Consider the following 230,686-nt stretch of genomic DNA (forward strand, 5'->3'; position numbering starts at 1 on the left):
ATCATTGGTTACGGATTTTCTTCAAACGGAGGTCATATTTCAACTCCAAACGTTGAAGGACCAGCAACAGCTATGAAAAGAGCGCTTGCGCAAGCCAATATAGATCCATCGGAAGTTGGTTATATTAATGCGCATGCAACATCAACTCCTTTAGGAGATGCAAACGAAGCAAAAGCAATTTTAGAAGTTTTTGGAGAAAATGGACCTCATGTTAGTTCTACAAAATCTATGACAGGTCATGAGTGTTGGATGGCTGGTGCAAGTGAAATTATTTACTCTACAATTATGATGCAAAATGATTTCATAGCTCCTAATATAAACTTCGAAAATCCTGATGAAGATTCAAAAAAATTAAATATTGCAGCAAAAACAATAAATAAGAAATTTGATGTATATTTGTCAAATTCTTTTGGATTTGGTGGAACAAATTCAGCAATTGTAGTTAAAAAAATAGAAAGTTAAAAAGATTATGGCAATCGAAGAAATTATTGAAAAAGTAAATGAGATTTTTGTTGATGAATTTGAAGTAGATGGTGATGTAATTTCCCCAGAATTAAATTTAAAAGATACTCTTGGTTTAGATAGTTTAGATTATGTAGATTTAGTTGTTGCAATTGAATCAAATTTTGGAGTTAAATTAGGTGAAGCAGACTTCGTTGGAATTGCTTCTTTTCAAGATTTTTATAATTTAATCGATACTAAAATCCAGAACGGTAATAAATAAAATATCATGAGTCAGTGGGATGGAAAATCTAAAGGTACTGTACTTGGATATAAAATATTCGTTTTTTGTATAAAAAAGCTCGGAATTAAAGCAGCTTACACTGTTTTAGTTTTTGTAGCTTTTTACTATTTTATATTCTTAAAAGAAAGTAACAAACAAATATTCTATTATTTTCACGAAAGGCTTAATTATTCTTATTTTAAAGCTAAATTAATGGTTTTTAAAAGTTATTTTACTTTTGGACAAACCATTATTGACAAAACAGCTATTTCTGCAGGATTAAGAAAAAAATTCACTTACGAGTTTGACGGTATTGATATTCTAAAAGAGTTGCAAGCTCAAAAAAAAGGTGGAGTATTAATAAGTGCTCATATTGGAAATTTTGAAATTGCAGAACATTTTTTTGGCGATATAAATTTTGATTGTCAAATAAATCTTGTTACTACAGATAGAGAACATTCGGCTATAAAGCAATATTTAGATAGTGTAACTCAAAAATCATCCATAAAATTTATTCTAATTAAAGACGATTTATCTCATATTTATGAAATTAATAGTGCTTTGGCAAACAATGAATTAGTATGTTTTACTGGAGATAGATATTTTGAAGGAACAAAAGTAATGCGAGAAACTCTTTTAGGAAAAGAAGCAAGTTTTCCATCTGGACCTTTCTTAATTGCTTCAAGATTAAATGTTCCTGTAGTGTTTGTTTATGTAATGAAAGAAGCTAACTTGCATTATCATCTTTACACTAGACAATCAAATGCAAAACATAGAGATGAAAAAGCACTTCTAAAATCATACACTGAAAGCCTTGAAAGTATGTTGAAAAAATATCCTTTACAATGGTTCAATTATTTTGATTTTTGGAAATAAAAAGTAATACTTAAAAGCAAAATTGTATTTTTCAGTTATTGCTATATAGAAATAATGGAAAAATTTGATGCAATTGTTATAGGTTCTGGAGCTGGTGGATTGTCTACCGCTTTATGTTTGGCTCGAAGTGGTCAAAAAGTTTTAGTATTAGAACAACATTATGTTCCAGGAGGATGGTGTCATACTTTTACATTAAATGGGCAACGTTTTAGCCCGGGAGTTCATTATATTGGTTTGCTCGATGAAGGGCAATCAACAAACGAACTATACAAAGGTTTAGGAATTGCAAACGACTTAACCTTTTTTAGAATGAACAAAAACGGTTATGATCATTGCATTATCGGAAATCAAAAATTTGATTTACCAGCAGGAATTGATAATCTTCAAAATAAATTAATTGATGCATTTCCTAAAGAAGAAAAAAACATAAAAGAATACCTTTCTTTAATTCAAAAAGTAAATTACGAACTTCAATTGATGCCAAAATTGAAAGGTTTATGGCAAAAAATCACCGTTCCTTTCCGAACAAAACATTTTGGTAAGTTTGCTCTTTTTAGTTTAAAAAGAGTAATTGGTTGGCATATTAAAGATCCAATGCTAAAAGCTATTTTAAATGCGCAATGTGGCGATCATGGTTTACCTCCTTCTCAAGCTTGTTTTCCGGTTCATTGTTCAGTAATGAATCATTATTTTGATGGTGGATTTTACCCAATGGGTGGCGGAAGTAGTATTGTTAAGGCCATGACCAGTAAAATTAAAAGTTATGGTGGCGAAATAAGAGTGAGTCAAAAAGTGGTTAAAATTATTGTTGAAAATAACCAAGCAAAAGGAGTAGTTTTAGCAACAGGAGAAACCATTTTGGCTAATACAATTGTATCAAATGCCGATCCATCAATCACTTATTTAAAGTTAATTGGTAAAGAAAACATTAGTAAAAAATTAGAAAAGAAACTTTCTAAAACAAAATATTCAGTAACTTCTATAATCATGTTTTTAACACTTGAAGTAGATGTTACAAAATACGGAATTGATTCGGGTAATATTTGGAAATTTAAAGACGAAAATGTAGACGATCATTTTGAAACTTTAACCAAAGGAAATATTATTGAAGGAGATAAATTTCCAGCGCTATTTATTAGTTGTACTACGCTTAAAGATCCAGTTAGTTTTAATGGAAAATACCATAATTTTGAAGTAGTAACTTATGTAGATTATGATAGTTTTAAAGACTTTAATTCTTCTGAAGATTATCATTCTGAAGCTTATGAATTGTTCAAGAAAAAAATCATTGAAAAATTCCTAAATAATATGGAAGACTTAATTCCTAATGTAAGAAATTATGTTGTTCAAGCCGAATTAGGAACTCCAAAAACCAACCAGTTTTACATTAATTCTACTAACGGAAATGTATACGGAACAAACAAAACACTAAATCAAGTTGGACCATTTTCATATAAAAATAAAACCGAAATAGAGAATTTGTATTTATGTGGAGCTAGCACTTTATCTCATGGTGTTACAGGTGCAACTTATTCTGGTTTAGCTGCTGCGGCTCAAATTTTAAACTGTACTTCTGATGATTTATTAATTAAAGATGATTCTCAGAAAATCAAAATTTACGATGCCGAAGATAGCGCAACTTGGAGCGAATTTGTTCACAAGAAAAGAGAAGATAAAATCAGAAATTTTAAGGAAATTAACTTAGGTTAGTAATAGTAAATATGAAAAACGTTTTAGTAATACATTACTCGCAATCAGGTCAATTAACAGAAATTCTTGATAATTTGACGTTACCATTGTCTTCAGACGATGAAATTAATATTACGCATTACACCATTGAAATGGAAAAAGAATTTCCTTTTCCATGGAATAAATCAGCATTTTTTAATGCATTTCCAGAATCGTTTTTACAAATTCCAGCCGCTATAAAAGCACCATCTAATACTATTTTAGAAAAACAATATGATTTAATTATATTAGGCTACCAAGTTTGGTATTTATCACCTTCTATTCCTGTAAATTCATTTCTTAAAAGCACTTTCGCTAAACAAATTTTCAAAAGCACACCCGTAATCACAGTTATTGGTGCTAGAAATATGTGGGTAAAAGCACAAGAAAAAATGAAAGTTTTGCTTTCAGATTTAGAAGCAAATTTAGTTGGGAATATTGCATTAGTCGATAGAAATATAAATCATGTTAGCGTGGTTACCATCGTTCATTGGATGTTTTCAGGTGAAAAAACAAAATATCTTGGCATTTTTCCAAAACCTGGAGTTTCAGAATCTGAAATTAAAAACGCCTCTAAATTTGGAAATGTTATTAAACAATCGCTTAAAAATAAAAATTTTAACAATTTACAAGACGAATTATTAAAATTAGATGCAGTAGAAATTAGACCATTTTTGGTTGAAATGGATAAAAAAGCGAATAAAATGTTTAAAATATGGTCAAATTTTATCATAAATAAAAAAAACTCAAGAGAATTTTGGCTAAAAGTGTTTAATGTATATTTGTGGGTTGCTATTTGGTTAATTTCGCCAATTGTATTTATATTGCACCTTTTAAAATATCCATTTATTGCTACTAAAATAGCAAAAGAAAATGCTCTCTACAAAAAGTTATAAAGTTTAATAAGAATGTCTGAAGTTTACATAACAAAATCTAGTAAGTTCTTGCCAAATAATCCAATTTCAAACGATGAAATGGAAAACATGTTGGGTTTAATTAACGATGAAACCTCAAAAGCAAGACGAATAGTTTTGAGAAATAACGGAATTAAAAATAGATTCTATGCAATTGATGAAAATGGAAATCCTACTCATTCAAATGCCGATTTGACTTTTTTAGCAATTAAAGGTTTATTTGACGACCAATTTACATCTCAAAACGTTGAATTGTTATCTTGTGGAACTTCAACACCTGATTTACTTTTGCCATCGCATGCTGCTATGGTTCACGGATTATTACAAAACCGTTCAGTTGAATTAAACTCATCGTCAGGAGTTTGTAATGCAGGTATGAATGCATTAAAATTTGGATATTTATCTGTAAAATCAGGAAATACGAATAATGCGATTTGCACTGGTTCTGAAAGAGTTTCAACTTGGATGCTAGCTGATAAATTTGAAAATGAAATCGTTAATCTTAAAAAATTAGAAGAACAACCAATCGTTGCTTTCAAAAAAGATTTTTTACGATGGATGTTATCAGATGGAGCAGGTGCTTTTTTATTAGAAAACCAACCAAGCGGAAATATTTCTTTAAAAATAGAATGGATGGAAGCTTTTTCATACGCATACGAGTTAGAAACCTGTATGTATGCTGGAGGAGACAAATTAGCAGACGGAAGCATAAAACCATGGAGCGATTATAAATCTTCAGAATGGTTATCGGAATCTGTTTTTGCAATTAAGCAAGATGTAAAATTGTTAGACGCTCATATTTTACAAAAAGGTGCCTTGAGCATGAAAGCGGCTTTAGATAAAAACAATATAGGTGTAGACCAAGTAACTTATTTTTTACCGCATGTTTCTTCGCATTACTTTGTAAAAGGTTTGTATAATGCTTTAAAAGACCAAGATATAGAAATTCCTATGGAACGCTGGTTTATGAATTTAAAACACGTTGGAAACGTTGGTTCAGCATCCATTTATTTGATGTTAGAGGAATTAATGAATTCGGGTAATTTGAAAAAAGGTGATAAAATATTATTATCTGTTCCAGAAAGTGGACGTTTTTCATATTCGTACGCTTATTTAACTGTTTGCTAATGGAAAACATTATTTTACCAATTTTAGATCGCGATTTTGTTGGAAATCTTATTCCACAAAAATTTCCATTTGTAATGGTGGATAAAGTATTGGCTTTTGGTGAAAATTTCATCACTTCAGGATTTACAGTTGAAGAAACAAATATTTTTACCGAAAATTCAATTTTTCAAGAAGCGGGATTAATCGAACATATGGCACAATCTGTGGCTTTGTACACAGGTTATCAGTTTTTTTTGAAACAAGAGCCAGCACCAACAGGTTACATTGGTTCGATTAAATCAATTGAAATTTTTCAATTACCAAAAGTAAACGATAATCTTATCACAAAAGTAAATGTGCTTCAAGAGTTTGCAGGTATTACATTAGTAGATATTTCAGTACTTCTTAACGAAGTTGAAATTGCTCGTGGACAAATGAAAACCGTTTTAGCATAACATAATGAATGAGGTTTTGAAGGAAACAGAAATAAATATCAATCATTTTTTACCACATAGAGCACCTATGCTTATGGTTGATGTTTTAAAAGAAATAACAACCACTTCAGTAACTTCGGTTTTTGAAATCAATTCAAGTAACGTTTTTGTAGAAAATAATTATTTTTCAGAAGTAGGATTAATAGAAAATGCTGCACAAACTTGTTCTTGCATTGTAGGACAATCTTTCTTTTTGTCAAAAAATGGTATTGATGCAAAAAAAGATAATGTAAACGTTGTAGGCTTCATAAGCGGAATCAAAAAAGCAACAGTATTTATGTTGCCAATGGTAAATCAAACGATTAAAACATCTGCTACGTTAGTTTCAAGATTTGATACAGATGAATACAGTATTTGTACCATGAAGTGCGCTACTTACCAAGATGAAAATCTTTTATTAGAATCGGAAATAAATTTATTCATTCAAGAAGTAAAGTAATATGAAGAAAGAAGAAATACCTCAAGATGAAAGTAATTTATCTAAAAGTAATGTAAAAGAATTATGTTACGCTACTGATGAAAACGGAAATTATACTACAGGTTTAAGCACAGGTTGGGAACCTAAAACAATTGCTTTAGAAAATTCTATAAATGCAATTAATGAACGTATAGAAGAAGCAAAACAAAATATAAAATCAGGAAAAGCAAGTCCAATAGTATATTTCATGGAACTTCATAGAATGGACTGGATTACACTAGCCGATTATGTTGGAATGTGGAAATGGAGAGTGAAAAGACATGCAAAACCTTCTGTTTTTAAAAAATTAAATCAAAAAATACTGCAAAAATATGCAGATGCTTTTCAAATTTCGGTAGCCGAATTAACAAATTATAAAGGAGCTTAATGGAAACCAATTTTACACATCATCAATCAGCACATTGTGAAAATGGAGTTGCTTCTAATTTATTAAAATTCAACGGAATAAATATCAGCGAACCTATGGTTTTTGGTATTGGCTCTGGATTGTTCTTTTTTTATTTTCCTTTATTAAAAGTGAATCAAGCGCCAGCAATAAGCTATCGTCCAATGCCAGGTTTTATTTTTAATAAAGCGGCAAAACGATTAGGAATTACAGTTAAAAGAATAAAATTTTCAAGTCCTGAAAAGGCACAAATAGCATTAGAAAATAACCTTAAAAATAACATTCCAACAGGTTTACAAGTTGGAGTGTATAATTTAACGTATTTTCCAGATGAATATCGTTTTCATTTTAATGCCCACAATTTAGTTGTTTACGGAAAAAAAGATACTACTTTTTTAATCAGCGATCCAGTAATGGAAACCGTTACAACGTTAACAGAAGCTGAATTAGAAAAAGTAAGATTTGCAAAAGGCGTACTTTCTCCAAAAGGACAAATGTATTATCCAACTAATATTCCATCTGAAATTAATTGGGAAAAAGCCATTAAAAAAGGAATCAAGAATACCTGTAACGACATGTTAGCGCCCGTTCCAATTGTTGGCGTGGCAGCTATGCGATTTTTAGCAAAAAGCATTCGTAAATGGCCAAAAACAAAAGGAGTTAAAGTTGCGAATCATTATTTAGCTCAAATGATTCGTATGCAAGAAGAAATTGGTACTGGTGGCGGTGGTTTCCGATTTATTTATGGGGCATTCTTACAAGAAGCGGCTGTAATTTTAAAAAATGATCAGTTAAAAGAACTTTCGTTAGAAATTACTCAAATTGGCGATTTATGGCGAGATTTTGCCGTAGATGCTTCTCGCGTATACAAAAACCGAAGTAATTTGGAAGATGTATACAATACGTTGGCTGATCAATTGCTTCATATCGCAGATTTAGAAGAAGCGTTTTTTAAGAAACTTAAAAAAGCCATCTAAAGTGAATAGCAATAAAAACATAATTCAAATCAATCAACTTTTTAAGCAATATAAAGAGGCGGATTATTTTTCAGTGAATAATCTAAATTTAAGTATTGAGGAAAAAGAAATATACGGTTTATTGGGACCAAATGGCGCTGGAAAAACCACTTTAATATCAATGCTTTGCGGAATTATCAAACCAACTTCAGGTAATTTTAGCATTAACAATCTTACTTACGAAAAAAACGCATTTGAAATAAAAAAAACAATAGGTGTAGTTCCGCAAGAATATGCTCTTTATCCAACACTTACTGCGAGAGAAAACTTGTTATATTTTGGAAGTATGTACGGACTTAAAGGTAAAATTCTGAAAGAAAAAGTAACTTTAGCTCTTGACCAATTAGGTTTGTTGAAGTTTGCCGATAAAAAAATCGAAACTTTTTCGGGCGGAATGAAACGCAGAATTAATCTTATTGCTGGAATTTTACACGAACCTTTAATTCTTTTTTTAGATGAACCAACCGTTGGAGTTGATGTGCAATCTAAAAATGTAATCATTGATTATTTAAGAGAATTAAACGCAAAAGGAACTACAATTATCTATACATCGCATCATTTAACCGAAGCACAGGATTTTTGTACTAAAATTGCCATTATCGATAGAGGAACAATTTATGCAGAAGGAACACCAAGCGAATTGATTCAAAGCACAACTGGTGCACATAATTTAGAAGATGTTTTTATTTCATTAACCGGTAAAGAACTTCGCGATGATGTATAAATTATGGATGTCGGTTTATAAAGAATTTCTTTTATTGAAAAGAGATTTTGGAGGTTTAATCATCTTATTTGTGATGCCTTTGGTATTAATTATTACCATTACTTTAATTCAAGATAGTACGTTTAGAACGGTTACCGAAAGTAAAATTCCTGTTGTTTTAATTGATAACGATAAAGACGAAATTTCTAAATCGGTAATAGAAAACCTAAATAAAAGTGGTCAGTTTGAAATTGTTTCTTCTTTAGATGGAAAAAACTTAACAGAAAATTCAGCAAAAGAAGCTGTTTTTAAAGGAAAATTTCAGCTAGCTATCATTATACCAGAAAATCTAAGTAAAGATTTGCAATTAAAAGTAAATCAAAACGTAGATAAAATAATTTCAAATTTTGGAATTGGTGATCTTTCGGAAGAGCCAAAAAAAGATTCACTTCCACAAATAATAAACAAAAAAGAAGTCCGACTTTATTTTGATCCTGCTACGCAAGCCACGTTTAAAAGTAATGTAAAAAGTAGTATTGATAAAATGATTTCTCAAATTGAAACCAAATCCATTTACGCTACTTTTCAAGAGCAATTAGGAGAAGGAGAAGAACCTATTTTTGAGCAGGAAAGTTTCATTACGTTTAAAGAAATTGTTCCAACGGTTGATAATAAAGAAATTTTACCAAATTCGGTGCAACATAACGTTCCGGCTTGGACTTTATTTGCCATCTTTTTTATAATTGTTCCGCTTTCTATTAATATTGTTAAAGAAAAAGGACAAGGAACACAAATTCGATTACTAACCAATCCAGTTCCATATTCTATAGTGATTGCTGGAAAAACAATTACGTATTTGGTAATTTGTATGATTCAGTTTTATCTAATGGTTTTAGTTGGAATGTATTTATTTCCCTATTTAAGTTTACCAACATTAGATTTAGATGGAAAATTTTTTCTAATGAGTGTTGTTGCATTATTCTCAGGATTAGCAGCAATTGGATTCGGAATTTTACTTGGAACTATTGCTAAAACTCAAGAACAATCAGCACCTTTTGGAGCAACTTCGGTAGTAATTTTAGCTGCTATTGGTGGCGTTTGGGTTCCCGTATTTGCTATGCCAAAAGTAATGCAAGTTATTTCGCATATTTCACCTATGAATTGGGGATTAAACGCATTTTATGATGTTTTACTACGTAAAGCTGATGCTGTAGAAATTCTTCCCGAAATATTTTTACTACTTTTGTTCTTTATAATTACAATTTTTATTGCCATCCAATATGATAAAAAGAAAAGAGCAGTATAACGAGGCTTCTCATTTAAGCGTTTCTAAAGATATTAGAGTTCGATTTAACGAAACAGATCCATTAGGAATTGTTTGGCACGGTTATTACATCACTTATTTTGAAGATGGAAGAGAAGCTTTTGGAAGATTGCACGGTATATCTTATCTAGATGTTCAAAAACACGGTTATACAACTCCAATTGTAAAATCGGTATGTGAACATAAGTTGTCATTAAAATATGGCGATGTGGCTCGTATTGAAACTACAATTGTAGATTCTCCAGCAGCTAAAATGATTTTTAGATATGTAATTTACGATAGCAATAATGAAATAGCTTGTACAGGTGAAACCGTTCAAGTGTTTTTAGATAGTGATGGAAATTTAGTTTTAAATGCACCTTCTTTTTATGAAGAATGGAAAAAAAGCGTTGGATTATTAAAATGATAGCAAATAAAACAATTTATATTTCCGATGCGAACTGCGTAACTCCGTTAGGTTTTGATTTAGAAGCCAATTGGAAGGCGCTCGTAAAAGGGCAATCAGGTATTCAATTTCAAGAAAAATACGGAAATCTTTCTTCTATCTATGCTTCTATAATTGAAGATGAAAAGTTAAATGAAAGTTTTCTAAAAGTTTCTAATGAAAACACGTTTACCAAATTAGAAAAGATGCTCATTTTAGCATTGCACCCAATTATAAATAAAAATAAAGTTACCGAAAAATCAGTTTTAATTCTTTCTACAACAAAAGGAAATATTTCGTTATTAGAAAATCAAGAATTACCAATTGAAGAAGCGCAGTTAGCAACATTAGCAAAAAAAATAAATACTTTTTTCGGATTTAAAACAGAACCAATCGTGGTTTCAAACGCCTGTGTTTCTGGAGTTTTAGCGGTTTCAGTTGCTAAACGAATGATTCAGTTTGGCGCTTATGAAAACGCATTTGTAATTGCTGGAGATGAAATTTCCGAATTTGTTTTGTCTGGTTTTAATTCGTTTCAAGCGATGAGTAGTTTGCCTTGTGCTCCTTATGATGAATCTCGAAATGGAGTAACTCTTGGCGAAGCAGCAGCAGCGGTTTATATTTCTTCGGAAAAACCAACTGAAAACGCTGTAGCAATCATTGGTGATGGAGCTATAAACGATGCCAATCATATTTCTGGACCATCAAGAACAGGTGAAGGCTTGTTTAAAAGTATTGAAAGTGCTTTCAAAGATGCAAATATTAGTAAAGATAAGTTAGATTACATTTCGGCTCACGGAACTGCCACTTTATACAATGACGAAATGGAAGCAACTGCTTTTTCTCGTTCCCATATTGATACTGTTGCCATAAATAGTTTAAAAGGCTATTACGGACACACATTAGGCGCTTCTGGATTGTTAGAAATTGTAATCGGATTGCAATCGGTTTATAACGAAGAATTATTAGCATCAAAAGGATTTAAAAACTCTGGAGTTTCTATTCCAATTGCTATTTTAAAAGAAAATAGAAAAAAAGAAATCAAATATTTCTTAAAAACAGCATCAGGCTTTGGCGGATGTAATACAGCAATACTGTTTGAAAAAATAAATTAAAATTGACGACAAATTATCACATATCAAGCTATTGCAAAATAGAAAATAATACACTTCAACTAAACGGAGCAACTGTTTTAGAAATGAACGATGTATTATTTCCTGAATTTATTAAAAATGCATCAAAAACAATCGGCTTAGAATATCCAAAATTTTTTAAAATGGATAATTTAAGTAAATTAGCCTTTTTAGGAGCAGAAGCAATCTTGAAAGACAACATCGATTTAGAAAATGAAAACGATATTGCGCTTGTATTTGCTAATAAATCTTCAAGTTTAGATACCGATGTAAAATATCAAGATTCAATTTCTGATTCCGAAAATTATTTTCCAAGTCCTGCCGTTTTTGTGTACACATTACCTAATATTTGCGTGGGTGAAATAAGTATCAAACATCAATTAAAAACAGAAAACGCATTTTTTGTGTTTGATGATTTTAAACCCGATTTTATGTCAAATTACGCATCGTATTTGTTAGAAAGCGGTAAAACACAAAAAGTACTTTGCGGTTGGGTAGAATATTATAAAAACGAATACAAAGCTTTTGTTTACCTAGTAGAAAAATCAGGAACAATTGCACACGATAAACAAAATATACAAACATTATACAATCAATAATTATGGAAGCTTTAAAACAAGAATTAAAATCAAAAATCATTGAAGTTTTAAATTTAGAAGATATTGCAATTGAAGATATTAACGATAACGATCCTTTATTTGGAGATGGTTTAGGTTTAGATTCAATTGATGCTTTAGAATTAATTGTGCTTTTAGATAAAGAATACGGAATTAGATTAGCTGATCCAAAACAAGGAAAAGCAATTTTCGAATCAATTGAAACTATGGCAGCTTATATTGCTGAAAACAGAACTAAATAATACAATCTAAATGAAAGTTGCAATTACAGGCATGGGAATTATATCTTCAATAGGAAATACTGTTGAAGAGAACTTCCATTCATTAGTTTCCCTAAAAACGGGACTTTCTACAATTTCAAACATTGAAACGATTCATAAAGACATCATTAAAGTGGGAGAAATTAAACTGACTAATGAGCAATTAGCCAAGCAACTTAATTTACCAAGTGATAATAATTATTCTCGTACCGCATTATTAGGTGCTATTGCAGCTAAACAAGCAGTTGAAAATGCAAAAATTAGCGATATGAATGCATATAAGTCAGGATTGATTTCAGCAACAAGCGTTGGTGGAATGGATATGACTGAAAAATATTATTACGAATATTTTGAAAACGAAGCTTGCCAAAAATACATAACCAGTCACGATATTGGAGATAATTCTCAAAAAATCGCGAATTGTATCGGATTAAAAGGCATGGTTACTACAATTAGTACGGCTTGTTCTTCTGCAGCAAATGCAATTATGTTAGGCGCAAGATTAATTCAATCTGGCGAATTAGATAGAGTAGTGGTTGGAGGAACAGATGCTTTAGCAAAATTTACCATAAACGGATTTAAAACGTTGATGATTTTGTCTGATGACTACAACGCTCCGTTTGATAACAACAGAAAAGGATTAAATTTAGGTGAAGCCGCTGCGTTTTTAGTTTTAGAATCGGAGACGATTGTAAAAAAAGAAAATAGAGAAGTTTTGGCTTACGTTACCGGTTTTGGAAATGCAAATGATGCTTTTCATCAAACAGCTTCTTCGGAAAACGGCGATGGTGCTTTTTTAGCTATGAATAAAGCCTTCAAAATGGCTAAAATTCAACCAGGCGAAATTGATTACATAAACGCCCACGGAACGGCGACACCAAACAACGATTTATCTGAAGGAAGAGCCATTATCAGAATATTTGGAGAAAATGTTCCTGATTTCAGTTCGACCAAGCCTTTTACAGGTCATACTTTAGCAGCAGCTGCGGGTATTGAAGCAGTTTATAGTATTTTGGCAATTCAGAATAATATTATTTTTCCTAATTTGAATTTTAAAACAAATATGGAAGAATTCAATTTAACGCCACAACTTACACTTAAAGAAAAAGAGATACATCATGTACTTTCAAATTCTTTCGGATTTGGAGGAAATTGTTCCACTTTAATATTTTCAAAGAACTAATGCAAAAGTGCTACATTAACGGAATGGGATGCGTCTCTTCTCAAGAAACATATGATACTTCTTTCTTAGAATCGGTTGAAATTAATACAACCGAAAACATAGTTTATGCTAAACAACCTTCATACAAAGAATTAATTCCGCCAGCCGCAGCAAGACGAATGGCAAAAGGAGTTAAAATGGGCTTAGCCGCATCAACAAAAGCGTTAAAAGAAGCAAATGTTGAGGTTCCAGACGCTATAATTACTGGAACGGGAATGGGTTGTATTGAAGATTCTGAAAAATTCTTAAAAGCTTTAATTGATAATAACGAAGAATACTTAACACCAACTAATTTTATTCAATCTACACACAATACTGTTGGTGCACAAATTGCCTTAGGATTAGGTTGTAAAGGTTATAATTTCACGTATGTTAATGGTTCAATTTCTTTTGAATCAGCTTTGCTTGATGCAAAATTACAACTTGAAAATGAAGAAGAAAACACGATTTTAGTTGGTGCTGCCGATGAAACATCATCGCATACAATGGAGTTGTTTAAACTGGTTAACATCATTAAAAAAGAAAGCGATCAACCTTATTCTGTTTTAGATTCAAATTCTTCAGGAGTAGTTTACAGTGAAGGTGCAACTTTTGTAACTTTAGAAAATGTAAAAAAAGAAAATTCTTATGCCGTTTTAGAAGCATTACAAATTCAAAACGAATTGAATATTGACGAGGTTGAAAGTTTCATTAGTAGCTTTTTAGAAAAGAATAATTTAAAAATTCAAGATATTGATGTTGTTGTTTTAGGAAATAACGGAGATATTAGTTTTGATACTTATTACACAGCTGTTGATTCATTATTTGATCAAATTCCGCAAGTTTATTACAAACATCTAAGTGGGGAATTCAATACCGCTTCTGCATTTGGATTTTGGGTTGCAGCATCGATTCTTAAAAATCAAGCAATTCCGCAAGTTGTAAAAATGAACTCTTTTGAAAAAGCTAATTTTTCAAAAGTATTACTTTATAATCAGTTTCAAGGAAAAGACCATAGCTTAGTACTTTTATCAAAATGTTAAAACATAAATATTCTGTATTTATATTTTTTGTACTGCTTGCTATTTTGTTTTTCACTAAAGCAAGTATACTTTTTTATGTTTTACTTTTTTTGTCTTTTTTAGCCATAACAACTTGGGGTGCTTTTGATATAAGATTGAACTATTTTACTAAAGCTATTTGCAAAAGTAATGCTACTAATAAAAAAAATATAGCCATTACATTTGACGATGGTCCGCATGAAAAAACTCCTGAAATTTTAGATGTTTTAATGGAATACAATGCAAAAGCCACTTTTTTTTGCATTGGGAAACAAATTGAAAAACATCCTGAAATTCTTAAACGCATTTTAAACGAAGGTCATATTATAGGAAATCATTCCTACTCGCATTCTAAATGGAATGGTTTTTTTTCTACCCAAAAAATGGTTTCAGAAATTGAACAAACCAATATTTTAGTATCGAAACTCGTTAATAAAAAAGTTAGACTTTTTAGACCGCCTTTTGGAGTTACAAATCCTAATATAGCAAGAGCTGTTGTTAAAACAAATCAAATAGTTGTAGGTTGGAATATTCGCTCATTAGATACTGTTATTGAAAGTGAAAATGCTATTTTAAATCGAATTAAAAACAGATTAAAACCAGGAGGAATTATTCTATTACATGATACTTCTGCTAAAACTGTATCTGTTTTGGAACAGTTATTGCTATTTTTGCAATCAGAAGGTTATCAAACAGTAACAATTGAAGAATTATTAGAAATCTCTGCTTATGAAAACTAAATTTTTAGTGCTGATTATTTTAATTTGTAGCTTTAAAATGAACGCACAAGAGCAAAAAATGTCGGCTCAGGAAATAGTTAAATTTAAAGAAACGATAGAGAATCAGTCAAAAAATATTAAAACAATTAAAACTGATTTTGTTCAAATAAAACATATGGATTTTTTAACGAAAGACATTGAAACTTCTGGAAAAATGTACTTCAAATCTCCGAATTTGTTAAATTGGCAATACACAAAGCCTTACCAATATAGTATTATTTTTAAGAATAATAAAGTCTATATAAATGATCAAGGCAATAAAAGTACGGTTGATGCAAAAAGTAAAATTTTTGAGAAAATCAATAAACTTATCGTAGGAAGCGTTAGCGGTAATATGTTTGACGATAAAGAATTTGATATTTCGTATTTCAAAACTAAGGAACATTACATCACTAAATTGATTCCAAAAACTGCCTCGATAAAAAAGATGATTAAACAAATTGATTTGTATTTTCCTTTAAAAGATGCTACGGTTTCTGAAGTTAAATTAATTGAATCATCTGGAGATTACACAAAAATTATATTCAAAAATAAAGTAATTAATACAAAAATTGATGATTCGGTATTTACTAATTAGTGCTTTCTTTAGCCTGTTTATTTCATGTAAATCGTATCAAATAAAAGATGCTGTTTCTGTAGATAATTCTTTGCAATTTGTTCAAAATCAATATTTTTCGGATGTTTCATTAGATTATGTCTATAAAACACACATCGAGATTTATGGAAACAAAATGGGCGGAATTTTCATTGCAAAACGAATTAACGATACCATCCACAGAATGGTTTTAACAACTGATTTTGGAAATAAACTATTAGATTTTGAAGTTTCTGAAAACAGTTTTAAAGTAAATTTTGTAATTGATAATCTAGATAAAAAAATAATCCTCAATACACTAAGAGACGACTTTAGAACGTTGTTACAAGTGAATAGTAAAGTCTTCAAAACTTATAAAAGAAATAAAGAAGTAATTTATCAAACAGAAAACAATGCATATTACTATTTTGATGAGGTTTCAAGCAACTTAACCAAGATAATTAAAACGAATAAAAGAAAGGAAAAGGTTATTTTTACATTTAACCCAAAAAAAACTACTTTTGCAGAAAATATCAATATTCAACATAATAACATTAAACTTAAAATAGATTTTAATCAAATAAACAATTAACATGAAAAAAGCATTTTATTTATTAGCCATTTTATTTGGATGTGTAACTTTTAGTAACGCACAAGTTTCTTTTAAGCCAGGATTTAGAGCAGGTTTAAATGTTTCTCACTTCTCAAAAGGAGATGATGCTTATTACAATGATGGATTTACTAGCAATAGAGATTTTGGTTCAAGAACAGATTTTTATGTTGGTTTTTTTGGTGATTTGAAACTTACAAAATATTATTCATTACAACCAGAAATTAACTATTCAAGACAAGGTTCAAAATACGATTACTATGATGAAGCTTTAATGAGAAACCAATCTACAGATTTAGAAGTATCTTATTTAGCAGTTGGAATTGCTAATAAATTTACCTTTAATAAACTTAACGTTCACGTTGGACCAACATTTGAATTTTTAGTTGATCAAAATTTTGACACGGATGCTGATATAGATTTAGCATTCTTCTTAGGTTTAGGATATGATATTACACCAAATTTTGGAGTTGAAGCAAGAATTAAAAAAGGAATTGTACCTGTATTAGATTATTCTGATGGAAATCATACAAATGTTGTGTTTTCTGTTGGAGGATTTTATAAATTTGACGTAAAATAATAATACAAAACTTATGTTGTTACAGGATTTTTATAGCGTAGATACATTAAATTCAGTTAGCGAAGGGAAATATATTGCTTCAATAACATTAAATAAAGATCACGCCATTTTTAAAGGACATTTTCCAGGAAATCCTGTAACACCAGGAGTTTGTATGATGCAAATAATTAAAGAAATAACAGAAAGTATTTTGAAAGTTTCTTTAACTATGGTGAGCACATCAAACGTAAAGTTTATGGCATTAATTAATCCAGAAGTTAATGCTAAACTAACTTTAGATTTAGAAATTTCTGAAAATGAAGCTTCAGAAATAAAAGTAAAAAACACTACAAGTTTTGACGAAACTGTAGCTTTAAAACTTTCAAATACCTATAAAAAAATAGCTTCTTGAAACTAATTTCATCAATAGTATTTTTAATAACTTTCTTTTCATTTCAAAGTTATAATGTAACAGACATTAGAAAAATGTATGTTGAATCTTCGGTTTCTAAAACCAATGCGATGAAGTTCCATGATTTTATGAGTAATTATTCAAAAAATGATGAAACTTTATTAGCTTATAAAGGAGCTTCAATAGCTTTAAAAGCAAAACATACAACTGGAATTAAACAAAAGAAAGAAGAGTTTATCAAAGGAATTACTATTTTAGAATCGGTAATTAAATCGAATCCCAATAATATTGAAGCGCGTTTGATTCGGTTAAGTATTCAAGAAAATACACCAAAAATACTTAAGTACAAAGGAAATATTGAAGCTGATAAAAAACAAATTGTACTTTTGTTTAACAAGCAATCAGTTGATTTAAAAGAATATATACGAGATTTTGTAAATCAGTCAAAAGTTTTTACGGAAGCTGAAAAACAACAATTAAAAAAATAGAATGCTTTCAAATTCTACTATTTCAGAAACAATGAATCTAAAAAAGGTTTGTGTTATTATTCCAACTTATAATAACCACAAAACTTTAAAAAGAGTTATAGATGGTGTATTACAATATACAACAAATGTCATTGTTGTGAATGATGGTTCTACTGATAGCACTTCTGAAATTATAAATTCATATGCTACTATAGATTCTATTTCAATTCCCAAAAATCAAGGAAAAGGAAACGCACTCCGATTAGGATTTAAAAAAGCAATTGAAAACGGATTTCATTATGCCATTACAATAGATTCAGACGGACAACATTTTCCTGATGATATTCCTGTTTTTTTAGAGGAATTAGAAAAAAGCGATAGTAATATTTTACTAATTGGTAGCCGAAATATGAATCAAGAAGGCGTACCAAAGAAAAGTAGTTTTGGGAATAAATTTTCTAACTTTTGGTTTTGGTTTGAAACCGGAATTCAATTAGAAGACACTCAATCAGGTTATCGATTGTATCCGTTATTACACATTCCAAAGAAATATTTTACCAAAAAATTTGAGTTTGAAATCGAAGTTATTGTTCGTTCTGCATGGAAAGGTGCTGTCGTGAAAAATATTCCTGTAAAAATTTTATACGATCCAACCGAACGCGTAACGCATTTTAGACCTTTTAAAGATTTTACAAGAATTAGTATTCTAAACACCGTTTTAGTGCTAATAACCCTTTTATATATTAAACCAAGAGATTTTTTTAGAAGTTTCCAAAAAAAAAAAATAAAGCAATTCATACAAGATGAAATTTTAGAAAGTAACGATTCTAATTTAGTAAAATCATTGTCAATTGCATTAGGAGTTTTCATTGGAATTGCACCCTTTTGGGGATTTCAAACTGTCTTAGTTATCTTTTTTGCAGTTTTATTTCGATGGAATAAAATATTAGCGTTTACCTTTTCTAATATTAGTATTCCACCCATGATTCCTTTTATTATTTTCGCATCTTTACAAATAGGTTCTTATTTTGTTGGAGGTGATGTGTTTTTTAACGAAAATCAAGAATTTTCTTTTGAAATGATTAAAAATCACACAACTCAATACCTTGTTGGAAGTTTTATTTTAGCTACAATTACAGCATTTGTTTTCGGATTTTCTAGTTATTTCTTACTTTCGCTGACGGGAAAATCAAAAAAATAAAATTAAAATGCACAAGTTTTTTATTAGGGTTCATTATTTTGTTCAGAATAATAGATTGCTCTCATTAGCAACGGCATTTTTGTTTTTAATAGTGTTTGGTTTTTTTGCTTCAAAAATTAGATTTGAAGAAGATATTACCCGAATTATTCCAAAAAACGAAAACGCAGATGTTGCCGCAAAAGTTTTAAAACAATTAAATTTTTCGGATAAAATTACTGTCATTATTGAAAAAGATAAAAATGGCTCAATTGATGATTTAACGCAAACCGCTACTGATTTTATTGATAGTTTACACACGTGCGAACCTTACATAAAAAATATTCAAGGAAAGGTTGACGATGAGAATATTCAACAAACTTTTGATTTTGTTTACCAAAACTTGCCTTACTTTTTAGATGAAAACGACTATGCAACTTTAGATAAAAAGTTAACCAACGATAGCATTTCGAAACAAGTTGAAAGCAATTATAGAACTTTAATTTCTCCAACCGGAATAATTGCAAAAGATTTCATCGTGAACGATCCTTTAGGAATTTCGTTCATCGCACTAAAAAAGCTTCAGCAATTAAGCATTGGCGATGATTTTATTTTAAAAGATGGATTCATAATCACAAAAGACGAATCCACACTTTTACTATTTATCAATCCAAAATTAAGCGGAAGCGAAACAGAAAAAAACACGCTATTTGTTGATGAATTAAACCAAATAAAATCAAAATTCAATGAAGTAAATAGAGGTAAAGTTACTTTAGACTATTTTGGTTCTTCATTCATTGCAGTTGCAAATGCTAAGCAAATTAAAACCGATATTTTGACTACCATTTTAGTTTCATTAGGAACTTTAATGCTTATTCTAATTGTCTTTTATCGAAAATTACTTATTCCGGTTATTATTTTTATTCCAACCATTTTTGGAGTAGTTACGGCAATTGCTTGCTTGTATTTTATTAGAGGAACTATTTCTGCAATTTCGTTAAGTGTTGGAGCCGTTTTGTTAGGAGTTACAATCGATTATTCGCTTCACATTCTCACGCATTATAAGAATAATAACGATTTAAAAACCGTTTATAAAGATATTACAATGCCATTAGTAATGAGTAGTACAACTACAGCTGTGGCATTTTTATGTTTACTTTTTGTAAATTCAGAAGCATTAAAAGATTTAGGAATTTTTGCAGCAATTAGCGTTGTTGTATCTGCTTTTTTCTCTCTTTTACTAATTCCACATTTGTATAAACCTAAAAACAATACAATTCCAAAGGAAAATGTACTCGATAAATTAGCGGCTTTTTCTTTTGAAAACAATAAGATTTTAATTGGTATAACAACTGTTGTTATTATCATTTCGTTTTTTACGTTTGGAAAAGTTTCTTTCAACAACAATTTATCAGAATTAAATTTTATTCCAGATGAAATTAAGAAAACAGAAGAAAAGCTTGAAAAACGAACCAATCTAACTTCAAAATCTATTTATTTAGCTGCTTATGGAAATTCTATTGAAGAAGCCATTCAAAATAACAGCAAACTTTTTGATAAACTTACACTTGAAAAATCAGAGAACAAGATAATCAACTTTAGTTCTATTGGCGGAATTGTTTTATCTAAAGAAGCTCAAACTGAAAAACTACAATTGTGGAATAGTTTCTGGACAGAAAATAAAAAACAATTTGTTCAAAATGCACTTGTTTCTAACGGAAATGAGATTGGTTTTAAGCCAACTATGCATCAAAGTTTTTACGATTTGTTAAATCAAAAATTTGAATTATTAAGTTTTGAAGATTACAAACAATTAAATGCACTTTTTTTAGATGAATTCGTTGCTTCTAAAAACGGATTTTATACGATAACTTCAGTTGCAAAAGTTTCTGACAAGCAACGCGATAAATTTGTGAATTCAATTGATAGTAAATCCAATGTTTTAGCAATTGACAGGCAACAAATGAATGAAACGTTTTTAGGTAAACTTCGAGACGATTTTAATTCATTGGTAAACTATTCTTTTATTGCCGTTGTTTTGATTCTTTTTGTATTTTTTAGAAGAGCAGAATTAGTTATAGTAAGTACAATTCCAATTGTATTAACAGGTGTTGTAACAGCAGGTGTAATGTGGTTTTTTGACATTCAGCTGAACATTTTCAGTACAATCGTTTGTACGCTAATTTTTGGTCATGGTGTCGATTTTAGTATTTTCATGACTAGCGCTTTACAAAAAGAATATACAACAGGTAAAAACGAAATGCCAACGTATAGAACTTCTATCATTTTAGCAGCTTTAACTACCATTTTGGCTATTGGAGCTTTGGTTTTTGCAAAACATCCTGCTTTAAAATCAATTTCATCAGTTTCGTTAATTGGTGTTTTTGCTGCGTTGTTAATTACGTTTATTTTCTATCCAATATTATTCCGTATTTGCTTTTTTAATCGGGTAAAAAAAGGGAAATCACCTATATCGTTGCGATTGTTAGTACATTCAACTTTATCGTTTTTATATTACGGTTTAGGTGGATTGTTTTTTTCGTTAATTGGGAAAATTATTCTTTTCTTAATTCCTGTTAACAAAGAAAAGAAAATGATGTGGTTTAGAATAATTATATCCAATTTCATGAAATCGGTTTTATATTCTAATCCTTTTGTGAAGAAAAAAATTGTGAATAATTATAATGAAGATTTTAGCAAACCAGCAGTTATCATTTCAAATCATACTTCGTTTTTAGATATTTTAGCAGTTGGAATGATAACACCAAAAATGATTTATTTAGTGAATGATTGGGTTTATAATTCGCCAATATTTGGAAGAGTTGTAAAATTAGCGGGTTATTATCCAGCATCGCAAGGAATTGAAGGAAGTGTGGAACATTTGCGAGATAAAATCGAAAAAGGCTATTCGTTAATGATTTTTCCTGAAGGAACACGTTCGAGTACGAATGAAATTGGACGTTTTTATAAAGGAGCGTTCTATTTAGCCGAACATTTTAATATTGATGTTTTACCTGTTTACATTCACGGAAATTCAGAAACTTTACCAAAAGGTGATCATATTATTTACGACGAAAGCATAACCGTTGTAATTGATAAAAGAATAAAAGCAGATGATACATCTTTCGGTGAAAATTATTCGCAACGAACAAAAGCTATCAATAAATATTTTAGAACCGAATTCAATAAATTACGTTCAGAATTTGAAGACGAAAACTATTTTGAAAATAAATTGTTTCTAAGTTTCTTATATAAAGAAAGAGAAATTATTTCGGAAGTAAAATCAGATTTTTCAGCGAATAAGAGCAATTATTATAAGCTAAATTCGTATATTAATCCAGAAGCAAAAGTAGTTCATATAGCTTCAGATTATGGTCAAATGGATTTTCTTTTAAGTATGCAAGAACCTAAAAGAAAAGTAAAATCTTTTATTTTAGACATAGAAAAAAGAGAAATTGCAAGTTCAAATTATTTGGTAAAAAAATACAACATCAACTATGTTGATAATATGGATACAAGTATTAATGATACGTTATTAATTTCTAATCCAGATTTTAATTTTGAAAACATTCTGAATAGCGTAAATAATTTTCAAACCGTAATTTTGTTCAATTGTTCTATATTATTGCATAAATTTGAACAAACTGGTTTTAAAATTAGTTCAAACGATGATAAAATTATTGTTTTAAAAAAATAAGATAAGTGAAAGATAAATACGACATAGTAATTGTAGGAAGTGGTTTAGGCGGATTAGTTTCATCTATTATCTTAGCAAAAGAAGGATACAAAGTTTGTGTCTTAGAAAAGAACAATCAGTTTGGTGGAAATTTGCAAACTTTTGTGCGCGATAAAACCATTTTTGATACCGGAATTCATTACATCGGAGGTTTATCCGAAGGTCAAAATTTGTACAAATACTTCAAGTACTTAGGTATAATGGATGAACTACGATTGCACAAAATGGATGAAGATGCATTTGATGTTATTTCTTTTGAAGATTCAAATGAAGAATATCCGCATGCGCAAGGTTATGAAAATTTTGTAAATCAATTGCTTAAAAGTTTTCCTGATGAAAAAGAAGCTTTAGAAAAATATTGCAAATTAGTAGTAGACGTTTGTGATACTTTTCCACTTTATAATTTAAATGCTGATGGTAAATATCAAAGCGAAATATTAACGTTAAATGCCAAAGATTCCATTGCTGAAATTACTCAAAACGAAAAATTACAAGCAGTTTTAGCCGGAACCAACTTTTTATATGCAGGAATTCCTGATAAATCGCCTTTTTACGTTCATGCGTTATCTGTAAATTCATACATACAAAGTTCGTGGCGTTGTGTTAATGGTGGTAGTCAAATTACCAAACAATTAATCAAGCAACTTAAAAAGTATGGTGGCGAAATCTACAAATACAAAGATGTTGCTAAGTTTGAAGTTGAAGATAATAAAGTAGTATCAGTAGTAACAAAAGCAAATGAAGTAATAAAAGCAGATTTATTTATCTCTAATATAGATCCAAAAGCTACTTTGAAAATGGTTGGGTTGTCTCATTTTAGAAAATCATACTATGAGCGAATTGATAAGTTAGAAAGCGTAATTTCGGCCTTTAGTTTATATATTGTTTTTAAACCTAATACATTCAAATATTTGAATTATAATTACTATCATTTTAAAAATTCGAATGATGTTTGGACAGCATACGAATATGATGAAAATTCTTGGCCAAAAGCGTATATGGCTTCTATGAATTACTCAGGAAAAAATGTTGAATGGGCAGAAGGAATGACTTTTATTACTTACATGAAATATGAAGATGTAAAAGAATGGGAAGAAACCTTTAACACAACTGCAGAAAAAAGCGATAGAGGAATAAGCTACGAAGAATTTAAAACACAAAAAACTGAAAAATTTCTAAACGAAATTGAAATAAAGTTTCCAAATATTAGAAGTTGCATTCAATCCATTCATACTTCAACTCCGTTATCTTACAGAGATTACATTGGTGGAAATAGCGGAAATATGTACGGATACGTTAAAGATTGTAATAATCCGATGTTAACGTTTATTGCACCTAAAACCAAATTAGACAATTTATATCTAACAGGGCAAAGTATTAATATGCATGGTGTTTTGGGTGTTACTATTGGAGCTGTTTTAACGTGTTCGGAAATTGTTGGGAAAGAATATTTGGTAGATAAAATAAATCAAGAAACGAAGTAAGCATTATGAAGAGTAGAATTGCTTTTCTTTTTTATTCAGCGGTTGTTTTTTTATTGATGGTTTCTTGCGGAATTTCAAAATCTTTAAAACATCAACCAATTACTGCTGGATATGACCAAACAATTCCGGTTGTAGATAAAAAAGCAGCTACATTATTTGTGTCTGGAAACAATTCGTTACTTAAAAATAAACACCAACTTTGGGAACTATATGTAGAAGGCGATCCATTGCAAGTTGGATTAATTTCAGGAGCATTAACTGATTCTTTATTAAAAAAGCAAGAAACTATTTTCTTCTCAAAAATCAAAGATTTAGTTCCATCAGAATCTAAACAAAAGTTTCTGCGTTTCTTTTTAAAATGGTACAATCGAAAGTTATATCTAAATATTCCTGAAGAATACAAAACAGAAATTTACGGTTATTCAAGATATTCTTCAAAAGATTTTGATGCCATTGCGCCCGCATATTTGCGCAGTTTGTATTTGCACGGCGCACACGATATTGGTCACGCTTTGCAAGATTTAGCATTAGTAGGCTGTTCTTCTTTTGCCGCTTGGGATTCAAAATCCGAAGACGGAAATTTAATTTTAGGAAGAAATTTCGATTTCTATGCCGGAGATGATTTTGCCAAAGACAAAGTAATTGCTTTTATAAAACCCACTCAAGGAAATCCGTTTATGATATACACTTGGGCAGGAATGACAGGAGCAGTTTCGGGAATGAATACAAAAGGATTAACGATTACGATAAATGCAGGAAAATCAAAAATTCCTTTAATTGCCAAAACACCTATTTCGGTTTTAGCACGCGAAATTTTACAATACGCAACTAATATTGAAGAGGCCATTGCCATTGCTAAAAAGCGAAAAGTTTTTGTTTCTGAATCAATAATGGTCGGAAGCGCGGCTGATAACAAAGCAATTCTTATTGAAGTTTCGCCTAATAATTTTGGAGTTTTTGATGTTCCAAATAGCAATCAAATTATTTGTTCTAATCATTTTCAAAGTGAAGAATTAAAAAACGATAAACGAAATAAAGACCAAATTAGAGACAGTCATTCAAAATATCGATTTGATAAAATGACGGAATTATTTGATAATAATCCGAAAATTAATCCAACAATTGCTGCAGAAATTTTAAGAAATACCAAAGGCTTAAACGATAAAGAAATTGGATACGGAAATGAAAAAGCGCTCAATCAGTTATTAGCGCATCATGGAATTATCTTTAAACCAAAGGAATTATTGGTTTGGGTATCGGCTAATCCATATCAATTAGGCGAATTTGTTTGTTACGATTTAAATCAAATTTTCAATGAAACTAGAGATGAAAATAGCTTTGAATCGTTTGAACGCGCTGATTTATCAATAGCAAAAGACCCATTTTTAGAAACAGAAGCATACAAAAAATACGAACAATTTAGAATTGAAGATGCCAAAATGGATTCAGCTTTAAATGAAAAGAAATTCATTGATGCAAATCAAATTAAGGAATATCAGTCTTTAAATCCGTATTTTTGGGTAGTTTATTACAAAGCAGGTTTATACTTTTACAACAATAAAGATTTCGGTCAAGCTAAAACTCAATTTGAAAAGGCTTTACAATGCGAAATTACGACCTTAACAAGTAAAGTTCAGGTTGAAAAATATTTAAAAAAATCAATAAAGAAACTGAAATGATACCACATATTGAAAAACAAACAACAGCTGAAATTAAAGCATTTCAAGAATTGAAATTGCAGGAAGTTTTGCAATATGTAAGTGCAAATTCGGTTTATTATCAAAATTTATTTCAAGAGCATAACATTGATATTTCTAAAATAAATACGTTAGAAGATTTACAACAAATTCCAACAACAACTAAGGAAGATTTACAACGAAATAATGATGATTTTTTGTGTGTTCCAACACATAAAATTATTGATTTTGCAACAACTTCTGGGACTTTAGGTGATCCTGTAACTTTTGGATTAACCGATAACGATTTAGATAGATTAGCTTACAATGAAGCCATTTCGTTTGATTGTGCTGGAATAAAAGAAGGCGACATTGTGCAACTCATGACCACAATGGACAGAAGGTTTATGGCTGGTTTAGCTTACTTTCTTGGTCTTAGAAAAATGAAAGTTGGCGTAATTAGAGTAGGAGCAGGCATACCAGAATTACAATGGGATTCTATTTTGAAATACAAGCCAACGTATTTAATTACAGTTCCATCATTTCTTTTAAAACTTATTGAATACGCAGATTCTCATGGAATCGATTATAATGATTTAGGAATTAAAGGTGCAATTTGTATTGGAGAATCGTTGCGTAATCAAGATTTTTCAAATTCTATTCTAGCAGATAAAATTACCAGTAAATGGAATATTAAATTATTCTCAACTTACGCATCTACCGAAATGAGCACCGCTTTTACTGAATGCGAACATGGAGTAGGAGGTCATCATCATCCAGAATTGATTATTGTTGAAGTTTTAGATGACGAAAACAAGCCTGTTAAAGAAGGAGAAAGTGGCGAACTCACAATTACTACCATTGGCGTTGAAGCAATGCCTTTAATTCGCTTTAAAACAGGTGATATCGTTAAGTTGCATACAAACTCTTGTGCGTGTGGTAGAAATACACTTCGTGTAGGACCAGTTGTAGGAAGAAAACAGCAAATGATAAAATACAAAGGCACTACTTTGTATCCGCCAGCAATGAATGATGTATTGAATGATTTTGGAGCTATTGATAATTACTTAATCCAAATTTATACCAATGATTTAGGTACGGATGAAATTGTAATTAAAATAGCAGTTAATTCGCCTACAGAAGAATTTTTAACTGAAGTTAAAGATCATTTTAGAGCTAAACTACGTGTTACGCCAAAAATTGAATTTGTTTCCAAAGAAATTTTAAATCCAATTGTCTTTAATCCGATGAACAGAAAACCAACACGTTTTGTAGATTTAAGGAAATAACTTTTTTTTATTCAATTACATAAGCTAAAACATAGTTTTCTATGGTTTCAAGATGGATTGTATAACTAGTTTTTTTGTTATTAATCTCAACATTTGCAATGCATGAATTTGCATTTACTTGAAAAGGTTGTATTGAAATGTTTTCTTTAAAACTAACATCGTTTTCTGGAATTAACTTAAATAAAGCTTCTTTTATTGCCCATGCAAAAGTGGTTAGTGTAATTGCACTTTCCTTATTTTCTTTAGTATTCAGAATAAAATCTTCATTAAAGAGAAGAGAAATGTTTTTTAGGATTTTTTCGCTCTTCATTTCAATGTCAATCCCAACATTATTATCACTAATAATTATACAAGCAAACTCATGAGAGTGTGAAATCGATATGTTTTTACCGTTCTTTAGAAGTGGTTTTCCAAAAGAATCATAATATAAATCAGAATCTGTATAGTTGATTTCATTTAATAGCCTTCTAACAGCTAAAAAGCCTTTTATATGGTTTTCAGATTTCATTTTAACCAATCGATTGGTAGAAATTTCATTAAGAAGAAGATGTTGTTTTAAATCGGAAATTTCTTCATTTATTTTCCATAAATAAACAGAAGTATTGTTTGGAAGTAAAATTTCTTTAAAAAATGGCATTAAACGTATTATTTAAAGATTAAAAGTGACCAAGGAGGGATTTGAACCCTCACGCCCTTACGAGCACCACCCCCTCAAGATGGCGAGTCTACCGTTTCTCCACTTGGCCTTAAACAACAAAGACGTTGCACTGCAACGTCTTTTAAATTTTTTGTGACCTGGCTGGGATTCGAACCCAGGACCCCATCATTAAAAGTGATGTGCTCTACCAGCTGAGCTACCAAGTCAATGCGTTCAAGAAATAAGTTTTATGTAGTGACCTGGCTGGGATTCGAACCCAGGACCCCATCATTAAAAGTGATGTGCTCTACCAGCTGAGCTACCAAGTCATTTTATTTCCTTGAATGCGGGTGCAAATATATAAACATTTATTTATTTTGCAATGGGAATTTCTTATAAATTTGTCTTTTTTTACAATTAATTTCTTAACCCTTTAATTTATAAGGGATTATTTATTTATGAAAATAATATTATTAGGGTACATGGGTTGCGGTAAGTCGGTAATAGGTACTTTTTTAGCGGAAAAGCTTCAAATTCCTTTCTACGATTTAGATCGAGAAATTGAAAAAGAAACTCAAAAATCGATTGCTGAATTGTTTCAAACAAAAGGTGAAATTTATTTTCGTAAAATAGAAAATGAAGTTTTGAAAACCTTTTTAGCGAAAGATAATGACTTTGTTTTAAGTTTAGGAGGAGGAACACCTTGTTATTACAGTAATCATGAATTATTACTTCAAGAGGATGTGTTTTCTATTTATTTAAAAGCTTCAGTTGATACATTGGTAAGTCGATTGATAAACGAGAAAGCCCAACGTCCTTTGCTTCACAATCAAGATGAGGTTAGTTTGAAAGATTTTATCAATAAACATTTATTCGACCGAAACTTTTATTATCATCAGGTCACGAAAATAGTTACTGTTGATGACAAGTCGGTCGAACAAATTGCAGATGAAATTAAGGCTTTATTAGCTTAAATAAGCATAAGAGTTATTCTCTTCAAAAACAACTTGAATGTGTTCTTGTAAGGAAGTCGACAATGATAATCCTTTGAAATCAGCCTTTACAGGATATTTTTTATGATTTCTGTCTACTAAAACTGCTGTTTTAAATTTGCTTAATGGTACTTCTAAAAAGTGTTTTACACCATAGATTAAGGTAGTTCCAGAACTCAAAACATCATCAATTAAGATTAAAGCTTTGTTTTGATAATATTCTGAAGATAAGGAAGTGGTTACAACATCTTGTGGGTTTTGTTTATTGATTTTAACTTCACAAAGTGTCACTTTTAAATCGGAAATCAGTGCCAATTCTGCTGCTACTTTTTGAGCAAAAATATAGCCGTTATTTGCAATTCCAGCCAAAATTACTTCCTCTTCATTAACAAAGGTTTCGTAAATTTGGTAAGCAATTCGTTTGGTTTTGTGTGTAATTTCTTTATGCGTTAAAATAATATTTTCCATGTGTGTTGTTATTTGACTTCAAAGATAAAAAAGAGTTCCTTATTTTCTCGTGGCTTTATTGAATTATGTGCTTTTTCTAACGTTTTTATATTAAATTTATCCGAAAACAAATTCAGATATTCAGATGTTGAACCTCCAAATGGAGGACCTTCAGTAGTTAATGGAAAGTCAAATAATAATCCAGCAAGTTTCCCTTTCGGATTTAAAAGCGAAGCCATTTTTTCTGCATATTGCGGACGCATTTCAGGTGACAAGGCACAGAAAAACGTTTGCTCTAGAATTAAATCAAAATTCCTATCTAAAGTAAAAAAATCGGAATGAATTAAATGTGAAGCAAATTCTGGTTTCCTAATTTTAATATTATTTAAAGGAGTTTCTGCAATATCGATTACATAAACATTTTGAAATCCGTTTTCAACTAAATAGTCAAATTCATATCCATTTCCGGCACCGGGGATTAAAATTTGGATGTTTTTATCGGTCAATTGATCAATGTATTCTTTTAAAGGAGTTGTTATTGTTCCAGCATCCCAACCTGTTTCCCCTTTTTTATAGCGTTCTTCCCAGTAATTCATTTTATTCAATTTCTTTAGTTTCAATATTGTCATCTAAATAATCGTCTATATCTCTACGTTCTTTTTTAGTTGGACGACCAGTTCCGTTGGCTCTGTAATGTTCTTTAGAAAGTTTTAGTAATTCTAAATGCTCAAAAGCTTCTTTTGGCGTTTCGTCTTTTCGATACATATCCAATAGTTTAGCTCCTAAACGATTTTGCGGAACGTCTAAAATGGTTATTTTAAAGTTAATTTGGTCTTTGCGTAATGTAATTTTATCAGACGGAAAAACCTCTCTAGAAGCCTTTGCTACCTGACCATTAACGGTTATATGCCCTTTTTTTACAGCCTCTGTAGCTATGCTTCGAGTCTTGTAATAACGTAAACACCATAAAAGTTTGTCTATTCGCATAATATAATTCAAAAAACCATGTTAATATTTCTACAAAAATAAATGAAAATTGTATCTTGCGCCCATAAAAATTATAATTAATGAAGAGTTTAATTAAAATAGCACTGGTTTTAGGTTTATTCGTTGGAGTTTATTCATGTCAAGATGATAACGAATCTACTACCATACCTGACCGTCCATATGAAGAAGTGTATTTGGAAGATATAGCTGAAATTGAAGATTTTTTACATACACATTATGCAACAGTAGATTCTGAATATAACGTTACTTTTACACAAATACCTGAAGGTGGTTCGCAACAACCAATCTGGGATATGCCTGAATTAGATACAATTCAAAGAAAAAGGCATGACATAACTTATACGATTTACTATTTAAATTTAAGAGAAGGAGTTGGTGAAAATGTTACAAGAGTAGATTCTTCTTTTGTCTCATATAAAGGCTTTACCGTGTCTAAAAAGACTGTTGATGGTGTAGATACTTATGAGCAAACTGTTTTTGATGAGGCTCAGTCTCCATATTGGTTTCCTTTGGATGAGGTTATTAGAGGTTGGGGAGAAGTAATACCAAAATTTAAAACAGGAACTTTTACGGCTATGTCAGATGGAACCATTTCATTTAATAATTTTGGAGCTGGTGTAATGTTTATTCCTTCTGGTTTGGGTTATTTCAGTTCTGGTTCTTCAAAAATTTCGTCTTATACACCATTAATTTTTTCTTTTAAATTGCTTAGTTTAAGAAGAATGGATCATGATAGAGATGGTATTTTATCAATGGATGAATATGGAGACCCGTTAGATAATGACAGATTTAGTAAAGATCCAATTGATACAGATGAAGATGGAAGACCTGATTATTTAGATGTTGACGATGATGGAGATGGTGTTTTAACAAAAGTTGAAAGATCTTTTACATATTTAGATGGTTCTGAAACTAAGACAGCATATTATCCTTATTTTGGCGCTTTAGTAGATGACCTTTCTACTCCTTATGATGAGACCAGAGGGATACCAAGTTGCTCTGGAGATTTTTCATCTTCAAATAGAGTAAGAAGGCATTTGGATAAAACATGTAAGCCACCTTATACAAACTAAAAAATAAAGCCGCTATTTCTAGCGGCTTTATTGTATAAAAAAACTCCGATTTGCATCGGAGTGATTTTTTCTAAACTAACCCTAACTAAATGAGAAACTTTCTCTTATTACAATGCAAATATCCGATGATTTTTTGAATTCTAATGTTAAGGATGTGTTATTCTTATGTTATTGATTGCTAAATTTTTACAAAAACTTTTTTTCTGTAAATAAAGAATTATAAAAACAATTATTTTTTGTCTTGTAAAGCAAAAACTTTCTTTAATAAATCAGAACTTCTGGATGATAAATTAGTTCTGATATCTTTCTCTTCTACAGCAATCATTTTGAAAACACCTTCCATTGCTTTGTTGGTTGTGTAATCCGTTAAATCAGGATTCACTTTTTTAACTAACGGAATCGAATTGTATTTGGTAATAATTTGACTCCAAACTTTATCTGCACCAACTTTCGTGTACGAATTTTTAATAACGGGATTAAATTTTGCATACAAAGCAGTTGAAGTCGTGTTTTGTAAATATGTTGTTGCCGAACTTTCATTACCCATTAAGATGTTTTTGGCGTCGTTAAAAGTCATTTGTTTTACTGCGTCCACAAAAATAGGTGTCGCTTCTTTAACAGCATCTTCCGCAGCACGATTGATGACTTTTAAACCTTCATCGGCTAATTTACTCATTCCTATTTGACGAAGCTTTTTATCAACGGTTTGAAGTTCTTCGGGTAATAAAATTTTTACAGCTTCATTCTTAAAAAAGCCATCTGTCGCTGTTAATTTTGAAACTTGCTTGGTAATTCCATTATTCAAAGCTTCTTTTAATCCGCTACCAATTTCTGCCTGACTCAAAACGCCAGTTCCTTGTGGTAATTGATCTAAAACTTGTTGCATTTCGGCACAGCCAAATAAACTAAAGGCAAATAAACTAAGTATTATTTTTTTCATGGTTTTATATTTTGTTAACGTAATTACAAAGATAGTGCCATTTTTCATTCGAATTTATTCTAAAATTTGAATGAAATAAAATTATTAAATTCGTAAATTGCACCCTTTAAAACGAACAAAAATTACACATGGAACTACAAACTCCTTATATTCCTAAAAATAAAGTAAGAATTGTGACCGCAGCGTCACTTTTTGATGGACACGATGCAGCCATTAATATCATGCGTAGAATTATTCAAGCTACTGGTGTTGAGGTTATTCACCTTGGACATGATAGAAGTGTGGAAGAAGTAGTAAATACGGCTATCCAAGAAGATGCTAATGCAATTGCAATGACATCTTACCAAGGTGGTCATAACGAATATTTCAAATACATGTATGATTTGCTTAAGGAAAAAGGAGCAGGTCACATTAAAATATTTGGTGGAGGTGGAGGTGTAATTTTACCTTCTGAAATCTCAGAATTACACGAATACGGAATCGAAAGAATTTATTCTCCAGATGATGGTCGTGCTCTAGGATTACAAGGTATGATTAACGATTTAGTACAACGTTCAGATTATCCAATTGGAGATAAACTTACGGGCGAATTATCGCATATCGAAGAGAAAAATCCAACGGCAATTGCAAGATTGATTTCGGCAGCTGAGAATTTTCCAGAAATTGCAAAATCGGTTTTTGATGAAATTCACCAAAAGAATGAAACATCAAAAATTCCAGTTTTAGGTATTACGGGGACAGGTGGCGCAGGAAAATCATCATTAGTAGATGAATTGGTAAGAAGATTTTTGATTGATTTCCCTGAAAAAACGATAGGATTAATTTCGGTGGATCCATCAAAACGTAAAACGGGTGGTGCTTTATTAGGTGATAGAATTCGTATGAATGCCATCAACAATTCACGTGTTTACATGCGTTCGTTAGCAACTCGTCAATCAAATTTAGCTTTATCGAAATATGTAGCGGAAGCGATTCAAGTATTGAAAGCGGCCAAATATGATTTGATCATCTTAGAAACTTCAGGAATCGGACAATCCGATACTGAAATTTTGGATCATTCAGATGTTTCTTTGTACGTAATGACGCCAGAATTCGGAGCGGCAACTCAGTTAGAAAAAATCGACATGTTGGATTTCGCTGATTTAGTAGCGCTAAATAAATTCGACAAACGTGGTGCTTTAGATGCGATTCGTGATGTGAAAAAACAATACCAACGCAATCACAATCTTTGGGATGTAGATACCGATAAAATGCCAATTTTTGGAACTATCGCATCACAATTCAACGATCCAGGAATGAATACGCTTTACAAATCTATCATGGATAAGATTGTAGCGAAAACTGGAGCGGATTTAAAATCGACTTTTGAAATTACACGTGAAATGAGCGAGAAAATTTTCGTAATTCCGCCTCACAGAACTCGTTATTTATCTGAAATTGCAGAAAACAATAGAAAATACGATGAAACAGCACTTTCTCAGGTAGAAGTAGCTCAAAAATTATACGGAATTTTCAAAACCGTTGAATCGGTTAACGGAAATGTACCGCAATTAGACAAAGCCGGAATTGTTGAAAGTTCTTTAAAAATTACTGCTGATAACAAAGATTTCGTTTCGTTATTAACTAAAGAATTCGACCGAGTAAAAATGAACCTTGACCCATACAACTGGGAAATCATTTTAACTTGGGACGAAAAAGTAAACAAATACAAAAATCCAGTTTACAGTTTCAAAGTTCGTGATAAAGAAATCAAAATTGCAACGCATACCGAATCGTTATCACATTCTCAAATTCCAAAAGTCGCGTTACCAAAATACCAAGCTTGGGGCGATATCTTAAAATGGAATTTACAAGAAAACGTTCCAGGAGAATTCCCATTCGCATCAGGATTATATCCATTCAAACGCGAAGGAGAAGATCCAAGTAGAATGTTTGCCGGAGAAGGTGGACCAGAAAGAACTAACAAACGTTTCCATTATGTGTCAGCAGGATTACCAGCAAAACGTTTATCAACAGCTTTTGATTCGGTAACTTTATACGGAAATGACCCACACGTTCGACCAGATATTTATGGGAAAATTGGAAATGCGGGAGTTTCGATTTGTTGTTTAGACGACGCTAAGAAATTATATTCAGGTTTCGATTTAAGTCATCCGTTAACTTCGGTTTCGATGACAATTAATGGTCCAGCACCAATGTTGTTAGGATTCTTTATGAATGCTGCCATCGATCAAAACTGTGAAAAATATATCATTGAGAATGGTTTACAAGATGAAGTTGAAGCTAAAATCAATGAAATTTACAAGAAAAAAGGAGTAGAGCGTCCAAGATATCAAGGCGCTTTACCAGAAGGAAATAATGGTTTAGGTTTGATGCTTTTAGGAGTAACAGGTGACCAAGTTTTACCTTTAGACGTTTACCAAGATATCAAAGTAAAAACGTTAGCACAAGTTCGTGGAACGGTTCAAGCCGATATTTTAAAAGAAGATCAAGCGCAAAATACTTGTATTTTCTCTACGGAATTTGCTTTACGTTTAATGGGTGATGTTCAAGAATATTTCATCAAGCAAAATGTTCGTAATTTCTATTCAGTTTCAATTTCTGGATATCATATTGCTGAAGCAGGAGCTAATCCAATTACGCAGTTAGCTTTCACGTTAGCAAATGGTTTCACTTACGTAGAATACTATTTAAGTAGAGGAATGAACATCAATGATTTCGGTCCGAATTTATCGTTCTTCTTCTCAAACGGAATTGATCCGGAATATGCGGTAATTGGTCGTGTGGCGCGTAAAATTTGGGCGAAAGCATTGAAAAATAAATACGGAGCTAACGAAAGAGCACAAATGTTGAAATACCACATTCAAACTTCTGGACGTTCATTACACGCACAAGAGATTGATTTCAATGACATTCGTACGACTTTACAAGCGTTATATGCAATTTACGATAACTGTAACTCGTTACACACGAATGCGTATGACGAAGCGATTACAACACCAACAGAAGAATCAGTGCGTAGAGCAATGGCAATTCAGTTGATTATTAATAAAGAATTAGGTTTAGCGAAAAACGAAAACCCTATTCAAGGTTCGTTCATTATTGAAGAATTAACGGATTTAGTAGAAGAAGCCGTTTTACAAGAATTCGACAGAATCACAGAGCGTGGTGGAGTTCTTGGTGCAATGGAAACAATGTACCAAAGAAGTAAAATCCAAGAAGAATCATTGTATTACGAAACTTTAAAACATACAGGAGAATTCCCAATTATTGGTGTAAATACATTCTTGAGTTCTAAAGGTTCGCCAACAGTTATTCCAGCTGAGGTTATTCGTGCAACTGAAGAAGAAAAACAATATCAAATTGATATGTTAAACAATCTTCATAAAACAAGTGCAGAAAAAGTAGCAGAACAATTGAATATTATTCAAGATGCAGCCATCAACAACCAAAACATTTTCGAAAAATTAATGGATGCAACTAAGGTTTGTTCGTTAGGACAAATTACAAGTGCGTTGTTTGAGGTTGGTGGTCAGTATCGACGAAATATGTAATATTTCAAATAAATATATTTCCTGTAGAGACAAGGCAATGCTTTGTCTCTTTTTTTTGAATTAATTCAAAAAAAATCAAAATCATTTCCAATTCCCAAAATATTTTCATTATTTAGTAACATCATAACATTCAAAGCCATGCAAAATAAATTTAAAAACAAATACCGCATATCTTCTGCGCGTTTACAAACCTGGGATTATTCTAATAATGGTGCCTATTTCATCACCATTTGTACCCAAAATCGACATCATTTTTTTGGAAATATTAATAACGGAATTATGCAATTATCTGAGATAGGTAAATTGGCAGAACAATTTTGGTACGAAATACCCAATCATTTTCCAATGGTTGAATTAGGAAATTTTGTGGTTATGCCAAATCATGTTCATGGAATTTTGATTGTTGATAAAACGAATGATGAATCGTTTTCCGAATCCGTAGAGACAAGGCAATGCCTTGTCTCTACAATCCATTCCAATACAATTATAGGTTCATCCCGTTTTCAAAATCAGGGGAAAAATACCATTTCATCGATTGTAGGTTCGTATAAATCAATTGTTAGCAAAATATCACGACAAATCAACCCCAATTTCGGTTGGCAATCCCGATTTCATGATCATATTATTCGTGATTCGAAATCATTTGATAATATTCAGAATTATATTGAACAAAATCCGTTAAATTGGTCCAACGATAAATTTCATACCTAATGCAACCAATAATTAAAACATTTCCAACAACAAAATTCATCGGAATAAATAGTCAATTTTCGTATTCAGATTATCGAATAGGAGAATTGTGGGGAAAATTTATGCCAAGACGAAATGAAATTCGAAATGCCTTAGGAACTGATTTATTCAACATTCAAATCAATCCCGAAAATTTTGATTTCAATCCGCAAACTGAATTTGTAAAATGGGCTGTAGTTCCTGTATCAGATTTTGATTTTCTTCCTGAAGGAATGCAGTCATTAATTGTTGAGGAAGGTTTGTATGCTGTTTTCAATCATATTGGAGATGCTTCAAAAGCAAGAGAAACATTTGGTTATATTTTTGGAGTTTGGTTGCCTAATTCGGAATATGAATTGGATAATCGACCTCATTTTGAAATTTTAGGAGAAAAATATAAAAATAATGCTCCCGATTCTGAAGAGGAAATTTGGATTCCAATCAAAAAGAGAATTTAATATTCTCCATCTACATAAAACCATTTATCATTTTCCAATTTAAAAGTAGAGTGTTCGTAATGTACTTGTGCTTTTAAATTTTCGTCTAAATAATACGCTTTGAAAGTTACGGTAGTTTCAGTTGAAGCTAAAACTTCTAATTTTAACCATTTATTGGCTTGACTCCAGGCTAAAATATCCTTTTTGTTATGGAATCTTCTCTTTGAAATATGTGTTGTGTTTACTAAATAATCAGCCGCACCAGTTGCAAAAGCACTATAACGAGAACGCATTAATTTTTCGGCAGTTGAAGCATTTGTAATTCCTTTAATATAAGGTTCGCAACAGTCTTGAAAAGGAATGGAATTTCCGCAATAACAATTCGACATAATTACGATTTTGATTCGTTAAATTTTCTAGCAATTTCTTTCAATTTTTCGGCGCGAGCATTCTTTTTAGCTTTTTCTTTTGCTTGCTCTTTGTGTAATTTGTCGTTATGTGCTTTGATGTTTTTTGGATTATTTCTTCCCATTTTATTGACTTAATTGCTATTCAAAGATACTAATTTTTAATTGTATAAAAGTTTGGCACAACAATTGGTTATATTTACATAGGAAAACATTTAAAAAATTAAGATTATGAAGAAAATTACTTTATTGATAGCTTTTATCGGGATGATAACACTACAAAGTTGTACGGTTAATGAAGTTCAAGATAATGTGGATAATGATACAATTTCAGAAGTTTTTGAAGTTACTCGTTCTTTTAATACAGGAAATAACTTTAGCACTTTTGTAGATTTAGGTACGCCAATTTATTCATCAGATATGATTTTAGTGTATCATTTATATGATGTTGTAGGAGGTGAAGATGTTTGGAGATTAATGCCTCAAACCTACTATTTTAATGATGGAGGAGAATTAGATTATAATTTTGATTTTACTAGAAATGACGTAAGTATTTTTCTAGATGCTAACTTTCCGTTAATTGATTTATCATCAGCTTGGACACAAAATCAAACCTTTAGAATAGTAATTATTCCAGGTTATTTTTCTAATAGAAGTGCGCAACAAATCGATTTTAATGATTACGATGCGGTATTACAAGCCTACGGAATTAATCCAGCAAGTATAAAAAGAATATAAACTAAAAAGAGCTATCCAATCCGATAGCTCTTTTTTTATATCGATATTTTATCCAACTTTAAATAACCAATGTGTTTTTCGTCTTCCGAAATCGCATTGGTTTTTGTTATTTTCAAACGATACTGCGATTTGAATTTATCCAAAAGAATATCTTCAATATTATGAATATCATCAACATCAACTCCATATTTATCATCAATATGCGATTCTGCTCCTTTGAAACCACAATGTTTATAGAAGGTAGTTTGCTTTGCTTTTTTGATAGCTTCAGCTTTTGTTTTGGCGACTACTAATACTTTATAATGGTATTCTTCAAACTCTCCTTCTTTATATCCGCCTAAGTTCAAAAAGAACAATTGTTCTTCTTGTTCTAATTTTTCCTCATTAGAAACTATTTCAATAGCAAATCCATCAACAATAGTTACTTTTTGCCACGCATCAATATGGATTCTTCCTTTTGCTTCGGGCCAAAAAGCATTCATGTCTGGAACTAATTCTTTTAAACTACTTCCAATGCCAAAAAAGATATCGTGTTGTTCGGTAAAACGACCTTTTGGGGTGCAACCTAACATTATCATGTATAAATTTGATGTTTTCATAATGTAAAAGTAATAAAAAATATTTTTACCCCTAAAAAAATAGGGGTATTTGTAAAAATATTTAAAAAAGTTATATATTTGCATAACTTTTCAAGGGTATAACTTTAAACACACACAACTTATGTCAACATTTCGTTTTCAAGCTTTAAGAAAGGCAACCGACAGAAAACCAGTTCACGTAGAGGAATTGGACAGAAAATCAGCTATTTTTGGTAGTAATGTTTTTGGAGATAAAGCGATGCGACAGTTTTTAACACCAGAGGCTTACAAAGCCGTTAAAGCTGCTGCTGAAGGAGTAAAAATCGACCGAAAAATTGCCGATTATATCGCTTTGGGAATGAAAGAGTGGGCATTATCTAAAGGAGTAACTCATTACACGCACTGGTTCCAACCTTTAACCGGAACCACTGCGGAAAAGCACGATGCTTTCTTTGAAACATTTCCTGATGGAAGTGATCCAGTAGAAAAATTCGGAGGAAGTCAATTGGTACAACAAGAACCAGATGCGTCTTCTTTTCCAAATGGAGGAATCAGAAATACATTTGAAGCTAGAGGATATACCGCTTGGGATCCAACATCACCAGCATTTATCTTTGGAACTACTTTATGTATTCCAACAGTTTTCGTTTCTTATACAGGAGAAGCTTTAGATAACAAAACGCCTTTATTAAGAGCGTTACATGCTATCGATTCTGCTGCGATTGACGTTGCAAGATATTTCGATAAAAACGTAAAAAGAGTAACACCAACTTTAGGTTGGGAACAAGAATATTTCTTAGTTGACACAGCTTTAGCCAACTCAAGACCCGATTTATTAGCAACTGGAAGAACGTTATTAGGTCACACTGCAGCTAAGGGACAACAATTAGACGACCATTATTTTGGTTCGATTCCAACACGAGTTTTAACGTATATGCGTGATTTAGAAAACGAATGTATGTTATTAGGAATTCCAGTTAAAACACGTCATAATGAAGTAGCACCAAACCAATTTGAGTTAGCACCAATCTTCGAAGAAACGAATTTAGCGGTAGACCACAACTCATTATTAATGGATGTGATGCAAAAAGTGGGAGAACGTCACGATTTTAAAGTGTTATTCCATGAAAAACCATTCAAAGGAGTTAATGGTTCGGGTAAACATAACAACTGGTCATTAGCAACAGATACTGGAATTAACTTATTATCTCCAGGAAAAACGCCAATGAGCAACTTACAATTCTTAACTTTTTTCATCAATACGATTAAGGCGGTTCATGATTACGAAGAATTATTAAGAGCCTCAATTGCATCGGCAAGTAACGACCACCGTTTAGGAGCGAATGAAGCGCCACCAGCAATTATTTCGGTTTTCATTGGACAACAATTGACTAAAGTGTTAGCGGAATTAGAAGGGGTTTCTCAAGGAAAATTATCGCCAGAAGAAAAAACAGATTTAAAATTAAACGTAGTAGGAAAATTACCAGACGTTTTATTAGACAATACCGATAGAAATAGAACTTCACCATTTGCTTTTACTGGAAACAAATTTGAGTTCAGAGCCGTTGGTTCTTCTGCAAACTGTGCCGTTTCTATGACGACTTTAAATACAATCGTTGCAAAACAATTAAAAGATTTCAAAATTGAAGTGGATGCTTTAATTGAGAAAAAAGATTTAAAGAAAGACGAAGCAATTTTTAATGTATTGAGAGAATATATCAAGCAAACAAAAACTATCCTTTTTGAAGGTGATGGTTATAGCGAAGCTTGGGAAAAAGAAGCTAAAAAACGTGGTTTAAGCAATCATAAAACAACTCCAAAAGCATTAAAAGCAAAAGTTTCTAAAAAAGCAATTGAGTTGTTTGGAGAAATGGGCGTAATGAATCATGTTGAGGTAGAATCACGTTACGAAATTGAATTGGAAGAATACGTGAAAAAAATCCAAATCGAAGGTCGTGTTTTAGGTGATATTGCTCGTAATCATGTGGTTCCAACAGCAATTAAATACCAAAATGTGTTAATTGAAAACGTAAAAGGTTTAAAAGAAATTTTCGGAAAAGACTTTGAGAAAATTGCAAAAGAGCAAATTTCGTTAATCAAAGAAATTTCAGAACACATCGAAGGCATTAATACGAAAGTAGAAAAAATGACCGAAGAGCGTAAAAAAGCAAATGCTTTAACTAGCACAGAAAAAATGGCAGATGCGTATTGCGATAAAGTAAAACCTTACTTCGAAGAAATTCGTTACCATGCTGACAAATTAGAATTGTTAGTAGACGACGAACTTTGGACACTAACAAAATACAGAGAATTGTTATTTACTAAGTAATTAAAATAGAAATCCCAATCGAAAGATTGGGATTTTTTGTTTTGACACGCGGAATTAGATTCTGTGTTTTCAAGATTATTTTAATACTGTTTTTTAATTTCAATCCGACTAATTGAATTTAAAAAATTTGAATGTTTTTTAAAGGTATTCAAGATTACATTTTCAGGATAATTTAAATCTTCTAAATGTATCGTTTTTGGAGTGAAGTTATTTTTTTTATAAATCAAAAGTCCTTTTCCTTTGGAGTGTTTTGTATATTTTACTATTTTTAATTCAACAAAGTCAATTTCATTCCATTCTAGATGACTTAATGGTAAAAAAGGCAAAAAACGACTTCTGTAAAAAACACCATTATCATTAATTTTTAAAATAGGCTTATCATCAAAAATCCTAATACAACTAAAAATAAATAAAATGATTAAAAGTGCCAAAATTGCAATAATTATTAAATTTTGATTGCTCTCGTAATAATTTAAGTCATCAATTTCTATTTTTAATCCTATGCCTAATATTAAAGCGAAAAAAATTAATATTGATGTGAATTTATCAAGAATAGATATTTTATGAATTATTTCTGTATTCAATTTATTTAAAAGTTTTTTTTCATCATAGTTATTTACAAATATACCTAAAAGATTAAAAGCAAAACATTCTTAAATTAAAGAATACTATCATTACGTTTAAATTCTCAACAACCATCATTCTTACTCAAATCACGTTCAAAAAGTACTTTATTGTTGTGTTCGATATAGTCGCTCGATAAAATCAAATAAGGATGATTGTTTGAAAAACCAGCGCTTCTGCTTTTAATAATTATTTTGTCGTAAACTTTTAGATTATTTAATTTCTCAAAATCATTTGGAATAAATTGCATCATGTAATCTTCGCCATTAATCTTTACAACTAACCATTTTGGGCTTGATGGGTTTGTAGTTGGAAGTTGAAAAGTTACCGATGTAACCACAGCTTCCATTTCAGTATACGCTTCTATTTCTTTTTTTATTTTTTCATAACTACTTTGCACTTTTTTACCTTCTGGCGAGTTTTTCCAATCATTAAATTTTCTGCCATCTGGTGAAGCTTCCCATTTTTTTCTTTTCTCTAAATTGGATAACGGTTTTGAAGAAATTGTAGTGTCGTTTTTAATTTCACGATTAACATGTAAGCCATTGGCAAAAGTTGAAAAGCTAAATACAAATCCACTTATCACAACCAATGAAAAGATTAGAACATAAATTGTTTTTTTCATAATTTTCACTTTTTTAAATTGATTACACGAATTTACATTCATAATTTTTTGTTAGAACAATTGGGATTGTAAATAAAAATGTAAACTTTGTAAATAATTAATTGACACTATGAATAATAGAAAAGAACTCCTTTCTGGGAAAACTAAATATGTAATTGCATTGCTATTACTGGTGTTATTTTCATTGGTTTTCTTTGTAAATACGAATAGCGATTTTGATCTTTCCAGAAGAGAAGTTTTACTGCGAAGAATAGGTCATGAAGTACTTTTGCAATCGGGAGATAGTACTTCGAGAGTGCTTCCGATAAAAAAGATAGCTGAAAATGAATATCAAATTAGTTTTGAAAAAGAATTTTCATTTGTAACCGATTCGTTAGTAAATACTACCCAACGTTTACTAGTCAAAGATTATCACGTTTCCGATTATATTGTTAATGTAATTAATTGTGATAATTCGAGTGTTGCTTATGGATATGCTATTTCCAAAAATAAAAAAGAGGATATTTTAGCCTGTGTTGGAAGAAAACAACCTATTGCTTGTTACAAGATAAATATCAAATTTAAACCAAGCGATGTAGTTACAGCAAATTATAAATATTATTTAGGAGGTTTAGCGTTTTTACTATTGATTGGATTTGTTTTTTGGAAATTAAAACCTAAAAAACAATTACCTAAAATTGATAATAATAAACTGTTTACTTTTGGTTCAGTTATGTTTGATGCACAAAAGCGTCAACTAGAAATTAATAAGGAAACCATAGATTTAACAGCAACCGAAACACGTTTATTGCTCATTTTTGCCTCATCGCCTAACGAAACAATAGAAAGAAGCCGACTTCAAAAAGAAATTTGGGAAGACGAAGGCGTTATTGTAGGGCGTAGTTTAGACATGTTCATATCAAAACTTAGAAAAAAACTAGAACTTGACCCAAATATTAATATTGTAGTGGTTCGTGGAAAAGGGTATAAGCTTGAGGTTGATTCTTAAGTGTAAGTAAAATAAAAGTCCCAATTGAAAGATTGGGACTTTTTGTGAGTAAGAATGGGAATCAAAGTTAACACAGATCTACTAATATGTATATAGACCTTTAATTATCCCTGAATGAATTACTGCTTTCATTTTTGGGTCATACTTTGATTTTTCATTTCGAATAATTGAATATATACCTGCTCCATTTTTACCAAATTGAATATTACTTATTATGCCTAATTCATATAAATATCTTAAAAGAGCCTCAGGACTTTTATTTATATTTTTATTTCCTGTCTCAAAATATATTTGTTTAAAATATTCTGATGTAAAACTCTCTGTGCCTAAAGTTCTTAATAAGGCAAATAAAGTTTCTGTTGCTGGAATAATAGGGGATATCTCATTTTTTAACTCATCAATTAGCCAAGAAGAATATTCTTTTTCTGCTGCATTTATTGTATGATAGTCTAATTTATTCAATATGTCTGCTTGCTCTTTAATTTTTATGCAAAATTGTACCAGGTCTCTAGGTCGATGAAAAGTTCTATGAATTATATATTTAAAAGGATCAATATTTTTTCCGTTTTCATGAAGTAAAATAAATTTTTTGTTAAATATATAATTGAATGAACCTTTACCTCTCAATTCATTTACACTGTTTTCAATTCTAATGTTCATGAGTTGTAATAAAGCAGGGTTTGCCCAGTCATTTTTATTAATTATGGCCCAATTTAATTTATAAGTATGATAGTCAAATTTTGCACTATCTGGGTCATGACTACTAAATTGATTATATATATCAGATCTTAAATATGCAACTATTTTGGTATTTTTGTTATATGAAAGAATAGTAGAGTTTAAAGAGTAAATTATTTTGAAAAGACTTATGAGAGATTCAAAATATTTTTTATTGTCTATATATAATGTATAATTATCATCTAATTGGTCAAATTGTATTAAATATGGTCTTTGAGTTTCTGCTAAATTGTCTAAGACCAATTCTTCTAATCTTTCATTAATTTCATTAATGTTTTCTATTTCATCACCTAATTGAACGGATTTTTCAACACTTGTTTTTGGACCAATACCTCTGAACTGTAGTCCCAGTTCAGTTTTATTAGTATTCGTTGTAATTTTAGAATGCAAATCTTTTAAGTTTTTACCAAACTTATAATTTACAAAATCATATAGTTCTATATAATGTGGAAGTAATTTATTTCGTTCATCAAGAACAATTTGTTTAGCAAATTCACTCAGAATTATATATTTCCAAATACTTTGATATTGATTTGGTCTTGTAAAATCATCATCACTCAATTTTAATAGTTTTTGGAAAGGAAAACTTTTAAATGATAAATTGCTTATTATCATCCCGTTTTCAACTTCACGATTTTTTATCCAATTATATACAGCTGATTTTCCTGTTCCTTTTCTGCCAATAATGAAGTAAGCAGGTTCTTGAACTATTTTTTTCCAATATTCATTGTCATAAAAATAATTTTCAAGATTTATATCATATAAACCATCTGGATTTCCAAAGTCAGTTTTTAAAAGTGCTGTTATTGCATTCATTTTTTTTTAAGAGTATTAGTTTTATATTGTTTAAACTTGTTACATGGCTTAGAAGGAACAGTTTGTTTTTCAAAAATATAAAAAAAAGTGTACAAAAACCATAATTTATCGACGAAAAAATACTATTTTCGATAAACTAAAACCTATCGAATGAAAAAAATACTTTTTATTTTTTTATTGTTGTCTTCTATTTCTTTTGGGCAAAACAAGTTCACGGTGTATTTTGATACCGATTCTGATCAATTAAAATTAAATGAATTAATTCGTTTTGATGATTTTTTTAGAAATAAAAAGGTAAAATTCACCAAGCTGATAGGCTATTGCGATTATCGTGCTTCTAATGGTTATAATGATACTTTGGCTTTCAATAGAGCTAAATTTGTATCGCAAATTATCGAAAAAGTTACTGACCAAAAGCAAATCGAAATTGAAAGTAAAGGCGAAAATTTCGAACAAAATTCCAATTTAAAACTGAACAGAAAAGTAGAGATTTTCTATGAAGAATTGGTAACAGAAAAAATACTTCCAAAAGAAGATAAAAAGGAGTTGTCTCAACAAGTTTCAACAGCAAAAGTTGGAGATAAGTTGGTTTTGAAAAATTTACATTTCTACAATCGTTCTGGAATTTTTGTTCCTGAATCGCGATCTATTTTAGAGGAATTATTGAAAATCATGTTGGCTAATCCTAATTTAAAAATAGAAATTCAAGGTCACATTTGTTGTCAAAAAGGCACCGATGTAGAAGATACGGCAAAAGTTAGAGCTTTAGCAGTTTACAATTATTTGATTAACAACGGAATTAATAAAAACCGATTGAGTTACAAAAGCTTTGGAAGCACGAAACCGATTCATACAATTCCAGAAAACAACGAAGACGAGCGCAATGAAAATCGCAGAGTAGAAATTCAAATTGTAGCCAACTAGTTTTTGATTTTTAAATAATTGTAAATGAGTTTGTTATGTGAAAAATAGAAGTTCTTTCTGTGAATAAGTTTTTTTACTACGTTTTATTTTTTATATTCGTTACATTAAAATACCCCAAATGAAATACGTATTACTGCTGTTTGGATTTTTACTTTCAGCACAAGAAAAAGCGAGTTTTTATTTTGATTTTGATCAAGATGCGTTTAACCCAAAACAAAACGAATTGTTTTTGTCTTGGTTAAACAAAGCCGAAAACCGCGAAATTCTAGTAATCAGCGGGTATTGCGATTGGTATGGAACGTATGATTATAACGATACTTTAGCTTACAAACGAATTCATACCGTTCATGAACAACTTAAAACAAAAGTAAATTCCTCAGTATTTTTTAGCGAAGATTTAAAAATTAAAGGTTTTGGAGAACGAGTTCAAACCCGAAAAGAAAGAAAATATAACAGAAGAGTTGATGTTTTTTACAACGTAATTCCAAACAAAATAATTAAAGAAGAAACAGTAGTTTACGATGATCCAGTGGTTTATACAGGACAAAAAATTTCGGATAATCCTAAACCAGTTAAAGAAATAGTTGCAGAATTACAACCCGTTGATCCAGAAGAATTAGTGCATCTTGAAGCGATTCCTAATCGTTATGCAAATGCAAAAGTAGGAGATAAGTTGGTGATGAAAAACTTGTATTTTTATGACCGTTCCGGAATTTTCGTACCCGAATCGTTACCGGTTATGGAAGAACTTTTAGCGTTTATGGTAAGTAATCCGAAAGCAAAAATTGAAATTCAAGGTCATATTTGCTGTCAATTAGGCGAAGATCCTGAAGATATTGCTTTAATACGTGCTATTGCGGTTCATAATTATTTGGTTGCCAATGATATCGATGATAGTAGATTGCAATATAAAAGCTTTGGAAGTACGCAACCACTTCACAAAATTCCAGAAAAAAACGAAAAAGAAAGAAACGAAAATCGTAGAGTAGAAATTCTTATCTTAGAGAATTAATTTTTGGCATAATTTTTCGTTTTATTTTATAAACATGATTTCATGAAATATTTATATTCCTTTATAGTTGTTGTATGGTTTCAAATAACATTCGCGCAAGAACAAGCCGTCTTTTATTTTGATAACAATAAATTTGAACTGAACAAAACAGAAGCTGCCAAACTCCAAAAATGGATAACTGAAAATGCGACTTCAAAAATTCTTTCTATCACAGGTTCAACAGACGAAGTAGGAACTTCGGGCTACAACGATACGTTATCGCAAAAACGCGTGAGCCATATTTTTAATCAAATCAAGGGAAAAGTAAACATTAGACCCGATTTTAAAAGTATTTCTCTTGGCGAAAAAGGAGCTACTTCTACCAACAAAGCAGAAAATAGAAAAGCCATCATTCATTATTTATTGGAGAAAGATTTAGATAAGGAGAATGAAGTTTTAGGAATAAAAGAAGAACCCGAAGTTGTAATTCCAGATGATGCACCGCTAGCTGAAAAAGTAAAATTGGCAAAAGTTGGTACGAAAATCACTTTGAAAAACATTAATTTCTATCAAAACACCTTTGCAACAATGCCAGAATCGCAAGGAACTTTGTATGATTTGTTGTTTGTAATGCAAAATAATCCCGAGTTAAAAATCGAAATTCAAGGGCATATTTGTTGTATTGATAAAGATTATCGAAATTTGTCTACCGATAGAGCAAAACAAATTAAGCGTTTTCTCGTTTATAATGGTATTCAGGAATATCGTGTAAAAACGAAAGGATTTGGTGTTTCGCAACCTATTTATCCCATTCCAGAAGCAACGCCTGAGCAAGCCGCAGCAAATCGAAGGGTAGAAATTGAAATTTTAAGTAAAAAATAATGAGAAATATACTTGGCTTTTTTTTAATAGTTATAACAGCTTCGTTAGTGAGTTGTAATGATAAATGCGATGAAGGAAATCAAGCAACACCAGCATCGTTTTTTGTTGAAATTGTTGATGAAACTTCAGGGGAAAATGTTTTTGAAAATGAAACTTATACTTCCCAACAAATAACGATTCAAGATTTAGACGAAGCAACAATTCCGTATGAGTTCATCGAAAATTTAAATGTCATTCAGATATTTCCACCTGTTACCAATGCTACAGGAAATTCATTAGTCATCAAATTAAACAACGAAATAACCTTACAAATGGATGAAATTGATGTCAATTACGATGTTTCGTCTAGCGCAGGAGAATGTTTTACAACTTTTAAAATTGAGAATATTTTGTTCCCAAACAATACATCAGAATTGGTTGAAAGTGTTCATGTTATAAAAATTTAACAAATTCTAAATTCATACTTCTAAATTCTAAATTTTAGAACTATCTTTGCGCCACAACAACAACACACTACATACATGAGTTCTGATACGAGCAAACGCTACAATTTAAGAGGAGTTTCGGCTTCTAAAGAAGATGTGCACCAAGCTATCAAAAACATCGACAAAGGCTTATTTCCACAAGCATTTTGTAAAATCATCCCAGATTATTTAACAAACGACGACCAATATTGCATTATTATGCATGCGGATGGCGCAGGAACAAAATCTTCCTTAGCCTACATGTATTGGAAGGAAACAGGCGATATTTCGGTTTGGAAAGGAATTGCTCAAGACGCTTTAATCATGAATATTGATGATTTATTATGTGTTGGAGCAACTGATAATATTCTACTTTCATCAACAATCGGAAGAAATAAAAATTTAATTCCAGGCGAAGTTATTTCTGCCATCATCAACGGAACAGAAGAATTAATTGCAGATTTAAAAAATCACGGAGTTACCATACATTCAACTGGTGGAGAAACTGCTGATGTTGGTGATTTAGTACGTACCATTATTGTAGATTCAACAGTTACAGCTCGAATGAAACGTGCTGACGTAATTGATAATGCTAACATTCAAGCTGGAGATGTAATTGTAGGATTGGCTTCTTTTGGTCAAGCTACTTACGAAAAAGAATATAACGGCGGAATGGGAAGCAACGGCTTAACTTCGGCTCGTCATGATGTTTTTGCAAAATATTTGGCTGAGAAATATCCAGAAAGTTTTGATGCTTCAGTTCCAAATGAATTAGTGTATTCAGGTCAAACGAATTTAACGGATTCAGTTGAAAATAGCCCAATTGACGCTGGAAAATTAGTGCTTTCTCCAACGAGAACATACGCTCCAGTTGTTAAAAAGATTTTATCAAAATACAATTCAAATCAAATTCACGGAATGGTTCATTGTTCTGGTGGTGCACAAACCAAAGTGCTTCACTTCGTTGACAATGTTCACGTGATTAAAGATAATTTATTTCCAGTACCACCATTATTTAAACTGATTCAAGAAAATTCTAAAACGGATTGGAAAGAAATGTACCAAGTATTCAATTGTGGTCACCGCATGGAATTATATGTTCCAGCCGAAGTAGCACAAGACATTATCGAAATTTCAAAATCCTTCAACATCGAGGCACAAATCGTAGGAAGAGTTGAAAAATCAGAAAGTAAGAAATTAACAATTACATCTGAATACGGAGTTTTTGAGTATTAATCTGTAGAGACAAGTCATGACTTGTCTTTCTGTTTTTAATGAAATTAAAATTTACAACACAACAACAATAAAATGCAACACAACGTATTAATTTTAGATTTCGGTTCGCAATACACCCAATTAATTGCCCGAAGAGTTAGAGAATTAAACATTTTCTGCGAGATTTTTCCATTCGATAAAATTCCAGCAGATTTATCATCATACAAAGCCGTAATTTTAGGCGGAAGTCCATGTTCGGTGCGTTCAGAAGAAGCACTTCACCCAGATTTATCTCAAATTAGAGGTAAAATGCCATTGTTAGCCGTTTGTTACGGAGCGCAATATTTAGCCCATTTTTCAGGTGGAGAAGTTGCGGCTTCAAACACAAGAGAATACGGAAGAGCAAATCTTTCGTACATCAAAGAAAATGAAGTGTTTTTAGAAGGTGTTTCTGAAAATAGCCAAGTTTGGATGTCGCATTCAGATTCTATAAAGAAATTACCGACAAATGGTGTAATGATTGCGAGTACTAAAGACGTAGAAAACGCAGCTTACAAAATTGAAGGAGAAACTACTTATGCGATTCAATTCCACCCAGAAGTATATCATTCAACAGATGGAAAACAAATGTTGGAAAATTTCTTAGTGAAAATTGCTCAAGTGCCACAAAATTTTACACCAAACGCTTTCGTAGAGGAAGTAGTAGCCGAAATGAAAGCTAAAATCGGAAACGATAAAGTAGTTTTAGGACTTTCTGGTGGTGTAGATTCAACAGTAGCAGCGGTTTTATTGAATAAAGCAATCGGTGAAAACTTATATTGTATTTTCGTAAATAACGGATTATTACGTAAAAACGAATTCCAAAATGTACTAAATCAGTACAAAGGAATGGGCTTAAATGTAAAAGGAGTGGATGCTTCGGCACGCTTTTTGGATGCATTAGCTGGGTTAGATGATCCAGAAGCAAAACGTAAAGCTATTGGAAAAGCGTTCATTGAAGTTTTTGATGATGAAGCACACCAATTAACCGATGTAAAATGGTTAGGTCAAGGTACTATTTATCCTGATGTGATTGAGTCGGTTTCGGCAACTGGCGGACCATCGGCAACGATTAAATCGCATCATAACGTTGGTGGATTGCCTGATTTTATGAAATTGCAAGTGGTAGAGCCTTTACGAATGTTATTCAAAGATGAAGTACGTAGAGTAGGTAGAAGTTTAGGAATCGACGAAGAATTATTAGGTCGTCATCCCTTCCCTGGACCAGGATTAGCGATTCGTATTTTAGGAGATATTACGCCAGAAAAAGTAGCTATTTTGCAAGAAGTAGACGCCGTTTTCATCAACGGATTAAAAGAACACGGATTATACGATAAAGTATGGCAAGCAGGGGCCATCTTGTTACCAGTAAATAGCGTAGGAGTAATGGGCGATGAGCGTACCTATGAAAAAGTAGTTGCACTTCGTGCTGTAGAATCTACAGATGGTATGACAGCAGACTGGGTACATTTACCGTATGAGTTTTTAATGAAAATTTCTAATGAAATTATAAATAACGTTAGAGGTGTTAATAGAGTAGTTTATGATATTAGCTCAAAACCGCCTGCAACGATAGAATGGGAATAAAATAAATTTTTCAAATTCAACATATAAATTTCAATAGCAATTATTTTTATTCTATTTTTACGATATAAATTGCTATTGAAATTTTTGTTTAGTATTGTTTTTAAATTAAGATTATGATAAAAAGAGTTGTTTTTCTTTTCAGTTTGATTTTTCTTTTCGCTTTGCCAGTTCAATCTCAGATTAAACATGTAGTAGCTAAAGGGGAAACCGTTTTTCAAATCGCAAAAAAATACGAGGTTACACCTTTTGATATTTACCGATTAAATCCAGATGCGAAAAATGGCGTTCAGGAAAACACTACTTTATTAATTCCAAAAACTACTTCTGGAAAATCAGTAGTTCATGTAGTAGGCGAAAAAGAAACCCTTTTTGGAATTGCAAAAAAATACAATGTTTCAGTTGCTGATTTGGAAACTTGGAATAAAGCTAAGCTTCAAAATGGTTTGAAAAAAGGACAAGAAATTTTTGTTTCAAAACCTTCTGCTGCCGATTTAAAATCAGTTCCAACTCCTTTTGTTTCAAAACCTAAACCAGTTTCAAATGTAACAACTCACTTAGTAGAAGCAAAAGAAACAAAATATGGAATTGCAACAAGATATGGCTTAACGGTTACCGAATTAGAACAGTTAAATCCACAAATTGTTGGGGGATTAAATATTGGACAAACCTTAATTTTAAAACCAGGAGTTCAAGTTAAAAAGCCATCGAATGTTACCTTAGTTGATTATGAAGTGCAACCAAAAGAAACGCTTTACAGTCTTTCTAAAAAATTTGATATTGCACAAGGCGATTTAATTACGTTAAATCCTGATTTACAAGATGGATTGAAAATAGGAATGATTTTAAAAGTTCCTTCAAACGGAACTGTTGTTACGAAAGTAAAAGATTCAGTTTTAGTAGCTAAAAACAAAGTGAATTTAATTACTTCGGTAGATAAATCGCAACAAAAAAACATGGTATTGTTATTGCCTTTCAACTTAACGAAAATCGAAACGGATTCGGTTAAAACCAAAACAGAGCAATTAAAAACGAATAAATTTTTAAACCTTACTTTAGATTTTTACGCAGGAGCACAAATGGCGATTGATTCAGCAAAAGTGTTAGGATTACCTGTAAATGTTAAGGTTTACGATGTAGAAAGCACGAAATATTCATCGAATGTAGCTTCAATTATTTCTAAAAATAATTTTGAAAATGTTGATGTTGTAGTTGGACCATTTCAAAACACTGTAGTGGAAACGACGGCGCAATTGTTAGCAAAATATAATGTTCCCGTAATTTCTCCATTATCGAAAGAACGTGGTTTGCCAATGGATAATTTATATTACTCGATTCCCTCAGAAGATTTGTTAAAAGCTTCAATGTTTAACTATTTCAAAGCGAAAAACGGAAATGTTGTTGCGATTATCAGTTCAAAGAAAATGACTTCAAAAGAATATATTTCGGCGAATCATCCCGAAGTGAAGCATGCAGCATTTAACGATAAAGGCGCTTTAGATGTGGCACTTTTGAAAGCACAATTGGTAAAAGGACAAAAGAATTTTGTATTGATGGAAATTGAAAAAGCGAGTACCATTTTGAATATTACCAATATTTTAAAAGGATTACAAAAAGAATACGATATTCAGTTGGCTGTTTTCGAATTGTATGATGCGTTGAATTTTGAGGAAATTCCAATGAAGAATTTAACCGATTTAAAAATGCTATTCCCATCGGCAACTAAAGTAGCTGAAACGCCGGAAGAAAAAATTTTTGAAAAACAATTCAAAAAAATCAACAATATTTATCCAAATGCTGCAGCTAAAAAAGGTTTTGATGTAACGTTTGATGCCATGTTGCGTATTTGCCAACCAGAAGGTTTTGTAAAATCAGCAGCAACAACCAAAACAGAATATATTGAAAACGCGTTTGATTACAGTTCAAATAACGGAATGATTACCAATAACGCAACCTATTTATTGTATTACGACAGCGATTTAACGATTAAACAAGCACAATAATGGCAACTTCAAAAGTAACTTATTTAGGTGATTTACGCACCTCTTCAATACATTTACAATCGGGTTCTGAAATAATTTCGGATGCACCGCTAGACAACAACGGAAAAGGAGAAGCCTTTTCTCCAACCGACACAGTTGCCAACGGATTAGCTAGTTGTATGTTTACTGTTATGGGAATCAAAGCTCGCGATTTAGACGTAGATTTTTCAGGTTCCACTGCAGAAGTTACTAAAATCATGGGAACTGAACCAAGAAGAATAACCGAAATTCACGTAACTTTCCATTTCTCTATTAATCCCGATGAAAAAACAAAAACTATCTTAGAAAGAACCGCAATGACTTGTCCAGTTTTCTACAGTTTGCATCCGGATATTAAAAAAGAGATTGTTTTTAATTGGAAGTAAATAGATAAAAGAACAAAGATCAAAGAGAAAAGAAATATAGACAATCTTAAAAAGTCTTTCTTCTTTTCTCTTTTTTCTATCCTCTCAAAAAATGACCAACCACGAACTCCTCATTAAACTAGCACATACCAAAATGCCATTTGGTAAATACGAAGGCTATTATTTAATCGACCTTCCAGAGTATTATGTGGTTTGGTATGCCAATAAAGGTTTCCCTAAAGGACAATTAGGCGAACAATTAAAATTGGTCCACGAACTCAAGCTAAACGGCTTAGAAGAACTCGTTCGAAAAATCCGTAGAAACTTTCCAAAAAAGTAATCTATTTTTTGCCACAGATTAAAGGATTCTCGCGGATTAATCCGTGTTAATCTGTGTAATCCGTGGCTCTAAAATTTCGATTTATGGAATATTTTATCTTTTCATTATTAGATAGAATCATCTTTACAATTTAATTACAAAATTGATACATCGACTAATTGGCACATTGACTAATTAGTATTATCTTTGCACGATTTTATTACAGATAAAAGATATTTATCGCAACAACAACACAACAACAACACAATGAACCAAACTAAGTACATTTTTGTTACCGGAGGTGTGACTTCTTCTTTAGGAAAAGGAATTATCGCAGCTTCGTTAGCCAAATTATTGCAAGCCAGAGGATACCGAACGACCATTCAAAAGTTTGATCCATACATCAATGTCGACCCAGGAACGCTAAATCCTTACGAACACGGAGAATGTTATGTAACAGACGATGGAGCAGAAACGGATTTGGATTTAGGTCACTATGAGCGTTTTTTAAACGTTCCTACTTCTCAAGCGAATAACGTAACTACAGGAAGAGTTTATCTTTCGGTTATTGAAAAAGAGCGTAGAGGAGAATTTTTAGGAAAAACGGTTCAGGTGGTGCCTCATATCACAAACGAAATCAAGGAACGTATGCAGTTGCTTGGAAAATCGGGTGATTTTGATATTGTAATTACTGAGATTGGTGGAACTGTTGGAGATATTGAATCATTACCTTATATCGAGTCAGTACGTCAATTGATTTGGGAATTAGGAGAAAATAACGGAATCGTAATTCATTTAACGTTGGTGCCTTATTTGGCTGCTGCCGGAGAGTTAAAAACGAAACCAACTCAACATTCGGTGAAAACTTTAATGGAAAGCGGAATCAAAGCGGATATTTTAGTTTGTAGAACTGAACATGAAATTTCGCAAGATTTACGTCAAAAATTAGCGTTGTTCTGTAATGTGAAAAAAGAAGCGGTAATTCAATCTATCGATGCATCAACTATTTATGAAGTTCCAAATTTAATGTTGGAAGAAGGATTGGATAGAGTAGCGTTGAAAAAATTAGATTTACCAGAAAAAAATACACCAGATTTAACCAACTGGAACGAGTTCTTATTTAGATTGAAAAATCCGAAGCACGAAGTAAACATTGGTTTAGTTGGAAAATATGTAGAATTACAAGATTCTTACAAATCAATTTTAGAAGCGTTTATTCATGCGGGAGCTGCAAATGAGACAAAAGTGAATGTTATTTCTATTCATTCTGAGTATTTAGATGCCAATTCGGCAGAAAGTCAGTTGAAAGATTTAGATGGTATACTTGTTGCACCAGGTTTTGGCGGTCGTGGAATTGAAGGTAAAATCGATACAGTTCGTTACGCAAGAGAAAATAATATTCCGTTTTTCGGAATTTGTTTAGGAATGCAAATGGCTGTAATTGAATATTCTCGTAATGTTTTAGGTTACGCCGATGCCAATTCAACCGAAATGAATGAAAACACAACTCATCCAGTAATTAACTTAATGGAAGAGCAAAAAAATATTGAAAACAAAGGAGGAACTATGCGTTTAGGCGCATGGAAATGTAGCATAAAAGAAAATACGTTGGCACAAAAAATCTATGGTAAAACTGAGATTATGGAGCGTCACCGTCACCGTTATGAATTCAATGGTGCGTATTTAAACGAACTAGAAAAAGCAGGATTAGTAGCTTCGGGAGTAAATCCAGATACGAAGTTGGTAGAAATTGTTGAAATTCCTACACATCCTTTCTTTATCGGCGTTCAATACCATCCTGAATATAAAAGTACAGTCGCTAATCCGCACCCACTTTTTGTGAGTTTTGTAGCCGCAGCTGTACAACACAAGAATAAATAAACTGTTCAATTAAGAACACTGAACACTAATAAGTAGATGGAAGAAAAAAAATTAGACCTTAATTCGATTATCGGATTTGTATTGATTTCTGGAATTTTGATTTGGATGTTATATTCAAATGCTCCAACACCAGAAGAACAAAAGGAAAAAGAGAAAAAAGAGCAATTAGACAAACAAGCCAAAGAAGTTAAAACTGAAAATTCTACCGTTGCCGCAACTCCAGTAGCAGATTCTACTAAAAATGCTGCAGCTCAAGCACAATTAGGTTCGTTTGGATATTCTGCAACACTTCCATCGGCTACAGATGCTGTCACCGAAATCAAAAATGAAGTTTTATCGCTTAAAATTTCTAATAAAGGAGGATATATCGTTGATGCAACTGTTTTAGGATTTGATCAATTTGAGAAAAATTCGAAAAAAGCAGTTCAAATCATTAAAGATAAAAACGCTTCTTTAGACATCGCTTTAAATACTACAGACAACAGAACGTTGCATACAAAAGATATGTATTTTGAACCTAAGTTAACTACTGAGGGTAAAAATCAAGTTTTAACCTTACAATTAAAAGCGGGACCAGATCAGTTTTTAGAATACCGTTATGTGTTGAAGCCTAATGAATATATGTTAGATTTTGCTATCCGTTCTCAAGGTTTAGAAAAAGTAGTCAATACTTCAAAACCATTAGATTTAGAATGGCAATTAAAATCATACAGAAACGAGAAAAGTGTTTCTTATGAAAACAGATATACAGAGCTAGTTTTCGAATATGAAGATGGAAAAGACGATTATTTAAACGCTGCTAAAGATTCTGAAGACGAAGCTAATGACGTTTCTTACATCGCTTTCAAACAACATTTGTTTACCTCTATTTTATTGACAGATACGAAATTCAAAACGGCTAAATTTAAATCAGATAATTTAGTGGATGATGAAAAAGTTGACACCGTTTTTACTAAAAATTTCACAGCTCAAGTTCCTTTAGAATTTAAAAATGGCGCTTTAAACTATAATATGAATTGGTATTATGGTCCAGCGAAATATGAAATTTTAAATGATTACGATAGAAATCTAGACGAAATCATGCCATTAGGTTGGGGAATTTTCGGATGGATCAACCGTTACATTTTTATTCCAGTTTTCGGATTTATTTCAGCATTAGGAATTGGTTACGGAATGGCAATTATTTTATTTACGATTTTAGTTCGTATTGTAATGTCGCCAGTTACCTATAAATCCTACTTGTCTCAAGCAAAAATGAAGGTTTTACGTCCTGAAATTGCAGAATTGAATGAAAAATTTAAAGACAATCCAATGAAGAAACAACAAGAGACAATGAAGTTGTATTCAAAAGCAGGAGTAAATCCTATGGCGGGATGTTTACCAGCATTGATGCAATTACCAGTTTTCTATGCCTTGTTTCAATTGTTTCCATCGTTATTTGACTTAAGACAAAAATCATTCTTATGGGCAGACGATTTGTCTTCTTATGATAGTATTTTACAATTACCATTCACTATTCCTTTTTATGGTAATCACGTGAGTTTATTCCCAATCTTAGCTTCTATTGCTATTTTCTTCTATATGAAAATGACAACTGGAGATCAAGCAATGAGTGCACCACCACAAGAAGGTATGCCAGATATGGGTAAAATCATGAAAATCATGATTTATTTATCACCTATAATGATGTTGTTTTTCTTTAATTCAAACGGATCTGGATTGAGTTTGTATTACTTTATCTCTAACTTAATTACTATCGGTATTATGTTGGTTATTAAAAACTATATCGTGAAAGAAGACAAAATTCACGCTCAAATTCAGGAGAATAAAACAAAAGAGAAAAAGGAAAGTAAATTCCAAAGAAAAATGCGCGAAATGATGGAGCAAGCAGAAGCTCAAAAAGCAGCGCAACAAAAGAAAAAATAATTTTATCTCAATACAAACCCTGTCTTCAATCGACAGGGTTTCTTTTTATATTTTAATAATGAAAATAGCTATTATAGGATTTGGTAATATGGGACAAACCTATGCCAACAGTTTTATGAGTTCGGGATTTGTAGGAGCTTCAGATATTTTAGTTTTGAACAAAACGAAAATTGAAGAAAAGAATGGTTTTGGAATTGACACTTCGAATTTTTATACCGAACCCAATCCTACTATTTTTGTATCCGATATTTTGATATTAGCTGTAAAACCTCAAGATTTTAAACAATTAGCATCAGAAATAAAGCCATTTCTAAATCTAGAACACGTTGTTTTGTCGGTAATGGCTGGAATTTCTATTGAAGCAATGCAAAAGCAATTAGGAGTTACTAAAATTGTTCGTTCTATGCCAAATATTCCAACACAAATAGGTGAGGGAATGACCGTTTTTTGCGCTTCAAATGCTGTGGATAGAAAAGAACTGTTCATAGTGCAGAATTTAATTAACACTACAGGAAAATCAATTTATATCGAAAGAGAAGAAATGCTAAACGCAGCCACAGCTGTTTCAGGAAGTGGACCTGCTTATGTGTTTTATTTCATGCAAGCAATGATTGAATCGGCTGTTAAATTAGGTTTTTCGCCGTCTGAATCAGAGTTTTTGGTAAGTCAAACTTTTTCAGGTTCGGTACAGTTACAAAACAGGAGTAAATTATCAAACGAAAATTGGATTCAACGAGTAGCTTCAAAAGGAGGTACTACAGAAGCAGCTTTGTCTGTTTTTAATCAAAACAAGATTAAAGAAAATATTGTTGAAGGTATTGAAGCTGCAAATACTAGAGCCGTAGAATTAGGATCATAAAAAAAACGCTTTCCATTAGAAAGCGTTTTTTGTTCATAGCAATTTTATTTATCGAAACGAATTAATCTAAATTTGGTAATAAAACTTTGTTTACAGCATGTATTACACCATTTGAAGCTTGTACGTCTGTTGCAACAATATTTGTAGTTCTGTTTTGTTCATCTGTAATTACTGTTCCAGAAATTGTAAAAGTTCCTGTTTCAAAAGTGGTAATTGGACCTGATGGAATTGCATTAGATAAAACATTGGCACCAGCAACAACATGATAGGTTAATACCGCTGTTTTTTGTGTTGATGTTAATCCACTATATAAATTTAATGTAGCAGTATCAAATGCACTGTTTAATGGAGCAAATACGGTAAAAGGTGAACTTGCAGTTCCGTCTAAAGTTCCAACTAATTCTTGCTGAGTTAATAATGAAGCCAAGGTGCTAAAATTTGGATTAGCAGTGGCATGTGTTACAATTGTAGGTAAACCAATAACAGCATCAACAACATGAATAACACCATTATTAGCTGTAATATCAGCTGTTGTTACACTAGAAACTCCATTTAATCTAACGCCAGATTCTGTGTTGATGAACATGCTTAAAGTGTTAGTTGACGAAGCGCTTCCTTTTGCTAAAGTTTTAACATAACCAGTGGTTAAACCTGTTGATAAATTTGTTCCACTCACTACATGATTTAATAATACTTGTGTTAATGTTGGTAGAGGAACATCATCTAAAGATTCAAATCCATTGGCATCTAAAAAATCTAAAAATGCATCATTTGTTGGGGCAAAAACGGTATACGAACCTGCTTGATCAAGTGTTTCAGCTAAATCAGCACGACTTAAAGCATCAACAAGAATTGAAAAGTTTGGATTTCCTGATGCGATGTCAGTTATCGAATTGTTCTGTGGTGCGCTATCATCATCAGAACATGAAAACATTAACGTAGAACTTACTACTAATAACGTTAATTTGATTAATTTTGCATAGTTTTTCATAGTGTTTTATTTTTTGTTTAATCAAAATTAAAAAAGATTAAACAAATAAAAAACTATTTTGCTGCGTTATATAGCAGATTTAACTCACATTTATTTTTTGTTTAATCAGTATTTGGTCTAATATTTGATTTTTTCAATAGTTACTATGTGATTAAAAATTAATAAATTAAACAATAATTAAAAAAAATGAAGCAATTATTTCTTGTTATTTTATTTTTAGGAACTTTTGTTGCTAATGCTCAGGATAAAATTAATCAATTAGACGACAAAGGGAATCGCCATGGTTTATGGAGAGGAACTCATAAAGAATCGAATCGTGTTCGATATGAAGGTACTTTTGACCATGGAAAAGAAACTGGTGTTTTCAAGTATTTTGATGATACAAAAGTAGGTACTGTTATTGCCACAAGAGATTTTTCAAAAGGAGATGGTTCGTGTTATGCTGTTTTTTACGATCAAAAGAGCAATAAAGTAAGTGAAGGAAAATTGGTAAACAAACTTCCTGAAGGTGAATGGAAATATTATCATTTTGAATCGAAACAATTGATGTCGCAAGAATATTATAAAGATGGAAAACTTGATGGTATTCGAAAAGTATTTTATAAAGATGGAACTATTGCTGAAGAAACTAATTACAAATTAGGTATTAAAGCAGGAGCTTCTAAAACCTATTCAGAGAAAGGACAATTGATAGATTCTCATATCTATAAAAATAATCAATATGATGGAGTTGCTTCCTACTATGATGGATTGGGTAATAAAATGTATGAAGGAAATTATGTAAACGGAAAGCGTGTAGGAACCTGGAAGTTTTTCGAAAAAAACAAGGTAATCAAACAAGTTAAAGCCGCTAAATTTGGTCAAGAATTGATAAAATATGAGCAAAGAAATGCCAAAGAAGCATCCAAAACATTGGAACAATTAAAAGAAGAAAAAGGAGGACAAGAATAAATGAAAAGAGTTGTAGTAGGACTTTCGGGTGGAGTAGACTCGAGTGTTGCCGCTTATTTATTAAAAGAGCAAGGATACGAAGTTATTGGGCTATTCATGAAGAATTGGCACGATGATTCTGTAACTATTTCCAATGAATGTCCGTGGTTAGAAGATAGTAATGATGCATTGTTAGTAGCTGAAAAATTAGGAATTCCTTTTCAAACGGTTGATTTATCGGAACAATACAAAGAGAAAATCGTTGATTATATGTTTAACGAATACGAAAAAGGAAGAACTCCAAATCCTGACGTATTGTGTAACAGAGAAATCAAGTTTGATGTTTTTATGAAAATTGCGATGTCATTAGGTGCTGATTATGTAGCAACTGGGCATTATTGCCGTAAAGGAACCATTGAAAAAGACGGAAAAGAAATTTACCAATTATTAGCGGGTAAAGATGGCAATAAAGATCAATCGTATTTTCTTTGTCAGTTATCGCAGGAGCAACTTTCGAAAGCGTTATTTCCTATTGGTGAATTAACCAAACCTGAAGTTCGTGAAATCGCATCTAAATTAGATTTGATTACAGCCGAAAAGAAAGATTCACAAGGACTTTGTTTTATCGGTAAAGTACGCTTACCTGAATTTTTACAACAAAAATTACAACCAAAAGAAGGAGTAATTATTGAAATTCCAGCGGAATCCGAAATCTATCATCAAGAAAGACCCCAATTCAATTCTGAGGAAGAAGCTTTTGCTTACGAATCTAGAAGAATATATTATTTAAAAGTTCCTGGAAAAGTTGTAGGAAAGCATCAAGGCGCCCATTATTTTACAAAAGGACAACGTAAAGGTTTAAATGTTGGAGGAACAAAAGAACCTTTATTCATTATTGAAACGGATGTAGAAAAGAATATCGTATATACTGGACAAGGTAATCAACATCCTGGATTATTCAAAAAAGCATTATTTATTGCAAATGATGAAGTACACTGGATAAGAGAAGATTTAGCTTTAAATGAGGGTGAGAAAATGGAGGTAATGGCAAGAATTCGTTACCGTCAACCTTTACAAAAAGCCACTTTGCATCAGTTTAAAGACGGAATGTATGTAGTGTTTGAAAATCCACAATCTGCTATTACTGAAGGACAGTTTGTTGCTTGGCATTTGAATGATGAAATTTTAGGAAGTGGTGTAATTGCATAACCTTTGGAAATCCGAACAAAAAAAGTAAATTGCAATAAAATAATGTATTTTTAAAATGAATAAAATTACCCAACTCTTCAATATAAAATACCCAATAATTCAAGGCGGAATGATTTGGAATAGCGGTTACAAATTAGCAAGTGCCGTGAGTAACGCTGGCGGTTTAGGCTTAATTGGTGCTGGTTCTATGTATCCAGAAGTGCTTAGAGAACACATCCAAAAATGCAAAAAAGCTACCGATAAACCTTTCGGAGTTAACGTTCCAATGTTATATCCTAACATTGAAGAAATCATGCAAATTCTGAAAGAAGAAGGCGTGAAAATCGTTTTTACTTCGGCAGGAAATCCAAAAACTTGGACGTCGTTCCTTAAAGAAAATGGCATAACAGTTGTGCATGTTGTAAGTAGTTCTAAATTCGCATTAAAAGCACAAGAAGCAGGAGTAGATGCTGTGGTTGCAGAAGGTTTCGAAGCCGGCGGACACAATGGAAGAGAGGAAACGACAACGTTAACCTTAATTCCAATGGTGCGTGAACAAATTTCAATTCCATTAATTGCTGCAGGAGGAATAGCAACGGGTAGAGGAATGCTAGCCGCTATGACTTTAGGTGCCGATGGCGTTCAAATGGGAAGCCGTTTTGCTGCTTCAACTGAAAGTTCTGCACATGATGAATTCAAAAGAACGATTGTGGAAACCGGAGAAGGCGATACACAATTAACTTTGAAAGAATTAGCTCCTGTTCGACTAATCAAAAATAAATTCTATAATGATGTTCAGGAATTATATGCTAAATGTCCATCAAAAGAAGATTTAGTAGAATTATTAGGAAAAAGAAGAGCAAAAAGAGGTATGTTTGAAGGCGATTTAGTCGAAGGTGAATTGGAAATTGGTCAAATTGCGGGTTTAATTCACGATATTTTGCCTGTTGAAACTATTGTTGATAATATCATTACCGAATTTAACATTGCTAAAAAAGAGGTAACTACCTTTGAATTTTAATATAACAACGAAATGAAGAGTTTAAAATACATACTATTGTTTTTGTTTTTTGCATCGGCTACCACTTATGCTCAAAAATTTAATTTCAAAACTTCTGGATATATGGTAAGCCAGAAAGACAAAAAAGGAAATTGGGGGGAATGGTCAAAATTACAAAAATCAGAAATGACGGTGCTTTTGGACATGGAAAGTCACAGAATTGTGGTTTATTCAGAAATACTTCAGTTGTTTTCTATTATGAAATATGGTAATCAAGAAACAATTGGAGATGATGATGTAGTAAAATTTAATTGTGTGGATAACAATGGAGTAGAATGCGTTTTGGCTATTTACACTAGAAAAAAACAAGGAGGCAGAAATCAATTGTATATCACTTATGAAGATATGATTATTGCTTACAATATGACAGTTCTTGAAGATAAGCCTACAAAGAAGAAATAATTATAAACTATATTTAAAATGACTTTTTATTGAACACAATAGAAAGTCATTTTTTTATTTATTAACATTCCATTTACATCAAAAACGTACTTTTGTATAAAATAGTTTTAAAATGAAAAAAGCTTTAGCCGTATCTGCATTAATTGTTTCTTCGCTACTTTCAGCACAAGAAAAACCTAAGTTAGTAGTAGGAATTGTAGTAGACCAAATGAAAATGGAATACTTATATCGTTTTTCAAACGACTTTTCCGAAAATGGTTTCAAGCGATTAATGAAAGAAGGTTACACGTTTCATAACACGCATTACAATTACATGCCAACTTACACTGCTCCTGGACACGCTTCAGTTTACACAGGAACAACGCCAGCAGTTCACGGAATTGTAGGTAATGAATGGTTCAATAAAGCTACTGGAAAAGAAATGTATTGTACCGATGATGAAACGGTTTCAACTATTGGAGATGATTCCAAAAAAGAAGGGAAAATGTCGCCTAAAAACTTACAAAGCTCTACCATTACAGATGAATTGAAATTATCAACCAATTTCAAAGGAAAAGTTATCGGAATCAGTATCAAAGATAGAGGTGCTATTTTGCCTGCGGGACATTTTGCGGATTGGGCATTTTGGTACAGCAAAACGGGAGCTTTTATTTCGAGTACCTATTACGGAGAAAAACTTCCAGATTGGGCAACGCAGTTCAATTCAGAAAAGCATTATTTGAAATACGTAAATAAAGGTTGGGATTTACTAAAACCAAAAGAAACCTACAACGAGAGCTTAACCGATAACAATCCATACGAAGGGAAATTGTATAAAAAAGCACCGTTTATGCCATACAATTTGCAAGATATGTATGATGCAAACGATGCCGGAATTCTTCGTTCAACACCATTCGGAAATAATTTATTAGCTGATTTTGCTAAAAAAGCCATTGAAAGCGAAAATTTAGGAAAAGATAATATTACCGATTTCTTGGCAGTAAGTTTTTCTTCGACAGATTATATCGGACACGTTTTAGGTCCACGTTCGATTGAATTACAAGACACGTATTTGCGTTTGGACGAAACGATTGCTGATTTCTTGACTTACTTAGACAAAACGGTTGGGAAAGGAAATTACTTAGTTTTCTTAACTGCCGATCACGCTGGAGCTGAAAATGTAACGTATTTGAAAGACAATAAGTACAAAGTTGATAACATTAATTACAAAAATATTCAAAAAGACTTAAAAGAGTTTTCAGAAACTACTTTTGGAGAAAACTTAGTATTAGATTACTCGAATTACAACTTGTTTTTTGATAAAGCGAAAGTAAAAGCAAAAGGCTTGAATTTACAAGATGTAAAACAAACCTTCAAAGATTATTTACACAAGCAAGATTATATCAAACGTGTTTACACCGAAGAAGAAATCACCAACGGAAATCCAAGTGATTATTATTTAGACTTCATCACAAAAGGTTACGACCCAACACAAAACGGAGAACTAATCATGATTTTCAAACCAGGTTATGTAGAATATTCTTCAACAGGAACAACGCATGGTTCGCCTTATTCTTATGACACACATGTTCCCTTAATTTTCTTTGGTTGGAACATTAAAAAAGGTCAAACCCACGATAGAAAAGAAATCACACAAATTGCACCAACCGTAACCCAAATGCTAAAAATCACTATGCCTAATAGTTCTGATGGTAAGGTTTTGTTGGAGGTTTTAGGAAAGTAATAAAAAAAGCATCAAATAGGATTTAATTTGATGCTTTTTTATTTGTCCTAATTCAGAAATTCGTATTAATTAAAATCAAAAAAACCGAATTAATAATTAATCCGGGCTTTTCTTTTTTAACCAAAAAACTAAATTTCAATCATCACTTGATTTCTCAAAATATCATCAAACGTTTCACGTTCTCGGATTAAATGACCTTTTCCGTCTTTCCATAGCACTTCGGCTGGTTTTAGTCGTGAGTTGTAGTTAGATGCCATTGAAAAGCAATAAGCGCCTGCGTTTCTAAAACATAAAATATCACCTTCGTGAATTTCTGTAATTCTTCGGTTGCTAGCAAAAGTGTCGGTTTCGCAGATATAACCTACTACCGAGTAGTAACGCTCTTTTCCTTTAGGATTAGAAATATTTTCAATATGATGTTGCGCGCCATATAACATTGGACGAATCAGATGATTGAATCCAGAATCAATTCCAGCAAAAACCGTCGAAGTAGTTTGTTTTACTACATTTACTTTCGCTAAGAAATATCCTGCTTCACTCACTAAGAATTTTCCAGGCTCAAAAGCCAAAGTTAAAGGGCGACCATATTCTTTTTCGAAAGCTAAAAAGCGTTTTGTTAGTTTTCTTCCAAATTCTTCTACATTGGTTTCAATATCTCCTTTTTTGTAAGGCACTTTAAATCCACTTCCAAAATCGATAAAATCTAATGCTGGGAAATTTTTAGCCGTTTCAAATAAAATTTCGGCTGCATATAAAAACACTTCTACATCCAAAATATCCGAACCTGTATGCATGTGGATTCCGTTGATGTGCATTTTTGTATTTTCAATAATTCTCAAAATATGTGGCAGTTGATGAATCGAAATCCCAAATTTACTATCAATATGTCCTACAGAAATATTCGCATTTCCACCAGCCATCACATGTGGATTAATTCGAATACAAACGGGAATATTCGGATGTTTTGTACCAAATTGTTCCAAAATCGATAAATTATCAATGTTAATTTGAACACCTAATTGCGCTACTTCTTCAATTTCTTCCATTGAAACACCATTAGGAGTGTAAATAATGTCTTTTGGTTCAATACCAGCGTGTAATCCCAATTGCACTTCTTGTAAAGAAACAGTATCTAATCCAGAACCTAAACTTTTTAAGTATTTCAAAACAGATACATTCGATAAAGCTTTAACGGCATAATGCACCTTAAAACGTTCTACTTTGCTAAATGCATTTTGTAATCGGTTGTATTGAAAGGCAATTTTTTCCGCATCATAAACGTATAATGGACTCCCAAATTCTGTTGCTAATTGTTGTAATACTTCTGGTTTCATTTTTGATTTAATTTGATGCAAAATTAATTCAATATTTACTTTATGCAATTTTTAAAACAATTATTAACAAAATGTAACAAAATGTTTTATTTGTAACATTTGTGTTTTTTTGAAGTTGCAGTTTTAATAGGATTATGTATATCAAATTCCCAAATTAAACGAAAAAAAGTTAGTCCATTAAAAATTACTTTGCTATTTTTGTGGCACTTTTTTAAACAAGATAAACGCATAACAATTATGAACATACACGAATATCAGGGTAAAGAAATCCTAGCTAGTTATGGAGTACGTGTTCAACGTGGTATTGTTGCAAACAATCCAGTTGAGGCGGTAGCTGCAGCAAAACAATTAACTGCTGAAACAGGTACAAGTTGGTACGTAGTAAAAGCACAAATCCATGCTGGAGGTAGAGGAAAAGGTGGAGGAGTTAAGTTAGCTAAAAACTTAGACCAAGTAACTGAAATTTCTGAGCAAATCATCGGAATGCAGTTAATTACACCACAAACTCCACCAGAAGGAAAAACAGTTCACAAAGTATTAATTGCTGAGGACGTTTATTATCCTGGTGAAAGCGAAACTTCTGAATTCTATGTTTCTGTATTATTAAACAGAGCAACAGGACGTAACATGATTATGTATTCTACTGAAGGTGGAATGGATATTGAAGAAGTTGCTGAGCACACACCACACTTAATTTTCACAGAAGAAATTGATCCTGCTTACGGATTACAAGGTTTCCAAGCTAGAAAAATTGCTTTCAATTTAGGTTTATCTGGTGAGGCTTTCAAAGAAATGGTGAAATTTATCGATGCTTTATACAAAGCGTATATCGGTTCTGATTCTTCAATGTTTGAAATCAACCCAGTATTAAAAACATCTGATAACAAAATCTTAGCAGTTGATGCTAAAGTAAATATCGACGATAACGCTTTATTCAGACAAGCAAAATATGCTGAAATGAGAGACGTTAGAGAAGAAAATCCAATCGAAGTTGAAGCTAAAGAAGTAGGATTAAACTATGTAGATTTAGATGGAACTGTAGGTTGTATGGTAAACGGAGCTGGTTTAGCAATGGCTACTATGGACTTAATTAAGTATGCAGGTTTTGAGCCAGCTAACTTCTTAGACGTAGGTGGAACTGCTGATGCAAAACGTGTTGAAACAGCTTTCCGTATTATCTTAAAAGATCCAAACGTAAAAGCTATTTTAATTAACATTTTTGGAGGAATCGTTCGTTGTGACCGTGTTGCTCAAGGTGTTGTTGACGCTTACAAAAACATGGGTGATGCTATTCAAGTGCCAATCATTGTTCGTTTACAAGGAACAAATGCAGAAATTGCTAAAGAATTAATCGATAATTCTGGTATGCCAATTTTATCTGCAGTACAATTCCAAGAAGCAGCTGATCAAGTAAAAGCAGCTTTATCTTAATCGAATTTTAAATTCAATCATAAAGAAACTCTCAGATTTATCTGGGAGTTTTTTGTTTTTTACGGGCTCAATATTTTTTAAACTTCAAAGGATTTCTTACATTAGCAATTCAATTTACAAACCATGATTTCAGAAGCGCAATTTCAAAAAGAATTAGAATTAATCATTAGCAATGCCATTCGCGAAGATGTTGGAGATGGCGATCATAGTTCGTTAGCTTGTATTCCAGCTTCAGCACAAGGAAAAGCGAAGTTATTAGTTAAAGATGAGGGAATTATTGCAGGAGTAGAATTCGCTAAAATGATTTTTCATTATGTAGATAAAGACATGAAAGTGGAAACCTTTATCAATGATGGAGAAAGAGTGAAATATGGAGATGTTGTTTTTCATGTTTCAGGGAGTTCGCAATCTATTTTGAAAGCCGAGCGTTTGGTATTGAATTCAATGCAACGTATGAGCGCAATCGCAACGAAAACCAAAATGTTTGTTGATTTATTAGAAGGAACAAATACCAAAGTTTTAGATACAAGAAAAACCACACCAGGAATTCGTGCCATCGAAAAATGGGCAGTAAAAATTGGTGGTGGTGAAAATCATCGTTTTGCTTTGTACGATATGATTATGTTGAAAGACAATCACAACGATTTTGCTGGAGGAATTCCGCAAGCGATTGCAAAAACAAAGCAATATTTGATTGATAATAACAAAGATTTAAAAATCATTGTCGAAGCCAGAAATTTAGACGAAGTGCAACAAATTTTAGATGCTGGTGGTGTTTACAGAATTTTATTGGATAATTTCGATTACGAAACTACGAAGAAAGCAGTAGCTATGATTGGAGATCAAAGTTTGACAGAATCTTCAGGAAACATCAATGAAAAAACCATTCGCAATTATGCAGAATGTGGTGTGAATTATATTTCTTCTGGTGCATTAACGCATTCGGTTTATAATATGGATTTAAGTTTAAAAGCGATATAATATATGTCGGAAGAAATAGAAAATAAGCTCAATAAAATCCCAGTTGTAAAGCAATTAGTTTCGCTTACAAAAGCTATAAAGTTGAAATCTTTAGAAGGGTTATCACTTTATGATATTTTGGAGCTTTATGTGTTGGGAATTTTTAAAGGTGCTTTTTCATATAGGGCTAGTGCTATTGCGTTCAGTTTCTTTATGGCTTTATTTCCTTTTGCTTTATTTATTCTGAATTTAATTCCGTTTATTCCTTTAGAAAATTTCCAAGCCGATTTTTTAGAGTTTGTAGAAAATGGTGTTCCACCCAATACTTACGAAGCTATTGAAGCCATTTTGAAAGATATTATGGGAACGAGTCATCAAGGGTTGCTTTCATCAGGTTTTATTCTTTCTATTTTGTTGATGACTAACGGAATCAATGCCATTTTAGGCGGATTTGAAATGTCGGCACATATTACCATTACAAGAGGTTTTTTTAGACAATACTTTATTTCTTTAGCTATTTCTCTAGTGTTGTCGATGATTTTATTAATCACGGTTGCTGCGATTGTAATTGCTGAGGTAATGATTCAAAAGATTAATATTCGAGGTTATGTAGCAGATGTTTCGGTTATTGAATGGAGTCGATATGGATTCATTCTTTTAATGATTTTAATAACAACTTCTGTATTGTATAAGTTTGCTACAAAAGAAACTTCAAGTATGGCATTTATTAGTTATGGTGCTGTTTTTACAACCATTTTAATCGTGATTTCTTCGTATGTTTTCGGAATTTACGTAACTAAATTTGCTAAGTACAACGAGCTATATGGTTCAATTGGTACACTTCTTGTACTAATGTTCTATATTTGGATAAACTGCATGGTTTTATTATTAGGTTTTGAACTAAATGCAACTATTTCAAAATTGAAAAGAAAAAATTTATATATTTAACAAAACTAAAAAATCGAATTATGAAAAAACAAGTTATTACTTTTTTAATGTTGATTGCAACTGTGTTTACAGTAAATGCACAAAAAACAGTATCAGGGGTTAAAGTTGATGCAAAGTTAAATTTAGAGGGTCAATCTTTAGTTTTAAATGGCGCTGGAACTCGTGTTAAGATGTTTATGGACATGTACGTTGGTGCTTTATATTTAGAAAAAAAGAGTACTAATGCTTCTGAAATTATGAATAGTAAAGAAGGAGCTGCCATTAAATTAAACATCGTTTCAGGTTTGATTACTTCTGATAAAATGATTTCAGCTATTAATGAAGGTTTTGAGAATTCTACTGGAAAGAAAACAGCTCCATTAAAAGCAAAAATTGATAAGTTTAAAAGTTTCTTTAAAGAAGAAATTAAAAAAGGAGATGTTTTCATTATTATGAATGTTCCTGCTGAAGGAATTGTAGTTTACAAAAACGGAACTAAAAAAGGAAGTATAGAAGGTCACGATTTTAAAAAAGCTATGTTTGGTATTTGGTTATGCGACAAACCAGCGGATAAAGACTTAAAAGATGAAATGTTAGGGAAATAATTCCAACTAAATATAAAGTAAGCGTTCTCAATCGAGGGCGCTTTTTTTGTTGATGTATTTATCTTTTCTCTTTTTTCTTTTCTCTATTCTCTTTTTCAAACTATATTTGTTCTATGCTGTATTTTATCGAAGTCGTTTTACCTTTAGCAGTTTCTAAAACCTTTACCTATCAGGTTTCGGAAGCAGAATTTCACTACATTCAAATTGGAATGCGAGTGGCAGTTCCATTTGGTAAAACTAAGATTTATACTGCTTTGGTGTTAGATAAAACAAATACGCCACCTCAATTATACGAAGCAAAAGAAATTCATCAAATTTTAGATGAAAAACCTGTTGTGAATTTACATCAAATTGAACATTGGAAATGGATTGCTTCTTATTATATGTGTTCGCTTGGTGAAGTGTTTCGAAGTGCATTGCCTTCGGGATATATTTTGGAAAGTGAAACGATTATTTCAGCAAGAGAAAATGCGGAATTAGATTCGGATGATTTAAAGGATGATGAGTATCTAATCTTAGAAGCTTTAAAAAGTCAATCTTCGATTACAGTTCAAGAGGTAATTAAAATTTTAGGTAAGAAAACGGTTTTTCCAATTATCAATCGATTGTTAGCAAAAGGCGCTTTGGTTTTACAAGAAGAAATTTCGGAACAATACAAACCCAAGTTAGTTCGCTATATCAGATTGCAAGAAGAATTTCTACAACAAGAAAGATTAGCCGAATTATTAGAAATGTTATCCAAAGCCAAAAAGCAACGCGAATTGGTTCTACATTATTTCCAATTACAAGCTCGTGAAAAAGCACCTATTTCAGTAAAAAAACTAATTGAAACTTCGGGAAGTTCTGCTGCAGTTGTAAAATCTTTAGTTGATAAAACAATTTTCGAAGAATATTACATCGTCCAAGATAGAGTAACTTTCGATAAAGATGATGATAGTCAATTCACGTTAAGTGAAGCCCAACAAGTAGCTTTTGAGAGCATTCAAGAAAATTTCAAATCGTTTGATGTAAATTTATTACACGGAGTTACAGCTTCAGGCAAAACCGAAATTTACATCAAACTTTTAGAACAATATATTAAGGAAGGAAAGCAGGTATTGTTTTTATTGCCAGAAATCGCTCTAACCACACAATTAGTGCAACGATTAACGGCTTATTTCGGAAATGAAGTAGCAGTTTTTCATTCAAAATATACCAATAACGAACGCATAGAAGTTTGGAATCAAGTTTTAGAAAATTCACAAAAAGCTAAAGTGGTTATTGGTGTTCGAAGTGCTTTGTTTCTTCCGTTTTCTAATTTGGGATGTATTATCGTGGATGAAGAACACGAGCAAACTTTTAAACAACACGATCCAGCGCCAAGATATCATGCACGTGACGCTGCGATTGTTTTAGCGAAGCAACACGGAGCAAAAGTGGTTTTAGGAAGCGCGACTCCGTCTTTGGAAACCTATTATAATGTGCAATCCAATAAATACAGTTTAACCGAATTAAAAGTACGCTATGGAAATGTAGTGTTGCCTGAAATTCAATTGGTCGATTTGAAAGATAAGTATTTCAGAAAGAAAATGTCAGGCCATTTCTCGGATGAATTATTGGAGGAAATCACGGAGACCTTATCAAAAGGCGAACAAGTCATTTTATTTCAAAACCGCAGAGGATTTTCGCCTTATGTGGAATGTATGACGTGTGGTCATGTGCCGCATTGTCCAAGTTGCGATGTGAGTTTAACGTATTACAAATTCAAAAATCAATTGCGTTGTCATTATTGTGGTCATTCGATTGCAAATCCTACTCATTGTCATAGTTGTCAATCGGTTGATGTTACTTCGAAAGGTTTCGGAACGGAACAAATTGAAATGGAATTGAAAACCCTTTTTCCAGAGAAAAATATCGGAAGAATGGATCAAGACACAACAAGAGGAAAATTCGGCTTTGAGAAAATTATCGATTCTTTTAAAAATAGAGAAATCGATGTTTTGGTAGGAACACAAATGCTAGCCAAAGGTTTAGATTTTGATAATGTAACTTTAGTTGGAATTTTAAACGCTGATAATTTATTGAACCAACCTAATTTCAGAGCTTACGAAAGAGCGTATCAAATGATGATGCAAGTTTCGGGTAGGGCAGGACGTTCAGAGAAAAAAGGAAAAGTAGTGATTCAAACTTATAACCCATATCATAATACTATTCAACAAGTTTTGGGTAATGATTATGCAGGAATGTATAAAGAGCAAATTTACGAACGCCAGAACTTTAAATATCCGCCTTTCTTTAGATTAGTAAAACTTACAATGAAACATCGCGATTTTGATAAATTGAAAGAAGGTTCAATGTGGCTATATAATGTATTATCTCAAAATTTAGATATGCCTGTTTTGGGTCCAGAAGAGCCAGCGATTAATAGAATTCGAAATGAATATATTCGAACGATTATGGTTAAGATTCCGGTTCAGCAACATTTGGGCAATACCAAAAAAAATATTGCGAAAGTGCTCATGAGTTTTGAAGCAGTTCCACAATATCGTTCTATTAAGGTAAAAGTAGATGTAGATGTATATTAAGCGTTTTCGATAGCTTTTACAATTTCTTCTTTCTTGTTACGACTTAATGGTATTTTTGTATTTCCAATTTCAGCAAACTTACTATTGAATTTTTCTACTCGGTCTAAATTGATAATATACGATTTGTGTACACGTATGAATTTACCTTCTGGAAGTTCTTTTTCAAAACCTTTCATAGTAGATAACACTAAATGACTTTCATCATCGGTAACTACTTTAATGTAATCGCCATACGCTTCAATCCATTTAATTTTAGAAACATATACTTTAAGTTTCTTTAAATTACTTTTGATAACGATACTTTCGCCATGTTCCTCATGATTTTCGTAACGTAAAGCGTGAAGTTCAGTAGCTTTTTTAACTGCTTTATTGAAACGTTCTTTAGAAATAGGTTTTTGAAGAAAATCAGTTGCTTCATAATCAAAAGCTTTAACAGCATAGTCTGCTTTTGAAGTAATGAATATAATTTGTGGTTTTGTTTTTAGTCCGTCTAATAAATCGAATCCGTTAATTAACGGCATTTCAATATCAAGGAATATTAGGTCGATTGTATTATTATTGATACAATTCTTTGCCTCAAGAGCATTGGCAAAATCTCCTACTAAGTTTAATAATGTTGATTCGTTAACAAGTTTTGTGATGGTAATTCTTTGAATAGCACTATCATCTACAACGATACAATTCAACTTCATGGGCATATATTTTTATAGTTTGTTAAAAGTAGAACAATTATTACAAATACACAAGTTTTTTTAATAAAAATTAATAATGTGTTATACTTGTTATTTCAAATAAAAGTATTATTTTTGCACCCAATTTTATAACAATAAATATAAAGATTATGAATCATTATGAAACTGTTTTCATCTTGAATCCCGTTTTATCTGAGCAACAGGTAAAGGAAACAGTAAGCAAGTTTGAAGATTTTCTTACTTCTAAAGGGGCTGAGATGGTATCGAAAGAAGATTGGGGCTTAAAAAAATTAGCTTACGAAATTCAACACAAGAAAAGTGGATTTTACCACTTATTCGAATTCAAAGCGCCAGCTGAAATCATTATTGCATTTGAAACTGAATTCCGTCGTGACGAGCGTGTTATGCGTTTCTTAACTGTGTCTTTAGACAAACATGCAATTTCTTGGGCAGAAAGAAGAAGAGCAAAATTAAAATCTAAAACAAACTAATCATGTCTACATTAGAGCAATCTGCAAAAGGGAAAAAAGACGGAGATATCAGATATCTTACGCCTTTAAACATAGATACAAACAAAACTAAAAAATACTGTCGTTTCAAAAAATCAGGTATCAAATATATCGATTATAAAGACGCAGACTTTTTATTGAAATTTGTTAACGAGCAAGGTAAAATTTTACCAAGACGTTTAACAGGTACTTCATTAAAATACCAAAGAAAAGTTTCTGTAGCTGTTAAAAGAGCTCGTCACTTAGCTTTAATGCCATACGTGGCCGATTTATTAAAATAATATTTAACAAATAGTTGTTGCTTCGCCGTAGGTGAGCTAACTTCTAATTAAAAGGACAACAACATGGAACTTATCTTAAAACAAGACGTTCAAAATTTAGGATTTAAAGACGATGTAGTAACTGTGAAAAACGGATACGGTCGTAACTATTTAATTCCTCAAGGTTTTGCTATTTTAGCAACTCCATCTGCTAAAAAAGTTTTAGCTGAAAACTTAAAGCAAAAAGCGCACAAAGAAGCTAAACTTGTTGCAGATGCAAAAGCTTTAGCTGAAGCTTTAAAAGCTTTAGAAATTAAAATTACTGCTAAAGCAGGTGGTGATAAATTGTTTGGTTCAGTTACTAGCGCTAACATCGTGGAAGCATTAGAAGCTAATGGTCATTCAATTGACAAAAAATTCATCACTAGCGGTGTTGTAAAACGTGTAGGTAAATATACTGCATCAGTTAGATTACACAGAGATGTTATCGTTGAGTTACCATACGAGATCGTAGGTGAAAAAGCATAATTTTTCTCAAAATATAAATTAGCTCCGATTTTATCGGGGCTTTTTTTTTATCTTTACTTTATGAAATACGCAAGATTAACGAAAGAACAGTTAGAAGAATTACATCCCGAATTTATTAATTTTTTGGCAACACAATCTATTGATAAAATCGAGTGGGATGATATTAAAAAAAATCGTCCTCATGTGGCCGAACAAGAGATTGATGTTTTCTCCGATATGATTTGGGAAAAAGCATTGACTAATGTTACTCATTTAGATCATTTTTCTAAAAACTACATTTTTCTTTTCAAATGTTTGCCTGATGTTGTGTATTCCTTTGTGATTAAAACAAATAATCCAGAAATTGATTTCGTTTCTGCAGATGGAATTCACTGGTTATCAGAAAATCTTTTCTCTGACGATGTGGAAATTACCAGAGGAAGAAAAGATATTTCGGCTAATCGAAATGAATCGTTGTTTGAGATTATCAAGCAAGGTGGAATTATCAGCAAAGGAGAATTATTTACCAAATTAGACAGCCTAATCAATCCCTAATTTATGAGTGTTTTAGATACTATTAAAAGTTTAAGAGAGGAATTAAATCAGCATAATTACAACTATTATGTTTTAGATAAACCTACCATTTCTGATTTTGAATTTGATCAAAAACTAAAACAATTACAAGATTTAGAAGCGCAAAATCCTGAATATTTCGATGAAAATTCGCCAACTCAAAGAGTAGGAGGAATGATTACGAAAAATTTTGAAACGGTGAAACACGAATATCGAATGTATTCGTTGGATAATTCGTATTCCATAGAAGATTTACAAGATTGGGAAACCCGAATTCAAAAGGTTTTAGGTAATGTTCCATTGGAATATACTTGCGAATTAAAATACGATGGAGCATCCATTAGCATCAGTTATGAAAATGGTCGTTTAGTACGTGCTGTAACACGTGGCGATGGTTTTCAGGGCGATGATGTAACCAATAATATCAAAACCATAAAAGCAGTTCCGATTCATTTAAAAGGTGATTATCCTGAAAAATTTGACATTCGAGGAGAAATCATTCTTCCGTTTGCTGGATTTGAAAAAATGAATCAAGAATTAATTGAAATCGGCGAAACACCATATTCCAATCCAAGAAATACTGCCTCAGGAAGTTTAAAATTACAAGACAGTGCTGAAGTTGCCAAACGTCCGTTAGATTGTTTGTTGTACTTTGTAATTGGAAATAATTTACCCTTTAAGACTCAATTTGAAGGCTTACAAAAAGCACGAGATTGGGGATTTAAAGTGCCAACTCAATCCAAATTAGCTAAAAACCTAACCGAAGTTTTTGAGTATATCAATTATTGGGACAAACATCGTCATGATTTGCCTTATGAAACGGATGGTGTGGTTATTAAAGTTAATAATTTACAACATCAAGATGAATTAGGCTATACGGCAAAATCTCCACGTTGGGCGATGGCGTATAAGTTTAAAGCCGAACAAGTAACTACAAAATTAAACTCGATTTCATATCAAGTAGGGCGAACAGGAGCGATTACGCCCGTTGCGAATTTAGAACCCGTACAATTAGCAGGAACAATTGTAAAACGTGCTTCGTTACACAATGCCGACCAAATTGAAAAGTTAGATATTCGAATTGGCGATGAAGTTTATGTGGAAAAAGGCGGTGAAATCATTCCGAAGATTATTGCGGTTGCTAAAAGAGGTGATCAAACCGAGCCAACAAAATATATCACTCATTGTCCAGAATGTCAAACGGAATTGGTTAGAAGCGAAGGCGAAGCGAATCATTTTTGTCCAAATTTCTATGGCTGTCCACCACAAATTATTGGAAGAATTCAGCATTTTATTACCCGAAAAGCTATGGATATTGATGGTTTGGGAGGCGAAACGGTTGCTTTGTTGTTCAACGCAGGCTTGGTTACTAATTATGCTGATTTGTATGAATTGAAAAAAGAGCAAATCATTCCGTTGGAACGAATGGCTGAAAAATCTGCAGAAAATTTAATCAACGGAATTGAAAAGTCGAAAACGATTCCTTTTGAACGTGTTTTGTATGCCTTAGGGATTCGATATGTAGGTGAAACAGTTGCTAAAAAGTTAGCAAAACACTACAAATCAATTGATGCAATAGCTCAAGCGAGTATGATGGATTTGATCTTAGTTGATGAGATTGGCGATAAAATCGCACAGAGTGTCGTTCAATTCTTTGAAAATCAAGAAAATATTCGTATTATTGATAGGCTTAAGAGTTATGGTGTTCAATTAGAATCGGGTGAAGACGATGTTTTACTTTCGGAAAAATTAAAAGGAAAAACATTCGTTGTATCTGGAGTTTTTGAAATTTATTCGAGAGACGAACTGAAAAAAGCCATTGAAGATAATGGAGGAAAAGTTGGAAGTTCCATCTCATCAAAAACAGATTATGTAATAGCTGGAGATAATATGGGGCCGTCAAAATTAGAAAAAGCAAATCAACTAAAAATTGCCATCATAACAGAATTAGATTTCAAACAAATGATAGATGCTTAAAGTAAATTCGGCTTTAATATTATATTTTACAGCTTTTATTTTATATGTATTTGCTGTTTTAATTGGAAGCGATAACTTGGAACTTTTTAGTAAGCCAATTATCATTCCGTCGATTTATTATTTCTATTATATTAGTGTTAGAGGTAAGATTGATTATTTGTTTTCTTTTTCGGTTTTATCTTTCTTTATTGGCGAAATTTTGCATTTAATTAGCAGAGAGGAGTTTAATGTTTCGGGGCTTATATTTTTATTAATTCCATATTTCATTATATTGTTTTTTATTTTTCAAGATTTAATCTATTATTTGAAAAAGAAAAAAATTAACCTGAACACCTTTTCTTTCTATATTATCGTAATGCTTTTAGTGTATTTGTTTTTTAATGTACTAATGATGATGATAGAAGAGAATAGCTTTGAATTTTTTATTTATTCTTTGTACGGAATATTATTGTTGTTAATGGGGATTTTAGCCTTTGTAATGCTAATTAATTACAATAACAGAACCATTTTGTATACGGGTTTTATGGTTGGATGTTTTTTATTGTCAGATTTGTTTTTTGTTTTTTCAAAAAAAATACCCGATTTATTAGCCTTGAAGATGATTAATGTTACGACTCAAGAATTATCGTTTTTTTGTTACATAAGTTATTTTGTTTATAGAACTAAATTTAAACTTTATGGTAAAACAACTATTTAAAATTGATAAGAATATAGATAGTAGAGCAAGTGTAGCTTTATATGTCTATTTTATTTCCCATATCTGCTATTTATTTTTTTATAGAGTTTATGAGGATATGGATATAGCTTTTATCTTTAAGCCAATAATTGTTCCCAGTATTGCTTTTGCTTATTTTTTCATTACCAAATCACTAAAAATTTACTTGAATTTGAGTCTGTTTTTAGTGATTTTTTTTGCCGATAATCTAATTTTATTGGAAGATCAGGAGCTAAAAGTTTTTTCAACCTATTTGTATTTGATTGCTGTTGGAATTTTATTTAACTATGTTGTTACAGATTCGCAATTGTTTAGAAAGAATCAATTCCTAAAAGATAATTTTAAATATTTTATTATTTCTTATTTAGTTTTAGTGATACTTTACAAGGTAGCCAGCATGTCTTTTAACTATGAATTTAAAGAGTTTTTTGTAGTAATTGGATATATTATAATGTTCTTAATGGTTTTAATCTTGAGTATTTATAATGCATTACGATTTAAATCAATTGCTTCTAGATTTTTATTATTAACCATTTTATGTCTGTTTTTTTCTGACATGTTTATAGTACTAAATAAGTACTATTTTAAAAATGATATCTTTATTTATATCTCTTGTATAATCGAAATTCCAGTGTATTATTTTCTTTTAAAATACCTGCTTTATCGAGAAAAGTACTAAACAATAATATTCTTTGTTTGATTGTGATGCAATTTATCGTTGGTTAAATAGAAATCAATTCGACCTAAGTTTACTCCAAAACAACCTACTTGATTAATCAAAACTTCTTTTCCTTCGCTATTTTTTTCAATAACTGGCTTGTCTAAGAAAGTATGCGTATGACCACCAATAATTAAATCAATATTTTTAGTCCTTTGAGCTAATAGAATATCACTTGGTTTTTCAGGTTCGTCTTTGTATTTGAATCCTAAATGTGATAAGCAAATTACCAAATCACATTTCTTTTCTTCTTTTAGAATTCGCGTCATGTCTTGTGCTACTTCAATTGGATTGTTGTAAACCGTTTCTTTATAAAGTTTTTTGTCTACAAGTCCGTCTAATTGAACGCCTAATCCGAAAATTCCAATTTTAATTCCGTCTTTAATGATGATTTTATATGGTTTTACGATATCATTCAAAATCGTGTTTTTAAAATCATAATTAGCGGATACAAAATCGAATTTCGCATGCGGTAATTGAGTATAAAAACCATCGATTCCATTGTCAAAATCGTGATTTCCCATGGTAGCCAAATCGTATTGCATCATGCTCATTAGTTTGAATTCCAATTCGCCACCATAATAATTGAAGTATGGAGTTCCTTGAAAAATATCGCCAGCATCTAATAAAAGCACGTTTTTTTCTTCTTTTCGGATGCTTTCAATGATAGTGGCTCTTCTGGCAGCGCCACCCATATTTGGATTTTTTGGATGATCGGCTGGGAATGGATCGATATGACTATGCGTATCATTCGTATGTAAAATGGTAATCTTTTTAGTGTCAACAGTAGAAAAACTACTTAAACTCACTCCTGATAAACCAAGTAAAGCCGAACTCGCAGCTGTTTTTTGGATAAAATCTCTTCTTTTCATAGGTAAGTGTTATTCTAAAATTATTTTTTCGGTAGTTATGTTCGGAATCGTGTCTACTTTTTTGAAATAATCAATCATCATATTTCTAAGCTTGTATTCCATGTCAAATTTGATTTTACTTTCTTTAAAAAACGTCATATTATCGCCTCCATTTGCTAAATAATCGGAAGTTCCCACATAATAAATTCGATTTTCATCCAAAGGTTGATTGTTGATTTCAATCTTATTAATTGCTGAAGTTGACTTATCAATGTAAATTTTCATTCCGTATAATGGGTGTGGTTTCTTTTCTTTAATGATGTATTCGGCTAACGTTTTGATTTCTTTTCCTGTAAGTCCTACAACAATTAAACTGTTTTCAAAAGGCATCACTTCAAAAGCGGTTCTTGTAGTTACATTTCCTTTAGGAATTACAGCTCTGATACCGCCGTGATTAAGTAAACAAACATCAATCGTTTTATTTTCTCTTTTTTGAAAAACTAGATTTCCAAGTTCAAAAGTAATTTCGGCTAATAAATTTCCAATATTCGATTGCCACGTTCCTTTACTTTTGTCTTGTGTTTCCGGACAATAAGCTAAAACGCTGTTTAAATCTTTATTAATATTATCGCTGTAAGGTTTTACATAAGTCGCAATGGCTTCGTTTTCGCCTTTTTCATTGGTAACGCCTATTTTTTTTCCTTCAATTTTAGTAGTTTGATAGGAAGAAGTTGATTTACAAGATATAAAGAGATTAAATGTTAATAATATAACAAAAAATCCAAAAGATATCGTATTCTTTTTTACATTTACAAGCATAACAAAAGCTTAAATTTTTAATTTTGTCGAATAGGTAAAAATACTATGTTTTATAATATTATAAAGAACTTTTTTCTTAAAAAAAATGTTACTAAACGATTAGCAACTCAAAATTCGTCTGGTTCAAACGATAAAGTGTTGACGGTTGGAGTTTTAGTTGACGAATCTTATTTCTCAGAAACAGATCAACTAGTTGAAAGAATAGTTTCGCAAGGAATTGATGCTAATAATATTTCGATATTAGTTTATAAAGATAAAATCAAGAAGAAGGAAGTAATAAACGAACCCTTTTTGTCGTTGAAGAATATTTCACTTTCGGGAGAAATTAATAAAAAAGAAGTAAATGATTTTATCGAAACGCCTTTTGATTTATTAATCAATTATTACGATGTTAATAAAAGCGGACTTTTGTTATTGTCAACAAAATCAAAGGCGAAATTTAAAGTAGGATTTGACACGGTTGACAAAAGAGTCAATCATTTTATCATAAAAACACTCGTTGAAAATTTTAATGAGTTTGTTTTAGAACTGTTTAAGTATTTGAAAATTTTAAATAAAATATAAAAAATGCAATCATTTATTGGTACAGGTGTTGCTTTAGTTACGCCATTTAAAAAAGATTTTTCGGTTGATGTAGAAGCTTTAACGCGAATAGTAAATTATGTAATTGATGGTGGAGTAGAGTACTTGGTAGTTTTAGGAACTACAGCAGAATCGGCAACTTTATCACAAGACGAAAAAGAATTGGTTATCGATACAATAATTAAAGCAAATGCAGGAAGATTGCCATTAGTTTTAGGTGTTGGTGGAAATAACACGCACAAAGTAGTTGAAGAATTGAAAACAAGAGATTTTTCTCATTTCTCGGCTATTTTATCAGTTTCGCCTTATTATAACAAACCAACGCAAGAAGGAATTTACCAACATTTCAAAGCAGTTGCTGAAGCATCTCCAATTCCAGTAATTTTATACAATGTGCCAGGAAGAACAGCAAGTAACATGTTGCCATCAACTGTTATCCGAATTGCAAATGATTTCAAAAATGTAATTGGAATTAAAGAAGCTGCTGGTGATATTGTTCAAGCAATGAAATTAATCCAAACAAAACCAGAAGGATTTTTAGTGATTTCTGGAGATGATATGATTACCTTACCAATGGTTTTAGCAGGTGGAGCAGGAGTGATTTCAGTAATTGGAGAAGGTTTTCCAAAAGAATTCTCTGAAATGGTGCGTTTAGGATTGCAAAGAAAAGTGGATGAAGCGTATAAATTGCACTATCTTTTAGTAGATAGTATCGATATGATTTTCGAACAAGGAAACCCTGGCGGAATTAAAGAAGTCTTTAAAGCATTAGGATTATCTGAAAATACAGTAAGATTACCTCTAGTAAATGTAAATGAAGATTTAGCAACAAGATTGCATAATTTTACTCGTAAATTAAGTTAAAAAAAGATTTTTGTAGTAAACAAATAATGTCTAAATTTGCAGTTGCTTTTTTAGACTTCTAAAGTATTGAATTTTAAGAAAGATTAAATTTAAATAAATGAATAGAATAGTTAGTTTTCTTTTTATTGCAATTTTTTTGGTTTCGTGTAGCGAGTATCAAAAGGCATTAAAATCAGACGATGTTGCAATAAAAAATGAAGCAGCGAATAAAAAATATGAAGCTGGAAAATATTTAAAAGCTATCAGATTATACGAACAAATTGCACCAGCTTATAAAGGGAAACCAAACGCTGAGCGTATGTTTTACTTTTATTCAATGTCGCTGTATAAATCAGAACAGTACTATTTGGCAGGGTATCAGTTAGAAAATTTTGTAGCTACTTATCCTAAAAGTGAAAAAAGAGAAGAATGTGCTTTTTATGCTGCTGAATGTTTTTACAGATTATCACCAGTTTATAGTTTAGATCAAACCGATACTGAAAAGGCACTAGATAAAATGCAACGTTTTATAGATATCTATCCAGAATCTCAATTTTTACCTCAGGCTAATGTTTATGTAAAAGAATTAAGAGAAAAATTAGAAAAGAAAGCATTTGAAATTGCAAAACAATACAACACGATTTCTGATTTTAAAGGAGCTTTAAAAGCTTTAGAGAATTTCTTAGCAGATTATCCAGGAACTCCTTATAAAGAACAAGCTTTGTATTATAGATTTGATTCTGCTTATAAACTTGCTATTAATAGTGTTGAATCAAAAAAACAAGAACGTTTAGTTTATGCTAAGAATACATATACAAATTTAATTAAACATAACGGTCAAACGGAATATAAAGAAGAAGCTGATAAAATGTTAGCTGAATTGGAACAAGAATTACAAAAGTATACTAAATAAAAAGTAAATCATGGATTTAAAGAAAACAAATGCTCCTGTAAACACTATTACTTACAACAAAAGTAAATTAGAAGAGCCTACCGGAAACATTTATGAAGCGATTACTATTATGGCAAAACGCGCTAATCAAATCAATACTGAAATTAAAAAAGAATTGATTGAAAAATTAGAAGAGTTTGCTACTTATAATGATAGTTTAGAGGAAATTTTTGAAAACAAAGAGCAAATTGAAGTTTCAAAATTCTATGAAAAATTACCAAAACCACACGCTTTAGCAGTACAAGAGTGGGAAGAAGGTAAAATCTATTACAGAGACGCAAAATAATCATTATGTCTGTTTTAAGCGGTAAAAAAGTCTTGCTAGGTATATCTGGTGGTATAGCTGCTTATAAAACAGCCAATTTGGTTAGATTACTTATAAAAGCAGGTGCACAAGTACAAGTTGTAATGTCGCCTGCTTCTTTGCATTTTGTTACGCCACTTACTTTGGCAACCCTTTCTAAAAATCCAGTTTATTCTACTTTCTATAATGAAGAAGAAGGAAATGGCGAATGGAATAACCATGTAGAATTAGGTTTGTGGGCTGATTTTATGCTAATCGCTCCTGCTACAGCTAATACACTATCTAAAATGGCAAATGGTAATTGCGATAATTTACTTATAGCAACTTATTTGTCTGCAAAATGTCCAGTTTATTTTGCGCCTGCAATGGATTTGGATATGTACAAACACCCATCAACTTTAGATAGTTTTCATAAATTGAAATCATTTGGAAACACTATGATTCCTGCTGAAAGCGGCGAATTAGCTAGCGGTTTAGTTGGTGAAGGAAGAATGGCAGAACCTGAAAATATTGTTGCTTTTTTAGAAAAGGATATAGCTTCAAAATTACCTTTAAAAGGTAAGAAAATTTTAATAACTGCTGGTCCTACATACGAAGCAATAGATCCTGTTCGTTTTATTGGAAATCATTCTTCTGGAAAGATGGGTTTTGATATTGCTAATGAAGCTGCAAACAAAGGAGCAGAGGTTGTTTTGGTTTCTGGACCAACACATTTAAATGTAAAAAACACTTCGATACAATTAATTAGAGTAACTTCGGCTCAAGAAATGTACGAAGCTTGTCATCAATGTTACAAAGATGTTGATGTAGCCATTGCTGCTGCTGCTGTAGCGGATTATCGTCCAAAAAATGTAGCCAACCAGAAAATAAAAAAGAACGATTCAACGTTCTCTATAGAGTTAGAAAAAACAAAAGATATCTTAGCTTCGCTTGGAGAACAAAAGAAAAATCAGTTTTTAATAGGTTTTGCTTTAGAAACCGAAAATGAAATTGAACATGCAAAGCAAAAAATCCAGAAAAAAAACTTAGATTTGATAGTTTTAAATTCGTTAAATGATAAAGGTGCTGGTTTTGGACAACCTACAAATAAAGTAACTTTTATTTCAAAAGACTTTGAAATTGAACCTAAAGAACTAAAATCTAAAGAAGAAGTAGCTCAAGATATTATTAATAAAGTAATTCAGTTTTATGATGCGTAAAGTAGTACTAGTTGTAATTTTTTTATTTTCAATTGTTAATGTGTTTTCACAAGAACTTAATGCTACTGTATCGGTAAATTTTCAACAAGTAGCTAATGGCAACCCACAGTTATTTAAAAATTTAGAAACACAAGTTAAAGAGTTTTTAAATACAACAAAATGGACTACTAAAGAATATACTGATGTTGAAAAAATTGAATGCAATTTCTTTATTAACGTTAATTCTTTTGGAGCTAATAATTTTGAAGCTACGTTACAAGTACAATCATCAAGACCTGTTCATAATTCAACATTATCAAGTCCTATTTTAAATATAAATGATAAGAACTTTTCATTCCGATTTATCGAATTTGAAAATTTAATTTATGATCCAAATTCTTTTAATTCTAACTTAATATCGGTTTTAGCTTTTTATGCAAACGTAATCGTTGGTTTAGATCAAGATTCTTTTTCAGAATTAGGCGGTACAGAATATTTACAAGTAGCTTCAAATATTGTGAACGTAGCTCAAACAAGTGGTTTTAAAGGTTGGAATCAATCAGAAGGAAATAACAACAACAGAAATTTTTTAATTTCAGATATTTTATCAAGTACTTTTACACCTTTCAGACAATCTCTTTATCAATATCATAGATTAGGTTTAGATGTAATGTCAGAAGATGTTAAGAAAGGTAAAGAAGGAGTAGCAAAAGGAATTAATTACTTAGCTGAAGTACAAAAAACAAGACCAAATGCTTTATTAACCCGTACTTTTTTTGATGCTAAAACAGATGAAATTGTTTCCATTTTTAGTGGTGGACCAAGAGTTGATGTAACTTCTTTAGTAGAAACTTTAAATAGAATATCTCCATTAAATTCTCAAAAGTGGAGTAAAATTAAATAATACTCATACCTTTTATTATTTATGTTACTTTCACTATCTATAAAAAATTATGCGTTAATCGAATCGCTTGAAACTGATTTTTCTAATCAGTTTTCTGTTATAACTGGAGAAACCGGTGCCGGAAAATCGATTCTTCTTGGTGCTCTAGGTTTGGTTTTAGGTAATAGAGCCGATTTAACTTCTCTAAAAGACAAAGAGCAAAAATGTATTATTGAAGCTCAATTTGCTATTTCTAATTATAATCTTCAGTCTTTTTTTGATGAAAACGATATGGATTATGAAGATAAAACCATTATCAGAAGAGAAATTTTACCTTCTGGGAAATCGCGTGCTTTTGTAAATGATAGTCCGGTAAATCTTCAGGAATTACAGGAATTAGGTGCGATGTTGTTAGATATTCATTCCCAACATCAAACCCGAGAACTTACAGAAGAAAACTACCAAATTGATATTTTAGATGCGGTTGCGAATAATGGAGGATTCGTAAATTCTTATAAAAATGCATTGTCTGATTTCAAGTCGACTCAAAAAGAGTTGAAACAATTGATTTCTGAGAAAGAAGCTTTAGTTAAGGAATATGAATATAACTCTTTTTTACTGAATGAACTTTTAGCAGCCAATTTAATTGATGGCGAGCAAGAAGCACTAGAACAAGAATTAGAGCAATTAAGTAATGTTGAATTCATAAAAGAAAATTTTGAAAGAATTTTAGCTATTGCTAATGAAGAGCAAGTGGGCGCCTTAGTCAATTTGAAAGAAATTAAAATTTCACTTCAAAAAATTGCTGGTTTTTCCAATCAAAATGCACAATTATTAGAACGTTTGACAAGCAGTTTACTCGAAATTGAAGATATTATTTCGGAATGCGAACAAAGCAATGAAAAGATATTAGCCGATCCGGAACGATTAGAATTGGTGAATACTAAACTGCAAACCATCTATAATTTACAAAAGAAACATCAAGTACAAACCATTGCTGAATTGTTAGTAATTCAAAACGAATTAGATGCTAAAGTTATTCGTGTTGATGATTTGGACGGTGCTATTAATAAATTACAATCCGAATTAAGTTCGAAACAAGCCAAAGTTGATGAAGTTGCTCATTCGATTTTTGAAAATAGAAAGAAAACAGCTCCAATTTTAATTGAAAAAATTAAAGCAATTTTATCACAATTAGGTATGGTAGAAGCTAATTTTCAAATCGAAATCAATCATACCGATTCTTATAATACAAAAGGAAAAGATGAAGTGGTTTTACTATTCTCGGCAAACAAAGGAACCAGTTTTGGATTATTGAAAAAAGTAGCTTCAGGCGGAGAAATGTCGCGCATCATGTTAGCAATCAAAGCCATTTTAGCGAATTATTCGAAACTTCCAACCATCATTTTTGATGAGATCGACACCGGAGTTTCAGGAGAAATTGCAATTAAAATGGGTGAAATCATGAAGGAAATGAGTGCTACAATGCAAGTATTTGCCATTACACATTTACCACAAATTGCGGCAAAAGGAAATTCGCATTATAAAGTATCAAAACGTAATTTAGGTGAAACTACAATTTCAGAATTAAATCTGCTAACATCAGAAGAAAGAATCCAACAAATAGCCGAAATGTTATCAGGAAAAGATATAACCGATTCGGCTTTACAACACGCAAAAGCTTTGCTGAATTAATTTTTTAAAGTACTTTTGCTTACCAATTTAAACGACAACAAACCAATTATAAAAATAGAATATCATGATTATAGAACCAAGAATGCGAGGATTTATTTGTTTGACAGCTCATCCAAAAGGTTGCGAACAAAATGTAAAAAATCAAATTGAATATGTAAAATCAAAAGGAAAAATCAACGGACCTAAAAGAGTGTTAGTTATTGGTGCTTCAACAGGTTTTGGTTTGGCTTCAAGAATTACAAGTGCTTTTGGTTCTGATGCTGCTACTATTGGTGTATTTTTTGAAAAAGAACCTTCTGAAGGTAAAACTGCATCTCCAGGTTGGTATAACTCTGCAGCTTTTGAAATGGAAGCTCAAAAAGCTGGATTATATGCAAAAAGTATAAACGGTGATGCTTTTTCAAACGAAGTAAAGCAACAAGCAATCGATATGATTAAAGCTGATTTAGGTCAGATTGATTTAATCATTTACAGTTTGGCATCTCCAGTACGTCAACATCCAGTAACAGGTGTTTTACATCGTTCTACTTTAAAACCTATTGGAAGTACTTTTACGAATAAAACAGTTGATTTTCATACAGGAAATGTAACTAGTGTTTCTATCGAGCCAGCTAACGAAGAAGATATTGCAAATACTGTAGTGGTAATGGGAGGTGAAGATTGGTCAATGTGGATGGATGCTTTAAAAGGAGCAGGTGTTTTAGCTGAAGGAGCAACTACAATTGCTTATTCTTACATTGGACCAGAAGTTACTGAAGCAGTTTACAGAAAAGGAACAATCGGAAGAGCAAAAGACCATTTAGAAGCTACGGCTTTTGAAATTACAGAGAAATTAAGAGATATTAATGGAAAAGGTTATGTTTCTGTAAATAAAGCATTGGTAACACAAGCTAGTTCGGCAATTCCAGTAATTCCATTATATATTTCATTGTTATATAAAATCATGAAAGCGGAAGGAATTCATGAAGGTTGTATTGAGCAAATCCAACGTTTGTATGCTGATAGATTGTATACTGGAAATGCAGTTCCAACAGACGATAAAGGAAGAATTCGTATCGATGATTGGGAAATGAGAGCAGATGTACAAGAGAAAATTGCTAAATTATGGGGTGAATCAACTACAGAAACTTTAGTTGAATTAGGAGATTTAGCAGGATATAAACAAGATTTCTTAAACTTATTTGGATTTGGGTTTGAAGGGGTAGATTATCAAGCTGATACTAATGAAATGGTTATGGTACCGAGTATCAAATAAATCAAAATACAACATTTTGAATAAAAATTGTTACAAAACTCTAGCTTGGCTAGAGTTTTTTGTTTTTTATCGATGTTTTATTGCTTTTCGTCGATATTAAGAGAAAGTTATCTTTAGGTTGTGTTTTTAGTGATTAATATATTTATTTAATAGTTAAATTTGTAGTTGCTTAACAAAAAATTATAAATACATGAAAAAAATTACTTTATTTTTATTTGCGCTCTTTACGTGCTGGCAAATAAATGCCCAAGTAAGTTCCTATGCTTTTAGTCAAAGTAGTGGTACTTACACACCAATAACGGGCGGCACATTAGCTGCGTCTGGAGCATCTCTCGATGACACTATTCTGAGTGTTACTTTACCAACAGCTTTTGCTTACAATGGTAATAGTATTACTACAGTTGGCTTTAGTCCCAATGGTTATTTGATCATGGGTAATACTACAACTCATGGTTATACTCCATTATCAAGTACTGCTACATCTAATGGTGTTATTTCTGGACTTGGAATGGATTTAGTTTCTAATACGGCTACTTCTGAGTTAAGATGGGAGCAAATAGGAAATGAAATCATTTTTCAATGGAAAGAGTTTAGAAGATATTTAGCTACACCGGAAAGTATAAATTTTCAAATTAGGTTAAACACTTCTAATGGCCAAATTAATGTTGTATATGACGCTCCAACTACTGTTGTCGCTAGTGAAACTAGAATTCCACAAGTTGGATTAAGAGGTACAGCAAATGCGGATTATAATGCTAGAAGGCTTACTACATCTGTTCCAGATGCAACACCTTCATGGAATGATACTGCTGCGGCAACTTCAAATGCACATAACGTAAGATTTACTAATACAGCTCCAGCTGCTTTTCCTTCTTCGGGATTAACTTTTACTTGGTCGCCTCCAGTTCCTTGTTCAGGTGCTCCAGTTGCAGGTACTGTTACTCCAGCGTTACAGAATGTATGTACAGGAGTAGTGCCTGCTAATTTGGTGGGTTCTGGTTATTCTTCAGGAGTAACAGGTCTTACTTTTCAATGGGAAGAGTCAAATGATGATGGTGCAACAGATGCATGGGCACCTGTTGTAGGTGGTACAGGAGCTACAACTGCTACTTATACTCCACCTGCTTTTTCAGGAACACCTATATATTACAGATTAAATGTAACATGTACAAATTCTTCATCTTCTGCTCAAACAGCGTCAGTTTTAGTATCAGCTCCAATTACCCCAACTAATCAAATTACGGCTGTAACAATTCCAGCAGGAACTGTAAATTATGCTCAGGCTGTAGTAAACTGGACTAACGGAAATGGTAATAGAAGAGTTGTTTATATTAGTAACTCAGCTACTTTTACTGATCCAGTAAATGGTAATGCTCCAGCTTTAACAGCGAATACTGTTTATTCTGGTTCAGGACAACAAATAATATTTGATGGTACAGGTACTACAGTTACTGTAACTGGCTTAGCTACTGGAACACAATATTATATTAAAGCTTATGAATATGTTCGTTGTGGTTCAGGACCATACGATTACTACTATAATGTAACAACAGGTACTAATATAGGAACTTTCACAACTTGTGGAGTTTATGCTGTTCCAGCTTTAGAAGATTTTACAGCTTATGTGCCAGGTTGTTGGCAGGAAGCTGATAACGGGAATTTGACAACTGGTCCAGCTACTTTTGGAACTAGTTCTTGGGCTGCTGATGGTTTCGGAAATGTTGGAACTACTGGGGCTATGAGAGTTAATTTAGACTTTACAGGTGATAATGATTGGATTTTATCGCCTCTATATACAATTCCAGCTAATTATGAATTAAAATTTGATGCTTCGGCAAATCAATGGGGTACTAATCCTATAGCGCCAACAACACCATGGGAAGCAGATGATTTTGTTGAAGTTTTAGTTTCAACAGGAACTACAAACTGGAACGTTTTGTACACATATAATAATACAAATGTTCCTTCCAATACTGGAACTCCAAACATAATTGATTTAGATGCATATGCAGGTCAAACTGTTAGATTTGCATTTAGAGGTGTTGAAGGTGGAACTGATGGCGGTGCTGATATTGAATTAATCGTTGATAATTTTGAATTAAGAGAAACTCCTCCTTGTGTGGAGCCAACTACATTATCAGCTACAAACATAACTTTTAGTAGTGCTGATTTATCATGGGTTGATCCTTCTGGAACTCAATTCGATTATTACTACGTTGTCCAACCAGCTGGTGGTGGTGTACCAGCAGTAGCAGGTGATTATGTAGATATAGGTGATTTGCCTTTGACTGTTAATGCTTTAAGTTCAAATACAAATTATGAATTTTGGGTAAGAGCTGACTGTGGAGGTGCTGGATATAGTGCTTGGGTTGGTCCATTTACTTTCAGAACTTTATGTTCTGCTATAAATACGTTCCCTTTTGTTGAAACATTTAATACTGATTCAACTACAGAATCTTGTTGGTTAGTTGTTAATGGTAATGCTGATGGTGATCAATGGAATATGAATGGAACAACTATACCAAGAAATGGTCAATCTGCAGAATTATATACAGATTTTAATACTGTAAATAATGACTACTTAGTTTCTCCACAATTAGATTTAGGTACTACAGCTAAAAGATTAAAGTTTTGGGTTAGACATTATTCAAATTTTGAACCAGATAATTTAAATGTTAGAATTTCTACTACAGGAAGAGATATTCCAAGCTTTGCTTCTAACAATTTATTAACTCTAACTACTACTCAGATAACAACTACATATACTGAGTATATTGTTGATTTAAGTGCATATAGTGGTTTAGTTTATATTGCATTTGCTCGTGAAGATGCGCCAGCTGATGGTTGGTATGTTTCTATTGACGATGTTACTGTTGAAGACGCTCCAACGGCACCACCTGTTTGTGCAACTAATGTTGTAGCAACTCCTCATCCAACATGTGGAAACTATGCTAATTCTATTACATGGGATGTTACATCTGGTGCTGATGGATATTACGTTACTATTGGTACAACAACTGGTGGAAATGATATTGCAAATGCGGTTTCAGTTTCTGGTACTTCTTATAACTTTACTGGTAACTTTAATACTACATATTTTTATACAATTGTTCCTTATAATGCTAATGGTTCAGCAACTGGTTGTACAGAACAATCTTTCGCTACAAATGTTAATGGTTGTTATTGTGTATCTGCTCCAACTTCTGTTGATGGTTTAGGTATCACAAATGTTCAAATTGTGTCAACAAATTTTGCAAATACAGTTTCAACATCTCCAGTTTACAATGATCATACTGCAACACCTGTAGATATGTCTCAAGGAATTAATAACAACGTTCAAATTTCTTTTGATACAGGTTTTGGTTATGATTATAATATTGTTATTTGGATTGATGCAAATGACGATTTTAATTTAGATGCTTCAGAGATTGTTTATACTGGTTTAGCTCCTAATACTCCTATTGTAACTCATAACGCATCTTTTGTTATGCCAGGTACAATGCCACTAGGACAACATAGAATGAGAATAGTGGCTACTGATGCTTTACAAACACCATCTAATCCATGTTATTCTGGTACTTATGGTGAAACTGCTGATTTTACAGTTAATATTGTTGCAGCTTCGTGTACGCCACCAGCAGCTACAACAACTGTAGTTCCTGCTTGTGGTACTGCTCAATATTCTATTGACGTAAATGTAACTGCTTTAGGAAGTGGAACACCTTCTATTACAGATGGAACAACTTCATGGCCAGTTTCAGCTATTGGAGTAGTAAATGTTGGACCATTTGCTAGTGGTTCTTCGGTTACTTTAACTTTATTACACGGTTCGGATGCCACTTGTAATTTACCTTTAGGTTCATTCAATTATGCTTGTCCTCCGGCTAATGATGACTGTTTAAATGCTCAAGTTTTAACTCCAGGAGGTGTTTTTGGAGATAATGATGTTGTTGGAACAAATGTTGCTGCTACTGCTTCAACAGGAGAAACAGCTCCAGGTTGTGCTTCGTATTCTGGTGGTGATGTTTGGTATCAAGTTACTGTTCCAGCTTCTGGTTCTTTAACTATTGAAACAAACAATAATTCAAGTGCTATTTCAGATACAGGTTTAGCAGTTTATTCAGGTTCATGCGGTGCTTTAGTATTAGTAGAGTGTGATGACGATGACAGTGCTGATGGTAACTTCTCATTAATTTCTTTAACAGGAAGAACTCCTGGTGAGGTTTTATTTGTAAGAGTTTGGGAATATAGCAATGATGCTTTTGGAACATTCTTGGTGTCTACTTACGATGCTTCATTATCTTCAGGTTCATTTGATAACGCTAATTTCACAGCTTATCCAAATCCTGTAAAAGATGTATTAAATGTGTCTTACACTACTGAAATTTCTTCAATTAGAGTAATCAACATGATTGGTCAAGAAGTAATTTCTAAAAATATTAACGCTACTTCAACTCAAGTTGATATGTCTCAATTAAGTGCTGGTACTTACATTGTAAATGTAACAGTAGGAGACAACGTTAAAACATTAAAAGTTGTTAAGCAATAAATATTAAATTTAGTTAATGATTAAAGTCCCGATTCATTCGGGACTTTTTTTTATCTTTTTTCTAAAATTTAATTATGTACAAGGAAGAAATAACCCATATAAATTAGATAACAACTATTTAAAATCTTTAAAAATTATGTAGGTTTGTAAAAAAAATAAAATGTATTTTTCATTTATTGTTCCAGTATACAACCGACCTGATGAAATTGATGAATTGCTTGAAAGCTTATCTAAGTTTACATCAACTATTCCTTTTGAAACAGTAATCATAGAAGATGGTTCTACAATTCCATGTGGTAATATAATTGAAAAATATAAAGATGAGTTAACCATTTCCTATTACTTTAAACCAAATTCAGGTCCAGGAGATTCTCGAAATTACGGAATGAAAGTGGCTAAAGGTGATTATTTTATCATTCTTGATTCTGACTGTATTATTCCTTCAGATTATTTAACTCAGGTTCAAAAAAGTTTAGAATTAGAATATGTAGATTGTTTTGGAGGTCCAGATGCGGCATTAGATTCGTTTTCCGATATTCAAAAAGCAATTAATTTTACGATGACCTCTTTCTTAACAACTGGCGGAATTAGAGGTGGAAGTGAAAAAGTTGATAAATTTCAACCTAGAAGTTTTAACATGGGATTATCCAAAAAAGCTTTTGAAGCATCAAATGGTTTTGGAAATATCCATCCTGGTGAAGATCCTGATTTATCTATTCGATTATGGAACTTAGGTTTCAAAACTAAGTTAATAAAAAGTGCTTTCGTATATCATAAAAGAAGAATTAGTTGGGAAAAGTTCCAAATCCAAGTCAATAAATTTGGAAAAGCACGACCTATTTTAAATTCATGGTATCCAGAACACAAAAAAATTACATTCTGGTTTCCAAGTTTATTTCTAATAGGATTTTTATTTTCGGTTTTCTTAGCTTTTTTTAATTTTCCCTTTTTTCTTGCGCTTTATGGATTTTACTTTTTACTATTATTTATGACTTCGTTATTATTCAATAAAAATCTAAAAATTGCGTTATATTCATTATGGGCTACCATAATTCAGTTTTATGGTTATGGAAAAGGATTTTTACTATCATACTTTAAAATCTCAATTTTAAAACAAAAACCTCAAGAAGCTTTTCCTGAGTTGTTTTTTAAGAAATAAATATGACTAAAATAATTGGTTTAACTGGTGGTATTGGAAGCGGAAAATCTACCGTAGCAAATTATATTGCTTCAAAAGGAATTCCTGTTTACATTGCTGACGAAGAAGCCAAGAAAATTATGGAACGTGAAGATGTAAAGCAAAAAATTCAAAATTTGTTTTCAGAATCAGTTCTTAATGATGATACATCTTTAAATCGAAAAAAAATTGCCGAATTCGTTTTTAACAATCCAGAAAAGTTAAAAGAATTAAATGCCATTGTTCATCCTGAAGTACAACTTCATTTTAAAAATTGGTTAAATAACCACAAAGACTTCCCTTTTGTAATTAAAGAAGTTGCTATTTTATTTGAAACAGGTGGAAATAAGCACTGTGATAAAGTTATTTTAATTACTGCTCCAGAAGAACTTAGGATAGAAAGAGCCATGAAACGTGATAATTTAACAAAAAAAGACATTTTAGTTAGAATTAACAATCAACTTCCTGACTCAAAAAAGAAAAAATGGAGTGATTTTATAATTGATAATATAAATTTAAACGATACTTTCTTAAAAACCGATGAAATTCTTAAAATATTAGCAAAAACATAAAATTTTGTTTATATGTTAATCTTTGGTTAATGTATTTTAACGAGAAATGTTAAAATGTTAAATTTGTTTCGATGAATAAGTCAAGGTTTAGATTATTGGTCTTTTTAATGAGTTTGTCATTAATTGGAATCATACTAGTTCAATTGTATTGGATTTCTACTTCATTGGATAAAAATGAAGAGGAATTCAAATACCACGTTCAGCAAGTTTTAGGAAATGTTTCCAACACAATTAAAGAAAAAGAGTTGGTTACCTTCTATAATCACTACAATAAGATTATAGATAGTACAGGAAAAGTTCCACAAGAAGACGAGTTAAAAGAAATATATTTCTACGAACGCGATAAAAAAACAAATGAAACTATAATTTACACTAATACTTTAGTAGCAGAAAACTACGGAATCAATGGTTCGTTCTTTGATAAAAATGCAAATTCAGTCAATTTTGGAAATGTAGTTTCTAAACGAAAAACAGAAGTTTATAGCGGAAACTCTTTAAACGACGGAAGTTTACAAATGCGTTCTTTTCCTGATGTTACGATAAAAAAATCGGGAAGTGTTTCTAGTTTGGATAAAGCTAATTTTGAAGTAGCTTTTAAAGATGTAGTGTCTTTAAAACCATTGCAAGAAAGAGTTTCTACAGAACAATTAGGTAAATACTTAAAAGATGAGCTTCACAAATATGGAGTAAAAACACCTTTTGAATTTGGTATTTATAGTAATGGCTTAGCAACAAAAGTACGTTCTGAAGATTTTAAATATGATGTAAAAACAACTTACGGAATTCCCGTTTTTCAGGATAATGAAGGAATGTCTAAATACCAACTGTTAGTTAGTTTTCCCCAAAAAAATAAATTTGTATTCTCTTCTTTAATTGGAATTTCAAGTTTGTCCTTATTGTTCACTTTGGTTATTGTGTTAACGTATTCAAGTGCGTTGAATCAATTAATCAAACAAAAGCAAATTTCTGAAATCAAAACCGATTTCATTAATAATATGACACACGAGTTCAAAACACCTATTGCTACTATAAATTTGGCTTTAGATGCAATTAAAAACCCTAAAATTATAGATGATAAGGAAAAGGTACAACGTTACCTTCAAATGATAAAAGAAGAAAACAAACGAATGCACGCTCAGGTTGAAAATGTATTGCGAATTTCTAAATTAGAAAAGAATGAGCTAGACATTTCTAAAGAACCAAGAGACGTAACCGAAATTATTGAAGATGCCATCGAACACGTTAGTTTAATTGTAGAAGATAGAGAAGGTATAGTTCATCAGCATTTTAATGCACAACGAAGTACGATTCTATTAAACGAAGTACATTTTACCAATGTATTAGTAAACGTGTTAGATAATGCTATAAAATATTCGCCAAATGCACCTGTAATTAATGTTTTTACAGAAAATATTAAAGACTTTATTCTGATAAAAATTCAAGATCAAGGTGCCGGAATGAGTAAAGTAGCACAAAAAAGAGTTTTTGAAAAATTCTACCGTGAACATACGGGAGATTTACATAATGTAAAGGGTCATGGGTTAGGATTAGCCTACGTAAAACAAATAGTTGAAGACCACAACGGTCAAATATTTGTAGAAAGCGAAAAAGGTAAAGGAAGTACCTTTATCATAAAAATGCCATTAATAAATTAAAAAAAATATACACACAATTACTATGGAAGCAAAGAAAATATTATTAGTTGAAGACGATCCAAACTTTGGAGCGGTTTTAAAAGATTATTTAATGATAAATGATTTTGACGTTACGTTAGCTAAAAACGGAATGGAAGGATTTGAAAAATTCAAAAAAGACACTTTCGATTTATGTATTTTAGATGTAATGATGCCTTACAAAGATGGATATACTTTAGCGAGAGAAATTCGCGAAAAAAATCAAGAAGTGCCTATTATCTTTTTAACGGCTAAAACATTGAAAGAAGACGTTTTAAAAGGATATAAAGTAGGAGCTGATGATTATTTGAACAAGCCTTTTGATTCTGAAGTACTTTTAATGAAAATTAAAGCGATTATACAAAGAAAAGCTACTGAAGTTAAACCAGATACGACTAAATTTGAGTTCGAAATTGGTAAATTCCACTTAAATTCAAAATTACGTTTCTTAACTTTTCCAGGTCAAGAGCCAATTAAATTATCACCAAAAGAGTGCGAATTATTAAAAATGTTAGCACTTCACGAGAACGATTTGATGCCAAGAGAATTAGCATTAACAAAAATTTGGAGAGACGACAACTACTTCACATCAAGAAGTATGGACGTGTATATTGCTAAATTGAGAAAATTCTTAAAGCAAGATGAAAACGTAGAAATCTTAAACATTCACGGAGAAGGTTTTAGATTAGTAATCAAAAAATAATAAAAAAAGTCCTGAAGTAATTCAGGACTTTTTTTATTCAATAATTTCTAAAGCATAACAAATCTTATCGTCTTTAGAAATGATGTACGTATTTTCATTTTTTGAAATTACCGCTTCATCATTCCAATTTAATTCTTTCAAGAAATTCATTTCAAAACCTTTTATGTGTTGTTTTAAAACGAATTTTCTATCCATCGTATTTAAACACCATTCTAAGTATTTCACGTTGTTAGCATGATTTACAATATCCAAATCGGATAATTGTACTTTGTAATCCAACACTTTTTCAAACGGAACATCTAAGTTAATACGCTGCACCGATTTTTCAGTTGCGTTGTGATCTGGGTATTTTATAAAATGTTCGTGAGGTAACGCTAAATTTTCAGGTCGTCTAATTTGCGTATTTAAAACTGCCCAGTAGGTTTCACAACCCGCTAATTTCTCATCACCAAGAAACAATTCCAAACAACGCGTTGAACGTGAATTTTCTAACGATTTTATCCACGTTTTTACCGTTACTTTTTCTTTCCATTTGGGTAAGCTAATGATTTCTAAACGCATTTTGCTCATTACCCAAGCTTGGTGATGTTCTTGCATGTCACTAAAACTAATTCCACCTAAATCGGCATGAATTCCGGCTGTAATTTGAAAAATATTGCACAACTCAGTATATTTCAACAAACCGTTTGGATAGCATTGCAGAAAATTGATTTCGTATTCTTGTTCTAAAATAGATGTAAAGTTAGGTGAGATGGGCATTTTAATTTTTTTATTTTTTGGAACACAGATTATAAAAATTAGAGAAATTATAATAACTTTTTAAATTTATTCAATCTGTGTTTCTTTATTATTAATTGTATTGTTTACAGAATTTATAATCTCTTTTCTATCAGTTAAATAATCAAACCAACTTACATTTTCCGTTCGTTTAAACCAGGTAATTTGTCGTTTAGCAAAACGTCTCGTATTCATTTTAATTTGTTCGATGGCGAAATCTAATGTGGTTTTTCCGTCAAAATAATCGAATAATTCTCTGTAACCAACCGTTTGTAACGCATTCAAATGTTTATTTGGACACAAAGCTTGTGCTTCGGCTAAAAGTCCTTCATTTAGCATGATATCCACTCGTTGGTTGATTCTGTCGTACATGATTTCCCTGTCCGCTTCTAAACCGATGATAATAGGAGTGAAGTTTCTCAAATTTTTTCGTTTACCAATAAAACTCGAATACGGTTTTCCACTTCCAATACAAACTTCTACAAAACGTTTCATACGTTGCGGATTTTGTAAGGTTTGCGGATTTTCAGTTTGTAGTTTTTGGTAATATTCCGAATCTATTTTTTGAAGTTGTTCTTGTAAAAATTCGATTCCTAATTCATCATATTTAGCATTAATTTCAATTCGAACGGAATCATCAATATCTGGAAAATCATCAAAACCTTTCAAAATGGCATCGACATATAATCCCGAACCACCCACCATAATTTGAATGTTTTTTTTCTGAAATAGTTCGTCCAATTTCGCTAAAGCTTCTTGTTCAAAATCACCAACCGAATAACTTTCGAATATGGATTTATTCTGGATGAAATGATGAGTAGCTGAAGCTAATTCTTCGTCACTCGGAACAGCTGTACCAATTTTCATTTCTTTAAAAAACTGACGACTATCGCACGAAATAATATCACAACCAAAATGTTGTGCTAAAGCAATACTTAATGCTGTTTTTCCAATGGCTGTTGGACCAATAATCGTAATTAGGTAATTCATTTTATAATTCGCTTCCGCAATCTTGACAAAATTTTGCGTTAATTAAGTGTTCATGACTACCACAGTTTTGGCAAACTTTTTTGTCACTTTCTCTTGTTTTAGGTGTGTTTTTTGCAATTTCCGCGGTAATAATTCCAGTTGGAACTGCAATGATTCCATAACCCATAATCATAACAAATGAAGCAATAAATTGTCCTAAAGGAGTAATCGGGGTAATATCACCAAATCCTACTGTCGTTAAAGTTACAATACACCAATAAATCGAAACCGGAATACTGGTAAATCCTGCTTCATCTCCTTCTACAACATACATTACCGAGCCAATGATAATACAACTTATCAAAATAAAGTACATGAAAACCAAGATACGACCACGACTCGCAATAATCGATTCTCGTAAATGCACCGATTGACTTGAGAATTGAGGATGGTTTAATATTTTGAATAATCGCAATAGTCGTAAGGCTCTAATAACAGTGAAAACACTAGTTCCAGTTACAAAAAAAGATAAATACATCGGTAAAATTGCTACCAAATCGATAATTCCGTAAAAACTTAAAATGTAATTGATGGGTTTTTTTATCGTAATGATTCGTAAAATGTATTCAATTGTGAAGAAAATGGTTATTATCCATTCGGAAACTAAAATGAAAGAGTGGTATTTTCCATCGAATTCTTTTACGGTTTCTAGCATTACCAAGACAACACTGAGCAAAATCAAACCTAAAAGAATTAAATCGAAAAGTCTTCCCGCAACTGTGTTAGTTCCGTAGATAATGATGTGAGCTTTTTGTTTGAAAATCTCGTATTTCGACTTAACTTCATTCATAAAAACAAAATTAAGCAATTAAAATTGAATTACTTTGTAAACTTTATTTTTGCGTAAATAGGTTTGAATAATCGTTTTTGTATCACGATTATGTTGCATTGTAATAATGATGTTTTTAAGAATATCAATGTTATTCACTTGATAATTTAATTCGTAAAAACAATAGCCTTTGTAAACACCATTTTCAATTAAAATTGCACTTCTTTCATCAAAAGTTCTTCCACGATCGATAATCACCATGTTGTTGTTTTCAAAAGTGTTTTCTTCGATGAATTCTAACACGCGTTCGTTATAACTTTCTGGATTTTCTTCTCCCAAACAAGCACCATTACATTCTTTAATTTTGTATTGAAAACAACCATTTTGAGTATCATATAAACCATTGATTTTCTGACACAAATTATGTTTTTCGGTTATCTTAAATAATGCATTTCTTCCTTCTTGTAACGATGTAAACGAAGTGATTTCTTTTTTTCTACCATCAGCTTTTTCTACAGTTAAAGCAATGTAGCCTTGTTCGTTTTTATGTTGATACAACGCATATTGGAAAATACTTTTGCGTTGGGCTCTGTTATAAATAGGTTTGTTGATTTTGATTTCTTCACTTTCTTTTAAAAGTGCGATTAATTCGCTCCCAGTTTCTTCAAAAGTTACCGCATAAACATCGCGTTGGATTTTTTTACTTTTGCTTGATGTTCCTGTGAAATGTTGATTAACACGTTTTTTGATGTTTTTACTCTTCCCAATGTAAATTAAATCGCCTTTTTCATTGTGAATGTAGTAAATACCTGTTTTAGAAGGTAAATTCTCTACAATATCCAACAATTTTGGCGACATTCCCGATTTGATTTCGGTTTTGATGAAACTTTTGACGATTTCTTTTTCAACGTCTTTTACCATCAACATTTTGAATAATTTCACCGTAGCCAAAGCATCGCCACTCGCACGATGTCTGTCTGCCATAGGAATTCCAAGCGAACGCACTAATTTCCCTAAACTATATGATTCTTGACCTGGAATTAACTTTTTAGCTAATTCAACGGTACAAAGTGTTTGTTTTTTAAAATCGTAACCTAAACGTCTAAACTCGGTTTTTAAAATACGGTAATCGAAAGAAGCATTATGCGCTACAATCACGCAACCTTCCGTAATTTCGATGATTCTTTTGGCTACTTCATAGAATTTTGGAGCACTTCTTAGCATAGCGTTATTAATCCCGGTCAATTTCACCACAAAAGGTTGAATTGGTTTTTCAGGATTTACAAGGCTAATGAATTGATCTATTACTTCATGACCATCAAATTTATAAATGGCGATTTCGGTAATTCCTTCTTCGTTGAATTGGCCTCCAGTGGTTTCTATGTCGAGTATACAGTAAATAGTTTAAATGTTTAAAGGGTTATAAATTTAAAAGAGTTTAGTCTATTCTCTATTATCTGCTTCCAAAGATACTACTTCCAATTCGAACCATCGTACTTCCGCATGAAATTGCGAGTTGATAATCTCCCGACATTCCCATTGAAAGAGTGTTCAGTTGACAGTGTTCAGTGTTCAGTTTTTTATATTTATCAAAAATCATTTTTAGATGTTTGAATTCTTTTTCGATTTGGTTTTGGTTTTCTGTGAACGTTGCCATTCCCATTAAACCTACGATTCGGATGTTTTTATAGTTTTCTTTATTTTGCTGAATTTCATTCAGAATCTCATCTAATTCTTGTTCGTCTAATCCAAATTTGCTTTCTTCTTCCGCGATGTAAACCTGCAACAAACAATCAATCACACGATTGTTTTTAGCCGCTTGTTTGTTGATTTCTTGCAATAATTTCAAACTGTCCACACCGTGAATCAAACTCACATAAGGTGCCATGTATTTGACTTTATTGGTTTGCACGTGACCAATCATGTGCCATTCGATGTCTTTTGGCATGACTTCCCATTTGTCGGTCATTTCTTGGATTTTGTTTTCTCCAAAAATGCGTTGACCTGTATCATACGCTTCCATTAAATCCGCTACAGGTTTGGTTTTTGAAACCGCTACCAATGTAACGTGAACTGGAAGTTGAGATTTTATGGTATTGAGGTTTTGAGAGATTGACATTTTTTTGAAAATTAAAAATTAAAGTTTCCAAAATTTTAAGTTTAATAGACATACCGCTATAATGAAAAAACAAAATATTATAATGTTTCGAGGCGCTTTTTCAACTGATTGTTCTTGTTTTAAATTAGTTTTTCCAAATTTTATTAAGAGCCAAAATATGAAACCTCCTAATTCATTTAACCATTCATATTTAGAGTTTTTCATTTTCTTCATGCTATTAATTACAACTCATAAACCACCAAACCACTTCTAAACTTCGGTTCGATATACGTTGATTTTGGAGGCATGATTAAGTTGTTATCGGCTAAGGCTTTAATTTCGTTGATGGCGGAAGGGTAGAGCATGAAGCCAACTTCAAATTCGCCTTCGTCTATTAAATCTTTAATAACAGAAATCGATTGCTTTCCTGGAATGTAATCAATGCGTTCGTCGTTTCTTAAATCTTCGATTCCTAATAATGGGAAAAGGACTTTGTCGTATAAAATTTGAGCGTCTAAATTGTCTAAAATGGATTCTCCTAATCTCGACTCCGCTCGATTTGACAATTCTGTGTTTTGATGTTTGTAGAACAAAGCGTAAAAACTGCCATCTAAGTACATTCCGAATTCAAACTTATTTTGGGGTTTCCAAATTTCTTGGTCTTTAGCCACAATGACGAAATGTTCAGATAATTTTTTAATGAAAGTATCTTTCGACAAACCATTCAAATCGCGAATTAAGCGGTTGAATTCGTAGATTTTTACGTTGCTTTCGGCAATTAAGAAACTCATGAAATAATTCAGATTTTCGTTACCTAAATGTTTGTCTTGCTCGAACAACAACTCCGCTGAAGCCGAACGATGGTGTCCATCGGCAATGTATAAATTCGGAATTTTTTCGAAATGTTCTTGCAACCAATCGATTTCAGATTGTGTATCAATTTTCCAGAGGGTGTGTTTTTCTTTATTGGTTGTCGAATATTCGTAAATAGGTTCACTCTGTTTTCGCAATGCAATAAACGTATTGATTTCCACACTGTCGGGATAGGTAATTAAAACCGGTTCCGTATTAAAATTCGTTTGATGCAAATAATCTTTGAACAATTCCACTCGATATTGTAAGGTATCTTCGTGTTTTTTGATGACGTTATTTTGGTAATCTTTCACCGAAGTTCCCGCAATTATTCCAGTAAAAGTTTGCCCTTTTGACTGGATTTCGTACAGATAAAAAACAGGATGTTCTTCTTCAATTAGAATTTGGTCGTGTTTAAAATCTTGATATTTGTTAGCAACGGCTTTAAAACGCTTTTCCAACGACACTTTTTGCGCATTGGCATAAGCAGGATGAATCACATGCAAAAACGAATACGGATTGAAATCCAACCAAGCAGCAAGCTCAGCCGAACTATAATCGTCATAAGTTCTACACGTTACCAAAGCCACTTTGTCTGGCGCTGGTCGTACTGCTTTGAAAGGTTTTATTTTGGCCATTTTTGAGTGATTAGTAATTAGTGATTAGTAACTAGCTATTCACTAATTACTAATCACTTTTCACTTTATTTAGAAAATTGTTTCGAAACTTTCTCTGCTTTTTTGCTTTCAGAGTAATCGTAGAATCCTTCTCCTGATTTAACTCCTAACTTTCCAGCCATTACCATGTTTACTAATAACGGACATGGAGCGTATTTTGGATTTTTGAATCCGTCGTACATTACGTTTAAGATCGATAAACAAACATCTAATCCAATGAAGTCAGCTAATTGTAATGGACCCATTGGGTGCGCCATTCCTAATTTCATAACCGTATCAATTTCGTAAACACCACCAACACCATTGTATAACGTTTCGATAGCTTCGTTAATCATTGGCATTAAAATTCGGTTAGCTACGAAACCTGGATAATCGTTTACTTCTGTTGGAACTTTGCCTAATTTCACTGATAAATCCATGATGATTTTTGTAACTTCATCAGAAGTATTGTATCCACGGATGATTTCTACCAATTTCATAATCGGCACTGGATTCATAAAGTGCATTCCGATTACTCGTTCTGGATGCACTACGTTAGCAGCAATTTGAGTAATAGAAATTGAAGAAGTATTCGTAGCCAAAATTACGTTATGATCGCAAACTTCACTCAATTGTTTGAAGATGTTGAATTTCAATTGTACGTTTTCTGTAGCAGCTTCCACTACTAAATCACATCCTACAACACCGTCTTTAACGTCGGTATAGGTGATAATATTTCCGATAGTTTTGTGTTTGTCTTCTTCGGTGATACTTCCTTTTGCTACCATTCGGTCAAGGTTAGCGGCGATAGTTGCCATTCCTTTTTCTAATGATTTTTCTGAAATATCGATTAATTTTACGGTAAATCCGCTTTGCGCGAAAGTATGAGCAATTCCGTTACCCATAGTTCCTGCTCCGATTACTGCGATTGTGTTCATTGTTTTATTTTAGGTTTGTTTGGTTTTTTATTTTCTTTCGTTCATACACTCAATAATCTGATACGCCACACGAAGTGCTTCTGTACCATCTTCTAAAGTTACGATTGGAGTGGTATTGTTGTTGATGGCATCTGCGAAAGTTTCTAATTCGTCCAAAATTGCGTTGTTAGCATCCACTTGTGGATTATCAAAGTAGATTTGTTTTTTTACACCTTCTGCATTTTGTAAAATCATGTCGAAATCACCTGGAACTTCTGGTGCGTCTTTCATACGGACTACTTCGCACACTTTATCCAAATAATCTACCGAAATGTAAGCGTCTTTTTGGAAGAAGCGTGATTTACGCATGTTTTTCATCGAAATTCGGCTCGAAGTAATGTTTGCCACACAACCATTTTCGAATTCAATACGTGCATTTGAAATATCTGGTGAATCTGAAATTACAGCAACACCACTCGCATTTACTGATTTTACTTTCGATTTTACAACACTTAAAATGGCATCAATATCGTGAATCATCAAATCCAAAACCACAGGAACATCAGTTCCACGAGGATTGAATTCTGCTAAACGATGCGTTTCAATAAACATCGGATTGTTGATTTTATCTTTCACAGCTGTAAACGCTGGATTGAAACGTTCAACATGACCTACTTGCCCTTTTACGTTGTATTTGTTAGCTAAAGCGATGATTTCTTCGGCTTCGGCAACAGTATTTGAAATTGGTTTCTCGATGAAAATGTGCTTTCCAGCTTCGATAACTTGTTTGGCACATTCAAAATGTTGCATCGTTGGTGTTACAATATCTACTACATCAACTGCAGCGATTAATTCGGCAATAGAATCGAATTTTTTATAACCAAATTCGGCTGCAACTTTGTTGGCGTTTTCTTCAAAAGCATCGTAAAAGCCAACTAATTCATATTTTTCAGATTGATTTAATAATCGCAAATGTATTTTTCCAAGGTGACCTGCACCTAAAACTCCCACTTTTAGCATAAAAAATTAATTTTATCAAAAGTACGATTTTAGTTGAAAGTGCAAAAGATTAAATTCCGAAACTTCTTAAAAAAGTTAGTTTATTTTCTGATTTGTTTTTTGAGATTTTAAAGCTATTTTTACCCAATCAAAATCATCCCAAATTGAAAGATACTAATAAACATCAAGGACTTAGAAATCAGTTGGTAAAGCAATTGGAAGAAAAAGGAATTACCGATAAAAACGTGTTAGCGGCTATTGGAAAAATTCCGCGTCATTTGTTTTTAGATTCTAGTTTTGAAAATTTTGCTTACCAAGATAAAGCGTTTCCAATTGAAGCGGGTCAAACTATTTCTCAACCTTATACTGTGGCGTTTCAATCTCAGTTATTAGAAGTAGAAAAAGACCATAAAATTTTAGAAATTGGTACCGGAAGTGGTTATCAAACCGCTGTTTTGTGTATGATGGGAGCGAAAGTATATTCGGTAGAAAGACAGAATAAATTGTTTAAAATTACTTCCAATTTATTACCAAAGTTGAATATTCGACCAAAATATTTATCGTTTGGAGATGGTTATAAAGGTTTACCTGATTATGCACCTTTTGACGGAATTATTGTAACTGCTGGAGCTCCATTTATTCCACAACCTTTGATGGCACAATTAAAAATAGGAGGTAGGTTAGTAATTCCCGTAGGTGAAAAAGAGCAAATTATGACCTTGCTGATTCGTAAAAACGAAACGCAATTTGAAAAACATGAATTTGGTGATTTTCGTTTTGTACCTCTTTTGGAAAACAAGAATTAATTAGCGAAGATTTGTTAATTTTTGTTTTAAAATTTCTAATTCATCTAAGATGGAAGTAATTTCTTTTTCTTTTGATGAATTACCAACTTCAATTCCTTTTTCTTGAAGAATTTCGGTAATAGCTTGAATCGCAAATGGATTTAAATCGAAATTATGGTCTAATTTTACTTTGTACCAAGCGACTAATAATGGCTTTAAATCGATTTCTAAAATTTGGGCAAGCGTTTGAATTTGTTTTTTGGTAGGAATACGAAATCCGTTTTCAAACTTACTAATTAAAGCTTGGTCGATTTTCGCAATTTCGGCTAACTTTCTGGTTGAAAGTTCTTTGTCTATTCGGCCTTGTTTTAAAATTTCTTTCATAAATATGATTAGAAACTTTTCTTAATTCGGTCTAAATCGCGTTTGGTGTCTTGTTCTTTTAATGACTCACGTTTGTCGTAGTTTTTCTTACCTCTACATAATGCAATATCTAGCTTTGCTAACCCTTTTTCATTGGTAAACAAACGAAGCGGAACAATAGTTAGTCCTTTGTTATCAGAATCTTTAAATAGTTTCTTTAATTCTTTTTTATTTAAAAGAAGTTTACGTTCACTTTTTGCTTTGTGATTGTAGTGGGTTCCATATAAATATTCTTCAATTTGCGAGTTAATTACAAATAATTCGCCATCATTAAATTCGCAAAAACTTTCTGTAATAGCAGCTTTTCCGAGACGAATTGATTTGATTTCGGTTCCGGTTAAAACGATTCCAGCGGTGTATTTGTCTAAAATTTCGTAATCGAATTTAGCTCTTTTATTAAGTATGTTAACGGTCTTTTGCATAAGGACTACAAATGTAAATTAAAATTGTAGCATTTTAAAATCATAATTACAGATAAATAATTTTTAATCTATGATTTATATCAGTTTTTATGTTTTTTCACTCATTTACCTTTGACTCATAATTTTAAACTAATTAAAAATGAGAAAAATAGTTTTTGCTTTAATGGCAATGTCTTTAATGACAGTAAATTTTGTTAATGCGCAAGATAAGGAAGAAAAAACAAATGAATTTAAAAGATGGCAAGTTCGTTTAAGAGCTTTAGGAGTTGCTCCAGATGAAAGTGCTAAAATTGGAATTATTGGTGGTGATGTTGCTATTTCAAATACCATTGTTCCTGAGTTAGATTTTACGTACTTTTTTACAGAAAATTTTGCAGCCGAATTAATTTTAGGAACAACAAAACATAATGTAAAAGCAATTAATACTGCTGCTGGAGATGTAAATTTAGGTAGTGTTTGGTTATTACCTCCAACATTAACGGCTCAATATCATTTTTATACATCTGACAAAAAAGTTTTCAAACCTTATATTGGAGCAGGTGTAAATTATACTTTGTTTTACAATGTTAAGTCAGGAGATGTTGCTGGTGTAGATTATGATAATGCATTAGGGTACGCAGCTCAAGTAGGTTTTGACTTAATGTTAGATGATAAATTTTTCATCAATGTTGATGCTAAACGTTTATTTTTAAGTACAGATGTAACAGTTGATGCTTCAAATTTAGCTCCAGGATTAAGTATTCCTGCTGAAGTAGACATTAATCCTTGGTTGTTAGGAATAGGTGTTGGTATGAAGTTTTAATAACATATTGGTTAGTTTTATTAAAAAGAGACTGCTTAAATGCAGTCTCTTTTTTTTTGGCACATATTTTGTTAAATCTTTAGAAGAATTTTTAGGTTAAAATAAAAATGGAAAAAAATGAATTTATTTAGTTTTTTTTATAAATTTATTCAACTAACCTAACTAAGTAAATTATGGACTCAGCATTTGAATTAATAGACAAAGAACTTATCACATCATTAAATTTTCCAAAAACGGATGTACTTGAAGATAAAGAAGCTATTTTAGGTCGCAAAAACGATTTAGATAGAGCATTATCATTAGGGAATTTGGAACATGTTAAAATTCAAATTTACTTTGAAGATGATATGTCAAAAAAAATGGTAGAAACTACCATTTGGGGTGTTACAGATGAACGTGTTATATTAAAACAGGGAGTTGTAATTCCTGTAAAAAGAATTCACAAAATTGTTTAATTTTAATTAATTATAGTATGAAAAAAATCGCTCTTTGGGGATTATCCCTTTTATTTACTTTAGGTGCTTTAGCGCAAGAAACAAAAACTGCTAAAGAAGTTAAGAAAGTTACCACAGAACAAACTGAGAAAGACAAAAAAGCGGCTGAAAAGAAAAAGAAAGCTGTTGATAAGAAAGTAGCTGATGCTAAGAAAGATCACGATAAAAAAGTAAAAGAGGCAAAAGACGAAATTTCGAAGGCAAAAAAAGAAACAGATGAGAAAATTTCTAAAGCTAAGAAAGAATTAAAATCGAATAGTGCTTCAGATAAAGGAGAAGCAAAATCTGCTGCAGGAAAAGCGAAAGCTGAAGCAAACAAAGCAGAGGCCAAAGCTAAAACTGAAACAAAAACTAAAGCAACTGAGACTAAAACAAAGGTTAAAAAAACTGTAGCTGAGGAAAATGAAGATTTAAAAGAAACTGCAATTTCTAAAGCAGCTGAAAAAAAAGTAACAGATAAAGTAACAGGCGAATACAAAGGTAAAAAAGTATATACTGGACCAAGAGGTGGAAAATACTACATCAATAAAAACGGAAACAAAACCTATATTGATTAATCTAAGGATTTTACTGTAACCCAATAACGATAAGCAATAATTGCTTTTTGCCAATTTTTAGCTTTTATAGGATCTAATCCTTGTTTTGTAAAACTTGGTAATAGTGCTTTGTTAAGTTTGGCAAGTAGTTTATACATGGTTTAATTTTTGGCAAATATATAAAAATAAAAAATCCCGAGTTGCTCGGGATTTTTTGTTATTTGGTTTCGATAATTATTTTTTTGATTCTTTTCTTTTCTTTTGGAGACATTTCATCTTCAATGATGATAAGATCTTTGATTTTTTCAAACTCATAATTTTTAAAGAAATCAATATTGTCTTCAAGAATTTTGCCTTTAAATTCTAATTTTAATTGATTTAAATATTGCGTTGGATAACCAGGAAATTTAATTTTATCACCATCAAAAACAACAACATCATCACCATTTTTTATTGTTATAACTCTTGGTTTTGGTTTCTCTGAGTTACTTTTTGAATTTAAGTATTCTTTATAAACAGGATTGTTTTTTTCAAAGAATTCTTTTGTTTCAATTATAATTACTCCATTTTTAGCTTTTTCACCATATTTTTTAAGTGCAAATGTTGTGGCTGTCATTACGCTTGAAGAGGCAATTTCTTTAGTATTGACTTTGACTAATTCTTCATAGGTGATTTCTTTATCATTAAATATTATTAATGCTTTTTTAGCATCTACATTTTTATTGTTTTTGATATTGTTAATTAGATCTCCTTGTTCTGTTTTTGTGTAACTAACATCATAAGTGAAAGACTCTTTTTCTTTTGTGTTATTATTGTTTTTTTCGTCTGAACTTACGACATGGTAACCAATTCCCCAACCTGAGTTATTTTTTTCAACTTCACTTTTAATATTTATATCTTTTTTAGTTGTAAATTCATAATAAATTTCGCCTTCTTTTTTATCAATGTTGTATTTTGATTTTAATTCTTTTTCGTCTAGTTCTTTTAAAACATCTAATTCTTGATCTAATGGAATTTTAATTTTTTCATTTTCTGATTGTAGTTTACCGTTGATAATTAGTTTGACTTTTTTTCCGTTTTTAACCATATTATCAAAAGTATAGCCTTCAGAATCCATTTTTATTGATCCGTTTTCATCATCTGAAGTATACTCTGCAGTAACGTTGTTTGAAATTTCTTCAAAACCGCAAGTAATAGTATCATCTTTATCAGAATTGATAAAAATTTTAATAGCATCAATTGGTTCAGTTGACTTTCTTTCAAGAATTTGATTATAGGTTTTTCCTGTGTCAAATGTAAGTTTGATTTCGATTATTTCTCCTTTTTTATTTCTCTTTACGTTTGAAATCTTAAGTTTATGTTTTTCGTTTGAAAAAGTCTTTTCTAATTCAGACAATTCTTTATCTGTGCTATTTTTTGTTAGAATTGAAGAGTAATTTGAGGTAACTGCATAATTAGTTTCTTCAATTTTACTTTCCTTTACTTGCGCCACTGTTTCAATTTGGAACAATAGCATAAAGCCAACTAATAGCGGAAGAATAATTCCGTACTTCCAAGCATTTCTTTTGTGGGATTGATTTGTGTGTAACATAACGATTCGTTTTTTGATTAATGATTGATAAAATTGATTAGTAATACTTAAGTCGTGTTGATGAGTCACAACTTTTAATAAGGTTCTTTGATATTCGTATTTGTTTTCGATTTGCTGAAAAGTTTCGTTATCTGCAATAAATTCTAAGTTTTGAAGTATGGCTTTTCGATACAACCAAATCATTGGGTTTACCCAAAAGAAGGCACAAAATAGTTTTGAAAGCAATACATCAATGGAATGTTTTTGCTTCACATGAATGCTTTCGTGCGTTAAAATATGTTGAAATTCTTCTTCAGAAAATCGATTCGGATTAATCACAATGTAATGAAAGAATGAAAATGGATTTTCGGTTGTGTCGGAATGAATTAAAGTAAAATCAGTTTCTTTTTGCTTTTTATTTTTTCGGATTCTATTAAAAAAGGAGACCAATTCAAACGTAATTTTCATTACAATTAACATTGAAATTACTACGTAAGCGGTTGTTAAAATCAATGACCAATCCAAAGGCGTTTCTTGAATAGGAACTTCAATTGTATTGTTTGTTTCAGGAATTACTTCTTCATATATTACTGGAATTGGTGTTGGTTCCACCCAAATAGTTTTTGTAAACGTAATCAAAGGTAAAATCAATGACAAAACCAAACCACCAATTAAATACCAACGATTTGATGTAAAAAAGGTCTCTTTTCGAAGAAATATAACGTACATCAAATAAAATAAAATGATGAGTCCGTTTGCTTTTAGAAAATAAATTAATAGATTTTCCATACTATTTCTTTTTTTCGATTAAGGCTAAAATCTCACGAAGTTCATCTGCTGAAATCTTTTCTTCTTCAGCAAAAAAGGAAACTAAATTTTTGTACGAACTATTGAAATAGTTATCAATAGCTGTATTCATAAAGGTTTTTCGGTAATCTTCAATTTTTACGATAGGAAAGTACTGGTGCGTTTTTCCGTAAGCATTGTAACCCACGTATCCTTTATCTTCTAAATTACGAACAATAGTAGAAAGCGTGTTGTAATGAGGTTTGTCTTCAGTGATTTCTTCCATGATATCTTTTACAAAAGCTTTTTTAAGCTTCCATAAAATATGCATGATTTCTTCTTCTTTGTTGGTTAGTTTTTGCATGACTTATCTTTTTGATAAATCAAATCTATAACTATATTTTTAGTTTTACAACTATTTTTATAGTTATTTAACTAAATTTTTAGTTTTAAAGATTTCTTGGAGGTTCTTTTGCCACTAATTTTTTTGTCCAAATGAAAAGAAAAACACCAATAACACCAAGAGTTCCCATGAAAAACCAGTTGATTTGATAACTGAACAAAGAAATAATTTCCATTCCCGTTTTGGCACTTAAAATATGAGCCAAACTATAACTCATCGTAAAAATGGCCATGTAACGACCTTCGTGACCTTTAGGAGCTCGACTCATAGCAAAGGAATTCGAAAATGGAAAAGCGAACATTTCGGCAAACGTCATGAAAATCATCATGATGATTAAAATGCCAGCCCAATTATTCACTAGAAGCAAATAAATACTTATTGCCATTGCTAAACAACCGTAAGTAATGACTTTCAACTTGTTGATTTTGTGTTTTTCGATGTAACTCACAATTGGCATTTCCATGAAGAAGACCAAAACACCATTTAAGGTTAATAATAATCCCGTTTGAAATTCCGATAAATTAAATTGTTCTTTGTGATATAATGGAATGGTAGTAAACAATTGGAAGAATAAAATTCCTGTAATCAAAGTTCCCGTTAAGAAAATCCAGAAAGGCGTATCTTTAAAAACGGAATGTGTTAATACTTCACCTGGATGCTCTTTATCAGTATATTTTGATTTTTTCTTCTCTTTTACTTTAATCCAAAAAATTAATATTGCCAAAATGCAACTTGTTCCATCTACCCAAAATAATCCTTTATATCCAACACTCATGATTAATAATCCACCCAATGCTGGTCCAGCTGCAAATCCTAAGTTGATAGCTAATCGAACTAAAGTTAAGGCGCGAGTTCTATTTTCAGGTTTTGCATAAGCTCCTAAGGATACAAACATGGCAGGGCGAAACATATCGGCAACCGTCATAATTAAGAACATGGCAATAAGTAAACCTTCAAAACTTTTTACGAATTGCAAGCCAAAGAAAGCAAATCCACTGGTCAGTAAACTAAAAATCATGATTTTATAAAACCCGATTTTATCTGATAGTTTTCCGCCTAACCAAGATCCTAAAATCGAACCACAACCAAAGCTTACCATTATCCATCCTACTTGACTGTACGAAAAATGCAAATCTTCTTTCAAGTATTTCGACAAGAAAGGAAGTACCATAGTTCCGGCACGATTGATGAAAGTAATTAAGGTAAGTATCCAAATTTCGCGAGAAAATCCTCTGAAATTATCGATATATTTATTGAAGGCGCGTTTTAACATGATTTTATTTCTGGTGCAAAATTACAAAAGCTATGAACAATAAAATGTTATAGAAATTATATATTTTTGTAAAAAATGAATCACATGAAATCGCCACTAACTAAAAGTTTGTGTAAGCAAACACCAATAATAAAAAGGCGATAACATATGTTACCGCTAAAAAATAAAATTTAAACATATGAATAAACTCTTTATATTCCTATTCTGTTCAGCTTTTACGTTTGCTCAAAAAGACTTGTCTTCTGCTGAAAAATTTCAATCCGAACTGAATCAAAGTTATGCGGATTCATTAAAAAGTCCTTTAATGAAAGAAGATTTCAAATCTTTTAAAGGTTTAGATTTCTTTCCTTTGAATGAAAAATTCATTGTTCAAGCTACTTTTATCCGAACTAAAAAGGAGAAAGCTTTTGGTATGAAAACCACAACTTCGAGAACGCCATTGTATGTTAAATATGGAGAACTTTATTTTTCAATTGATGGGAAGGACTTAAAATTAAATGTTTATAAAAATATTGATTTATCAAAAAAAGCGGGGTACGAAGATTATTTATTTCTTCCCTTTTCTGATTTAACTTGTGGAAAACAAAGTTATATTGGAGGAAGATACGTTGATATGAGAATGCAAAAAGGAAAAACATGGACCATCGATTTTAATAAAGCATATAATCCGTATTGTGCTTATAATTATGAATATTCGTGTCCGATTGTGCCATTAGAGAATGATTTGGATATTGAAATTAATGCCGGAGTAAAGAAATTTCATGATTAAGTTTATCAACTTACATACGCATAAATTTTCTAATCTTTCAGATGTGATTGAAGTTGTCAATCAATATCCTTGGGAATTTGATGCATCAGTTCCAAATTATTCTATTGGTATACATCCTTGGTATATTGATGAAAATCGTTTAGAAAAAGATTTGGAAATCATCAAGGAAAAATTGCAATTACCAGAATGTTTAGCATTAGGAGAATGTGGTTTAGATAAACGAATTGAAATCCCATTAGACAGACAAATTTCAGTGTTTAAACAGCAATTGGAAATCGTAAAGCAAACGAAAAAACCTATCGTTTTACATTGCGTGGCGGCTTATGATGAAGTGATTGCCATCAAAAAAGAAATGAAAATTGAAAATCCAATGATTATTCATGGATTTTCAAAAAACGAACAAGTAGCACAATCTCTTTTAAGAAACGGATTTTATCTTTCGTTTGGAAAATACTTACTTCGTAATCCAGATTTAGAAAAAGTATTTACCTTTGCACCCGAAAATCAAATTTTATTAGAAACCGATACAATTGAAGAATCTATTTATGAAGTGTATGAAAAAGCAGCTGCGATAAAAGGAATTTCAGTAGAGGAGATGAAATCTATCGTTTTTACTAATTTTTCAAAGATTTTCAGTTAAAAAAGTAATCAATTTAACGATTCAAACCAATTATGGCAAAGTGGAAAGAAAGAGCAGTATTGTTATTTAAAGAAGAAGGTATTCAACGATTAGAAAACGCTAATGTTTTGGTAGTTGGATTAGGTGGTGTAGGAAGTTTTGCTGCGGAATTTTTAGCGCGAGCAGGTGTGGGAAAAATGACCATTGTTGATGGTGACGTAGTGGATATTACGAATATTAATCGTCAATTACCCGCTTTGCATAGTACCGTTGGTGAACCAAAGGTAAAAATTGTTGGGGATCGATTGATGGATATTAATCCCGATTTAAAATTAACGCGCATAGAAGAGTTTCTATCACCAGAGCGTGCTTTTGAATTAGTTACACCAGAATTTGATTACGTTTTAGATTGCATCGATAGCTTAACCCCAAAAATCAATTTGATAGTAGCTTGTAAACGCAAGAAAGTGAAAGTAATCAGTAACATGGGAGCAGGAGGTAAGTTTGAAGCTGAAAAAGTTCGTGTAAAAGACATTAGTAAAACGGATTATTGTCCGTTAGCGAAACAAGTGAGAAAACGTTTAAAGTTAGAAGGAATTTCGAGCGGTGTTAAAGTAGTTTACTCTTTTGAAAGACCTGATTATGACAGTGTAAAAATGACTGATGGCTCTAACTTTAAAAAGTCGTTTTATGGAACAAATAGTTGGATGCCAGCTTTGTTTGGTTTGCATGCTGCTGAAACAGTTGTTAAGCATTTGATTGGGAAAAATAGATAATAAAAAAAGGACATTTTTAAAATGTCCTTTTTTTATTATCTTGAAGTTCTTTCTGTAATATCTTCGTTGTATTTATCGTAGAAAGTTTGCACTTTTTCAGGGTTTAAGTTTCCTTTGGAATCTATTACTTTTTCCTTTAAAAGCCATTTAACTAGTTTTTGCATATTTTTTCTAGAATTCATTCCAATTCCAGCAATTACATGTTCAACACTTGTAGATTCAACTTTTATTTTAGTTGTTAAAAAGTTTAAAATAATGTAATCATCTTCACTATATTGGTTGGTCTCGTTATTGTGCCATTTGAATAGTAAAATTTCGTCATCAGTTTCTAAAGAATAAAAGGAATGCTGACTAACATTTATTTTTTCATATTTTAAAATAGGTGTTCCATCTAAAAGAACTTTATCATCTTTAATTTCGACTTCTTGTGCATTTAAAAATGAAATACTTGAAATTAGTAATGTAATTGTTAAAAATAGTTTCTTCATTATAATAGAGTTTGAATTATTGATTTGTATTTGTAGAATTTTCTTCTTTAGGAGATGTTTCTTCTTCTGTACTAGTTTCTAATTTTGGTTTTGGAGCATAAACTTTTTTCTTAACAGGAACATATAATTCTGTTACCCATTTTGAAGGTTTACGTTCTTTTGGTAAACTTACTTTGTAAACTTCAATAAATTTTCCGTTGAATGAATCTTCAATTAGTTTATTTTTATTTGCATAAGCACGAGACTTATTCCAAGCTTCTTTGCGATGTGAGTAATCTCCGGTTAAAGTTGTTTTTACGGCTAAAAATTCATCAAAATGACCGCCAGAAATTTCACTTCCTGGTGTAGTTAGAATTTCTTCTTCAACAGGAACACACATAGCAAAGATGATTTCTTTGTCATTTGAACTAATACTTTCGTAAGTGATAAAAGGTAATCCTAAAATTTCAATTTCATTTTTTTCTACAAATGACATCATGTTTTGTAACATCGATTTAGATACTTTTTGAAAATCAGCAGTACTACAAGTGTCAATTTGTTGGATGTAATTGGTCATGTGTTTCGTAACCAATCCGTTAATTTTAATGTTGTAATTTTTTAATTCTTTTACTAAATAAGTATCGATGTTTTCTAAACCTTCTTCTAATTTATCTCCTAAAACATTTTCAACACCACCTTGAATTACACTTAATAATTTCAAATTAAAATTTAAATTCCCTTTCATTTCCCAAGTTATCAATATACCTTGCTTGGTTTTTTGAAATCGCATTAACGATTCATTTTTAATTTCAGAAATGGTTATGTTTTGCGCCAAACTATCGTTTGGAATGATTTTAATATTTTTAAAAGAAGCTTCATTTGATTTCCAAGGTGACCAATCTTCACTTGAAGTAGAATCTGTTACAAAAGTGAATACTACATCTTGAGCAATTTTAATCTCTTTTGAACGTACAATTTTGTAATCACCTTTTAGAGTAGCCACAAAAACAATGAAGGCAACGCTTAAAAGGAGTAAAAGAAGTAATATGTATTTTAAAATTCTCATCGAGGGGTATTACGTTTTATCAAAAGTAAGAAAATTAATCTTTCATTAAGACTTTTATCAAAAATAGTAATCCTATAAAGGCTAAAAATCCAAGAAATACCCAATATGTCCCTTTGTAGAAAGGTTTCATTTGTCTTAAATCTTTACGATATACTAATATCATTGTGGTTACAAAAGCAATTATAAAGAAAATAGCAAAGTAGATTTGTCCTGTTGAAAACATATTGAAAATTTTCACAAAAATAACAATTTAATACTATCTATTTTTTTAAATTTAGATAAATTTATTATGATCAATTATGCAAAAACAATTAAATGCAGTAAGGTTGTTTCACGAAACTTATGGTTTAGGTGTTAGTGAAGAAATGAAAGCCGATTTAGGTACTTTAAAAAACGAACTTCGTTTTAACTTAATGAAAGAAGAAAACGAAGAATATTTAGAAGCCGTTCAAAATAATGATATCGTTGAAATTGCAGATGCATTAGGCGATATGTTGTATATTTTGTGTGGTACCATTTTAGAACATGGATTACAACATAAAATAGAAGAAGTGTTTGATGAAATTCAACGTTCTAATATGAGTAAATTAGGTGAAGACGGAAAACCAATTTACCGAGAAGATGGGAAAGTTATGAAAGGTCCAAATTACTTCAAACCTAATTTTGAAGAAATTTTAAAATAAAAAAAAGGCGATTTCAATTTTGAAATCGCCTTTTTTAAGTATTTATGAATTCTTATATTTTAACTGTCCACCCGAAAGTGTCTTCTGATAATTTATATTGAATATTTGTTAGTTTTTCTTTGATTTCAAGCGCCATTGAATTTTCTAATTTAGGCAATTCATAATAATGGTCTTGGAATGAGAATCCAACAATTGGGTTAATTACGGCTGCTGTTCCAGCTCCAAAAATTTCTTTTAATGAGCCATTTTTAGCAGCTTCTACAATTTCTTCTACTAAAACTGGACGTACTTCAATTTTAATATTTTCTCTTTGAGCTAATTCGATAACACTTTTACGAGTAACACCATCTAAGATTCTTTCGCTTGTTGGTGCAGTGTATAGTGTATCGTTAATTCTAAAGAAAACATTCATTGTTCCAGCTTCTTCTAACTTAGTATGTGTTGCATCGTCTGTCCAAATGATTTGTTGGAAACCTTGTTCGTTAGCTAATTTTGTTGGGTAAAATTGCGCTGAATAATTTCCAGCGGCTTTTGCTGCTCCAATTCCTCCGTTTGCTGCTCTACTGTAGTGTTCAGCAATAATTACTTTAACTTCTCCCGAATAATAAGCACGAGCTGGAGATAAAATAATCATAAAACGGTATTCTTGAGAAGGCGCTGCAATTACACCATGTCCGGTTGCAATCATAAACGGACGGATATATAATGTATTTCCTTTTCCTTTTTTAACCCACTCTTTTTCAATTTCTAATAAACGGTGCAAACCTCCTAAGAAAACATCTTCTGGAACTTCTGGCATTGCCATTCTGGTAGCACTTTTATTAAAACGGTGATAATTTTCATCAGGTCTAAATAACCAAACATCATCTTGTTGGTCTTTGTAAGCTTTCATACCTTCAAAAATAGCTTGTCCGTAGTGGAAAACTTTAGCAGAAGGATCAATCATGAAAGGTGCATAAGGCTCTATAACAGGTTTTTGCCATGCTCCATCTACATAATCGCACACTAACATATGGTCTGTAAATACATTACCAAAGGTTAAGTTTTCAAAATCAACCTCGCTGATTTTTGAATGAGGAGCCGAAATAATTTCAATTTCGTTTAAAGTTTTTAATTCCATTAGGGTCAAACTGTTATTGTTAAGCTTTTGGTTTTCGCAAAAAAAACCTTTTTTTTCTATGTTTTTTGCAAATTTAATAAAAAATAGCCTTTGTTATTATGTTTTACAAAATAATTATTAACATGCGATTAATTCACAAACTACTGATTTTCTTAATGATATTTCTTTTTTTCTAAACTTTATAACAAAATATTGGTTTCATTATTACTTTTAATTTTAAGTTCTCACTTGAGAAAATTTGTTTAAATTTGTTCCATAATCTAAATATAACCATGAAAAAAATAAAATTTGTTTTAGCAATTTTAGCTATTCTATTCTCATTTCAAGTTGAAGCACAAAAAACAACAAAATCAAATGTTCAAAATCTTTCAGGATATGCTTCTTTTGGAGAAAAATTTACTCCAAATAAAGTAATCTCTAAAGATGCGATGTTGAAAAAATATAAGAATTTGAAAAAAGGAGATTCAATTCCAGTACAATTCAAAACTACCATTAATTCGGTTTGTAAGAAAAAAGGTTGTTGGATGAAATTAGATTTAGGTAAAGGAGAATCTTCATTTGTAAAATTTAAAGATTACGGATTTTTTGTTCCGTTAAACGCTGATAATAAAGAGGTAATTGTTAATGGTTACGCATTTGTAGATGTGGTTACTGTTGATGAACTTAAACATTATGCTAAAGATGCTGGAAAATCTAAGGAAGAAATTGCTAAGATTAAAAAGCCTGAAGTAACGTATTCTTTTACATCAACAGGTGTTTACATTAAGAAATAAGATATGAAATTACTTAAACTATCTTTTTTATTCGTTTTCTTCGGATTGTTATCTTGTCAAAAAGAAAAGCAAGTCGAAACGAATGAAAAAAATGTAGTGGAAAAGGCTACTGATTCAACAGCAACAGATGAATTTGAAATGTATGAAATGTCAGAAATGGCGGCTCTTATGGAACAAATGTATGTTGATAATCAACGTTTGAAAGATCGAATTATAAAAGGCGATACAATTGGTAAATTTCCTCAGCATTTTATCAAGATTCATAAAGCAGTAATGACAGATGAACATGATAAAGATGCTTTTTTTGATGAGCAAGCACAGAAATTCATCCAAGCTCAAGAATTGATTTATAAAGATCCTAAAAATGCCAAGAAACATTTTAATAATGGAGTAGATGCTTGTATTCAGTGTCACCAAGTAAAATGTAGTGGTCCAATTCCAAGGATTAAAAAGTTATATATTAAATAAGAAGAAAGAGGGTTTATTTTGAACCCTTTTTTTATGTTATGAAAAGAGAAATTATAATCACAGACGACGGTTCTACAACTATCCGAATTCCTGATTGGGATGAGAACTATCATTCTACACATGGGGCAATTCAGGAAGCAAAACATGTTTTTATCAAAAACGGATTGGATTTGTTTCAAAATCAAGATTCTATATCGATTTTAGAAATTGGTTTTGGTACGGGTTTGAATGCTTTTATTACTTTTTTGGAAACACTAAATAAAGAAAAAGTAAATTACGTTGGAGTAGAAGCATATCCTATTTCAGCTGAAGAAATTGTCCAAATGAATTATGTTTCTGAATTAGATGCCGAAAAGTATCAAAAGATTTTTGATAAAATGCATGCTTGCGATTGGGAAAACCAACAAACGATTACCCAAAACTTTCTTTTAACAAAGAGAAAGCAGTTTTTTCAAGATATTGAAGACAAAAATCAATTCGATTTAATTTACTTTGATGCTTTCGGATTTCCATTACAACCTGAATTGTGGAGTGAAGTCATTTTTAAGAAAATGTACGATGCACTTTTACCAAAAGGAACTTTAGTAACTTACGCATGTCGTTCATCAATTAAAAATGCGATGCTAAGTGTCGGATTTTCAATTGAAAAACTACCTGGAGCTCCAGGAAAACGTGAAATGTTACGAGCTACAAAAAATGTATGATTTTTATTGTAAAGTAAGAATTTAATAAAATTTTAGCATTTTTTTTATCAACTACATCGTTTTCGAAAGATTTTTTGTTTATCTTTACAACAAGTTCTTACCCCCAGTCTAACCTTTTATCTAGAAAAAGTATGCCCAGACCGATGTTTTCTTATACCAAGTCAATTTTGGAGAGAGTGAGTTTTGATGCAAAACTATTTTGTAAAGAATTAGAGAAAGCAGTACGAATATTGCTTCCTTACGAAATAGATCAATTAAGAGAGTGGCTTTTACAGTTTACCGAAGAAAAGCCAGAATTAAGACAATGTTTAATTTATATCAACTAAAAATATAAAGTCCCGATAACCTCGGGACTTTTTTTATGGAATAAATTGAAATTTATTTTGTCTTTGGACTTATAATTTCAACATCACTAAATGCTATAGCTCCTCTAACAACGCCAGAAATAGTATCTCGCAAGGCGTTGATAATATGTATTTTTAATTCGTTTTTAGGATAAATTAAACTAACTTCTCTGGCAGGCTTTGGATCTTTGAATGGTTTTAATTTCGCTTTACTTTTTTCACTTAAATCTAAAGTGTGCAAATAAGGCAATAAAGTTGTACCTAAGCCTTCATCAGCCAATTTAATAAGTGTTTCAAAACTTCCGCTTTCTAACTGAAAATGACTATCTGTTATAAATTTATTGTTTTTACATAAATTTAGAATTCCATTTCTGAAACAATGTCCGTCCTGTAAAAGTAAAATTTTGTCTAAATCTAAATCGGAAATTTCAATTTCTTTTTTATCAATAGAAGGATGATTTGAAGGAACATAAGCTACAAAAGGCTCATAATATAAAACGATTTCTTTTAAATTTTCTTCTTCTAATGGAGTCGCGGCAATGGCACAATCTAAATGTCCATTTTTTAATTTTTTGATGATATCTTCAGTGGTTTGCTCTTCAATAATTAAATTTACTTTTGGATATTTCTTAATAAAATTATTTAGAAACATTGGAAGTAAAGTTGGCATAACCGTTGGAATAATTCCCACTTTAAATTCCCCACCAATGTAGCCTTTTTGTTGGTCTACGATATCTTTAATTCTTCCTGCTTCGTTTACGATGTTTTTGGCTTGGTTTACGATTTTCTCACCAACTTCTGTTAATAATATTGGCTTTTTGCTTCTGTCAAAAATTAGAATATCTAGTTCATCCTCTAATTTTTGAATTTGCATACTCAAAGTAGGTTGAGTAACAAAGCATTTTTCAGCTGCTAAAGTAAAATTCTTATATTCGGCCACAGCCAAAACGTAATATAGTTGTGTAATAGTCATTATTGATAAATTTGATGCAAATATAAAAACTATCAATTAAACTTATATGATAAAAGTGTCGAAATTTTGGAAGGGTTAAATCAAGTTAAATTTAGTAAATGATTCAATGGGATTTTTATAAAAAAATTAAGATTTGTTTCAGTTTGAAATAGTATATTCGCACTATGAAATTATTGGTAAATATTTTTTTATTTATTTTCATTACTTTTTTGTCTACACCTACACTAATTGGAATAGTAGATGAAGAAGCTGATACTTCTTATTTTTACACCATGTGTGAAGAAGAGGAAAATCATGCGCCTTTTAATGAAATTAAAACGGTACCTACAACTAATGATTCAGTCATCCATTTTGCATTTGGAGAATTAACAAAATTTGATGCTTTAATGGAACAAGACTTATTGAGTTTTGATAATTTAGCGCACCAAATTTTTTCGCCACCTCCCAATTTAATATAATACATTTTCAATTTTTTAACGCTTCAATCTTTGAGGTGTAGTATTAATGTATTTATATTATTTCATGAATAATCATTCTATTTTTTCCAATGTAAGAGGTGATCTTGCAGCTGGACTTGTTGTATTTTTAGTGGCTTTGCCATTGTGTTTAGGAATTGCATTAGCGTCTGGAGCTCCTTTGTTTTCAGGTATTGTTTCGGGTGTTATTGGTGGAGTAGTTGTTGGGTTTCTTAGTAATTCTTCTTTAAGTGTTACAGGGCCAGCAGCTGGTTTAACTGCTATTGTTTTATCTGCAATTACCGATTTAGGCGGATTCGATATCTTCTTGGTAGCTGTAATTTTAGCAGGATTAATTCAAATTGCTTTAGGTTTTTTAAGAGCCGGAAGTTTCTCTAATTACTTTCCTACCAGTGTAATTGAAGGAATGTTGGCTGCAATTGGAATCATCATTATTTTAAAACAAATTCCGCATGCTTTTGGTCACGATGTTGACAATGAAGGTGATTTCTTTTATATTGAAAAATCAGGTCATACTACATTTGATACTTTGATAGAATCGATAAATTATATTCATACAGGAGCATTAATTATTGCACTTTTATCGTTAGCTATTTTAATTACTTGGGAAAAAGTTCCCGCTTTAAAAAATATAAAAGTAGTTCCTGGCGCTTTAGTTGTTGTTGTGGTAAGTATCTTATTGAATGAGTTTTTTATTCAATCAGGTTCAAGTTTAGCGATTGTTACCCAAAATCATCTAGTAAGCTTGCCTTCGTTGACCGAAATTAGTAACGGATTTGCATTGCCAAATTTCGCATCATTAACAAATGAAAAAGTTTGGATTGTAGCCGTAACTATTGCTGTTGTTGCATCAATTGAAACTTTGTTGTGTATCGAAGCAACAGACAAATTAGATCCTTACAAAAGATTTACCGATACTAACCGAGAATTAAAAGCACAAGGAATTGGTAACATGCTAAGCGGTTTATTAGGTGGTTTGCCTATGACATCAGTTGTTGTTCGTTCCTCAGCCAATATAAATTCTGGAGGTAGAACTAAATTTTCAACTATTTTTCATGGATTTCTTTTATTTACTTTTGCTCTTTCCATTCCGTTTATTTTAAATAAAATTCCTTTAGCGGCTTTAGCAGCGGTTTTATTGATGGTTGGATATAAATTAGCAAAACCAAGTGTGTTTGTTCATTTATGGAATAACGGATATTCGCAATTTATTCCTTTTGTAGTTACAGTAATTGCTGTAGTTCGTATTGATTTGTTAAAAGGTGTTGGAATTGGTTTAGCAGTAAGCGTCATTTTTATTTTATACCAAAATTTAAAAATCGCCTATTCATTTAAGAAAGAATCGTTTAATGATGGCGATGTAATTACAATCAAATTAGCACAGGAAGTTTCCTTTTTGAATAAAGCAGCAATTAAAAGTACATTAGCAAGTATTCCAAATGGTTCTAAGTTGATTATCGATGCTTCAAACACTAAATACATAGATTTTGATGTAGTAGAATTAATTAAAGACTTTAGAAATGTAAAAGCAGAAGATAAAGAAATCGACTTAACATTAAAAGGTTTCAAAGACCAATATGATTTAGATAATACAGAATTTAAACACGTAAAAATTAAAGATTCGAAAGAAGAAACAAAATAATATAACTTACTATGAAAGCACATAATAAAGAAACACAAGCACAAATGACACCTCGTAAAGCGTTACAATTTTTACAAGAGGGAAATGATCGTTTTATAAATAATTTAAAAGCCAATAGAAATTTATTAGAACAAGCCAACGAAACTCGCGATGGGCAATGGCCTTTTGCTACGATTTTAAGCTGTATTGATAGTAGAACATCGGCAGAATTAATTTTTGACCAAGGATTAGGTGATATTTTTTCGGTAAGAATTGCAGGAAATATTGTTAATACAGATATTTTAGGAAGTATGGAATTTGCTTGTAAAGTAGCGGGTTCTAAACTTATTGTGGTGTTAGGTCATTCAAAATGTGGAGCTGTAAAAGGAGCTTGTGACCATGTTGAAATGGGTAATTTAACAGAGTTATTATCAAAAATTCAGCCTGCAGTTTATCAAGAAAAGGATACAACTGATAACAGAACTTCAAAGAACAGCGAATTTGTAGAAAACGTTGCTGAAATCAATGTAAAAAGAAGTGTGAAAAACATCATTGAAAGAAGTTTTGTTTTAGAGCAAATGCTTGAAGAAGGTCAAATTGGAATCGTAGGAGCAATGCACGATATTGAATCGGGAAAAGTAATTTTCTACGATGATGTTATGTATATTAAAGACGATTTGAATCCTGAATTCACAGTTGCAGCATTAAGACACTAAAATAAATTTTAATACACAACTATAAGAAGCTATCATTTCTAAATATTTAATACGGAATTGATAGCTTTTTTATTTTATATTTGATACCACATACACAATGATAATGAGCGATTTTTATAAAAAGATATTAGATAATAACAAAAAATGGGTGGAAAATAAGTTGTCTGTAAACCCAAATTATTTCAAAAATTTAGCTGATGGGCAACAACCTCCATTACTTTGGATTGGCTGTTCAGATAGTAGAGTTCCAGCAAATGAAATCATTGGTGCTGAACCTGGAGAAGTTTTTGTACACAGAAACATTGCCAATATGGTGGTACATTCTGATATGAATATGCTAAGTGTGTTAGATTATGCAGTAAACGCCTTAAAAGTAAAACACGTAATTGTTTGCGGACATTATGGTTGCGGCGGAGTTAAAGCAGCGATGGGAAACAATTCTATAGGAATTATTGACAATTGGATTCGTCATATTAAAGATGTGTACCGTTTTCATCAACAAGAATTAGATAATATCGAAAATGAAAATGAACGCTTCAATAAATTCGTAGAAATAAACGTGAAAGAACAAGTAATGGATTTAGCCAAAACATCAATCGTTCAAAACGCTTGGAAAAACGGACAAGAATTATCCTTACACGGTTGGGTTTATGGTTTAAACGATGGTTATGTGACAGACTTAGGCGTGAACTTTAGTTGCGATAAGGATTTAGATGATGTTTATCAGTTGAAGTTTTAAATTACTTTATTACCAAATCATATTTCTTCAACAATCCAGCTAAATTTTCAGTAGAAAAAATAGCACGTTTTAATTTGTTTTTCTCTGGATCGATGATGAAATCATAACTGGTTGAAAAATCGGTTTTGTTGGCGGTTGTCCCAATGAACACAGCATGACGTAAATTACAATTATCGAATAGCGCTTCTGATAAATCACTTTCCATAAAGTCAACGGCAATCATACTACAATTGATGAATTGCATTTTCTTCAATTTTAAACTGTAGAATTGCGCATAATCCAATAAACTATCTTTGAAGTGAAACTCATATAAAATTTGGTCGGTCATCGCAAAATTCACAGAAGTAAAATCACATTTGGTAAACCAAACATCACGTAACGAAACATGATTGATCTTGGTTCCTTTAAAATTACAATCAAAGAAATTGCAATCGATAAAAGTTACAGCAACAAAGAAGCAAGAAGTAAAATCGCAATTCGTAAACGTGCAATTTTCGTATTCTTTGTATTTGATATCGTTTTCTGAAAAGGTGATATCAGAAAAATTTTGGTCAATAATGTAATCTGCGTACATAAATATATTTTTTAAAACCCTTCAAAAACACCTAATCCAAATAAAGCAAAATCATATTTTACAGGATCATTTGGGTCTAATTTTCTTAAATTTTCGTCCAATTCAGCTAAAGCTTTAGCATCATTTTGTTTTCGTGTTAGCAATTCTAATTTTCGAGCTACGTTTCCAGAATGTACATCTAACGGACAAGATAATAGAGCAGGAGAAACGTTGTTCCAAATGCCTAAATCAACTCCTTTATTGTCTTTTCTAATCATCCACCTCAAGTACATATTGATTCTCTTTGCAGCGGAACCATTCAATGGGTCGGAAATATGTTTTTCAGTTCGAGCTAAATGTGGAATCTCAAAAAACAATTGCTTGAATTCTGAAATCGTATGTTGCATCGTTGGATTTTGTTTGGAAAAAACCGCATCTAATCCGTTATGATTTTGGTAAATGTGCTGTAATCCTTTTATAAATCCCACAAAATCTTGTCCGTTAAAAGTTCTGTGAACGAAATTTTCTAACGCATCTAGTTGCGATTCCGAATGATTCATGACAAAATCGTAAGGCGAATTTCCCATGAAATACATCATTTTCTTCGCATTGTTGATAATCATTTTACGATTTCCCCAAGCGATAGTAGCGGCTAAAAATCCAGCAATTTCAATGTCTTCTTTCAAAGAATACAAATGCGGAATTTGAATCGGGTCGCTTTCAATGAAATTTGGATTGTTGTACAACTCGACTTTTTCGTCTAGAAATTCTTTGAGCTCTGATTTAGTCATAAAATTTCTTAGATTTCATATTCTAATTTGCAGTTCAATACAATTTTAGGTGTATGATTTTCTTTGTTTTTCCTTGGTTCAGTTCCTTCAATGATGGCTTTAAACTCATAAATTTGATGATGACCTTCATCTTTAATAATTTTAAAAGAAGAAGGAATTGACCAAAATTTTAAGTATTTATGATTTGGATAATCAGATGTTGTTTCATCTTCAATATATAGGGTTAAAATACCATTTTTTGGGTCAAAAATAATATGAGATTCCTCAGCGGTATATTTCATTTTAGTTTGATCAATACGCAACTCAGCTTTTTCTAAAATACCTGTAATATCTTGTAGTTCGGCATTAAATTCTGTTCTGCCAGAATCTGATTTACAGGTTAAAAAAGCAGTTCCCGAGCCTAATTTGAAACTAGTTAGTGTGATGATAAACAGTAATGCGATTATTTTTCCTTTCATAAATTTAATTTTAAACGACAATATTTCCATCCACCATCGATAATTTTCTATCTGCCATGTTGGCTAATTCTTCGTTATGAGTAACAATTACAAAGGTTTGTCCAAATTCATCACGCAATTTAAAGAACAATTCATGTAAGTTTTCGGCGGTATGCGTATCTAAATTTCCAGATGGTTCATCGGCAAAAATAACGGCAGGTTTGTTGATTAAAGCTCTCGCAACCGCAACACGTTGTTGTTCTCCACCTGAAAGTTCGCTGGGTTTGTGATGTGTTCTTTCGGCCAAGCCTAAATAAGAAAGGAGTTTTTTAGCTTCGGTTTCCACTTCTTTTTTATCGCGATTGGCTATGAATCCAGGGATACAAACATTTTCTAAAGCGGTGAATTCAGGTAATAATTGGTGAAACTGAAAAATAAATCCCAAATGTTGGTTACGAAATTTAGAAAGTTCTTTATCTTTTAGATTTAAAACAGAAGCTCCATTGATTTCTAAAATCGTATTGTTCTGTTTTGCAGGTTCGTCTAAAGTGCCTAAAATTTGGAGTAAAGTCGTTTTTCCAGCTCCTGAAGCCCCAACAATAGAAACGATTTCTCCTTTTTTAATGTGCAAATCCACTCCTTTTAAAACATGAAGCGAATCGTAATATTTATGTAGATTTTTAGCTGTAATCATAACCGAACATTTCTACAAAGAAACAAAGATTTTTGGCGAATAAAAAAACTATTCTATATCTATTCGCGTATCTCAAATAATAAAGTTTAGTTAAATTAGATTTTGTGTTTAATTTTTATGTAAATTTGTTAAACAAAATAAACGAATATAATTTATGAGAAATAGTTTAAAAGGGTTGTCGTTAGTTTTGGGTTTGTTTTTTGGTTCATGTACGGCTAAAGAAAAACCAATTGTAAAAGAAGAGTTTAAAGAACCTGTAAAAGTAAAAGTAAAAGTAAAAGAAGGTATGGAAGTTGCAACATTTGCTGGAGGCTGTTTTTGGTGTACCGAAGCAGTTTTCTTAGAGATAAAAGGAGTTGAAAAAGTGGTTTCGGGATATATTGGAGGGAAAACAGTAAATCCTACATATAAAGATATTTGCACTGGAGAAACAGGTCATGCAGAAGCCATTCAAATTACATTTAATCCGAATGAAGTAGCGTTTGAAGATTTGTTGGAAGTTTTCTTTGCAACTCACGATCCAACAACATTAAATCGCCAAGGAGCCGATGTGGGAACACAATATAGAAGTGAGATTTTTTATCATTCGGAAGCTCAAAAAACAAAAGCAGAAAATTACATTCAATTATTAGAAAAAGAAAAGTTGTACGATAAAAAGATTGTGACAAAAGTTTCTTCGGCTACTGTATTTTATCCTGCAGAAGAGTATCATCAAAATTATTACAACCAAAATTCAAGTCAAGGCTATTGCCAAATGGTCATTGCACCGAAATTAGAAAAATTGCGCAAATATTATAAATCGAAATTAAAATAGAAGGGAAAAATTGCTATGAACACTACTATTGAAAAAGAAATATTCGACATAATTGGTGATAATCACCAAATGACATCGGTTGAAACGCCGTTACGACCAGATGCTTTTTATAAATCAGATGCGGAAAAAATGGAGGTAATTGAACATCATTTTGAAATCATCATGAAAGAATTAGGTTTGGATTTAACCGATGATAGTTTGCAAGGAACGCCACATCGTGTGGCAAAAATGTTTGTGCAAGAGATTTTTTCAGGATTAAATCCAGCGAATAAGCCAAAGATTTCGGTTTTTGATAATTCGTATCAGTATGATAAAATGTTGGTTGAAGCAAATATTAGTTTCAATTCTACTTGCGAGCATCACTTCTTACCGATTGTAGGGAAAGCGCATATAGGTTATGTGTCTTCTGGAAAAGTAATTGGTTTATCGAAATTGAATCGTATTGTAGATTATTATGCTAAACGACCTCAAGTGCAAGAACGCATGATTATGCAAATTTTCAACGAACTAAAATCAGTTTTAGAAACGGATAATGTTATTGTGGTGATGGAAGCAACGCATTTGTGTGTATCTAGTCGTGGTATCAAAGATGAAAGTAGTTACACTTCAACCTTACAATATGGTGGAGTTTTCAATCAGAAAGAATTCCGTGACGATTTTTACAAAATGATTCATAAAGAATAGGTTTCAAAAGTGGCATTAGTTTTGTATATTCGTTAGGAAATTTACAACATTAAAATGACACAAGAACCTATTATAAAAACACCCATTCCAGCTAAAAATAACAAAGGAACGATGTTAGTTCTGAGTTTATTTTTTGATTTTATAGGAATGGTATCTTATTTTGTTCCTGTTTTTGCTGAGGTTACCGATTTATTTTGGGCACCCATTTCTGCTATTTTATTAATTGTAATGTTCAAAGGAACTGCAGGAAAGTTAGCCGGAGTTTTTGGTTTTATTGAAGAATTACTTCCGTTTGTAGATGTGATTCCGACTTTTACAATAACGTGGTTTTATACCTATGTAATAAGAGGTGGAAAAGGACAAGAATAAAAATGGAGCATTTAGCTCCATTTTTTATTTTTCTTTTTTGTATAAAGTAGCGTTGTTAGTGAATTTATTAATTTGAATTTTTGGTTCACCTAATAATTCAATTTCACTTTTTCCTGATGCTGCTAAACTGATAGCACTTGTTACATTAACAGAACATTTTGAATAACCTTCTGAAGTTACATCTAACGAAGCAATTACTAGTTTTTTTGCTGTAAGTGATGCAGAATTATCTAATCTTAATTTAGCATTATTACAGTTTCCTTCAATTGTAGCCTGACTTTTTTGATACATATCCAGTTTTAATTCTGGAGAAGTTACTAGCGCTTTTAATTCGGCACTTTTGCTTAATTCTAAGGAAGTGTTTTCTGCTTTTACGTTAATTTCTGCTTCTGATTTATCGTTTAAAACTAAAGCAAAATAATTGGCTTTCACGTTTAAGAACGCTCTAGAATTGTCATAATTTTTAATAGTAATATTTTCTAATTCTAAATCAGCTAATGCGTGAATTGAACTTTCGCTTTTTGCTGTAATTAACTTTAAATCGGAAGTATAGTTAATTCGTAAAGCGAATTTTTTAAAACTCGAAGCTTCTCGTAACGAAGAAACTCTTAAAGTACCAGCTACAACTTCAAAATTAATAATTTCGTGAAGATTGTCATCGGCTTCAATTTCTAAAGAAGATTTGTCTGCTTTTACTAAGAAGACTTCAAAATTGTCATTGATTTCAATATTTTCAAAAGCAGGGATTTCTTTAACCGAAACCGTTACAATTTTTGAACCTTTAATTTTCTCTTTTTTCTGAGCAACAGAAACGGTTGTTAGAAATAAAAACGCAAATAATAAAGATATTTTTTTTGTCATTTTATGATGATTTGATATCACAAACATACACAAAATTTGTTCCAAATTCCATTATTTAAGAAATTTAGTAAATAAAAAAGCACCAGTTTAACTGATGCTTTAGTACTATATGATGGTATCGATAAAACTTACTATTAAAGTAAAAACAAATTCTACGACTTGAATTATTAGCTTAATCATGAGAGTTGAATTTAAGTTTGTTCTTGTAAAATTATAAAATGCTTATAACAAAGCTGTTAATTATTTACTAATTATTTGTTAATTAGTTAAGGCTCACACTTCCGCCAGAAGTTTCTTCTTTTACCACTTTTTTTGGTTCTTTAACATAATCAATAGAACTTCCGCTTGAAGCTTTTGCATTTAACAATACAATTGGATTTACGATAGTACTACTTCCGCTTGTTGATTGTGCAAATATTTCGTTTGCTGCTAAATCTTGTGCTTCAATTTCGCTTCCACTTGACGATTTTGTTTCTAATGCTAATGTTTTTCCACTTACTTTAATTTCGCTTCCGCTAGTAGATTCGCAATTTACTTTTTCGTATTCTAAATCGGCATTAATTGTACTTCCGCTGCTCGATTTTAAGTGTAAAGTTGTTCCTCTTAACTTGTTAATAGTACGAATGCTAGATCCGCTTGACGATTCTAAACCATCAATTGTATTAGTTTTTACTCGAATAATTGCGCTTTCCAGGGTGTTAATATTGCCATCAATTTTTACGATTAAAGTTCCATTTTCGACTTTAGTCACAACATATTGTATTAAATTATCGTCAACTTCCACTTCAACCTCTGTTGGTGTTCCTTGCTCCAAGATTACTTCCACGCCTGTGCTAGCTTGAATTTTAGTAAAAGGAGCTTCAATATTTCTTTTTTCTGAGACAACATTTCCACTTCCATCAATACCATCGCCTAAGTTTAAATTTCCTGTACAAGAAGTTAAGGTTATGGTAAGTAAAAGTGCAACTAATTTTAAAGTCGTTTTCATGTTTTAAATTTTTAGTAGTTTCTTATTTAGTTTTTATAGTAATGATTTCTTTTGTTTTTGTAGAATCGGTTTCATTTACTTTAACCTCTTTTTTTATTAAAACACCATTATCATCATAATATATTGTTGAAGAAGAGTCAGTGCTTTCACTGTTTTCTTCCGCTAAACAATTTAAACATTTTATCTTATCAGAATCTACACGGTAAACCGGATTTTTTGTATCATATTCACTTTCATCGAAAAAGTCGTAATCACTTCTATCGTAATTGCTGTAACTTTCGTCAGTTTTGAAGATGGTTCCTTTTGGTAAGTACAAATAAATCTCTACTTCCTGACCTCTGAATTTATTTTCTACAGCAGTTAATAAATAATTGTCTAAAACGATGGTGTTTCCTTCAATTTTGTAATTGTATTTAATTTTTTCAGCTCTCTTCTTAGCTTGTGAAGTTGATTTTCCATTTGCTAATTTTTCAATTAACATGTATGGAGTTGCTTCATCTGTATACTTAATTTCGATAGAAACATTATTCGAATATATGATTTCATTATCACCTTCGTCTTGTGTTATTTTGAAATCGTGATGTCTGTAATTGCTTTTCGAGTAAAAATCATTGTTCTTGAATTTGATTTTCAATGTATCGTTTGGTGCAATTGCAATCACTTCTTTTTGAACCGATTTTCCTTCAAATGCTAATTGAGACGCTTCGTTAATTCCTAATGAAATAATGATCCCAACAGCTATTAACCATACCGCTAACAAACTATATTTTACATAATTTCCAATAGATCTTAAATTGTTAACCATTAGCTTTAAACCTAAAATCAGTAAGAAAAACAACGGAATTCCAAACCCTAATAATAGTAACATTCCTTGAGCCCAAAGTGGAGTTTCTAAACCAATTGGTGTTTGAATGTTGTTTAAAATGTAATTATCAGGCATTGTTGACGAAAATATCATAATGATACTCGTTATAATGATTCCTATCAATCCTATTCCTGAGAAAAACACGATAAAAGCTCCAATTATTTTGGCAAATACTTTAAAGATAGTTGTGATAACTTCTTCAATTGTAGAACCAATTCTAGTAGCTCCAGATTTTGCTGAATTAGTTATTTTCTCATGGTCGATATTACTAAATTTAGAAGTAATATCGTCAAAACCTTCCTTTACTTTTTTTTCGATATTTGAGATGGTTATCGGTTCGCCTTTCATTTCAAGTTTCTGAGTTGTAGTAACCGCTTCTGGAACTAAAATCCATAATACGATATAAACAAATAAACCAGTTCCAAAGCCAAAGAATAAAATAACCATGATGATGCGTAACCATAAAGTATCTATTCCTAAATAATGACCTAAACCAGCCATTACACCACCAAGCATACCGTTTTCTTTATCACGATACAATCTTTTTGAAGGATAATAGAAATTAGTTGAAGAAGAACTAGATTGATAAGTTGATTTCTCATCGTCAATTTTGTAATCTTCTGGTTGTCCCATAATAGTAATAACCTCTTCAATTTCAGTTAATCCCACAACTTGTTTGTCGTTTTTTAAACGCTCTTGAAAAAGTTCGGCAATACGACTTTCTATATCTTTCATTATTTCGTCTCTTCCATCAGCCGAAAGCGAACGTTTCACCGCATCAAAATAACGCGATAATTTTTGATAGGCATCTTCGTCGATGTGAAAGAAAAAACCTCCTAAATTTATACTTATTGTTTTGTTCATGACTTTTAGTTTTGACTTGTTATTATGTTTACTGCATCTGATAATTCTTTCCAGGTGCCATTTAATTCTTGTAAAAATTCTTTTCCTTCATCGGTTAAACCGTAATATTTTCTTGGTGGTCCCGATGTTGATTCTTCCCAACGATAATTTAATAATCCATCGTTTTTTAGCCTTGTTAGTAGTGGGTAAACGGTGCCTTCCACAACTAGTAATTTAGCATTCTTTAGCGTATCCAATATTTCAGAAGTATATGCATCTTTTTCTTTTAAGACCGATAAGATACAAAATTCTAAAACACCTTTTCGCATTTGTGCTTTAGTGTTTTCAATGTTCATAATTCCCCTTGTTTTTTTTAATTAGACTGTTCATTTTTTGATTCTTTTTGCTTGCGCAGTGATTGATTTGATGATTGAAAATTAGATTACCTATTATTTTCTTATACAAAGATAAGTCTAAAAGCAGGTATTATGTTACACATAGTACTAATATTTAACAAAAATTTAACAAATAAAAAAAATACTAGGAATGCATAGTATTTTTTGTATTTTTACAAAATAAATCAATGAATTATGGAGTTTACACCTGCAAAACTAAATCTATTTACTTTTTTTAAACTACCTTCTGCCTTTTGGAGTGGGGTAAGAGTTAAATCAATTTCACCCGAAGTTTGTGAAGTAACGGTAAAACATCGTTGGTTTAATCAAAACCCGTTTAATTCTATGTATTTTGCTGTGCAAGCTATGGCGGCTGAGTTTACAACGGGAGCTTTAGTAATGTTTCAAATCAAGCAAAGCGGTAAAAACATATCAATGTTAGTGGCGCAGAATAAAAGTATGTTTACCAAAAAAGCTACAGGAAGGATTACATTTACTTGTAATCAAGGAAATGCAATCAAAGAAACCATTCAAAAAGCGATTGACACAAATGAAGGACAAACGATTTGGTTGACTTCTATAGGTAAAAATGAAAAAGGAGAACAAGTTTCCGAAATGCAATTTGAGTGGACCATTAAAGTTAGAGGTTAATATTTTTTAACTCCCAACTCATAACTCTGATCTCTCAACTTAAAACTAATCCTAAACATAAGTTAATTTACTTTCATTCCTTATTTATTGATAGTAAATTTGAGAAAAAAGGAAAAGAAAATGACGGTTTTAATTACAGGAGCTACAGGATTAGTTGGGCAAGAATTGGTAAGTTTATTACTTCAAAATGGATTTACAGTTCATTATTTGTCGACTTCGAAATCAAAACTAGTTTCGCAAAATAATTACAAAGGTTTTTATTGGAATCCCAAAACATCTGAAATCGATTTAAATGCTTTAACAGACGTTGAGGTGATTGTGCATTTGGCTGGAGCTTCGGTTGCAAAAAAATGGACATCTTCGTACAAAGAAGAAATAATTGAAAGTAGAGTTTTATCTACAAGATTACTTTATAAAACACTTCAAAAAAATTCGCATCAAGTAAAACAGATTGTTTCTGCTTCAGCTATTGGGATTTACCCAAATGACTTCAACTATATTTATCATGAAACAGATAATAAGGTTGACAATTCATTTTTAGGTAATGTTGTACAACAATGGGAAGAGGAAGTCAATCAGTTTGAAAAGTTACAAATTAATGTAGCTAAAATTAGAATTGGAATTGTGCTTGCTAAAGAGGGAGGAGCGCTTCAAGAAATGGCTAAGCCGATTAAAATGGGTGTTGGAGCTGCTTTTGGTTCAGGAGAACAATATCAGTCTTGGATTCACATTCAGGATTTAGTAGCTATTTTTCAATTTGTAATCCAAAACCAACTTTCAGGCGTTTTAAATGGAGTTGCTCCTTATCCAGTTACGAATACTGAATTAACAAAAGCGATTGCTAAAACTTTAGGAAAACCATTATTTCTGCCAAATATCCCGCAGTTTGTAATGAAACTTATTCTTGGCGAAATGCATCAAATACTATTTTCAAGTCAGCACGTAAGTTGTAGAAAACTACTCGATTTGAAATACCAATTCAAATTTGCTTCCTTAGATAAAGCATTGAATGATTTATTAAAATAAAAAAACCGCCAATTTTGTTGGCGGTTTTTGTTTTTATTGTTTTGTTGCTTTTAATTTTACAACCAATTCAATTTCATCGTTTACAAACTTATCTTTTAAATCATCAAAAATCGATTTTGAAGCATAATTTACATTCCAATGTGTTCTATTAATTTGGAAAGAATCTGAAGTTAGTGTCATGTTGTTTCCTTCGTAAGCAACAGTCGCAGGAAAACTAACTGGTTTTGAAGTTCCTTTTAAAGTCAAGTTTCCGTTTACAGTGGCTTTTCCGTTTGCAGAAGTAATAGAAGTAATTTCAAACATTCCTTCTGGAAATTTACCTACGTTAAAGAAATGATCTTCTCCTTCTTTATCGCCAGTTCCTTTTAAATGCGCTTCTAAATCTTCTTTTCCATCACCTGCTTTTAAGTCGGTAACTACAATAGAATTCATGTCGATAACAAATTTTCCACTTTGAATGCTATCATTCTTAACCGCAACTTCTCCCGATTTCAAATTAATAGTTCCATTGTGTTTTCCGGCAGGTTTAGAACCAATCCATTCAATTACTGAAGCTTTTGTGTCAACTACATAAGTCGTGCTTTCTGCCGATGCTGTTGCAACTTCTCCAGCTTCACCATTTTCACTTTTTTCTCCTTTACAAGCTACATTCATTGAAATGCTAGCCAAAACGAATAAACTTAAAATGCTTTTTTTCATGTTTTAATTTTTTTAGTTGTTACAAACTTACTTTTTAACTTTTTTAAACAGTCTTAAAAAGTTGCTAAAATTTATCTTTCAAGAATTTTGCTGACAATTTGACATTTTTCAACTTTTGGCAATACATTTGCAATCCCATTTACTAAAGAAAAATGTTTAAAAAAATATTCAAAAATATGAGTCAAGAAAGTACTGAAAACATCGAAAAGGAGAACATTAATGAAGAAAATGTTTCAGAAAATCAAGGAATTCCAACACCAGAATTAACGGTAGAAGAGCAATTGCAAGAAGAATTAAGTAATGAAAAAGACAAATTTTTACGTCTTTTTGCTGAATTTGAAAATTATAAAAGAAGAACTGCCAAAGAACGTATTGATTTGTTTAAAACAGCAAATCAAGAAGTTTTACAAGCAATGTTGCCAGTTTTAGATGATTTCGACAGAGCTTGGGCACAAATTTCAAATTCAGGTGATGAAGCTTTGGTAACAGGTGTTCAATTGATTCATGATAAATTAAAATTAACTTTAGTTTCTAAAGGATTAGAAGAAGTAGAGATTAAAGCTGGAGATGCTTTTGATGCTGATTTTGCTGAAGCTATTACCCAAATTCCAGCACCAAACGATAAATTAAAAGGTAAAATTGTCGATGTAATTGAAAAAGGTTACAAATTAGGTGACAAAATCATCCGTTTTCCAAAGGTGGTTATCGGACAATAATTTTACTGTAGAGACAAGTCATGACTTGTCTTTTTCTACATATTATAATACAAGATGTAATGAAAAAAGATTTTTACGAAATATTAGGCATTTCAAAAAATGCTACAGCCGAAGAAATAAAGAAAGCCTATCGCAAGAAAGCAATCGAGTTTCATCCTGACAAAAATCCAGGTAATAAAGAAGCAGAAGAAAAGTTCAAAGAAGCTGCCGAAGCTTATGAAGTTTTAAGCGATGCCAACAAAAAAGCAAAATACGATCAATATGGTCACCAAGCTTTTGATGGTGGTGGATTTGGCGGTGGTCATCACATGAACATGGATGATATCTTCAGTCAATTTGGTGATATTTTTGGTGGTGCTTTTGGCGGTGGTGGATTTTCTGGATTTGGCGGTGGCGGAGGTCAACGCAGAGTAAAAGGAAGTAACCTTCGCATCAAAGTAAAATTAACTTTGGAAGAAATTGCTAACGGAGTTGAAAAGAAAGTCAAAGTAAAACGTAAAGTTCAAGCTTCTGGTGTAACGTATAGAAGTTGTCCAACTTGTAATGGTTCTGGACAAATTATGAAAGTTGCTAATACCATTTTAGGTAGAATGCAAACAGCAACTACGTGTCATACTTGTAGTGGTTCTGGTCAAATTTTAGATCAAAAACCTGCTGGAGCAGATGCACAAGGAATGTTGTTAGAAGACGATACGGTTTCAATCAAAATTCCAGCTGGAGTAGTAGATGGAATGCAATTAAAAGTGGCTGGAAAAGGTAACGAAGCTCCAGGAACAAACAGTATTCCAGGAGATTTAATTGTGGCTATTGAAGAAATCGAACACGAATCTTTAAAGCGTGAAGGTGAAAATTTACACTATGATTTATACATCAGTTTTGCCGAAGCAGCTTTAGGTGTTTCTAAAGAAATTGATACCGTTTCTGGAAAAGTTCGAATTAAATTAGAAGAAGGAATTCAATCGGGTAAAATTCTTCGTTTAAAAGGAAAAGGAATTCCAAGTTTAAATTCTTATGGAAATGGAGATTTATTAGTTCATGTAAATGTTTGGACTCCAAAAACTTTAAACAAAGAACAAAAGCAGTTTTTCGAGAAAATGCTTACAGATGAAAACTTTATTCCGAAACCAGAAAAGTCAGACAAATCTTTTTTTGAAAAAGTTAAAGATATGTTTTCATAATTAAATAAATATTAATACATTTGAAACTCACTTTCTTAGGAGAGTGAGTTTTTCTTTTTCATAGCAATTTTTCCCATCCTTTAGCAATAAAGGGTGGGTTTTTTTTGTAACAAAATCCGTATATTTACTACTTACTAATAATACAAATTCATACTTTTTATATATGAGCAATATTCTCGAAGTACAAAATGTAGTGAAACAATATGGCGATTATACCGCTTTAAATAATGTTTCGCTTCAAGTTCCAAAAGGTAGTATTTACGGACTTTTAGGTCCGAATGGCGCTGGAAAAACATCACTAATTCGAATTATCAACCAAATTACAATGCCTGATAGTGGGGGTGTTTTCTTAGATGGCGAAAAGTTAAATCCAGAACATGTAAAACACATTGGATACATGCCTGAAGAGCGCGGTTTGTATAAGACTATGAAAGTTGGCGAGCAATGTTTGTATTTGGCACAACTAAAAGGAATGCCCGAAGCTGAAGCTAAAAAACAATTAAAATATTGGTTTGAAAAATTTGAAATTCAAGGTTGGTGGGACAAGAAAATTCAGGAACTTTCAAAAGGTATGGCTCAAAAAATTCAGTTTATTGTAACGGTTTTGCACCAACCTAAATTACTGATTTTAGACGAACCATTTTCAGGTTTTGACCCTGTTAATGCGAATTTAATCAAGGACGAAATCATCGAACTAAATAAAAAAGGAACTTCTGTAATTTTTTCTACACACCGAATGGAATCGGTAGAAGAAATGTGTGATTATATTGCGTTAATTCACAAATCTAATAAGCTTATTGAAGGGAAATTAGATGATGTTAAGCGTCAACACCGTACCAATATTTATCAAGTTGGAATCATCACAAATAATATTGAAGGTTTAATGGTGAGTTTAACTCAGAAGTTTACCATTGGGCAAACCAACTTCAAATCTTTAAATGATGATTTAAAATTGGAAGTACATTTAGAAAATCATTCTTCTAATGAATTGATTTCTATTTTAACAAAATTTGGTCAAGTGACCCATTTTATGGAAAAAATCCCAACAGTTAACGATATATTCATTCAAACCGTAAGTCAATAATCATGAGCGTATTATCTTTAATTATCAAGAGAGAATTTATTGCAAAAGTGCGCAATAAATCATTTATCGTAATGACTTTTTTAGGTCCTTTATTGATTGTGGGAATGTCTTTTTTAATTGCGTATTTATCGAGCGTAAATAAAGGCGATATAAAAACTATTGGAGTTCACGATAGAGCGAATGTGTTTGTAAATGATTTTAAAAATACCGAAGATATTAAATATGTAAATCTTTCTAATTTATCATTTGATAAGGCAAAAGATTCATCAAGCAACGCTTTTGAAGGCTTAATTTATGTGCCAGAAGTTCAAAACGTAGAAGAATTGGCAACCAAAACAACCTATATTTCAGATGATAGTCCGAAAATGGATTTTTTAATGAATTTACAAAAAGTTATTGACACCAAATTAAACAAAGAAAATCTTAAGAAATTAGGTTTTGATGCCGAAAAAATTGAAAACGCGAAAATTAAATCGGAAGTGCAATTTGCTAAGTTTTCAGGTGAAGATGGATTAAAATTCTTAAATGAAATCAAAATAGGAATCGGTTTCGCTTTCGGATATTTAATTATGATGTTCATCATTATTTACGGAAATATGGTGATGCGAAGCGTTATTGAAGAAAAAACGAATCGTATTATTGAAATCATCATTTCTTCGGTAAAACCATTTCAATTGATGATGGGAAAAATCATAGGAACTTCATTAGCAGGAATTCTTCAATTCTTAATTTGGATTGTACTTGGAGTGGTTTTGATGTTTTCGTTATCGGCTGTTTTTGGAAGTCAACAAGAAGCCGTTGCAACGGCACAAGTTACAGCAGAGCAAGCAGAAGTTGCTATGAGCTTTATGGATAAATTACAACTTTACATAGCAGAAATTCCAGTAGCATCAATACTAATTGGTTTTGTGATTTTCTTTATTGGAGGTTACTTTTTGTACAGTTCCTTTTATGCCGCTATAGGAGCCGCAGTAGATTCTGAAACCGATTCGCAACAGTTTTTAATGCCAATCATCATGCCTTTGATGTTAGCAGTTTATGTCGGTTTTTTAACGGTTATGAATGATCCTCATGGAACGGTTGCTGTAGTCTTTTCATTAATCCCATTAACATCTCCAATTGTGATGTTGATGCGTATTCCTTTTGGAGTGCCATTATGGCAATTAGCACTTTCTGTAGTTTTATTGTACGGAACGTTTATCTTTGTAGTCTGGTTTGCGGCAAAAATCTACCGAGTAGGTATTTTGATGTACGGAAAAAAACCAAGTTGGAAAGAATTATATAAGTGGTTGAAATATTAAAAAGAGATTAAGAGTTTATATTTTAGGAGTTTAAAAGGTTTTTAATGGTTTTTAAAATTTTATTTTATCTAATTTTTTTATTAGGAATTGTTTTTACAATTTTTTCAACTTTGAAATATAAAAGTTTGAATAGCATAGAAAAAGAATATAAACAAGAACTTTTTTTGAGTAGAACAAAATTTGTTATTATAATAGGAATATCGAATATTATTATATTAATTTTCCTATTTAGGTTTTTTGGAGAATTAGCAAGATATTTTTTCTTAGTATTTTTTTTATTTTGGAGTTTATTTGATTTTTTTGATTCTAAAAATAAAATCGAAATTATGAAAAAGAATAATTTTTCGAGTATTTTTTTGAGTGATTACAAATTGTCGACAAATTACCAAACTATTGGTTTGTTTTGCTTTTTCATTTTAATTGTAATGGCTTTTTTAAAAAATTAATTCGTGTATAGATTAAATAAAAAATGAGTAAAATCCTTATCATAGAAGACGAAGCAGCTATTCGAAGAGTATTAACAAAAATACTTTCCGAAGAAAATGATTCGTATAAAGTTGAAGAAGCAGAAGACGGTTTACAAGGAATTGAAAAAGTCAAAAATGAAGATTATGACTTGATTCTTTGTGATATCAAAATGCCAAAAATGGACGGTGTTGAGGTATTAGAAGCCGTTAAAAAAATCAAACCTGAGATTCCAATGGTGATGATTTCAGGTCATGGTGATTTGGAAACTGCTATTAATACGATGCGTTTAGGAGCTTTTGATTACATATCAAAACCACCTGATTTAAATCGTTTATTGAATACGGTCCGAAACGCTTTAGATAAAAAGCAATTAGTAGTAGAGAACAAAATCTTGAAAAAGAAAGTCTCTAAAAACTACGAAATGATTGGAAATAGCGAAGCTATCAATCACATCAAGACAATGATTGATAAAGTCGCTCCAACCGATGCCCGAGTTTTAATCACAGGTCCGAACGGAACTGGAAAAGAATTAGTAGCGCATCAATTACACGAAAGAAGCGAGCGCTCATCAGCTCCTATTATTGAAGTGAATTGTGCGGCTATTCCATCTGAATTAATTGAAAGCGAATTGTTTGGTCACGTTAAAGGTGCTTTTACTTCAGCTGTGAAAGACAGAGCTGGTAAGTTTGAAGCTGCTGATGGCGGAACCATTTTCTTAGATGAAATTGGCGACATGAGTTTATCGGCTCAAGCCAAAGTGTTACGTGCTTTACAAGAAAATTTAATTCAACGTGTTGGTGCTGACAAAGACATTAAAGTCAATGTTCGTGTGGTTGCTGCAACCAATAAAGATTTGAAAAAAGAAATCGAAGAAGGTAGATTTAGAGAAGATTTATATCATCGTTTAGCTGTGATTTTAATCAAAGTTCCAGCTTTAAATGATAGAAGAGACGATATTCCAGAATTAATTGAGCATTTTGCTGCTAAGATTGCTTCGGAACAAGGAACTTCTCCAAAATCATTTTCAAAATCAGCCATCAAATTATTACAAGAATACGATTGGACAGGAAATATCCGTGAGTTGCGAAATGTAGTAGAACGCTTAATTATTTTAGGTGGAAACGAAATTTCGGAACAAGATGTAAAACTGTTTGCAAGTAAATAATATCAAGTAAAAAGTGATAAGTAAATAGTGAAAAGTTTGCTAATTACTAATCACTCTTCACTAATTACTAAATAAAAAATGCAATTAAAAAAAATAAATCCCAACCTTCAAAAAGCACTTATTGAAAACGATTTAATCGAAGCTAATGAGTTGCAACAAGAAACATTTTCAACTATTAAAAGTGGTGTAGATGCTGTAATTCAAGCGCCAAATGGTTCTGGAAAAACCACTACTATTTTAATGAATGTGATTCAGAAAATGGATCAACCTGTTGGAGAAAGTACACGCGCTTTAATTTTAGTTCAAGACAAAGAAAAAGTACTTGAAGCAGTTGAAATGTTCAAGAAATTGAATCGTTATAATAATTTAAGAGTTTTTGGTGTTCACGAAAAAGGGGATATCGATTACGATAAAAACCAAATTTCGCTAGGAATGGATGTGTTGATTGGAACGCCAATTCGTATCAACGAAATGTTCTCATCAGCAGGATTCAATATGACAACTATTAAAATGTTTGTGGTTGATGACGTAGAAGAAATGTTACGTAAACGAGAAGATTCCATCATACAAAGACTTTCTATGAGTGCGGAGAAAACCCAACGTTTATTCTTCTGTTCCCAAATTACCGAAAGAGTAGAAGTGTTAGCTGACAGAATTATGATTGAACCTTTATTTTTTGAGATGGACGATAACGAATAAAAAAACGCCTGAAGTAATTCAGGCGTTTTTTTTATTATTTCACTTGGTCTAAACCTCTTTTTCTTAGTAGTGGTTCAGTGCTTGGTTCGGCACCTCTAAAACTTTTGTAAAGTTCCATTGGATCTTCAGTTCCTCCTTTTTCTAAAACGTTTTTTCGGAATGATTTAGCGTAATCTTGGTTGAATAATCCGTTTATTTTGAATACTTCAAACGCATCAGTATCTAAAACTCCTGACCAAATATAACTGTAATATCCAGCTGAATAACCACCAGCAAAAATATGGTTGAAATACGTACTTCTATATCTTGGAATGATGGTGCTTGGTAAGTTAATTTTGTTCATCGCTTCTTTCTCAAAAGTTTCAGCATCAACCGTAATGTTGCCTTTTTGAGTATGATATTGCATATCTAAAAGAGAAGCCGCTAAATATTCTGTAGTAACGAAACCTTGATCAAAAGTTCCGGCTTTTTGCATTTTTTCAATCAACGCATCCGGAATGATTTCTCCTGTTTTGTAGTGTTTCGCATACATTTTCATTACTTCTGGTTCGGAAGCCCAGTTTTCCATAATTTGAGATGGTAATTCAACGAAATCTCTTGGAACACTTGTGCCTGCTACACTTTCATAGGTTACATTTGATAATAATCCGTGTAAAGCGTGACCAAATTCATGGAAGAATGTGCTTACTTCATCAAAAGTTAATAAAGCCGGAGCGTTTGCTGTTGGTTTAGTAAAATTACATACGATAGAAACTACTGGAGCAATTCGTTTTCCATTTTCCATTTTTTGAGTTCGGTACGAAGTCATCCAAGCACCACCTCTTTTAGAAGCTCTTGGGTGAAAATCCATGTATAAAATTCCTACGTGATTTCCGTTAGCTTCTGTTACTTCCCAAACCGTTACGTCTTCGTGGTATTTTGGGACGTTGTTTAACTCTTTAAATTGTAACCCATATAAATTTTTACAAACCGTAAAAACACCTTCTCTTGTTTTTTCTAAACTGAAATAGGGTTTCATTTCTTGTTCGTCTAAATCAAAACGTTCTTTTCTGATTTTTTCAGCATAATATCTCCAGTCATAAGGTTGAACTTCATCTTTAATTTCGTCTTTTAACATCATTTGTTTGATGTCAGCAGCTTCTTTGTTTGCCATATTTAAGGCTGGAGTCCATAAGTCCATCAACAATTTAGTTGCTGTTTCAGGATTTTTAGCCATTGACTTTTCTAATACATAATCAGCGTGTGTTTCATATCCTAGAAGTCTTGCTTTTTCACTTCTTAAATTGGCAATTTTAATCGCTAATTCTTTGTTGTCTTTGTCGTTATTGTTGTTCGCTCGCATTTGGTAAGCATTCCAAATTTCCTGACGTAATTTTCTGTTTGAACTGTATTGTAAAAATGGCATTACGCTTGAATTCGATAAAGTAAAAACCCATTTTCCAGCTTTTCCTTTCGCTTTAGCATCAGCAGCCGCGGTTTCGATAAGTTCGTTTGGTAATCCAGCTAAATCTTTTGCGTCAGAAATTATTAATTCATACGAATTGGTTTCGGCTAAGATATTTTGTCCGTATTTTAAAGTAGCAACCGCCATTTCAGAGTTGATTTCTCTTAAGCGTTTTTTATTTTCTTCTGATAAATTAGCACCACTTCTAACAAAGTTTTTGTAAAGATTCTCTAAAATCTTAGCTTGTTCTTTATTTAACTTAAAGTTTTTTTGGTTGTCCCAAACGCTTTTTACTCTTTGGAATAAAGCATCATTCAAATAAATATTATCGTTATGTGCTGATAATTTTGGAGCCAATTCTTTTGCAATTGCCTGAATATCTTCGTTGGTATTCGCACTGTTTAAATTGTAAAAAACCGTACTTACTCTAGCCAATAATTTTCCTGAATTTTCCATTGCTAAAACCGTGTTTTCAAACGTTGGTTTTTGTTTAGTGGAAACTATCGCATTGATTTCGGCTTCTTGTTTTTTTATTCCTTCTAAAATGGCAGGTTTAAAATGCTCATTTTTTATTAAATCGAATGGTGGAACTTGATAAGGCGTAGTGTATGTTTCAAAAAACGGATTCATAGTGGTTTTGTTTTTGTCTTGTGAATTAACCGTTACAGCACTTGTTAAGGCTGAAAATAAAAGTAATGTTTTGATTTTCATTTTGGTGAAATTTAAAACGTAAAAATAAGAGATTTCTATTGCTAAGTCTAAAACTTAACGATATTTTATGAAATGTGTTCACAGCATTCCAAAATCTGAATTTTAAAGTTATCTTTGCACCTTCAAAAAATATGTAAAAAGACTTTTTACTTTTTACTTCTAACTTTTTACTTTAAAAAATGATTACAGTAAACGATATTGCCGTAGAATTTGGCGGAACCACTCTTTTTAGCGAAGTAACTTTTGCCATTAATGAAACCGATAAAATTGCCCTTATGGGTAAAAATGGAGCAGGAAAATCTACGCTTTTAAAAATTGTTGCTGGAGTAAATAAACCAACTCGTGGTGTTATTTCGGCGCCAAGTGATGCTGTTGTTGCTTATTTACCTCAGCATTTGCTAACGGAAGATAATTGCACTGTAATGGAAGAAACATCAAAAGCATTTGCTTCGGTGTTGAATATGAAAAAAGAAATCGACGAAATCAATGAACAATTGACTGTTCGTACTGATTATGAAAGTGATGAGTACATGAAATTGATTGAAAAAGTTTCGGAATTATCTGAAAAATATTATTCAATCGAAGAAGTAAATTATGAAGCCGAAGTTGAAAAAATATTAAAAGGATTAGGTTTTGAAAGAGAAGATTTCAATCGTCCAACAAAAGAGTTTTCAGGAGGTTGGAGAATGCGAATTGAATTAGCGAAAATTCTATTAACAAAACCCGATTTAATTCTTTTGGATGAGCCAACGAATCACTTAGATATGGATAGTATCGAATGGTTGGAAGAATTTTTGATTACGCAAGCCAAAGCAGTTATGGTAATTTCGCACGATAGAGCGTTTGTTGATAATATCACAAATCGTACTATCGAAGTTACAATGGGAAGAATTTACGATTACAAAGCTAAATATTCTCATTATTTAGAATTGCGAAAAGACAGACGCATTCACCAACAAAAAGCGTATGAAGAACAGCAAAAATTCATTGCTGATAATCAAGCGTTTATTGAACGTTTTAGAGGAACTTTTTCTAAAACGGAGCAAGTACAATCACGTGTTCGAATGTTAGAAAAAATTGTTCCTATTGAAGTGGATGAAATTGATACTTCGGCTTTAAAATTGAAATTTCCACCATCGGCTCGTTCTGGTCAATATCCTGTAATTGTTAAAGATTTAGAAAAATCGTATGGAGATAAACTAATTTTTAAAGATGCGAATTTAGTTATCGAACGTGGGCAAAAAGTAGCTTTCGTGGGGAAAAATGGTGAAGGAAAATCGACCATGATTAAAGCTATTATGAAAGAAATTGAAATCAATGGAGGTTCTGTAGAAATTGGTCACAACGCACAAATTGGCTATTTTGCTCAAAATCAAGCCGCACAATTAGACGAAAATGCTACTATTTTTGAAACGATTGATAGAATTGCTGTTGGAGATGTTCGAACTCAAATTAAAAATATTTTGGGAGCTTTCATGTTTCAAGGTGATGATATTCAAAAGAAAGTGAAAGTGCTTTCTGGAGGAGAAAAAACGCGTTTGGCAATGATAAAATTATTGTTAGAACCTGTGAATCTTTTAATTTTAGATGAGCCATCTAACCATTTAGATATGAAAACAAAAGACATCATCAAAGATGCTTTGCGTGATTTTGATGGAACTTTAATTTTAGTTTCACACGACCGTGATTTCCTTGACGGATTGGCAGAAAAAGTTTTTGAATTCGGAAATAAACGTGTTAAAGAACATTTCGAAGACATAAAAGGGTTCTTAGCTCATAAGAAAATGGATTCTCTTAAAGAAATTGAGAAATAAGATTTTTGAATTAATAATATAAAGCTCCTTAAAATGGAGCTTTTTTTATATTAAAACGGATTTGCACTAGTTTATATTTTTATTAATATTCTTACCTATTTCTTGGTCAATTCAATAAAAATTTTAAATTTGTATAGTCGCCTAAGTATTTATTTGATTTTAGCTTAAAATTTAACAAATTCCTTTTGATTAGAAATGTTTAAAAGAGTAGTAATAATTTTTTGGATACTGTTTTCTTTTCAACTTTCCTTTGGGCAAGGAATTGGCTATAAAGATAAATATGCAAGAGGTTTGTACGACAAAGCATTAAAAGGCTTAAACGATTTAAAATGTAGTGAATCGTTATTGTATTCCCAACAACTTTTAGAGTACGCTTTAAAGAAGAATAAATATGATATGGCCGCTGCTTCCTACAATATAATTGGGTTAAATTTCGAAGAATTTGGCGATTTAAAAAAGTCTATTCAATATTACAATTCGGGTGTTTCTTATGCAAGATTAGCTAAGAATGATACTATTGCGAATTATCTTTATAACAATATCGGAAATTTATACTATTTTAAATTAAAAGATTCAAAAAAGGGACTTCATTACTACCAAAAATCTTATGGGTTATCTAAAAGAATTGATACTAAAAGAGATATCGCCTTCGCAGAAATTAATTTAGCCGATGTTTATCTTGATTTAAAAGAATATAAAAAAGCAAATTATTATCTACAATTAGTAGAGAAAAAGATGGCACCTAACGATTACGAAATGGGAATGTCTTATTACTCATTAATGGGCTATTATTACGAAATGCAAAATGATTTTTTAAATGCAGAGAAAAATTATTTAAAATGTATTTCAGATTTTAAATTTCAAGAGTTTGAATATCACAAATCGCATCAATTGGATATTTACGGAATGGTTTATAATTTCTATAAAAAACAGAATAAAATAAAAGAAGCACTTTATTATTTAGAAAAACACGACCAACTTCAAGACGAACTTTTTAGTAAAGAAAGAAATATCGAAATTAAAATGGCTGGTGGCGATATTGAAGCACTGGAATACAAATACAAAGTACAACAAATTGAAAACGAAAAGAAAATTCAGGAGCAAAAAATAAATTCAAGCACTCGTTTTAATAAAGTGGTTTTAATTTTTTTAGGCTTTGTAATTGTTTTTTCAATATTTATTTTCAAAGCATTTGTGAATTATAAAAGTCTTAGTAAAAAATTAGCAGATTATAATTATCAATTGCAAGTTGCACGAGAAAAATCAGAAGAAGCAACACGTTTAAAAACACAATTTTTATCTAATGTAAGTCACGAGTTACGAACACCTTTGTATGGTGTAATAGGTATGGCTGAAATTTTAGAAAGCGAACACAAAGAAATTAAAAAGAGTCCTTATTTTAATGCTTTAAAATTTTCTTCACATTATCTTTTAACTTTAATTAATGATGTTTTAAACGTTTATAAAATTGAAGATAATGATATTGAATTCAATTATGAAAATATTAATATTAGAGAAGAAATAGGTCACATAAAAGAATCGATGAATGTTATTGCTAAGTCGAATAAAAATGAAATTATTGTTTCAATTTCAGATGATATACCTCAATTTATTAAAACCGATTTAACTCGATTTTCTCAAATTTTAATCAACTTAGTTAGCAATGCTTTAAAGTTTACCAAAAAAGGAAAAGTTACACTTAGTTTATCTTTTGATAAAAAGGACGATAATACCTTTCTGAAATTAGAAGTTTTAGATACAGGGATTGGAATTCCAGAAGAATATTTAGATAAAATCTTTGAAAAATTTGTACAAGTTGATGTCAATTTGCAAGAACAATACAAAGGAACCGGACTTGGGTTGTCTATTGTTAAAAGATTAGTGGAACTTTTTAAAGGAAGTATTTCAGTTGAAAGTAAAATTAGAGAAGGAAGTAAGTTTACCGTTTGGTTTCCTTACTTAAAAGCGGATGAAATTGTGGTCTTAGAACAACAGAAAGCGAATCCTCAAACCAAGTTAAAAAACTTAAATATTTTGGTTGTAGAAGACAATAAAATCAACCAAATGGTAACCCAAAAACTCTTGGAAAAAAACGGTCACAAGTTCCAAATGGCAGAAAATGGTTTGGAAGCTTTATTGCTCGTTGAGGAGAATAAATTTGATGTAATTCTAATGGATATCAATATGCCAGTTATGAACGGAATTGAAGCATCGATTAAAATTAGAAATCTTGGAATTAAAACGCCGATTATTGCCTTAACGGCTTCTGACAAAGAAAATATTTTGAAAGAAATTTTAGAAAAGAAAAATGGTCTTACCGATGTATTAGTAAAACCATTTGAATACGGTGATTTAGAAAATGTGATTTTGAGGTATATTTAAACTTATACAGAATTTAGTTTTTTGTAGACAAGCTATAATTAATCAAAGTTTTATAAAATCTTGGAAAATCAATATTGTTAATTTCTGTTGTTTCTAATTTTGGATTATTTGCTATATTCAAAGTGTCGGCTCTTTTGTCATTATATAAAGGCATTTGAATACTAACTAATTTATTTTTAGATAAGTTCAAATTTTTAACAATTCCATTTGGATAGTAAAAGGATTCTATTTTGTTATCAGAAAAATCAATGGATTCAAGATTTCTTTCTTCTCTAAATATAACTTTTTTTGAAATTCTATTGTTACTAAAATTTAGTTTTTGAATTCCTTTAGGAAGTTTATTTTCTTCGAAAGTTGCTATTCTGTTTTTAGAAATATTAAGTTCAATAATCGTGAATTTTGATAAATCAGGTTGTGTTTTTAAATTTCTATTCGATAAATCAAGATGATAAATGGTGTCAGATTGACTTAATTCATTACTATTGAATTTTGTGTAAGTTTTGCAGCTTGATAGTTGAATAAGTAGAAATAATACTATGATTTTTTTCATAAGTTTTCAATTGTTTTAAAAACAAATAATTGGATTTTTTGGTCGAGGAATTCGTTTAGTTATTAATTTCTTTGGATTGTTAGTTTGTATTAACGTGTCAATTTTTTCAACTGCAAATAAAACCTCTGCATTAATATTTGGGTTGTTGGAAATATCTAAATAATGGATATTGTCATGTAAATGAATATTTTCAATTAAATTGTTTGAAAGGACTATCTTTCTTAGATTTGATTTATTATCAAAAAAACTATAAGAGAAGAACTTTAATTTATTATTTGACATATCAATTTCTTCAAAATTAATGGTGGTATTATTTTTTATTTCTTTTTCCTTTTTTCCAAAGAATGAATTTTTGCTGTTAAAAACATAGAAGTTTCGTAAAGTGTTATTTGTACATTTCAATTTTCTCAATGTCAAAGGTAATTTACTAAGTGGTATTGTATCTAAATTATTATGTGATAAATCCAATGTAATAATTTTAAATATAGATAAATCAGGAAGTGAATCTAATTTTTTATACGACAAATCTAATTTTAAAATAGTATCTGTTTTGCTTAGATTTGATAAAATTTCAGTAACACTTTTCTCTTTTTCTTGATTAGGTAAATTAGTTTTTATCTCGCTTTCCTCTTTGCAAGAAATCAATAATGAAACAAGTAATGTAAGTACAATTCTCATAGTGTTGTTTTGTAGTTATTTACTTCAAATTTCATTCCAAAATTTATTTCTTCTTCCATTTCTCAAAGCCCATAACACTTGGCTTGATTTCTTTTTGCCATTGATTTCCGTAACTTTTATTTAAATACTCAAAAACCAAAGCATTTTTAGCTTCATATTCTTCAAAATTTGTAGGAGCAATGCAACCAAAATCATGAAATTGAATGTTGTATTTCTTCGCAAAAACCAAATCATCTTTAGTAATTACAGGGGCAATTCCTCCTAAAACATAAATGGTTTTGGTTTTCGAGTTAATTTCGATTTTGATAGTATCGTTTTGTCTTTTCTCTTGAGCTTGTATTGTAAAGTTGAATAAAAGTACTAGAATGATTAGTTTAAAGTTCATGTTTAAATTCTTTATAGATTTTTATTAGTTTTCTTTTTGAAATGTTTTTAGTAGTTATTTTGATAACTCCAAATTTTCCTTTTTCGCCATATAATTCCATAGCCTTTTTATCTTTCCAAACGGTTACAGATTCTATATCATCAGGGTTTATGTATTCCATAACTTCATATTTTAAAATGGAATCATTCACCACAATTAAAGGTTTTTCAGCTTTGATTGAAGCTACACACTTTCTAGGTTTTGTGATAGTGGTTTCTTGACTGTAACATAAATTTGAAGTCACAAAAAATAGTAATAGGAGTGTTGTTAATTGTCTTGTCATAATTTATTTTTTACTTTTTAATCGTAATAAGCACAATTCCTTTTTCTCCCTTTTTACCATAAATTTTTATAGCATCTGTAGGTTGAATAACTTCAATTTTTTCAATTTTTTGTTTGCTCAATGGCGCATACGGACTCGTTGGGTTTTCTCCAAATAAAGATTCTTCTGAATATTCTACTCCATTAATAAAATAAATAGGTTCTTTTAGTTCAATAATTGAATCTATGTCATCAGGACTTAAATTAGAAAGGGATTCTTTGGTTAATTCTCCATCTACCAATACTAAATCATCATTTGCTGCTTTTTTATCTTTTTCTTGAGTTGTTTCAGCCGAATTCATAGTAACATCATAACGCTTTCCTTTAGCCAAATAACCTGAATTATTTGAGGAAGCTGAATTAGACATACTGTTATTGTAAGTTGGAACCAAACTTGTTTTTGCCATTTCTTGAACTTCTTCCGTAGCAATTGGAGTAGGAATCATAACTTCTTTTTTCGATTTGTAATTAATCGTATCATTAATTACAATATTGTTTTGAATTACAATTTGTTGTTGCAAAATTTGCTCTGCTTCTTTTTTAATTTCTGGAGTTGTATTAACAAAACCATTTGCCGATTCAGGTGTTGGAATCGTATTTTTTGTAGAGTCAACTGTAGTAATAGTGTTTTCAGGAATAACTATATTTTCTTTTTCTTGTAGTAAGAAAAAAGTTAATGTTCCTACTAAAACTATCGAAGCTGCTACCGCTAATTTTTTCCACAAATGTTTCTCTTTTTGAAGTGTTTGGGTTTCCATTTTGTCTTCCACGCGTGCCCAAATCTTCTCCATTCCTGGGAAGTCTTTTTGCTCTGCGTTCTCGGCAGCCTGTTGTATTTTTTTATATAATTTTTCTTCTGTTCCCATAACTATTTTGCTTTTTGATAATAAAAAGTTCTTACCAATTCTTTTAATTTACTTTTCGCTGCATTCAATTGCGATTTCGATGTCCCTTCACTGATGCCAAGTTGTTCTGCAATTTCTTTGTGCGAATAACCTTCAATCACAAACAAATTAAAAATCGTTTGGCATCCATCGGGAATATATTGAAGTAAATTGAGCAAATCTTCTTCTTCTAAATCGGTGACTTCATCGGCTAAGGGTTGCGAATTGTAACTCACATCTTCCAAATACAAATTAAAGTTGATGTTCTTTTTAATTTGTAATAAGCAATTGTTCACCGTTATTTTTCGCGCCCAAGCTTCAAAAGCTAAGTCTTCTTTTAGTTGTTCTATTTTTGTGAATATGGTAAAAAATGCATCGGCCAATACTTCTTCTATTTCTTCCTCCTTTTTTAAATACCGTTTACACAAACGATAGAGTTTGGGTGCCATAATTTCATACACCATGCGTTGCGCTTCGCGGTGTTGTTTTCGGCAGCCTTGTATGTATTTTACATCCATTGGTAAACTTGCTTTTTTATATAGAGCAGAAAAGTTGGCAAAAGGTTGGGACGACTTTAAATTATTTTCAAAAAAAATCGCAAGCGATTAAACTTGCGATTATAAAAGTATAAAATAATACAGTGTTATACGGCGAAAAACGCTTCTAATTCTTTCAATGTTTCTTCCGAAGTATTGATGTCTTTAACCACTTCACCTTTATTTAAAGCTACAATTCGATTACAAACTTCTACAGTGTGTAATAAATCGTGACTTGAAATTAAAACGGTAACATCTGGATTTTCGGCTAATTCTTTTACAATTTTCTTTAATCGGTTTACCGTTGTTGGATCTAAATTTGCAAATGGTTCATCTAAAATAACCACTTCTGGATTTCCAATTAAAGTAGCAATAATACCCACTTTCTTCATGTTTCCTTTCGATAAATCGCGAAGATATTTTTTGGTGTTTAGAATTTCGTTATTAAAAAATTCTTCATATTTTTTTAGTAAAGCGTCAACATCTGCTTTATTTTGCCCTCGTAATTCACCAATAAAATAAAAATATTCTTCAGCAGTTAAATAACCAATTAAGAAACTTTCATCTAAAAAGGCACCAGTAAAATTTTTCCAATTTTCACTTGTATTTACTACAACATTATGATTGATAATTCCACCAGTAGTTGGTTCGATTAAATCTAATAATAAACTAAAAAAAGTTGTTTTTCCAGCACCATTATTTCCTACTAGACCAAAACTTTGTCCCTTAGGAATTTCTAATTCTTGAATATTTAAAACTGTGGTAGCGTTATATTTTTTTGTAAGATTGTTTACTTGTATCATGATAATTTATTGGATTTAAATTAATTTTTTTGTTTGTAAGCTACAATAGCATTGTATTTTTCTTTCTGAAAAATGTTTTCAATAATCAAGAAGATTCTCGATTTGAAAAGCAATCCAAGTATTCCGAAGCAAGCAATTAAACTAATTCCGATGTAAAAATTGTCTGCTAAAAGTCCAACACCAAATAATAAAATTGGAATAATCATTTGAGGCAAAGAGAATAACAAGGTTTTGAAATTAAAAGCTTTTTTATCTCCAAAAGCTCCTTTTGCAGACTCTAAGTCAATAGCAGTTCTAGTATACGCACCGGTTAATAAAACTAAAAATGAATTAAACCCAATATTATATATTCCAGTTGCTAAAATTGTGATATAAACTTCCCATCCAAAATAAATGTAAAATGAAGCTAAAAACATACTAATTGCTGTTCCAATGACCATTAACCACCATTTAGAATTCAAATATTCTTTGTACGAAATGCTTTGTGTCATCATTAATTGATAATAAGAACTATCCCAACTTGGAACAAACTGTCCAAAATTAATTAGGAATCCACCTGTAACAAAAACTGCTGCAAATGCTTGCATTACACCGCCTTTGTATATGTCTTGAGTGAAGAATATCAAACCATAAAACAAGAAAAAGAAACTCATGTATAAAGTTGTTTTTGCTCGTTTATTTCGCATTAATAGTTTGATGTCGTTTTTTAAGAAAGTTCCTAAAGTTCCAAATTGATTCAACCAAGTTAAGTCGTTTGATGTAGCTAAATTCTTTTTAATATGTAATCTTTCATCTAACGTTAAATCTTTTTTGAAGAAATTAAACGTGAAATAATAGATGATTATTAAGGTAGAAATTGGGAGTAAAACCATCCAAGCATGCTCATACAGACCTTGAAAGAAAGGTTGTGTATAAATAGTAATATCAAATAAATTATAATATTGAGAAGCTATTAATCCAACAATAATTGCAGCTACAATTCCGAAGATAACATCTTTATTGTTGATTAAAATGTTTAAGAAATTGATGAATAATATTACTGTCAAAATTCCTAAATGCCAAGTAATTACGCCCAATACACTATAGCCGTTTATCAGTAAAATAATACTAAATGGAATAAAAAAGAAAGCATGTGTAGTATTGAAATAGTTTAAAACAGTTTTGCCTAAAGAAAAATGTACGATTGTGTTTTTCTTTATAGGTAAAACTAACAACGGTCTAATCGTTAATGTTGGAATTTTTTGAAAAAAATAACGCATCATCATATCGGCAAAAAGATAATAAATCATAAACTTATTTACCGTTTGTAAAGGTTCTAAGCCTACTTTTTTTAATCCATAAAAGGCTCCAATTCCCATAAAAACAAACATTGCAGCAAAATATAAGGATATTAGCGCCATGAAAATCTTAAAAGCCAAATTGGTTTTAAACGATGCAGACCGAACAAAAGATTTCCATTCGAGAGTAAGAAAATGCTTAATCATAATTTTTTTGATTTCTTATTTGTAGTATTTTCTTATCAAACGTTACGAATTTATTTCTGAAAATTCAATTTATAAATTTCTGCTTCTAAATTCTCGGTATCATTGTCTTCACAAAGTAAAAACTCCAATTCATTTTCTGTTTCATTATAGATTGTAATACCTTCAAATTTCTGATGTTCCGATAATAACTGAACGTCAATAATTTCAAATGTTGGTGCATGCATAACGCCTAAAATGGTTCCTAAAACTTCCCCATCTTCATAAGTAGATGTTGTGTTTTCGGCGCAAGCCAAGAAATAAATTTTATCGTTAACTAAAATCGCATCAGTAAAAGTAGTTTCAATATCATCTAACGTTGGTAGTGAAATCGGTACAAATCGAATGCCGTCTTCTTGGTTATTTGGAATAATAAAAATACCATTTCGACTGTTTTTTGAATTTCCTCTTTGAAACAATAACATCGTTTGATGCGCATAAATTGCGCCTTCAATGTTTAATTGGTCATCAGTAAACGAACCAACTGTTTTTAGTTTTCCATATAAAGCACTTAAATCCTGAGTTTGCAAAGCATCAGTTCCCAAATCTAAAGTAAACATGGTATTACGTTTTTGAGTTGAACCCGAACCTAACATTATTAACTGATTTCCATGTTGCGTGATGCTTTCTAAATCTGGCTTTTCAGCTTTTTCTATGTTTTCTCTCGCTTCTTTTACCAATGGGAATTTCAGTAATAGCTTTTTTGAAATGTCATATTGGTACAAAAAATTACTCGAATCAGAAATAATAAATAAAACATTTTGCGTGTACAACAACCCAGATGGCGCTGCAATACCTTTTATAGTGAAGAGATTTGTAAGTTTGAAATTTTCCATATTTTTACCGATAACTTTATGAAGTTTTTAAGTCAGAAATTGCTCATAAAAGTACTATTTTTACATTTATTAAAAAGCAATAGAAATGGAAAACATAAATATTGAAGATTTTAAAGTAAAATCAACTATCAAATTAGCCGATTTTGCTACAAAATTAGACATCGATACCGACAAAGACCAAGAAGAATTGGCTTTAGATAAAATCCAGAAAAAATTATCAAAAAAGCAAGATGCCATGTACGCTCACAATCGTCATGCGTTCTTAATTTGCTTACAAGGAATGGATACGAGCGGAAAAGATAGTTTAATTCGTGAGGTTTTCAAGGAATTTAATCCGCGTGGAGTAGTGGTGCATAGTTTTAAAACACCCAATTCTACCGAATTAGAGCACGATTATTTATGGCGTCATTATTTGGCTTTGCCCGAAAAAGGAAAATTCGCTGTTTTCAATCGTACGCATTATGAAAATGTGTTGGTAACAAGGGTTCATCCTGAATATATTTTGTTTGAAAACTTGCCAGGAATTGAAAAAGTGGAAGACATTACACCTCAATTTTGGGAAAATCGAATGGAACAAATGGTGAATTTTGAAAAACATATTTCGCAAAATGGAACTAAAATTTTGAAGTTCTATTTTCACATGAGTAAAGACGAACAACGTGAACGTTTATTAAAACGACTTGAAAATCCAGAAGACAATTGGAAATTCAGTACAGGTGATTTAAAAGAACGCGAACGTTGGGATGATTACATGAAATATTACGAAGAAGCCATCAATAAAACATCAACTGATTTTGCACCTTGGTACATAATTCCAGCCGATGACAAAGGTGTTGCGAGATACATTGTAGCCAAAACCATTTGGGAAGAGATGGAAAAACTAACCGATATTACAGAACCCGAATTAGATCCAAAAGTAAAAGCGAATATTGAAGAATATAGAAAACAATTAAAAAAAATGTAGAGACAAGTCATGACTTGTCTATCTAATGTTAAAATTATAAAGTATAATGAAAGTATACACAAAAACTGGCGACACAGGAACCACAGCATTATTTGGAGGAACGCGTGTGCCAAAACATCACATACGAATCGAAAGTTATGGAACAGTTGATGAACTAAATTCCCACATCGGATTAATTCGCGATCAAGACATGAGCGATTTGTACAAAAAAGTGTTAATCGAAGTCCAAGATAGATTATTTACTGTCGGAGCTATTTTAGCAACGCCACCAGAAAAAGAAACCTTGAAAAACGGTCAACCACGCTTGCAAAACCTTGGAATTGTGGAATCGGATATCGAATTTTTGGAAAACGAAATCGATACCATGGAAGAAGCATTACCTCCAATGACACATTTTGTTTTGCCAGGTGGACATACAACCGTGTCATATTGTCATATAGCACGTTGCGTATGCCGTAGAGCCGAGCGTTTAGCAGTACATTTGAATGACATAGAGCCTACAGATGAGCGTGTAATTAAGTACCTAAACCGACTTTCTGACTATCTTTTTGTGTTGGCACGAAAGTTGTCCCATGATTTGAACGCTGATGAAGTGCAATGGATTCCTAGAAAATAGTGTTCAGTAATCAGTTTTAAGTGTTCATTATGCCTGAAAACAATGATTAAAAGTCATGTTTTGAGTACTTAAAAAAAAACGTTCTTAAATTTTAATAAAAAAAGTAAAAAAAAACTTGCCTTATTGGGTAATAAATTTATTTTTGCATAAACTTAAATCGATAAAAGATGTATTGGACATTAGAATTAGCGTCATACTTAAGTGATGCGCCTTGGCCAGCAACCAAAGATGAACTTATCGACTATGCTATTAGAACTGGAGCTCCATTAGAAGTAGTGGAAAACTTACAGTCTATAGAAGACGAAGGAGAAATCTATGAATCAATGGAAGAGATTTGGCCTGATTATCCTACTGACGAAGATTATCTTTGGAATGAGGATGAATATTAAAAAATAAATAAACACAACAGAAACAAGTCTCTTTACTGAGACTTTTTTTGTGGTTATATTTGCAAACCTATTTAGAAAATAAAAAATTATGAGTATCATAAATTCCATATTGAAAGCTTTTGTGGGAGACAAATCGGAGAAAGATGTAAAAGCGATTCAACCACTTATTAACAAAGTAAAATCTTTTGAGAGTGCTTTACAAGCATTATCTCATGATGAATTGCGTGCTAAAACTGCCGAATTTAAAGCTAAGATTCAAAGCGCTCGTGCTGAAAAAGATGCTAAAATTGCTTCTTTAAAGCAAGATGCAGAGCAAACACAAGATATCGATGCTCGTGAAGATATTTATGCTGAAATCGATAAAATCGAGAAAGAAGCTTATGAAATTTCTGAGAAAGTATTAAACGAAATTCTTCCAGAAGCGTTTGCAGTTGTAAAAGAAACAGCACGTCGTTTTAAAGAAAACACTTCAATTACAGTTACTGCAACTCCAAAAGATAGAGAGTTATCAGCAACTAAATCGTATATCGCGATTGAAGGTGATAACGCTACTTGGGCAAACTCTTGGAATGCTGCAGGAAAAGCCATCACTTGGGATATGATTCACTACGACGTTCAGTTGATTGGTGGAGTTGTATTGCATCAAGGTAAAATTGCCGAAATGCAAACTGGAGAAGGAAAAACATTAGTAGCAACATTGCCTTTATATTTAAATGCATTAACTGGAAACGGAGTGCATTTAGTAACAGTGAATGACTACTTAGCTAAACGTGATAGTACGTGGAAAGCACCATTGTTTGAGTTCCACGGAATGACAGTTGATTGTATCGATAATCACCAGCCGAATTCTCCAGAAAGAAGAAAAGCTTACAATGCTGATATTACTTATGGAACAAATAACGAATTTGGTTTCGATTATTTGAGAGATAATATGGCACATGCTCCAGAAGATTTGGTACAACGTAAACACAATTATGCAATTGTCGATGAGGTTGACTCGGTTTTAATTGATGATGCTAGAACACCATTAATTATTTCTGGACCAGTTCCGCAAGGAGATCGTCATGAGTTTAATGAGTTAAAACCTAAAGTTGAAAACTTAGTAACCTTACAACGTAAATTAGCTACGGATTGTTTAACAGAAGCAAAACGTTTATTCAAAGAAGGTAATAATAAAGATGCTGGATTTAACTTATTACGTTCGTACAGAGCGTTACCAAAAAGTAAAGCCTTAATCAAATTCTTATCGGAAGAAGGAGTAAAACAATTACTTCAAAAAACCGAGAATCAATACATGCAAGATAACAACAGAGAAATGCCAAAAATTGATGAGGCATTATACTTTGTTATTGAAGAAAAAAATAATCAAGTTGAGTTAACAGATAACGGAATCCAATTTTTATCAACGGATACGGATGCTCAATTCTTCGTTTTACCAGATATTGGAACAGGAATCGCTCAAATTGAAAAAGAAAATTTAGAGCCAGAAGTTGCAGCAGAGCGTAAAGAAGAATTATTCCGTGATTTCTCAGTAAAATCGGAACGTATTCACACGTTAACGCAGTTGTTAAAAGCTTACACTTTATTTGAAAAAGATACCGAATACGTTATCATGGACAATAAAGTAATGATTGTAGATGAGCAAACAGGACGTATTATGGATGGTCGTCGTTACTCAGATGGTTTACACCAAGCAATCGAAGCTAAAGAAAATGTAAAAATCGAAGCCGCTACTCAAACATTTGCAACCGTTACATTACAGAATTATTTCCGTATGTACAGCAAATTAGGAGGGATGACAGGAACTGCGTCAACAGAAGCAGGTGAGTTCTGGGAAATCTACAAATTAGACGTTGTGGAAATTCCAACCAACCGTCCAATGGCTCGTAAAGATAAAGACGATTTAATTTACAGAACGGTTCGTGAAAAATTCAACGCGGTTATCGAAGATGTAGTACAATTATCAAATGCAGGAAGACCTGTCTTGATTGGAACAACATCGGTAGAGATTTCGGAATTATTAAGCCGAATGTTAAAAATTAGAGGTATTCAACACAATGTATTGAATGCTAAAATGCACAAAAGCGAAGCAGAAATTGTAGCAGAAGCAGGAAAACCTGGAGTAGTTACAATCGCAACGAATATGGCAGGTCGTGGTACCGATATTAAATTATCTGACGAAGTGAAAAAAGCAGGTGGTTTGGCAATTATCGGAACAGAACGTCACGATTCGCGTCGTGTTGACCGTCAGTTAAGAGGTCGTGCAGGTCGTCAAGGAGATGTGGGTAGTTCACAATTCTATGTTTCTTTGGAGGATAACTTAATGCGTTTGTTCGGTTCAGAAAGAGTAGCTAAAGTGATGGATAAAATTGGTCTAAAAGAAGGTGAAGTAATTCAACATTCTATGATGACAAAATCTATCGAAAGAGCTCAGAAAAAAGTAGAAGAAAATAACTTTGGAGTTCGTAAACGTTTGTTAGAATATGACGATGTAATGAATGCACAAAGAGAAGTAGTATACAAAAGAAGACGTCACGCTTTACACGGAGAACGTTTGAAAGTGGATATTGCGAACATGATGTACGATACTTGCGAATTAGTAGTAGAACAAAACAAGTTGGCAGAAGATTTCAAAAACTTCGAATTTGAATTGATTCGTTATTTTTCAATCAGTGCTCCAGTTACACCATCTGAATTTGCAAAATTATCAGCTAGAGAAATTACGGGTAAAACATACAAAGCGGTTTTAGCTCATTACGAAGAAAAAATCGCTAGAGATGCTCGCGAAGCATATCCAATTATCAAGAATGTATACGAAAATAATAATGGTCAGTACCAAAGAATCATTGTGCCTTTCACTGATGGAATAAAATCATTAAATGTGGTTACCGATTTAGAAAAAGCATATAATTCAGAAGGTCGTTCGTTAGTAGCAGATTTCGAGAAAAACATCACATTAGCAATTGTGGATGAGGCTTGGAAAAAACACTTACGTAAAATGGACGAGTTGAAACAATCGGTTCAATTAGCGGTTCACGAACAAAAAGATCCATTATTGATTTACAAATTCGAAGCATTCAACTTGTTCAAGAAAATGATTGACGATGTAAATAAAGAAGTAATTTCGTTCTTGTTCAAAGGTGATTTGCCACATCGTAATGAAAACATTCAAGAGGCAAGACAAGAAACACGTCAAGAGCAATATACTGAAACAAAAGAGGATTTAGACTCACCAGCTTCAGAAGCTAAAAAAGCAGGAGAAATGGCTAGTCAGAGACCTCAAGTAACGGAAACAATTACAAGAGAGATGCCAAAAATTAATCGTAATGACACCGTTACTATCAAACACGTAATGAGTGGAAAAAGCGAAACCATGAAATACAAAAAAGCAGAAAGCATGATTGCTTCTGGTGAATGGGTTTTGGTGAACGAATAATCGAAAATCATAAATAAGTGAATCCTCAATTACATAAGTAGTTGGGGATTTTCTTTTGATATTAATCAAAAAAGTTAATCATCCAAATTCTCATTAAAAGCCGAAGGTAATAATTGTGGTATAAATTTTATTAAAATAGGTAATAACAAGCCACCACCAGGAAGTAAAAAGATAGTCAACGATGGCACTGTTTTACAGATGTCGAGCAACTGTTTTTTTACTTTCTTTTTTTCTTCTTTGCTCAAATCTTTTCGGGTTGATTTGGCTAAAAGTTGCATTAATTCGCCACTTTCTTTGATTTCCTTAGTTAATCGGTCTTTGTTGCGAATGATAAGTTTGGTTACATTTTTATTGGCTTGGTCATAAAAATGTTTTATCGGATTTGAATAATTAAAAAACGGAATTTCCGATTTGTATTTTTCGATAAAATCATTTATTTCTTTAGTGCTTTTTTCAAGCAAATCAGATTCTAATTCTAATTCCGAACTCAACTGTTTTAAGAAATTACCTTCATTAGTTTCTAATTTTTCATCGCTCCAAAGCGCCATTTGAGCAATATCCAACAAATACAATCTTTCCAATAACGAAGTATGTCGCATCAATTTGATTTCCGATAATTCAATGTTTTCAATAGTATTGAATTTGGTATAACGAATCGAATTTTCGAATAATTTTACCAATAATTCATCGTATTTTGATTTTCGTTCTTTGATTTTTAAAGCTAACGAAACAATTTTAATACAATCGGATTCTACATTTTTTAAATAGTCTGACGGTAACGTTTCATTTTTTAAATAATGTTCAAATGCCAAAACATCAATAAATAAAAGCGCATTAGTAATTATGTGCGAAAAATTCTTGCTAATTGTATTGTTATTCGTTTGAATTCGGTCGTCAATAACTTTTTCTAAACGCGAACTATATGAACCTTCTGGAAGCAATTTTTTGATAAAATTCAGGTTTTCAGGCTGAATAATCTTGTAAAATTGGTAAACCGAATTAATGAAATCTTCTTTCGTTCCGTTTGATTTTTCAATACGATATAATGAAAAAAGCGTGTTTAAGAACCCAACTTTCGTCACTTCATCATACGACCATTTAGTCGTATTTATTTGATTTTTAAGTTGGTAATGAACCACATAACCATAAATAAAACCTGTTGCTCTACAATCTTCATAAAAAGACAAAGTGTCACCTTGAAAATCAATGAAATTGTCATTGTTTTCAGTAAAAAACTTGTCAATCCAACCGTTTGCAGATGGGTTTATCATGTTATAGCTTCTCTTTTAAGTATTTTCCTGTAACTGAATTTTTATTTTTAGCTACTTCTTCTGGTGTTCCGAAAGCTACTAATTTTCCTCCATTTTCGCCACCTTCTGGACCAATATCTAAAATATAATCGGCACATTTGATTAAATCTAAATTATGCTCAATTACAATTATTGAATGTCCTTTTTCCAATAAAGCATCAAACGAAGCTAATAATTTTTTAATGTCGTGAAAATGCAATCCTGTTGTAGGTTCGTCAAAAACAAATAAGGCTTTGTCTTTAATTGTTCCTTTAACTAAAAACGAAGCTAATTTAATACGTTGTGCTTCACCACCAGAAAGGGTAGAAGAGGATTGTCCAAGTTGTACATAACCCAAACCAACGTCTTGTAAAGGTTGTAATTTTTGGGTGATTTTTGTCTGCTTTTGTTCGGTAAAGAACTGTAAAGCTTCGTCAATGGTCATTTTTAAAATGTCGTCGATGTTTTTGTTTTCGAAAGTAACTTCTAAAACTTCTTTTTTGAAACGTTTTCCGTTACAAGCTTCACATTCTAAATGAACATCCGCCATAAATTGCATTTCGATAGTTACTTCGCCATCACCTTTACAAACTTCACATCTTCCGCCATCAACGTTGAAAGAGAAATGTTTAGCTTGATAATTTCGTAGTTTAGAAACGTTTTGTTTTGCAAATAAATCTCGAATATCATCATAAGCTTTGATATACGTAACCGGATTCGAACGCGAACTTCTTCCAATCGGATTTTGATCTACGTATTCGATATGTTTGATGTGAGAAAAACTTCCGGCTAATTCTGTAAATTGACCCGCTTTTTCTCCAACTCCTTCTAATTTTTTTTGAATGGCAGGAAATAAAATTTTCTTTACCAATGTACTTTTTCCACTTCCCGAAACACCTGTAATTACAGTCAAACATTCTAGAGGGAAAGTAAAATTTTCATTCTTTAAGTTATTTTCTCTCGCGCCAATAACTTCGATATGATTTTTGAATTTTCTTCTGGTTTTTGGAACCGAAATATCTTCTTTTCCATTCAAATATTTAGCGGTTAATGAATCCGCTTTCAGAATTTCATCATACGTTCCTTGAGCCACCAATTCTCCACCATGCGTTCCGGCTTCTGGACCAATATCGATGATCATATCGGCAGCTTTCATAATGTCTTCGTCGTGTTCAACTACAATTACAGTATTGCCTAAATCACGTAAATCTTTCAATACTTCGATTAATCTTTCGGTATCTTTTGGATGTAAACCGATGCTTGGTTCGTCTAAAATATACATTGAACCGACCAAACTGCTTCCTAAAGAAGTCGCTAAGTTAATTCGTTGCGATTCACCACCAGAAAGCGAATTTGAGTTACGATTTAACGTCAAATAACTCAAACCCACATTGAATAAAAAGTCTAAACGATTGTTGATTTCTATTAACAAACGCTTCGCTACTTTAGCGTCGTATTCGTTTAATTCTAATTTTTTGAAGAACTCAATTAAGTTTACGATTGATAAATCCACCAAATCTGAAATCGTTTTTCCGCCAACTTTGATGAAATTTGCTTCGTAGCGTAAGCGTTTTCCTTTACAAGTGGTACATTTTGTTTTACCTCTATATCTCGAAAGTAAAACGCGGTTTTGAATTTTATAGTTTTTCTCTTCAAGTTCAGAAAAGAAATCATGCAATCCAGTGAAATATGAATTTCCATCCCAAATCAGTTGTTTTTGTTCGTCTGAAAGTTCGAAAAAGGGTTTATGAATAGGAAAATCAAATTTATAAGCATTGTTTACCAATTGGTCGCGATACCAACCCATACTTTCGCCACGCCAAGGAAAAACAGCATTTTCATAAACAGATAAAGCGGTATTTGGAATTACTAAATCTTCGTCAATTCCGATAACACTTCCGTAGCCTTCGCAAGTTGGACAAGCTCCGTAAGGATTATTAAAACTGAACAAATGAATATTTGGTTCTAAAAAAGTAATCCCATCTAATTCAAAATTAGAACTGAATTCCAAACGTTTTTGTGAGTCGACTTCTTGTAAATAACAAACACCTTTTCCTTCGTAAAAAGCAGTTTGAACGGCATCTGCTAAACGATTATAGAATTCTTCTTCGTCTTTAACAACAATTCGGTCAACAATTAGAAGAATGTCTTTGTTATCTAATTGATGTTGGTCGATTGTATCCAAACGCACCATTTCGTTATCTACTAAAATACGAGCAAAACCTTGCTGTAATAAAACTTTTAGTTTGTCTTCTAAAGCTCGACCTTCTTCTAAATGAATTGGAGCAAGCAGCAACCATTTGCTATCAATTGGAAATGTTTTGATGTCATTAATCACATCAGAAACCGTATCTTTTTTAACTTCTTTACCAGAAATAGGCGAGTAGGTTTTTCCAATTCGGGCAAAAAGTAGTTTTAAATAATCGTATATTTCTGTAGAAGTTCCTACAGTTGAGCGAGCATTGCTAGTATTTACTTTTTGTTCAATGGCGATTGCAGGTGCAATTCCTTTGATATATTCAACTTTTGGTTTGTCTAATCTTCCTAAAAACTGACGGGCATAAGATGATAAACTTTCTACATATCGGCGTTGTCCTTCTGCATAAAGTGTATCAAAAGCCAAACTCGATTTTCCTGAACCAGATAAACCGGTAATAACTACCAATTTGTTTCTTGGAATAGCAACATCTAAATTTTTAAGGTTGTGCAATTGTGCTCCTTTAATTAAAATGTTTTTTTTAGGCTCTAAGGTAGAAAAATCAGGTTGTGTCATGGTTGTTTTTAAAAGATTTGCAAAGATAATTAATCTAATTTAAGTTAGAGTTAATCTTTTATTCCATTTTATTTTTTTAAAAAATTAAATACTTGTTTTATCCTTGTAATGAGGTGTTATTTTGAAAAATATACCTATACATTAACTATACATATTGACTTTTTTTATGTTTAAATTAATTGTAAATAATTGATTATCATTATTTTATAATAAATATTTTTATCTTTCTTTAATTGATTAAAAATTAGTTATGTATAGTTTGTATATATCAAATAAAAATTGTGTATGAATTTTATCAATTAATTTTACGATTAATAAATTTTAACTAAATAAAATTGAATATTATGAAAAAAATTACTTTCTTTTTATCATTAATGTTTTGTTCACTTAGCTTCTCTCAAAATTTGGTGACCAATGGTGATTTTCAAACGGGTGCTTCAACACCTTGGTATGGTAATGCTGCAAATGTAGTTGATCTTGGTGCTTCAAATTTTGTAAATCAAGCAAATGTTTTAGCTGCAGGTAATCCTTATGATGTAAACTTAAGTCAAAACATCAATTTGACAAGTGGATTAACATACGAATTAACTTTTACCGCATTTACTGATGCAACAACATCATCAAGAAACATTATTGTTGGTTTAGGACAAAATAATGCACCATGGGCTGCTTTAACTTCGACTACAGCTTTGACTGCTACACCACAGACTTTTTCGTATCAATATACAATCAATTATGGAGATGCTGTTGCAGATAGAGTTATTTTTGATTTAGGTGCAGCTACAGGTTTCGTATTTATTGATAATGTTTCAGTTGTTCAGGTGGTAAATACATGTTCAAATGGAATTCAGGATGGAACTGAAACTGGAATTGATTGTGGTGGTTCATGTGCTCCTTGTATTGTATCTCCTACTGTTGCTGCTCCAACACCTCCAGCTAGACCTTCTGCTGATGTAGTTTCTATTTATAGTGATGCTTATACCAATATTGCATTTGATAATTTCGACGCAGGATGGTGCGGTGGAGCTGCTTCTACTCAAGTTCAAATTGCAGGAAATAATACATTAAGAAAGAATACAGGTGTGGTTTGTCAAGGTATAGATTTTCAATCTAACAGACAAAACCTAACAGATTTCACTCATATTCACTTTGATTTTTACATTACTGATACTGATTTAACTGGTGATGTTTTTAATGTGAAATTAGTTCATTTTAATGGAACAGGTGGCGAAGTATCTGCTTTAGAAGTAAATATTAATGGTGGAACAACTCCTCAATTAGTAGCTAATCAATGGGTTTCTGTTGATGTGCCAATTACTGCTTTAGGTGGTGTAGTTGCAGGTAATTTAAATAGAAGTGATATTGCTCAAATAGGTATTACAACTGCTATGGTTGATAATGTTTGGTATGATAACATCTATTTACATAAAAATACAGTTTTATCTTCAGAAAGCTTCAATGTATCTAAAGTTAAATTGTATCCAAACCCAACATCAAATATTTTAAATGTTGAATCAGCTGGTAATATTCAAAATATTGCAGTTTACAATGTTTTAGGTCAAGAAGTATTAAATAGAGCAACTAATGGAACTTTTGTTAATTTAGATGTTTCAAATTTAAATGTTGGTATCTATGTAATTAAAACTATGATTGACGGAAACGTTTCTTCAACAAAGTTTATTAAAGAGTAATTTTATCATAAATACTACCTTAAAGACTGTCAGCAATGGCAGTCTTTTTTTTAAATCATTTTTTTATAAAAGTAATATTACATACCTTTAGTTTCTAATTACATTTAAAATGCAATTTTCAAAAAATCTATTCAAGCTTTTATTATTCATATCTTCAGTTTATTGTGTTGGGCAACAATTGCCACCAATTGTTAAGTATTCCAAGGATATTTACAATGCAGGTATTCAAAATTGGATGATTTCTCAAGATAATCATCGGTTTATGTATTTTGCTAATAATGAAGGGTTGCTAGAATTTAACGGCTCTAAATGGATTTTAAATCCTTCTCCTAATGAGACAATTATTCGTTCCGTTAAGTGTATAAACGATAAAATTTACACGGGTTCTTTTATGGAATTTGGCTATTGGCAACGTGCTTTAGATGGACAATTAGCATACACTTCTCTCAGTAATTCAATTAGAAATAAAATTAATGATGATGAGCAGTTTTGGGGTATTTTTCCTTTTGACAATTGGATACTTTTTCAATCGTTAGAAAAAATTTATGCATACAATACCAAAACAAAATCTTTTACGATTGTTGACCCCAAAAGCACTATTCTAAAAGCATTTAAAACATCTAATGGAATTTATTTTCAAACAGCAAAAGGGTTGTATGAAATAGATCAAGGCAAAAGCAAGTTGTTTTTGAGTAACGAAATAATTAATCAAAATAAGGTGATTAATATTTTAGATACAGCTGAAGGATTACTTTTAGTGACGCAAAAACAAGGGATTTTTAGATACCAAAATAGCATTTTAACAAGATTTATTACAAATATTGATGCTGAAATTCAGCAAAGTAATATCTACAGTAGTCAAGTATTGTCAGATGAAAGTATCGCTTTAGGTTCTATCTCAAATGGGATTTTTATTTTATCCAAAGAAGGAAAATTAATTTATCATATTACTCAAAACTCAGGATTAAGCAACAACACAGCACTTTCTCTTTTTGAAGATGCTGATAAAAATTTATGGATTGGATTAGATAATGGTATTAATTGTATTAATCTTAAATCACCTGTAAAAAGTTACCTAGATAATACTGGAATTTTAGGAACTACTTATGCATCAATAACTCATAACAATAAATTATATATTGGAACGAATCAAGGCTTGTTTTGTAAAGATTTGAATTCGTCTTCTAAGTTTGAATTTGTTCAAAACACGAAAGGACAAGTTTGGAATTTGTATTCCTATCAAAACACGCTTTTTTGCGGACATGATTCTGGAACTTTTATCGTAAATGGAAGTAGTGCCAATTTAATTTACAATGCTTCGGGAACATGGAAATTTGTTCCATCGTCTCAAGGAAGTAATCTTCTTTTGCAAGGAAATTACAATGGAATTTCAGTTTTAGAAAAGAAGAATAATAATTGGGTTTTCAGAAATAAAATCAAAGGATTCAATTATTCTTCAAAGCATTTTGAAATTTTAAATGAAAAAGAAATTTATGTAAGTCATGAATACAAAGGAGTTTACCGATTTACAGTTGATAATCAACTCACAACAGCTTCCAATGTTTTTAAATTTAAATCACCTGAAAAAGGTAAAAATGCCACTTTAGCTAAGTATAACAACCAAATTTATTATGCATCTAAAGCTGGCGTGTTTAAGATGAACAACGCTTCAAAAGCCTTTGAAAAAGACAATTCATTGAGTACAATGTTTCAAAATGATGAGTATGTAACAGGGAAAATGATTGTAGATAAGTCGAATAAATTGTGGTTTTTTACCAAAAACTATATTCATTACTATTCATCAGGAAAATTATCTTCAGAATTAAAGAAAAGTAGCTTGCCAATTCCTTCGTCTTTGACTAATTCAATGCCAGGATATGAAAACATTCTTCAATTAGGCGATGACAATTACTTAATTGGAACAACGGATGGTTATTATGTTTTAAAGAATAACGACTTCAAATTTAATAATTACAAAGTTTCAATTTTCGGAATTACTAACAATACAGTAAATACCAAATCGGCAAACGTTTCTATTGCTGAAGAAGGTAGTTTTGGTTACGACGAAAATAATTTAGCTTTTTACTATGCTGTTCCAGAGTTTGATAAGTATATCAATGCTGAATATCAATACAAATTAGAAGGATTACATGACGATTGGAGTGATTGGTCTTTTAATTCACAAGTAGTTTTTGAAAATTTACCTGCTGGTGATTATATTTTCAGTGTTCGAGCAAAAGTGGCTAATTCTATCACTGAGAATGTGGCAACATACAAATTTGAGATTAATAAGCCTTGGTACGCTAATAATTTTGCAGTTATAATCTACATTATCCTTTTAATAGTTTTAGGTTATTATATTCATAAGTTTTACACACTTTATCACGAAAAGAGACATCAAAGAATCATTGCTGAAAATAATATTCTCTTAGAACTAAAAGAGTTGGAAAACGAGCAGCAAATCATGAAAATTAAAAACGAACAGTTAGTTCAAGATGTAGATAAGAAAAATAAAGAATTGGCGGTTACCAATATGAATTTGATTAAAAAGACCGAACTTCTTAACATCATTAAAGCCGATTTAAAAAACTCAACCGATAGCTCAACAAATAGAAGCATTAAATCGGTAATCTCTACGATTAACAAGAATGTTAAAGAAGAAAATACTTGGAACATTTTCAAAGAAGCTTTTGACAGTGCTGATAACAATTTCTTGAAGAAAGTAAAAGAGAATCACCCAACCTTAACACCAAACGATTTGCGCCTTTGTGCTTATTTACGATTGAATTTATCATCTAAAGAAATAGCACCTTTACTTAATATTTCAGTTAGAAGTATTGAAATAAAGCGATATCGTTTGCGTAAAAAAATGAATCTTCCTCATGAAACAGGACTTGTAGAGTATTTATTGGCAATTTAAGCACCTTACAAAGGACAGTTTTTACCTATACATCACCTCATCATTTCATATTTAGCTAATGTTTTAAAGAGATATTAAAAACTTTTTTCATTAGTTAAACCAATGTTTTATTGCCTTTTTACTAGGTTTCTTATTTCTTTTTTGTGATGTATGTTTTTTGTTGAGGTTAATTTTGTTAAAAATGTAATAATTACTAATTATTTTTATGAAATCATTAGTGAATTCAATTTTATATAATATTAATTATTTTAAATCCATACAACAAATGAGAAAAATTATTTTGTCATTAATCTTTTGTTACTCCTTTACTATGTATGCTCAAACAGAGAAAGTAGTAATCGAAAATAACGATTCTGGAATGAAGCTTAAAGTCGATGGTAAAGATTTTATGGTCAACGGAATGAACTGGGATTATTTTCCAATAGGTACTAACTATTCCTACAGTCTATGGAATCAATCAGATGACTTCATTCGTCAAGCTTTAGATGACGAAATGGGATTGCTTCAAAATATGGGTGTGAATACTATCCGTGTTTATTCAGGTATTCCAAAAAAATGGATTGAATATATCTACACTAACTATGGTATTTATACGATGTTAAATCATTCTTTCGGTCGTTATGGATTAACAATTGATGGTGTATGGAAACCAAATACAGAATATTCAGATGCCAAAACAAGAGAACTTCTTCTTAAAGAAGTAACACAAATGGCTTTAGAATATAAAGATACTAAAGGGCTTCTTTTATTTCTTTTAGGAAATGAGAATAACTACGGTTTATTTTGGGATGGAGCCGAAACAGAAAATATTCCAATTCAAGATAGAAAATCAACAGCGAGAGCACGTTCTATGTATAAATTGTTCAATGAGGCAGCTGTAGCAATGAAAGCCATAGATTCAAATCATCCAATGGCAATTTGTAATGGAGATTTACTTTTTCTTGACATAATTGCTCAAGAATGTAAAGATGTTGACATCTTTGGAACAAATGTATACCGTGGTGTTTCTTTTGGAGATTTGTTTGAGAGAGTTAAGAAAGAGTATGGAAAACCAGTTTTATTCACAGAATTTGGTGCTGATGCTTTCAATGTTTTAACGAATCAAGAAGATCAAAATGCGCAAGCATTTTATTTAAAAGGAAATTGGAAAGAAATCTATGAAAATGCTTCAGGATTAGGAAAATCTGGTAACTCAATTGGAGGATTTACATTTCAATTTAGCGATGGTTGGTGGAAATACGGGCAAACTAAAAATTTAGATGTTCACGATTCAAATGCTTCTTGGTCAAATGGTGGTTATCAAAAAGATTTCACTGAAGGTCAAAACAACATGAATGAAGAATGGTTTGGAATCTGTGCAAAAGGTCCAACCAATGAAAAAGGACATTATCAATTATATCCAAGAGCAGCTTATTATGTTTTAAAAGACATACATAAATTAAATCCGTTTAAAGAAGGAATCAATAATCAAGTTGTAACTACTCATTTTGGTGAAGCTAATTTAATGGATGCTGCTTTAAGAGCAAGAGGTGATAAAGCTGCTTTATCTGCAAATGATGGTGGAATCATTAAATTAAGCAATCTTAGAGCAGAATTTACAACATTTAATACAGGTGGAAGTTTAATTACAACACCAAAATCGGATGATCCAGATACCAACGGATATCCAAATAAATTAGGTTTCGATCACATGCAATCGTATTTTATTGGAGTGGAAGGAAACCCTTCAGCCAATATGAAAGCCAATGTGAATTTCAATATTTTAGGTCATGTTGCTGAAAATCCAATTAATGAGATTTTCTATGAAAATAGAGGTAGAGCACAAACTGTCTTAACAAATGAAGGCGAGGTTTTATCTACAGATGTAAATAGAGTTCAAATTTACAATGCATCCTACAAATGGACAGCAAAAGACTTTGAATTAAGAGGATTCTACAGAACAGGTCACTACCACTGGGGTTATGAAGGCGATTTCTTCGGCCTATATCCAGAAGCAAATTACGGTCCAAACTTAGACATCTACAATGGAGAAACTCTAGGTTTTGAAGTAGATGGTAGAGGAAGTTTAGACGGACTAAAGGCGGCTTTTGGACCTCAATTATGGTGGGGAGCCAATCCAGCTTACTTATTAAAATACAATACAAAATTCGGGAAATTTAATTTTGCTACTGTGTATCATGAAGATATTAACCAAGCAGAAGTTTCTGAATCGGTTTCATCAATTGCATTTCCAATACCAAAAACAAGAAGAGCTACAGTTTATCTTCAAACTAAATTAGGAAATTTAGGAATTGAATTAGGAGGTATTTGGGCAGGTCAGCCTTTAAATGGTAGAGAATTCCAAATGATGGATGGCGATGTTGTAAAAGTTGATAAAATAAATAATAAAGATAATTGGGGAGGAAAAGCAAAACTTACTTTTTCTAAAGGAAAATTCAACGCATACACGCAAGGAGCTATTCATGGTTTAGTTGCAAACGGAGGTGCAGATAATACCCAAACGTTTACAGGTTGGAGATTGAAAGATACAGGAAGTGGAAACCAAATGAATTTTTTAGCTGGTTTTACTTATAATGTAAATTCTAATTTACAAATTGCACCAAACTTCTTATGGCAAAAACCTTTAGTAGAAGCAATGCCAAATGGTGTTGATGCTCCAGGAAGATTAAGAAATATTTTAGATGACCCATTTATCGTAAGAGCTAACCGTGAAACTGTTGGTGGTGAGTTATTATTAACATACGATCCTACACCAGGAACTTGGATGTACGAATGGAACAATGATGTAGTAGAAGATGCAAAATTTGCATTCAGTACAGGATTTGTTTACCGTCATTTACCAACAACTATGGATGCTGCAATCGGATTTTTATCGAATAGATCTTCTTTTGCATTTGAGCGTTCGGCGCCAGCAAAAGATTTGTGGGAATCAAACACAAGAATTGTTTCAAAAATTTCAACTGATTTAGGAATTATAGCTAATCTATATTTTGGTAACGGTCAAGCTAATGGAGATTCAGAAAGAACAATCAACAGAGCTGGTGGAGATGTAAGAGCCATTTACAAAAAGGTAAAAGTAGTTTCTTCTCTTAAATTCAACGATTGGGGACCTTTCGATTACCATAGAGATTTTAACTTAACTTATCCAGTTCAGAGTTCAATTGATATTTCAACTTCTGTTGGAAAACCTAATTGGTTCATTTTACCAGATACACGAATTGGAATCATGGGAATTTGGCGTTCATTAGACCAATATTCTCCAAGATATTCACCAACTGCAGTTCTAGAAAACACATTCCCACCAGAACCAGTCACAAGTCCTGTTGGTTTTGGAAACGGTTCAGAATGGGAAATTAGAACATACATTCACATTAATATTGGAAAATAATAAAAAAAAATTGAAGATATGAAAAACTCAAAGTTTAATTTTTTAGCAAGTTTTTTACTTCTAGGAGTGATGAGTATTATCTCAACTAGTTGTGAGAGAGAATTATCTGATGATGCTACCGAAGCAACTTTTCCTAAAATTGCCGAAATATTCACAGATGATTTTGTAGCCATGGGATCTAATTTTTACTTCCCTTATGGTGGCTCAAAAGCTACAGCTTGGTCTGTAGATAGAGAGGAAGGTTATAATAGTAATGCCTCAATGCGATTTGATGTGCCCAATGTAACTGATCCAGAAGGAAATTATGCAGGTGCTATTTTTAGAATGGATGGAGCAGGTCGTAATTTAACAGAATTTGATGCCTTAACTTTTTACATAAAAGCATCTCAAGGTGTAACTATTGCCGAGTTAGGTTTTGGTGAAGATTTTTTAGAAAACAAATATATGGCTACAATAACTAATGTTAGTGTAGGAACCAATTGGTCTAAGGTAATTATTCCAATTCCAGATGCATCAAAACTTTTACAAGAAAGAGGAATGTTCCGTTATGCAGCAGGAACACAAGGTACGGGTGGAATGGGTTATACGTTTTGGATTGATGATCTAAAATTTGAGAAGTTGGGAACAATCAGAACCATTGGAGCATCAATTATGAACGGAAACAATGTATCGGTAAATACTTTCGTAGGGGTAAATTCTAATATAACCGGAATTATTTCAACGTTTAATTTACCAAATGGGCAAAATCAAATTGTAAATTTAAGTACAGCTTATTTTGAGTTTTCTTCATCTAATCCTACAGTTGCTACTGTTGATTCTAATGGTTTAGTTAGTTCATTAAGTGCAGGAACATCAGTAATTACTGGAACAATTAATGGAGTTCAAGCTACTGGTAGTTTAACTATCAATTGTCAAGGAAACTTTGTGCATGCTCCAACTCCAACAAGAAGTCAAGCAAATGTGATTTCAATTTTTTCTGATGAATATAACAATATCCCAGTTAATTACTACAACGGATATTGGCAACCTTGGCAAACCACAGTTTCAAGTGATTTTACTGTTAATGGTGATAATATTTTAAATTATACGGTTTTCAATTTTGTAGGTATAGAATTCAGCGCACCAACTGTAAATGCAACCTCTATGACACATTTCCACATGGATGCTTTCATTCCAGGAACAATTGCTCCAGGGAGACAATTAAGAGTAATTGTGGTTGATTTTGGTGCTGATGGTGCTTTTGGCGGTGGCGATGATACAAGACACTCTACAACATTTACAGCTCCATTTTTAGTATCACAAAATTGGATGTCAATTGATATACCTTTCTCAGCTATGCCAGGTTTAGCAAGTAGAAGTAATGTTGCACAAATTATTCTTGAAGGTGGTGATAATTCTGTAATTTATGTAGATAATGTTTATTTCTACAATTAATGTCATCAAGTAATTAAATATAAAAGAAACCATTATGATTATAAAATATAATACGATAAAAACTTTAGTATTTTCAACATTATTGTTAGCAATTATGGGATGTTCCACAGATGAAAAACAAACGGTTACCACTATGAATAATCTTGTGTTTCAAGATGAATTTAATGAAAACGGTGCGCCAAATAGTGCTTATTGGAGTTACAACATTGGAACAGGAAGCAATGGTTGGGGTAACAACGAATTGCAATATTATACAGACCGTCCCCAAAATGTCGTTGTAGAAGACGGAATGCTAAAAATTACAGCTAGAAGAGAATTGTACATGGGGTCTAATTATACTTCAGCTAGAATTTTAACTAAAGGAAAAGTAGAACAAAAATATGGTAGAATTGAAGCTAGAATCAAATTGCCATTAGGTCGTGGATTATGGCCAGCATTTTGGATGTTAGGTGCGAATTCAGATACTGTTACTTGGCCACAATGTGGGGAAATTGATATTATGGAATACTTAGGTAGTAATCCAACTACAGTTTTAGGAACAGTTCATGGTCCAGGTTATTCAGCAGGCGAATCGATTTCTAAAAGTTACACTTTACCTAATAGCCGATTTGATACTGATTTTCACATTTTTGGAATTGAGTGGGGAGAAGATTACATCAATTATTACATCGATGATGTGTTGTACAATCAAATAACTCCAGAAGATGTCCCAGGCGAATGGGTTTTCAACCAACCTTTTTACATCATTTTAAATATGGCTGTGGGCGGAAATTTGCCAGGTTCACCAAATACTGAAACTGCTTTCCCTCAAACAATGCTAGTTGATTACGTAAGAATTTACCAATAAGATAAAGAATATAAATAGCGAATTCATTTACTAGACTTTTTTGAAAAAATAAAGTCTAGTAGTGGATTTCTATGCAAAATAAATTGAAGCAACCCAATCATGAATTTAGGAATAAAAGACAATGCAAGTGCTGAATTAGGAATCGAAAATAAATCGGTTGCTATGGATGTTGTGACGCTCAACGGAGAACAATTCTATAAAATAAACAATAGCGATACCATTCGACCTTTTTTCATGAGTATCGTTTCCGATTCTAATCATTGGATGTTTATTTCCAGTAATGGAGGATTAACAGCTGGAAGAAAAAATGCTGAGTTTGCACTTTTTCCTTATTACACCGATGATAAAATTACAGAATTTGCCGAAATTACAGGAAGTAAAACTATTTTTCAAGTTTCATACAACAACCAAACGCTAATTTGGGAACCATTTTCAGAACGTTTTACTGATAAGTACAACATATCTAGAAATTTATACAAGAACTTCTACGGAAATAAAATTGTCTTCGAAGAAATCAACCACGATTTAGAACTTTCTTTTTCTTACGAATGGAATTCAAGTAACAAATTCGGATTTGTAAAACAAGCTTCCATTAAAAACCATTCTGATAAAGCATATCAAATATCCCTTTTAGACGGAATTCAAAACATTATGCCTCACGGTGTAAGTAGTGATTTGCAAGCTTCAACTAGTAATTTAGTTGATGCTTACAAACGTAGCGAATTGCATCCAAACAGCGGATTAGGAATTTTTGCTCTAAGTGCCATCATCGTCGATAAAGCCGAACCAAGCGAAGCACTAAAAGCCAATACGGTTTTTTCGTTAGGATTAGATAAACCAGCGTATTTATTATCATCGTTGCAGGTTGCTAATTTCAGAAGAAAGCAAAATGTACATCCAGAATTCGATATCAAAGGGGAAAAAGGCGCTTACTTCATCAACACAACATTTAATTTAAATCAAAATGAAGATAAAAATTGGATGATTGTGGCAAACGTGAATCAAAATCATGCCGATATCGTTCAATTAATTGAAACTATTTCTAAGGATAAAACTTTAGAAAATCAAATTAGAGAAGATATAAATCTTGGAACTCAGAAATTGATTGAAATCAATGCTTCTTCTGATGCGCTTCAAGCTACCGAAGACCATCTTCGCGATACAAGACATTTTTCCAATACGCTTTTCAATATTATGCGTGGTGGAATCTTTGATTACAATTACCAAATTGAAAAAAACGATTTTGTTCTGTATATCAAAAAAGCAAATAAAGTTGTTTTTGAAAAATTAAGTAACAAAATCAATCAATTACCAGAAACGTTTTCACTTCAAACTTTAAAAGATTTTGCGAAACAGCAAAATGATTTAGATTTTGAACGTTTAAGTTTTGAATATTTACCTTTAAAATTCAGTAGAAGACACGGTGATCCAAGCCGACCTTGGAATAAGTTTTCTATCAACACCACAAATGAAATCGATGGTTCTAAAATATTAGATTACGAAGGAAATTGGCGCGATATTTTCCAAAATTGGGAAGCACTTGCGCATTCATTTCCAGAGTTTATCGATAACATGATTCATAAGTTTTTGAACGCTTCTACTTTCGATGGGTATAATCCGTATCGTGTTACCAAAGATGGTTTCGATTGGGAAGCGATTGAACCCGATAATCCTTGGTCATACATAGGATATTGGGGCGATCACCAAATCATTTATTTATTGAAATTCTTAGAATTTTGTGAAAAATATGCTCCAGGAAGACTAAACGATTATTTTGAAACCGATTGTTTTGTGTATGCAGCTGTTCCTTACATCATTAAACCGTATGACGAAATTTTAAAAAATCCAAAAGATACTATCGAATACAGTCATTCTTGGGAAAAACTAATCAATGATAGAAAACAACAAATGGGTGCAGATGGTGCTTTGTTACACAGTAACGACAAAAGCATTTATCATGTGAATTTCATCGAAAAAATACTAGCTACGGTTTTATCTAAAATGTCCAATTTTATTCCAGAAGCTGGTATTTGGATGAACACACAACGACCAGAATGGAACGACGCCAACAACGCCTTAGTAGGTAATGGAGTTTCGATGGTTACGTTGTATTATTTAAGAAGATTCTTGAAGTTTTTCGAACAATTATTAGACAATTCGAACTTAGAAAACATCAAAATTTCTAATGAAATGGTCGAATTCTATCATGAAGTCAGAGAATGTTTGTTAGAAAACGAGCACCTACTTTCAGGAAAAATCGATGATGTTTCTAGAAAAGCAATATTAGATAGATTAGGAAAAGCAGCTTCAGATTATCGTTACCAAATCTACAACAGCGGATTTTGGGGTAAAAAACGTACGCATTCCATGCAAGGTTTGAAAAACTTCACCAAAGTAAGTTTAAAGTTTATCGAACATGCTATTGAAGCTAATAAGCGTCCCGATGCTTTGTATCACGCTTACAACTTAATGACAATTGAAAACAATAATTCGATTTCAATTTCTTATTTAAGCGAAATGTTAGAAGGTCAAGTAGCGGTTCTAAGTTCTGGCTATTTATCGTCTAAAGAAAATCTAAAAGTTCTTGATGCATTAAAAGCAAGCAAGTTGTTTAGACAAGATCAATACAGCTATTTGTTGTATCCAAATAAAGAATTACCAAAGTTCATCGAGAAAAATACCATTTCAAAAGAGGCAGTTGCTAAATCTGAACTATTGCAAAATTTATTAGCAAATAAAAACGCGCAAATTATCAATCAAGACATTTTAGGAAATTACCATTTCAACGGAAACTTCCATAATGCCAATGATTTGAAAAAAGCGTTAGCAGAAGTGAAACAAAATACCACTTTTAAAATATTAGTTGAAAAAGAAGAAAATCTTGTTTTAGAAATCTTTGAAGAAGTGTTCAACCACAAAGCTTTCACAGGTCGTTCAGGAACTTTTTATGGATATGAAGGTTTAGGTTCTATTTATTGGCACATGGTTTCAAAATTACAATTAGCGGTTCAAGAATGTTGCCTAAAAGCCATCAATGAAAACGAATCTCCAGAAGTTATCGGGCGTTTATTAGAACATTATTACGAAATAAACGAAGGAATTGGAGTGCATAAATCCCCAACACTTTACGGTGCTTTCCCAACCGATGCTTATTCGCACACACCAGCAGGAAAAGGTGCTCAACAACCGGGAATGACAGGTCAAGTGAAAGAAGATATTTTGAGTCGTTTCGGAGAATTAGGTGTGTTCATTAAAGATGGAATGTTACATTTCAATCCTTGCTTATTGCGTAAAGATGAGTTTTTAACTAAATCCAAATCGTTTGAATATGTAAACGTTCATTTTGAGCACAAAGTCATAGAGTTAACTGAAAATTCATTGGCGTTTACTTTCTGTCAAATTCCAGTTGTATATCAATTGTCGGATAATTCCAATATTGAAATTTTCGACAACCAAGGCAATTCAAAAACGATCAATCAATTAACATTAGATGCTAAAACAAGTCAAGATGTATTTAGTCGAAATGGTGTGATTGAGAAACTAATTGTTAATGTGGTAGCTACCAACTTAAAATAAGAAGGATTGCGATATGAAAATCAAAACAAACATAGCATTTTTCCAACTTTCAAAAGTTTTTCTTTTGATGGGAAGCTTGTGTTTGCTGTTTTCATGTAATTCCAAATCAGAAAGCCAAGAAATGAACGCAAAACCTACAGAAATATCGGCAAAAGAGCTATTAGGAAATCCAAATTACCAAGCCATTTGTTATGGTGGTTATCGAAAAAATACTAGAGCAATTGAGCCTACAATCAATCAAATTAAAGAAGATTTAAAAATCTTAGCCGCATTAAATATCAAAATTGTAAGAACATACAATGTTCATTATAAAGAAGTTTTGAATTTATTGGAAGCCATTACCCAATTAAAAAAGGAAGATGCCAATTTTGAAATGTATGTTATGCTTGGTGCTTGGATTGATTGCAAAAACGCATGGACAGATTTAGAGCCTATTCATAATGAAGAAAGTGATAGAAATGCCATTGAAATTGCTGAAGCCGTTCGTTTAACCAATGCGTATCCAGAAATTATAAAAATTATTGCTGTTGGAAATGAAGCTATGGTCAATTGGGCAACCAGTTATTATGTTACACCAAACATCATTTTGAAATGGGTGAATCATTTACAAAATTTAAAAAAGCAAAACAAATTAGCAAAAGAAGTTTGGATTACAAGTTCCGATGATTTTGCTTCTTGGGGTGGAGGCGATACTAGTTATCATACTAAAGATTTAGAGGATTTAATCAAAGCGGTTGATTATGTTTCAATGCATACGTATCCGTATCATAACACACATTACAATCCAGATTTTTGGCAAACCTCTAGCAATGAAAATCATTTCGATGAATTGCAAAAGGTAAACACGGCAATGGTTCGCGCGCAATTATTTGCTCAAAAACAGTATGAAAATGTAAAAGCTTACGTGCATTCCATTAGTCCAAATAAGCCTATTCATATTGGCGAAACGGGTTGGGCATCTAGTTCTGATGGACATTATGGTATTCACGGATCAAAAGCTTCAGACGAATATAAACAAGCTTTGTATTATCAAAGTATGAGAGCTTGGACGAATAAAGAAAAAATCACTTGTTTCTACTTCGAAGCTTTTGACGAACCTTGGAAAGACAGCCACAATAAGAATGGTTCTGAAAATCATTTCGGGATTTTTACAGTAGATGGAAAAGCAAAATTCGCCTTGTGGAATTTAGTAGATGAAAAGGTGTTTTCCAATTTAAAGAGAGATGGAAATAAGATTAAAAAAACGTATTCAGGCGATAAAGAATTATTGATGAAAAGCGTTTTAGCACCACCAAAAAAAGAGTAAAATGAAAGTAGTTCACTACATACTAAGTTTTTTAATTCTTGTAACAATGATGAATTGTAAAGGAGTCAATAGTGCATTAGAAGTAACCGTTTATGAAACTTCTGAAAATGGAAATGCTTTAAAAAAAGTAGATCAATTTTCTACATCGGAAAATAAGGTTGTGATAAATCTTAATCCTGATGAAAAATTTCAAACGATTACGGGTTTTGGAGGTTCATTTACAGAAGCCTCTGCTCATTTATTGAATAAGTTGAGTAAAGAAAACAGAAAGAAAATTTTGGATGCTTACTTCAGTGAAAGCGGAGCCAATTATTCGCTAACAAGAACAACTATTGCTTCTTGCGATTTTTCTCTAAAGAATTATACTTATGCTAAAGTAGAAAACGACTTAGCTTTAGAACATTTCACTATTGAGGACGATAAAAACGATATCATTCCTATGATATTAGATGCAAAAGCAATTTCTAAAGAAGGATTTAACATCATTGCTTCGCCTTGGTCTTGTCCACCATGGATGAAAGACAACAAAAGTTATGTGGGTGGAAAATTACTGCCAGAATATAACGACACTTTCGCTTTGTATTTTTCAAAATATTTAGAAGCTTATAAAAAAGAAGGTATTGATATTTGGGGTGTAACGGTTATTAACGAACCTCATGGTAATGGTAATAATTGGGAAAGTACTTTATTCTTACCAGAGGAAATGACTTTTTTTGTTCAAAATCATCTTGGACCCAAATTAGAACGTGATGGTTGGAACAACATCAAAATTTTAGGGTACGACCAAAATAGAGCGGGTTTACAAGAATGGGTCGATGCTATGTATAAAGATGAGAAAACTTCAAAATACTTCGCAGGAACTGCTATTCATTGGTACGAAAGCACGTATGAAGTTTTTCCAGAAGCTTTGCAATATGCCCACAAAAAAGCACCAAACAAACATTTAATTCAAACTGAAGCTTGTGTAGATTCGGAAGTTCCACATTGGCAAGACGATGCTTGGTATTGGAAAAAAGAAGCAACTGATTGGGGTTGGGATTGGGCAAGTGAAAAAGAAAAGTATTTGCATCCAAAATACGCACCAGTTAACCGCTATGCTGAAGACATCATCGGTTGTTTGAATAATCAAGTTGATGGTTGGGTAGATTGGAACATGGTTTTAGATAGACAAGGTGGCCCAAATTGGTTCAAAAATTGGTGTGTAGCTCCTGTAATTGTTGATGATAAAAACAATGAGGTTTATTTTACACCCTTGTATTATGTGATGTCACATTTTAGCAAGTTCATGCGACCAGATGCAGTGAAAATTGGTTGTGTTGCTAATAACAAAGAATTGAAAGTGACGGCAGTTCAAAATCCTGACAAATCAATTGCTCTTGTAATATTCAATCCAACCGAAGTAAAACATACTCTTGAAATACAAATTAATAATCAAAATACAGTTATTTCAATCGATGCAAAAGCTTTACAAACGGTGGTAATAAATAAGTAAATTATGGATCAAAATAACAATAACACGGTAACGAAAGTGCCAATTATTCAAAAGGCGGCGTTTGGATCAGGACATTTAGTTAATAATTTATTGCCAGGTGCACTTGGTGTATTTTCATTTTTCCTAATAACAGCTTTTGGAATTGAACCAGCAATTGCAGGTTTACTTTCTGCTATTCCTCGTTTTTTTGATGCACTTTCAGATCCAATTATGGGATTTATAACAGATAATACCACTTCAAAATGGGGAAGAAGAAGACCTTATATTTTTTCAGGGGCAATTTTGGCTTCTATTTTGTTTGTTGTGCAATGGCAAATGTTTGAAGAAAATGGTTCTACTTATAACTTTTGGTACTTTTTACTATTTTCAATTTTATTCATTTTTGCGAATACTGTTTTTTCAACACCATTAATTGGAATGGGTTATGAAATGACAACTGACACTAAAGAACGAACACGATTAATGGGAATAGCCAATAGTGTTGGTCAAATTTCTTGGATGATTGTACCTCTTTTTTGGGTTTTAATAGCGAATAAAGATTTATTTGATAGTCAAGCTGATGGTGTAAGAACACTATCTATTTTTGTTGGATTTGCTTGCTTAACTTTCGGAATTTTACCTGCTATTTTTTGTAAAGAATTAGACGTTTCTGATGCTCAAAGTAAAGCTAATTTAACAATGAAAGATTTGACTGTTAATATGAAGATTTTGTGGGAAAATATGAAAAACATGACCAAAAACAATCCATTTATGCGATTGTGTGGAGCTACATTTTTAGTATTTAACGGATTTCAAATGGTGGCTTCGTTCAGTTATTTCATTATTGTTTTTTACATGTACAAAGGAAGTTATGAAATGGCAGGAACAGTTCCAGCTATATTCTCAATTTTAGGAGCCTTTGCAACTGCAGTTTTAATTATTCCTATTGTTTCTTGGATGGCAAATAGATATGGAAAAAGAAACGCTTTTATCATATCAACTTTTATTTCAATACTTGGCTATATTTTGAAATGGTGGGGATTTGTAGTTGTGGATGAAAACACAGCTGTACTTTTTAATGATGTTGTTTTACAAATTGGTGTTGTTAAGTTTTCTTTAGAAATGCCAATTATTTTATTACTTCCAATTCCTTTTATGGCGTTTGGATTAGGAGGATTGTTTACTTTAATGATGAGCATGACAGCCGATGTTTGTGATTTAGATGAGTTAAGAAATGGTTTACCAAGAAGAGAAGGAACTTTTGGTGCTGTTTATTGGTGGATGGTAAAAATTGGACAATCTATTGCATTGGCGTTAGGTGGTTTGGTTTTGTCTGTAGTAGGTTTTGATGCAGGGAATGCAACTCAATCTTTTGAAACAATGAATCAATTAAGAATTGCAGATATCATAATTCCATCAGTTACTGCAGGTTTAGCGGTTTTAATCATGTGGAATTATAACTTAAATGAAGATAGAGTAAGTAGAATTAAGAAAGAATTAGAAGAAAGAAGAGCTTTAAAGAATAAATCAAATACATAAAATTATGTCATTCAGAACCGATTATATTTTGCATGCCCAACATTTTGATGCTACTCAAGTAGATTTCAATAATGGTTTTGATTTTACAGCACATTCTCCTGAAGATATTCGCAGTTTATATTCAAAGGTTTTACAAAGTGGTATGCACGGACTTTGTTTTAGTATGTATGAAGACGGACAAAAACCAGGTGATCATATTTCAGAAGAGCAGGTGAGAAGAAGATTAAAAATCATGGCACCTTATACAAAATGGGTGCGTTCTTTCTCATGTATTGAAGGAAATGAATTTGTTCCAAAAATCGCACGAGAATTGGGTATGAAAACACTTGTAGGTGCTTGGTTAGGTGATGATGCCGAGAAGAATGAAAAAGAAATTGAAGCTTTAATTCAGTTAGCAAAAGAAGGATTTGTAGATATTGCCGCTGTTGGAAATGAAGTGATGTATCGAAAAGATTTAACTGAAGATGAACTTTTAGCTTTTATCCAAAGAGTTAAAAAAGAAATACCTGCTCATATTCCTGTAGGCTATGTAGATGCTTATTATGAGTTCACCATCAAACCCAGAATTACCGAAGCTTGTGATGTAATTTTAACCAATTGTTATCCGTATTGGGAAGGTACTAATCAAGAATATTCGTTGTCACACATGAAAAGTATGTATCATCAAGCTATGGCTGCCGCAAATGGTAAAAAAGTAATCATCACCGAAACGGGTTGGCCAAGTCAAGGAGAAAGTTTCAAAGATTCGCATCCTTCTGAAGAAAATGCCATGAAATACTTTATCAATTCCCAACTTTGGTCAAAAGAGGAAAACATAGAAATGTTTTATTTTTCATCTTTCGATGAATCTTGGAAGGTGGGTCCGGAAGGTGAAGTAGGAGCACATTGGGGAATTTGGGATAAAAATGAGAAATCAAAGTTTTAATGCTTTTTACAAGAATTAGCTATTTTTTGTGTTGTTTTTGAAACTTATTTTTAGTTTTATTGCATTCTAAATGTTAAATTTTTAAATCAGATTTGTTTTTTAATAAAATTTTATGTTAAATTTGAAGTATTAATTTCAAAAACAAAATAGCCTATAACACACAATTACTTTTAGAATCTGAGACTTAAATTAACTAAAAGGTATTGTTATGGCTAATCTTGTACTTCCAGATGCAGTGTTGGTAAAGAATTATATAAGCGGAGATGAATCTGCTTTATCTTCATTAATCAACAGACATCAATCAAAAATCTACGGATTTATTTATTCCAAAATAAACGACAGAGATTTATCGGATGATATTTTTCAAGATACCTTTATTAAGGTAATTAAAACCTTAAAATCACAATCGTATAACGAAGAAGGAAAATTTTTACCTTGGGTAATGCGTATTGCTCATAATTTGGTTGTAGACCATTTTAGAAAAGCAAAGAAAATGCCTTATCAGCGGGAGACTGAAGAATATTCTATATTTAACTATATGACCGATAATAGTTTGAATATTGAAGGACAAATTATATCAGAACAAGTTGAAACGGATTTAGCTAAATTGTTAGATGAGCTTCCAGCAGATCAAAAAGAAGTTTTGGTTATGCGAATGTATCAAGATTTAAGTTTTAAGGAAATAGCTGATTTAACAGGTGTTAGTATCAATACAGCCTTAGGAAGAATGCGTTATGCTTTGTTGAATTTGAGAAAAATTATAGAAAAAAATCAAATTATTTTGACGAACTAATACTAAAAGTGAAATTTTGTCGTTAAAGGTTTATAAACCAAATCATAATTAATGGCAAAACTTTACTCTAAGAAAAAATTAGCAACTCAGAAAATGAAACCTAAAAAAGAAACGATTTCGTTTTTACTCAATTATTCAAAAGCATTGAGTATACATAAAGTGGGAAATTCAAGTTTTGAAATTATCGCTAATTAAGGAAAATGCCTCAAAGAGATTTGAGGCATTTTTTTATTTTCTTAAAATCTTATCCATCGTTTTACCTTTCGCTAATTCGTCAATTAATTTATCTAAATAGCGCACTTTTTTCATCAACGGGTCTTCAATTTCTTCAATTCTATAACCACAAATAACACCTGTAATTTTAGAAACGTTTTCGTTTAATTGAGGTGCTTTTTCAAAAAAGGTTTCGAAATCTACTTTTGTGTCAATTTGCTTTTGAAGGCTTTCAAGCGTGTAACCTGTTAACCAACAAATAATTTCATCGACTTCCGCTTTAGTACGATTTTTTTTCTCTGCTTTGGTCACATAATGTGGATAAACACCAGCAAAGATCATATGATTTATACTTCTTGATGCCATTTATTTTTTAATTTCATTAATTACACTTTTTCTTCCAATCGTCTTGGTAATAATATCTTTCTCTAAATTCCAACCACGAGCAGGAGAATATTCTCTTCCGTACCAAATAATTTGTAAGTGTAAATCGTTCCAACATTCCTCTGGAAAAATACGTTTAGCATCTTTCTCAGTTTGTTGTACGTTTTTACCATTGGTTAAACCCCAACGATACATCAATCGGTGAATGTGCGTATCAACAGGAAAAGCTGGAACTCCAAAAGCCTGACTCATTACTACACTTGCGGTTTTGTGTCCTACTGCAGGTAAAGCTTCCAAAGCTTCAAAACTTTGTGGTACTTCGCCATTGTATTTTTCAATTAAAATTTCTGATAAACCATGAATTCCTTTTGATTTCATAGGTGATAATCCACACGGGCGAATAATTTCCTTGATTTCTTCCACACTCATTTTTACCATATCATACGGATTGTCGGCTTTGGCAAACAAAATTGGAGTAATTTGATTCACGCGAACATCCGTGCATTGTGCTGAAAGTAACACAGCAATTAGTAAAGTATAAGGATCTTTATGGTCTAACGGAATTGGAATTTCAGGATATAATTCATTTAACGTATTTATAACAAATGTTATCTTCTCGCTTTTGGTCATTTTTAACTAAATTTGATTCGTAAAGTTATAAAGTAAAAGCGCAATATCAAAATTCAATTTCATCGAAGAGTTTTGAACCTTTTAAACTTATAAACATCTAACCTTTTAAACCAAAAATAAATGACAACATTAAAAGCAGGAGATAAAGCCCCTAATTTTTCAGGTTTAGACCAAAATGGAACTTCTCATACATTAGCTGATTACAAAGGAAAAAAACTAGTAGTCTTCTTTTATCCAAAAGCAAGTACGCCAGGTTGTACAGCAGAAGCTTGCGATTTAAGAGATAATTATGCTCGTTTTCAAGCGAATAATTATGCTTTATTAGGCGTAAGTGCTGATAGTGCTAAAGCCCAAGCTAAGTTTATAGAAAAATATGATTTACCTTTTCCATTATTAGCGGATGAAGATAAATCGGTAATTCAAGCCTTCGGTGTTTGGGGACCGAAGAAATTTATGGGAAGAGAGTATGATGGTATTCACAGAACTACTTTTGTAATTGATGAAAACGGAATTATCGAAGAAGTAATTTCCGATGTAAAAACGAAAGCACACGCTGCTCAGATTTTAAAATAAATAAAAAAGCTCGAAGATTTACTTCGAGCTTTTTTTTAGATTCTAAAAATCCCTCCAACAGTTAAGATTCTCTGTAAAAACCAAAAATTTTGTTCGGCTGAATCTGCTTTGTCTTGAGTAGTTCTTATGTTGTTCATTTCTATATAACCTCCTTTTAATTCGGTTTGAATAAAGAAATACTTAAAGAAAGTTAGGTTTAAACCTACTTTGGCAGATAAACCATATCCTGCAATATTAAATTCGTCGTATCTGTCTTTTCCTAAAAGTGTTGTATTAGTTTTTGGATATAAAAATCCACCACCAATACCTTCTGTAATATTTACTTGAATTTTATCGGTATTTCCAATTCTAAAAAGTTTGGAAATATCATCTACACGAGAAATTTCAGTATTTACATAATTTAATCCGTCTGTGTGTTCAAATAATAAGAAATCTTCATCTAATGTTAATTCTCCGTCAGCTGGATTTTCATTGTAAGTTCCAGGATTTGGATAATAACCAGAGTAACTTACTCTTCTGTCGTTATACATTACATATTTCATGTGGTCAAATCCAATCGAAATATTATAGTGATCAGAAATAAAATACCCAATTCGTAAGTTCGTTTGAGGAATAGTCATTCGAGCTGGGTTGATATAATCGATGTGAAAACCTTTTGGTTTATCGTGAGCCGATACATTATGAAGCGTAAAATCATAATCAGCACCTTTAAATCGGATATCTGATTTTGAATACGATTCGCGGTTTCCACCCCAAAAAATATAAAATTTTCCTTTATTATGCGCTGTGTATTTTTCAGGATTTTCGACTGTTTCTTGCGAAAAGGTGTACTGTGAAAAAACACAAAAAGTTAGTACAACCATTAAAAATGGATGTTTCATTTAAAGTTTAAAAATAAAAAATTAGAATTGATTAATTGTTTTTCGGATGGCAACAAGTTTAGTCATTAAACCTTCAAAATAGTCTAAATGTAACATGTTAGCACCATCACTTTTTGCATTAGCTGGATCAAAATGAGTTTCAATAAAAATTCCGTCTACACCTACAACAATTCCTGCTTTTGCAATAGTTTCAATCATGTCAGGACGACCACCCGTTACACCAGTCATTTGATTTGGTTGTTGTAATGAATGCGTAACATCTAAAACTGTAGTGGCATATTGTTGCATCGTTGGAATTCCTCTGAAATCTACAATCATATCTTGGTAACCAAACATGGTACCTCTATCAGTAACCATAACGTTTTGGTTGTTGCTATCTAAAACTTTTTGAACCGCATGTTTCATACTTTCTGGACTCATGAATTGTCCTTTCTTTAAGTTTACGGTTTTTCCAGTATTTGCCGCAGCTACTACTAAATCTGTTTGACGAACTAAAAACGCCGGAATTTGTAATACATCAACGTATTCAGCTGCCATTGCTGCATCTTCGTTGGTGTGAATATCAGTAACCGTTGGTACGCCAAATTCTTTTGATACTTTTTGAAGAATTTTTAAGGCTTTTTCGTCACCAATTCCAGTAAAACTATCTACTCTAGAACGGTTTGCTTTTTTAAAAGAACCTTTAAAAACGTAAGGAATTTGTAATTTATCAGTAACAGTAACAATTTTCTCTGCAATTCGCATTGCCATTTCTTCGCCTTCAATGGCGCATGGACCTGCTAATAAGAAAAAGTTTCCGCTATCGGTATGTTTTATTTGTGGGATGTTTTGTAAATTCATTTGTGTTGATTTTGAAGTTGCAAAGATAAAAAGAAAAACCTTTCAAACAGCGGTTCAAAAGGTTACAAATGTTACTAATAACTAAAAAAGATTTATTTAGTGTCTGAAACTGGTTTTTTAATTGAAAATCCTTTCGGACATAAGATTTTCCCTTTTTCAAAAATATTAAAATATAAGGTGATTTTTTTAGCACTTCCTTCAAAAAATACTTCATATATACCGATAGTTCCAGCTCCCATTAAACTATTTTTTGAGGGAAAAGGACAACAAGTATCCACTTTCTTGTAGCTTATTTTTTCGCCATTTGGACCTTGTAATCCGTTAAAATAATATTCAATATTGATGTCTTCCTGTTTTTCATGTATGAAACCAATATTGATTGGATAATCTTGATCGTATCCATATTTGCTATCCGTTGCGTATTCTGTAATTACATAAGCTTTATCTTTAATGGCAGGACGAATAGCTGTATTGTCTACATTTTTTAAAGTGGATTGAGTACTTACACAACTTGTTAATAAAAGTGCCGTAATTATTGAAAATAAGTATTTCATTTTATTTTGTTTTAATTGTTGTATCTGGTGTTTTTGTTTTTATCATATAAGCAACAATCGCGCCAATAACAACGCCAAATGATAATCCACCAGAAATACTTTGCCAAATGTAGGCCGTTAAGTTAAAGTAACTTTTAGCTTCTTCTAAGGTTAGTCTTTTACTTTCTACCGAAAGTGCAATTAACTTATCGAAATAGTTGGGAGTAATAAATTCGTGTGTAATAAATTGTGTAATTGGACTAAAAATTACTACAATAAAAGAAATAACAACTCCCGAAATGAAACCTTGTTTCCAACTCATTTCGCCATTATAATAATTCTTTTTTTTGTCTCTTAAAGCTAAGTAGTACAAAAGAAAATTTGGAAAAATAATAAGCATTGTAAAAAACATTTGCCATTTTATTTTTTCGTCATGAAATCCTAGTTGCTTTTCTAAGGTCATCCAAGCCAAAAAAATAATAGTAGAAATAATCGCCCATTTGAATTCGATTGTAAATTTTTTCATTTGGTAAGGTTTAGTTTGATAGTCCAAATTTACTATAAAATGTAACAAAAGTTACAAATCCCGATTTGAATTTCTATTTTTGCTAAAAATTGCAAAACTATGGAACTTCTTTTTGGAACATGGCATTGGGCTATTTCGGGTTTTTTAATCGGGATGACGATGTTAATTTTGACTTATTTTGGTAAATCGTTTGGGATGTCTTCTAACCTTCGTACCATGTGTACTATGGCAGGAGCAGGAAAATTTAGTGATTTCTTTAAGTTTGATTGGCGCGAACAAAAATGGAGTTTAGCAGTCGTTTTAGGTGCTTTTGTAGGCGGATTTATTGCTTTTTACTTTCTTTCCAATGGAAGTGGTGTAAATATCAATCCTGATACTGTTTCGCAATTACAAACCTTAGGAATTGACGCTCCAAATGGTAAGTTAATGCCAGATGCTATTTTCAGTATTGAAACGTTACAATCTCCAAAAGGATTCGCTATTTTATTAATTGGCGGATTATTAATTGGTTTTGGAACGCGTTATGCTGGTGGATGTACTTCAGGTCATGCTATTTCTGGTTTGAGTAATTTGCAATTACCTTCTTTAGTTGCGGTTATCGGATTTTTTATTGGTGGCTTAGCCATGGCACATTTTATTTTACCTCTAATTTATAAAACAGCATAAGTATGAAATTAGCACGTTTTTTTCTGACAGGAATTTTTTTCGGGATTGTTTTAACAAAGGCTGAAGCGGTTTCGTGGTATCGTATTTATGAAATGTTTCATTTTCAATCGTTTCACATGTATGGAATAATTGGAACGGCATTATTTACGGGTGTTATTGGACTTCAATTGATTAAAAAATATAAAATAAAAGATTACAAAGGACTTCCAATTAATGTTATTGAAAAAGAGCGCGGTTTTTGGCGTTATATTATTGGCGGAAGTATGTTTGGATTGGGTTGGGCTTTAGTAGGAAGTTGTCCTGGACCTATTTTTATTCTTTTAGGAACTGGAACTTATGCCATTGCGGTGGTGTTGATTGGAGCTTTACTTGGAACTTATATTTATGGTTTGGTGAAAGACAAATTGCCTCATTAAAGTTAAGTTAAAGTAACCTTTGTTACAAAGCAGTACCGTTAGAATTTTGTAAATTTGTTATTCATAAATTCAATACAAATGGAAACTACAATTCATATACAAAATTTAAAATGTGGCGGTTGTGCCAATACCATAACGAAAGGAATTTCATCAATTGAAGCTGTTCAAAATGTTTCAGTAAATGTTGATGAAAGTACTGTGACATTCTCTTATGAAACAGAAGCACAAGTAAACGAGGTAAAAAACAAATTAAAATCACTCGGTTATCCTGAAGATGGTGAAGCTAATACACTTGGTGCTAAGGCTAAATCCTATGTAAGTTGCGCAATAGGAAAAATGAGTTAAAATACAATCCCGATTTATTCGGGATTTTTTATTTTTAATGGTGTTATAAGTATTATTTATGGTTTCCTAAATCTCATATTCGCTAATTTTCGTACTTTTGAAGGTATAAGTAAAATATCTTAAAACGTTATGAAAATTGTAGTATCACCAGCTAAATCCTTAAATTTTGAATCACCACTTCCAATTCAAAACTATACCGAAAGTTTATTTTTAAAAGAAGCGGAAACCATTCAAAAAACACTCAAAAAGAAAAAGCCAAAACAATTGATGGAGTTAATGGATATTTCAGAAAAGTTGGCCGATTTGAACTGGGAACGCAATCAAAATTGGTCATTACCTTTTACACCAAAAAATGCACGTCCAGCTGTTTATGCTTTTGATGGTGATGTGTATACGGGATTGGATGCTTATACTATTTCTGCTGAAAAAATAGCAGTTTTGCAAGATAAATTGCGAATTCTATCGGGTTTATATGGTATTTTAAAACCATTAGATTTAATGCAACCATATCGATTAGAAATGGGAACTTCTATGCCAATAGGTACTAAAAAGAATTTATACGAGTTTTGGAAAAAGAAATTGACTAAAGCTTTAAACGAAGAATTACAATCTGATGAGTTATTTTTAAATTTAGCGAGTAATGAATATTTCTCTGCGGTAGATACTAAAGCTTTAAAAGTTCCTGTTATTACTCCAGAATTTAGAGATTATAAAGATGGGAAACTAAAGATGATTAGTTTCTTTGCGAAAAAAGCAAGAGGTTTGATGGTTCGATACATTATTGATACCAATGCAGAAACGATTGACGATTTAAAAAAATTCAATTACGAAGGGTATGCTTTTGATGCCAATTTATCAAAAGGAAACACCTTAGTTTTTACCCGATAATATGAAATTACATCTAAACGATACGTTTAACAAGCAACTTCCAGCTGATACAGATACTTCAAATACTCGAAGACAAGTTTTTGGAGCTTGTTTTTCTTATGTAACGCCACGAGTTCCTAGCAATCCTAAATTGCTTCATGTTGCAAATGAGGTTTCAGATTTAATTGGTTTATCTAAAGAAGATGTAACATCAACTGAATTTTTAGCCTTAGTTTCGGGAAGTAAAGTGTATCCAGAAACCCAACCTTATGCCATGGCGTATGCCGGACATCAATTTGGGAATTGGGCTGGGCAATTAGGCGATGGAAGAGCGATTAATTTGTTTGAAGTGTTGCATAACAATCAACGTTGGGCATTGCAGTTAAAAGGAGCAGGAGAAACTCCTTATTCTAGAAATGCAGATGGTTTGGCGGTTTTACGTTCGTCTATTCGGGAGCATTTGTGTAGTGAGGCGATGTTTCATTTGGGTGTGCCAACCACTCGTTCGTTGTCTTTGGTAACGACTGGTGATAAGGTGTTACGCGATATTTTATACAACGGAAATCCTGCTTATGAAGAAGGAGCTGTTGTGTGTAGAGTAGCGCCTTCGTTTATTCGTTTTGGGAATTTTGAATTGTTAGCGGCTCGAAAAGATATTACTAATTTACAAGCCTTAGCAGATTATACGATTCAGTATTTTTATCCTGAAATTACCTCAACTGGAAAAGAAAAGTATTTGGCTTTTTATCAAGAAGTGGTGAATCGAACGGTAGATATGATTGTGGAATGGCAACGCGTAGGTTTTGTTCACGGGGTGATGAATACCGATAATATGTCGATTTTAGGACTAACGATTGATTACGGTCCGTATGGATGGTTAGAAGATTATAATCCCGATTGGACTCCGAATACTACCGATGCAGAAGGAAAACGTTACCGGTTTAGAAACCAACCTGATATTGCATTGTGGAATTTAATTCAGTTAGGAAATGCATTATATCCTTTGATTGAAAATGTTCCAGCAATGGAGGCTATTTTAAACAGTTATAGTCATCGTTTTGATGCGAAGTTTCCTGTTATGATGCAAGAGAAATTGGGTTTGACAACGGAATATGAATCCGATTTTCAGGATGAATTGACAACGCTATTAACGGCTTCTGAAACCGATATGACAATTTTCTATCGAAATTTAGCCAATGTTTTAAAATCAGATACTCCTGAAATTGCATTATCGAAAATTGAATATGCTTTTTATCAACCTGATGCTTTGGTAGCTACATTGAAAACGAGTTGGATTAATTGGATGGAACGTTATTTGCAAAAGTTAAATGATGAATCGCTTTCGGATGCTGATAGAAAAGCTAAAATGAATGTAGTGAATCCGAAATATGTGTTACGAAATTACATGGCACAATTGGCTATTGAAGCGGCAGAGAAGGAAGATAATTCTTTGATAAACGAACTTCATGAGTTACTGAAACATCCTTACGATGAGCAACCAGAAAATGAAAAATGGTTTGCTAAACGTCCTGATTGGGCACGGAATAAAGTAGGTTGTTCTATGTTGTCTTGTAGTTCTTAGATTTAGTTGCACAAAGTTGCATAAGGTAGGCACTAAGTCACACAAAGGTTAATTTAAACATATAAGTCATATAAGAAAAAATAAGTGAAGTGTTACGTTGAATAAAGCTCATAAAAGAGATGCTTTACAGCATGACAAACTGCGCATAGAATGCAAAAATACAACTATGTGTCTATGTGTTTAAACAAACAAAATATACTATGAAAAGCTGGAATCCCATTACTACAGAACAACAAGTAAAAGATATTGTTGCAAAATCAAATGAAAAACCACAAATTATCTTTAAAGACAGTGTGACTTGTGGTATTAGCGCTTATGCTAAAGAACGCTTGGTTAGTGGAAATGATTTACTAATTGCTAAAGCCGATTTCAATTATTTGGATCTTCTTTCGTATCGAAGTGTTTCTAATTTTATTGCGGATGAATTAAATGTGATTCACCAATCACCACAGATTATTGTGTTGAAAGATGGGGAAGTGGTGTATCGTGTTTCGCATCACAGTATTCAAGCGGAAGAGATTGCGAAGTATTTGTAATTAGTAATACAAAGTAAAGCCCATCGTTTTTGCCAAGGCATATTGCTTTTGATACAATTTTTCGGTAATTCGGATTACGTTGTCGTCATCGTAGCATAATGCGAAATAGAGGTTGTCGATAATGGTACTTAGTATTGGTGCTGGGTTGCGATAGCCTGAAATAGAAATAGCTCCCGTGACATCTAAGAAGTATTGAGCGGTTTCGGAATCTAGGTCTAGTTGTAAGGTATTAGCAAAATGGATGCGTTTGTAGGTGAGTTTGCCTTCAAAGAACTCGGCAATTTCTTCTAAGCTGTATAAATAATTATCAATGATAATGTTGTTGTCTCTTCCTTGGAATACGAAGTAGATGATTTCGTAGTCATGGAAGTTTCGGTCTTCGTAAAGCAGTGTACTTAGACTTTCTTCTAATCCTTCTATGCTATCACAGGTTTGGTACACATTGGTGATGTTGTATTGTAGTGCTAGTTTTTCTAGCGAGGTTAGGATGATGCTGGATGTATGGGTAGTGATATCAGGGACGCTTTCTAGGCAGTATAGTTTGGATTGCATTGTTTTTCTTTTTACAAAAATAAGTGGTTTTTTTGAATGTTGAATGCTGATTAACGAATGTTGAATTTTGAAGTTAAAACACATAGGCACATAGTTTTTTACACATAGTTTCTCCGAGTTTTTTGGAAGTAGATTGTGTTGAGGGAGATACATGGAGGCGTTACACTTGGCATAGCTCACATAAGACTACACGACTAGTTTGTTATGCTGATAAGTATCTTTTTTACTCGATGATTATGTAAACAAACGTTATAAACGATAACTTTTACTTTGTTCTTGCACTTGTTCTTGATTTTTTATTAAAAATTTAGTTTTATTTATTTACTGACATTCAAATGGTTGAGAAATGGGTGAGGAGGAAAGTGTATTTTTTTTACTTTTTTCTTTTGAAAACGTTTGCAGAAATAAAAAATCGTTCTATATTTGCACTCGCAATACGGAAGTAGCGCACGACTTATTGGAGAAATGGCAGAGTGGTCGAATGCGGCAGTCTTGAAAACTGTTGACTGTAACAGGTCCGGGGGTTCGAATCCCTCTTTCTCCGCAGGGTAAAACCGATTCAGAAATGAATCGGTTTTTTTTATGGGTTGGATTTAGGGTGTAAAAAGGTGGTTCGCAATTTGCGTACTCTTTTTTTTGTTGGGATTTGTTCCTACTATGTACTCTTTATCTACTCAGTATCTTGTAGGGAGCTAAACATCATTTTGGTTTTACTTGATGTAGCTTTTGATTTCTTCTTCCTCTAGGCCTAAGTACTCACAAAATTCTTTGATTGTTACTACTTGGTGTTTTGCTTTTCCCAGATGGTCTTTAATGTCGTTAATAATGTTGCGCGATTGTCTTTCGCTTTTTCCTGTAATAAACATCACGTCTATAAAATAAATTTGCGTATAATTAACCTATAGCTTAATTTTGTAGTGAAAAAAGCGAGAGAGATATTAAAAAGTGAAGACAGTAAAAGAATTATCTGTATAGATGTGGATAATTGGGAAGAGATTTTCAATTATGTTAATCAAGATGATAAACATAAAAAGAAATTCAAATATATCTGTAACATTATTTTAGAAGGACACAAAAATACAGATGTTTATGACAAGGAAGATATAGATTCAAGTTGTAAAAATGTGACCGCTATGAAATTTTTTAAAGGTAATTCTAATGATAGAATTTACTGTAAAGAAATTTCAATGGAAGACAAAACATTTGTCGTAATTGCCTGTAAACTATTTGAAAAAAAGAAAAGTCAAGGTAATAATAAAAAGAACAAACCTATTATTAAAAATATTGGAAAATCAGAATATGAAATCATTAGAAAAGAAATTAAATGAACTAGATAAATCGTTTGATGATTTATTTCTTGAACTCGAAAATGATTACGAAGTTGAAGCTAAGGTTTTAGCTTCAAAAATCTTATCTGAAATTAAACATTTAACTGATCGCAGAAATTTAAACAGAAAAGACATTGCTGAGTTATTAGGCACTTCCGCAAGTTATTTGACACAACTCTACAGAGGTAACAAGTTATTAAATTTAATTACGTTAGCAAAATTTAAAAATAAATTAGATATTAATATCGAAATTAATGTAACTGAAAAATCATATTCAAATACAGTTGATGATTTTTGCTATAGTGAGATTAAAAGACATCGTGCTGATAATAATTATAATTGGATGATACTTATTAACAATAATAGTAATAATATCGATTTAGATATTGATAATACAAATAAGTCAAAAACTAATAAGAAATCACTTTACGCATAATGAAATTAATTAAATCACCACTTATTTTAGATGACTTTTTCATAATAAATTCTAATTATAAATTTATTGAGCCAGTAAGTCAAAATGAAGACTTAAAAGTACTCTTTAATGATTATGAAATAGATATAGATTTTATTGTTCGTAGTGTACCTAAAGAGGAAAACAAGTTTGTTATCTTATCTAAAGTTAGCATAAATCAAAATGAAAATCCAATTTCAGGTTATTCACTTTTTGCAGAATCTGTATGTTTTTATTCATTTGATGCTTCATCTGAATTGAATGAAAATGAAAAATCAGATATGTTATGGCATTCAGGAGTATCAATGTCTGTAAATAGTTTAAGGAACTTTATTTCATCAATGACTACTTTTTGTCCATTAGGAAAATATACTTTACCTAGTATTGACTTAACATCTTTACTTAATGAGAAGAAGAAAATTTTAAGCAAAAAAAAGAAAAACGAAACTAAAGAAATTAAAAAAAACAACAAATAATATTTACTTAAAAAGCGGGTTTTAAACCTGTTTTTTTTGTTAATAATATTTACCTTTAGTTTCAATCAAATAATTTCCCTACTCGTGCGCTAATCCTTTCGCGTTCGTTTAGTTAGTAATGAGATGGTTAAGAGATGCTGGCTCGAGCAAAGCGAACAGGCGAAGCAAACGAGTTCAGCATTAGAAAAGGAGAGCTGCTGAAATCGAAGATACAACGAAGTTAAATGATCCCGAAGTTTCGGGACAGTATGACAGATAAAAAAATAAAAATGGAAAGTGTAAAATCAAAAAATTTGGATTATAATAAAAAAGGGTTGTATATTTGCAGCAACAGTACACACCACGCTACCCATTAGAACAGCGTCCCAGGGTGTGTCTTTTGCTTTTATAACGATAATTTCACACCCCAAAACAAGTAGTTGTACTTGCTTTGGGGTTTTATATTTTAGGTATGTTTGATAAAAGTGCTACTTCAATTTCACAACAAATTGAAATTTTAAAAAATAGAGGTTTAACGTTTAAAGATGAAGCTTTTGCAGCGCATCAGTTGGCTAATATCAGCTATTATCGTTTAGGCGAGTATTGGTATGTAATGCAAGATGATAAAGTGAACCATACCTTTAAACTCAATAGCAAGTTTGAAGAGGTAATGGCATTATATAATTTTGATAGAGAACTACGCTTTTTACTTTTCGATGTAATAGAGCGAATTGAAATTAGTTTGAGAACTAAGTTGATTTATCATCTTTCACACGAGTTTAATCCGTGGTGGTTTCAAAATTTTGAATTGTTTGAAGATAGCAAAGCATTAGTAAAAACCTTATCAGGTTTAGAAGAAGAGCTAGAGAGAACAAAAGAAACTACTATTAAAAATCATAATAAGAAGCATAAAGACGACAAGCGTTTTCCACCAGCATGGAAATCATTAGAACAAACAAGTTTTGGATCGCTTTCTAAGTTATATGGTAATTTAAAAAATACGATTAAGTCGAAAGATGTAATTGCACAAGAATTTGGAGCTGTTAATCATACGTATTTGCCAAGTTGGTTGCAATCTATTACACAAATCCGTAATTATTGCGCGCATCACTCTAGATTATGGAATAAAAATTTACCTTCCACCTTAAAATTATTATCAAAACCGCCTTACAAGTGGATAACTGATGTGCCAAATCAAAATGATTTTCAATATTTGTATATTCATTTGTGTATTATGAAGTATCTTTTGAACAATATAGAACCTGAAAACCAATTTACAACGAGATTAAAGATATTGTTTGAAAAATACCCAAATGTTGATCCAAAAGCTTTGGGCATGAAACCAAAATGGGAAGAGGAAGAATTGTGGAAATAGATTATTAAAAAAACTAAACAGTAAAATTATAACATGCAAAAATACTCTGTAAACAACACTTAATAGAAACGCTTTTAACCTGGCTAAAGTCGGGTGAAATTGTAAGATTACTTAATATTCAAAATAATAATAATGACTTTTAGAGTTAATTTATATGCTGACCAAGCTTTTTTACCGATGATAAAAAGAACGATAAAGCGAATTGAAAGATTTAGTGAAAAAACCCGTATTGACCATGAACTTGAAGAAGTAGCTTCTGGAATTATTTTATGCCAATCTGCTTTTGAAACTTTTTTAAATTTATTAACAGAAGAACTACAAATTGAAGAAACAATAAAAGATAAAATTTTAAAAGCTAACTTTCTAGATAAAATAGAATTATGGCATCAATATAAATCTTTTGATTACAACAAAACCAAATTACCTTGGCAAGATATAAAAAGATTAAATTCTGTAAGAAATTGGTTAGTACATTTCAAAACCAGTAATATAGGTTTGATAAGTTCCTCTTCAGGTTGGATAAATGATGGAATAAATAAAATTCCAAAATTTGATGATGCCGTCGAATTAAAATTAGATAGACTTAAAAGTTATTATTCTTCAGTTATGATTTGTATGCTTATTATTGCAAAAGCAAATGATGTAGAAGATTTATATGACCATTTAAAAACTGAAAAATATTTTCCATTGCTTGTAGGTTAAAATTTAGTTCAATTGTGTTTTTTTATCCTGCATCAAAATATCGAACTGTAAAACTGCTACCTTAATATGAATCTATTTAACAAACTATTCGGTAAAAAAGAACCCGAGTTTACACCTGATAATTCGGTTTTATTGCAATTGATACAAGTGTATCATCAAAATGAAACACCTGAAAACTATAAAAAAGTGATAGAGGAGTTGTATGGCTCTCGTGCTTTTTTAGTGGTTCCTACTGATGGCGAACAATCAAAGTCAAATGAATGGAAGACGCTTGAAAAGGGGACTTCGGTTGCTTTTACAACTGTTTTTGATGTAGAAGGCATGTTGGTTTTTGGTGTGTTTACTTCGGAAACTACTTTGAGTAAATGGACAGATAGGGAAACGGCTTTTATAGCTATGCCTGCTCGTGCTGTGTTGGAATTGGCTGAAACGCATAGCTTTGGTCGTGTTGTAATTGATAGTGACCAAGAGACTATGTTTGTGTTTGAACGTAACAGAGAAAATATTTCTACTACCACAGTGCAAGAAGAAACACAAGTGCAAGTTGGGTTTCCGCAACATCCCATTGATGGTGCTAATAAGAGTCAATTGTTAGAAGCTTTTAGTAAAAATAGCAATATAAAAGAGGTGTATCATTTTCTGATGCTTCGTAATCAGGAGTCGATTTATATATTAGCTTTTGTGTTGGAAAATTATTCTGAAAATGCCCGATTGGCGGTTATGGATAATGTAAACGATGGTATGAAAGGGTTTACTTTAGACTTGCCACTGGAATCGATGTATATTGAAGAGTCGGATAGTTGGTATGAAACGGTTCAGAATTTTGGGGTGTTTTATGGGGGGAGGAGTGAAAAGTAAAAAGTAAAAAGTGATAAGTGAGGAGTGAAGAATGAGGAGTGAAGAATGAGGAGTGAGAAGTGAATAGGTTGGTTTCACTTTGTGAAACGTTTGCCTACTACGTAAGAGATTTAGCTTCGCTGAACTTACGTTTTTATTTTGGTGGAATGACAGACTTGTACTTCGTAAAGCAACTGCCTACTATGTAGGAGATTCCTATTTTGGCGGAATGACAGCTTTTACTGAGTGAAGCGGTAGCCTACTTCGTAGGAGATTTAGCTTCGCTGAGCTTACGTTTTTATTTGGTGGAATGAATGGTACTTTATAATACTATTTTATTAATCGATGTTTTTGTTTTTTAAATGTTTTGTTTATAATTTACATCAATGTTTAAATTTATTGATATGAGACTAATTTTATCTGCTTTTGCTTTTTATTGTTCGCTTTTTTGTGTGGGTCAAAAACAATCGGAGGACTACTTAAGATCATATGATATTCATTTAGAGAAAATTCAGGAGTTAACATTTAAAAGTAAAGAAAGTTTTCAAAATTTTGTAGCTACTTTTGAGGATAAAAAAGGATTTGAACTTCCTAAGTTTCTAATTTATGACAATTCTGGAAATTTGCTAAAGCATCGATTAGATGTATTGATTAGCACTTGTGGTAAAGGAGATGTTCAAAAATTAAAGAAAAATTATCATAAGAATTTACCGAGCATAGATCAATTACAAGTGTTTTTTAATGAGCCACTAAAAAAGCCTTTAGAATCAAGCTTTATTGTTGTTTTTATTTGGCATCAAGCCATGGATAAATACAATAAGCATACTTTTGAAACCTACCATACTTGGAAGGAAAATTCAGAGATTACCATTTACTTTTTAAACTTGAAAATGGAATGAGATGGAAAGGAAAAGTTCAAGTTCAATGACAAGATTTTTTTTACAGAGTTCAAAGACTTGCTTACTTTGTAGGAGATCTAGTTTCGCTGTCCTGAAGTTTCGGAATCGTTTATAATCTTTAGAATTACAAAACAAGAATACAACAAACTCTTAACACTTACCTACTTAAAAGTTAACTACATTTAATGACTTAAAATTTATCCTTCATGTATGAGGCATTAAAACAGTTTATTTCAAGTAGAGGAGTACTAGAAGCGCCAGCTTTAGATGCTATTTGTTCGCGTTTTGATTTGGTTGCTGTACATCGCAATGAAATTCTTTTGTCTTATGATCAAATTGCGAATTATTATTACTTTGTAAATAAAGGAGCTGTTCGTGTATTTACGATTACCGATGATGGACAAGAAATATCCCGTTACTTTGCTTTTGAAGATACATTTGTAACAGCGTTACCCAGTTTTATTGACCAAAAACCTGCGGAAGAATATCTGCAAGCTATTGAAAAATCGGAATTACTTCGTATTTCAAGAGATGACTTTTACAACTTAGTGGCATCGGAACCTGTATTTGCCAGAATATATACGGAAATTTTAGAGTTGGGCTTTATTATGGCTCAAAAACGCATCTATGGTTTTCAAGGGTATGATGCACTTTCTAAAGTGAAATGGACGCTGAAAAACCAACCTAAATTACTAGTTAGGGTTTCCAATAAAATGGCTGCTTCTTTTTTAGGAATTTCTCCTTCCACCCTTAGCAGATTAAAAGCTAAACTTTAAAAAACGTTGATCTAAATCAATGTTTGCTGTTTTCTCATAGGCTAACTTTGCCTAAAAAAAAGATGAAAAAAGCAATATTATTAATTTTTTGTAGCTTTTCTTTCGGATTTGCACAAAATCAAACGAGCGTTCCATCAACAGATTGGAAAACAGCACCTACACTAACACAGACGGGTGCTGTTAAAATACTGCTACGGGCTACGAGTATAGCAGAAACAAAGAATAAGAAATTTGCTCTGGCAGTTCTGGATGCATCGGGTAACGTTATTTTAATGACGCTTGCAGATGGCGTGGGACCTCATAATTTAGAGGCCGCCAGAAGAAAAGCATTTACGGCAGTATCTACGAAAACGCCAACACTCTTATTAGCTAGAAACGCCAACACCCATTCTGATACTCAAAATTTGAATACACTACCCGAATTGTTATTGTTAGGTGGTGGCGTTCCAATTATTTTGGATGGTCAAGTTATTGGGAGTGTAGGAATTGCAGGTGCTGGAGGACCAGAACAAGACGATGCCATAGCGCAAGATTTGGTTACATTATTCAATAAATAAAATTTAAAACGTATGAAAAAGTCAATTATTTTCGGAATTTTTATGTTGTTTTCAACTGTAATAGTTGCACAAACAAATTCATATCAATTATCAAGTCATATTCTTGATGTAAGTAAAGGTACTCCCGCACGTGGTGTTACGATAAAACTTGAAAAGTTAGATGAGAAAACGAATAACTGGATTAAAGTAGATGAAAAAGTGACAGATAAAAATGGTAGAATTACCGATTTTTTAAAGTCTGATCGTTCTAATATTGGTATTTATAAACTTACTTATTTTACTGCTGAGTATTTTAAAAGAAGTAATACCGAGAGTTTTTATCCTTTCATAGAAGTGGTTTTTCAAATTTCCGATGATAGTCATTATCATGTTCCGATAACTCTTTCGGCATTTGGTTATGCTACTTATAGGGGGAATTAAATAAATGGTTATGCAATTAAAGCCTGTGAAGCAATTTGTTTTACAGGCTTTTTTGTTTTCAGTTTTGGGCTTTATTTCATTAAGCCTACGAATATGGTTCAAATTCCAAATTAATGACCCTTTATACTGATTAAATAAATTTACTAAGAGAGTTCTCATGTAATTAATCACTTATTCTAAAAATCTAAACACTTATTCCTTGAAATGTTATTTTTATTAATTTACGTCAACAGTTGTATTGAAATTTAAAACCTTATGTTAATTTTAACAAAAAAAGTAGTAGTGTTTTTATGAAAGAATTATTAAAAAAAAGGTACTATTTTAACTTTTAAATATAAAAAATACAAAGAAAGTAAAAGGTTTAAAAATAGATTGAATTAAAAGTTAAGACTTGATAAATTAGTCTTACCACTTTGAATAAGCAATGATTAATTAGAGAACTTACCAATATTTGAGTAAATTATAAATGATTAATTTATTTACATTAATATGATAAATTATTTTAGTTATTTTTAATTATTCTTAAAATAATTGAATAAATTTGAAAAAAAATTAAGACTACCCCCCAAATATATCTTAAAATTAATCTGCTGTTTGTTGATTGAACGTCCTTTATGGACTAATTTGTAACCAATTAAACATTCATAAATATGTATTTAATGCAGATTATTAGTAGATTTCATGTGTTTTAAAATTGTAGGTTATTACTGAAAAATACAAACAATTTTAAAACAAGCTTATGAAAACAAAATTATTTAAATTAAGAACAAAATTAATATTTAGCTTATTGCTAATTTCTTTATTTGGGTTTTCACAAACAACTTACGATTTTACAACACCAGCTGTATTAACAAATACAGGTACTTGGATTACTCAGGCCGATATTACTATTGGCGGAGTTGCTTATCGATTAACATCGGGAGGTAATGGAGGATTTACTAATCAAGCTACTGGCGGTGTTTCTAATAGTAATTGTTTAAGAAAAGATGGAGCAGGTGGAGATTCTTTTTCTCTTCAGCGATTAGACGGACAACCTTTTCAATTTTATGGTATTTGGGTTAATCATGAAAGTATGAATTCTTATTCCGCTTTTTATACATTACCACCTTGGTACACCTTAACTGCGAGCACGTTTCAGTATCAAGATATGACACCGATGACTCCAGGAACGGCATGGAATAATTACACATCCTCATCAATTCCAATTAGTTCAGGTGCTGGGGGGATAACAGTTACTTCTGTATCGATTTTTTTTCCTGCAATTTTACATTATGCAATTGACAACATTGTTGTAGGTCCAGTAGCAGCACCATCACTTAGTGCTACCACTTCTTCTACAAATGTTTCATGTAATGGAGGTTCAAATGGAACCGCTACTGTTGTAGCAAGTGGAGGAACTTCACCTTATGCTTACAGTTGGTCTCCTAGTGGAGGAACTGCAGCAACAGCAACTGGATTATCAGCAGGTGTATATACTTGTACGATTACTGATAACGTAGGTGCTTCAATAACTAGAAATTTTACTATAACACAACCAACAGCTCTATCACTTACACCGGCATCGCAAACTAATATTGCATGTAATGGAGGTTCAACAGGTGCTGCTTCTGTAAATGTAGCTACTGGCGGAGCAGGAGGTTATACTTACAACTGGACACCAGGAAACCCTACAGGAGATGGCACAACATCAGTTACAGGATTAACAGCAGGTACATGGACTTGTACAGTTACTGATGCTAATGGATGTACACGCTCGCAAAACTTTACTATTACACAACCTACTGCATTGTCTTTGACGCCTTCTTCACAAACAAATATTGCTTGTAATGGAGGAACTACAGGTGCAGCATCAGTAAATGTTGCCACAGGCGGAGCTGGAGGATACACTTATAACTGGACACCAGGAAATCCTACGGGAGATGGCACAACGTCGGTTACAGGATTAACAGCAGGTACTTGGACTTGTACTGTTACGGATGCAAATGGATGTACTACATCTAGAAATTTTACAGTAACACAGCCAACTGCCTTAGCATTGACACCTTCTTCTCAAACAAATGTAGCTTGTAATGGTGGTGCTAACGGTGCAGCATCAGTAAATGTAGCTACAGGTGGAGCAGGAGGATATACTTATAATTGGACACCAGGCAATCCTTTAGGAGATGGTACGACCTCGGTTACAGGATTAACAGCAGGTACATGGACTTGTACCGTTACGGATGCAAATGGATGTACTACATCTAGAAATTTTACCATAACGCAACCAACTGCTTTATCGCTTACAGCAGCTTCACAAACAAATGTAGCTTGTAATGGTGGTGCTAACGGTGCAGCATCAGTAAATGTGGCTACAGGTGGAGCTGGGGGGTATACTTACAATTGGACACCAGGTAATCCTACAGGCGATGGCACAACCTCGGTTACAGGATTAACAGCAGGTACATGGACTTGTACCGTTACGGATGCAAATGGATGTACTAGTTCAGTTAATTTTACTGTAACCCAGCCAACTGCCTTAGCATTGACACCTTCATCGCAAACTAATATTGCATGTAATGGAGGTTCAACAGGTGCAGCTTCAGTAAATGTGGCAACAGGTGGAGCAGGAGGTTATACTTATAATTGGACGCCAGGCAATCCTACAGGGGATGGCACAACGTCAGTTACAGGATTAACAGCAGGTACTTGGACTTGTACTGTTACCGATGCAAATGGATGTACTAGTTCAGTTAATTTTACTGTAACCCAGCCAACCGCTTTATCACTTACACCGGCATCACAAACCAATATTGCTTGTAATGGAGGTTCAACAGGTGCAGCTTCAGTAAATGCGGCAACAGGTGGAGCAGGAGGTTATACTTATAATTGGACGCCAGGCAATCCTACAGGGGATGGCACAACGTCAGTTACAGGATTAACAGCAGGTACTTGGACTTGTACTGTTACCGATGTAAATGGATGTACTAGTTCAGTAAATTTTACTGTTACTCAACCAACGGCTATGTCAGCTACGACATCTCAAACTAGTGTTTCATGTAACGGAGGTTCTAACGGAAGTGCTACTGTTTCGGTAACAGGAGGTGCAGGAGGATATACTTATAGTTGGTCCCCGAGTGGAGGTACTGGAGCAACGGCTTCAGGTTTAGCAGTAGGAACTTATACAGTTACCATAACAGATGCTAACAGTTGTCAAATTACTAGAAATTTTACCATTACACAGCCAACAGCTATGTCAGCTACGACATCTCAAACTAATGTTTCATGTAACGGAGGTTCAAATGGTACTGCTACTGTCTCGGTTTCAGGAGGTGCTGGAGGTTATACTTACAGTTGGTCACCAAGTGGAGGTACTGCAGCTACAGCTACAGGTTTAGCAGTAGGAACTTATACAGTTACCATAACAGATGCTAACAGTTGTCAAATAACTAGAAGTTTTACTATTACTCAACCTACAGCTTTAGTAGCAAGTGCATCAGCACAAACGAATGTTTCATGTAATGGAGGTTCAAATGGAAGTGCTACTGTTGCGGTTACAGGTGGAGCTGGAGGTTATACTTATAGTTGGTCACCAAGTGGAGGAACTGCAGCTACAGCGACAGGTTTATCAGCAGGAACTTATACTGTTACTGTAACCGATGCAAATAGTTGTGTAACGACACAATCTTTTACAATAACTCAACCAACTGCTCTTTCAGCTTCTACATCTCAAACTAACGTTTCATGTAATGGAGGTTCAAACGGAACTGCTACAGTTGTAGCAACAGGAGGAGTAGGATCTTATACTTACAGTTGGGCACCATCAGGTGGTACAGGAGCAACAGCTTCAGGTTTAGTAGCGGGTACTTATACTGTTACAATTACAGATGCTAATTCGTGTCAAATTACAAGAACATTTACCATTACACAACCACCAGTATTAGTTGCAAATGCATCAGCACAAACCAACGTTTCTTGTAATGGCGGATCTAATGGTAGTGCTACCGTTGGAGTAGTAGGAGGAACACCAGGATATACTTATTCTTGGGCACCAAGCGGTGGTACGGCAGCAACGGCTTCAGGATTATCTGTAGGTACTTACATCGTTACCGTTACCGATGCTAATGGATGTTCGGCTACACAAAGTTTTACAATTACACAACCTACAGCTTTAATAGCGAGTGCTTCTTCACAAAGCAATGTATCTTGTAATGGAGGTTCTAATGGAACAGCTACTGTTGCAGTAACTGGAGGAACAGGAGCTTACACTTATTCTTGGGCACCAAGCGGCGGTACTGCAGCTACGGCTACAGGATTAGCTGCGGGAACTTACACTGTTACTGTTACCGATGCTAATGCATGTATGGCTACACAAAGTTTTACAATTACACAACCTACAGCATTAGTAGCAAGTGCTTCAGCTCAAACCAATGTTTCTTGTAATGGAGGTTTCAATGGAAGTGCAACAGTTACAGTAACAGGAGGTACAGGCTCTTATACTTATTTATGGGCACCATCAGGGGGTACGGCTGCAACAGCTTCAGGATTAGTGGCAGGTTCTTATACGGTTACTGTTACTGATGCCAATGGATGTATGGCAACTCAGTCGTTTACAATTACACAACCAACAGTATTAGTTGCAAGTGCATCAGCACAAACCAATGTTTCTTGTAATGGTGGTTCAAACGGAAGTGCTACTGTTGCCGTAACTGGAGGAGCTGGAGGATATACTTATAGTTGGTTACCAACAGGAGGCACGGCTGCAACGGCTACAGGTTTAGCAGCAGGTACTTATACAGTTACTGTTACAGATGCCAACGGATGTACAGCATCGCAATCGTTTACGATTACACAACCTACGGTTTTAGATGGTACTACATTTAAAACAGACGTTTCTTGTAATGGAGGTTCAAATGGTACTGCTACAGTTTCAATAACAGGTGGTACAGGTCCTTATACTTACAGCTGGTTACCAAGTGGAGGAACAAATGCTACGGCTACAGGTTTAGTAGCAGGTACTTATTCAGTGACAGTAACAGATTCTAATGGTTGTCAAATTACTAGAACAGTTGTTGTAGCAGAGCCTACGGTTTTAGCTGTTGCTTCTACAAATCAAACCGATGTTTCTTGTGTTGGTTCATCAGACGGTCAAGCTGCCGTAGTAATATCAGGAGGTACAGCGCCTTATACTTACAGTTGGTCGCCAACAGGAGGTACAGCTGCAACAGCATCTGGTTTAATTGCAGGAACTTATACAGTTACTGTAATTGATGCAAATGGTTGTTCTTTAAATCAAACTTTTACAATAGGAACTGTATTAGATGTTACTAATCCAACTATTGTTGCTCCAGCAGATGTAAATGTTACTGCAAATACGGGTTGTAGTGCTACAGGTGTAGTTCTTGGAGTTCCAGTAGTTAGTGATAACTGTTTGGTGGCTTCATTTTCTTCAAATGCTCCATCTTCATTCCCAGTTGGAACTACGGTTGTGACATGGACGGTTGTAGATGGTTTAGGAAATACAGCTACTGCTACACAGAATGTTGTGGTACAAGATGTAACTCCTCCAACAGTTACTGTACAAAATATTACAATTGCTTTAGACAATACAGGTGTAACAACTATTACTTCTTCAATGGTTGATAATGGTTCTACAGATAATTGTGCAATTGCTAGTATTACAGTTTCACAAGATACGTTTGATTGTAGTAATGAAGGAGCGAATGTAATTGTTGTTACTGTTACAGATATTCATGGAAATAGTGCTACTTCAAATGTTACTGTTACTATTACAAATGCATTTGCTGATACCGATTCTGATGGTGTTAAAGACAATTGTGATGATGACGATGATAATGATGGTGTTTTAGACACTAACGATAACTGTCAATTTGTTCAAAATGCTGGTCAAGAAGATAATGATTCAGATGGTTTAGGTGATATTTGTGATGATGATGATGATAACGATGGTGTTTTAGACACTAATGATAATTGTCAATTTACGTATAATCCTGGTCAAGAAGATATTGATAATGATGGTATGGGTGACGTTTGTGATTTAATAGAGATTAATGTTTCACAAGCTTTTACACCTAATGGAGACGGTATTAATGATACTTGGTTAATTATCAATATTGAAAATCATCCAAATTCTTTTGTACGTGTATTTAATCGTTGGGGTGATGAGGTATTTAGCAAACGAAATTATCAAAGCGATTGGGATGGAACCAATAGAGGTAAAGATTTACCTGAAGCCGGTTCTTATTATTATCAAATTGATTTAGATGGTAATGGTTCTGTAGATCATGATGGATGGATTTATATCACGCGTTAATGAAAGATTATATGAAAAAAATAATTAGTACAATAGTATTTTTAGTGGTAACAATTACTGCTAATGCACAGCAAGAAAGTTTGTTTAGTTTTTACAGGAATCATATGAACTTAGTAAATCCTGCTTATGCAGGAGCAGAAGATGAAACTCTTATAAATAGTTCGTATAGAAAACAATGGGCAGGAATAGAGGAAGCTCCTGAGACTCAGGCTTTGTCTTTTGGAACGTCACTTGGAAAATCAATTGGTATAGGTGTTTCTATGGTTCATGACAAGACTTTTATAGAAAAACAGACTTTTCTTGGGATTGATTTTTCGTATAAATTAGATCTTAACGAAACTCATAAATTGTATATGGGATTAAAAGTAGGTGGAAATTTTTATGATGTAAACACATCAGGGTTACAAACCTATAATGTTATGACCGACCCTGCTTTGGAGTCTATAAATAATTTTAATCCAAATGTTGGTTTAGGGTTTTATTTAAAGCATGATGCTTATTATGTTTCATTGTCTAGTCCTCGAATATTAAATACAGAGAGAGCAGATGAGGTTAACGGTTTTGCTTCTACAGCTACAGATAGACCTCATATTTATTTGAGTTCTGGTTATAACTACATCATAAATGAAAAATTTGATTTTATTCCATCATTTATGTTACGTTATGTAAATGGAGCTCCTTTAAATGCAGATATTACAGCTTCTTTTGAGTATGATAAAACTGTTAATTTAGGTGTTGCATATAGAACAAGTAATGTAATTTCAGGATTATTTTCTATTGTAGCTAGTAAACGATTAACATTAGGGTATGCTTATGAAAGCGCTTTAGAAAGTGACTTAAAAGGCAGAGCTAATGGAACACATGAATTTATATTAAAATTCAAAATCTAGTTTAGAATTAAGTTAAAAAAAATCCCCTTAGAAAATCTGAGGGGATTTTTGTTTTATAAGAAATTAATAATTTACATAATCTGTAATTTCTAAGCCGTAGCCTATCATTCCTACACGTTTAGTAGGAGCGGTGCTATTGGATAGTAATTCGATTTTGGTAATGTCTAAATCGTGAAGGATTTGTGCTCCGATTCCGAAATCTTTGGTGTCCATTTTAATTTGTGGGGCACGCATTTCGCCTTGACTTTGTAAAACTTTTAATTCGGCAATACGATCTAATAATTCTAGAGATTTAACTTCTTGATTAATAAATACAATTGCACCTTTTTCAGCTTCGTTTATTTTACGGAAAACACTGTCAAGTTTTTTATCGTTATCGCTTGTAAGTGTTCCTAAAATATCGTTATTAACTTGTGTTGTATTAATACGAGTTAAAACAGGTTCTCCAGCATTCCAAGTCCCTTTTGTTATAGCAATGTGCACTTGTTTGTTTGTAGTTTGTAAATAAGCGCGCATTCTAAATGTTCCAAAACGTGTTTCAATATCAAAATCTTCTTTCTTTTGAATTAGGCTATCATGTTGCATTCTGTATGCCACTAAATCTTCAATTGAAACCAATTTTAAATCGAATTTTTTAGCTACTTCTACCAATTGAGGTAAGCGAGCCATAGAACCGTCTTCGTTCATGATTTCTACGATAACACCTGCGGGTTTGAAACCTGCTAAACGAGCAAAATCAATAGCAGCTTCTGTGTGACCTGTTCTTCTTAAAACGCCTCCTTGTTTGGCAATTAATGGGAAAATATGTCCAGGACGTGCTAAATCATATGGTTTGGTTTCAGGGTCTATTAGGGCTTGAATGGTTAAAGCTCTATCAGAAGCTGAAATTCCAGTAGAAACTCCTTTTCCTTTTAAGTCAACCGAAACGGTAAAAGCGGTTTCCATGTGATCCGTATTATTACGAACCATGGCATGAAGATCTAATTCTTTACAACGCGATTCGGTTAAAGGCGCACAAATTAATCCTCTTCCGTGTGTTGCCATGAAATTAATCATTTCTGGTGTTACCTTTTCGGCAGCAGCTAAGAAGTCACCTTCGTTTTCTCTATCTTCATCGTCAACTACTATGATTACTTTTCCTTGGCGGATGTCTTCAATAGCTTCTTCAATTGTGTTTAGTTGTATGTTATTTGACATGGTGTTAGTTGTTGTCGTCTTTATTTTGGGTTATTTTATTAAAAAGTTTTTTAAATGGGTCGGTTATCCAATCAAAATTAATCATGATACCAATATCATTTGTAGCACGATAGGTTAGAATAATAGCAAATGGAGTCATTAATATTGATGCCATCCAAGCCCCTAAAAAAGGAGGGATTTCATCTTGTTGGGCCACTTTTCGTCCAAACGTATTAATGAAATGGAAGGTTATGAAAATTAAAACTGCGAATACAATTGGTAACCCTAATCCTCCTTTTCGGATAATCGCACCTAATGGCGCTCCAATGAAAAACATTAACAAACAAGAATAAGCGATTACGAATTTTTCATGTATAGCTAACCAGTGATTGTTGATGTTTTTTGATTTATTTTCTAAATCTGATTTATTGGCCGATATACCAAATTCGGTGCTAATTACATTACTTTTAGCAATTTCTATAATTTGTTTTTGTTCTTCAGTAGTAAATAATGAAATTAAATTCTCGTTATTCTTCTTTGATGATGATGTATTTGTTGTAGAATGTTTTTTGAAAATATTATCATTTCTGGCAACTAAATTTTTAGAATATGAAATAGCATCTTTATTATAATTTCTTTGTAAAGAGTCTAGAGTAACTTTCAATTCAGGAACGGTAAGCATTTTTTCAGAAGTAATGTTTCCGTCATCAATTTCTGCTTGATTTAATTTGGTTAAATCGATATTGATTACATATTTTTCAAAACTACTTTTTGCAAATGGTAAGCGTTTGCGCTCTTCATAGTCTTTTGGATGAATATCTTCATAATAATAGCCATCGTATAATTCTAATTGTAAGTAATTTGAATCGTCTTCACTAGTTAAAACACCTCTTTTGGCTTTTATAATGGTATTTGCACCCAATCCCATGTTACTGTTTTTAACGTGCATGGTAACACCTTCTAAAAATTCGCCATTATCGCCTGACTTTTTATCTACTTTAATATTTGATGTTCCAATGGTATTAAACTGCCCCTCCGCAATAGCCATAGCTGGTTTTTGCTGTACAATTGTTTTTCTAAGATTGATAAATTTATATTGTGCATCTGGAATAACATTATTGGCAAAAAAGAACGATACAAAAGCTAAAATTCCAATTGTAATGGTTAGCATTTTCATAGCGCGTTGCAATGAAATACCTGATGATTTCATAGCTGCAAATTCATAGTTTTCCGCAAAACTACCAAAGGTCATTATGGAAGCTAATAAAACCGAAAGCGGTAAAACTAACGGAACAATAGTAGGAGCGTAGAAGGATAGAAATTTAAGAATGGTAAAAAAGTCCAAATCTTTACCCGCTAGTTCGGCAATGAAAAGCCAAATTCCCTGTAAAACGAATATAAAAAACAAGATTACAAATACCGAAGTAAATGTAATCATGAAAGATTTAATAATGTATTTATCTAATATTTTCACCCGAACGAAATTAGTCTAATTTATTGATGTAATAATTAGGATATTTTGATTTGGTAAAGGTAAAATGATTTTTCGATAATGGCTGATTTGTTTTAAAAGAATTAACAGTTAAAGTGGTTTTTGTTCCATTTTTGCCCACTTCAATTACGGTGTAGATGTGTTTTGTTTGAACATCTATACCTACAAGGATTTCTTTGCGTTGATCTTTGCTGCTATTAGGTGTTAATTTTACATATTGAATTTTTCTTCCTTTAACGTTTTGAAGAATATCCCAAGCATATTTGTAACCCGTATTAAAGAAGGTTAACATTTTGTTTGGGGTAATCGCATTTTCATCTTTAGGATCAAAATTAGCTACTGTAATTTCTTCATCTTCAGGAACAACAGTGTACACTTTTTTACCATCGAAAATTTTAGTTACTCCCATAAAGTTAAGGTTGTACAAATTCCCTTGAAGCGCCACATTTCCTTTGCTTTCTTGATTGATGTTTTCTTTTGGATTGTTTAAAGAATATTTAAAGTCAATCACGATATTATTGTACGATTTTACTTTGGCAGACACTTCATCTAATAGCTCTTTTGCTTTTTTAGCATCTTGAGCTTGAAGTGAAAAACCAATTAGTAATGCAATTGCAACTTGTAAAAAACGTTTCATTTTGATATTAATTTTGTTCATTATTTAAAAAGTGTTCCAAAGCAACTAAATCCGGAATTAAAACGGAACGGGCTTTACTTCCTTCAAAAGGTCCTACAATACCAGCAGCCTCTAATTGGTCAATTAAACGACCCGCTCTATTGTAACCTAATTTCAATTTTCTTTGAATTAAAGAGGCACTTCCTTGTTGTGCAGTTACAATTACTTCTGCTGCTTCTCTAAACAAAGAATCTCTTTCGGATATGTCTATATCAAGTTTTATGCCACTTTCTTCACCTACATACTCAGGAAGTAAATAGGCTTCAGGATATGCTTTTTGTGCTCCAATGAAATCACAAATCTTATCTACTTCTGGAGTATCAACAAACGCACATTGTACTCTGACGATTTCGTTTCCTTGTGTATATAGTAAATCGCCTCGTCCAATTAATTGGTCTGCTCCACCTGAATCTAAAATGGTTCTCGAATCAATTTTAGAAGTTACTCTAAACGCAATTCGAGCTGGGAAATTCGCTTTAATCATCCCAGTAATTACATTTACCGATGGACGTTGCGTAGCAATAATCAAGTGGATTCCAATAGCACGAGCTAACTGAGCTAAACGAGCAATAGGTGTTTCTACTTCTTTGCCAGCTGTCATAATTAAATCGGCAAACTCGTCCACTACTAATACGATATAAGGTAAAAAGCGGTGTCCATTTTCGGGATTTAATTTGCGGTTTCTGAATTTCTCGTTGTATTCTTTGATGTTACGAACCATCGCATCTTTTAATAAAGAATAACGGTTGTCCATTTCAATACACAACGAATTTAACGTGTTTATTACTTTCGTATTATCAGTAATAATAGCATCGCCACCATCAGGAAGTTTTGCTAAATAATGACGTTCAATTTTATTGAATAATGTTAATTCTACTTTCTTTGGGTCAACCAAAACAAACTTAACTTCTGCAGGATGTTTTTTGTACAATAACGAAGTTAACACAGCATTCAATCCTACCGATTTTCCTTGTCCTGTAGCACCTGCCATCAATAAGTGAGGCATTTTGGCTAAATCTACTACAAAGGTTTCATTAGAAATGGTTTTTCCTAATGCGATGGGTAATTCCATTTCGGCAGTTTGAAATTTCGGTGAAGCAATTACACTTTTCATCGAAACCATTGTTGGATTGTTGTTTGGAACTTCAATACCAATGGTTCCTTTTCCTGGAATTGGAGCAATAATACGAATTCCTAAAGCCGCTAACGACAATGCAATATCGTCTTCTAAGTTTTTGATTTTTGAGATACGAATTCCCGCTTCTGGAACAATTTCGTATAAAGTAACTGTCGGTCCAACAGTCGCTTTAATTTGCGAAATTCCGATGCTGTAATTCTTTAAGGTATCAACAATTTTATTTTTGTTTTCTTCTAATTCGGCTTGGTTAATGGTAATTCCGCCAGAAGAATATTCTTTTAATAAATCGATAGGAGGGAATTGATAGTTGGATAATTCTAATGTTGGGTCGAATAATCCAAAATCTTGAACCAATTTAGCGGCTAAGTTTTCTTCAACGATTTCCTCTTCTTCTACTTTTTCAATAACAAAAGCATCTTCGTTAACGAAATCTTCTTTCGGAATGCTCCTGTCTTCGATTGAGAAATTTGTTACTTCTGGAGTTTCAACTTTTGGTTTTGGGTCTAAAGTTAATTCCGATGCTGAAGCAATTGTTGGTTTTAAAGCTTCTTTGTTGATTTCGAAGTTAGAAGGATAGGTTTTCAATTCGAAATTACCCATTTCTTCTTCGTCTTCAGTTAAAATAAAATCATCTTTTGAACTGCTCGGAGTTGTTATTGGTAAATCGGTATTGATTTCTTCTTGGATGTCTTCGTTTGCTTCTTCTGTTACTGGAACTATTGTTTTCGCGACAGCAATATCTTCGTTTAGTTCTGCTTGTGGTTTTTCAAAAACTTTAGTAAAACTTTCAGGCGAAATCTTAATTTTGAAAACTAAGAATAATACAATCCCGAATAAAAGCACCAATAATGTTCCTGTTTTTCCGATGTAATCTTGTATATACAGATTCATTTCATATCCAACAGTTCCTCCTAATTGTGGAATGTATTCCCAGAAAAAACCTAAGATTATTGAAACAAAAATGATGAGATAAAAATCCCAGAAAAAACTTCGTTTTAATTTAGTTAAAGCCATGTCTAAAACTAGGTAAGCTCCCACTAAAAATAAGATTCTAACAAAAATAAATGAAGCTACTCCAAAACCTTTATAAAGAAAAAAGTCGGCTAAAAAAGCTCCAAATTTCCCTAACCAGTTTTCTGCTTTAGCACCTCTATTGGCTAATTCAGATACAATATTCTGATCGTTATTTCCTGTTATGAAGTAAGAAATAAAGGAAAGTAATAAAGCTATTGAAAAGAAAATCAATAAAATACCGAAAATAAATTTCTGCTGACGACTTAAACGCCAAGAGAATTTTTCTTTGGTTTCAGTAGGAGAATTTACGGAATCTTTACTTGTTTTTTTGGCCATGTAAACGGATCAATTTTTACAAAAGTAGCTAAATTAAAACAAATATGGAAAATAAATAATGCATCCGACAGCAATAGCAGTTAAGGCTGCAAAAAATACGGCTCCAGCAGCAATATCTTTAATAAAACCAATACGTTCATGAAAATCGGGATGTACGAAATCGGCAATTTTTTCAACTGCTGTGTTTAAACCTTCAATTCCTAATACCAATCCAAATACTAGAATTTGCATCATCCATTCGTAACGGTTGATTCCAAAATAAAATCCAGCAAATGTCATAAGTACAGCCAATGAAGACTGTACCATGACACTATGTTCTGTTGTGATTAATTTGATTGCTCCCTTTAAAGCAAATCCCATACTTTTTAATCGACCTGTAAAAAGGGTTTCGTCTTTTTCGAATTTCATATTATAATACCGCTAAAGCAGCTTCGTAATTTGGCTCGTCAGCAATTTCTTTTACTTGTTCTGTGTGAAGAATTGTTCCGTTTTCATCTAAAACAATTACGACACGTGAATGTAATCCTGCTAAAGGACCATCCGTGATTTCTAAACCGTAGTTTTTTCCAAAACCTCCGTCTTTAAAATCAGATAAGTTAATTACGTTTTCTAATCCTTCAGCGCCACAAAAACGTTTTTGAGCAAAAGGTAAATCTCTAGAAATACATAATACTTTAGTATTGGCTAAAGCACTTGCTTTTTCATTAAATTTTCTAACAGAAGCAGCACAAGTTCCTGTATCAATACTTGGGAAAATGTTTAAAACTACTTTCGAACCAGCGAAATCAGCCAAAGTAGCTGTGCCTAAATCTGTTTTTACCATATTAAAGTCAGTAGCTTTTGAACCTACTGCTGGCAATTCGCCATTTGTGTGAATTGGATTTCCTCCTAATGTAATTGATGCCATAGCTTTTAATTTTTTTTGAATAACAAAAGTAAAGAATAATTGGTTAAAGTAGAACTTATACTTTGCTTAAGATTAATTTTTTTTAGTTTTTTAAAACCAAGATTTTATTTTCAGCGTAAATGCAATTATAAAACTTAAAAATTATAATATGAAAACGAACCAATTTTTTGCTACTGCAATTGTAGCTTTCGGATTATTAGTAGGTACAAACTCTTTTGCTCAAATGAAAGAGAAAACGGTTGAAGTAGGAGGTGCTCCAATGTATCCAAGTAAAAATATTGTAGAAAATGCAGTTAATTCTAAAGACCATACTACTTTAGTAGCTGCAGTTAAAGCTGCTGGATTAGTTGATGTATTAATGTCAGAAGGACCATTCACCGTTTTTGCCCCAACAAATGCTGCGTTTGCTAAATTACCTGCTGGAACTGTTGAAACATTATTAAAGCCAGAAAATTTAAAATTATTGCAAACTATTTTGACTTATCATGTTGTAGCAGGAAAAATGAATGCTAAAGATATTGATGCTGCTATTAAAAAAGGAAACGGAAAAGCTACATTGAAAACAGTAAGCGGTGGCACGTTAACGGCTTGGATGAAAGGTAAAGACTTATATATTACTGACGAAAATGGAAATAGTGCGAAAGTTACTATTGCAGATGTAAACCAAAAAAATGGAGTCATTCACGTAGTGGATACTGTGGTAACTCCAAAATCATAATTCTCATAATGTTTAGTTTAGTTTGTTAAACAAAAAGCTCTGAATGTAAGTTCAGAGCTTTTTTATTTTATCGTTGCAACCAATTCTTAAAATCAAAGAAATTCTGAGGCGCAACCCCATGTCCAACAGGATATTCATGGTATTCTACTTCTAAACCTAAATTTTCTAATGCTGGTTTTGCTTTTCTTGCCCAATCCACCGGAATTACTTGGTCAACTGAACCATGAGAAACAAAGAATTTTAAATGCGAAATGGATTTCGTATCGATAACTTCCGGCATGATTTCTTGATTGAAATAACCGCTTAGAGCCACTACTTTAGCAACTTTTTCAGGATAGGTTAGGGCAGTAGCATAACTTAAAATGGCACCTTGACTAAAGCCAATCAAAGTTACATTTTTTGTATCGATAGGATATTGTTTTACGATTTCGTCAATAAAACCTGCAATTAACTCAACCGATTGTTTGGCTTGAACATTATCTGAAAATTTATTTTCGTCTGCATCAAAGTGAATGGCGTACCAAGCGTGACCGTAAGGTTGCAAATCATAAGGGGCACGAACTGAAATTACGTAACTATCATTTGGTAATTCGGTAGCAAAAGAAAATAAATCTTCTTCGTTGCTTCCATAACCGTGTAATAATAGTAATAATGGATTTTTATCGTGTTTAACTTTTGGTTCTTGAATTAAGTAGTGTAAGTTCATTTTAATGGAAAAGGTTAAAGCGTTTAGAAGGTTAAAAGGATTTGAAAACTTTTTGATATAGTTCTCCCAAAAAAGGAACTATTTTCATTTCGCCATTCAAACAATTTATAAAACCATAAATCCATAGTATGAAAATAAATATCCAAAATGAAGCAGAAACCATCCAATTATCAAAATAACCAACGGGATATCCTAATAAAAAGAAGGTTAAGAAAATACCTAATGCTTGTCTAATATGAAAACTAGCAAATTCACTACGATTTTCATCTTGGTTCATAAATATTGCAATTATAGATCCTACAATAGTTAAATAGCTTACAATTGCTGTTTGTTTTCCGTTATTTATTTGTTCTTTCATATCAATTAATTGTTAATGACTAATTGCCCATTGTTGTAAATTCCAATAGCTTTTCCTTTCATTTTTTGTCCTAAGAAAGCCGAATTTTTAGATTTTGATAAGATGTTTTCTTTTCCAAATATCCAATTATCTTCTGTACTGAAAAGCGAAATATCAGCTTTGTTATTAATTGCTATTGATGGATTTTCTGTACTGAAAACCAGTTTATTAGTATTTAGTTTTTGAACTACAACTTCAAGTGGTAAAATGGTTAATAAAGCTCCAAAAGCACTTTCTAAACCAATTGTTCCGTCCTTGGCTAAATCAAATTCTAATTTCTTATGTTCGATATCTAACGGATTATGGTCTGAAGTGATGCAATCGATTGTTCCATCTAAAACGGCTTCTACTAAAGCTTTTCTCGTAGCTTCTTCGCGTAATGGAGGCAATACTTTATATCTCGTGTCAAATCCCATTAACATTTCGTCGTTTAAGACTAAATTATGAACGGCAACACTACAAGTTACTTGTAAACCTTTTGTTTTTGCTTCTTTGATTAATTTGATGCTTCCTTGAGTTGAAATCGTTGGAATGTGTAATTTTCCGCCTGTATATTCTAATAAAAATAAGTTACGTGCGACTTGCAATTCTTCAGCTAAAGCTGGAATTCCTTTCATTCCTAATTTTGTACTTACTGAGCCTTCATTTGCAATTCCAATTCCTTTTAAAGTGCTATCTTGACAAAAAGCAATTAGCATGCCGTCAAAATCTTGAACGTATTGCAAAGCAATTTTTTGAAGGTTAGCATTTTGTAAGGCTTTTTTATAATCTCCAAAAGCAATAGCTCCGGCGTTTTTCATGTCGAATAATTCCGCTAAATCTGTGCCTTCGCTTCCTTTGGTTAAGGCTCCGATTGGATATAAAGTTGTTGCTTGATTTCTAGCTCTGTCTAATACAAATCGTACTTGCGCTTGATTATCGATGATTGGATTTGAGTTCGGTTGTAAAGCTACCGCTGTAAATCCGCTTTTGGCTGCGACTTTTAGTCCGTTTTCTATGGTTTCGCGGTCTTCATAGCCTGGTTCTCCAAAAGATACCGAGCTGTCCATCCAGCCTTTAGAAACGTGTAAATTAGGAATATTTACTACTTCAAAACCGGAAGTAGTTGCAATTTCTTTTTCTATTTGAGTTATCGTGCCGTTTTCAATTTTAATGTCCATCACTTGGTTGTGAAACGGACTTGAAGCGTCGATAATTTTGGCTTGTTTTAGAATAACTTGCGTCATTTTACAAATTTTTGGATTAGTAGTTCTGTTATTAAAAATAGTAGTGTTGCGATGATAAACCATTTCCAAATTTCGTTGCTTGTGCGCTCAGAAGCAATGTCATTTAGAACGGTGGATATGTTGTTTACTTTCGTGAAATTCTCAAAATTAGCAGTCGAAACTTGAGTTAAATCGCTTTCCGTTCTTGGATAGTTAAAGCTGATTTTCTTTAACGAATTGTTGGTTTTGATAACATCAAAATTTCCGGCTTCTTCTGGATAATCGCCAAATGACAGTTTACATTTGGTATTCAAAATTTGCTGCATTGGAATGAAACTATAGCCATCTTTTTGAACAGAAACCACTTCGTCTTTGGCTAAAATAGTTTCTAAAATCAGGTTTTCGTTTTCTCCGATGGTGTAAGCGTTAATTCCTGTTTTGCCTTGATTTTGTCCCATGTTGTAAAAGGTTGGAACAATCAATGGTGCATTCTGAAAATTACTATTTTGCTTGTTTATCGGAGCCGAAAAAGCGTAAAATGTTCCCAATCGATTCGTAGTCGAACCTACAAAAACTGAATTGTCTTCGTATTGTAGAATATTAGTGATTCCTGATAACGTGAAACTTTCTTTTACATTTGGATATTGGAAATTGCTTACTTTTTTCTCAAAAACGGTTTGATATAACGGATGATTAAAGTTGATTTTCGTAATTTGTTTTCCAGAAGTGGAAAGTTGGGAATAATTGAATCCTCCAAAGTTTTTTGCGAAAGCATTTATTAAAGAAGGTGTGTTTTTCGCATTCGGAATTAAAACAATATTACCACCTTTTTCGTAAAATGATTTTAAAGTCGTTCCTAAAGCAACTGGTAAATCTTCTAATTCGTTCAACACAATCGCATCTTGATTTTCGATTTGATTATAATCTAAAGTAGCTAATTCCGTGCTTTGGAAATTGAATTCATCAGCCGTGAAAATGCGACTTAAGAAATTGTTTTTATCTGAATTTCCAATAGCAATTATATTTGCTTTTTCTGGTTTTGAAATGCTCAAATAGTAATCGTTGTCGTAGCTTAAGCTGTTATCTTCGATACTGATGTTTCCGTGGAAATCGTTTTTTGGAATAGTGATTGCAATTTCTGTCTTTTGATTTTCAAATTTTGCGATGGTTTTTGCTATTGCTTTGTTGTTACTGAAAACAGAAAGTGGCACTTCATTTTCGGTTTCTCCAAAAGCTTGAAGCGTGATTTTCAATTCGTAAAACTGATCCAAAACTTGTGAAATAGCAACTTTATCAATGCTGATGTTGGTTTTGTTTTGCGCTTCGGGTTGGATGAAATACACGATATTGTTTTCCGCTAAATCTAATGCTTTTTTACTTTCTGATTGAATCGCATCGGTAATGATAACGTAGTCTTTTTTGGTGTTTTTCTTTTTGGTTTCGACCTGATTAATCAAGTAATCCAACTGAAACGGCATCGCCGAATACTTTAAATTCTGCAATTCTTTTTGAATGGATTTGATATCGGTGTCCCAAAAAACTTCTGAATTTGTAAGTAAGGAAAATTGTTGGTTTTCGGGTAATTCTTCTAATAAATCTTGAATGCTTCGTTTTAGTAATTCGCCTTTTGCACCTTTGGCTTGCATGGAGAACGAGTTGTCTAATAAAATGATGAGTTCGTTTCCTTTGTTTGTGGTGTCTTTAGCGTCAAAAAAAGGTTGAGCAAAGGCTAAAATCAAACATGCTAACAACAATAGTCGAGTAGCTAACAACAGCCACTTTTTGATTTTAGAACTTTTTTGGGTTTGAATTTGAAGTTCTTTTAGGAGTTTTACGTTAGTAAAATATTCTTTTTTAAAACGACGTAATTGAAATAAATGCACCAAAATTGGTATAACCAACAGAAAAAGAAAGTAGAGAATTTCTGGATGTTTGAACTGCATTTATAATTAGAATTTGTCAAAAGTACGAAAATAGAATTGATAATTAATAATTGACAATTATCTTTTCTTTTTCTTCTCCGCACGTTTTCTTTCAACCGCTCGGTTTCTGGATTCTGTTTTTCTTGGAGTACGTTTTCCTGGACCTCCTAAGTTGACTTTAGTGTTTTTTTCTTTTTTCTTGTGAAATGCTTCGCCACCTTCTTTTTTAGGGGTTTTTAGTAAGAACTTCATTTTCTTCTTTTCCTTTTCGAAGTCTAAATAGCGTTCTTCTATTTTTAAATCTTCTGGAATAGGAAGTTCTTTGATTTCGGTATTCATTAATAATTCTACCTCAATTTTTGGTTCTACTTCACTTGGAGAAATCAAACTTATAGCAACACCTGTTTTATCAGCACGACCCGTTCTACCGATACGATGCATGTATTTTTCTGGTTCTTCGGTGAATTGTAAGTTGATAACGTGTGTAATATCCGAAATATCCAAACCACGCGCCATGATATCCGTAGTAACCAAACCTCTTAATTCGCCCGCCTGAAAAGCTGCCATCGTATTCAAACGATAATTTTGTGATTTGTTTGAGTGAATCACACCAAATTGCTCAGGAAATTCACTTTCTAAAGTTTCGGAAACCAATTCAACTATACGTTTGTTGTTTACGAAAATCAACACACGGTCCATTCCTTCTGTTTCTCGAACCAAATGTTTCAATAGGTTCAATTTGGTCAAGAAATTTGGAACTTGGTATACAATTTGTTCGATTTGTTCTAACGGAGTTCCGCTTTGAGCCAAAGATACTTCTTCTGGAAATTCAAAATATTCATCTAACATCGCATCTACTTCTTCGGTCATAGTTGCCGAGAATAAGATGTTTTGTTTTTTGCCACGCATCATCGATAAAATTGAAGTCAATTGGGCACGGAACCCTAAGTTTAGAATTTCGTCAAATTCGTCAATTACCAATTTTTGTAATTCATCGAAACGTAAAACACCATCTAAACCTAAATCCATTACACGACCAGGAGTTCCGATCAAAATATCTACACCTTCGGCTAATGCTTTTCGTTGTGTATTGATGTTAACACCACCATAAATTCCAAGTGTTCGCACACTCATGTATTTGGTTAGTTTTTCAACTTCTTCTGCTACTTGCACAACTAATTCACGCGTTGGAACTAAAATAACAACTCTTGGCGATTCGTTATTTTGAAATTTCCATTGTTTTAAAATGGGTAATAAATAAGCAAAGGTTTTTCCAGTTCCTGTTTGTGCAATTCCCATCATGTCTCTTCCTGAAAGAATTACAGAATGCGATTTTTCTTGAATAGGTGTAGCGTGAACAAAACCTAATTCGTCTAATGCTTTTTGTAGTGATTTTGGTAAATCGAATTCTTGGAACGTTTTCATATGTTTGAATTGTATTTTTATAGGTAACATATGTTATCGCCTTTTTCAAATATGTGTTTGCTTGAGCAAACTTGTGTTAGTGGCGATTTCATAATGTAAATAAAATTGTTTGCAAAGGTACATAAACTTTTTGGAATGTTATTTGTGCCTTGTGGCGAGAATAAAGTTATTGTATTTACTTCTTTTATTAGTACTTTCGATTTTTAAACAATAATTTCGCCTAAGTTTAGTTTTTACTCCAGCTATGAAATTGAAACTTTTTCTTTTTTTATGTATTTGCATGATTTCCTGGAAAGGGAAGGCGCAAACCGTAGATAAAAAAGCCGATAGTATTTCAATTTATAAGGATATTAATGATTTATCCAAAAGAGGTAAGTTTTCCCGATTTGTTTACAAATTAATTTTTAGAGAATCGGCTCTTAAAGTAGAGAATTTGATTCCTTCTAATCCTAAAAAAGAGGTGAAAGTGGTAAAAAAATATCAAGAAGGGAAAATTATTCGAAACATTACAATTGAAACGTTAGATCCTTTTGGATTTTCGGTTACAAATGAAAAGAAAGTTCCAAAGCGTAAATTGGAGAAGTATGGTAATTCGGTTCATATTAAAACCAAGGAAGTAACGATTCGGAATATTATGCTTTTTAAAAAGAACGATAAATTAGATACTAAGTTATTGTTAGAATCCGAACGTTTGATAAGAAGTCAGCGTTATATTCGTGAGGTTACGATTGTTCCTGTTGATATTCCAAAAAATAAAGATTCTATCGATATTAAAATTAGAGTTTTAGATTCCTGGACTTTAATTCCAACAGGAAGTTTATCCTCCTCTGAAAGTAGTGCCAAGTTAACCGAACGTAATATTTTAGGTTTTGGTCATTTGATAAGCGGTAATATTAAAAACCGTTTTGATACTAAAGAAAGAGCGGTTTATGCTCAGTATTCTATCAATAATATTAAGAATACTTATTTTCGTTTTGATTTGGATTATGCGAATGAATTCAATAATGATAGTAAGCGAAGTGTAAATATCAATCGACCATTTTACTCTGTAATCGCTAAAAATGCTGGAGGTTTTTATTTTGAAAATCGAATGAGAACGGAGCAATTTCCAGTTTTGGATACGATTTCATTACAAAAAGTATCTTATGATTTTCAGGAATATTGGTATGGTAGAGCGTTTAAAATCAATTCAAAATCAAATCCAGAACGCTATTTTACGAATATGATTTTGGCTTTAACCTATAATCAAAAAGTTTTTGGAAGAATGCCAGAAGCCACTTTAGATCCTTCGAATTATTTTTCAAATGAAAAGAATTGGATTGGAATGATTGGGGTTTCTAGACAAAAATTCTATCAAGATACGTTTGTTTTCAATTATAAAATTACGGAGGATATTCCGTACGGAGAAAATATTGCGTTAATCATTGGTCATCAAGAAAAAAATAGTAATTCTCGAATGTATACAGGTTTGAGTGTTTCCTACGGAAAAAAGTGTTCGTTTGGTTATGCCAGCGGTTTTGCAGAATGGGGAAGTTTTTACGATGCAGGTTTTACAGAGCAAACTACTTTCAAGTTGGGCTTCAATTATTTTAGTCCGTTAATCAATTTAGGCAATTGGCGTTTTAGACAGTTTGTAAAACCTACCTATGTTTGGGGAAATAATAGAGATGAATCGTTTAAAGATCGATTGACTTTACTTGATGAAGATGGCTTGCCAGGGTTTAATAATCGATTAATCGGAACACAAAAATGGTCAATGTCCTTTCAAACACAATCGTACATTCCCGGAAGTTGGTATGGTTTCCGATTTAGTCCATATTTTAACATGACATTTGGTTCTTTGGCTAATGAAAAAGCACTATTCAATAGTAAAGTATATTCAAAATTTAGTATTGGAGCGCAAATTAATAATGACTTTTTAGTATTTAATAGTTTTCAAATTTCGTTTTCGTATTATCCAACAATACCTTTTGAAGGTGATGGAATTAATAAATTTAACTCTTTTGAAAATACGAATTTAACGCTTTATGATTTCCAATTGTCTAAACCAGGGTATATTAGATATGATTAGTTAAATCGTCATTGAAAACAGCTTAGTTTCTGGAGCTTTTCTGATTAATCTTAAATCGAATGCCATGCAAATATTACGAACGAAAGGTTTCCCTTTTTCGGTTACAGTAATCGTGTCATCTTGAATGGTTAGAAAACCATCTTCTTGCATTTCTTCTAAACTTGCTAAAACTGATGGTAGTTCAGGAAAATCTAAGGCTTCATCTTTCCACGAAGTGGTAAATTGACACATCAAATTCAAAATATGTCTTCTGATAATTAAATCTTCTGGCGTTAAAACGTGACCTCTGAAAAGAGGTAATTGATTATCGGCTAAATGCGTGTAATAATCTTCGATTGTTTTTTCATTTTGAGCAAAACTGTACCAACTATCGCTAATTGAAGAAACGCCTAATCCAATCATTAATTGCGTTTTTGAAGCCGTGTAGCCCATGAAATTACGATGTAATTTTCCGTCTTTAAATGAAGTAAACATGCTGTCATTTTCTAATGCAAAATGATCCATTCCAATTTCGTGGTAACCGTTTTCTGCTAGTTGTTTTTTGCCTTCTTCATACAACATGCGTTTTTCATCATCTTTTGGCAAATCATCGTCTTTAAAACCGCGTTGACCATTACCTTTAATCCATGGCACGTGAGCATAGCTGTAAAATGCTAATCTATCAGGTTGTAATGATTTGGTTTTGTCTATTGTATCTTTCACATCGGCTAATGTTTGAAAAGGTAATCCGAAAATTAAATCATGTCCAACAGAAGTATAGCCAATTTCTTTTGCCCAAAACGTCACTTTAGCGACGCTATGAAAAGGTTGAATACGGTGAATAGCTTCTTGTACTTTTGGTGAATAGTCTTGCACTCCAAAACTCACACGTCTAAATCCTAAATTATATAAGGTTTGTAAATGGTGTCGAGTTGTGTTGTTTGGATGCCCTTCAAAACTAAATTCGTGTTCTTCTGCTTTTGTTGCATATTGAAAAATGCCGTTCATCAAGCGTTCTAAATTTTCAGGCGAAAAGAACGTTGGAGTTCCGCCACCTAAATGAATTTCTTTAATGATGGGTTTTCTTGGAAATAAATCGCAATACAATTTCCATTCTTTAATTACGGCTGTAATGTAAGGATCTTCAACCTCATGACGTTTTGTAATTCGCTTGTTGCAACCACAAAAAGTACACAAACTTTCGCAAAATGGTAAGTGAATGTATAAACTAATACCTTCCGAAGCATTTGATTCTTTGAAAGATTGTAAAAGTGTTCGTTTCCAATCTTCTAAATGGAATTTTTCCTCTTCCCAATAAGGAACAGTTGGATAACTAGTATAGCGAGGTCCGGGAACGTTATATTTTTGTACAATTGAGACTGACATAGCAATAGATTTTTAGCACAGTACAAACTTAAAGCGCTTCTGAAAAATAAAAAATGATAATTGTCATATTAAGTTTGTGTAACAAATATTACAGAAAAAAGATTTTCCAAATCGTATCTTTGAAAGTGAAAAAATAAACGATTATGAATCCAAAATTTAATGATATTATTAACGGTAACGATTTGGTATTAGTGGATTTCTATGCCGATTGGTGCGGACCATGTAAAATGATGTCGCCCATATTGCAAGAAGTAAAATTGAATTTAAAAGATGCAGTAAAAATTATAAAAGTGAATGTTGACCAACATCAAGATTTGGCTAGTCATTTTATGGTGCGAGGTGTTCCTACTTTAATGTTATTTAAAACAGGAAAGATGTTATGGCGACAATCGGGTGTGTTGAGCGCTAGAGATTTGACAACGATAATTAGTAATCATTTGAATTGATTTTTTTGTATATTTATAAACGAAAACAAACAAAAAACATAAAAATAATGAAATTAAAAGTATTGAGTTTGGTTATCCTATTTTTCGGATTAACTTCTTGTTTGAAGAATCAAGCAGATGGTGTCCAAGTGTTGGATGTAGCCAAATATGAAAAAAACATGGCACAACCAGATGTTCAATTGGTTGATGTTCGCACGCCTGTAGAATTTAGTGAAGGTCATTTAGAAAACGCAATAAATATTGATGTTACAGCAGATGATTTTGATGCAAAAGTGGCAAGTTTAGATAAAGAAAAACCAGTAATGGTCTATTGTAAATCGGGTGGAAGAAGTGCTAAAGCTTCAGCTAGATTAAAAGAATTAGGATTTAAAACCATTACCGATTTAGAAGGCGGAATTACCAATTGGAAAAGCGAAAACAAACCTGTAGTAAAATAAACGTAATACTTTAGATTATGAAGAAAAATATTGGAACTGCCGATCGTTTTGTTAGAGTAATGTTAGGTGTAATTGCCATAATTCTTGGTCTTTCAGGAATTTTGGAAGGTAATTTAAAATGGATTGCTCTTATTGTAGGAGCAGTAATGATTACCGTTGCATCAGTACAATTTTGTCCGTTTTATGTATTATTTGGAATTAATATTTGTAAAGTAAAAGAAAAAAAATAAAATTATTTAAAGTTTAATATAAGTATGATTTGCTTCGGTAAATTGTACTTTTTTATTTTATACAATATGATAACTTGGCATGATTTTGAAAAAGTTGAAATGCGCGTTGGAACTATTATTGAAATAAATGATTTTCCAAAAGCAAAGAAACCTGCGTATCAGTTAGCGATTGATTTTGGTGTTGAATTGGGAATCAAAAAATCATCTGCTCAAATAACCAAACGTTATACAAAAGAAGATTTACTTGGTAAACAAATTATTGCAGTAGTCAATTTTCCAAAAAAACAAATCGCTGATTTTATGAGCGAATGTTTGGTTTTGGGTTCGGTTGGAGAAGAGAACGATATTGTTTTGCTGACTTCTGATATTCGGGTTGAAAATGGGTTGCGAATTGGATAAAAAAAAACCAAAAATCATTGATTTTCGGTTTTTTTTTTATTTTTTATCTTCGTTATGTTATTAATTGTTAACGCAATAAATAAAATGGGAACAATTAATCTATAAGTAAAAGATTGATTAGATGATAAGTTTAGAAATATTATTAATATCCAAAAACACAAAAAAATGTAATTAATTTTTAATTTATTCTTCTGTAAAACTTTAACAAATTTGACATTGTTAAATATCATCAAAATCAATATTAGTAAAGCTTTCAGCTGATTTTACTTCTTCGTTACCGTCAGCATAGATTTCTCTTTTGAAATCTTTTTGATGTCTTTCTGAAATTACTTCTTCACCTTTTTGGTCTAGAACAAAATCTGTCATTTCATCTAAAATTTCTCTGAAAGCAGCGAAATCTTCTTTGTACAAATAAATTTTGTGTTTTTTAAAGTGAAATGAACCATCTTCTTCTGTAAACTTTTTACTTTCAGTAATGGTAATGTAGTAATCATCTGCTTTTGTAGCTCTTACATCAAAGAAATACGTTCTTCTTCCTGCACGCAATACTTTAGAAAAAATATCTTCTTTTTCTAACATGTCATTTTCTCTCATAATCCTACTGTCAATTAATTAGTGTTATAGCGTCTCAAAAATCTAAAAAAAAATCGGATTAAACAAAAGTTTAGTCAATTTCTTTTTCCGAAAGTTGTTTTAAGTATAACTCTTTGTAATAGCCATCAAGGTCTAATAGTTGAGAATGAGTGCCTTGCTCTTTGATTTTTCCTTCGTCTAAAATGATAATCCAATCCGCATTTTTAGCAGAAGAAACTCGGTGACTCACAATTATGGTAGTTTTATTTTTACAATAGTCTAATAAATTGTTTAAAATAGTTTCTTCGGTTTCGGTATCTACGGCGCTTAAGCAATCATCTAAAAGAAGTACAGGAGCGTTCTTAATTAAAGCTCTTGCAATAGAAACACGTTGCTTTTGTCCACCCGATAACGTAATGCCTCTTTCGCCCAAAACGGTTTCATATTGCTGATTGAAATTCATAATGTTATCATGAACTACGGCTTTTTTAGCAGCTTCCATCACTTCTTCATCAGTAGCATTTTCATTACCAAATTTGATGTTGTTTTTGATACTATCCGAAAACAAGAAAGCATCTTGCGGCACCACACTAATTTGATTACGTAAATCGAATAAATTTAAGTCTTTGATGTCTTTATTGTCAATTAAAACAGTTCCCGAAGTCGTATCATACAATCTACTAATTAAGGTTAGAAGAGTCGATTTTCCAGAACCTGTTTTTCCTAGAATTGCCAGAGTTTTTCCTTTCTGAACTTCAAACGAAATTTCGTCTAAAGCTTTAATTTTAGTGTCTTCGTATTCGAACGAAACCTTATCAAATTTAATTGCACCTTCAATTGGAGTATGACTGCTAACAGTATTTTTAATTTCAGGTTCCTCTTTTAGGAATTCATTAATACGTTTTTGTGAAGCTTCTGCTTCTTGAACTAATGAGGAAACCCAACCTAAAGATGCCACAGGCCAAGTCAACATGTTGATGTATAAAATGAATTGGGCAATAACCCCAATACTAGAAATTTCAGAATCACCATTTATGTACATTGAACCACCAACATACACCACAACCAAGTTACTCAATCCAATAAGCAAAATCATTAATGGACCAAAAAGGGAATTTACTTTGGCTAAATCCATCGCTTTTACCTTACTTTCATTACTTAAATCGGTAAATTCTTGTTGTTTTTTACCTTCGATGGCATAAGCTTTAATTACTCGAATTCCCGAAAAAATTTCTTGTGTAAAGGAAGAAAGCGTTGATAAATTTTGTTGAAAATCACCACTTTTCTTATGAATCATCGAACTAATTTTGAAAATACTGTACGATAAAAGCGGTAATGGTAATAACGAATATAAAGTTAGTTTTGGCGAAATATTGTACATATAAATCACTACAATTGTAAAACGCATTAAGGTATTTAACGAGTACATTACGGCTGGACCAACGTACATTCTAACTTTCCCAACGTCTTCGCTAATACGATTCATTAAATCTCCGGTGCGATTGCGTTTGTAGAAACTTTGTGTTAACGTTTGATAATGATTGAAAATTTCGTTCTTCAAATCAAATTCTACATGGCGCGACATAACAATTAAAGTTTGACGCATTAAGAAGGTGAAGAATCCTGCAACAATTGTAGTTCCTAAAATCAGTAAAATGTTGTGAAACAATGTTTTTTGAAAGCTAAGTAAGTCACCATCAGGACTTTTTACGTAGTCTTCAATTACTTTTATGGAGTTTCCAATCAACTCTGGTGTAAATAAAGAGAAGATTTGCGCTACAATGGTAATAAATATTCCAAGCAGGAAACGATATTTATATTTGACAAAGTATTTGTTTAAATATTGTAATTCTTTCATAGTATTCTTTAGTGCGATAACATTTCTGTATCAAATTCATTAAAATGATAATCAATTGATAATGAACGATTATCGAGTTTTTTAGCTTTTTATTGCTAAATTATTAAAATAAATATAATTCTTTGAATCATTTTAAAATTATTCGTAATATTGTAATTAAATATTGAATAATTTTCAACCCAACTCAAATCACATGACAGCAGAATTATTAAAAGCAAATGAGCTTCATAAAGTAGATCCAGTTTTTGGTCAGGTATCTTTTGATGGTCATGAACAAGTTGTATTTTGTCACGACAAAGATACAGGATTAAAAGCAATTATTGGAATTCATAACACAGTTTTAGGACCAGCTTTAGGAGGAACTAGAATGTGGAATTATACAAACGAATGGGAAGCGTTAAACGACGTTTTACGTTTGTCTCGTGGAATGACTTTCAAAAACTCAATTTCGGGATTAAATTTAGGTGGAGGAAAAGCGGTTATCATTGGTGACGCTAAAACTCAAAAAACACCTGAATTAATGCGTCGTTTTGGACAATTTGTAGATTCATTATCAGGAAAATATATCACAGCGGAAGATGTAGGAATGGAAACCAAAGACATGGATACTGTTAACGAAGTAACAAAACACGTTGCGGGTATTTCAGTTGAAAGAGGTGGTTCTGGAAATCCTTCTCCTGTAACAGCTTACGGAGTTTTTATGGGAATGAAAGCAGCTGCTAAATACAAATTCGGTTCTGATAATTTAGAAGGTAAAAGTGTTTTAGTACAAGGAATTGGTCACGTAGGTGAAGTTTTAGTGCAACACTTAACTGAAAGCGGTGCAATCGTTACAATTACTGATATCAACGAAGATAGAGTACACCAAGTAGGAGCAAAGTACGGAGCTAAAATTTTTACAGGTGCTGATTTATATAGTGCAGATGTAGATATTTATGCACCATGTGCTTTAGGAGCTACTATTAACGATGCAACTATCAACAATATCAAAGCTTCTATCATTGCAGGAGCTGCTAATAACCAATTAGCAAACGAAGCAGTTCACGGAAAAATCTTAAAAGAAAAAGGTATTTTATATGCACCTGATTTCTTAATCAACGCTGGTGGTGTAATCAACGTGTATTCTGAATTAGTAAAATGGACAAATGCTCAGGTTATGGAAAAAACAGAAAACATCTACAACACAGCATTAGAGATTTTCAAATTTGCAGATGATAACAACATTACTACGCATCAAGCAGCCTTTTCAATGGCGCAAAAACGTATTGATGATGCAAAAAATGAATTAAAGAAGTAATTCGTTTTAAATAAAATTGTATTTTTGCAGAGCGAAAGAGGCAACTTTTTCGCTCTCTTAATTTTATAAAGTTCTTAATTAGTATGTTAAACAGAAGACATATCCGAGTAAAAGTGATGCAAAGTATTTATGCAATGCACCAACACCAATCTGATCATTTGGATAAAGAAGAAAAGTTTCTATTTCAAAGTATCGAAAACACCCAAAACTTGTATCTTTTATTGCTTTCAGCACTTATCGAAATCAAAAAGAAAGAAGAGGAATATATCGATTTGGCTTCTAAAAAACATTTAGCTACTAAAGAAGAGCGCAATCCTAATTTAAAATTTATCAACAACAAAGTTTTGGTTTTATTATCAGAATCTGAAGCATTAGAAACCGCTTTAGATGATAATCACATCAACAACTGGAAGCTAAATGATGATATTATTTTAGGCTTAATTGATACGATTAAAGAAAGTGAAT

228 protein-coding genes and 4 tRNA genes (2 of these 232 cut by a window edge) are annotated in these 230,686 nt (G+C 32.0%); 152 read left to right on the forward strand and 80 right to left on the reverse strand.

Annotation, left to right across the window (positions count from 1 at the left end):
* The 29 genes from B0I03_RS00595 to B0I03_RS00735 form a co-directional block, all read left to right on the forward strand.
* Nucleotides 1-462 carry the end of a beta-ketoacyl-[acyl-carrier-protein] synthase family protein gene (locus B0I03_RS00595; RefSeq protein ID WP_111565552.1) on the forward strand. The gene continues 765 nt to the left of window position 1, outside the view, so the window shows 462 of its 1,227 coding nt (coding positions 766-1,227); its start codon lies off the left edge, out of view; it ends in the stop codon at nt 460-462.
* A 7-nt stretch (nt 463-469) separates the two neighbouring features.
* The gene (locus B0I03_RS00600; RefSeq protein ID WP_111565553.1) at nt 470-724 is read left to right on the forward strand and encodes an acyl carrier protein; all 255 of its coding nucleotides are present in this window, start codon (nt 470-472) and stop codon (nt 722-724) included.
* A gap of 6 nt (nt 725-730) precedes the next feature.
* Nucleotides 731-1,600, forward strand: coding sequence for an LpxL/LpxP family acyltransferase (locus B0I03_RS00605; protein ID WP_111565554.1), 870 nt, complete (start codon nt 731-733; stop codon nt 1,598-1,600).
* Nucleotides 1,601-1,654: 54 nt separating this feature from the next.
* Nucleotides 1,655-3,310, forward strand: a complete 1,656-nt coding sequence (locus tag B0I03_RS00610) for a phytoene desaturase family protein (protein WP_111565555.1) — start codon at nt 1,655-1,657, stop codon at nt 3,308-3,310.
* Between the two features lie 11 nt (nt 3,311-3,321).
* Nucleotides 3,322-4,224, forward strand: coding sequence for a hypothetical protein (locus B0I03_RS00615; RefSeq protein ID WP_111565556.1), 903 nt, complete (start codon nt 3,322-3,324; stop codon nt 4,222-4,224).
* Between the two features lie 12 nt (nt 4,225-4,236).
* On the forward strand, nt 4,237-5,370 hold the full coding sequence (locus B0I03_RS00620; protein ID WP_111565557.1) for a beta-ketoacyl-ACP synthase III: 1,134 nt from the start codon (nt 4,237-4,239) through the stop codon (nt 5,368-5,370).
* Nucleotides 5,370-5,804: a hypothetical protein gene (locus B0I03_RS00625; protein ID WP_111565558.1), complete on the forward strand. Its 435-nt coding sequence runs from the start codon at nt 5,370-5,372 to the stop codon at nt 5,802-5,804. Before B0I03_RS00620 ends, B0I03_RS00625 begins: the two co-directional genes overlap by 1 nt.
* A 4-nt stretch (nt 5,805-5,808) precedes the next feature.
* Nucleotides 5,809-6,282 (forward strand): ABC transporter permease, encoded by a 474-nt coding sequence (locus B0I03_RS00630; RefSeq protein ID WP_111565559.1) that lies wholly within the window; start codon nt 5,809-5,811, stop codon nt 6,280-6,282.
* Nucleotide 6,283: 1 nt separating this feature from the next.
* On the forward strand, nt 6,284-6,688 hold the full coding sequence (locus B0I03_RS00635) for a hypothetical protein (RefSeq protein ID WP_111565560.1): 405 nt from the start codon (nt 6,284-6,286) through the stop codon (nt 6,686-6,688).
* A complete protein-coding gene (locus B0I03_RS00640) occupies nt 6,688-7,683 on the forward strand; it encodes a BtrH N-terminal domain-containing protein (RefSeq protein WP_111565561.1) in 996 nt (331 codons plus the stop codon). The genes B0I03_RS00635 and B0I03_RS00640 overlap by 1 nt, the downstream gene beginning before the upstream one ends.
* 1 nt (nt 7,684) lies before the next feature.
* Nucleotides 7,685-8,446, forward strand: coding sequence for an ABC transporter ATP-binding protein (locus B0I03_RS00645; RefSeq protein ID WP_394338056.1), 762 nt, complete (start codon nt 7,685-7,687; stop codon nt 8,444-8,446).
* Nucleotides 8,436-9,731, forward strand: a complete 1,296-nt coding sequence (locus tag B0I03_RS00650; RefSeq protein WP_245902892.1) for an ABC transporter permease — start codon at nt 8,436-8,438, stop codon at nt 9,729-9,731. The genes B0I03_RS00645 and B0I03_RS00650 overlap by 11 nt, the downstream gene beginning before the upstream one ends.
* A complete protein-coding gene (locus B0I03_RS00655; RefSeq protein WP_111565562.1) occupies nt 9,706-10,155 on the forward strand; it encodes an acyl-CoA thioesterase in 450 nt (149 codons plus the stop codon). Before B0I03_RS00650 ends, B0I03_RS00655 begins: the two co-directional genes overlap by 26 nt.
* The gene (locus tag B0I03_RS00660; RefSeq protein WP_111565943.1) at nt 10,152-11,288 is read left to right on the forward strand and encodes a beta-ketoacyl-[acyl-carrier-protein] synthase family protein; all 1,137 of its coding nucleotides are present in this window, start codon (nt 10,152-10,154) and stop codon (nt 11,286-11,288) included. Before B0I03_RS00655 ends, B0I03_RS00660 begins: the two co-directional genes overlap by 4 nt.
* A gap of 2 nt (nt 11,289-11,290) precedes the next feature.
* Nucleotides 11,291-11,905 carry a 3-oxoacyl-ACP synthase gene (locus tag B0I03_RS00665; protein WP_111565563.1) on the forward strand — a complete coding sequence of 205 codons (615 nt, stop codon included), beginning with the start codon at nt 11,291-11,293 and terminating at the stop codon, nt 11,903-11,905.
* 2 nt (nt 11,906-11,907) lie between these two features.
* Nucleotides 11,908-12,165, forward strand: a complete 258-nt coding sequence (locus B0I03_RS00670; RefSeq protein WP_111565564.1) for a phosphopantetheine-binding protein — start codon at nt 11,908-11,910, stop codon at nt 12,163-12,165.
* 10 nt (nt 12,166-12,175) lie between these two features.
* A complete protein-coding gene (locus B0I03_RS00675) occupies nt 12,176-13,366 on the forward strand; it encodes a beta-ketoacyl-[acyl-carrier-protein] synthase family protein (RefSeq protein WP_111565565.1) in 1,191 nt (396 codons plus the stop codon).
* Entirely contained in the window at nt 13,366-14,427 is a 1,062-nt protein-coding gene (locus B0I03_RS00680) for a beta-ketoacyl synthase N-terminal-like domain-containing protein (RefSeq protein WP_111565566.1), read from the forward strand. The genes B0I03_RS00675 and B0I03_RS00680 overlap by 1 nt, the downstream gene beginning before the upstream one ends.
* A gap of 134 nt (nt 14,428-14,561) precedes the next feature.
* Complete coding sequence (locus tag B0I03_RS00685; RefSeq protein WP_245902894.1) at nt 14,562-15,185, forward strand: polysaccharide deacetylase family protein; 624 nt, start codon at nt 14,562-14,564, stop codon at nt 15,183-15,185.
* Nucleotides 15,175-15,801 carry a LolA family protein gene (locus tag B0I03_RS00690; RefSeq protein ID WP_111565568.1) on the forward strand — a complete coding sequence of 209 codons (627 nt, stop codon included), beginning with the start codon at nt 15,175-15,177 and terminating at the stop codon, nt 15,799-15,801. The genes B0I03_RS00685 and B0I03_RS00690 overlap by 11 nt, the downstream gene beginning before the upstream one ends.
* Nucleotides 15,779-16,390 carry a hypothetical protein gene (locus B0I03_RS00695; protein ID WP_111565569.1) on the forward strand — a complete coding sequence of 204 codons (612 nt, stop codon included), beginning with the start codon at nt 15,779-15,781 and terminating at the stop codon, nt 16,388-16,390. The genes B0I03_RS00690 and B0I03_RS00695 overlap by 23 nt, the downstream gene beginning before the upstream one ends.
* A gap of 1 nt (nt 16,391) precedes the next feature.
* Complete coding sequence (locus B0I03_RS00700; RefSeq protein ID WP_111565570.1) at nt 16,392-16,988, forward strand: outer membrane beta-barrel protein; 597 nt, start codon at nt 16,392-16,394, stop codon at nt 16,986-16,988.
* Nucleotides 16,989-17,001: 13 nt separating this feature from the next.
* On the forward strand, nt 17,002-17,379 hold the full coding sequence (locus B0I03_RS00705; protein ID WP_111565571.1) for a hotdog family protein: 378 nt from the start codon (nt 17,002-17,004) through the stop codon (nt 17,377-17,379).
* A 74-nt stretch (nt 17,380-17,453) separates the two neighbouring features.
* Nucleotides 17,454-17,867, forward strand: a complete 414-nt coding sequence (locus B0I03_RS00710; RefSeq protein WP_111565572.1) for a hypothetical protein — start codon at nt 17,454-17,456, stop codon at nt 17,865-17,867.
* 31 nt (nt 17,868-17,898) lie between these two features.
* Entirely contained in the window at nt 17,899-19,047 is a 1,149-nt protein-coding gene (locus B0I03_RS00715) for a DUF2062 domain-containing protein (RefSeq protein WP_245902896.1), read from the forward strand.
* A 7-nt stretch (nt 19,048-19,054) separates the two neighbouring features.
* Nucleotides 19,055-22,720 carry an MMPL family transporter gene (locus B0I03_RS00720; protein ID WP_111565574.1) on the forward strand — a complete coding sequence of 1,222 codons (3,666 nt, stop codon included), beginning with the start codon at nt 19,055-19,057 and terminating at the stop codon, nt 22,718-22,720.
* A gap of 5 nt (nt 22,721-22,725) precedes the next feature.
* The gene (locus B0I03_RS00725; protein WP_111565575.1) at nt 22,726-24,243 is read left to right on the forward strand and encodes a phytoene desaturase family protein; all 1,518 of its coding nucleotides are present in this window, start codon (nt 22,726-22,728) and stop codon (nt 24,241-24,243) included.
* A gap of 5 nt (nt 24,244-24,248) precedes the next feature.
* The gene (locus B0I03_RS00730) at nt 24,249-25,922 is read left to right on the forward strand and encodes a C45 family autoproteolytic acyltransferase/hydolase (RefSeq protein WP_111565576.1); all 1,674 of its coding nucleotides are present in this window, start codon (nt 24,249-24,251) and stop codon (nt 25,920-25,922) included.
* A complete protein-coding gene (locus tag B0I03_RS00735; protein ID WP_111565577.1) occupies nt 25,919-27,208 on the forward strand; it encodes a phenylacetate--CoA ligase family protein in 1,290 nt (429 codons plus the stop codon). Before B0I03_RS00730 ends, B0I03_RS00735 begins: the two co-directional genes overlap by 4 nt.
* Nucleotides 27,209-27,215: 7 nt before the next feature.
* Here B0I03_RS00735 and B0I03_RS00740 read toward each other — a convergent pair whose 3' ends face one another.
* The 4 genes from B0I03_RS00740 to B0I03_RS00755 all read right to left on the reverse strand — a co-directional run bounded on the left by B0I03_RS00740 (nt 27,216) and on the right by B0I03_RS00755 (nt 28,174).
* On the reverse strand, nt 27,216-27,845 hold the full coding sequence (locus tag B0I03_RS00740) for a 4'-phosphopantetheinyl transferase family protein (RefSeq protein WP_111565578.1): 630 nt from the start codon (nt 27,843-27,845) through the stop codon (nt 27,216-27,218).
* 26 nt (nt 27,846-27,871) lie between these two features.
* A tRNA-Leu gene (locus B0I03_RS00745) sits at nt 27,872-27,954 on the reverse strand.
* Between the two features lie 45 nt (nt 27,955-27,999).
* Nucleotides 28,000-28,072, reverse strand: a tRNA-Lys gene (locus tag B0I03_RS00750).
* Between the two features lie 29 nt (nt 28,073-28,101).
* A tRNA-Lys gene (locus B0I03_RS00755) sits at nt 28,102-28,174 on the reverse strand.
* A 129-nt stretch (nt 28,175-28,303) separates the two neighbouring features.
* Between B0I03_RS00755 and B0I03_RS00760 the strand changes: the two genes are divergently transcribed.
* Nucleotides 28,304-28,819, forward strand: a complete 516-nt coding sequence (locus B0I03_RS00760) for a shikimate kinase (RefSeq protein ID WP_111565579.1) — start codon at nt 28,304-28,306, stop codon at nt 28,817-28,819.
* Here B0I03_RS00760 and B0I03_RS00765 read toward each other — a convergent pair.
* From B0I03_RS00765 to B0I03_RS00775, 3 genes are read right to left on the reverse strand one after another with little or no spacing between them, the layout of a single operon-like run.
* Nucleotides 28,811-29,305: a phosphoribosyltransferase family protein gene (locus tag B0I03_RS00765; protein WP_111565580.1), complete on the reverse strand. Its 495-nt coding sequence runs from the start codon at nt 29,303-29,305 to the stop codon at nt 28,811-28,813. The two genes, B0I03_RS00760 and B0I03_RS00765, sit on opposite strands and share 9 nt — an antisense overlap.
* Nucleotides 29,306-29,313: 8 nt before the next feature.
* Nucleotides 29,314-29,880 (reverse strand): methyltransferase domain-containing protein, encoded by a 567-nt coding sequence (locus B0I03_RS00770; protein ID WP_111565581.1) that lies wholly within the window; start codon nt 29,878-29,880, stop codon nt 29,314-29,316.
* Between the two features lies 1 nt (nt 29,881).
* Nucleotides 29,882-30,271 carry an RNA-binding S4 domain-containing protein gene (locus B0I03_RS00775; RefSeq protein ID WP_111565582.1) on the reverse strand — a complete coding sequence of 130 codons (390 nt, stop codon included), beginning with the start codon at nt 30,269-30,271 and terminating at the stop codon, nt 29,882-29,884.
* 80 nt (nt 30,272-30,351) lie between these two features.
* Between B0I03_RS00775 and B0I03_RS00780 the strand changes: the two genes are divergently transcribed.
* Nucleotides 30,352-31,365 carry an FKBP-type peptidyl-prolyl cis-trans isomerase gene (locus B0I03_RS00780; protein ID WP_111565583.1) on the forward strand — a complete coding sequence of 338 codons (1,014 nt, stop codon included), beginning with the start codon at nt 30,352-30,354 and terminating at the stop codon, nt 31,363-31,365.
* Between the two features lie 229 nt (nt 31,366-31,594).
* On the opposite strand, the gene B0I03_RS00785 is transcribed toward B0I03_RS00780, so the two are convergent.
* Nucleotides 31,595-32,305, reverse strand: a complete 711-nt coding sequence (locus B0I03_RS00785; RefSeq protein WP_111565945.1) for a DUF4197 domain-containing protein — start codon at nt 32,303-32,305, stop codon at nt 31,595-31,597.
* A gap of 128 nt (nt 32,306-32,433) precedes the next feature.
* On the opposite strand from B0I03_RS00785, the gene B0I03_RS00790 reads away from it, so the two are divergent.
* The 3 genes from B0I03_RS00790 (at nt 32,434) to B0I03_RS00800 (ending at nt 37,046) form a co-directional block, all read left to right on the forward strand.
* Entirely contained in the window at nt 32,434-35,859 is a 3,426-nt protein-coding gene (locus tag B0I03_RS00790; protein ID WP_111565584.1) for a methylmalonyl-CoA mutase family protein, read from the forward strand.
* A 138-nt stretch (nt 35,860-35,997) separates the two neighbouring features.
* Nucleotides 35,998-36,570, forward strand: coding sequence for a transposase (locus B0I03_RS00795; protein WP_111565585.1), 573 nt, complete (start codon nt 35,998-36,000; stop codon nt 36,568-36,570).
* Entirely contained in the window at nt 36,570-37,046 is a 477-nt protein-coding gene (locus B0I03_RS00800; RefSeq protein ID WP_111565586.1) for a GyrI-like domain-containing protein, read from the forward strand. The genes B0I03_RS00795 and B0I03_RS00800 overlap by 1 nt, the downstream gene beginning before the upstream one ends.
* Here the strand turns inward: B0I03_RS00800 and B0I03_RS00805 are convergent.
* Entirely contained in the window at nt 37,043-37,414 is a 372-nt protein-coding gene (locus B0I03_RS00805) for a YchJ family protein (RefSeq protein ID WP_111565587.1), read from the reverse strand. The genes B0I03_RS00800 and B0I03_RS00805 overlap by 4 nt on opposite strands.
* A gap of 2 nt (nt 37,415-37,416) precedes the next feature.
* Entirely contained in the window at nt 37,417-37,557 is a 141-nt protein-coding gene (locus B0I03_RS13175) for a hypothetical protein (RefSeq protein WP_181452314.1), read from the reverse strand.
* Between the two features lie 106 nt (nt 37,558-37,663).
* On the opposite strand from B0I03_RS13175, the gene B0I03_RS00810 reads away from it, so the two are divergent.
* The gene (locus B0I03_RS00810; RefSeq protein WP_111565588.1) at nt 37,664-38,170 is read left to right on the forward strand and encodes a hypothetical protein; all 507 of its coding nucleotides are present in this window, start codon (nt 37,664-37,666) and stop codon (nt 38,168-38,170) included.
* Nucleotides 38,171-38,205: 35 nt separating this feature from the next.
* Here the strand turns inward: B0I03_RS00810 and B0I03_RS00815 are convergent, their stop codons facing one another.
* Nucleotides 38,206-38,769 carry a DUF1543 domain-containing protein gene (locus tag B0I03_RS00815; protein ID WP_111565589.1) on the reverse strand — a complete coding sequence of 188 codons (564 nt, stop codon included), beginning with the start codon at nt 38,767-38,769 and terminating at the stop codon, nt 38,206-38,208.
* Between the two features lie 121 nt (nt 38,770-38,890).
* Between B0I03_RS00815 and B0I03_RS00820 the strand changes: the two genes are divergently transcribed.
* Nucleotides 38,891-41,077 (forward strand): glutamine synthetase III family protein, encoded by a 2,187-nt coding sequence (locus B0I03_RS00820; protein ID WP_111565590.1) that lies wholly within the window; start codon nt 38,891-38,893, stop codon nt 41,075-41,077.
* 80 nt (nt 41,078-41,157) lie between these two features.
* Here B0I03_RS00820 and B0I03_RS00825 read toward each other — a convergent pair whose 3' ends face one another.
* Both B0I03_RS00825 and B0I03_RS00830 read right to left on the reverse strand, forming a co-directional pair.
* On the reverse strand, nt 41,158-41,661 hold the full coding sequence (locus tag B0I03_RS00825) for a hypothetical protein (RefSeq protein ID WP_111565591.1): 504 nt from the start codon (nt 41,659-41,661) through the stop codon (nt 41,158-41,160).
* A gap of 104 nt (nt 41,662-41,765) precedes the next feature.
* Complete coding sequence (locus B0I03_RS00830) at nt 41,766-42,326, reverse strand: hypothetical protein (RefSeq protein WP_111565946.1); 561 nt, start codon at nt 42,324-42,326, stop codon at nt 41,766-41,768.
* Nucleotides 42,327-42,435: 109 nt separating this feature from the next.
* Between B0I03_RS00830 and B0I03_RS00835 the strand changes: the two genes are divergently transcribed.
* Nucleotides 42,436-43,314: a winged helix-turn-helix domain-containing protein gene (locus tag B0I03_RS00835; RefSeq protein WP_111565592.1), complete on the forward strand. Its 879-nt coding sequence runs from the start codon at nt 42,436-42,438 to the stop codon at nt 43,312-43,314.
* Between the two features lie 81 nt (nt 43,315-43,395).
* Here the strand turns inward: B0I03_RS00835 and B0I03_RS00840 are convergent, their stop codons facing one another.
* Nucleotides 43,396-44,868: a P-loop ATPase, Sll1717 family gene (locus B0I03_RS00840; protein ID WP_111565593.1), complete on the reverse strand. Its 1,473-nt coding sequence runs from the start codon at nt 44,866-44,868 to the stop codon at nt 43,396-43,398.
* Between the two features lie 150 nt (nt 44,869-45,018).
* Between B0I03_RS00840 and B0I03_RS00845 the strand changes: the two genes are divergently transcribed.
* The 12 genes from B0I03_RS00845 to proC all read left to right on the forward strand — a co-directional run bounded on the left by B0I03_RS00845 (nt 45,019) and on the right by proC (nt 58,338).
* On the forward strand, nt 45,019-45,792 hold the full coding sequence (locus B0I03_RS00845) for an OmpA family protein (protein ID WP_111565594.1): 774 nt from the start codon (nt 45,019-45,021) through the stop codon (nt 45,790-45,792).
* 118 nt (nt 45,793-45,910) lie between these two features.
* Nucleotides 45,911-46,804, forward strand: coding sequence for an OmpA family protein (locus tag B0I03_RS00850; RefSeq protein WP_111565595.1), 894 nt, complete (start codon nt 45,911-45,913; stop codon nt 46,802-46,804).
* A 42-nt stretch (nt 46,805-46,846) separates the two neighbouring features.
* Nucleotides 46,847-47,665 carry an OmpA family protein gene (locus B0I03_RS00855; RefSeq protein WP_111565596.1) on the forward strand — a complete coding sequence of 273 codons (819 nt, stop codon included), beginning with the start codon at nt 46,847-46,849 and terminating at the stop codon, nt 47,663-47,665.
* Nucleotides 47,665-48,111 carry a hypothetical protein gene (locus B0I03_RS00860; RefSeq protein WP_111565597.1) on the forward strand — a complete coding sequence of 149 codons (447 nt, stop codon included), beginning with the start codon at nt 47,665-47,667 and terminating at the stop codon, nt 48,109-48,111. The genes B0I03_RS00855 and B0I03_RS00860 overlap by 1 nt, the downstream gene beginning before the upstream one ends.
* Before the next feature lie 75 nt (nt 48,112-48,186).
* The gene (locus B0I03_RS00865) at nt 48,187-49,365 is read left to right on the forward strand and encodes an AIR synthase related protein (RefSeq protein WP_111565598.1); all 1,179 of its coding nucleotides are present in this window, start codon (nt 48,187-48,189) and stop codon (nt 49,363-49,365) included.
* A 72-nt stretch (nt 49,366-49,437) separates the two neighbouring features.
* Entirely contained in the window at nt 49,438-50,970 is a 1,533-nt protein-coding gene (guaA, locus tag B0I03_RS00870; protein WP_111565599.1) for a glutamine-hydrolyzing GMP synthase, read from the forward strand.
* Between the two features lie 113 nt (nt 50,971-51,083).
* Nucleotides 51,084-52,970: a LysM peptidoglycan-binding domain-containing protein gene (locus B0I03_RS00875; RefSeq protein ID WP_111565600.1), complete on the forward strand. Its 1,887-nt coding sequence runs from the start codon at nt 51,084-51,086 to the stop codon at nt 52,968-52,970.
* Nucleotides 52,970-53,374, forward strand: a complete 405-nt coding sequence (locus B0I03_RS00880) for an OsmC family protein (protein WP_111565601.1) — start codon at nt 52,970-52,972, stop codon at nt 53,372-53,374. Before B0I03_RS00875 ends, B0I03_RS00880 begins: the two co-directional genes overlap by 1 nt.
* 91 nt (nt 53,375-53,465) lie before the next feature.
* Nucleotides 53,466-53,693 carry a DUF3820 family protein gene (locus tag B0I03_RS00885; protein WP_111565602.1) on the forward strand — a complete coding sequence of 76 codons (228 nt, stop codon included), beginning with the start codon at nt 53,466-53,468 and terminating at the stop codon, nt 53,691-53,693.
* Nucleotides 53,694-53,939: 246 nt separating this feature from the next.
* On the forward strand, nt 53,940-55,553 hold the full coding sequence (locus B0I03_RS00890) for a CTP synthase (RefSeq protein ID WP_111565947.1): 1,614 nt from the start codon (nt 53,940-53,942) through the stop codon (nt 55,551-55,553).
* Nucleotides 55,554-55,589: 36 nt separating this feature from the next.
* The gene (gene yidC / locus B0I03_RS00895) at nt 55,590-57,479 is read left to right on the forward strand and encodes a membrane protein insertase YidC (RefSeq protein WP_111565603.1); all 1,890 of its coding nucleotides are present in this window, start codon (nt 55,590-55,592) and stop codon (nt 57,477-57,479) included.
* Between the two features lie 58 nt (nt 57,480-57,537).
* Nucleotides 57,538-58,338 (forward strand): pyrroline-5-carboxylate reductase, encoded by an 801-nt coding sequence (gene proC, locus B0I03_RS00900; protein ID WP_111565604.1) that lies wholly within the window; start codon nt 57,538-57,540, stop codon nt 58,336-58,338.
* A 61-nt stretch (nt 58,339-58,399) separates the two neighbouring features.
* Here the strand turns inward: proC and B0I03_RS00905 are convergent, their stop codons facing one another.
* Nucleotides 58,400-59,329 carry a fasciclin domain-containing protein gene (locus tag B0I03_RS00905; protein ID WP_111565605.1) on the reverse strand — a complete coding sequence of 310 codons (930 nt, stop codon included), beginning with the start codon at nt 59,327-59,329 and terminating at the stop codon, nt 58,400-58,402.
* Between the two features lie 186 nt (nt 59,330-59,515).
* Between B0I03_RS00905 and B0I03_RS00910 the strand changes: the two genes are divergently transcribed.
* From B0I03_RS00910 to pafA, 5 genes are all read left to right on the forward strand, one after another.
* Entirely contained in the window at nt 59,516-60,280 is a 765-nt protein-coding gene (locus tag B0I03_RS00910; protein WP_111565606.1) for a toxin-antitoxin system YwqK family antitoxin, read from the forward strand.
* Nucleotides 60,281-61,468 (forward strand): tRNA 2-thiouridine(34) synthase MnmA, encoded by a 1,188-nt coding sequence (gene mnmA, locus B0I03_RS00915; RefSeq protein ID WP_111565607.1) that lies wholly within the window; start codon nt 60,281-60,283, stop codon nt 61,466-61,468.
* A gap of 55 nt (nt 61,469-61,523) precedes the next feature.
* Entirely contained in the window at nt 61,524-62,468 is a 945-nt protein-coding gene (locus B0I03_RS00920; protein WP_111565608.1) for an NAD(P)H-dependent flavin oxidoreductase, read from the forward strand.
* Nucleotides 62,469-62,480: 12 nt separating this feature from the next.
* A complete protein-coding gene (locus B0I03_RS00925) occupies nt 62,481-62,909 on the forward strand; it encodes a hypothetical protein (protein WP_111565609.1) in 429 nt (142 codons plus the stop codon).
* 112 nt (nt 62,910-63,021) lie between these two features.
* Nucleotides 63,022-64,632 (forward strand): alkaline phosphatase PafA, encoded by a 1,611-nt coding sequence (gene pafA, locus B0I03_RS00930; protein ID WP_111565610.1) that lies wholly within the window; start codon nt 63,022-63,024, stop codon nt 64,630-64,632.
* A gap of 128 nt (nt 64,633-64,760) precedes the next feature.
* On the opposite strand, the gene lysA is transcribed toward pafA, so the two are convergent.
* Nucleotides 64,761-65,966 (reverse strand): diaminopimelate decarboxylase, encoded by a 1,206-nt coding sequence (lysA, locus tag B0I03_RS00935; RefSeq protein ID WP_111565611.1) that lies wholly within the window; start codon nt 65,964-65,966, stop codon nt 64,761-64,763.
* A gap of 237 nt (nt 65,967-66,203) precedes the next feature.
* Between lysA and sucC the strand changes: the two genes are divergently transcribed.
* The 5 genes from sucC to priA all read left to right on the forward strand — a co-directional run bounded on the left by sucC (nt 66,204) and on the right by priA (nt 72,453).
* Nucleotides 66,204-67,397 carry an ADP-forming succinate--CoA ligase subunit beta gene (sucC, locus tag B0I03_RS00940; RefSeq protein ID WP_111565612.1) on the forward strand — a complete coding sequence of 398 codons (1,194 nt, stop codon included), beginning with the start codon at nt 66,204-66,206 and terminating at the stop codon, nt 67,395-67,397.
* Between the two features lie 123 nt (nt 67,398-67,520).
* Nucleotides 67,521-68,378 carry a carboxylating nicotinate-nucleotide diphosphorylase gene (nadC, locus tag B0I03_RS00945; protein WP_111565613.1) on the forward strand — a complete coding sequence of 286 codons (858 nt, stop codon included), beginning with the start codon at nt 67,521-67,523 and terminating at the stop codon, nt 68,376-68,378.
* A gap of 3 nt (nt 68,379-68,381) precedes the next feature.
* Nucleotides 68,382-69,305: a YihY/virulence factor BrkB family protein gene (locus B0I03_RS00950; protein ID WP_111565614.1), complete on the forward strand. Its 924-nt coding sequence runs from the start codon at nt 68,382-68,384 to the stop codon at nt 69,303-69,305.
* A 20-nt stretch (nt 69,306-69,325) separates the two neighbouring features.
* Nucleotides 69,326-69,889: a chalcone isomerase family protein gene (locus B0I03_RS00955; RefSeq protein ID WP_111565615.1), complete on the forward strand. Its 564-nt coding sequence runs from the start codon at nt 69,326-69,328 to the stop codon at nt 69,887-69,889.
* Between the two features lie 113 nt (nt 69,890-70,002).
* Nucleotides 70,003-72,453: a replication restart helicase PriA gene (gene priA, locus B0I03_RS00960; protein ID WP_111565616.1), complete on the forward strand. Its 2,451-nt coding sequence runs from the start codon at nt 70,003-70,005 to the stop codon at nt 72,451-72,453.
* Here the strand turns inward: priA and B0I03_RS00965 are convergent.
* On the reverse strand, nt 72,450-73,145 hold the full coding sequence (locus B0I03_RS00965; RefSeq protein WP_111565617.1) for a LytR/AlgR family response regulator transcription factor: 696 nt from the start codon (nt 73,143-73,145) through the stop codon (nt 72,450-72,452). The genes priA and B0I03_RS00965 overlap by 4 nt on opposite strands.
* Before the next feature lie 149 nt (nt 73,146-73,294).
* Here B0I03_RS00965 and rpsF point away from each other — a divergent pair, with 149 nt between their 5' ends.
* From rpsF to B0I03_RS01000, 7 genes are all read left to right on the forward strand, one after another.
* Nucleotides 73,295-73,636 carry a 30S ribosomal protein S6 gene (gene rpsF, locus B0I03_RS00970; protein ID WP_026726603.1) on the forward strand — a complete coding sequence of 114 codons (342 nt, stop codon included), beginning with the start codon at nt 73,295-73,297 and terminating at the stop codon, nt 73,634-73,636.
* 2 nt (nt 73,637-73,638) lie between these two features.
* Complete coding sequence (gene rpsR / locus B0I03_RS00975; RefSeq protein ID WP_008253655.1) at nt 73,639-73,935, forward strand: 30S ribosomal protein S18; 297 nt, start codon at nt 73,639-73,641, stop codon at nt 73,933-73,935.
* A 63-nt stretch (nt 73,936-73,998) separates the two neighbouring features.
* Nucleotides 73,999-74,442: a 50S ribosomal protein L9 gene (gene rplI, locus B0I03_RS00980; RefSeq protein ID WP_111565618.1), complete on the forward strand. Its 444-nt coding sequence runs from the start codon at nt 73,999-74,001 to the stop codon at nt 74,440-74,442.
* Nucleotides 74,443-74,502: 60 nt separating this feature from the next.
* The gene (locus B0I03_RS00985) at nt 74,503-74,976 is read left to right on the forward strand and encodes a DUF6495 family protein (protein ID WP_111565619.1); all 474 of its coding nucleotides are present in this window, start codon (nt 74,503-74,505) and stop codon (nt 74,974-74,976) included.
* A gap of 3 nt (nt 74,977-74,979) precedes the next feature.
* Nucleotides 74,980-76,971, forward strand: coding sequence for an NAD-dependent DNA ligase LigA (ligA, locus tag B0I03_RS00990; protein WP_111565620.1), 1,992 nt, complete (start codon nt 74,980-74,982; stop codon nt 76,969-76,971).
* A complete protein-coding gene (locus B0I03_RS00995; protein WP_111565621.1) occupies nt 76,964-77,668 on the forward strand; it encodes a hypothetical protein in 705 nt (234 codons plus the stop codon). Before ligA ends, B0I03_RS00995 begins: the two co-directional genes overlap by 8 nt.
* Entirely contained in the window at nt 77,649-78,365 is a 717-nt protein-coding gene (locus tag B0I03_RS01000) for a hypothetical protein (RefSeq protein WP_111565622.1), read from the forward strand. The genes B0I03_RS00995 and B0I03_RS01000 overlap by 20 nt, the downstream gene beginning before the upstream one ends.
* Here B0I03_RS01000 and B0I03_RS01005 read toward each other — a convergent pair.
* Both B0I03_RS01005 and B0I03_RS01010 read right to left on the reverse strand, forming a co-directional pair.
* Nucleotides 78,362-79,276, reverse strand: a complete 915-nt coding sequence (locus B0I03_RS01005) for a bifunctional metallophosphatase/5'-nucleotidase (protein ID WP_111565623.1) — start codon at nt 79,274-79,276, stop codon at nt 78,362-78,364. The genes B0I03_RS01000 and B0I03_RS01005 overlap by 4 nt on opposite strands.
* Before the next feature lie 9 nt (nt 79,277-79,285).
* A complete protein-coding gene (locus tag B0I03_RS01010; protein WP_111565624.1) occupies nt 79,286-80,074 on the reverse strand; it encodes a 5'-nucleotidase C-terminal domain-containing protein in 789 nt (262 codons plus the stop codon).
* A gap of 45 nt (nt 80,075-80,119) precedes the next feature.
* Here B0I03_RS01010 and B0I03_RS01015 point away from each other — a divergent pair, with 45 nt between their 5' ends.
* The 13 genes from B0I03_RS01015 to B0I03_RS01075 all read left to right on the forward strand — a co-directional run bounded on the left by B0I03_RS01015 (nt 80,120) and on the right by B0I03_RS01075 (nt 96,440).
* Nucleotides 80,120-80,638 (forward strand): DUF6913 domain-containing protein, encoded by a 519-nt coding sequence (locus B0I03_RS01015; protein WP_111565625.1) that lies wholly within the window; start codon nt 80,120-80,122, stop codon nt 80,636-80,638.
* 3 nt (nt 80,639-80,641) lie between these two features.
* Nucleotides 80,642-81,520 (forward strand): 4-hydroxy-tetrahydrodipicolinate synthase, encoded by an 879-nt coding sequence (dapA, locus tag B0I03_RS01020; RefSeq protein WP_111565626.1) that lies wholly within the window; start codon nt 80,642-80,644, stop codon nt 81,518-81,520.
* Nucleotides 81,521-81,617: 97 nt separating this feature from the next.
* Nucleotides 81,618-82,412, forward strand: coding sequence for an outer membrane protein assembly factor BamD (locus B0I03_RS01025; protein WP_111565627.1), 795 nt, complete (start codon nt 81,618-81,620; stop codon nt 82,410-82,412).
* Between the two features lie 10 nt (nt 82,413-82,422).
* Nucleotides 82,423-82,737, forward strand: a complete 315-nt coding sequence (locus B0I03_RS01030; protein ID WP_111565628.1) for a DNA-directed RNA polymerase subunit omega — start codon at nt 82,423-82,425, stop codon at nt 82,735-82,737.
* Between the two features lie 5 nt (nt 82,738-82,742).
* Entirely contained in the window at nt 82,743-83,954 is a 1,212-nt protein-coding gene (coaBC, locus tag B0I03_RS01035; RefSeq protein ID WP_111565629.1) for a bifunctional phosphopantothenoylcysteine decarboxylase/phosphopantothenate--cysteine ligase CoaBC, read from the forward strand.
* Nucleotides 83,944-84,837 (forward strand): type IX secretion system protein PorD, encoded by an 894-nt coding sequence (gene porD / locus B0I03_RS01040; RefSeq protein ID WP_111565630.1) that lies wholly within the window; start codon nt 83,944-83,946, stop codon nt 84,835-84,837. The genes coaBC and porD overlap by 11 nt, the downstream gene beginning before the upstream one ends.
* A gap of 21 nt (nt 84,838-84,858) precedes the next feature.
* Nucleotides 84,859-86,511: a DNA repair protein RecN gene (recN, locus tag B0I03_RS01045; protein WP_111565631.1), complete on the forward strand. Its 1,653-nt coding sequence runs from the start codon at nt 84,859-84,861 to the stop codon at nt 86,509-86,511.
* Between the two features lie 64 nt (nt 86,512-86,575).
* Nucleotides 86,576-87,766, forward strand: a complete 1,191-nt coding sequence (gene fabV, locus B0I03_RS01050; protein WP_111565632.1) for an enoyl-ACP reductase FabV — start codon at nt 86,576-86,578, stop codon at nt 87,764-87,766.
* A gap of 190 nt (nt 87,767-87,956) precedes the next feature.
* Complete coding sequence (locus B0I03_RS01055) at nt 87,957-92,315, forward strand: T9SS-dependent choice-of-anchor J family protein (protein WP_111565633.1); 4,359 nt, start codon at nt 87,957-87,959, stop codon at nt 92,313-92,315.
* A gap of 160 nt (nt 92,316-92,475) precedes the next feature.
* Nucleotides 92,476-93,474 carry a glycosyltransferase gene (locus tag B0I03_RS01060; protein WP_111565634.1) on the forward strand — a complete coding sequence of 333 codons (999 nt, stop codon included), beginning with the start codon at nt 92,476-92,478 and terminating at the stop codon, nt 93,472-93,474.
* A gap of 2 nt (nt 93,475-93,476) precedes the next feature.
* Complete coding sequence (coaE, locus tag B0I03_RS01065) at nt 93,477-94,064, forward strand: dephospho-CoA kinase (protein WP_111565635.1); 588 nt, start codon at nt 93,477-93,479, stop codon at nt 94,062-94,064.
* 71 nt (nt 94,065-94,135) lie between these two features.
* Nucleotides 94,136-95,719: a sensor histidine kinase gene (locus B0I03_RS01070; protein ID WP_111565636.1), complete on the forward strand. Its 1,584-nt coding sequence runs from the start codon at nt 94,136-94,138 to the stop codon at nt 95,717-95,719.
* A gap of 22 nt (nt 95,720-95,741) precedes the next feature.
* Nucleotides 95,742-96,440, forward strand: coding sequence for a response regulator transcription factor (locus tag B0I03_RS01075; protein ID WP_111565637.1), 699 nt, complete (start codon nt 95,742-95,744; stop codon nt 96,438-96,440).
* Nucleotides 96,441-96,473: 33 nt separating this feature from the next.
* Here the strand turns inward: B0I03_RS01075 and B0I03_RS01080 are convergent, their stop codons facing one another.
* The 8 genes from B0I03_RS01080 to B0I03_RS01120 all read right to left on the reverse strand — a co-directional run bounded on the left by B0I03_RS01080 (nt 96,474) and on the right by B0I03_RS01120 (nt 104,558).
* A complete protein-coding gene (locus tag B0I03_RS01080) occupies nt 96,474-97,199 on the reverse strand; it encodes an acyl-[acyl-carrier-protein] thioesterase (protein WP_111565638.1) in 726 nt (241 codons plus the stop codon).
* 66 nt (nt 97,200-97,265) lie between these two features.
* Nucleotides 97,266-98,207 (reverse strand): tRNA (adenosine(37)-N6)-dimethylallyltransferase MiaA, encoded by a 942-nt coding sequence (gene miaA, locus B0I03_RS01085; protein WP_111565639.1) that lies wholly within the window; start codon nt 98,205-98,207, stop codon nt 97,266-97,268.
* A 1-nt stretch (nt 98,208) separates the two neighbouring features.
* Nucleotides 98,209-99,036 (reverse strand): ion transporter, encoded by an 828-nt coding sequence (locus tag B0I03_RS01090; protein ID WP_111565640.1) that lies wholly within the window; start codon nt 99,034-99,036, stop codon nt 98,209-98,211.
* 18 nt (nt 99,037-99,054) lie between these two features.
* Nucleotides 99,055-100,416, reverse strand: coding sequence for an exonuclease domain-containing protein (locus B0I03_RS01095; RefSeq protein ID WP_111565641.1), 1,362 nt, complete (start codon nt 100,414-100,416; stop codon nt 99,055-99,057).
* A 52-nt stretch (nt 100,417-100,468) separates the two neighbouring features.
* The gene (locus B0I03_RS01100) at nt 100,469-101,134 is read right to left on the reverse strand and encodes a YggS family pyridoxal phosphate-dependent enzyme (protein WP_111565642.1); all 666 of its coding nucleotides are present in this window, start codon (nt 101,132-101,134) and stop codon (nt 100,469-100,471) included.
* A 221-nt stretch (nt 101,135-101,355) separates the two neighbouring features.
* On the reverse strand, nt 101,356-102,603 hold the full coding sequence (locus B0I03_RS01110) for a DUF1015 domain-containing protein (protein WP_111565643.1): 1,248 nt from the start codon (nt 102,601-102,603) through the stop codon (nt 101,356-101,358).
* A gap of 65 nt (nt 102,604-102,668) precedes the next feature.
* Complete coding sequence (locus B0I03_RS01115) at nt 102,669-103,559, reverse strand: 3-hydroxyacyl-CoA dehydrogenase family protein (RefSeq protein WP_111565644.1); 891 nt, start codon at nt 103,557-103,559, stop codon at nt 102,669-102,671.
* Between the two features lie 27 nt (nt 103,560-103,586).
* Nucleotides 103,587-104,558 carry a Gfo/Idh/MocA family protein gene (locus B0I03_RS01120; protein ID WP_111565645.1) on the reverse strand — a complete coding sequence of 324 codons (972 nt, stop codon included), beginning with the start codon at nt 104,556-104,558 and terminating at the stop codon, nt 103,587-103,589.
* 143 nt (nt 104,559-104,701) lie between these two features.
* Between B0I03_RS01120 and B0I03_RS01125 the strand changes: the two genes are divergently transcribed.
* Nucleotides 104,702-105,343 (forward strand): protein-L-isoaspartate(D-aspartate) O-methyltransferase, encoded by a 642-nt coding sequence (locus B0I03_RS01125; protein WP_026726572.1) that lies wholly within the window; start codon nt 104,702-104,704, stop codon nt 105,341-105,343.
* Here B0I03_RS01125 and B0I03_RS01130 read toward each other — a convergent pair whose 3' ends face one another.
* Together B0I03_RS01130 and smpB are read right to left on the reverse strand one after the other, a co-directional pair.
* Nucleotides 105,344-105,706, reverse strand: coding sequence for a helix-turn-helix domain-containing protein (locus B0I03_RS01130; protein WP_111565646.1), 363 nt, complete (start codon nt 105,704-105,706; stop codon nt 105,344-105,346).
* Between the two features lie 8 nt (nt 105,707-105,714).
* Nucleotides 105,715-106,167 carry an SsrA-binding protein SmpB gene (gene smpB / locus B0I03_RS01135; protein ID WP_111565647.1) on the reverse strand — a complete coding sequence of 151 codons (453 nt, stop codon included), beginning with the start codon at nt 106,165-106,167 and terminating at the stop codon, nt 105,715-105,717.
* A 139-nt stretch (nt 106,168-106,306) separates the two neighbouring features.
* Between smpB and B0I03_RS01140 the strand changes: the two genes are divergently transcribed.
* From B0I03_RS01140 to B0I03_RS01150, 3 genes are all read left to right on the forward strand, one after another.
* Entirely contained in the window at nt 106,307-106,969 is a 663-nt protein-coding gene (locus tag B0I03_RS01140; RefSeq protein ID WP_111565648.1) for an OmpW/AlkL family protein, read from the forward strand.
* A 173-nt stretch (nt 106,970-107,142) separates the two neighbouring features.
* Nucleotides 107,143-107,424 carry a hypothetical protein gene (locus B0I03_RS01145; RefSeq protein ID WP_111565649.1) on the forward strand — a complete coding sequence of 94 codons (282 nt, stop codon included), beginning with the start codon at nt 107,143-107,145 and terminating at the stop codon, nt 107,422-107,424.
* A gap of 17 nt (nt 107,425-107,441) precedes the next feature.
* On the forward strand, nt 107,442-108,020 hold the full coding sequence (locus tag B0I03_RS01150) for a hypothetical protein (RefSeq protein WP_111565650.1): 579 nt from the start codon (nt 107,442-107,444) through the stop codon (nt 108,018-108,020).
* Here B0I03_RS01150 and B0I03_RS01155 read toward each other — a convergent pair.
* From B0I03_RS01155 to B0I03_RS01170, 4 genes are all read right to left on the reverse strand, one after another.
* Nucleotides 108,017-108,157 carry an SsrA-binding protein gene (locus B0I03_RS01155; RefSeq protein ID WP_111565651.1) on the reverse strand — a complete coding sequence of 47 codons (141 nt, stop codon included), beginning with the start codon at nt 108,155-108,157 and terminating at the stop codon, nt 108,017-108,019. The two genes, B0I03_RS01150 and B0I03_RS01155, sit on opposite strands and share 4 nt — an antisense overlap.
* 59 nt (nt 108,158-108,216) lie before the next feature.
* Complete coding sequence (locus B0I03_RS01160) at nt 108,217-110,358, reverse strand: M56 family metallopeptidase (protein ID WP_111565652.1); 2,142 nt, start codon at nt 110,356-110,358, stop codon at nt 108,217-108,219.
* Nucleotide 110,359: 1 nt separating this feature from the next.
* Nucleotides 110,360-110,719, reverse strand: coding sequence for a BlaI/MecI/CopY family transcriptional regulator (locus B0I03_RS01165; RefSeq protein ID WP_111565653.1), 360 nt, complete (start codon nt 110,717-110,719; stop codon nt 110,360-110,362).
* A gap of 85 nt (nt 110,720-110,804) precedes the next feature.
* Complete coding sequence (locus B0I03_RS01170) at nt 110,805-112,031, reverse strand: MDR family MFS transporter (RefSeq protein WP_111565654.1); 1,227 nt, start codon at nt 112,029-112,031, stop codon at nt 110,805-110,807.
* 178 nt (nt 112,032-112,209) lie between these two features.
* Between B0I03_RS01170 and B0I03_RS01175 the strand changes: the two genes are divergently transcribed.
* The 3 genes from B0I03_RS01175 to B0I03_RS01185 are packed head-to-tail and all read left to right on the forward strand — an operon-like array spanning nt 112,210 to nt 114,195.
* Nucleotides 112,210-112,800 (forward strand): DUF1684 domain-containing protein, encoded by a 591-nt coding sequence (locus tag B0I03_RS01175; protein WP_111565655.1) that lies wholly within the window; start codon nt 112,210-112,212, stop codon nt 112,798-112,800.
* A complete protein-coding gene (locus tag B0I03_RS01180) occupies nt 112,796-113,440 on the forward strand; it encodes a TatD family hydrolase (RefSeq protein ID WP_181452330.1) in 645 nt (214 codons plus the stop codon). Before B0I03_RS01175 ends, B0I03_RS01180 begins: the two co-directional genes overlap by 5 nt.
* A gap of 32 nt (nt 113,441-113,472) precedes the next feature.
* Complete coding sequence (locus tag B0I03_RS01185; RefSeq protein ID WP_111565657.1) at nt 113,473-114,195, forward strand: tRNA threonylcarbamoyladenosine dehydratase; 723 nt, start codon at nt 113,473-113,475, stop codon at nt 114,193-114,195.
* Between the two features lie 35 nt (nt 114,196-114,230).
* On the opposite strand, the gene B0I03_RS01190 is transcribed toward B0I03_RS01185, so the two are convergent.
* Genes B0I03_RS01190 through B0I03_RS01200 form a run of 3 tightly spaced genes read right to left on the reverse strand, consistent with a single transcriptional unit; the run spans nt 114,231 to nt 115,951 of the window.
* Nucleotides 114,231-114,683: a hypothetical protein gene (locus B0I03_RS01190; protein ID WP_111565658.1), complete on the reverse strand. Its 453-nt coding sequence runs from the start codon at nt 114,681-114,683 to the stop codon at nt 114,231-114,233.
* 16 nt (nt 114,684-114,699) lie between these two features.
* Nucleotides 114,700-115,728, reverse strand: a complete 1,029-nt coding sequence (locus tag B0I03_RS01195; protein ID WP_111565659.1) for a hypothetical protein — start codon at nt 115,726-115,728, stop codon at nt 114,700-114,702.
* 34 nt (nt 115,729-115,762) lie between these two features.
* Nucleotides 115,763-115,951 carry a hypothetical protein gene (locus B0I03_RS01200; protein ID WP_111565660.1) on the reverse strand — a complete coding sequence of 63 codons (189 nt, stop codon included), beginning with the start codon at nt 115,949-115,951 and terminating at the stop codon, nt 115,763-115,765.
* A 76-nt stretch (nt 115,952-116,027) separates the two neighbouring features.
* Between B0I03_RS01200 and B0I03_RS01205 the strand changes: the two genes are divergently transcribed.
* Nucleotides 116,028-116,411 (forward strand): pyrophosphohydrolase domain-containing protein, encoded by a 384-nt coding sequence (locus B0I03_RS01205; protein WP_111565661.1) that lies wholly within the window; start codon nt 116,028-116,030, stop codon nt 116,409-116,411.
* A gap of 52 nt (nt 116,412-116,463) precedes the next feature.
* Here the strand turns inward: B0I03_RS01205 and B0I03_RS01210 are convergent, their stop codons facing one another.
* Nucleotides 116,464-117,531, reverse strand: a complete 1,068-nt coding sequence (locus B0I03_RS01210; RefSeq protein WP_111565662.1) for a branched-chain amino acid aminotransferase — start codon at nt 117,529-117,531, stop codon at nt 116,464-116,466.
* Nucleotides 117,532-117,803: 272 nt separating this feature from the next.
* On the opposite strand from B0I03_RS01210, the gene B0I03_RS01215 reads away from it, so the two are divergent.
* The 4 genes from B0I03_RS01215 to B0I03_RS13260 all read left to right on the forward strand — a co-directional run bounded on the left by B0I03_RS01215 (nt 117,804) and on the right by B0I03_RS13260 (nt 119,802).
* Nucleotides 117,804-118,304: a DUF4920 domain-containing protein gene (locus tag B0I03_RS01215; RefSeq protein ID WP_111565663.1), complete on the forward strand. Its 501-nt coding sequence runs from the start codon at nt 117,804-117,806 to the stop codon at nt 118,302-118,304.
* A gap of 3 nt (nt 118,305-118,307) precedes the next feature.
* Nucleotides 118,308-118,772 carry a hypothetical protein gene (locus B0I03_RS01220; RefSeq protein ID WP_111565664.1) on the forward strand — a complete coding sequence of 155 codons (465 nt, stop codon included), beginning with the start codon at nt 118,308-118,310 and terminating at the stop codon, nt 118,770-118,772.
* Between the two features lie 38 nt (nt 118,773-118,810).
* Nucleotides 118,811-119,476 carry a tRNA (5-methylaminomethyl-2-thiouridine)(34)-methyltransferase MnmD gene (gene mnmD / locus B0I03_RS01225; protein ID WP_111565665.1) on the forward strand — a complete coding sequence of 222 codons (666 nt, stop codon included), beginning with the start codon at nt 118,811-118,813 and terminating at the stop codon, nt 119,474-119,476.
* 131 nt (nt 119,477-119,607) lie between these two features.
* On the forward strand, nt 119,608-119,802 hold the full coding sequence (locus B0I03_RS13260) for a hypothetical protein (protein WP_111565666.1): 195 nt from the start codon (nt 119,608-119,610) through the stop codon (nt 119,800-119,802).
* A 52-nt stretch (nt 119,803-119,854) separates the two neighbouring features.
* Here B0I03_RS13260 and B0I03_RS01235 read toward each other — a convergent pair whose 3' ends face one another.
* Nucleotides 119,855-120,793: a LysR substrate-binding domain-containing protein gene (locus B0I03_RS01235; RefSeq protein WP_111565667.1), complete on the reverse strand. Its 939-nt coding sequence runs from the start codon at nt 120,791-120,793 to the stop codon at nt 119,855-119,857.
* Nucleotides 120,794-120,957: 164 nt separating this feature from the next.
* Between B0I03_RS01235 and B0I03_RS01240 the strand changes: the two genes are divergently transcribed.
* From B0I03_RS01240 to can, 4 genes are all read left to right on the forward strand, one after another.
* The gene (locus B0I03_RS01240) at nt 120,958-121,251 is read left to right on the forward strand and encodes a hypothetical protein (RefSeq protein ID WP_111565668.1); all 294 of its coding nucleotides are present in this window, start codon (nt 120,958-120,960) and stop codon (nt 121,249-121,251) included.
* A 64-nt stretch (nt 121,252-121,315) separates the two neighbouring features.
* Nucleotides 121,316-122,911, forward strand: coding sequence for a SulP family inorganic anion transporter (locus B0I03_RS01245; RefSeq protein WP_111565669.1), 1,596 nt, complete (start codon nt 121,316-121,318; stop codon nt 122,909-122,911).
* An 11-nt stretch (nt 122,912-122,922) separates the two neighbouring features.
* Entirely contained in the window at nt 122,923-123,606 is a 684-nt protein-coding gene (locus B0I03_RS01250; RefSeq protein ID WP_111565670.1) for a carbonic anhydrase family protein, read from the forward strand.
* Between the two features lie 103 nt (nt 123,607-123,709).
* Nucleotides 123,710-124,345, forward strand: coding sequence for a carbonate dehydratase (gene can / locus B0I03_RS01255; RefSeq protein WP_111565671.1), 636 nt, complete (start codon nt 123,710-123,712; stop codon nt 124,343-124,345).
* Nucleotide 124,346: 1 nt separating this feature from the next.
* Here the strand turns inward: can and B0I03_RS01260 are convergent, their stop codons facing one another.
* From B0I03_RS01260 to B0I03_RS01275, 4 genes are read right to left on the reverse strand one after another with little or no spacing between them, the layout of a single operon-like run.
* Nucleotides 124,347-124,919, reverse strand: a complete 573-nt coding sequence (locus B0I03_RS01260; RefSeq protein WP_111565672.1) for a pentapeptide repeat-containing protein — start codon at nt 124,917-124,919, stop codon at nt 124,347-124,349.
* 11 nt (nt 124,920-124,930) lie between these two features.
* On the reverse strand, nt 124,931-125,689 hold the full coding sequence (locus tag B0I03_RS01265) for a TIGR02757 family protein (RefSeq protein ID WP_111565673.1): 759 nt from the start codon (nt 125,687-125,689) through the stop codon (nt 124,931-124,933).
* Between the two features lie 8 nt (nt 125,690-125,697).
* Complete coding sequence (locus B0I03_RS01270) at nt 125,698-126,147, reverse strand: hypothetical protein (protein ID WP_146603238.1); 450 nt, start codon at nt 126,145-126,147, stop codon at nt 125,698-125,700.
* Between the two features lie 10 nt (nt 126,148-126,157).
* Complete coding sequence (locus B0I03_RS01275; RefSeq protein ID WP_111565675.1) at nt 126,158-126,820, reverse strand: ABC transporter ATP-binding protein; 663 nt, start codon at nt 126,818-126,820, stop codon at nt 126,158-126,160.
* A gap of 154 nt (nt 126,821-126,974) precedes the next feature.
* Between B0I03_RS01275 and msrA the strand changes: the two genes are divergently transcribed.
* The 3 genes from msrA to B0I03_RS01290 are packed head-to-tail and all read left to right on the forward strand — an operon-like array spanning nt 126,975 to nt 128,687.
* On the forward strand, nt 126,975-127,634 hold the full coding sequence (gene msrA / locus B0I03_RS01280; RefSeq protein WP_111565676.1) for a peptide-methionine (S)-S-oxide reductase MsrA: 660 nt from the start codon (nt 126,975-126,977) through the stop codon (nt 127,632-127,634).
* A gap of 15 nt (nt 127,635-127,649) precedes the next feature.
* Nucleotides 127,650-128,318 (forward strand): GTP cyclohydrolase I FolE, encoded by a 669-nt coding sequence (folE, locus tag B0I03_RS01285; protein WP_111565677.1) that lies wholly within the window; start codon nt 127,650-127,652, stop codon nt 128,316-128,318.
* Nucleotides 128,319-128,372: 54 nt separating this feature from the next.
* Nucleotides 128,373-128,687, forward strand: a complete 315-nt coding sequence (locus B0I03_RS01290) for a hypothetical protein (RefSeq protein ID WP_111565678.1) — start codon at nt 128,373-128,375, stop codon at nt 128,685-128,687.
* A gap of 24 nt (nt 128,688-128,711) precedes the next feature.
* Here B0I03_RS01290 and B0I03_RS01295 read toward each other — a convergent pair whose 3' ends face one another.
* From B0I03_RS01295 to B0I03_RS01310, 4 genes are all read right to left on the reverse strand, one after another.
* Nucleotides 128,712-129,548: a GIN domain-containing protein gene (locus tag B0I03_RS01295; protein ID WP_111565679.1), complete on the reverse strand. Its 837-nt coding sequence runs from the start codon at nt 129,546-129,548 to the stop codon at nt 128,712-128,714.
* Between the two features lie 262 nt (nt 129,549-129,810).
* Nucleotides 129,811-130,536 carry a head GIN domain-containing protein gene (locus B0I03_RS01300; RefSeq protein WP_111565680.1) on the reverse strand — a complete coding sequence of 242 codons (726 nt, stop codon included), beginning with the start codon at nt 130,534-130,536 and terminating at the stop codon, nt 129,811-129,813.
* A 22-nt stretch (nt 130,537-130,558) separates the two neighbouring features.
* On the reverse strand, nt 130,559-132,265 hold the full coding sequence (locus tag B0I03_RS01305; RefSeq protein WP_111565681.1) for a PspC domain-containing protein: 1,707 nt from the start codon (nt 132,263-132,265) through the stop codon (nt 130,559-130,561).
* Between the two features lie 5 nt (nt 132,266-132,270).
* Nucleotides 132,271-132,600 (reverse strand): PadR family transcriptional regulator, encoded by a 330-nt coding sequence (locus B0I03_RS01310; RefSeq protein ID WP_026724567.1) that lies wholly within the window; start codon nt 132,598-132,600, stop codon nt 132,271-132,273.
* Nucleotides 132,601-132,834: 234 nt separating this feature from the next.
* Between B0I03_RS01310 and B0I03_RS01315 the strand changes: the two genes are divergently transcribed.
* Both B0I03_RS01315 and B0I03_RS01320 read left to right on the forward strand, forming a co-directional pair.
* A complete protein-coding gene (locus B0I03_RS01315; RefSeq protein ID WP_111565682.1) occupies nt 132,835-133,290 on the forward strand; it encodes a DUF4442 domain-containing protein in 456 nt (151 codons plus the stop codon).
* A gap of 99 nt (nt 133,291-133,389) precedes the next feature.
* A complete protein-coding gene (locus B0I03_RS01320) occupies nt 133,390-134,316 on the forward strand; it encodes a TIGR01777 family oxidoreductase (RefSeq protein WP_317048032.1) in 927 nt (308 codons plus the stop codon).
* A 33-nt stretch (nt 134,317-134,349) separates the two neighbouring features.
* Here the strand turns inward: B0I03_RS01320 and B0I03_RS01325 are convergent, their stop codons facing one another.
* Nucleotides 134,350-135,015, reverse strand: a complete 666-nt coding sequence (locus B0I03_RS01325; RefSeq protein ID WP_111565684.1) for a YceI family protein — start codon at nt 135,013-135,015, stop codon at nt 134,350-134,352.
* Between the two features lie 176 nt (nt 135,016-135,191).
* Between B0I03_RS01325 and B0I03_RS01330 the strand changes: the two genes are divergently transcribed.
* The 6 genes from B0I03_RS01330 (at nt 135,192) to B0I03_RS01360 (ending at nt 141,626) form a co-directional block, all read left to right on the forward strand.
* Complete coding sequence (locus B0I03_RS01330; protein WP_394338057.1) at nt 135,192-135,731, forward strand: nucleotide exchange factor GrpE; 540 nt, start codon at nt 135,192-135,194, stop codon at nt 135,729-135,731.
* A gap of 59 nt (nt 135,732-135,790) precedes the next feature.
* Nucleotides 135,791-136,909, forward strand: coding sequence for a molecular chaperone DnaJ (gene dnaJ / locus B0I03_RS01335; RefSeq protein ID WP_026724571.1), 1,119 nt, complete (start codon nt 135,791-135,793; stop codon nt 136,907-136,909).
* A 163-nt stretch (nt 136,910-137,072) separates the two neighbouring features.
* Nucleotides 137,073-137,993 (forward strand): ABC transporter ATP-binding protein, encoded by a 921-nt coding sequence (locus B0I03_RS01340; RefSeq protein WP_111565686.1) that lies wholly within the window; start codon nt 137,073-137,075, stop codon nt 137,991-137,993.
* 2 nt (nt 137,994-137,995) lie between these two features.
* Entirely contained in the window at nt 137,996-139,294 is a 1,299-nt protein-coding gene (locus B0I03_RS01345) for an ABC transporter permease (protein WP_111565687.1), read from the forward strand.
* A 469-nt stretch (nt 139,295-139,763) separates the two neighbouring features.
* Complete coding sequence (locus tag B0I03_RS01355) at nt 139,764-140,927, forward strand: sigma-54-dependent transcriptional regulator (protein WP_026724574.1); 1,164 nt, start codon at nt 139,764-139,766, stop codon at nt 140,925-140,927.
* Between the two features lie 78 nt (nt 140,928-141,005).
* Nucleotides 141,006-141,626, forward strand: coding sequence for a DEAD/DEAH box helicase (locus B0I03_RS01360; RefSeq protein ID WP_111565689.1), 621 nt, complete (start codon nt 141,006-141,008; stop codon nt 141,624-141,626).
* Between the two features lie 34 nt (nt 141,627-141,660).
* On the opposite strand, the gene B0I03_RS01365 is transcribed toward B0I03_RS01360, so the two are convergent.
* A complete protein-coding gene (locus B0I03_RS01365; protein ID WP_111565690.1) occupies nt 141,661-143,781 on the reverse strand; it encodes a M3 family metallopeptidase in 2,121 nt (706 codons plus the stop codon).
* 179 nt (nt 143,782-143,960) lie between these two features.
* Between B0I03_RS01365 and B0I03_RS01370 the strand changes: the two genes are divergently transcribed.
* Both B0I03_RS01370 and B0I03_RS01375 read left to right on the forward strand, forming a co-directional pair.
* The gene (locus B0I03_RS01370; RefSeq protein WP_111565691.1) at nt 143,961-145,595 is read left to right on the forward strand and encodes an ABC-F family ATP-binding cassette domain-containing protein; all 1,635 of its coding nucleotides are present in this window, start codon (nt 143,961-143,963) and stop codon (nt 145,593-145,595) included.
* 195 nt (nt 145,596-145,790) lie between these two features.
* Nucleotides 145,791-147,977 carry a tetratricopeptide repeat-containing hybrid sensor histidine kinase/response regulator gene (locus tag B0I03_RS01375; RefSeq protein WP_111565692.1) on the forward strand — a complete coding sequence of 729 codons (2,187 nt, stop codon included), beginning with the start codon at nt 145,791-145,793 and terminating at the stop codon, nt 147,975-147,977.
* A 13-nt stretch (nt 147,978-147,990) separates the two neighbouring features.
* Here the strand turns inward: B0I03_RS01375 and B0I03_RS01380 are convergent, their stop codons facing one another.
* From B0I03_RS01380 to B0I03_RS01420, 9 genes are all read right to left on the reverse strand, one after another.
* Nucleotides 147,991-148,527 (reverse strand): hypothetical protein, encoded by a 537-nt coding sequence (locus B0I03_RS01380; protein WP_111565693.1) that lies wholly within the window; start codon nt 148,525-148,527, stop codon nt 147,991-147,993.
* A 15-nt stretch (nt 148,528-148,542) separates the two neighbouring features.
* Nucleotides 148,543-149,205, reverse strand: a complete 663-nt coding sequence (locus tag B0I03_RS01385) for a leucine-rich repeat domain-containing protein (RefSeq protein WP_111565694.1) — start codon at nt 149,203-149,205, stop codon at nt 148,543-148,545.
* A 43-nt stretch (nt 149,206-149,248) separates the two neighbouring features.
* Nucleotides 149,249-149,590, reverse strand: a complete 342-nt coding sequence (locus B0I03_RS01390) for an FEKKY domain-containing protein (protein WP_111565695.1) — start codon at nt 149,588-149,590, stop codon at nt 149,249-149,251.
* A complete protein-coding gene (locus B0I03_RS01395) occupies nt 149,580-149,912 on the reverse strand; it encodes a hypothetical protein (RefSeq protein ID WP_146603239.1) in 333 nt (110 codons plus the stop codon). Before B0I03_RS01395 ends, B0I03_RS01390 begins: the two co-directional genes overlap by 11 nt.
* Nucleotides 149,913-149,922: 10 nt before the next feature.
* A complete protein-coding gene (locus B0I03_RS01400; RefSeq protein WP_111565697.1) occupies nt 149,923-150,816 on the reverse strand; it encodes a hypothetical protein in 894 nt (297 codons plus the stop codon).
* A 2-nt stretch (nt 150,817-150,818) separates the two neighbouring features.
* Complete coding sequence (locus B0I03_RS01405) at nt 150,819-151,352, reverse strand: RNA polymerase sigma factor (RefSeq protein ID WP_111565698.1); 534 nt, start codon at nt 151,350-151,352, stop codon at nt 150,819-150,821.
* A 125-nt stretch (nt 151,353-151,477) separates the two neighbouring features.
* The gene (locus B0I03_RS01410) at nt 151,478-152,173 is read right to left on the reverse strand and encodes an ABC transporter ATP-binding protein (protein ID WP_111565699.1); all 696 of its coding nucleotides are present in this window, start codon (nt 152,171-152,173) and stop codon (nt 151,478-151,480) included.
* 20 nt (nt 152,174-152,193) lie between these two features.
* Nucleotides 152,194-153,657, reverse strand: coding sequence for a DUF5687 family protein (locus tag B0I03_RS01415; protein WP_111565700.1), 1,464 nt, complete (start codon nt 153,655-153,657; stop codon nt 152,194-152,196).
* A gap of 50 nt (nt 153,658-153,707) precedes the next feature.
* Entirely contained in the window at nt 153,708-154,529 is an 822-nt protein-coding gene (locus B0I03_RS01420; RefSeq protein WP_111565701.1) for a DUF6929 family protein, read from the reverse strand.
* An 85-nt stretch (nt 154,530-154,614) separates the two neighbouring features.
* Here B0I03_RS01420 and B0I03_RS01425 point away from each other — a divergent pair, with 85 nt between their 5' ends.
* The 4 genes from B0I03_RS01425 to secA all read left to right on the forward strand — a co-directional run bounded on the left by B0I03_RS01425 (nt 154,615) and on the right by secA (nt 159,934).
* Nucleotides 154,615-155,493, forward strand: a complete 879-nt coding sequence (locus B0I03_RS01425; RefSeq protein WP_111565702.1) for a PPK2 family polyphosphate kinase — start codon at nt 154,615-154,617, stop codon at nt 155,491-155,493.
* A 46-nt stretch (nt 155,494-155,539) separates the two neighbouring features.
* Entirely contained in the window at nt 155,540-156,109 is a 570-nt protein-coding gene (locus B0I03_RS01430) for a cob(I)yrinic acid a,c-diamide adenosyltransferase (protein WP_026724585.1), read from the forward strand.
* Nucleotides 156,110-156,276: 167 nt separating this feature from the next.
* On the forward strand, nt 156,277-156,498 hold the full coding sequence (locus B0I03_RS01435; RefSeq protein ID WP_002986941.1) for a DUF2795 domain-containing protein: 222 nt from the start codon (nt 156,277-156,279) through the stop codon (nt 156,496-156,498).
* 88 nt (nt 156,499-156,586) lie between these two features.
* Entirely contained in the window at nt 156,587-159,934 is a 3,348-nt protein-coding gene (gene secA / locus B0I03_RS01440; protein WP_111565703.1) for a preprotein translocase subunit SecA, read from the forward strand.
* Nucleotides 159,935-160,008: 74 nt separating this feature from the next.
* Here secA and B0I03_RS01445 read toward each other — a convergent pair whose 3' ends face one another.
* Together B0I03_RS01445 and uvrA are read right to left on the reverse strand one after the other, a co-directional pair.
* Complete coding sequence (locus tag B0I03_RS01445) at nt 160,009-161,205, reverse strand: LETM1-related biofilm-associated protein (protein WP_111565704.1); 1,197 nt, start codon at nt 161,203-161,205, stop codon at nt 160,009-160,011.
* A gap of 1 nt (nt 161,206) precedes the next feature.
* Nucleotides 161,207-163,996 (reverse strand): excinuclease ABC subunit UvrA, encoded by a 2,790-nt coding sequence (gene uvrA / locus B0I03_RS01450; RefSeq protein WP_111565705.1) that lies wholly within the window; start codon nt 163,994-163,996, stop codon nt 161,207-161,209.
* A 344-nt stretch (nt 163,997-164,340) separates the two neighbouring features.
* On the opposite strand from uvrA, the gene B0I03_RS01455 reads away from it, so the two are divergent.
* From B0I03_RS01455 to B0I03_RS13180, 12 genes are all read left to right on the forward strand, one after another.
* On the forward strand, nt 164,341-165,687 hold the full coding sequence (locus tag B0I03_RS01455; RefSeq protein ID WP_111565706.1) for a T9SS type A sorting domain-containing protein: 1,347 nt from the start codon (nt 164,341-164,343) through the stop codon (nt 165,685-165,687).
* A gap of 109 nt (nt 165,688-165,796) precedes the next feature.
* Nucleotides 165,797-168,607: a helix-turn-helix and ligand-binding sensor domain-containing protein gene (locus tag B0I03_RS01460; protein ID WP_111565707.1), complete on the forward strand. Its 2,811-nt coding sequence runs from the start codon at nt 165,797-165,799 to the stop codon at nt 168,605-168,607.
* Between the two features lie 265 nt (nt 168,608-168,872).
* Nucleotides 168,873-171,995, forward strand: coding sequence for a glycoside hydrolase 5 family protein (locus tag B0I03_RS01465; protein ID WP_111565949.1), 3,123 nt, complete (start codon nt 168,873-168,875; stop codon nt 171,993-171,995).
* An 18-nt stretch (nt 171,996-172,013) separates the two neighbouring features.
* Entirely contained in the window at nt 172,014-173,429 is a 1,416-nt protein-coding gene (locus B0I03_RS01470) for an Ig-like domain-containing protein (RefSeq protein ID WP_111565708.1), read from the forward strand.
* Nucleotides 173,430-173,463: 34 nt separating this feature from the next.
* Nucleotides 173,464-174,276, forward strand: a complete 813-nt coding sequence (locus tag B0I03_RS01475; protein WP_111565709.1) for a glycoside hydrolase family 16 protein — start codon at nt 173,464-173,466, stop codon at nt 174,274-174,276.
* 99 nt (nt 174,277-174,375) lie between these two features.
* Entirely contained in the window at nt 174,376-177,852 is a 3,477-nt protein-coding gene (locus B0I03_RS01480; RefSeq protein ID WP_245902899.1) for a hypothetical protein, read from the forward strand.
* A 13-nt stretch (nt 177,853-177,865) separates the two neighbouring features.
* Complete coding sequence (locus B0I03_RS01485; protein WP_245902901.1) at nt 177,866-179,158, forward strand: glycosyl hydrolase family 17 protein; 1,293 nt, start codon at nt 177,866-177,868, stop codon at nt 179,156-179,158.
* A 1-nt stretch (nt 179,159) separates the two neighbouring features.
* Nucleotides 179,160-180,650 carry a glycoside hydrolase family 30 protein gene (locus B0I03_RS01490; protein WP_111565710.1) on the forward strand — a complete coding sequence of 497 codons (1,491 nt, stop codon included), beginning with the start codon at nt 179,160-179,162 and terminating at the stop codon, nt 180,648-180,650.
* A gap of 3 nt (nt 180,651-180,653) precedes the next feature.
* Nucleotides 180,654-182,168, forward strand: coding sequence for an MFS transporter (locus B0I03_RS01495; protein WP_111565711.1), 1,515 nt, complete (start codon nt 180,654-180,656; stop codon nt 182,166-182,168).
* 4 nt (nt 182,169-182,172) lie between these two features.
* A complete protein-coding gene (locus B0I03_RS01500) occupies nt 182,173-183,093 on the forward strand; it encodes a glycoside hydrolase family 17 protein (protein WP_111565712.1) in 921 nt (306 codons plus the stop codon).
* Nucleotides 183,094-183,301: 208 nt separating this feature from the next.
* Entirely contained in the window at nt 183,302-183,886 is a 585-nt protein-coding gene (locus B0I03_RS01505; protein ID WP_111565713.1) for an RNA polymerase sigma factor, read from the forward strand.
* Between the two features lie 51 nt (nt 183,887-183,937).
* On the forward strand, nt 183,938-184,081 hold the full coding sequence (locus B0I03_RS13180) for a hypothetical protein (protein WP_181452315.1): 144 nt from the start codon (nt 183,938-183,940) through the stop codon (nt 184,079-184,081).
* Nucleotides 184,082-184,114: 33 nt separating this feature from the next.
* Here the strand turns inward: B0I03_RS13180 and B0I03_RS01510 are convergent, their stop codons facing one another.
* Together B0I03_RS01510 and B0I03_RS01515 are read right to left on the reverse strand one after the other, a co-directional pair.
* Nucleotides 184,115-184,465 (reverse strand): DUF2200 domain-containing protein, encoded by a 351-nt coding sequence (locus B0I03_RS01510; RefSeq protein ID WP_111565714.1) that lies wholly within the window; start codon nt 184,463-184,465, stop codon nt 184,115-184,117.
* The gene (locus tag B0I03_RS01515; RefSeq protein WP_111565715.1) at nt 184,466-185,113 is read right to left on the reverse strand and encodes an endonuclease III domain-containing protein; all 648 of its coding nucleotides are present in this window, start codon (nt 185,111-185,113) and stop codon (nt 184,466-184,468) included.
* Between the two features lie 120 nt (nt 185,114-185,233).
* Between B0I03_RS01515 and bcp the strand changes: the two genes are divergently transcribed.
* On the forward strand, nt 185,234-185,686 hold the full coding sequence (gene bcp, locus B0I03_RS01520) for a thioredoxin-dependent thiol peroxidase (protein ID WP_111565716.1): 453 nt from the start codon (nt 185,234-185,236) through the stop codon (nt 185,684-185,686).
* 35 nt (nt 185,687-185,721) lie between these two features.
* On the opposite strand, the gene B0I03_RS01525 is transcribed toward bcp, so the two are convergent.
* The 4 genes from B0I03_RS01525 to B0I03_RS01540 all read right to left on the reverse strand — a co-directional run bounded on the left by B0I03_RS01525 (nt 185,722) and on the right by B0I03_RS01540 (nt 188,466).
* Entirely contained in the window at nt 185,722-186,567 is an 846-nt protein-coding gene (locus tag B0I03_RS01525; RefSeq protein WP_111565717.1) for a hypothetical protein, read from the reverse strand.
* 21 nt (nt 186,568-186,588) lie between these two features.
* Complete coding sequence (gene kdsA / locus B0I03_RS01530; protein WP_111565718.1) at nt 186,589-187,407, reverse strand: 3-deoxy-8-phosphooctulonate synthase; 819 nt, start codon at nt 187,405-187,407, stop codon at nt 186,589-186,591.
* Between the two features lie 92 nt (nt 187,408-187,499).
* A complete protein-coding gene (locus tag B0I03_RS01535; protein ID WP_111565719.1) occupies nt 187,500-187,961 on the reverse strand; it encodes a 2-dehydro-3-deoxyphosphooctonate aldolase in 462 nt (153 codons plus the stop codon).
* A 1-nt stretch (nt 187,962) separates the two neighbouring features.
* Nucleotides 187,963-188,466, reverse strand: coding sequence for a DUF4199 domain-containing protein (locus B0I03_RS01540; protein WP_111565952.1), 504 nt, complete (start codon nt 188,464-188,466; stop codon nt 187,963-187,965).
* Nucleotides 188,467-188,565: 99 nt separating this feature from the next.
* On the opposite strand from B0I03_RS01540, the gene B0I03_RS01545 reads away from it, so the two are divergent.
* From B0I03_RS01545 to ytxJ, 6 genes are all read left to right on the forward strand, one after another.
* Nucleotides 188,566-189,132, forward strand: coding sequence for a YeeE/YedE family protein (locus B0I03_RS01545; RefSeq protein ID WP_111565720.1), 567 nt, complete (start codon nt 188,566-188,568; stop codon nt 189,130-189,132).
* Nucleotides 189,133-189,134: 2 nt separating this feature from the next.
* The gene (locus B0I03_RS01550; protein ID WP_111565721.1) at nt 189,135-189,548 is read left to right on the forward strand and encodes a DUF6691 family protein; all 414 of its coding nucleotides are present in this window, start codon (nt 189,135-189,137) and stop codon (nt 189,546-189,548) included.
* A 78-nt stretch (nt 189,549-189,626) separates the two neighbouring features.
* Nucleotides 189,627-189,893, forward strand: a complete 267-nt coding sequence (locus B0I03_RS01555; RefSeq protein WP_111565722.1) for a heavy-metal-associated domain-containing protein — start codon at nt 189,627-189,629, stop codon at nt 189,891-189,893.
* A 129-nt stretch (nt 189,894-190,022) separates the two neighbouring features.
* Nucleotides 190,023-190,781: a peroxide stress protein YaaA gene (gene yaaA / locus B0I03_RS01560; RefSeq protein ID WP_111565723.1), complete on the forward strand. Its 759-nt coding sequence runs from the start codon at nt 190,023-190,025 to the stop codon at nt 190,779-190,781.
* Between the two features lies 1 nt (nt 190,782).
* Complete coding sequence (locus B0I03_RS01565; RefSeq protein ID WP_111565724.1) at nt 190,783-192,342, forward strand: protein adenylyltransferase SelO; 1,560 nt, start codon at nt 190,783-190,785, stop codon at nt 192,340-192,342.
* A 200-nt stretch (nt 192,343-192,542) separates the two neighbouring features.
* On the forward strand, nt 192,543-192,878 hold the full coding sequence (ytxJ, locus tag B0I03_RS01570) for a bacillithiol system redox-active protein YtxJ (RefSeq protein WP_111565725.1): 336 nt from the start codon (nt 192,543-192,545) through the stop codon (nt 192,876-192,878).
* Here ytxJ and B0I03_RS01575 read toward each other — a convergent pair whose 3' ends face one another.
* Nucleotides 192,879-193,430: a DUF6642 family protein gene (locus tag B0I03_RS01575; RefSeq protein WP_111565953.1), complete on the reverse strand. Its 552-nt coding sequence runs from the start codon at nt 193,428-193,430 to the stop codon at nt 192,879-192,881.
* Nucleotides 193,431-193,889: 459 nt separating this feature from the next.
* Here B0I03_RS01575 and B0I03_RS01580 point away from each other — a divergent pair.
* The 13 genes from B0I03_RS01580 (at nt 193,890) to B0I03_RS01640 (ending at nt 208,433) form a co-directional block, all read left to right on the forward strand.
* Nucleotides 193,890-193,974 (forward strand) — tRNA-Ser (locus tag B0I03_RS01580).
* 373 nt (nt 193,975-194,347) lie between these two features.
* Nucleotides 194,348-194,758 carry a hypothetical protein gene (locus B0I03_RS01585; RefSeq protein ID WP_111565726.1) on the forward strand — a complete coding sequence of 137 codons (411 nt, stop codon included), beginning with the start codon at nt 194,348-194,350 and terminating at the stop codon, nt 194,756-194,758.
* Nucleotides 194,730-195,194: a helix-turn-helix domain-containing protein gene (locus B0I03_RS01590; RefSeq protein WP_111565727.1), complete on the forward strand. Its 465-nt coding sequence runs from the start codon at nt 194,730-194,732 to the stop codon at nt 195,192-195,194. The genes B0I03_RS01585 and B0I03_RS01590 overlap by 29 nt, the downstream gene beginning before the upstream one ends.
* Entirely contained in the window at nt 195,194-195,688 is a 495-nt protein-coding gene (locus tag B0I03_RS01595; protein ID WP_111565728.1) for a hypothetical protein, read from the forward strand. Before B0I03_RS01590 ends, B0I03_RS01595 begins: the two co-directional genes overlap by 1 nt.
* Nucleotides 195,689-196,139: 451 nt before the next feature.
* Nucleotides 196,140-197,042: an Abi family protein gene (locus B0I03_RS01600; protein ID WP_111565729.1), complete on the forward strand. Its 903-nt coding sequence runs from the start codon at nt 196,140-196,142 to the stop codon at nt 197,040-197,042.
* A gap of 132 nt (nt 197,043-197,174) precedes the next feature.
* Nucleotides 197,175-197,744: a hypothetical protein gene (locus B0I03_RS01605; RefSeq protein ID WP_111565730.1), complete on the forward strand. Its 570-nt coding sequence runs from the start codon at nt 197,175-197,177 to the stop codon at nt 197,742-197,744.
* 66 nt (nt 197,745-197,810) lie between these two features.
* A complete protein-coding gene (locus B0I03_RS01610; protein ID WP_111565731.1) occupies nt 197,811-198,602 on the forward strand; it encodes an SseB family protein in 792 nt (263 codons plus the stop codon).
* A 383-nt stretch (nt 198,603-198,985) separates the two neighbouring features.
* Nucleotides 198,986-199,480, forward strand: coding sequence for a hypothetical protein (locus B0I03_RS01615; protein ID WP_146603240.1), 495 nt, complete (start codon nt 198,986-198,988; stop codon nt 199,478-199,480).
* 206 nt (nt 199,481-199,686) lie between these two features.
* Nucleotides 199,687-200,256, forward strand: coding sequence for a Crp/Fnr family transcriptional regulator (locus B0I03_RS01620; protein WP_111565733.1), 570 nt, complete (start codon nt 199,687-199,689; stop codon nt 200,254-200,256).
* A gap of 62 nt (nt 200,257-200,318) precedes the next feature.
* Nucleotides 200,319-200,813, forward strand: coding sequence for a GlcG/HbpS family heme-binding protein (locus B0I03_RS01625; protein WP_111565734.1), 495 nt, complete (start codon nt 200,319-200,321; stop codon nt 200,811-200,813).
* Between the two features lie 12 nt (nt 200,814-200,825).
* Nucleotides 200,826-201,233 (forward strand): hydroxyisourate hydrolase, encoded by a 408-nt coding sequence (uraH, locus tag B0I03_RS01630; RefSeq protein WP_111565735.1) that lies wholly within the window; start codon nt 200,826-200,828, stop codon nt 201,231-201,233.
* A 739-nt stretch (nt 201,234-201,972) separates the two neighbouring features.
* Nucleotides 201,973-207,543 (forward strand): T9SS type B sorting domain-containing protein, encoded by a 5,571-nt coding sequence (locus tag B0I03_RS01635; RefSeq protein WP_111565736.1) that lies wholly within the window; start codon nt 201,973-201,975, stop codon nt 207,541-207,543.
* Between the two features lie 11 nt (nt 207,544-207,554).
* Nucleotides 207,555-208,433, forward strand: a complete 879-nt coding sequence (locus tag B0I03_RS01640) for a PorP/SprF family type IX secretion system membrane protein (RefSeq protein ID WP_181452316.1) — start codon at nt 207,555-207,557, stop codon at nt 208,431-208,433.
* Between the two features lie 63 nt (nt 208,434-208,496).
* Here the strand turns inward: B0I03_RS01640 and ribB are convergent, their stop codons facing one another.
* From ribB to tpx, 6 genes are read right to left on the reverse strand one after another with little or no spacing between them, the layout of a single operon-like run.
* Nucleotides 208,497-209,630 carry a 3,4-dihydroxy-2-butanone-4-phosphate synthase gene (gene ribB / locus B0I03_RS01645; RefSeq protein WP_111565738.1) on the reverse strand — a complete coding sequence of 378 codons (1,134 nt, stop codon included), beginning with the start codon at nt 209,628-209,630 and terminating at the stop codon, nt 208,497-208,499.
* Between the two features lie 4 nt (nt 209,631-209,634).
* Complete coding sequence (locus tag B0I03_RS01650) at nt 209,635-211,083, reverse strand: LptF/LptG family permease (protein WP_111565739.1); 1,449 nt, start codon at nt 211,081-211,083, stop codon at nt 209,635-209,637.
* Between the two features lie 10 nt (nt 211,084-211,093).
* On the reverse strand, nt 211,094-211,738 hold the full coding sequence (locus tag B0I03_RS01655) for a LolA family protein (RefSeq protein WP_245902905.1): 645 nt from the start codon (nt 211,736-211,738) through the stop codon (nt 211,094-211,096).
* 7 nt (nt 211,739-211,745) lie between these two features.
* Nucleotides 211,746-214,265 (reverse strand): DNA translocase FtsK, encoded by a 2,520-nt coding sequence (locus B0I03_RS01660; protein WP_111565741.1) that lies wholly within the window; start codon nt 214,263-214,265, stop codon nt 211,746-211,748.
* 33 nt (nt 214,266-214,298) lie between these two features.
* Nucleotides 214,299-214,673, reverse strand: coding sequence for a diacylglycerol kinase (locus tag B0I03_RS01665; protein ID WP_111565742.1), 375 nt, complete (start codon nt 214,671-214,673; stop codon nt 214,299-214,301).
* Between the two features lies 1 nt (nt 214,674).
* Nucleotides 214,675-215,172: a thiol peroxidase gene (gene tpx, locus B0I03_RS01670; protein WP_111565743.1), complete on the reverse strand. Its 498-nt coding sequence runs from the start codon at nt 215,170-215,172 to the stop codon at nt 214,675-214,677.
* Between the two features lie 148 nt (nt 215,173-215,320).
* Here tpx and B0I03_RS01675 point away from each other — a divergent pair, with 148 nt between their 5' ends.
* Entirely contained in the window at nt 215,321-215,890 is a 570-nt protein-coding gene (locus B0I03_RS01675; RefSeq protein WP_111565744.1) for a fasciclin domain-containing protein, read from the forward strand.
* 67 nt (nt 215,891-215,957) lie between these two features.
* On the opposite strand, the gene B0I03_RS01680 is transcribed toward B0I03_RS01675, so the two are convergent.
* From B0I03_RS01680 to B0I03_RS01700, 5 genes are read right to left on the reverse strand one after another with little or no spacing between them, the layout of a single operon-like run.
* A complete protein-coding gene (locus tag B0I03_RS01680; RefSeq protein WP_111565745.1) occupies nt 215,958-216,596 on the reverse strand; it encodes an alpha/beta hydrolase in 639 nt (212 codons plus the stop codon).
* 31 nt (nt 216,597-216,627) lie between these two features.
* Nucleotides 216,628-216,954, reverse strand: coding sequence for a DUF4870 domain-containing protein (locus B0I03_RS01685; protein ID WP_111565746.1), 327 nt, complete (start codon nt 216,952-216,954; stop codon nt 216,628-216,630).
* Nucleotides 216,955-216,959: 5 nt separating this feature from the next.
* Complete coding sequence (locus B0I03_RS01690; protein ID WP_111565954.1) at nt 216,960-218,219, reverse strand: dihydroorotase; 1,260 nt, start codon at nt 218,217-218,219, stop codon at nt 216,960-216,962.
* The gene (locus B0I03_RS01695) at nt 218,216-220,141 is read right to left on the reverse strand and encodes a vWA domain-containing protein (protein WP_111565747.1); all 1,926 of its coding nucleotides are present in this window, start codon (nt 220,139-220,141) and stop codon (nt 218,216-218,218) included. Before B0I03_RS01695 ends, B0I03_RS01690 begins: the two co-directional genes overlap by 4 nt.
* 57 nt (nt 220,142-220,198) lie before the next feature.
* A complete protein-coding gene (locus tag B0I03_RS01700) occupies nt 220,199-221,545 on the reverse strand; it encodes a DEAD/DEAH box helicase (protein ID WP_111565955.1) in 1,347 nt (448 codons plus the stop codon).
* A 280-nt stretch (nt 221,546-221,825) separates the two neighbouring features.
* On the opposite strand from B0I03_RS01700, the gene B0I03_RS01705 reads away from it, so the two are divergent.
* A complete protein-coding gene (locus B0I03_RS01705; protein WP_111565748.1) occupies nt 221,826-223,616 on the forward strand; it encodes a hypothetical protein in 1,791 nt (596 codons plus the stop codon).
* Here the strand turns inward: B0I03_RS01705 and hemN are convergent, their stop codons facing one another.
* On the reverse strand, nt 223,617-224,981 hold the full coding sequence (hemN, locus tag B0I03_RS01710; RefSeq protein ID WP_111565749.1) for an oxygen-independent coproporphyrinogen III oxidase: 1,365 nt from the start codon (nt 224,979-224,981) through the stop codon (nt 223,617-223,619).
* A 143-nt stretch (nt 224,982-225,124) separates the two neighbouring features.
* Here hemN and trxA point away from each other — a divergent pair, with 143 nt between their 5' ends.
* The 4 genes from trxA to B0I03_RS01730 all read left to right on the forward strand — a co-directional run bounded on the left by trxA (nt 225,125) and on the right by B0I03_RS01730 (nt 226,493).
* Nucleotides 225,125-225,427, forward strand: a complete 303-nt coding sequence (gene trxA, locus B0I03_RS01715) for a thioredoxin (RefSeq protein WP_111565750.1) — start codon at nt 225,125-225,127, stop codon at nt 225,425-225,427.
* A gap of 47 nt (nt 225,428-225,474) precedes the next feature.
* Nucleotides 225,475-225,864, forward strand: a complete 390-nt coding sequence (locus tag B0I03_RS01720) for a rhodanese-like domain-containing protein (RefSeq protein ID WP_111565956.1) — start codon at nt 225,475-225,477, stop codon at nt 225,862-225,864.
* A 17-nt stretch (nt 225,865-225,881) separates the two neighbouring features.
* Nucleotides 225,882-226,094 carry a YgaP family membrane protein gene (locus B0I03_RS01725; RefSeq protein ID WP_111565751.1) on the forward strand — a complete coding sequence of 71 codons (213 nt, stop codon included), beginning with the start codon at nt 225,882-225,884 and terminating at the stop codon, nt 226,092-226,094.
* 66 nt (nt 226,095-226,160) lie between these two features.
* Nucleotides 226,161-226,493 carry a tRNA-binding protein gene (locus B0I03_RS01730; RefSeq protein WP_111565752.1) on the forward strand — a complete coding sequence of 111 codons (333 nt, stop codon included), beginning with the start codon at nt 226,161-226,163 and terminating at the stop codon, nt 226,491-226,493.
* A 219-nt stretch (nt 226,494-226,712) separates the two neighbouring features.
* Here the strand turns inward: B0I03_RS01730 and B0I03_RS01740 are convergent, their stop codons facing one another.
* Together B0I03_RS01740 and B0I03_RS01745 are read right to left on the reverse strand one after the other, a co-directional pair.
* Nucleotides 226,713-227,087, reverse strand: a complete 375-nt coding sequence (locus tag B0I03_RS01740) for a PUR family DNA/RNA-binding protein (RefSeq protein ID WP_111565754.1) — start codon at nt 227,085-227,087, stop codon at nt 226,713-226,715.
* 70 nt (nt 227,088-227,157) lie between these two features.
* On the reverse strand, nt 227,158-228,924 hold the full coding sequence (locus B0I03_RS01745; RefSeq protein ID WP_111565755.1) for an ABC transporter ATP-binding protein: 1,767 nt from the start codon (nt 228,922-228,924) through the stop codon (nt 227,158-227,160).
* 193 nt (nt 228,925-229,117) lie between these two features.
* Between B0I03_RS01745 and B0I03_RS01750 the strand changes: the two genes are divergently transcribed.
* The gene (locus tag B0I03_RS01750; protein WP_026726434.1) at nt 229,118-230,221 is read left to right on the forward strand and encodes a Glu/Leu/Phe/Val dehydrogenase dimerization domain-containing protein; all 1,104 of its coding nucleotides are present in this window, start codon (nt 229,118-229,120) and stop codon (nt 230,219-230,221) included.
* Nucleotides 230,222-230,304: 83 nt separating this feature from the next.
* On the forward strand, nt 230,305-230,686 hold the beginning of the coding sequence (gene nusB / locus B0I03_RS01755; protein WP_181452317.1) for a transcription antitermination factor NusB. The gene runs 560 nt beyond the window's last position; only the first 382 of its 942 coding nucleotides appear in the window; its start codon is at nt 230,305-230,307; its stop codon lies off the right edge, out of view.

The sequence above is a fragment of the Flavobacterium aquaticum genome (genome assembly GCF_003259835.1).
Classification (GTDB): Bacteria; Bacteroidota; Bacteroidia; order Flavobacteriales; family Flavobacteriaceae; genus Flavobacterium; species Flavobacterium aquaticum.

Coding starts and splice junctions, on each gene's coding strand:
- B0I03_RS00600 (WP_111565553.1), top strand. CDS start 470: ATGGCAATCGAAGAAATTATTGAAAAAGTAAATGAGATTTTTGTTGAT.
- B0I03_RS00605 (WP_111565554.1), top strand. CDS start 731: ATGAGTCAGTGGGATGGAAAATCTAAAGGTACTGTACTTGGATATAAA.
- B0I03_RS00610 (WP_111565555.1), top strand. CDS start 1,655: ATGGAAAAATTTGATGCAATTGTTATAGGTTCTGGAGCTGGTGGATTG.
- B0I03_RS00615 (WP_111565556.1), top strand. CDS start 3,322: ATGAAAAACGTTTTAGTAATACATTACTCGCAATCAGGTCAATTAACA.
- B0I03_RS00620 (WP_111565557.1), top strand. CDS start 4,237: ATGTCTGAAGTTTACATAACAAAATCTAGTAAGTTCTTGCCAAATAAT.
- B0I03_RS00625 (WP_111565558.1), top strand. CDS start 5,370: ATGGAAAACATTATTTTACCAATTTTAGATCGCGATTTTGTTGGAAAT.
- B0I03_RS00630 (WP_111565559.1), top strand. CDS start 5,809: ATGAATGAGGTTTTGAAGGAAACAGAAATAAATATCAATCATTTTTTA.
- B0I03_RS00635 (WP_111565560.1), top strand. CDS start 6,284: ATGAAGAAAGAAGAAATACCTCAAGATGAAAGTAATTTATCTAAAAGT.
- B0I03_RS00640 (WP_111565561.1), top strand. CDS start 6,688: ATGGAAACCAATTTTACACATCATCAATCAGCACATTGTGAAAATGGA.
- B0I03_RS00650 (WP_245902892.1), top strand. CDS start 8,436: ATGATGTATAAATTATGGATGTCGGTTTATAAAGAATTTCTTTTATTG.
- B0I03_RS00655 (WP_111565562.1), top strand. CDS start 9,706: ATGATAAAAAGAAAAGAGCAGTATAACGAGGCTTCTCATTTAAGCGTT.
- B0I03_RS00660 (WP_111565943.1), top strand. CDS start 10,152: ATGATAGCAAATAAAACAATTTATATTTCCGATGCGAACTGCGTAACT.
- B0I03_RS00670 (WP_111565564.1), top strand. CDS start 11,908: ATGGAAGCTTTAAAACAAGAATTAAAATCAAAAATCATTGAAGTTTTA.
- B0I03_RS00675 (WP_111565565.1), top strand. CDS start 12,176: ATGAAAGTTGCAATTACAGGCATGGGAATTATATCTTCAATAGGAAAT.
- B0I03_RS00680 (WP_111565566.1), top strand. CDS start 13,366: ATGCAAAAGTGCTACATTAACGGAATGGGATGCGTCTCTTCTCAAGAA.
- B0I03_RS00690 (WP_111565568.1), top strand. CDS start 15,175: ATGAAAACTAAATTTTTAGTGCTGATTATTTTAATTTGTAGCTTTAAA.
- B0I03_RS00695 (WP_111565569.1), top strand. CDS start 15,779: ATGATTCGGTATTTACTAATTAGTGCTTTCTTTAGCCTGTTTATTTCA.
- B0I03_RS00700 (WP_111565570.1), top strand. CDS start 16,392: ATGAAAAAAGCATTTTATTTATTAGCCATTTTATTTGGATGTGTAACT.
- B0I03_RS00705 (WP_111565571.1), top strand. CDS start 17,002: ATGTTGTTACAGGATTTTTATAGCGTAGATACATTAAATTCAGTTAGC.
- B0I03_RS00710 (WP_111565572.1), top strand. CDS start 17,454: ATGTATGTTGAATCTTCGGTTTCTAAAACCAATGCGATGAAGTTCCAT.
- B0I03_RS00715 (WP_245902896.1), top strand. CDS start 17,899: ATGAATCTAAAAAAGGTTTGTGTTATTATTCCAACTTATAATAACCAC.
- B0I03_RS00720 (WP_111565574.1), top strand. CDS start 19,055: ATGCACAAGTTTTTTATTAGGGTTCATTATTTTGTTCAGAATAATAGA.
- B0I03_RS00730 (WP_111565576.1), top strand. CDS start 24,249: ATGAAGAGTAGAATTGCTTTTCTTTTTTATTCAGCGGTTGTTTTTTTA.
- B0I03_RS00735 (WP_111565577.1), top strand. CDS start 25,919: ATGATACCACATATTGAAAAACAAACAACAGCTGAAATTAAAGCATTT.
- B0I03_RS00740 (WP_111565578.1), bottom strand. CDS start 27,845: ATGCCATTTTTTAAAGAAATTTTACTTCCAAACAATACTTCTGTTTAT.
- B0I03_RS00760 (WP_111565579.1), top strand. CDS start 28,304: ATGAAAATAATATTATTAGGGTACATGGGTTGCGGTAAGTCGGTAATA.
- B0I03_RS00765 (WP_111565580.1), bottom strand. CDS start 29,305: ATGGAAAATATTATTTTAACGCATAAAGAAATTACACACAAAACCAAA.
- B0I03_RS00770 (WP_111565581.1), bottom strand. CDS start 29,880: ATGAATTACTGGGAAGAACGCTATAAAAAAGGGGAAACAGGTTGGGAT.
- B0I03_RS00775 (WP_111565582.1), bottom strand. CDS start 30,271: ATGCGAATAGACAAACTTTTATGGTGTTTACGTTATTACAAGACTCGA.
- B0I03_RS00780 (WP_111565583.1), top strand. CDS start 30,352: ATGAAGAGTTTAATTAAAATAGCACTGGTTTTAGGTTTATTCGTTGGA.
- B0I03_RS00785 (WP_111565945.1), bottom strand. CDS start 32,305: ATGAAAAAAATAATACTTAGTTTATTTGCCTTTAGTTTATTTGGCTGT.
- B0I03_RS00790 (WP_111565584.1), top strand. CDS start 32,434: ATGGAACTACAAACTCCTTATATTCCTAAAAATAAAGTAAGAATTGTG.
- B0I03_RS00795 (WP_111565585.1), top strand. CDS start 35,998: ATGCAAAATAAATTTAAAAACAAATACCGCATATCTTCTGCGCGTTTA.
- B0I03_RS00800 (WP_111565586.1), top strand. CDS start 36,570: ATGCAACCAATAATTAAAACATTTCCAACAACAAAATTCATCGGAATA.
- B0I03_RS00805 (WP_111565587.1), bottom strand. CDS start 37,414: ATGTCGAATTGTTATTGCGGAAATTCCATTCCTTTTCAAGACTGTTGC.
- B0I03_RS13175 (WP_181452314.1), bottom strand. CDS start 37,557: ATGGGAAGAAATAATCCAAAAAACATCAAAGCACATAACGACAAATTA.
- B0I03_RS00810 (WP_111565588.1), top strand. CDS start 37,664: ATGAAGAAAATTACTTTATTGATAGCTTTTATCGGGATGATAACACTA.
- B0I03_RS00815 (WP_111565589.1), bottom strand. CDS start 38,769: ATGAAAACATCAAATTTATACATGATAATGTTAGGTTGCACCCCAAAA.
- B0I03_RS00820 (WP_111565590.1), top strand. CDS start 38,891: ATGTCAACATTTCGTTTTCAAGCTTTAAGAAAGGCAACCGACAGAAAA.
- B0I03_RS00830 (WP_111565946.1), bottom strand. CDS start 42,326: ATGAAAAAAACAATTTATGTTCTAATCTTTTCATTGGTTGTGATAAGT.
- B0I03_RS00835 (WP_111565592.1), top strand. CDS start 42,436: ATGAATAATAGAAAAGAACTCCTTTCTGGGAAAACTAAATATGTAATT.
- B0I03_RS00840 (WP_111565593.1), bottom strand. CDS start 44,868: ATGAATGCAATAACAGCACTTTTAAAAACTGACTTTGGAAATCCAGAT.
- B0I03_RS00845 (WP_111565594.1), top strand. CDS start 45,019: ATGAAAAAAATACTTTTTATTTTTTTATTGTTGTCTTCTATTTCTTTT.
- B0I03_RS00850 (WP_111565595.1), top strand. CDS start 45,911: ATGAAATACGTATTACTGCTGTTTGGATTTTTACTTTCAGCACAAGAA.
- B0I03_RS00855 (WP_111565596.1), top strand. CDS start 46,847: ATGAAATATTTATATTCCTTTATAGTTGTTGTATGGTTTCAAATAACA.
- B0I03_RS00860 (WP_111565597.1), top strand. CDS start 47,665: ATGAGAAATATACTTGGCTTTTTTTTAATAGTTATAACAGCTTCGTTA.
- B0I03_RS00865 (WP_111565598.1), top strand. CDS start 48,187: ATGAGTTCTGATACGAGCAAACGCTACAATTTAAGAGGAGTTTCGGCT.
- guaA (WP_111565599.1), top strand. CDS start 49,438: ATGCAACACAACGTATTAATTTTAGATTTCGGTTCGCAATACACCCAA.
- B0I03_RS00875 (WP_111565600.1), top strand. CDS start 51,084: ATGATAAAAAGAGTTGTTTTTCTTTTCAGTTTGATTTTTCTTTTCGCT.
- B0I03_RS00880 (WP_111565601.1), top strand. CDS start 52,970: ATGGCAACTTCAAAAGTAACTTATTTAGGTGATTTACGCACCTCTTCA.
- B0I03_RS00885 (WP_111565602.1), top strand. CDS start 53,466: ATGACCAACCACGAACTCCTCATTAAACTAGCACATACCAAAATGCCA.
- B0I03_RS00890 (WP_111565947.1), top strand. CDS start 53,940: ATGAACCAAACTAAGTACATTTTTGTTACCGGAGGTGTGACTTCTTCT.
- yidC (WP_111565603.1), top strand. CDS start 55,590: ATGGAAGAAAAAAAATTAGACCTTAATTCGATTATCGGATTTGTATTG.
- proC (WP_111565604.1), top strand. CDS start 57,538: ATGAAAATAGCTATTATAGGATTTGGTAATATGGGACAAACCTATGCC.
- B0I03_RS00905 (WP_111565605.1), bottom strand. CDS start 59,329: ATGAAAAACTATGCAAAATTAATCAAATTAACGTTATTAGTAGTAAGT.
- B0I03_RS00910 (WP_111565606.1), top strand. CDS start 59,516: ATGAAGCAATTATTTCTTGTTATTTTATTTTTAGGAACTTTTGTTGCT.
- mnmA (WP_111565607.1), top strand. CDS start 60,281: ATGAAAAGAGTTGTAGTAGGACTTTCGGGTGGAGTAGACTCGAGTGTT.
- B0I03_RS00920 (WP_111565608.1), top strand. CDS start 61,524: ATGAATAAAATTACCCAACTCTTCAATATAAAATACCCAATAATTCAA.
- B0I03_RS00925 (WP_111565609.1), top strand. CDS start 62,481: ATGAAGAGTTTAAAATACATACTATTGTTTTTGTTTTTTGCATCGGCT.
- pafA (WP_111565610.1), top strand. CDS start 63,022: ATGAAAAAAGCTTTAGCCGTATCTGCATTAATTGTTTCTTCGCTACTT.
- lysA (WP_111565611.1), bottom strand. CDS start 65,966: ATGAAACCAGAAGTATTACAACAATTAGCAACAGAATTTGGGAGTCCA.
- sucC (WP_111565612.1), top strand. CDS start 66,204: ATGAACATACACGAATATCAGGGTAAAGAAATCCTAGCTAGTTATGGA.
- nadC (WP_111565613.1), top strand. CDS start 67,521: ATGATTTCAGAAGCGCAATTTCAAAAAGAATTAGAATTAATCATTAGC.
- B0I03_RS00950 (WP_111565614.1), top strand. CDS start 68,382: ATGTCGGAAGAAATAGAAAATAAGCTCAATAAAATCCCAGTTGTAAAG.
- B0I03_RS00955 (WP_111565615.1), top strand. CDS start 69,326: ATGAAAAAACAAGTTATTACTTTTTTAATGTTGATTGCAACTGTGTTT.
- priA (WP_111565616.1), top strand. CDS start 70,003: ATGCTGTATTTTATCGAAGTCGTTTTACCTTTAGCAGTTTCTAAAACC.
- B0I03_RS00965 (WP_111565617.1), bottom strand. CDS start 73,145: ATGAAGTTGAATTGTATCGTTGTAGATGATAGTGCTATTCAAAGAATT.
- rpsF (WP_026726603.1), top strand. CDS start 73,295: ATGAATCATTATGAAACTGTTTTCATCTTGAATCCCGTTTTATCTGAG.
- rpsR (WP_008253655.1), top strand. CDS start 73,639: ATGTCTACATTAGAGCAATCTGCAAAAGGGAAAAAAGACGGAGATATC.
- rplI (WP_111565618.1), top strand. CDS start 73,999: ATGGAACTTATCTTAAAACAAGACGTTCAAAATTTAGGATTTAAAGAC.
- B0I03_RS00985 (WP_111565619.1), top strand. CDS start 74,503: ATGAAATACGCAAGATTAACGAAAGAACAGTTAGAAGAATTACATCCC.
- ligA (WP_111565620.1), top strand. CDS start 74,980: ATGAGTGTTTTAGATACTATTAAAAGTTTAAGAGAGGAATTAAATCAG.
- B0I03_RS00995 (WP_111565621.1), top strand. CDS start 76,964: ATGCTTAAAGTAAATTCGGCTTTAATATTATATTTTACAGCTTTTATT.
- B0I03_RS01000 (WP_111565622.1), top strand. CDS start 77,649: ATGGTAAAACAACTATTTAAAATTGATAAGAATATAGATAGTAGAGCA.
- B0I03_RS01005 (WP_111565623.1), bottom strand. CDS start 79,276: ATGAAAAGAAGAGATTTTATCCAAAAAACAGCTGCGAGTTCGGCTTTA.
- B0I03_RS01010 (WP_111565624.1), bottom strand. CDS start 80,074: ATGCTTGTAAATGTAAAAAAGAATACGATATCTTTTGGATTTTTTGTT.
- B0I03_RS01015 (WP_111565625.1), top strand. CDS start 80,120: ATGTTTTATAATATTATAAAGAACTTTTTTCTTAAAAAAAATGTTACT.
- dapA (WP_111565626.1), top strand. CDS start 80,642: ATGCAATCATTTATTGGTACAGGTGTTGCTTTAGTTACGCCATTTAAA.
- B0I03_RS01025 (WP_111565627.1), top strand. CDS start 81,618: ATGAATAGAATAGTTAGTTTTCTTTTTATTGCAATTTTTTTGGTTTCG.
- B0I03_RS01030 (WP_111565628.1), top strand. CDS start 82,423: ATGGATTTAAAGAAAACAAATGCTCCTGTAAACACTATTACTTACAAC.
- coaBC (WP_111565629.1), top strand. CDS start 82,743: ATGTCTGTTTTAAGCGGTAAAAAAGTCTTGCTAGGTATATCTGGTGGT.
- porD (WP_111565630.1), top strand. CDS start 83,944: ATGATGCGTAAAGTAGTACTAGTTGTAATTTTTTTATTTTCAATTGTT.
- recN (WP_111565631.1), top strand. CDS start 84,859: ATGTTACTTTCACTATCTATAAAAAATTATGCGTTAATCGAATCGCTT.
- fabV (WP_111565632.1), top strand. CDS start 86,576: ATGATTATAGAACCAAGAATGCGAGGATTTATTTGTTTGACAGCTCAT.
- B0I03_RS01055 (WP_111565633.1), top strand. CDS start 87,957: ATGAAAAAAATTACTTTATTTTTATTTGCGCTCTTTACGTGCTGGCAA.
- B0I03_RS01060 (WP_111565634.1), top strand. CDS start 92,476: ATGTATTTTTCATTTATTGTTCCAGTATACAACCGACCTGATGAAATT.
- coaE (WP_111565635.1), top strand. CDS start 93,477: ATGACTAAAATAATTGGTTTAACTGGTGGTATTGGAAGCGGAAAATCT.
- B0I03_RS01070 (WP_111565636.1), top strand. CDS start 94,136: ATGAATAAGTCAAGGTTTAGATTATTGGTCTTTTTAATGAGTTTGTCA.
- B0I03_RS01075 (WP_111565637.1), top strand. CDS start 95,742: ATGGAAGCAAAGAAAATATTATTAGTTGAAGACGATCCAAACTTTGGA.
- B0I03_RS01080 (WP_111565638.1), bottom strand. CDS start 97,199: ATGCCCATCTCACCTAACTTTACATCTATTTTAGAACAAGAATACGAA.
- miaA (WP_111565639.1), bottom strand. CDS start 98,207: ATGAATTACCTAATTACGATTATTGGTCCAACAGCCATTGGAAAAACA.
- B0I03_RS01090 (WP_111565640.1), bottom strand. CDS start 99,036: ATGAATGAAGTTAAGTCGAAATACGAGATTTTCAAACAAAAAGCTCAC.
- B0I03_RS01100 (WP_111565642.1), bottom strand. CDS start 101,134: ATGTCAATCTCTCAAAACCTCAATACCATAAAATCTCAACTTCCAGTT.
- B0I03_RS01110 (WP_111565643.1), bottom strand. CDS start 102,603: ATGGCCAAAATAAAACCTTTCAAAGCAGTACGACCAGCGCCAGACAAA.
- B0I03_RS01115 (WP_111565644.1), bottom strand. CDS start 103,559: ATGAACACAATCGCAGTAATCGGAGCAGGAACTATGGGTAACGGAATT.
- B0I03_RS01120 (WP_111565645.1), bottom strand. CDS start 104,558: ATGCTAAAAGTGGGAGTTTTAGGTGCAGGTCACCTTGGAAAAATACAT.
- B0I03_RS01130 (WP_111565646.1), bottom strand. CDS start 105,706: ATGAAAGAAATTTTAAAACAAGGCCGAATAGACAAAGAACTTTCAACC.
- smpB (WP_111565647.1), bottom strand. CDS start 106,167: ATGCAAAAGACCGTTAACATACTTAATAAAAGAGCTAAATTCGATTAC.
- B0I03_RS01140 (WP_111565648.1), top strand. CDS start 106,307: ATGAGAAAAATAGTTTTTGCTTTAATGGCAATGTCTTTAATGACAGTA.
- B0I03_RS01145 (WP_111565649.1), top strand. CDS start 107,143: ATGGACTCAGCATTTGAATTAATAGACAAAGAACTTATCACATCATTA.
- B0I03_RS01150 (WP_111565650.1), top strand. CDS start 107,442: ATGAAAAAAATCGCTCTTTGGGGATTATCCCTTTTATTTACTTTAGGT.
- B0I03_RS01155 (WP_111565651.1), bottom strand. CDS start 108,157: ATGTATAAACTACTTGCCAAACTTAACAAAGCACTATTACCAAGTTTT.
- B0I03_RS01160 (WP_111565652.1), bottom strand. CDS start 110,358: ATGGAAAATCTATTAATTTATTTTCTAAAAGCAAACGGACTCATCATT.
- B0I03_RS01165 (WP_111565653.1), bottom strand. CDS start 110,719: ATGCAAAAACTAACCAACAAAGAAGAAGAAATCATGCATATTTTATGG.
- B0I03_RS01170 (WP_111565654.1), bottom strand. CDS start 112,031: ATGTTAAAACGCGCCTTCAATAAATATATCGATAATTTCAGAGGATTT.
- B0I03_RS01175 (WP_111565655.1), top strand. CDS start 112,210: ATGAATAAACTCTTTATATTCCTATTCTGTTCAGCTTTTACGTTTGCT.
- B0I03_RS01185 (WP_111565657.1), top strand. CDS start 113,473: ATGGCAAAGTGGAAAGAAAGAGCAGTATTGTTATTTAAAGAAGAAGGT.
- B0I03_RS01190 (WP_111565658.1), bottom strand. CDS start 114,683: ATGAAGAAACTATTTTTAACAATTACATTACTAATTTCAAGTATTTCA.
- B0I03_RS01195 (WP_111565659.1), bottom strand. CDS start 115,728: ATGAGAATTTTAAAATACATATTACTTCTTTTACTCCTTTTAAGCGTT.
- B0I03_RS01200 (WP_111565660.1), bottom strand. CDS start 115,951: ATGTTTTCAACAGGACAAATCTACTTTGCTATTTTCTTTATAATTGCT.
- B0I03_RS01205 (WP_111565661.1), top strand. CDS start 116,028: ATGCAAAAACAATTAAATGCAGTAAGGTTGTTTCACGAAACTTATGGT.
- B0I03_RS01210 (WP_111565662.1), bottom strand. CDS start 117,531: ATGGAATTAAAAACTTTAAACGAAATTGAAATTATTTCGGCTCCTCAT.
- B0I03_RS01215 (WP_111565663.1), top strand. CDS start 117,804: ATGAAAAAAATAAAATTTGTTTTAGCAATTTTAGCTATTCTATTCTCA.
- B0I03_RS01220 (WP_111565664.1), top strand. CDS start 118,308: ATGAAATTACTTAAACTATCTTTTTTATTCGTTTTCTTCGGATTGTTA.
- mnmD (WP_111565665.1), top strand. CDS start 118,811: ATGAAAAGAGAAATTATAATCACAGACGACGGTTCTACAACTATCCGA.
- B0I03_RS13260 (WP_111565666.1), top strand. CDS start 119,608: ATGCCCAGACCGATGTTTTCTTATACCAAGTCAATTTTGGAGAGAGTG.
- B0I03_RS01235 (WP_111565667.1), bottom strand. CDS start 120,793: ATGACTATTACACAACTATATTACGTTTTGGCTGTGGCCGAATATAAG.
- B0I03_RS01240 (WP_111565668.1), top strand. CDS start 120,958: ATGAAATTATTGGTAAATATTTTTTTATTTATTTTCATTACTTTTTTG.
- B0I03_RS01245 (WP_111565669.1), top strand. CDS start 121,316: ATGAATAATCATTCTATTTTTTCCAATGTAAGAGGTGATCTTGCAGCT.
- B0I03_RS01250 (WP_111565670.1), top strand. CDS start 122,923: ATGAAAGCACATAATAAAGAAACACAAGCACAAATGACACCTCGTAAA.
- can (WP_111565671.1), top strand. CDS start 123,710: ATGAGCGATTTTTATAAAAAGATATTAGATAATAACAAAAAATGGGTG.
- B0I03_RS01260 (WP_111565672.1), bottom strand. CDS start 124,919: ATGTACGCAGATTACATTATTGACCAAAATTTTTCTGATATCACCTTT.
- B0I03_RS01265 (WP_111565673.1), bottom strand. CDS start 125,689: ATGACTAAATCAGAGCTCAAAGAATTTCTAGACGAAAAAGTCGAGTTG.
- B0I03_RS01270 (WP_146603238.1), bottom strand. CDS start 126,147: ATGAAAGGAAAAATAATCGCATTACTGTTTATCATCACACTAACTAGT.
- B0I03_RS01275 (WP_111565675.1), bottom strand. CDS start 126,820: ATGATTACAGCTAAAAATCTACATAAATATTACGATTCGCTTCATGTT.
- msrA (WP_111565676.1), top strand. CDS start 126,975: ATGAGAAATAGTTTAAAAGGGTTGTCGTTAGTTTTGGGTTTGTTTTTT.
- folE (WP_111565677.1), top strand. CDS start 127,650: ATGAACACTACTATTGAAAAAGAAATATTCGACATAATTGGTGATAAT.
- B0I03_RS01290 (WP_111565678.1), top strand. CDS start 128,373: ATGACACAAGAACCTATTATAAAAACACCCATTCCAGCTAAAAATAAC.
- B0I03_RS01295 (WP_111565679.1), bottom strand. CDS start 129,548: ATGACAAAAAAAATATCTTTATTATTTGCGTTTTTATTTCTAACAACC.
- B0I03_RS01300 (WP_111565680.1), bottom strand. CDS start 130,536: ATGAAAACGACTTTAAAATTAGTTGCACTTTTACTTACCATAACCTTA.
- B0I03_RS01305 (WP_111565681.1), bottom strand. CDS start 132,265: ATGAACAAAACAATAAGTATAAATTTAGGAGGTTTTTTCTTTCACATC.
- B0I03_RS01310 (WP_026724567.1), bottom strand. CDS start 132,600: ATGAACATTGAAAACACTAAAGCACAAATGCGAAAAGGTGTTTTAGAA.
- B0I03_RS01315 (WP_111565682.1), top strand. CDS start 132,835: ATGGAGTTTACACCTGCAAAACTAAATCTATTTACTTTTTTTAAACTA.
- B0I03_RS01325 (WP_111565684.1), bottom strand. CDS start 135,015: ATGAAAAAAAGCATTTTAAGTTTATTCGTTTTGGCTAGCATTTCAATG.
- B0I03_RS01330 (WP_394338057.1), top strand. CDS start 135,192: ATGAGTCAAGAAAGTACTGAAAACATCGAAAAGGAGAACATTAATGAA.
- dnaJ (WP_026724571.1), top strand. CDS start 135,791: ATGAAAAAAGATTTTTACGAAATATTAGGCATTTCAAAAAATGCTACA.
- B0I03_RS01340 (WP_111565686.1), top strand. CDS start 137,073: ATGAGCAATATTCTCGAAGTACAAAATGTAGTGAAACAATATGGCGAT.
- B0I03_RS01345 (WP_111565687.1), top strand. CDS start 137,996: ATGAGCGTATTATCTTTAATTATCAAGAGAGAATTTATTGCAAAAGTG.
- B0I03_RS01355 (WP_026724574.1), top strand. CDS start 139,764: ATGAGTAAAATCCTTATCATAGAAGACGAAGCAGCTATTCGAAGAGTA.
- B0I03_RS01360 (WP_111565689.1), top strand. CDS start 141,006: ATGCAATTAAAAAAAATAAATCCCAACCTTCAAAAAGCACTTATTGAA.
- B0I03_RS01365 (WP_111565690.1), bottom strand. CDS start 143,781: ATGAAAATCAAAACATTACTTTTATTTTCAGCCTTAACAAGTGCTGTA.
- B0I03_RS01370 (WP_111565691.1), top strand. CDS start 143,961: ATGATTACAGTAAACGATATTGCCGTAGAATTTGGCGGAACCACTCTT.
- B0I03_RS01375 (WP_111565692.1), top strand. CDS start 145,791: ATGTTTAAAAGAGTAGTAATAATTTTTTGGATACTGTTTTCTTTTCAA.
- B0I03_RS01380 (WP_111565693.1), bottom strand. CDS start 148,527: ATGAAAAAAATCATAGTATTATTTCTACTTATTCAACTATCAAGCTGC.
- B0I03_RS01385 (WP_111565694.1), bottom strand. CDS start 149,205: ATGAGAATTGTACTTACATTACTTGTTTCATTATTGATTTCTTGCAAA.
- B0I03_RS01390 (WP_111565695.1), bottom strand. CDS start 149,590: ATGAACTTTAAACTAATCATTCTAGTACTTTTATTCAACTTTACAATA.
- B0I03_RS01395 (WP_146603239.1), bottom strand. CDS start 149,912: ATGACAAGACAATTAACAACACTCCTATTACTATTTTTTGTGACTTCA.
- B0I03_RS01400 (WP_111565697.1), bottom strand. CDS start 150,816: ATGGGAACAGAAGAAAAATTATATAAAAAAATACAACAGGCTGCCGAG.
- B0I03_RS01405 (WP_111565698.1), bottom strand. CDS start 151,352: ATGGATGTAAAATACATACAAGGCTGCCGAAAACAACACCGCGAAGCG.
- B0I03_RS01410 (WP_111565699.1), bottom strand. CDS start 152,173: ATGATACAAGTAAACAATCTTACAAAAAAATATAACGCTACCACAGTT.
- B0I03_RS01415 (WP_111565700.1), bottom strand. CDS start 153,657: ATGATTAAGCATTTTCTTACTCTCGAATGGAAATCTTTTGTTCGGTCT.
- B0I03_RS01420 (WP_111565701.1), bottom strand. CDS start 154,529: ATGGAAAATTTCAAACTTACAAATCTCTTCACTATAAAAGGTATTGCA.
- B0I03_RS01425 (WP_111565702.1), top strand. CDS start 154,615: ATGGAAAACATAAATATTGAAGATTTTAAAGTAAAATCAACTATCAAA.
- B0I03_RS01430 (WP_026724585.1), top strand. CDS start 155,540: ATGAAAGTATACACAAAAACTGGCGACACAGGAACCACAGCATTATTT.
- B0I03_RS01435 (WP_002986941.1), top strand. CDS start 156,277: ATGTATTGGACATTAGAATTAGCGTCATACTTAAGTGATGCGCCTTGG.
- secA (WP_111565703.1), top strand. CDS start 156,587: ATGAGTATCATAAATTCCATATTGAAAGCTTTTGTGGGAGACAAATCG.
- B0I03_RS01445 (WP_111565704.1), bottom strand. CDS start 161,205: ATGATAAACCCATCTGCAAACGGTTGGATTGACAAGTTTTTTACTGAA.
- uvrA (WP_111565705.1), bottom strand. CDS start 163,996: ATGACACAACCTGATTTTTCTACCTTAGAGCCTAAAAAAAACATTTTA.
- B0I03_RS01455 (WP_111565706.1), top strand. CDS start 164,341: ATGAAAAAAATTACTTTCTTTTTATCATTAATGTTTTGTTCACTTAGC.
- B0I03_RS01460 (WP_111565707.1), top strand. CDS start 165,797: ATGCAATTTTCAAAAAATCTATTCAAGCTTTTATTATTCATATCTTCA.
- B0I03_RS01465 (WP_111565949.1), top strand. CDS start 168,873: ATGAGAAAAATTATTTTGTCATTAATCTTTTGTTACTCCTTTACTATG.
- B0I03_RS01470 (WP_111565708.1), top strand. CDS start 172,014: ATGAAAAACTCAAAGTTTAATTTTTTAGCAAGTTTTTTACTTCTAGGA.
- B0I03_RS01475 (WP_111565709.1), top strand. CDS start 173,464: ATGATTATAAAATATAATACGATAAAAACTTTAGTATTTTCAACATTA.
- B0I03_RS01480 (WP_245902899.1), top strand. CDS start 174,376: ATGAATTTAGGAATAAAAGACAATGCAAGTGCTGAATTAGGAATCGAA.
- B0I03_RS01485 (WP_245902901.1), top strand. CDS start 177,866: ATGAAAATCAAAACAAACATAGCATTTTTCCAACTTTCAAAAGTTTTT.
- B0I03_RS01490 (WP_111565710.1), top strand. CDS start 179,160: ATGAAAGTAGTTCACTACATACTAAGTTTTTTAATTCTTGTAACAATG.
- B0I03_RS01495 (WP_111565711.1), top strand. CDS start 180,654: ATGGATCAAAATAACAATAACACGGTAACGAAAGTGCCAATTATTCAA.
- B0I03_RS01500 (WP_111565712.1), top strand. CDS start 182,173: ATGTCATTCAGAACCGATTATATTTTGCATGCCCAACATTTTGATGCT.
- B0I03_RS01505 (WP_111565713.1), top strand. CDS start 183,302: ATGGCTAATCTTGTACTTCCAGATGCAGTGTTGGTAAAGAATTATATA.
- B0I03_RS13180 (WP_181452315.1), top strand. CDS start 183,938: ATGGCAAAACTTTACTCTAAGAAAAAATTAGCAACTCAGAAAATGAAA.
- B0I03_RS01510 (WP_111565714.1), bottom strand. CDS start 184,465: ATGGCATCAAGAAGTATAAATCATATGATCTTTGCTGGTGTTTATCCA.
- B0I03_RS01515 (WP_111565715.1), bottom strand. CDS start 185,113: ATGACCAAAAGCGAGAAGATAACATTTGTTATAAATACGTTAAATGAA.
- bcp (WP_111565716.1), top strand. CDS start 185,234: ATGACAACATTAAAAGCAGGAGATAAAGCCCCTAATTTTTCAGGTTTA.
- B0I03_RS01525 (WP_111565717.1), bottom strand. CDS start 186,567: ATGAAACATCCATTTTTAATGGTTGTACTAACTTTTTGTGTTTTTTCA.
- kdsA (WP_111565718.1), bottom strand. CDS start 187,407: ATGAATTTACAAAACATCCCACAAATAAAACATACCGATAGCGGAAAC.
- B0I03_RS01535 (WP_111565719.1), bottom strand. CDS start 187,961: ATGAAATACTTATTTTCAATAATTACGGCACTTTTATTAACAAGTTGT.
- B0I03_RS01540 (WP_111565952.1), bottom strand. CDS start 188,466: ATGAAAAAATTTACAATCGAATTCAAATGGGCGATTATTTCTACTATT.
- B0I03_RS01545 (WP_111565720.1), top strand. CDS start 188,566: ATGGAACTTCTTTTTGGAACATGGCATTGGGCTATTTCGGGTTTTTTA.
- B0I03_RS01550 (WP_111565721.1), top strand. CDS start 189,135: ATGAAATTAGCACGTTTTTTTCTGACAGGAATTTTTTTCGGGATTGTT.
- B0I03_RS01555 (WP_111565722.1), top strand. CDS start 189,627: ATGGAAACTACAATTCATATACAAAATTTAAAATGTGGCGGTTGTGCC.
- yaaA (WP_111565723.1), top strand. CDS start 190,023: ATGAAAATTGTAGTATCACCAGCTAAATCCTTAAATTTTGAATCACCA.
- B0I03_RS01565 (WP_111565724.1), top strand. CDS start 190,783: ATGAAATTACATCTAAACGATACGTTTAACAAGCAACTTCCAGCTGAT.
- ytxJ (WP_111565725.1), top strand. CDS start 192,543: ATGAAAAGCTGGAATCCCATTACTACAGAACAACAAGTAAAAGATATT.
- B0I03_RS01575 (WP_111565953.1), bottom strand. CDS start 193,430: ATGCAATCCAAACTATACTGCCTAGAAAGCGTCCCTGATATCACTACC.
- B0I03_RS01590 (WP_111565727.1), top strand. CDS start 194,730: ATGAAATCATTAGAAAAGAAATTAAATGAACTAGATAAATCGTTTGAT.
- B0I03_RS01595 (WP_111565728.1), top strand. CDS start 195,194: ATGAAATTAATTAAATCACCACTTATTTTAGATGACTTTTTCATAATA.
- B0I03_RS01600 (WP_111565729.1), top strand. CDS start 196,140: ATGTTTGATAAAAGTGCTACTTCAATTTCACAACAAATTGAAATTTTA.
- B0I03_RS01605 (WP_111565730.1), top strand. CDS start 197,175: ATGACTTTTAGAGTTAATTTATATGCTGACCAAGCTTTTTTACCGATG.
- B0I03_RS01610 (WP_111565731.1), top strand. CDS start 197,811: ATGAATCTATTTAACAAACTATTCGGTAAAAAAGAACCCGAGTTTACA.
- B0I03_RS01615 (WP_146603240.1), top strand. CDS start 198,986: ATGAGACTAATTTTATCTGCTTTTGCTTTTTATTGTTCGCTTTTTTGT.
- B0I03_RS01620 (WP_111565733.1), top strand. CDS start 199,687: ATGTATGAGGCATTAAAACAGTTTATTTCAAGTAGAGGAGTACTAGAA.
- B0I03_RS01625 (WP_111565734.1), top strand. CDS start 200,319: ATGAAAAAAGCAATATTATTAATTTTTTGTAGCTTTTCTTTCGGATTT.
- uraH (WP_111565735.1), top strand. CDS start 200,826: ATGAAAAAGTCAATTATTTTCGGAATTTTTATGTTGTTTTCAACTGTA.
- B0I03_RS01635 (WP_111565736.1), top strand. CDS start 201,973: ATGAAAACAAAATTATTTAAATTAAGAACAAAATTAATATTTAGCTTA.
- B0I03_RS01640 (WP_181452316.1), top strand. CDS start 207,555: ATGAAAAAAATAATTAGTACAATAGTATTTTTAGTGGTAACAATTACT.
- ribB (WP_111565738.1), bottom strand. CDS start 209,630: ATGTCAAATAACATACAACTAAACACAATTGAAGAAGCTATTGAAGAC.
- B0I03_RS01655 (WP_245902905.1), bottom strand. CDS start 211,738: ATGAAACGTTTTTTACAAGTTGCAATTGCATTACTAATTGGTTTTTCA.
- B0I03_RS01660 (WP_111565741.1), bottom strand. CDS start 214,265: ATGGCCAAAAAAACAAGTAAAGATTCCGTAAATTCTCCTACTGAAACC.
- B0I03_RS01665 (WP_111565742.1), bottom strand. CDS start 214,673: ATGAAATTCGAAAAAGACGAAACCCTTTTTACAGGTCGATTAAAAAGT.
- tpx (WP_111565743.1), bottom strand. CDS start 215,172: ATGGCATCAATTACATTAGGAGGAAATCCAATTCACACAAATGGCGAA.
- B0I03_RS01675 (WP_111565744.1), top strand. CDS start 215,321: ATGAAAACGAACCAATTTTTTGCTACTGCAATTGTAGCTTTCGGATTA.
- B0I03_RS01680 (WP_111565745.1), bottom strand. CDS start 216,596: ATGAACTTACACTACTTAATTCAAGAACCAAAAGTTAAACACGATAAA.
- B0I03_RS01685 (WP_111565746.1), bottom strand. CDS start 216,954: ATGAAAGAACAAATAAATAACGGAAAACAAACAGCAATTGTAAGCTAT.
- B0I03_RS01690 (WP_111565954.1), bottom strand. CDS start 218,219: ATGACGCAAGTTATTCTAAAACAAGCCAAAATTATCGACGCTTCAAGT.
- B0I03_RS01695 (WP_111565747.1), bottom strand. CDS start 220,141: ATGCAGTTCAAACATCCAGAAATTCTCTACTTTCTTTTTCTGTTGGTT.
- B0I03_RS01700 (WP_111565955.1), bottom strand. CDS start 221,545: ATGAAAACGTTCCAAGAATTCGATTTACCAAAATCACTACAAAAAGCA.
- B0I03_RS01705 (WP_111565748.1), top strand. CDS start 221,826: ATGATTTCCTGGAAAGGGAAGGCGCAAACCGTAGATAAAAAAGCCGAT.
- hemN (WP_111565749.1), bottom strand. CDS start 224,981: ATGTCAGTCTCAATTGTACAAAAATATAACGTTCCCGGACCTCGCTAT.
- trxA (WP_111565750.1), top strand. CDS start 225,125: ATGAATCCAAAATTTAATGATATTATTAACGGTAACGATTTGGTATTA.
- B0I03_RS01720 (WP_111565956.1), top strand. CDS start 225,475: ATGAAATTAAAAGTATTGAGTTTGGTTATCCTATTTTTCGGATTAACT.
- B0I03_RS01725 (WP_111565751.1), top strand. CDS start 225,882: ATGAAGAAAAATATTGGAACTGCCGATCGTTTTGTTAGAGTAATGTTA.
- B0I03_RS01730 (WP_111565752.1), top strand. CDS start 226,161: ATGATAACTTGGCATGATTTTGAAAAAGTTGAAATGCGCGTTGGAACT.
- B0I03_RS01740 (WP_111565754.1), bottom strand. CDS start 227,087: ATGAGAGAAAATGACATGTTAGAAAAAGAAGATATTTTTTCTAAAGTA.
- B0I03_RS01745 (WP_111565755.1), bottom strand. CDS start 228,924: ATGAAAGAATTACAATATTTAAACAAATACTTTGTCAAATATAAATAT.
- B0I03_RS01750 (WP_026726434.1), top strand. CDS start 229,118: ATGACAGCAGAATTATTAAAAGCAAATGAGCTTCATAAAGTAGATCCA.